225 protein-coding genes, 11 tRNA genes, 5 pseudogenes and 1 riboswitch (1 of these 242 cut by a window edge) are annotated in these 230,686 nt (G+C 44.8%); of the genes and pseudogenes, 94 read left to right on the forward strand and 147 right to left on the reverse strand.

Features of this window, described 5'->3' with window-relative positions; translation table 11 throughout:
• Positions 1–107 (forward strand): annotated as a pseudogene (locus tag FTU90_RS04065) (IS5/IS1182 family transposase); the annotation flags it as partial.
• A gap of 71 nt (positions 108–178) precedes the next feature.
• Here the strand turns inward: FTU90_RS04065 and wrbA are convergent.
• Positions 179–775: an NAD(P)H:quinone oxidoreductase gene (gene wrbA, locus FTU90_RS04070; protein ID WP_005094094.1), complete on the reverse strand. Its 597-nt coding sequence runs from the start codon at positions 773–775 to the stop codon at positions 179–181.
• 114 nt (positions 776–889) lie between these two features.
• Between wrbA and FTU90_RS04075 the strand changes: the two genes are divergently transcribed.
• The gene (locus FTU90_RS04075) at positions 890–2,137 is read left to right on the forward strand and encodes a YihY family inner membrane protein (RefSeq protein ID WP_005168686.1); all 1,248 of its coding nucleotides are present in this window, start codon (positions 890–892) and stop codon (positions 2,135–2,137) included.
• A 30-nt stretch (positions 2,138–2,167) separates the two neighbouring features.
• On the opposite strand, the gene yddG is transcribed toward FTU90_RS04075, so the two are convergent.
• The 4 genes and pseudogenes from yddG to FTU90_RS04095 all read right to left on the reverse strand — a co-directional run bounded on the left by yddG (position 2,168) and on the right by FTU90_RS04095 (position 5,326).
• Positions 2,168–3,055 (reverse strand): aromatic amino acid DMT transporter YddG, encoded by an 888-nt coding sequence (gene yddG / locus FTU90_RS04080; protein WP_159138643.1) that lies wholly within the window; start codon positions 3,053–3,055, stop codon positions 2,168–2,170.
• Positions 3,052–3,989: pseudogene (locus tag FTU90_RS04085) on the reverse strand (DMT family transporter). Before FTU90_RS04085 ends, yddG begins: the two are co-directional and overlap by 4 nt.
• A 155-nt stretch (positions 3,990–4,144) precedes the next feature.
• A complete protein-coding gene (locus tag FTU90_RS04090; protein WP_005094098.1) occupies positions 4,145–4,786 on the reverse strand; it encodes a fumarylacetoacetate hydrolase family protein in 642 nt (213 codons plus the stop codon).
• 42 nt (positions 4,787–4,828) lie between these two features.
• Positions 4,829–5,326 carry a YcxB family protein gene (locus FTU90_RS04095; protein ID WP_005168696.1) on the reverse strand — a complete coding sequence of 166 codons (498 nt, stop codon included), beginning with the start codon at positions 5,324–5,326 and terminating at the stop codon, positions 4,829–4,831.
• 160 nt (positions 5,327–5,486) lie between these two features.
• Between FTU90_RS04095 and FTU90_RS04100 the strand changes: the two genes are divergently transcribed.
• On the forward strand, positions 5,487–6,785 hold the full coding sequence (locus tag FTU90_RS04100) for an SRPBCC family protein (RefSeq protein ID WP_180050800.1): 1,299 nt from the start codon (positions 5,487–5,489) through the stop codon (positions 6,783–6,785).
• Positions 6,786–6,890: 105 nt separating this feature from the next.
• Here the strand turns inward: FTU90_RS04100 and FTU90_RS04105 are convergent.
• The 4 genes from FTU90_RS04105 to FTU90_RS04120 form a co-directional block, all read right to left on the reverse strand.
• Positions 6,891–6,967: transfer RNA gene (locus tag FTU90_RS04105), tRNA-Arg, on the reverse strand.
• A 295-nt stretch (positions 6,968–7,262) separates the two neighbouring features.
• A tRNA-Arg gene (locus FTU90_RS04110) sits at positions 7,263–7,339 on the reverse strand.
• A gap of 48 nt (positions 7,340–7,387) precedes the next feature.
• Positions 7,388–7,464, reverse strand: a tRNA-Arg gene (locus FTU90_RS04115).
• 16 nt (positions 7,465–7,480) lie between these two features.
• Positions 7,481–7,570: transfer RNA gene (locus tag FTU90_RS04120), tRNA-Ser, on the reverse strand.
• Between the two features lie 263 nt (positions 7,571–7,833).
• Here FTU90_RS04120 and rnr point away from each other — a divergent pair.
• The 6 genes and pseudogenes from rnr to FTU90_RS04150 all read left to right on the forward strand — a co-directional run bounded on the left by rnr (position 7,834) and on the right by FTU90_RS04150 (position 14,428).
• Positions 7,834–10,281: a ribonuclease R gene (rnr, locus tag FTU90_RS04125; RefSeq protein ID WP_074383572.1), complete on the forward strand. Its 2,448-nt coding sequence runs from the start codon at positions 7,834–7,836 to the stop codon at positions 10,279–10,281.
• 79 nt (positions 10,282–10,360) lie between these two features.
• Positions 10,361–10,915: a hypothetical protein gene (locus FTU90_RS04130; protein WP_180071966.1), complete on the forward strand. Its 555-nt coding sequence runs from the start codon at positions 10,361–10,363 to the stop codon at positions 10,913–10,915.
• Between the two features lie 55 nt (positions 10,916–10,970).
• On the forward strand, positions 10,971–13,025 hold the full coding sequence (locus tag FTU90_RS04135; RefSeq protein WP_180072004.1) for a M3 family metallopeptidase: 2,055 nt from the start codon (positions 10,971–10,973) through the stop codon (positions 13,023–13,025).
• A 40-nt stretch (positions 13,026–13,065) separates the two neighbouring features.
• Complete coding sequence (locus tag FTU90_RS04140; protein ID WP_171063315.1) at positions 13,066–13,275, forward strand: YheV family putative zinc ribbon protein; 210 nt, start codon at positions 13,066–13,068, stop codon at positions 13,273–13,275.
• Between the two features lie 18 nt (positions 13,276–13,293).
• The gene (locus FTU90_RS04145; RefSeq protein ID WP_180040655.1) at positions 13,294–13,728 is read left to right on the forward strand and encodes a hypothetical protein; all 435 of its coding nucleotides are present in this window, start codon (positions 13,294–13,296) and stop codon (positions 13,726–13,728) included.
• Between the two features lie 53 nt (positions 13,729–13,781).
• Positions 13,782–14,428: pseudogene (locus tag FTU90_RS04150) on the forward strand (DMT family transporter).
• Positions 14,429–14,487: 59 nt separating this feature from the next.
• Here FTU90_RS04150 and FTU90_RS04155 read toward each other — a convergent pair.
• The 5 genes from FTU90_RS04155 to FTU90_RS04175 all read right to left on the reverse strand — a co-directional run bounded on the left by FTU90_RS04155 (position 14,488) and on the right by FTU90_RS04175 (position 19,820).
• A complete protein-coding gene (locus FTU90_RS04155; RefSeq protein WP_179999143.1) occupies positions 14,488–16,770 on the reverse strand; it encodes a TRAP transporter large permease subunit in 2,283 nt (760 codons plus the stop codon).
• Between the two features lie 196 nt (positions 16,771–16,966).
• Entirely contained in the window at positions 16,967–17,539 is a 573-nt protein-coding gene (gene rrtA, locus FTU90_RS04160) for a rhombosortase (RefSeq protein ID WP_100329352.1), read from the reverse strand.
• A gap of 67 nt (positions 17,540–17,606) precedes the next feature.
• Positions 17,607–18,647, reverse strand: coding sequence for a hypothetical protein (locus FTU90_RS04165; protein ID WP_180050811.1), 1,041 nt, complete (start codon positions 18,645–18,647; stop codon positions 17,607–17,609).
• A 536-nt stretch (positions 18,648–19,183) separates the two neighbouring features.
• A complete protein-coding gene (locus FTU90_RS04170) occupies positions 19,184–19,570 on the reverse strand; it encodes a hypothetical protein (RefSeq protein WP_159138627.1) in 387 nt (128 codons plus the stop codon).
• Positions 19,563–19,820, reverse strand: a complete 258-nt coding sequence (locus FTU90_RS04175) for a succinate dehydrogenase assembly factor 2 (protein ID WP_005094125.1) — start codon at positions 19,818–19,820, stop codon at positions 19,563–19,565. The genes FTU90_RS04170 and FTU90_RS04175 overlap by 8 nt, the downstream gene beginning before the upstream one ends.
• Before the next feature lie 183 nt (positions 19,821–20,003).
• Here FTU90_RS04175 and FTU90_RS04180 point away from each other — a divergent pair, with 183 nt between their 5' ends.
• The gene (locus tag FTU90_RS04180) at positions 20,004–21,176 is read left to right on the forward strand and encodes an acyl-CoA dehydrogenase family protein (protein WP_159138628.1); all 1,173 of its coding nucleotides are present in this window, start codon (positions 20,004–20,006) and stop codon (positions 21,174–21,176) included.
• A 60-nt stretch (positions 21,177–21,236) separates the two neighbouring features.
• Here FTU90_RS04180 and FTU90_RS04185 read toward each other — a convergent pair whose 3' ends face one another.
• From FTU90_RS04185 to FTU90_RS04330, 30 genes are all read right to left on the reverse strand, one after another.
• The gene (locus tag FTU90_RS04185) at positions 21,237–22,727 is read right to left on the reverse strand and encodes an NAD(P)/FAD-dependent oxidoreductase (protein ID WP_180001115.1); all 1,491 of its coding nucleotides are present in this window, start codon (positions 22,725–22,727) and stop codon (positions 21,237–21,239) included.
• Between the two features lie 221 nt (positions 22,728–22,948).
• A complete protein-coding gene (rplQ, locus tag FTU90_RS04190; protein WP_004281488.1) occupies positions 22,949–23,314 on the reverse strand; it encodes a 50S ribosomal protein L17 in 366 nt (121 codons plus the stop codon).
• Positions 23,315–23,332: 18 nt separating this feature from the next.
• Positions 23,333–24,340 (reverse strand): DNA-directed RNA polymerase subunit alpha, encoded by a 1,008-nt coding sequence (locus FTU90_RS04195; protein WP_005094131.1) that lies wholly within the window; start codon positions 24,338–24,340, stop codon positions 23,333–23,335.
• Positions 24,341–24,356: 16 nt separating this feature from the next.
• A complete protein-coding gene (rpsD, locus tag FTU90_RS04200) occupies positions 24,357–24,983 on the reverse strand; it encodes a 30S ribosomal protein S4 (protein ID WP_005094132.1) in 627 nt (208 codons plus the stop codon).
• 12 nt (positions 24,984–24,995) lie between these two features.
• A complete protein-coding gene (rpsK, locus tag FTU90_RS04205; protein ID WP_004281491.1) occupies positions 24,996–25,382 on the reverse strand; it encodes a 30S ribosomal protein S11 in 387 nt (128 codons plus the stop codon).
• Between the two features lie 19 nt (positions 25,383–25,401).
• The gene (gene rpsM, locus FTU90_RS04210) at positions 25,402–25,758 is read right to left on the reverse strand and encodes a 30S ribosomal protein S13 (protein WP_004281492.1); all 357 of its coding nucleotides are present in this window, start codon (positions 25,756–25,758) and stop codon (positions 25,402–25,404) included.
• Positions 25,759–25,863: 105 nt separating this feature from the next.
• The gene (rpmJ, locus tag FTU90_RS04215; RefSeq protein WP_000867907.1) at positions 25,864–25,980 is read right to left on the reverse strand and encodes a 50S ribosomal protein L36; all 117 of its coding nucleotides are present in this window, start codon (positions 25,978–25,980) and stop codon (positions 25,864–25,866) included.
• 20 nt (positions 25,981–26,000) lie between these two features.
• Positions 26,001–27,320 (reverse strand): preprotein translocase subunit SecY, encoded by a 1,320-nt coding sequence (gene secY / locus FTU90_RS04220; protein ID WP_171063316.1) that lies wholly within the window; start codon positions 27,318–27,320, stop codon positions 26,001–26,003.
• Between the two features lie 45 nt (positions 27,321–27,365).
• Positions 27,366–27,806, reverse strand: a complete 441-nt coding sequence (gene rplO, locus FTU90_RS04225) for a 50S ribosomal protein L15 (protein WP_005094137.1) — start codon at positions 27,804–27,806, stop codon at positions 27,366–27,368.
• Between the two features lie 3 nt (positions 27,807–27,809).
• Positions 27,810–27,986: a 50S ribosomal protein L30 gene (gene rpmD / locus FTU90_RS04230; protein WP_005094139.1), complete on the reverse strand. Its 177-nt coding sequence runs from the start codon at positions 27,984–27,986 to the stop codon at positions 27,810–27,812.
• A 6-nt stretch (positions 27,987–27,992) separates the two neighbouring features.
• A complete protein-coding gene (gene rpsE / locus FTU90_RS04235; RefSeq protein ID WP_004281496.1) occupies positions 27,993–28,490 on the reverse strand; it encodes a 30S ribosomal protein S5 in 498 nt (165 codons plus the stop codon).
• A gap of 2 nt (positions 28,491–28,492) precedes the next feature.
• Entirely contained in the window at positions 28,493–28,843 is a 351-nt protein-coding gene (gene rplR / locus FTU90_RS04240; protein WP_004281497.1) for a 50S ribosomal protein L18, read from the reverse strand.
• A 14-nt stretch (positions 28,844–28,857) separates the two neighbouring features.
• Entirely contained in the window at positions 28,858–29,391 is a 534-nt protein-coding gene (gene rplF / locus FTU90_RS04245) for a 50S ribosomal protein L6 (RefSeq protein ID WP_005094142.1), read from the reverse strand.
• Between the two features lie 13 nt (positions 29,392–29,404).
• Positions 29,405–29,800, reverse strand: coding sequence for a 30S ribosomal protein S8 (gene rpsH, locus FTU90_RS04250; protein WP_005094144.1), 396 nt, complete (start codon positions 29,798–29,800; stop codon positions 29,405–29,407).
• 12 nt (positions 29,801–29,812) lie between these two features.
• Positions 29,813–30,118, reverse strand: coding sequence for a 30S ribosomal protein S14 (gene rpsN / locus FTU90_RS04255; RefSeq protein ID WP_004732275.1), 306 nt, complete (start codon positions 30,116–30,118; stop codon positions 29,813–29,815).
• 9 nt (positions 30,119–30,127) lie between these two features.
• Entirely contained in the window at positions 30,128–30,664 is a 537-nt protein-coding gene (gene rplE / locus FTU90_RS04260) for a 50S ribosomal protein L5 (protein ID WP_005094146.1), read from the reverse strand.
• A gap of 16 nt (positions 30,665–30,680) precedes the next feature.
• Positions 30,681–30,998 (reverse strand): 50S ribosomal protein L24, encoded by a 318-nt coding sequence (gene rplX / locus FTU90_RS04265; protein WP_004281502.1) that lies wholly within the window; start codon positions 30,996–30,998, stop codon positions 30,681–30,683.
• A gap of 9 nt (positions 30,999–31,007) precedes the next feature.
• Complete coding sequence (gene rplN, locus FTU90_RS04270) at positions 31,008–31,376, reverse strand: 50S ribosomal protein L14 (protein ID WP_005094147.1); 369 nt, start codon at positions 31,374–31,376, stop codon at positions 31,008–31,010.
• 91 nt (positions 31,377–31,467) lie between these two features.
• Positions 31,468–31,725 carry a 30S ribosomal protein S17 gene (gene rpsQ, locus FTU90_RS04275; RefSeq protein ID WP_004281504.1) on the reverse strand — a complete coding sequence of 86 codons (258 nt, stop codon included), beginning with the start codon at positions 31,723–31,725 and terminating at the stop codon, positions 31,468–31,470.
• Positions 31,722–31,919, reverse strand: a complete 198-nt coding sequence (gene rpmC / locus FTU90_RS04280) for a 50S ribosomal protein L29 (protein WP_004281505.1) — start codon at positions 31,917–31,919, stop codon at positions 31,722–31,724. The genes rpsQ and rpmC overlap by 4 nt, the downstream gene beginning before the upstream one ends.
• Positions 31,919–32,332, reverse strand: a complete 414-nt coding sequence (rplP, locus tag FTU90_RS04285) for a 50S ribosomal protein L16 (protein ID WP_004281506.1) — start codon at positions 32,330–32,332, stop codon at positions 31,919–31,921. The genes rpmC and rplP overlap by 1 nt, the downstream gene beginning before the upstream one ends.
• 3 nt (positions 32,333–32,335) lie before the next feature.
• A complete protein-coding gene (gene rpsC, locus FTU90_RS04290; RefSeq protein ID WP_004281507.1) occupies positions 32,336–33,088 on the reverse strand; it encodes a 30S ribosomal protein S3 in 753 nt (250 codons plus the stop codon).
• Position 33,089: 1 nt separating this feature from the next.
• Positions 33,090–33,419, reverse strand: a complete 330-nt coding sequence (gene rplV, locus FTU90_RS04295; RefSeq protein WP_001982638.1) for a 50S ribosomal protein L22 — start codon at positions 33,417–33,419, stop codon at positions 33,090–33,092.
• Positions 33,420–33,430: 11 nt separating this feature from the next.
• The gene (rpsS, locus tag FTU90_RS04300; RefSeq protein ID WP_004281508.1) at positions 33,431–33,706 is read right to left on the reverse strand and encodes a 30S ribosomal protein S19; all 276 of its coding nucleotides are present in this window, start codon (positions 33,704–33,706) and stop codon (positions 33,431–33,433) included.
• Positions 33,707–33,725: 19 nt separating this feature from the next.
• Positions 33,726–34,550, reverse strand: a complete 825-nt coding sequence (rplB, locus tag FTU90_RS04305) for a 50S ribosomal protein L2 (RefSeq protein WP_005094148.1) — start codon at positions 34,548–34,550, stop codon at positions 33,726–33,728.
• A gap of 11 nt (positions 34,551–34,561) precedes the next feature.
• Positions 34,562–34,882, reverse strand: coding sequence for a 50S ribosomal protein L23 (gene rplW, locus FTU90_RS04310; protein WP_005094149.1), 321 nt, complete (start codon positions 34,880–34,882; stop codon positions 34,562–34,564).
• Positions 34,879–35,481, reverse strand: a complete 603-nt coding sequence (gene rplD / locus FTU90_RS04315) for a 50S ribosomal protein L4 (RefSeq protein ID WP_005094150.1) — start codon at positions 35,479–35,481, stop codon at positions 34,879–34,881. The genes rplW and rplD overlap by 4 nt, the downstream gene beginning before the upstream one ends.
• Positions 35,482–35,492: 11 nt before the next feature.
• On the reverse strand, positions 35,493–36,131 hold the full coding sequence (gene rplC / locus FTU90_RS04320) for a 50S ribosomal protein L3 (RefSeq protein ID WP_005094152.1): 639 nt from the start codon (positions 36,129–36,131) through the stop codon (positions 35,493–35,495).
• A 60-nt stretch (positions 36,132–36,191) separates the two neighbouring features.
• On the reverse strand, positions 36,192–36,503 hold the full coding sequence (gene rpsJ / locus FTU90_RS04325) for a 30S ribosomal protein S10 (RefSeq protein WP_000070912.1): 312 nt from the start codon (positions 36,501–36,503) through the stop codon (positions 36,192–36,194).
• 246 nt (positions 36,504–36,749) lie between these two features.
• Complete coding sequence (locus tag FTU90_RS04330) at positions 36,750–37,511, reverse strand: type 1 glutamine amidotransferase (protein ID WP_005094154.1); 762 nt, start codon at positions 37,509–37,511, stop codon at positions 36,750–36,752.
• Positions 37,512–37,672: 161 nt separating this feature from the next.
• Between FTU90_RS04330 and FTU90_RS04335 the strand changes: the two genes are divergently transcribed.
• The 6 genes and pseudogenes from FTU90_RS04335 to FTU90_RS04355 all read left to right on the forward strand — a co-directional run bounded on the left by FTU90_RS04335 (position 37,673) and on the right by FTU90_RS04355 (position 42,896).
• Positions 37,673–38,875, forward strand: coding sequence for a PLP-dependent transferase (locus FTU90_RS04335; RefSeq protein ID WP_159138630.1), 1,203 nt, complete (start codon positions 37,673–37,675; stop codon positions 38,873–38,875).
• Between the two features lie 59 nt (positions 38,876–38,934).
• Positions 38,935–39,139, forward strand: a pseudogene (locus tag FTU90_RS16285) (hypothetical protein); the annotation flags it as partial.
• Positions 39,140–39,458: 319 nt separating this feature from the next.
• A complete protein-coding gene (hmpA, locus tag FTU90_RS04340; RefSeq protein ID WP_005094157.1) occupies positions 39,459–40,670 on the forward strand; it encodes an NO-inducible flavohemoprotein in 1,212 nt (403 codons plus the stop codon).
• An 89-nt stretch (positions 40,671–40,759) separates the two neighbouring features.
• On the forward strand, positions 40,760–41,212 hold the full coding sequence (locus FTU90_RS04345) for an Rrf2 family transcriptional regulator (protein ID WP_100357821.1): 453 nt from the start codon (positions 40,760–40,762) through the stop codon (positions 41,210–41,212).
• Between the two features lie 88 nt (positions 41,213–41,300).
• On the forward strand, positions 41,301–42,245 hold the full coding sequence (gene yihA, locus FTU90_RS04350) for a ribosome biogenesis GTP-binding protein YihA/YsxC (RefSeq protein WP_005168732.1): 945 nt from the start codon (positions 41,301–41,303) through the stop codon (positions 42,243–42,245).
• 231 nt (positions 42,246–42,476) lie between these two features.
• Entirely contained in the window at positions 42,477–42,896 is a 420-nt protein-coding gene (locus FTU90_RS04355) for a VOC family protein (RefSeq protein WP_180050822.1), read from the forward strand.
• Here the strand turns inward: FTU90_RS04355 and FTU90_RS04360 are convergent.
• On the reverse strand, positions 42,893–44,131 hold the full coding sequence (locus tag FTU90_RS04360; protein WP_034608350.1) for a dicarboxylate/amino acid:cation symporter: 1,239 nt from the start codon (positions 44,129–44,131) through the stop codon (positions 42,893–42,895). The two genes, FTU90_RS04355 and FTU90_RS04360, sit on opposite strands and share 4 nt — an antisense overlap.
• A gap of 176 nt (positions 44,132–44,307) precedes the next feature.
• Positions 44,308–45,180, reverse strand: coding sequence for an acyl-CoA thioesterase II (locus FTU90_RS04365; RefSeq protein WP_005094170.1), 873 nt, complete (start codon positions 45,178–45,180; stop codon positions 44,308–44,310).
• 285 nt (positions 45,181–45,465) lie between these two features.
• Here FTU90_RS04365 and plsB point away from each other — a divergent pair, with 285 nt between their 5' ends.
• Entirely contained in the window at positions 45,466–48,033 is a 2,568-nt protein-coding gene (gene plsB, locus FTU90_RS04370) for a glycerol-3-phosphate 1-O-acyltransferase PlsB (RefSeq protein WP_159138633.1), read from the forward strand.
• A 138-nt stretch (positions 48,034–48,171) separates the two neighbouring features.
• On the opposite strand, the gene FTU90_RS04375 is transcribed toward plsB, so the two are convergent.
• Positions 48,172–48,987: an NAD(P)H-binding protein gene (locus tag FTU90_RS04375; protein ID WP_159138634.1), complete on the reverse strand. Its 816-nt coding sequence runs from the start codon at positions 48,985–48,987 to the stop codon at positions 48,172–48,174.
• A 33-nt stretch (positions 48,988–49,020) separates the two neighbouring features.
• On the opposite strand from FTU90_RS04375, the gene recG reads away from it, so the two are divergent.
• Positions 49,021–51,066, forward strand: coding sequence for an ATP-dependent DNA helicase RecG (gene recG, locus FTU90_RS04380; RefSeq protein ID WP_159138635.1), 2,046 nt, complete (start codon positions 49,021–49,023; stop codon positions 51,064–51,066).
• Complete coding sequence (locus FTU90_RS04385; protein ID WP_074383589.1) at positions 51,053–51,688, forward strand: ComF family protein; 636 nt, start codon at positions 51,053–51,055, stop codon at positions 51,686–51,688. Before recG ends, FTU90_RS04385 begins: the two co-directional genes overlap by 14 nt.
• 3 nt (positions 51,689–51,691) lie before the next feature.
• On the opposite strand, the gene FTU90_RS04390 is transcribed toward FTU90_RS04385, so the two are convergent.
• Positions 51,692–52,093 (reverse strand): NUDIX domain-containing protein, encoded by a 402-nt coding sequence (locus FTU90_RS04390; RefSeq protein ID WP_159138636.1) that lies wholly within the window; start codon positions 52,091–52,093, stop codon positions 51,692–51,694.
• Between the two features lie 31 nt (positions 52,094–52,124).
• The gene (locus FTU90_RS04395; protein ID WP_005094184.1) at positions 52,125–52,715 is read right to left on the reverse strand and encodes a TIGR00730 family Rossman fold protein; all 591 of its coding nucleotides are present in this window, start codon (positions 52,713–52,715) and stop codon (positions 52,125–52,127) included.
• Between the two features lie 152 nt (positions 52,716–52,867).
• Between FTU90_RS04395 and FTU90_RS04400 the strand changes: the two genes are divergently transcribed.
• On the forward strand, positions 52,868–53,881 hold the full coding sequence (locus tag FTU90_RS04400; RefSeq protein WP_005168743.1) for a CorA family divalent cation transporter: 1,014 nt from the start codon (positions 52,868–52,870) through the stop codon (positions 53,879–53,881).
• Positions 53,882–54,206: 325 nt separating this feature from the next.
• On the opposite strand, the gene FTU90_RS04405 is transcribed toward FTU90_RS04400, so the two are convergent.
• From FTU90_RS04405 to dxs, 8 genes are all read right to left on the reverse strand, one after another.
• Complete coding sequence (locus tag FTU90_RS04405; RefSeq protein WP_005168745.1) at positions 54,207–54,497, reverse strand: STAS domain-containing protein; 291 nt, start codon at positions 54,495–54,497, stop codon at positions 54,207–54,209.
• A gap of 15 nt (positions 54,498–54,512) precedes the next feature.
• A complete protein-coding gene (locus FTU90_RS04410) occupies positions 54,513–55,145 on the reverse strand; it encodes a phospholipid-binding protein MlaC (protein WP_005094187.1) in 633 nt (210 codons plus the stop codon).
• Between the two features lie 18 nt (positions 55,146–55,163).
• Positions 55,164–55,841, reverse strand: coding sequence for an outer membrane lipid asymmetry maintenance protein MlaD (locus FTU90_RS04415; RefSeq protein WP_180071967.1), 678 nt, complete (start codon positions 55,839–55,841; stop codon positions 55,164–55,166).
• Positions 55,841–56,620, reverse strand: a complete 780-nt coding sequence (gene mlaE / locus FTU90_RS04420; protein WP_100355139.1) for a lipid asymmetry maintenance ABC transporter permease subunit MlaE — start codon at positions 56,618–56,620, stop codon at positions 55,841–55,843. The genes FTU90_RS04415 and mlaE overlap by 1 nt, the downstream gene beginning before the upstream one ends.
• Complete coding sequence (locus tag FTU90_RS04425; protein WP_005094190.1) at positions 56,617–57,435, reverse strand: ABC transporter ATP-binding protein; 819 nt, start codon at positions 57,433–57,435, stop codon at positions 56,617–56,619. The genes mlaE and FTU90_RS04425 overlap by 4 nt, the downstream gene beginning before the upstream one ends.
• Before the next feature lie 405 nt (positions 57,436–57,840).
• Positions 57,841–59,718, reverse strand: coding sequence for a DEAD/DEAH box helicase (locus FTU90_RS04430; RefSeq protein ID WP_005168750.1), 1,878 nt, complete (start codon positions 59,716–59,718; stop codon positions 57,841–57,843).
• 550 nt (positions 59,719–60,268) lie between these two features.
• Positions 60,269–61,099, reverse strand: a complete 831-nt coding sequence (locus tag FTU90_RS04435; RefSeq protein ID WP_034608351.1) for an inositol monophosphatase family protein — start codon at positions 61,097–61,099, stop codon at positions 60,269–60,271.
• Between the two features lie 114 nt (positions 61,100–61,213).
• A complete protein-coding gene (gene dxs / locus FTU90_RS04440; protein ID WP_005168753.1) occupies positions 61,214–63,124 on the reverse strand; it encodes a 1-deoxy-D-xylulose-5-phosphate synthase in 1,911 nt (636 codons plus the stop codon).
• Between the two features lie 309 nt (positions 63,125–63,433).
• On the opposite strand from dxs, the gene ribA reads away from it, so the two are divergent.
• Positions 63,434–64,036, forward strand: a complete 603-nt coding sequence (gene ribA, locus FTU90_RS04445) for a GTP cyclohydrolase II (RefSeq protein WP_005094196.1) — start codon at positions 63,434–63,436, stop codon at positions 64,034–64,036.
• Between the two features lie 150 nt (positions 64,037–64,186).
• On the opposite strand, the gene hemN is transcribed toward ribA, so the two are convergent.
• Positions 64,187–65,560, reverse strand: coding sequence for an oxygen-independent coproporphyrinogen III oxidase (gene hemN / locus FTU90_RS04450; RefSeq protein WP_005094198.1), 1,374 nt, complete (start codon positions 65,558–65,560; stop codon positions 64,187–64,189).
• Between the two features lie 236 nt (positions 65,561–65,796).
• Between hemN and hemF the strand changes: the two genes are divergently transcribed.
• The 5 genes from hemF to FTU90_RS04475 all read left to right on the forward strand — a co-directional run bounded on the left by hemF (position 65,797) and on the right by FTU90_RS04475 (position 70,757).
• Positions 65,797–66,753 carry an oxygen-dependent coproporphyrinogen oxidase gene (gene hemF / locus FTU90_RS04455; protein ID WP_005094200.1) on the forward strand — a complete coding sequence of 319 codons (957 nt, stop codon included), beginning with the start codon at positions 65,797–65,799 and terminating at the stop codon, positions 66,751–66,753.
• Positions 66,754–66,887: 134 nt separating this feature from the next.
• Positions 66,888–67,094: a hypothetical protein gene (locus FTU90_RS04460; protein WP_005094202.1), complete on the forward strand. Its 207-nt coding sequence runs from the start codon at positions 66,888–66,890 to the stop codon at positions 67,092–67,094.
• Between the two features lie 98 nt (positions 67,095–67,192).
• On the forward strand, positions 67,193–67,981 hold the full coding sequence (aroE, locus tag FTU90_RS04465) for a shikimate dehydrogenase (protein ID WP_005094203.1): 789 nt from the start codon (positions 67,193–67,195) through the stop codon (positions 67,979–67,981).
• Positions 67,982–68,377: 396 nt separating this feature from the next.
• On the forward strand, positions 68,378–70,201 hold the full coding sequence (locus tag FTU90_RS04470) for an acyl-CoA dehydrogenase C-terminal domain-containing protein (RefSeq protein ID WP_100357830.1): 1,824 nt from the start codon (positions 68,378–68,380) through the stop codon (positions 70,199–70,201).
• Between the two features lie 346 nt (positions 70,202–70,547).
• Positions 70,548–70,757: a cold-shock protein gene (locus FTU90_RS04475; RefSeq protein ID WP_004281542.1), complete on the forward strand. Its 210-nt coding sequence runs from the start codon at positions 70,548–70,550 to the stop codon at positions 70,755–70,757.
• Between the two features lie 221 nt (positions 70,758–70,978).
• Here FTU90_RS04475 and hemW read toward each other — a convergent pair whose 3' ends face one another.
• Entirely contained in the window at positions 70,979–72,133 is a 1,155-nt protein-coding gene (hemW, locus tag FTU90_RS04480) for a radical SAM family heme chaperone HemW (protein WP_180072005.1), read from the reverse strand.
• Between the two features lie 126 nt (positions 72,134–72,259).
• Between hemW and FTU90_RS04485 the strand changes: the two genes are divergently transcribed.
• A complete protein-coding gene (locus FTU90_RS04485; RefSeq protein ID WP_005094208.1) occupies positions 72,260–72,718 on the forward strand; it encodes a DMT family transporter in 459 nt (152 codons plus the stop codon).
• A gap of 40 nt (positions 72,719–72,758) precedes the next feature.
• Positions 72,759–74,135, forward strand: coding sequence for an MATE family efflux transporter (locus FTU90_RS04490; RefSeq protein ID WP_373686016.1), 1,377 nt, complete (start codon positions 72,759–72,761; stop codon positions 74,133–74,135).
• On the opposite strand, the gene FTU90_RS16290 is transcribed toward FTU90_RS04490, so the two are convergent.
• Complete coding sequence (locus FTU90_RS16290) at positions 74,124–74,264, reverse strand: hypothetical protein (protein ID WP_005094217.1); 141 nt, start codon at positions 74,262–74,264, stop codon at positions 74,124–74,126. The genes FTU90_RS04490 and FTU90_RS16290 overlap by 12 nt on opposite strands.
• Before the next feature lie 389 nt (positions 74,265–74,653).
• Here FTU90_RS16290 and FTU90_RS04500 point away from each other — a divergent pair, with 389 nt between their 5' ends.
• Both FTU90_RS04500 and FTU90_RS04505 read left to right on the forward strand, forming a co-directional pair.
• On the forward strand, positions 74,654–75,952 hold the full coding sequence (locus FTU90_RS04500) for an AarF/ABC1/UbiB kinase family protein (protein WP_005094220.1): 1,299 nt from the start codon (positions 74,654–74,656) through the stop codon (positions 75,950–75,952).
• Between the two features lie 97 nt (positions 75,953–76,049).
• Complete coding sequence (locus tag FTU90_RS04505; protein ID WP_005094222.1) at positions 76,050–76,301, forward strand: type B 50S ribosomal protein L31; 252 nt, start codon at positions 76,050–76,052, stop codon at positions 76,299–76,301.
• Positions 76,302–76,388: 87 nt separating this feature from the next.
• Here FTU90_RS04505 and crcB read toward each other — a convergent pair whose 3' ends face one another.
• On the reverse strand, positions 76,389–76,769 hold the full coding sequence (gene crcB, locus FTU90_RS04510) for a fluoride efflux transporter CrcB (protein ID WP_100355144.1): 381 nt from the start codon (positions 76,767–76,769) through the stop codon (positions 76,389–76,391).
• A 174-nt stretch (positions 76,770–76,943) separates the two neighbouring features.
• Here crcB and FTU90_RS04515 point away from each other — a divergent pair, with 174 nt between their 5' ends.
• Complete coding sequence (locus FTU90_RS04515) at positions 76,944–77,276, forward strand: HopJ type III effector protein (protein WP_180071968.1); 333 nt, start codon at positions 76,944–76,946, stop codon at positions 77,274–77,276.
• Between the two features lie 70 nt (positions 77,277–77,346).
• Here the strand turns inward: FTU90_RS04515 and FTU90_RS04520 are convergent, their stop codons facing one another.
• Positions 77,347–77,910, reverse strand: coding sequence for a hypothetical protein (locus tag FTU90_RS04520; protein ID WP_034608360.1), 564 nt, complete (start codon positions 77,908–77,910; stop codon positions 77,347–77,349).
• 191 nt (positions 77,911–78,101) lie between these two features.
• On the opposite strand from FTU90_RS04520, the gene FTU90_RS04525 reads away from it, so the two are divergent.
• Positions 78,102–78,731 (forward strand): class I SAM-dependent methyltransferase, encoded by a 630-nt coding sequence (locus FTU90_RS04525; RefSeq protein WP_159516290.1) that lies wholly within the window; start codon positions 78,102–78,104, stop codon positions 78,729–78,731.
• A gap of 18 nt (positions 78,732–78,749) precedes the next feature.
• Here FTU90_RS04525 and FTU90_RS04530 read toward each other — a convergent pair whose 3' ends face one another.
• Positions 78,750–79,328, reverse strand: coding sequence for a hypothetical protein (locus FTU90_RS04530; RefSeq protein WP_074383599.1), 579 nt, complete (start codon positions 79,326–79,328; stop codon positions 78,750–78,752).
• Positions 79,329–79,355: 27 nt separating this feature from the next.
• Positions 79,356–79,823, reverse strand: coding sequence for a Holliday junction resolvase-like protein (locus FTU90_RS04535; protein ID WP_005094229.1), 468 nt, complete (start codon positions 79,821–79,823; stop codon positions 79,356–79,358).
• A 124-nt stretch (positions 79,824–79,947) separates the two neighbouring features.
• Here FTU90_RS04535 and FTU90_RS04540 point away from each other — a divergent pair, with 124 nt between their 5' ends.
• From FTU90_RS04540 to FTU90_RS04555, 4 genes are all read left to right on the forward strand, one after another.
• Entirely contained in the window at positions 79,948–80,592 is a 645-nt protein-coding gene (locus FTU90_RS04540; RefSeq protein ID WP_005094230.1) for a ParA family protein, read from the forward strand.
• Between the two features lie 128 nt (positions 80,593–80,720).
• On the forward strand, positions 80,721–81,851 hold the full coding sequence (locus FTU90_RS04545) for an AI-2E family transporter (protein WP_370982120.1): 1,131 nt from the start codon (positions 80,721–80,723) through the stop codon (positions 81,849–81,851).
• A gap of 122 nt (positions 81,852–81,973) precedes the next feature.
• Positions 81,974–82,516, forward strand: coding sequence for a superoxide dismutase family protein (gene sodC, locus FTU90_RS04550; RefSeq protein WP_005168781.1), 543 nt, complete (start codon positions 81,974–81,976; stop codon positions 82,514–82,516).
• Positions 82,517–82,818: 302 nt separating this feature from the next.
• On the forward strand, positions 82,819–83,121 hold the full coding sequence (locus FTU90_RS04555; RefSeq protein ID WP_005094233.1) for a DUF3817 domain-containing protein: 303 nt from the start codon (positions 82,819–82,821) through the stop codon (positions 83,119–83,121).
• Between the two features lie 73 nt (positions 83,122–83,194).
• Here FTU90_RS04555 and FTU90_RS04560 read toward each other — a convergent pair whose 3' ends face one another.
• The 6 genes and pseudogenes from FTU90_RS04560 to FTU90_RS04580 form a co-directional block, all read right to left on the reverse strand.
• The gene (locus FTU90_RS04560; protein ID WP_005168783.1) at positions 83,195–84,424 is read right to left on the reverse strand and encodes an MFS transporter; all 1,230 of its coding nucleotides are present in this window, start codon (positions 84,422–84,424) and stop codon (positions 83,195–83,197) included.
• A gap of 172 nt (positions 84,425–84,596) precedes the next feature.
• Positions 84,597–84,923, reverse strand: coding sequence for a hypothetical protein (locus FTU90_RS16055; RefSeq protein ID WP_252721262.1), 327 nt, complete (start codon positions 84,921–84,923; stop codon positions 84,597–84,599).
• A gap of 16 nt (positions 84,924–84,939) precedes the next feature.
• Positions 84,940–85,179, reverse strand: a complete 240-nt coding sequence (locus FTU90_RS16060) for a hypothetical protein (RefSeq protein WP_005094237.1) — start codon at positions 85,177–85,179, stop codon at positions 84,940–84,942.
• 82 nt (positions 85,180–85,261) lie between these two features.
• Positions 85,262–85,639: a hypothetical protein gene (locus tag FTU90_RS04570; RefSeq protein WP_005094245.1), complete on the reverse strand. Its 378-nt coding sequence runs from the start codon at positions 85,637–85,639 to the stop codon at positions 85,262–85,264.
• A gap of 104 nt (positions 85,640–85,743) precedes the next feature.
• Positions 85,744–86,825, reverse strand: a pseudogene (locus FTU90_RS04575) (RNA-guided endonuclease InsQ/TnpB family protein).
• Between the two features lie 171 nt (positions 86,826–86,996).
• Complete coding sequence (locus tag FTU90_RS04580) at positions 86,997–88,406, reverse strand: FAD-binding oxidoreductase (RefSeq protein ID WP_180071969.1); 1,410 nt, start codon at positions 88,404–88,406, stop codon at positions 86,997–86,999.
• Positions 88,407–88,760: 354 nt separating this feature from the next.
• Between FTU90_RS04580 and serA the strand changes: the two genes are divergently transcribed.
• Entirely contained in the window at positions 88,761–89,993 is a 1,233-nt protein-coding gene (gene serA / locus FTU90_RS04585) for a phosphoglycerate dehydrogenase (RefSeq protein ID WP_005094251.1), read from the forward strand.
• A 115-nt stretch (positions 89,994–90,108) separates the two neighbouring features.
• Entirely contained in the window at positions 90,109–90,975 is an 867-nt protein-coding gene (locus FTU90_RS04590) for an EamA family transporter (protein WP_180071970.1), read from the forward strand.
• 55 nt (positions 90,976–91,030) lie between these two features.
• Here the strand turns inward: FTU90_RS04590 and FTU90_RS04595 are convergent, their stop codons facing one another.
• On the reverse strand, positions 91,031–92,179 hold the full coding sequence (locus FTU90_RS04595) for a hypothetical protein (RefSeq protein ID WP_180071971.1): 1,149 nt from the start codon (positions 92,177–92,179) through the stop codon (positions 91,031–91,033).
• Positions 92,180–92,489: 310 nt separating this feature from the next.
• Here FTU90_RS04595 and FTU90_RS04600 point away from each other — a divergent pair, with 310 nt between their 5' ends.
• Positions 92,490–93,368: a DMT family transporter gene (locus FTU90_RS04600; RefSeq protein ID WP_180071972.1), complete on the forward strand. Its 879-nt coding sequence runs from the start codon at positions 92,490–92,492 to the stop codon at positions 93,366–93,368.
• Positions 93,369–93,517: 149 nt separating this feature from the next.
• Here the strand turns inward: FTU90_RS04600 and FTU90_RS04605 are convergent, their stop codons facing one another.
• From FTU90_RS04605 to truB, 3 genes are all read right to left on the reverse strand, one after another.
• Positions 93,518–93,985: a hemerythrin domain-containing protein gene (locus FTU90_RS04605; RefSeq protein WP_180040693.1), complete on the reverse strand. Its 468-nt coding sequence runs from the start codon at positions 93,983–93,985 to the stop codon at positions 93,518–93,520.
• Between the two features lie 126 nt (positions 93,986–94,111).
• The gene (locus FTU90_RS04610; RefSeq protein WP_180071973.1) at positions 94,112–94,879 is read right to left on the reverse strand and encodes a TSUP family transporter; all 768 of its coding nucleotides are present in this window, start codon (positions 94,877–94,879) and stop codon (positions 94,112–94,114) included.
• A gap of 14 nt (positions 94,880–94,893) precedes the next feature.
• Positions 94,894–95,799 carry a tRNA pseudouridine(55) synthase TruB gene (gene truB / locus FTU90_RS04615; protein WP_159138820.1) on the reverse strand — a complete coding sequence of 302 codons (906 nt, stop codon included), beginning with the start codon at positions 95,797–95,799 and terminating at the stop codon, positions 94,894–94,896.
• 152 nt (positions 95,800–95,951) lie between these two features.
• Here truB and FTU90_RS04620 point away from each other — a divergent pair, with 152 nt between their 5' ends.
• The 4 genes from FTU90_RS04620 to FTU90_RS04635 all read left to right on the forward strand — a co-directional run bounded on the left by FTU90_RS04620 (position 95,952) and on the right by FTU90_RS04635 (position 100,534).
• The gene (locus FTU90_RS04620) at positions 95,952–96,980 is read left to right on the forward strand and encodes a lipase secretion chaperone (protein ID WP_180071974.1); all 1,029 of its coding nucleotides are present in this window, start codon (positions 95,952–95,954) and stop codon (positions 96,978–96,980) included.
• 387 nt (positions 96,981–97,367) lie between these two features.
• Positions 97,368–98,378 (forward strand): triacylglycerol lipase, encoded by a 1,011-nt coding sequence (locus FTU90_RS04625; protein ID WP_005094261.1) that lies wholly within the window; start codon positions 97,368–97,370, stop codon positions 98,376–98,378.
• 81 nt (positions 98,379–98,459) lie between these two features.
• Positions 98,460–99,431: a triacylglycerol lipase gene (locus FTU90_RS04630; RefSeq protein WP_180071975.1), complete on the forward strand. Its 972-nt coding sequence runs from the start codon at positions 98,460–98,462 to the stop codon at positions 99,429–99,431.
• A gap of 134 nt (positions 99,432–99,565) precedes the next feature.
• Positions 99,566–100,534 carry a triacylglycerol lipase gene (locus FTU90_RS04635; protein ID WP_180071976.1) on the forward strand — a complete coding sequence of 323 codons (969 nt, stop codon included), beginning with the start codon at positions 99,566–99,568 and terminating at the stop codon, positions 100,532–100,534.
• An 83-nt stretch (positions 100,535–100,617) separates the two neighbouring features.
• On the opposite strand, the gene rplS is transcribed toward FTU90_RS04635, so the two are convergent.
• The 12 genes from rplS to ispH all read right to left on the reverse strand — a co-directional run bounded on the left by rplS (position 100,618) and on the right by ispH (position 111,874).
• Positions 100,618–100,995 (reverse strand): 50S ribosomal protein L19, encoded by a 378-nt coding sequence (gene rplS, locus FTU90_RS04640; protein WP_005094271.1) that lies wholly within the window; start codon positions 100,993–100,995, stop codon positions 100,618–100,620.
• Between the two features lie 186 nt (positions 100,996–101,181).
• Positions 101,182–101,916 carry a tRNA (guanosine(37)-N1)-methyltransferase TrmD gene (gene trmD, locus FTU90_RS04645; RefSeq protein WP_004644986.1) on the reverse strand — a complete coding sequence of 245 codons (735 nt, stop codon included), beginning with the start codon at positions 101,914–101,916 and terminating at the stop codon, positions 101,182–101,184.
• Between the two features lie 27 nt (positions 101,917–101,943).
• Positions 101,944–102,492 carry a ribosome maturation factor RimM gene (gene rimM, locus FTU90_RS04650; RefSeq protein WP_180071977.1) on the reverse strand — a complete coding sequence of 183 codons (549 nt, stop codon included), beginning with the start codon at positions 102,490–102,492 and terminating at the stop codon, positions 101,944–101,946.
• Positions 102,493–102,510: 18 nt separating this feature from the next.
• Positions 102,511–102,768 carry a 30S ribosomal protein S16 gene (rpsP, locus tag FTU90_RS04655; protein ID WP_180071978.1) on the reverse strand — a complete coding sequence of 86 codons (258 nt, stop codon included), beginning with the start codon at positions 102,766–102,768 and terminating at the stop codon, positions 102,511–102,513.
• 143 nt (positions 102,769–102,911) lie between these two features.
• Positions 102,912–103,322 carry a type IV pilin protein gene (locus tag FTU90_RS04660; protein ID WP_180049895.1) on the reverse strand — a complete coding sequence of 137 codons (411 nt, stop codon included), beginning with the start codon at positions 103,320–103,322 and terminating at the stop codon, positions 102,912–102,914.
• Positions 103,322–104,005, reverse strand: a complete 684-nt coding sequence (locus tag FTU90_RS04665) for a prepilin-type N-terminal cleavage/methylation domain-containing protein (protein ID WP_180049897.1) — start codon at positions 104,003–104,005, stop codon at positions 103,322–103,324. The genes FTU90_RS04660 and FTU90_RS04665 overlap by 1 nt, the downstream gene beginning before the upstream one ends.
• Positions 104,006–104,015: 10 nt before the next feature.
• Entirely contained in the window at positions 104,016–108,143 is a 4,128-nt protein-coding gene (locus FTU90_RS04670) for a pilus assembly protein PilC (protein ID WP_180049899.1), read from the reverse strand.
• A gap of 17 nt (positions 108,144–108,160) precedes the next feature.
• A complete protein-coding gene (locus FTU90_RS04675; RefSeq protein WP_180049901.1) occupies positions 108,161–108,847 on the reverse strand; it encodes a pilus assembly protein PilX in 687 nt (228 codons plus the stop codon).
• The gene (locus FTU90_RS04680) at positions 108,847–109,806 is read right to left on the reverse strand and encodes a PilW family protein (protein ID WP_373687589.1); all 960 of its coding nucleotides are present in this window, start codon (positions 109,804–109,806) and stop codon (positions 108,847–108,849) included. The genes FTU90_RS04675 and FTU90_RS04680 overlap by 1 nt, the downstream gene beginning before the upstream one ends.
• A 25-nt stretch (positions 109,807–109,831) precedes the next feature.
• Positions 109,832–110,320, reverse strand: coding sequence for a type IV pilus modification protein PilV (pilV, locus tag FTU90_RS04685; RefSeq protein ID WP_180049904.1), 489 nt, complete (start codon positions 110,318–110,320; stop codon positions 109,832–109,834).
• Between the two features lie 17 nt (positions 110,321–110,337).
• Positions 110,338–110,760 carry a Tfp pilus assembly protein FimT/FimU gene (locus tag FTU90_RS04690; RefSeq protein WP_180049906.1) on the reverse strand — a complete coding sequence of 141 codons (423 nt, stop codon included), beginning with the start codon at positions 110,758–110,760 and terminating at the stop codon, positions 110,338–110,340.
• 163 nt (positions 110,761–110,923) lie between these two features.
• Positions 110,924–111,874 (reverse strand): 4-hydroxy-3-methylbut-2-enyl diphosphate reductase, encoded by a 951-nt coding sequence (gene ispH / locus FTU90_RS04695; protein ID WP_005168840.1) that lies wholly within the window; start codon positions 111,872–111,874, stop codon positions 110,924–110,926.
• Positions 111,875–112,008: 134 nt separating this feature from the next.
• On the opposite strand from ispH, the gene gmk reads away from it, so the two are divergent.
• From gmk to bfr, 6 genes are all read left to right on the forward strand, one after another.
• The gene (gene gmk, locus FTU90_RS04700; RefSeq protein ID WP_074383620.1) at positions 112,009–112,632 is read left to right on the forward strand and encodes a guanylate kinase; all 624 of its coding nucleotides are present in this window, start codon (positions 112,009–112,011) and stop codon (positions 112,630–112,632) included.
• 76 nt (positions 112,633–112,708) lie between these two features.
• Positions 112,709–112,990 carry a DNA-directed RNA polymerase subunit omega gene (gene rpoZ / locus FTU90_RS04705; protein ID WP_004650579.1) on the forward strand — a complete coding sequence of 94 codons (282 nt, stop codon included), beginning with the start codon at positions 112,709–112,711 and terminating at the stop codon, positions 112,988–112,990.
• A 213-nt stretch (positions 112,991–113,203) separates the two neighbouring features.
• The gene (locus FTU90_RS04710; RefSeq protein WP_159516313.1) at positions 113,204–115,309 is read left to right on the forward strand and encodes a bifunctional (p)ppGpp synthetase/guanosine-3',5'-bis(diphosphate) 3'-pyrophosphohydrolase; all 2,106 of its coding nucleotides are present in this window, start codon (positions 113,204–113,206) and stop codon (positions 115,307–115,309) included.
• Positions 115,310–115,384: 75 nt separating this feature from the next.
• Entirely contained in the window at positions 115,385–115,768 is a 384-nt protein-coding gene (locus tag FTU90_RS04715; protein WP_005263848.1) for a RidA family protein, read from the forward strand.
• Between the two features lie 218 nt (positions 115,769–115,986).
• A complete protein-coding gene (locus tag FTU90_RS04720) occupies positions 115,987–116,181 on the forward strand; it encodes a bacterioferritin-associated ferredoxin (protein WP_004732422.1) in 195 nt (64 codons plus the stop codon).
• 223 nt (positions 116,182–116,404) lie between these two features.
• Positions 116,405–116,869 carry a bacterioferritin gene (gene bfr / locus FTU90_RS04725; RefSeq protein ID WP_004896252.1) on the forward strand — a complete coding sequence of 155 codons (465 nt, stop codon included), beginning with the start codon at positions 116,405–116,407 and terminating at the stop codon, positions 116,867–116,869.
• A gap of 50 nt (positions 116,870–116,919) precedes the next feature.
• Here the strand turns inward: bfr and FTU90_RS04730 are convergent, their stop codons facing one another.
• From FTU90_RS04730 to FTU90_RS04805, 16 genes are all read right to left on the reverse strand, one after another.
• Positions 116,920–118,554, reverse strand: a complete 1,635-nt coding sequence (locus tag FTU90_RS04730; protein ID WP_180071980.1) for a PglL family O-oligosaccharyltransferase — start codon at positions 118,552–118,554, stop codon at positions 116,920–116,922.
• 83 nt (positions 118,555–118,637) lie between these two features.
• The gene (gene tfpZ, locus FTU90_RS04735) at positions 118,638–119,375 is read right to left on the reverse strand and encodes a TfpX/TfpZ family type IV pilin accessory protein (protein ID WP_180071981.1); all 738 of its coding nucleotides are present in this window, start codon (positions 119,373–119,375) and stop codon (positions 118,638–118,640) included.
• A 68-nt stretch (positions 119,376–119,443) separates the two neighbouring features.
• Complete coding sequence (locus FTU90_RS04740) at positions 119,444–119,932, reverse strand: pilin (protein ID WP_180071982.1); 489 nt, start codon at positions 119,930–119,932, stop codon at positions 119,444–119,446.
• A 210-nt stretch (positions 119,933–120,142) separates the two neighbouring features.
• Entirely contained in the window at positions 120,143–120,703 is a 561-nt protein-coding gene (locus tag FTU90_RS04745; protein WP_180071983.1) for a TPM domain-containing protein, read from the reverse strand.
• Positions 120,697–121,737, reverse strand: a complete 1,041-nt coding sequence (locus FTU90_RS04750; protein ID WP_180071984.1) for a YgcG family protein — start codon at positions 121,735–121,737, stop codon at positions 120,697–120,699. The genes FTU90_RS04745 and FTU90_RS04750 overlap by 7 nt, the downstream gene beginning before the upstream one ends.
• Before the next feature lie 32 nt (positions 121,738–121,769).
• The gene (locus FTU90_RS04755; protein ID WP_180049920.1) at positions 121,770–122,360 is read right to left on the reverse strand and encodes a LemA family protein; all 591 of its coding nucleotides are present in this window, start codon (positions 122,358–122,360) and stop codon (positions 121,770–121,772) included.
• 184 nt (positions 122,361–122,544) lie between these two features.
• On the reverse strand, positions 122,545–123,966 hold the full coding sequence (locus FTU90_RS04760; RefSeq protein WP_180049921.1) for an FAD-dependent oxidoreductase: 1,422 nt from the start codon (positions 123,964–123,966) through the stop codon (positions 122,545–122,547).
• Positions 123,967–124,039: 73 nt separating this feature from the next.
• Positions 124,040–128,515, reverse strand: a complete 4,476-nt coding sequence (gene gltB, locus FTU90_RS04765; RefSeq protein WP_180071985.1) for a glutamate synthase large subunit — start codon at positions 128,513–128,515, stop codon at positions 124,040–124,042.
• A gap of 449 nt (positions 128,516–128,964) precedes the next feature.
• Entirely contained in the window at positions 128,965–129,837 is an 873-nt protein-coding gene (locus FTU90_RS04770; RefSeq protein ID WP_180071986.1) for a hypothetical protein, read from the reverse strand.
• Between the two features lie 12 nt (positions 129,838–129,849).
• Entirely contained in the window at positions 129,850–130,929 is a 1,080-nt protein-coding gene (aroB, locus tag FTU90_RS04775) for a 3-dehydroquinate synthase (protein ID WP_180071987.1), read from the reverse strand.
• A 28-nt stretch (positions 130,930–130,957) separates the two neighbouring features.
• Positions 130,958–131,494, reverse strand: coding sequence for a shikimate kinase AroK (gene aroK / locus FTU90_RS04780; protein WP_005094320.1), 537 nt, complete (start codon positions 131,492–131,494; stop codon positions 130,958–130,960).
• A gap of 36 nt (positions 131,495–131,530) precedes the next feature.
• Positions 131,531–133,696, reverse strand: a complete 2,166-nt coding sequence (gene pilQ, locus FTU90_RS04785; RefSeq protein WP_180071988.1) for a type IV pilus secretin PilQ family protein — start codon at positions 133,694–133,696, stop codon at positions 131,531–131,533.
• A gap of 16 nt (positions 133,697–133,712) precedes the next feature.
• Positions 133,713–134,240 (reverse strand): pilus assembly protein PilP, encoded by a 528-nt coding sequence (locus tag FTU90_RS04790; protein ID WP_005094322.1) that lies wholly within the window; start codon positions 134,238–134,240, stop codon positions 133,713–133,715.
• Entirely contained in the window at positions 134,240–134,953 is a 714-nt protein-coding gene (locus FTU90_RS04795; RefSeq protein ID WP_005094323.1) for a type 4a pilus biogenesis protein PilO, read from the reverse strand. Before FTU90_RS04795 ends, FTU90_RS04790 begins: the two co-directional genes overlap by 1 nt.
• Positions 134,950–135,588 carry a PilN domain-containing protein gene (locus tag FTU90_RS04800; RefSeq protein ID WP_005094324.1) on the reverse strand — a complete coding sequence of 213 codons (639 nt, stop codon included), beginning with the start codon at positions 135,586–135,588 and terminating at the stop codon, positions 134,950–134,952. Before FTU90_RS04800 ends, FTU90_RS04795 begins: the two co-directional genes overlap by 4 nt.
• Positions 135,588–136,646 (reverse strand): pilus assembly protein PilM, encoded by a 1,059-nt coding sequence (locus FTU90_RS04805; RefSeq protein WP_005168888.1) that lies wholly within the window; start codon positions 136,644–136,646, stop codon positions 135,588–135,590. Before FTU90_RS04805 ends, FTU90_RS04800 begins: the two co-directional genes overlap by 1 nt.
• Before the next feature lie 165 nt (positions 136,647–136,811).
• Here FTU90_RS04805 and ponA point away from each other — a divergent pair, with 165 nt between their 5' ends.
• The gene (gene ponA / locus FTU90_RS04810; protein WP_180071989.1) at positions 136,812–139,340 is read left to right on the forward strand and encodes a penicillin-binding protein PBP1a; all 2,529 of its coding nucleotides are present in this window, start codon (positions 136,812–136,814) and stop codon (positions 139,338–139,340) included.
• A 63-nt stretch (positions 139,341–139,403) separates the two neighbouring features.
• Here the strand turns inward: ponA and FTU90_RS04815 are convergent, their stop codons facing one another.
• The 9 genes from FTU90_RS04815 to FTU90_RS04855 all read right to left on the reverse strand — a co-directional run bounded on the left by FTU90_RS04815 (position 139,404) and on the right by FTU90_RS04855 (position 149,849).
• A complete protein-coding gene (locus tag FTU90_RS04815) occupies positions 139,404–140,207 on the reverse strand; it encodes a putative RNA methyltransferase (RefSeq protein ID WP_159516326.1) in 804 nt (267 codons plus the stop codon).
• 54 nt (positions 140,208–140,261) lie between these two features.
• Entirely contained in the window at positions 140,262–141,380 is a 1,119-nt protein-coding gene (gene mraY / locus FTU90_RS04820) for a phospho-N-acetylmuramoyl-pentapeptide-transferase (protein ID WP_180049928.1), read from the reverse strand.
• Positions 141,381–142,784, reverse strand: a complete 1,404-nt coding sequence (gene murF, locus FTU90_RS04825; protein WP_180049930.1) for a UDP-N-acetylmuramoyl-tripeptide--D-alanyl-D-alanine ligase — start codon at positions 142,782–142,784, stop codon at positions 141,381–141,383.
• Positions 142,785–142,793: 9 nt separating this feature from the next.
• Positions 142,794–144,290 (reverse strand): UDP-N-acetylmuramoyl-L-alanyl-D-glutamate--2,6-diaminopimelate ligase, encoded by a 1,497-nt coding sequence (locus tag FTU90_RS04830; RefSeq protein WP_180049932.1) that lies wholly within the window; start codon positions 144,288–144,290, stop codon positions 142,794–142,796.
• Between the two features lie 11 nt (positions 144,291–144,301).
• A complete protein-coding gene (ftsI, locus tag FTU90_RS04835; protein WP_074383637.1) occupies positions 144,302–146,125 on the reverse strand; it encodes a penicillin-binding protein PBP3 in 1,824 nt (607 codons plus the stop codon).
• A 15-nt stretch (positions 146,126–146,140) separates the two neighbouring features.
• Positions 146,141–146,473: a cell division protein FtsL gene (ftsL, locus tag FTU90_RS04840; RefSeq protein WP_005094344.1), complete on the reverse strand. Its 333-nt coding sequence runs from the start codon at positions 146,471–146,473 to the stop codon at positions 146,141–146,143.
• 10 nt (positions 146,474–146,483) lie between these two features.
• Complete coding sequence (gene rsmH / locus FTU90_RS04845; RefSeq protein WP_005094346.1) at positions 146,484–147,395, reverse strand: 16S rRNA (cytosine(1402)-N(4))-methyltransferase RsmH; 912 nt, start codon at positions 147,393–147,395, stop codon at positions 146,484–146,486.
• Between the two features lie 188 nt (positions 147,396–147,583).
• Positions 147,584–148,603 carry a sulfate ABC transporter substrate-binding protein gene (locus tag FTU90_RS04850; RefSeq protein WP_005094348.1) on the reverse strand — a complete coding sequence of 340 codons (1,020 nt, stop codon included), beginning with the start codon at positions 148,601–148,603 and terminating at the stop codon, positions 147,584–147,586.
• Between the two features lie 244 nt (positions 148,604–148,847).
• Positions 148,848–149,849 (reverse strand): sulfate ABC transporter substrate-binding protein, encoded by a 1,002-nt coding sequence (locus FTU90_RS04855; protein WP_180071990.1) that lies wholly within the window; start codon positions 149,847–149,849, stop codon positions 148,848–148,850.
• 392 nt (positions 149,850–150,241) lie between these two features.
• On the opposite strand from FTU90_RS04855, the gene FTU90_RS04860 reads away from it, so the two are divergent.
• The 5 genes from FTU90_RS04860 to FTU90_RS04880 all read left to right on the forward strand — a co-directional run bounded on the left by FTU90_RS04860 (position 150,242) and on the right by FTU90_RS04880 (position 152,917).
• Positions 150,242–150,544 (forward strand): hypothetical protein, encoded by a 303-nt coding sequence (locus FTU90_RS04860; RefSeq protein ID WP_005094351.1) that lies wholly within the window; start codon positions 150,242–150,244, stop codon positions 150,542–150,544.
• A gap of 127 nt (positions 150,545–150,671) precedes the next feature.
• Positions 150,672–152,180 carry a glutamate--tRNA ligase gene (gene gltX / locus FTU90_RS04865; protein ID WP_005168912.1) on the forward strand — a complete coding sequence of 503 codons (1,509 nt, stop codon included), beginning with the start codon at positions 150,672–150,674 and terminating at the stop codon, positions 152,178–152,180.
• Positions 152,181–152,237: 57 nt separating this feature from the next.
• Positions 152,238–152,313: transfer RNA gene (locus tag FTU90_RS04870), tRNA-Ala, on the forward strand.
• Between the two features lie 36 nt (positions 152,314–152,349).
• A tRNA-Glu gene (locus FTU90_RS04875) sits at positions 152,350–152,425 on the forward strand.
• A 150-nt stretch (positions 152,426–152,575) separates the two neighbouring features.
• Entirely contained in the window at positions 152,576–152,917 is a 342-nt protein-coding gene (locus FTU90_RS04880; protein WP_004281123.1) for a membrane protein, read from the forward strand.
• 70 nt (positions 152,918–152,987) lie between these two features.
• Here the strand turns inward: FTU90_RS04880 and ettA are convergent, their stop codons facing one another.
• Complete coding sequence (gene ettA, locus FTU90_RS04885; RefSeq protein ID WP_005168915.1) at positions 152,988–154,649, reverse strand: energy-dependent translational throttle protein EttA; 1,662 nt, start codon at positions 154,647–154,649, stop codon at positions 152,988–152,990.
• Between the two features lie 310 nt (positions 154,650–154,959).
• Between ettA and FTU90_RS04890 the strand changes: the two genes are divergently transcribed.
• From FTU90_RS04890 to FTU90_RS04940, 11 genes are all read left to right on the forward strand, one after another.
• Complete coding sequence (locus tag FTU90_RS04890; protein WP_005168919.1) at positions 154,960–156,237, forward strand: O-acetylhomoserine aminocarboxypropyltransferase/cysteine synthase family protein; 1,278 nt, start codon at positions 154,960–154,962, stop codon at positions 156,235–156,237.
• A 296-nt stretch (positions 156,238–156,533) separates the two neighbouring features.
• Positions 156,534–157,421, forward strand: coding sequence for an SDR family NAD(P)-dependent oxidoreductase (locus FTU90_RS04895; RefSeq protein ID WP_180071991.1), 888 nt, complete (start codon positions 156,534–156,536; stop codon positions 157,419–157,421).
• 226 nt (positions 157,422–157,647) lie between these two features.
• Positions 157,648–158,430: a bifunctional phosphoribosyl-AMP cyclohydrolase/phosphoribosyl-ATP diphosphatase HisIE gene (hisIE, locus tag FTU90_RS04900; protein WP_159138540.1), complete on the forward strand. Its 783-nt coding sequence runs from the start codon at positions 157,648–157,650 to the stop codon at positions 158,428–158,430.
• A 15-nt stretch (positions 158,431–158,445) separates the two neighbouring features.
• Positions 158,446–159,948 (forward strand): UvrD-helicase domain-containing protein, encoded by a 1,503-nt coding sequence (locus FTU90_RS04905; RefSeq protein ID WP_034608364.1) that lies wholly within the window; start codon positions 158,446–158,448, stop codon positions 159,946–159,948.
• A 33-nt stretch (positions 159,949–159,981) separates the two neighbouring features.
• Positions 159,982–161,364 (forward strand): AAA family ATPase, encoded by a 1,383-nt coding sequence (locus tag FTU90_RS04910; RefSeq protein ID WP_180071992.1) that lies wholly within the window; start codon positions 159,982–159,984, stop codon positions 161,362–161,364.
• Positions 161,365–161,810: 446 nt separating this feature from the next.
• Entirely contained in the window at positions 161,811–164,648 is a 2,838-nt protein-coding gene (locus tag FTU90_RS04915) for a monovalent cation/H+ antiporter subunit A (protein ID WP_180071993.1), read from the forward strand.
• A 4-nt stretch (positions 164,649–164,652) separates the two neighbouring features.
• Complete coding sequence (locus FTU90_RS04920) at positions 164,653–165,018, forward strand: Na+/H+ antiporter subunit C (RefSeq protein ID WP_005168933.1); 366 nt, start codon at positions 164,653–164,655, stop codon at positions 165,016–165,018.
• Positions 165,018–166,826, forward strand: a complete 1,809-nt coding sequence (locus tag FTU90_RS04925) for a monovalent cation/H+ antiporter subunit D (RefSeq protein ID WP_100355186.1) — start codon at positions 165,018–165,020, stop codon at positions 166,824–166,826. The genes FTU90_RS04920 and FTU90_RS04925 overlap by 1 nt, the downstream gene beginning before the upstream one ends.
• Complete coding sequence (locus FTU90_RS04930) at positions 166,826–167,344, forward strand: Na+/H+ antiporter subunit E (RefSeq protein ID WP_005094373.1); 519 nt, start codon at positions 166,826–166,828, stop codon at positions 167,342–167,344. Before FTU90_RS04925 ends, FTU90_RS04930 begins: the two co-directional genes overlap by 1 nt.
• On the forward strand, positions 167,341–167,616 hold the full coding sequence (locus FTU90_RS04935) for a monovalent cation/H+ antiporter subunit F (RefSeq protein ID WP_005094376.1): 276 nt from the start codon (positions 167,341–167,343) through the stop codon (positions 167,614–167,616). Before FTU90_RS04930 ends, FTU90_RS04935 begins: the two co-directional genes overlap by 4 nt.
• 10 nt (positions 167,617–167,626) lie before the next feature.
• Positions 167,627–168,031: a Na+/H+ antiporter subunit G gene (locus tag FTU90_RS04940; RefSeq protein WP_005094378.1), complete on the forward strand. Its 405-nt coding sequence runs from the start codon at positions 167,627–167,629 to the stop codon at positions 168,029–168,031.
• Between the two features lie 105 nt (positions 168,032–168,136).
• Here FTU90_RS04940 and FTU90_RS04945 read toward each other — a convergent pair whose 3' ends face one another.
• The 11 genes from FTU90_RS04945 to tpiA form a co-directional block, all read right to left on the reverse strand.
• Positions 168,137–168,541, reverse strand: coding sequence for a ribosome-binding factor A (locus FTU90_RS04945; protein WP_005094380.1), 405 nt, complete (start codon positions 168,539–168,541; stop codon positions 168,137–168,139).
• The gene (infB, locus tag FTU90_RS04950; protein ID WP_005094383.1) at positions 168,541–171,252 is read right to left on the reverse strand and encodes a translation initiation factor IF-2; all 2,712 of its coding nucleotides are present in this window, start codon (positions 171,250–171,252) and stop codon (positions 168,541–168,543) included. Before infB ends, FTU90_RS04945 begins: the two co-directional genes overlap by 1 nt.
• A 10-nt stretch (positions 171,253–171,262) precedes the next feature.
• Positions 171,263–172,747 carry a transcription termination factor NusA gene (gene nusA, locus FTU90_RS04955; protein WP_180071994.1) on the reverse strand — a complete coding sequence of 495 codons (1,485 nt, stop codon included), beginning with the start codon at positions 172,745–172,747 and terminating at the stop codon, positions 171,263–171,265.
• 34 nt (positions 172,748–172,781) lie between these two features.
• Entirely contained in the window at positions 172,782–173,306 is a 525-nt protein-coding gene (rimP, locus tag FTU90_RS04960) for a ribosome maturation factor RimP (RefSeq protein ID WP_005094386.1), read from the reverse strand.
• A 222-nt stretch (positions 173,307–173,528) separates the two neighbouring features.
• Positions 173,529–173,605: transfer RNA gene (locus FTU90_RS04965), tRNA-Met, on the reverse strand.
• 304 nt (positions 173,606–173,909) lie between these two features.
• A tRNA-Met gene (locus tag FTU90_RS04970) sits at positions 173,910–173,986 on the reverse strand.
• A 68-nt stretch (positions 173,987–174,054) separates the two neighbouring features.
• Positions 174,055–174,131 (reverse strand) — tRNA-Met (locus FTU90_RS04975).
• 80 nt (positions 174,132–174,211) lie between these two features.
• Positions 174,212–174,288 (reverse strand) — tRNA-Met (locus tag FTU90_RS04980).
• A gap of 54 nt (positions 174,289–174,342) precedes the next feature.
• A tRNA-Leu gene (locus tag FTU90_RS04985) sits at positions 174,343–174,427 on the reverse strand.
• Positions 174,428–174,480: 53 nt separating this feature from the next.
• A complete protein-coding gene (gene secG / locus FTU90_RS04990) occupies positions 174,481–174,810 on the reverse strand; it encodes a preprotein translocase subunit SecG (RefSeq protein WP_005094388.1) in 330 nt (109 codons plus the stop codon).
• A gap of 13 nt (positions 174,811–174,823) precedes the next feature.
• On the reverse strand, positions 174,824–175,615 hold the full coding sequence (gene tpiA / locus FTU90_RS04995; RefSeq protein ID WP_180049937.1) for a triose-phosphate isomerase: 792 nt from the start codon (positions 175,613–175,615) through the stop codon (positions 174,824–174,826).
• A 277-nt stretch (positions 175,616–175,892) separates the two neighbouring features.
• Between tpiA and pilB the strand changes: the two genes are divergently transcribed.
• From pilB to coaE, 4 genes are read left to right on the forward strand one after another with little or no spacing between them, the layout of a single operon-like run.
• On the forward strand, positions 175,893–177,605 hold the full coding sequence (pilB, locus tag FTU90_RS05000; RefSeq protein ID WP_005094394.1) for a type IV-A pilus assembly ATPase PilB: 1,713 nt from the start codon (positions 175,893–175,895) through the stop codon (positions 177,603–177,605).
• A gap of 31 nt (positions 177,606–177,636) precedes the next feature.
• On the forward strand, positions 177,637–178,866 hold the full coding sequence (locus tag FTU90_RS05005; protein ID WP_100329414.1) for a type II secretion system F family protein: 1,230 nt from the start codon (positions 177,637–177,639) through the stop codon (positions 178,864–178,866).
• A complete protein-coding gene (locus FTU90_RS05010; RefSeq protein ID WP_180071995.1) occupies positions 178,866–179,726 on the forward strand; it encodes an A24 family peptidase in 861 nt (286 codons plus the stop codon). Before FTU90_RS05005 ends, FTU90_RS05010 begins: the two co-directional genes overlap by 1 nt.
• Before the next feature lies 1 nt (position 179,727).
• A complete protein-coding gene (gene coaE / locus FTU90_RS05015) occupies positions 179,728–180,327 on the forward strand; it encodes a dephospho-CoA kinase (RefSeq protein ID WP_074383651.1) in 600 nt (199 codons plus the stop codon).
• Positions 180,328–180,348: 21 nt separating this feature from the next.
• Here coaE and FTU90_RS05020 read toward each other — a convergent pair whose 3' ends face one another.
• The 3 genes from FTU90_RS05020 to FTU90_RS05030 all read right to left on the reverse strand — a co-directional run bounded on the left by FTU90_RS05020 (position 180,349) and on the right by FTU90_RS05030 (position 182,488).
• The gene (locus tag FTU90_RS05020; RefSeq protein ID WP_005094400.1) at positions 180,349–181,272 is read right to left on the reverse strand and encodes a DMT family transporter; all 924 of its coding nucleotides are present in this window, start codon (positions 181,270–181,272) and stop codon (positions 180,349–180,351) included.
• Positions 181,273–181,278: 6 nt separating this feature from the next.
• Complete coding sequence (rlmB, locus tag FTU90_RS05025) at positions 181,279–182,028, reverse strand: 23S rRNA (guanosine(2251)-2'-O)-methyltransferase RlmB (protein WP_005168959.1); 750 nt, start codon at positions 182,026–182,028, stop codon at positions 181,279–181,281.
• Positions 182,029–182,164: 136 nt separating this feature from the next.
• Positions 182,165–182,488: a pyrimidine/purine nucleoside phosphorylase gene (locus FTU90_RS05030; protein WP_004281089.1), complete on the reverse strand. Its 324-nt coding sequence runs from the start codon at positions 182,486–182,488 to the stop codon at positions 182,165–182,167.
• A gap of 414 nt (positions 182,489–182,902) precedes the next feature.
• On the opposite strand from FTU90_RS05030, the gene recN reads away from it, so the two are divergent.
• The 3 genes from recN to ruvX all read left to right on the forward strand — a co-directional run bounded on the left by recN (position 182,903) and on the right by ruvX (position 185,668).
• The gene (recN, locus tag FTU90_RS05035) at positions 182,903–184,564 is read left to right on the forward strand and encodes a DNA repair protein RecN (RefSeq protein ID WP_100329416.1); all 1,662 of its coding nucleotides are present in this window, start codon (positions 182,903–182,905) and stop codon (positions 184,562–184,564) included.
• A gap of 113 nt (positions 184,565–184,677) precedes the next feature.
• Positions 184,678–185,232 carry a YqgE/AlgH family protein gene (locus FTU90_RS05040; protein ID WP_159516335.1) on the forward strand — a complete coding sequence of 185 codons (555 nt, stop codon included), beginning with the start codon at positions 184,678–184,680 and terminating at the stop codon, positions 185,230–185,232.
• A complete protein-coding gene (ruvX, locus tag FTU90_RS05045) occupies positions 185,225–185,668 on the forward strand; it encodes a Holliday junction resolvase RuvX (RefSeq protein WP_180071996.1) in 444 nt (147 codons plus the stop codon). Before FTU90_RS05040 ends, ruvX begins: the two co-directional genes overlap by 8 nt.
• A 63-nt stretch (positions 185,669–185,731) precedes the next feature.
• Here ruvX and FTU90_RS05050 read toward each other — a convergent pair whose 3' ends face one another.
• A complete protein-coding gene (locus tag FTU90_RS05050; RefSeq protein ID WP_180071997.1) occupies positions 185,732–186,352 on the reverse strand; it encodes an alpha-ketoglutarate-dependent dioxygenase AlkB in 621 nt (206 codons plus the stop codon).
• 150 nt (positions 186,353–186,502) lie between these two features.
• Between FTU90_RS05050 and FTU90_RS05055 the strand changes: the two genes are divergently transcribed.
• Entirely contained in the window at positions 186,503–188,305 is a 1,803-nt protein-coding gene (locus tag FTU90_RS05055) for an ABC transporter ATP-binding protein (protein WP_005168969.1), read from the forward strand.
• 63 nt (positions 188,306–188,368) lie between these two features.
• Here the strand turns inward: FTU90_RS05055 and phoU are convergent, their stop codons facing one another.
• Positions 188,369–189,088: a phosphate signaling complex protein PhoU gene (phoU, locus tag FTU90_RS05060; protein ID WP_005094412.1), complete on the reverse strand. Its 720-nt coding sequence runs from the start codon at positions 189,086–189,088 to the stop codon at positions 188,369–188,371.
• A 92-nt stretch (positions 189,089–189,180) separates the two neighbouring features.
• Positions 189,181–190,527 carry a TolC family outer membrane protein gene (locus tag FTU90_RS05065; RefSeq protein WP_180000936.1) on the reverse strand — a complete coding sequence of 449 codons (1,347 nt, stop codon included), beginning with the start codon at positions 190,525–190,527 and terminating at the stop codon, positions 189,181–189,183.
• 288 nt (positions 190,528–190,815) lie between these two features.
• Here FTU90_RS05065 and FTU90_RS05070 point away from each other — a divergent pair, with 288 nt between their 5' ends.
• The 7 genes from FTU90_RS05070 (at position 190,816) to FTU90_RS05100 (ending at position 197,568) form a co-directional block, all read left to right on the forward strand.
• On the forward strand, positions 190,816–191,847 hold the full coding sequence (locus FTU90_RS05070) for a hypothetical protein (RefSeq protein ID WP_074383657.1): 1,032 nt from the start codon (positions 190,816–190,818) through the stop codon (positions 191,845–191,847).
• A gap of 105 nt (positions 191,848–191,952) precedes the next feature.
• Positions 191,953–192,085: riboswitch (TPP riboswitch) on the forward strand.
• A gap of 88 nt (positions 192,086–192,173) precedes the next feature.
• Positions 192,174–194,069: a phosphomethylpyrimidine synthase ThiC gene (gene thiC, locus FTU90_RS05075; RefSeq protein ID WP_180071998.1), complete on the forward strand. Its 1,896-nt coding sequence runs from the start codon at positions 192,174–192,176 to the stop codon at positions 194,067–194,069.
• A gap of 76 nt (positions 194,070–194,145) precedes the next feature.
• Positions 194,146–194,781, forward strand: coding sequence for an NUDIX domain-containing protein (locus FTU90_RS05080; RefSeq protein WP_034608353.1), 636 nt, complete (start codon positions 194,146–194,148; stop codon positions 194,779–194,781).
• Positions 194,778–195,590: a metallophosphoesterase gene (locus tag FTU90_RS05085; protein ID WP_005168991.1), complete on the forward strand. Its 813-nt coding sequence runs from the start codon at positions 194,778–194,780 to the stop codon at positions 195,588–195,590. The genes FTU90_RS05080 and FTU90_RS05085 overlap by 4 nt, the downstream gene beginning before the upstream one ends.
• A 210-nt stretch (positions 195,591–195,800) precedes the next feature.
• Entirely contained in the window at positions 195,801–196,328 is a 528-nt protein-coding gene (dksA, locus tag FTU90_RS05090; RefSeq protein WP_004281072.1) for an RNA polymerase-binding protein DksA, read from the forward strand.
• 2 nt (positions 196,329–196,330) lie between these two features.
• Positions 196,331–197,251, forward strand: coding sequence for a tRNA glutamyl-Q(34) synthetase GluQRS (gene gluQRS, locus FTU90_RS05095; protein ID WP_257222385.1), 921 nt, complete (start codon positions 196,331–196,333; stop codon positions 197,249–197,251).
• A gap of 56 nt (positions 197,252–197,307) precedes the next feature.
• Positions 197,308–197,568 (forward strand): zinc ribbon domain-containing protein, encoded by a 261-nt coding sequence (locus FTU90_RS05100; RefSeq protein WP_005094432.1) that lies wholly within the window; start codon positions 197,308–197,310, stop codon positions 197,566–197,568.
• Here FTU90_RS05100 and ftsW read toward each other — a convergent pair.
• From ftsW to FTU90_RS05125, 5 genes are all read right to left on the reverse strand, one after another.
• A complete protein-coding gene (gene ftsW, locus FTU90_RS05105; RefSeq protein ID WP_005094435.1) occupies positions 197,557–198,753 on the reverse strand; it encodes a putative lipid II flippase FtsW in 1,197 nt (398 codons plus the stop codon). The two genes, FTU90_RS05100 and ftsW, sit on opposite strands and share 12 nt — an antisense overlap.
• Before the next feature lie 20 nt (positions 198,754–198,773).
• Positions 198,774–200,120 carry a UDP-N-acetylmuramoyl-L-alanine--D-glutamate ligase gene (gene murD / locus FTU90_RS05110; protein ID WP_159138531.1) on the reverse strand — a complete coding sequence of 449 codons (1,347 nt, stop codon included), beginning with the start codon at positions 200,118–200,120 and terminating at the stop codon, positions 198,774–198,776.
• Positions 200,121–200,282: 162 nt separating this feature from the next.
• On the reverse strand, positions 200,283–200,534 hold the full coding sequence (locus tag FTU90_RS05115; protein WP_159138530.1) for a DUF6587 family protein: 252 nt from the start codon (positions 200,532–200,534) through the stop codon (positions 200,283–200,285).
• A 56-nt stretch (positions 200,535–200,590) separates the two neighbouring features.
• Entirely contained in the window at positions 200,591–202,447 is a 1,857-nt protein-coding gene (locus FTU90_RS05120) for a ferrous iron transporter B (protein ID WP_159138529.1), read from the reverse strand.
• Positions 202,444–202,704: a FeoA family protein gene (locus tag FTU90_RS05125; RefSeq protein WP_004281065.1), complete on the reverse strand. Its 261-nt coding sequence runs from the start codon at positions 202,702–202,704 to the stop codon at positions 202,444–202,446. Before FTU90_RS05125 ends, FTU90_RS05120 begins: the two co-directional genes overlap by 4 nt.
• A gap of 175 nt (positions 202,705–202,879) precedes the next feature.
• Between FTU90_RS05125 and xerD the strand changes: the two genes are divergently transcribed.
• The 4 genes from xerD to thrC all read left to right on the forward strand — a co-directional run bounded on the left by xerD (position 202,880) and on the right by thrC (position 207,336).
• Positions 202,880–203,797, forward strand: a complete 918-nt coding sequence (gene xerD / locus FTU90_RS05130; protein ID WP_100329426.1) for a site-specific tyrosine recombinase XerD — start codon at positions 202,880–202,882, stop codon at positions 203,795–203,797.
• Positions 203,798–203,896: 99 nt separating this feature from the next.
• Entirely contained in the window at positions 203,897–204,709 is an 813-nt protein-coding gene (locus FTU90_RS05135) for a DsbC family protein (RefSeq protein ID WP_100357778.1), read from the forward strand.
• A 125-nt stretch (positions 204,710–204,834) separates the two neighbouring features.
• A complete protein-coding gene (locus FTU90_RS05140) occupies positions 204,835–206,139 on the forward strand; it encodes a homoserine dehydrogenase (RefSeq protein WP_159138528.1) in 1,305 nt (434 codons plus the stop codon).
• Positions 206,140–206,196: 57 nt separating this feature from the next.
• A complete protein-coding gene (thrC, locus tag FTU90_RS05145; protein WP_005094446.1) occupies positions 206,197–207,336 on the forward strand; it encodes a threonine synthase in 1,140 nt (379 codons plus the stop codon).
• Between the two features lie 54 nt (positions 207,337–207,390).
• Here the strand turns inward: thrC and FTU90_RS05150 are convergent, their stop codons facing one another.
• Positions 207,391–208,458: a serine hydrolase gene (locus FTU90_RS05150; RefSeq protein ID WP_141667085.1), complete on the reverse strand. Its 1,068-nt coding sequence runs from the start codon at positions 208,456–208,458 to the stop codon at positions 207,391–207,393.
• A 219-nt stretch (positions 208,459–208,677) separates the two neighbouring features.
• Here FTU90_RS05150 and FTU90_RS05155 point away from each other — a divergent pair, with 219 nt between their 5' ends.
• Genes FTU90_RS05155 through FTU90_RS05165 form a run of 3 tightly spaced genes read left to right on the forward strand, consistent with a single transcriptional unit; the run spans position 208,678 to position 212,341 of the window.
• Positions 208,678–209,313, forward strand: a complete 636-nt coding sequence (locus FTU90_RS05155) for a response regulator (protein WP_005108454.1) — start codon at positions 208,678–208,680, stop codon at positions 209,311–209,313.
• A 22-nt stretch (positions 209,314–209,335) separates the two neighbouring features.
• On the forward strand, positions 209,336–210,901 hold the full coding sequence (locus FTU90_RS05160; protein WP_005169018.1) for a PAS domain-containing sensor histidine kinase: 1,566 nt from the start codon (positions 209,336–209,338) through the stop codon (positions 210,899–210,901).
• Positions 210,902–210,916: 15 nt separating this feature from the next.
• Positions 210,917–212,341 (forward strand): sigma-54 dependent transcriptional regulator, encoded by a 1,425-nt coding sequence (locus FTU90_RS05165; protein WP_159138527.1) that lies wholly within the window; start codon positions 210,917–210,919, stop codon positions 212,339–212,341.
• Here the strand turns inward: FTU90_RS05165 and FTU90_RS05170 are convergent, their stop codons facing one another.
• The 4 genes from FTU90_RS05170 to lptF all read right to left on the reverse strand — a co-directional run bounded on the left by FTU90_RS05170 (position 212,342) and on the right by lptF (position 217,391).
• Positions 212,342–213,514 (reverse strand): S41 family peptidase, encoded by a 1,173-nt coding sequence (locus tag FTU90_RS05170; protein WP_180071999.1) that lies wholly within the window; start codon positions 213,512–213,514, stop codon positions 212,342–212,344.
• Positions 213,515–213,545: 31 nt separating this feature from the next.
• On the reverse strand, positions 213,546–215,093 hold the full coding sequence (gene gpmI / locus FTU90_RS05175) for a 2,3-bisphosphoglycerate-independent phosphoglycerate mutase (RefSeq protein WP_159138525.1): 1,548 nt from the start codon (positions 215,091–215,093) through the stop codon (positions 213,546–213,548).
• 124 nt (positions 215,094–215,217) lie between these two features.
• Positions 215,218–216,288 (reverse strand): LPS export ABC transporter permease LptG, encoded by a 1,071-nt coding sequence (lptG, locus tag FTU90_RS05180; protein ID WP_005094459.1) that lies wholly within the window; start codon positions 216,286–216,288, stop codon positions 215,218–215,220.
• Between the two features lie 2 nt (positions 216,289–216,290).
• Positions 216,291–217,391, reverse strand: a complete 1,101-nt coding sequence (lptF, locus tag FTU90_RS05185) for an LPS export ABC transporter permease LptF (RefSeq protein WP_180072000.1) — start codon at positions 217,389–217,391, stop codon at positions 216,291–216,293.
• A gap of 156 nt (positions 217,392–217,547) precedes the next feature.
• On the opposite strand from lptF, the gene FTU90_RS05190 reads away from it, so the two are divergent.
• From FTU90_RS05190 to FTU90_RS05200, 3 genes are read left to right on the forward strand one after another with little or no spacing between them, the layout of a single operon-like run.
• Positions 217,548–218,996, forward strand: a complete 1,449-nt coding sequence (locus FTU90_RS05190) for a leucyl aminopeptidase (RefSeq protein ID WP_005094464.1) — start codon at positions 217,548–217,550, stop codon at positions 218,994–218,996.
• Complete coding sequence (locus FTU90_RS05195) at positions 218,989–219,396, forward strand: DNA polymerase III subunit chi (protein ID WP_005169032.1); 408 nt, start codon at positions 218,989–218,991, stop codon at positions 219,394–219,396. Before FTU90_RS05190 ends, FTU90_RS05195 begins: the two co-directional genes overlap by 8 nt.
• Positions 219,397–219,422: 26 nt before the next feature.
• Positions 219,423–220,052: a hypothetical protein gene (locus tag FTU90_RS05200; RefSeq protein WP_180072001.1), complete on the forward strand. Its 630-nt coding sequence runs from the start codon at positions 219,423–219,425 to the stop codon at positions 220,050–220,052.
• A 330-nt stretch (positions 220,053–220,382) separates the two neighbouring features.
• On the opposite strand, the gene FTU90_RS05205 is transcribed toward FTU90_RS05200, so the two are convergent.
• The 7 genes from FTU90_RS05205 to glnK all read right to left on the reverse strand — a co-directional run bounded on the left by FTU90_RS05205 (position 220,383) and on the right by glnK (position 226,515).
• Entirely contained in the window at positions 220,383–220,928 is a 546-nt protein-coding gene (locus FTU90_RS05205) for a VTT domain-containing protein (protein ID WP_005094471.1), read from the reverse strand.
• A 109-nt stretch (positions 220,929–221,037) separates the two neighbouring features.
• Positions 221,038–221,697, reverse strand: a complete 660-nt coding sequence (locus tag FTU90_RS05210; RefSeq protein ID WP_100329432.1) for a riboflavin synthase — start codon at positions 221,695–221,697, stop codon at positions 221,038–221,040.
• Positions 221,698–221,719: 22 nt separating this feature from the next.
• Positions 221,720–223,012 (reverse strand): DNA adenine methylase, encoded by a 1,293-nt coding sequence (locus FTU90_RS05215; protein ID WP_005094477.1) that lies wholly within the window; start codon positions 223,010–223,012, stop codon positions 221,720–221,722.
• Entirely contained in the window at positions 223,009–224,097 is a 1,089-nt protein-coding gene (ribD, locus tag FTU90_RS05220; RefSeq protein ID WP_180072002.1) for a bifunctional diaminohydroxyphosphoribosylaminopyrimidine deaminase/5-amino-6-(5-phosphoribosylamino)uracil reductase RibD, read from the reverse strand. The genes FTU90_RS05215 and ribD overlap by 4 nt, the downstream gene beginning before the upstream one ends.
• A gap of 2 nt (positions 224,098–224,099) precedes the next feature.
• Positions 224,100–224,564, reverse strand: a complete 465-nt coding sequence (nrdR, locus tag FTU90_RS05225) for a transcriptional regulator NrdR (protein WP_005094481.1) — start codon at positions 224,562–224,564, stop codon at positions 224,100–224,102.
• Positions 224,565–224,704: 140 nt separating this feature from the next.
• The gene (locus tag FTU90_RS05230; protein ID WP_159138524.1) at positions 224,705–226,117 is read right to left on the reverse strand and encodes an ammonium transporter; all 1,413 of its coding nucleotides are present in this window, start codon (positions 226,115–226,117) and stop codon (positions 224,705–224,707) included.
• 59 nt (positions 226,118–226,176) lie between these two features.
• Complete coding sequence (glnK, locus tag FTU90_RS05235) at positions 226,177–226,515, reverse strand: P-II family nitrogen regulator (protein WP_005094485.1); 339 nt, start codon at positions 226,513–226,515, stop codon at positions 226,177–226,179.
• Positions 226,516–226,792: 277 nt separating this feature from the next.
• Between glnK and FTU90_RS05240 the strand changes: the two genes are divergently transcribed.
• Together FTU90_RS05240 and FTU90_RS05245 are read left to right on the forward strand one after the other, a co-directional pair.
• Positions 226,793–227,020: an accessory factor UbiK family protein gene (locus FTU90_RS05240; RefSeq protein ID WP_005094487.1), complete on the forward strand. Its 228-nt coding sequence runs from the start codon at positions 226,793–226,795 to the stop codon at positions 227,018–227,020.
• Positions 227,021–227,086: 66 nt separating this feature from the next.
• Positions 227,087–228,577 carry a YifB family Mg chelatase-like AAA ATPase gene (locus FTU90_RS05245; protein WP_159138523.1) on the forward strand — a complete coding sequence of 497 codons (1,491 nt, stop codon included), beginning with the start codon at positions 227,087–227,089 and terminating at the stop codon, positions 228,575–228,577.
• Between the two features lie 46 nt (positions 228,578–228,623).
• Here the strand turns inward: FTU90_RS05245 and FTU90_RS05250 are convergent, their stop codons facing one another.
• On the reverse strand, positions 228,624–229,358 hold the full coding sequence (locus FTU90_RS05250; RefSeq protein WP_085064601.1) for a TorF family putative porin: 735 nt from the start codon (positions 229,356–229,358) through the stop codon (positions 228,624–228,626).
• A gap of 598 nt (positions 229,359–229,956) precedes the next feature.
• Between FTU90_RS05250 and FTU90_RS05255 the strand changes: the two genes are divergently transcribed.
• Positions 229,957–230,686 carry the 5' portion of an OprD family outer membrane porin gene (locus FTU90_RS05255; protein WP_159138522.1) on the forward strand. Its footprint extends 617 nt past the window's final position, so the window shows 730 of its 1,347 coding nt (coding positions 1–730); the start codon lies at positions 229,957–229,959; the stop codon falls past the right edge of the window.

Below are 230,686 nucleotides of genomic sequence, written 5' to 3' on the forward strand. Positions count from 1 at the left end.
GAGGAATAGCAACACGATATGATAAGCTAAAGTGTAGCTATGAGGGGGCAGTTGTATTAGCTTGTATATTTATTTGGCTACCTTTATCGGGTAAATTCTATACTTGAAATGTCAACAGACCCTAATATCATGAAGGAAATGAAGTGAGTGAGTTCTTCATTTCCTTGTGAGTTAATGCTTAAGACTGATTGAGTTTTAAAGCCACTTCAGCCAGTCGTTTGCCCTGTACTTCGCACAAAACTTTTTCATCTGGGCTTAAACCCTGATCATGCCGTGGGCCACTGACATGACTGGCACCGTACGGCGTACCGCCAGTCTTGGTATTGGACAAGGCAGCTGTAGCATTACTGAGCCCCATAATCATCATACCGTGGTGGAATAATGGTGGCAGCATAGTCAACAAGGTACTTTCCTGTCCGCCATGCATGGAGCCCGATGCGGTAAAGACACAAGCCGGCTTACCATGCAACGCGCCATTCAGCCATAGACTGGTGGTCTGATCCCAAAAGTATTTCATTTCTGAGGCCATATTGCCAAAACGGGTCGGTGAACCTAAGGCCAAGCCAGAACACTGGGCCAAATCCTCTAAACTGCAATAAATATCCCCTTCTGCCGGGATACTCGGCTCGGCTATGGTTACGACGCTAGAAATATTCGGGACAGTCCGAATTTTTACCGCCATTCCTGCCGATTCAACGCCATTGGCTATCAGATGTGCCATTTCTTTCGTTGAGCCATATTTGCTGTAATATAAAACAAGAACATAAGGTTGCATGAGGCTTCTTATTCATTACTTAAAAAAATAAAACTATACGATATTCTGTAACTTTTTTGGTTAAGCTAATGGATGAAAATTCATGATGATTAAAAAAATTGAGATTGGATGCACATGATTGTTGAGTATTTAAAAAAGTTACCCTTTTATGAGAAACACTGGTTTCAGTTTATTTTATTCGTACTTCGACGCTTTGAAGCAGACCGTTGTCGTGAGCAAGCCGGTTCTCTGACCTATACTACGCTTTTCGCAGTCGTGCCGATGTTGACGGTTTTCTTGGTTATTATTTCATCGATTAAAGCCTTAGAGCCTGCACGACAACAATTGCAACAGCTGATCTACAGTAACTTTCTACCCAAAACCACGATTGCCTTTGATAAAGCGCTGAATGCCTTTACCGATAAATCCAGTAATTTAACCGTGATTGGTATCCTGTTTTTATTTATTACGACCGTATTGATGCTCACCAGTATCGAAACGGCCTTTAACCGAATTTGGCGAGTGACTCAGACCCGAGGTGGAATCATCGGGTTTATGCGCTACTGGACTATCATTTCGCTGGGACCGATTTTACTGGGTAGTGCCTTCGTCATTTCATCAACCGTGGCTTCCATGAGTGTCCTCAGCAATAACTTTGCCGGGTATGAACTTAATGGTGCTTTTGTCCTCTGGGCCATTTCTTTTTCTCTGACCGTACTCGGATTTTTCATTCTAAACTGGACCATCCCCAATCGCAGTGTGCCACTCAAGTCTGCATTTATTGCCGGCCTGTTTAGTGCAGTGGTGTTTGAGCTGCTTAAAAACCTGTTCGGTTTTGTGATGTCAAACTTTACCAGTTATGAGATTGTCTATGGTGCATTCGCCGCTGTGCCGATCTTTCTACTGTGGATTTATTTATCCTGGAATATTGTCTTACTCGGCGTTGAGATCAGTTATGCCCTGACGGCCTTTGAATCTGGCCAGGATCATAAACGTCACCCAATCATCATGCTGCTGGATCTATTAGAGCTGTTTCATAAAAAGCAAAAAACTGGTGAGAGCATTAGTGAAGCAGAAGCATTAGATGCTTTGGGTCGTGATGAAATTGGTCGCTGGCCAAACTATGTGAGCATGTTTGAAAAACAAAATCTGATCAAACGTACCGATGACAATGAATATGTCTTGGTACGTGATCTGGATCAGGTGAGTTTTTGGGACTTTTATCTGCAACTTCCTTATCCATTGCCACGTAAGCATCACTTCACCGAGGCACATACCGAGGAAATCTGGATGCAGAAATTCTCGCCTAAACTACAGGAAACCGATCAATATCTGGAAGAAAAGCTGAGTTTTCCACTTTCTGAATTGTTCCGGAATAAATAATCCTAAATCCTCTCGCTTGAGAGGATTTTTTTAAGTTGTTTGCGTAGACTTCCAGCAGACGATCGCACCTGCGGTCACCAAAGCAGTACCAATCCAAAAACTCAGCTCGGGCCGAATATCCAGAATCAGCATCGACATAACTGAAGACAGAATTGGCATAAAATAGGTGGCCAAAATCAGTACCTTGATATTGCCGTACTGCATGCTCTGATTCCAGTTACTATAAGCAATTCCGATCAGACTGCCTACTATGGCGATCCCCAGCCAGAGCTTCAATGAAGGCATCCTGAAAGGCTCATCCAAGCCCAGATGTAAGCCCCATAACGCAATGACGGCGACCACAAAAAAAATCGGTACGCCATTTTGTCCACGACCATATTTTCTGGTCAGAATGCAATAACATGGCCATAACAAGGCACCGATAAAAGCAAAGCCATAAGCCCAAGGATTTTCAGCTAAAACCTGCATAAGTTTCGATAGATTGGTAATTTCAGGATTGACCACCAACATCAGACCGACTACAGCAAGCAAAAATCCTGGAATGACCCAAAGACGCGCCTGCAATTGCCGGGCAAATATCGAAAAGACAATCATCAAGGGTGGCCAGAGATAATTGATCATCGCAATCAGCATCACCTGTTCACGGTGATCCGACCAGGCAACTGCAACAAGAAATAGAATTTCATAAGCAACGAACAAAGCCCCACACCCCAATAGATAGCACTTGGACATTTGCCTGATTTTAGGAAATCCAATCAATGCCAGAATCGCCAGACTACTAAAACTGTAAATCAGGGCAATCCCCTGCACCGGACTGGTAGATTCGGTAATCAATTTGACCACAGCCACCAGACTGGCCCAGATCAGAATGGAAGACAGGCCAATCCAGGTGGCCAGTTTCATCGACCAGACGTTCATGTTTGCTCTTGAGGATTGTTCGTTGTATTCGGTTTTTTCTGCCATCCCTGCAAGCTCACCAGAATCACGCCCAGCATGACCATACAGGTTCCAACAATAAAATTCAGTTCGATCTGTTCATCCAGAATCAGCACCCCAAACAGCATGCCAAATACAGGCGTTAAAAAAGAAAATACGCCCAAACGTGAAGCCAGATAATGTTTCAGCATCCAGAACCAGATCAAATAACTGGCAAAGGAAATCAGCACGGTATGAAAGATCAGACTGGAAATAGACAGGGTCGTCCATTGAATGGTTGCTTGCCCACTAAAAAAGGCCAAGGGTAGCAATAATATGCCGCCCATCAATAATTGATAGAATAAGGTCTGGGTGGCAGGTGCTTCAGCCAGTCGGCTCAGACGTACACTGACAGTGGTGGCTGCCCAGAATATGCCACCAAGTAAGGCCAGAAAATCCCCCCATAAAGCATCGGTTTGTAAAGTAGAGCTTGTCTGTGGTCTGAGTAAAAAACTGACCACAATCCCGCTAAATGCCACGAAGATACCGCCCCATTGCACACGCGACAAACGCTCTGCCGGCAATTTCCAGTGCAGACCCAATGCGACAAAAATCGGCGCAGTATAAAGCAAAACAATGGTATGCGAAGCTGAAGTATAGCGTAGTGCTTCCCCAATCAGATAAAACTCGGTTGCGAACAGTATTCCGACCAGCAATCCTGCAGGCAAATAGCGGGTGCTCAAAAGCTGACGGCGCACGCTCTGCTGAATCAGGGGATACACCATGATCGCAGACAAGGCTGAACGCAAGGCAATTTGCATCAAGACTGAAATATCACTGGCCGCCCATTTCAGCACGACCTGTTGTAGCCCCACAACATACATAATACAAACATGATGGCAGATGCTTTGGCATCTAGCGCCTGACGTTGCTTCACCCCTACTCCTGTGACCGCTTTAAAGTGCCCACTATAATCTTCTCTGCGGTAAAACAATACTTTTCTATTATTTTGCCAGCGCTGTAAATATTTTAAAACTCGATAAAAAAGGACTGCGTTCGCAGTCCTTTCAATCAAAAAATAAACCGTTCAGCTTATTTAACCCAAGTCGTCCAGATATAATCCTGAGACTGGCCTTTCAGGATCATTTTTAACTGATCGCCTGCATGCAATGCCGCCACACCTGCGGGTGTACCCGTCATCACCACATCACCTTCTTCTAAAGTGAATACCTGGCTAATATCTGCCAGTAAAGTCGCGATATCAAAAATCAATAAAGCGGTATCGCCTTTTTGACGCAGTTCTTCATTCACCTCCAAAGTGTAATGCACATCTTGCCAGTCCGCGACCACATCATTCACAGGAATCCAGTCTGACAACAGACACGAACCATCAAAGGCTTTGGCACGTTCCCAAGGCTGGCCTTTTTTCTTGAGTTCATCCTGCAAGTCACGCAGGGTCAAGTCCAGACCTAAAGTCACCGCACCCACCGCTTGCAGTGCTTTTACAGGATCATTTTCTTTGCTTAAAGTCCGGTCAATACGCAAACTGAGTTCACATTCATAGTGGCAGTTGCCCCACTCCGGATTCCATTCAATCCCTGCATCGAGCGAGCCTAAGGCACTCGGTGGCTTAATAAATAAGACCGGACGATCAGGGATCGCATTTCCGAGTTCTTTGGCATGATCGGCATAACTGCGACCAACGCAGACAATTTTGGATGGGCGTGTACTCATGATCAAAACTTTCCTTTATTTGTCTTTATATCGATCTCTGGATTATTTTTTAAATGCATTCTCAAAAATGTTTTGCTCAGTCGCATCTTTAAAGGCACGTTTTGGCACAATGATGACGGTACGGTTTTTCAGTTCCAGCATATAGGTCAGTTTGCCGGCAGCAAAATTCTGCACTTCACTATACGCTACCAGCTTGCTACGCTCATTATTAAAAATCTCCGCATAGTCCTGATACAGATCAAGGCCTTGTTCACTCTTACCAAACTGATATTTGACGAACTGGCGTTTAAACATCATCGGCAGAAACCAGTAACGCATGATGCCTTGCAGGATCAGGAAGAATGCCCCCAAAGCCACGTAATAGCGTCCTACCCCGTCAAAGCCCATCGAAAAGCCCCAAAGGATAATCCCGATACTGACCAGAGGCGTCAGAAAACGTGAAATCTGCTTTTTGCCAAAAGTCGCCAAGGCAAAACCATCCTGAGATTCTTCTAAAGTCAGAAAATAACGGGTCGATAAAGTCGGTGCTGACTCAGTCATAGCATCACATCAAAAAAATAAAATCTTGCCCAATACTATAGCAAAATATGCACAATGCTTATGGCCTGACGCATCAATTACATAACTTTGCTTTGGAAAAACGTGTATTTAGTTTTAAATAAACAGCAATTAAAACAAAAAATATGCAACAGGATGTTGAATGAAAGGATTCAAGCAATGTATTGCAATCGGTATCTGTTCGGGTCTGTCTACTCTATCACTGGCCAAGATCATTCCCTGGGATGCAGAATTACCCAGTAGCCTGAGTGCTTATCCGGGCAATGCCCAACAATTGGCAGAATTAACAGGCGAAAGGATTCTGATTTATGCGCATCCGGTGACTAAAACCCAGCTTCCTACCTTAAACAGTAAGGCCACCAGCAAGGCACAATTTTATAGTGCCGCCGTGGTTTTGCCTGTGGCTGAAACACAGGTCGAGAAATTGCTACAGCATTATCCGGATTATGTTGGCCTGTTTCCGACTTTAAAGTCGGCCAAGATTCTAGAACAGCAAGGCTCGATTCAGCAGGTCAAATATCAGGTGCATATCCCCACACCAATTCCGATATTGAACTTCAAAGAAACCGTGGTGATGCAGCATCATCTGGGCAATAACAGCATCAGCACTTTAATTATTGATGCACCCATTCCTTATGGCGCGGGAAAACTGGAATGGTTCGCGCTTGATCCGCACAGAACTCTGGTGACAGTGACCCAGTGGGGCGACCTGAACCAGCCCAAAGGTTTTCTATTTAGTAAAATTCTCAATGCCCTGCCTGAAGCCAAACTTGGCATTCCTCCCGGTACTAACGCATTTCTACTCGAAGCATTGCAACAGCGCTTTAAAACCAGTCATGCCACAACACTCACCGCCCCGACTCCACAACTGAAATTTAATTCACAACAGCTACAGAAGATTGCCCAGCTTAGTCAAAAATCCGGCCAACCGGTCAGTTTTATTTTGCCCAGCTATCAGGTCAAAGAAGGAAAAGCGTCAGAAAATTTGAGATTTAGCAGCACCTATCAATACTTTCCGCATTCGGTAGACAAGCTACGACCGTGGTTGGCTGCACAAGCCAGTCAACAGCTTTTCCCGCGCCAGATCAAGAAAGTCGAACTTAACCCGATCAATACCCAAAGTGTAGATGCCAACTATAAAGTTTCAGTGGGCTTAGGCGTGATTCAGATTCCATTTAACTTCAAGATGCGTTTTTACCAGCCCGATCCCTTGCAGAATCAGTTCAATGCCAATGGTGGCGACTTAAAGTTTGTCAAAGGCGGCATGAAGCTATTGCCGCAATCACAAGGTAATCTGTTCCAAATCACCAGCAGCATGAAGATTCATGATCAGGCACCGTTTTTATTAAGGGCCATGCGCAGTCTGCCCTATCACGATGTATTACCTGCGGTGGGTGGCAATACCGTCTATGCACTCAAGGTGCAGCAAAAATTAAGATAATCAACGAATCGGTAGTTATTGGTTTTTTATATGAAAAAGCTTTAAATATCACAGACGTAAAAAAACCGCATCAATGTGCGGTTTTTTCAGAATTCTTATCAAGATTGGTGCGCTCAGAGAGATTCGAACTCCCGACCCCTTAGTTCGTAGCCAAGTGCTCTATCCAGCTGAGCTATGAGCGCGACGTCTTGATGGGGTGCATTATACGGTTTTTTTAAGGCTTGTTAAGTGTTTTTTAATAAAAGCACAACTGAATGTATAGTAATTAAACGATACAGCAGTATTGACAGTTTTCTGTGAGAATTTCTGCACATTTAGAGCTAAAAACAATTAATACCATCCGGACTTTGACGCTGCATTCAATGTGGCGACAAGCTCCATTTCATCCTGATGAAAAGTACACAGCAAATACCGAGAAAGATGTTCCCAAATTTCAGGCACAAAAAAACCGCTATGAAAGCGGTTGATTGTTCAAGTTGGTGCGCTCAGAGAGATTCGAACTCCCGACCCCTTAGTTCGTAGCCAAGTGCTCTATCCAGCTGAGCTATGAGCGCGTAACTTGTGTGCCTAGGTTGGCAATACGTTTTTCTGCTTAACTTACTTGGTGCGCTCAGAGAGATTCGAACTCCCGACCCCTTAGTTCGTAGCCAAGTGCTCTATCCAGCTGAGCTATGAGCGCGCGATATAAGTAAGCGTGGCGGTGAGAGAGGGATTCGAACCCTCGATACAGTTACCCGTATGCGTCCTTAGCAGGGACGTGGTTTCAGCCACTCACCCATCTCACCGTAACGTGCGGCCATAATACAAATTTCGGCATGGCACTGCAAGCGCAGCATCGAAAAAAAGTGCATATTTTTGCTCGTTTAAATACTTTTTAAGCAATTCAGCGATTTTTCGTACATTTTCCTGCTCAAAAAACCGAATAAATTTCCAGTTATCTAAAATGAACAGAAAATTGAAAACTTAAATGGATTATTGCAATCATTTACGTGCAGTCTGCGCACACATGTTTTATGCTAAACCTATCTCCTAAGATAAATTTAAAGACATGATGAAAAACTGGGTCGATCCTGAAGCAAAAGCTGAAGCCGAACGTTATGACAACCCTATCCCAAGCCGTACGCTAATTTTAGAAACCATAGAAAAAAATAATGCCCAGTCTCATGCCGACCTGGTAGAACATTTCGAGATTGCAGATCAAAAAAGTATTGATGCCCTCAGCCATCGTTTAATCGCGATGGTACGTGACGGGCAATTGATGAAAGATGGTTATAAATTCCAGATTGCCGTCGAGCAGCCTGAATCCGAAGCGACGGTTTATATCAATTCCCGCGGGATGGGAACTGCCAACATTTCTGGCCAGGACGATCTCTTACTGGCTGAGCGTGAACTACGGCTGGTCTTTAATGGCGACCGTGTCAAAGTACGTCAAACTTCAGTAGACCGTAAAGGTAAAGCCTGGGGTTATGTGACTGAAGTTGTGCAGCACCGCGTTAAGCAGATCATTGGTAAAGTATCCCTATATGAAGGTGAATACTTTGTTCAACCTGCTAGCCCAAATGCGCATCAGCCGATTACTCTTGAAAAAGAACTGATTGAACATGCGCAAGTCAATCTGGGTGATTCGATTCGCGTGGCGATTGATACTTATCCGACCCGTGAAGAATTTGCGACCGGTCATATTGTCCAGTCCATGGCAGATAAAGCCGATACCGAAATCATCATTCCACAAACCATTTTAGAATATGGTTTGCCCTATGAATTCCCGGAAGAAGTGATTCAGGATGCAGAAAGCTTTAAAGAACCAACAGAGAAAGACCGTGAAGGTCGTGTGGATCTGCGTGATTTAGCTTTGGTCACTATTGATGGTGAAGATGCACGTGACTTTGATGATGCAGTATATGCTGAAAAACGTCCGGGCGGTGGCTATCGCGTGGTCGTAGCGATTGCCGATGTCAGTCATTATGTACGTACAGGCAAACCGCTGGACGATGAAGCTCAGGAACGCGGAACTTCTGTCTACTTCCCGCACTTTGTTTTACCAATGCTGCCTGAAGCCTTGTCGAATGGCTTGTGTTCTTTAAATCCGGCTGTTGATCGTCTCTGTATGGTCTGTGATTTAAAACTGTCACGTGCCGGTCGTGTTACCGGTTTTGAGTTCTATCCATCCGTGATGCACTCTAAAGCACGTTTGACTTATGATCAGGTCGCCCAATATCTGGAAGGCGACAGTCAGGCCATTACCGAAGATCGCGAAGTTCGCAAGTCGATCAACACCCTGTTCCAGCTGTACCAGGTTCTGAAAGGCTTACGTGCTGAACGCCATGCCATGGAATTTGAAACCGTTGAAACGTATATGACTTTTGATGAGCTGGGCGGAATTAAAGAGATTTTGCCGCGTAGCCGTAATGATGCGCATAAGCTGATTGAAGAATGTATGTTGCTGGCCAACGTGGCAGCCGCAGAATATGCATTGAAAAATGAAATTCCGATGTTGTACCGCGTACATGAGCCACCTGAGTTCTCGCGTATTCAAAAAGTCCGTGATTTCGTCAAGCTGCTTGGTTTGAAATTCCCGGAGCAACCGACCCAAGCAGATTATCAGGCGGTGATTGAAGCGACCAAAGACCGCATAGATGCACCAAGCATTCATGCGGTGTTATTACGCTCCATGATGCAGGCTTATTACGGCCCTAACAATGCGGGGCACTACGGTCTGGCTTATGAGGCGTACACACATTTCACTTCGCCAATTCGACGTTATCCAGATCTGTTATTGCATCGTGCCATTAAAGCGCATTTAAATAAAAAGCCATCTCCGCTTTCAGGTGGAGCTTTAGATGAAGCAGGAACACATTTCTCTGCCACTGAACGCCGTGCCGATGAAGCCTCTCGCTCGGTGACGACCTGGTTGAAATGTCATTATATGCAGCAGCATCTGGGCGAAGAATTTGTTGGCATCATTAGTGCGACAGCAGAGTTTGGCCTGTTTGTGACGCTAAAAGACCTGTATGTGGATGGTATGGTGCATGTCAGCCAGTTGGGCGATGACTTCTTTGTCTTTGATCAAGTCAGCCAGAATCTGGTCGGCCAGAATCGTGGTCAGGTCTTTGGTCTGGGCGATGAAGTCAAGATCAAGGTGGCTGGCGTCAATCTGGAAGAGCGCAAGATCGACTTTGAACTGGTACAGCAACTCAGTCATGCCGGCCGTGCGATCCGTGCTCGTGCGCCGCGCGTGAGCGAGAAAAAACCGGCAGTACGTCCAGCAGCAACAGAAGAGGTTTTTAGCAAGAATGAGCGCGAGTCTAAATCCAGCCTGAATGCCGATGGAGAACAGCCCATACGACGCAAAAAAGCCAAAGGAAAACCCAGCTCTTACAACAGCAAGTCTGTTAAAAAATCTGCAGCAAAGCCTGAAGCAAAGGCTAAAGATAAAGTAAAGAAAAAGACCAAGATCAAAAAGAAAAAGTCGAATGCAAAAGCCAAGACTGAATAATTTTTGACAGTATAAAAAGAGCGCTACGGCGCTCTTTTTTATTTATAATCAAAATATTAAAATAGGAAAAATTATAAGAATGAATACCATAACTATTTTTACTTTGATCATTTCTTTAATGGCTTTGCTTGTGACTTATGCCGTATTTAAATCTGATCAGCAACCACAAATTATAGTTTTTGCTCTTCCGCATTACGGTAAGCAATCTTTCATTCAACTACAGATAAAGAATATAGGAAAATCCATTGCCTATAATGTACAAATATCGAGTGATCAACCCATTCCTAAACAGGCCTTCGGAATTAAAAAATTAAATGCTTCGAAAGATTATTTTGATAGCGGTATTTTCAAACATGGAGTCAAAGTATTTCCACCCAATCAGAGCTATATATACGATTGGGGACAATACGGCGGCCTCAGAGAGGCTTTAGATAATAATCCTATCACCATGAAAGTCACGTATTGGTATCAGCACCCTTTAAACTTATGGAAAACTCAAATCACTGATATTTCCATCATCGATATAAATGAACTAGAAGCCTTACCTTCATCTGATGGTGGATTTATTGAACAGCTTCAAAATATTAATAAAGAATTGAAAATATTAAATACAAAGCTAGAGAAAAAACTTTAACTACCTTGATTTCCCCCACCAAAGGCCCTACATCTAGACTGAATATAGAAAATTAATTTGGCAGACCGACATGACTTTAGAAAAGGCAACTTTGCCTGTTCCACAATTTGATCAGATTACCCTGGCCGATCTCAAAGAAAAAATTGAAACAACCATTCAAGCCGGACAAAAGTTCCTGAATGAACTCACCGAAACACCGACTTCAGTACAGGAGCAGCTGACTACACTGGAACATGTCGACACGCTTGAAAACAATATGAGTGAGTCTTGGGGCATCCTGTCGCATTTAAATGCCGTGATGAACAATGCCGAAACCCGTGACGTCTATCAAGCCTTATTACCGGGTCTGAGCGAATACTATACGCAACTAGGTCAACATACGGCGCTGTATCAAACTTATCAGCATGTTCATGATGCATCAATTTTTAATGAATTACCTGCAGCCCAGCAAAGTGCCATCAAACTGGCCTTACGTGACTTCAAACTGTCTGGTGTGGCCTTAGAAGGCGAAGCGAAGAAACGTTATGCGGAAATTTCTGCACGTCTCTCACAACTGTCTTCGGACTTCTCCAACCATGTGCTGGATGCAACTCAGGCTTATTTCAGACCATTAGCTGAAGATGAGTTAGCGGGTCTCTCTGAAAGTAATATTGAGCTGTTAAAACAATATGGCCAGCAACGCGAGCTGGATCAGCCGGTCGCTACGCTAGATTTCCCGTCTTATCTGGCAATCATGACCCATGCGGAACATCGTGAACTGCGTGAAGAGCTGTATAAAGCCTATACCACGCGCGCTTCAGATCAGTCCGAGCAGACTGAATTTGACAATACCGCCTTAATTGAAGAAATCCTCAGCTTACGTCAGGAAATGGCCAAGCTGCTCGGCTTCAACAATTATGCAGAATTGTCTCTGGCCAGCAAAATGGCGCCAAGTGTAGAGGCAGTAGATGAATTCTTGCGTGATCTGGCAGAGCATGCCCGTGCGCCGGCAACCAAGGAAATTGCAGAACTAAAAGCCATTGCCGCTGAAGATGGTATTGATGAACTGAAACCTTGGGACAGCAGCTATTATTCAGAGAAGCTGAAAATGCAGCAGTTTAACCTGTCACAGGAGGCGCTGAAACCTTATTTCCCTGCACCAAAAATCCTGCAAGGCCTGTTCAGTATTGTCAATCGCCTGTATGACATTCAGGTGATTGAACGTGAAGCGCCGGTTTGGCATCCAGAGGCGCGTTATTTCGAACTGGAAGATCAAGGTCAGGTGATTGGCGGTTTCTATTTTGACCTGTATGCGCGCCAAGGCAAACGTGGTGGTGCCTGGATGAGCGGTTTCCGTTCGCGCATGCAGACCCGTGATGGCCTGCAAAAACCGATCTGCTATATGGTGGGTAACTTTACTCCACCTGTTGGCAACCGACCTGCACTGCTCACGCATGATGAAGTAATTACCCTGTTCCATGAATTTGGTCACGGCCTGCATCACATGCTGACTGAAGTGGACAATATCGCGGTGGCAGGTACGCATGGCGTGGCTTGGGATGCCGTGGAGCTGCCAAGCCAGTTTATGGAATTCTGGGCCTGGGATCAGGACAGTCTGAATCTGCTCAGTGAACATATTGAAACCAAGGAATCTTTGCCGGCCGACCTGCTCAAAGCCCTGCTCGATGCACGTTTCTTCCAATCCGGCATGCAAACCCTGCGTCAGCTTGAATTTGCCTTGTTTGACTTGAGTATTCACCGTGCCAATCCGGCTTCAAATGCTGAACAGGTTCAGGCCACACTGAATGAAATTCGTGAAAAATATGCAGTTCTGCCCACCACCGACTATAACCGTTTCCAGCACAGCTTTAGTCATATCTTTGCCGGTGGTTATGCAGCGGGATATTATTCCTATAAATGGGCCGAAGTTTTGGCCAGTGATGCCTTCGACCGTTTCGAAAATGAAGGGATTTTTAATACCACCACTGGAAAACAGTTTCGGGAAAATATCCTCGCAGTTGGCGGAAAAGATCAAGCACTTGACGCATTTATCAATTTCCGCGGACGCGAGCCAAAAATAGATGCATTGCTACGTCATCAAGGTTGGACGAACCGCTCTAAAAACGCTTAAACTAGCTTTTTAAGTTGATCACAAGGTGAGTATGATGACCATTAAACGTCGTTTCATTGCAGGCGCAAAATGTCCAAAATGTCAGGCGTTAGATCGCGTCGTCATGCTGACCTCTGGTGAAGATGAGTGGATTGAATGTATCGAGTGTGGTTATGAGGAAAATCGTCCCACACATGTTGACCAACCAGAAACACCAGCTGTTCCAGATGAAATTGGCGTGATTCAGTTTAAACCTCGTTCAGCAAAATAAAAAATCAAGGTTCAAGCTATGTCAGTAGAACAAAGAAATAACCCCAAACTTTTAATGGGGATTATGGGGGCTTTAGTTACTGTCGTTGTATTGGTGCTGCTCTATCAATGGTTGAATGCACCTTCGAAGGAGACACAACGCATGCAACAGGAGGAAATCGCAGCTGTTCCGGCAACCACATCTACAGCGACAACTGAAGAAAATACAGATGCAAGCAATGCGGCTGAGGCACTCGAGACCAAAGCATTAATCAGCGGCAGCCTGTTAAAAGCGCCAGTGCCGGAAAATGCTACTTTGGCCAACGAAGAGATGGCCAAATTAGCCGATATTCAAGTTCAGCTCAATGAGCAAAAAGCCACGCTAGATGCGCAGCACAGCGATGCTGACCAGCTCATTCAATTGAAAGAGGAACAGATCAAGCTACTCGAAGCACAACTGGCTCAAGGCCAATAATCTTGATGCATTTCGGCTAGAAGATCTGCAGATCTTCTAGTCAAATTGTCTCCGTGTCTACCACAGCCGCCTCACCACTATTCAAAGCCATTCTGTTACTGACCTGCTCTGCTTTTTTATTTTCAGTGATGGGCGTATGTATCTGTTATGCCTCACAAACGGTTGATCATGCTACTGTGGTTTTCTTCCGTAATGTAGTCGGGCTGTTTATTTTCCTGCCTTTCATTTTCAACCAAGGTCGCGGATTTTTTAACACTGAAAAACTGTGGATGCGCACCTGGCGTGCGGTGGTCGGTCTGATTACCATGTATGGCTTTTGTTACAGTTCGAGCGCTGACCAAAACCGAATCTCCAGAAAAAATCGTATTTTATTTCTGTTTGATTGGCAGCCTGATTTCAGTGATTCCGATGTTTTGGGTGTGGCGGCCCTATACTCTGACAGAACTTCAGCTATCTGATTACTGCCGGCATTCTAACCAATTTCAGTCAGTTATTGATGTCAAATGCTTACAAACTGGCGTCGGCAGGACAAATTGGCCCGGTGAATTATGTGGCGATTTTCTTTGCCGGCATATGGGGTTTTCTGTTCTGGCAGGAGGTTCCTGATCTATATAGCCTGATCGGATTAGGGTTGATTTTCTGCGCGATTCTGCTGTGTAGCCCAATCCTGCAAAAGCGCCTGAATTCATCTAAAATCTGAGCCAAGAATTCAGATTAAATTAAAAAAGCACCCGTAGGTGCTTTTTTAGTGTATATCTTTTATGGATACCAACCGAACAGCTTAAAGACATAAGGCACATAGGCGATGATCAGCATTGCAGGCAGCAGCACAATCACCGGTAAAATCCAGCGTTCATAACGGTAGTAAAAAGACAGATGGCGTACTTCTGCATCCGCCTCAGCCACTTCGGCATTGCCAATGGATTGTCTGGCCAACAGATGGTTCAGTGCCACCGGTGGCGTCACATAGCCCAGTTCAAAGCCAATCAGGGTGATCATCCAGAAATGCACCGGATGAATGCCGTATTGATAAGCCACTGGAGCAACAGTCGCCGAGATCAGAATCACCGCACCAAACGGATCCATAATCATTCCGACAAAAATCATCAAGCCGACAATCAGGGAAATGACCAGAATAGTACTGCTGATATCGGTTGGAAACGCTTCCATAATTTCCATACGTTCCAGCAAGCCACCGACACTCACAGAAAGTGCCATCAGGATCACCAGCGCACCAATATGCCCCACGGTTTCACTGGTGGAGATATGCATTGACTTCCAGAAACCCACCTTGCGCAGGATTTCTGTAGCATTTGAACGCTTTACACCATGATCAACAGCCAATTCTTTATCTCGCTGCCCCGCATGCTCTGCTTCACGATATTCTACATTGGCCACGCTAGCAGCTGTCGCCAGTTCAGGGGTATTTCTCGAATGTAAGGTCGCATTCAAAGTCTCATCCCAATGACCGACCGGTGGCAACGGTGCCGGTTCATGACGTAATTTATCATATAAGACAATCATCAGCAGAATGACCGGCATCATCACAGGGGCGGTAAATTCATTCAGGTCTGTCGACAAAGCATATTTGTAGAATAGCCAGATCAGAATAAAAATCACGATATAAGGAATAATCGCAAGGAAGGCACGACCTGATTGAGGAGCTGCGATGGTTGGTGCGGCAATCCGGAATTTATTTTCTGCAAAGAATAAAGAAATTACCAGGAATAAAGTCGAGCTGAGCAGGAAGACATAAATCCCATAGTGATAGAGCAAATCAGTAGTTACTTCTTTATTCAGTGATGCTACCACGACGATCAGCAAGCATGGACGTAAGACCACACCCAGTGAACCGGACATTGCAGTGGCGGCCAGTGCAAACTGACGGCGTCCACCTGCATTCCAGACTTCCTTATAAATGATCGCACCTGCGGCAATCACGAAAATCCCTGATGCACCGGTATAGGCAGTCGGTAAGGCAGCGGCCAGCAGAATTAACCAGGTCAAGGTTTCAGGGGCCAGATTCCATGGACGCAGAATATTCAGGAACATATCCACGACCCGGGTCTGTTTCAGCAACATACCGGCCCAGATAAACAAGGCCAGATTCAGGAAAATACTGGAAAACTCGACCAGTTGCCCCAGATAAATCCCCTGTCCCATTGGATAATCCATAAAGAAAGTGAAATTTATTCCTGTAATAATGGCCATATAGGCATACAGTGGCACACTCAAAAAGGCCAGACCAAAACTACCGCCCTCACGCGTTGGTTTTGGTTGTTTAACCACCTGATATAAACTGATCAAGGTTAAGCTGCTAAACAGAATCATCCACAGCCAGTAGATGTATTTCATCTCGCCCATCGGTACGCCCGAGTTCAGCACAGACTGGTATTGACTGTAGGATGAGAATGCCAGAAAAGCATTACCCAGCAGCATGGCGACCGAATAGACTTTAAAATCGATACGTGTACTTGGACTACGCAGACCAATATGATGGGTTTTTAGGGTAGCACTGATCGCAGCGAATACCACCATGATGACCAAGAGCAAGGCCCGGTTCTCAGTGCCAAACTTGAATATTCCAAAGAAAGACGTTTCAAAGGCCCGATAAGCCCGAATACTCGGTTGTGCTTCGACATGTTGAATGGCTTTATCGTAGAACAGATAAGATTCTTCACAAACCTGCTGTGCCTGTAATACCGCAGCCCGGACATCCGCTTGCGAGCGCACGCCGAAGAAATCAGCATATTCATCGGCTGCATCGGCTTTCATCTGCTGCTGAACACGCTGATCGACATTGATATTGCGTTCACATTGTGGACGTGTCGGTTCAGCACGTAAAAATGAATATTGCATCCCGGTTGCCGGATCGCCATAGAGACGCTCCCCCATGCGCAGCAACTGGCCGTGAATCATTTCTCCAGTACCAATAATCAGTGTAAGCAAAAGCAAGACCAGCACCACGAAGGTCGAGATCCACTCTGTCCAGATATAACGCAACAGACCTAATCCTGATCTGTTTTGATCATCATTTTGCATGTATATTCCTATTTTTATTTTAGCGATCTGTGTTTGTTCTAGGACGCTGATCTTCCCTTCTGGCCCGAAAATTCCTTTTCAAAGGTCAGGATTTTTATTCTATGTTTTGACTCTGCATCAAAATCAGCACAATAAAAATGACAATTTATATTTTCTTTTTGTTTTTTCTGCCAAGTGCTTTATTCATTGCTTCACTTTAGCTATCCCGAAAATAGTTGCTGACAATATAGGCCAGCGCCAACATCACTCCCCAAATTACCCCGAGCAAATGTGCTTCGACCAAGACCGGACTGCCAATCAGCTGTGCAGTCCCCACATTACCAATGGTATTTTCCCAGACCAGTTTGCCAAAGATCAAAAATAACACCAGTGCAGCAAAACTGCGTTCCCGCTTATACAGCAAATGTACACAGGCAACGGCAACATAGGCACCATGCAGTACACCCGACAAGCCAGCGTAGGCTTCAATATTGGGTAAGAAAAAATAAAAACTTAAACTGATCAAAGGTGGCAAGATCAGTAAAATGGCAGAAAAGTGCCATAGAGTAGCGCGTGGAAAAATAAAAGGCAGACAGATAAAAGCGAGAATATTCAGGAAATAATGGGTCCACCCCACATGTACCCAATGTGCCGTCCACAGTCGCCAAAACTCACTGAGCAAACTCTCTTGCCAGTAGATGAAACTATCCTTGAAAATTTGCAGACATGCACAGAGAGAGACAAAAGCCGCTAGAAAAATAATTTTTCGTCGAACATGTTGATCTAGCATCAGCTTATGCTTCTCCCTAACCATCTAGTTTAATTTCATCCTTAAAATTCTATGCAGGCTATCTGGGTTACAGGTCTGAACTGAACAGGTCATCGAGTTCCGAAGAGCTGTCTGATTCATCCCAGAAACGTTGCATGCCATCATCGGCGCTGCGCACACCAGTATTTTCTGTCCAGTAACGGTCTGAAATTCCACCAACCATAATCGCTGCCATACTGTCGATCAGTTTGAATTGTGGATTTACCGGCTTTTCCTCGGTACGGGCCTGCGCAAAGGTTTTTAAAGCATCGCGGATTTTGGCATCGTCACCGCTGGCCTGTGCTGCTACAGCATATAAAGCGTGCGATAAACGTACACCTTTTTGCTCACCAATTTGTGTAGATTGTTTTAATGTTTGGTAAGGATCAGGTTTACCATCGCTTGCACCTGGTAATAAAGTCCAGATCACAGCACGCGTAGCATTCGGTGCTCCCCAGAATTTGGCATTATCCAGACAGGTCATACCACGCTCGACCACGGCAGCGATATCTTTGGGCACATGCACTGCGCCGCCTGAATTAATATCATTGGTCATGGCTTGTAAACCACTCAACATGCCCAGCAGATAAACCGTTTGCTCCATATCGCTGTTCATGCGCGGACATTCTTCACCCAAGGCTTTTTGATATTTTTTTTCATAACGGCTCTGGAACAATTGATAACCGGTATATTGACGCTGTGCCGCTAGAGCCGCCCAGCGCTTCTGCTCGATTCGCGCATCTTGGGCTTCCGCTACCTGGTTGGATTTTGAAGCCCGCAAATAGCGTAACTCAGCTTCCAGCGCCTTTTGCTCGGCACAAATGCCGGCAGCCGAATACATCAATACGGCTACCCGGGTCGGATCCGCTCCCATTTCTTTGGTTGCCATGATGGCCGGAGTTAGAGAATTGCCTGAATTACAGACCATCTCGGCATCATCCATGGCTAAAATTGGCGGGACAATATGGTTTTCGGTAAAACCCAGTGCGACATTGGCACCGGTTTTAATGACATGGGAACACCCCGTTAATACTGTTGTTGTTATTGCAATGGTCGCCATACCTTGGCATATTTTACGGACGCCTGACATTTTCCTGTCCTCTATAATTGTGATTATGTCCATCTTTCTGCTAAAGATATCAGAAGCATTTTGTGAATAAAAGAGTATTTACTCTAATCCGGACCAGACACTGTGCCATCAAACTGGCCGACTGCAATTGACTTGATCTGTTGAATTCCCAAATTTTGGGCAAAAAAAAGTAGCATTGCGACGGTTCAGCACATGCTACTTATTAACTGTACAAACAGAGAGCCGGTAATAACTCTGCTTGATTAAGATGAAAATTTATCCTTCAGCACCGTCGCGAATTGTCCAACCCCCAAAGCTGAAACAATCACTACGATCAAAAACATCCACACTGGAGATTCTATTGAGTTCTCTCGTATTTGCTGTTGGTGCGTTCAATGTACAGGCTAAAAATAAAACATAGGTGGGAAATTGTCATACAATTTATCTTACTGATAAGTCATTATTATTTTTTGTCTGACAATGAAAGCGCGTTAATGATCTAAGTATCTGTTTTATTAAAATTTCAATCAAGTGATTAAAATAGCGTTGTCTGACAACTAGATAAGTTTGGTCAGAACTTTCAGGGATTTCCATTGTTTTAGCGGCAATTGGTCACACCAGATCAATAAAGGCTGAGCCTTGGCGTGCTGAAAATACACCACAATATAAGCTTGATGATCAATCACATGACTAACACATACCCGACAGGTGGGCCGAGATTTGGCCGTCAATGACCATTCACGTCCATCCAGATATTCAAACTGTTCAATCTGGGGCGTCTTGCGATAAAACAGCTGATAAATCACCAGTCCCATCACAGCACACAATAGCCAAATTGTAATTGGCAGTAGCTGATACAGCAGGTACATCAACAGTGCAAAAATAAAAAGCTGAAACGCCAGTGCACAATAACTGCGTTTCAGCTTGAAACAGCGATTATCCATGAACGTAAAATTTAAGCTTCTTGATCAAATCTTTTAATTCAGGACGCGGCGGCTCAGAGACTTCCATAAACCAGTCCAGCAGATCTGGATCTTCCTGATCGACCAACTCAGCAAACATCTGCTTTTCAAACGGATCAGCAGTTAAGTAGTAGTTTTTTACGTAGGGATCAAAATACACATCCAGCTCTTTTAGGCCACGACGCGCGCGATAAATCACTTTGCGCTCTTCTAAGGTGATGTCATCAGTCATCGAATTTCCCCAATTCGTTATAAACCGGAATAGTTTACCTGAAGCCATCGCTGAATTTCGAGGGATTTCATACAAATGACCAAAAGCATCAGCATATTTAAGTTATTTGAACATTCCGCTCATTGTTGCTGATCTATGCTTGACCTACTTTAAAGCAAACAGATCAGAATAAGGAATAACAAGATGCAATCTGCAGCCATTCGCCCGCTTGCCCCGATGCTACCCCGCCAGCTTTTTACTGCCGAACATGAAGCATTTCGTCAAACCGTACGCAAGTTTTATGAAAAGGAAGTTATTCCGCATAGCGAGCGCTATGAAAAGCAACAGCATGTGGATCGAGAGCTCTGGACTAAAGCGGGTGAACTGGGACTACTCTGCGCCACCATGCCAGAGCAATATGGCGGCTCTGGGGTAGACCGGCTGTATAGCATGATTCTGATTGAAGAACAGGCTTATGCTGGTGATTCAGCCACGGGGTTTTCATTACATTCAGATATTGTCGCCAATTACCTGCTGAACTTTGGCAATGATGCTCAAAAACAGCAGTGGTTACCCAAAATGGCGTCTGGAGAAGTCGTCACCGCGATTGCCATGACCGAACCAGGAACCGGCTCTGACCTGCAAGCAGTACGTACCTCTGCGGTACTGGATGGCGATGACTATGTGATTAATGGATCCAAGATCTTTATTACCAATGGCTATCTCTGTGATATGGCGATTGTGGTCTGCAAGACCGGTCATAGTGACAAAGGCTCGGCCAATCTCTCATTGATTATGGTCGAAGCCGACCGGGCCGGATTTAGCAAAGCTAAACCGCTGAATAAAATCGGCATGAAAGGCCAGGATACTTGCGAGCTGTTCTTTGACGATGTACGCGTACCACAAGAAAACTTGCTCGGTCTGGAAGGCATGGGCTTTATGATGTTGATGAAAGAACTGGCCTGGGAACGCCTGATTGTGGCAATTATGTGTCAGGCTGGCGCTGAAGCTGCTTTCGCACATACAGTGAAATACACCAAGGAACGTCAGGCCTTTGGCAAGAGTATTAGCCATTTTCAGAATACCCGCTTTAAACTGGCAGAAATGCGTACCGAAATCGAGTTTTGTCGCGCTTATCTGGATCGCTGCATGGAGCTGCAACTCAAGCAAGAACTAGGCATCGATGCCGCTGCTGCGGCCAAATACAAGATTTCAGAAATGTGTAGCAAGGTGGTAGATGAATGCCTGCAATTGCATGGTGGTTATGGCTATATGCTGGAATATCCAATTGCCCGGGCCTATATCGACAACCGCGCCAACCGGATTTATGCTGGTACCAACGAAATCATGAAAGAACTGATTGCACGTTCACTGTAAACTGGACGCATAAAAAAGGAGTCACTCAGGACTCCTTTTTCTTTAGTTCGATATCCGACTTTAAGAGACCAGACGCGGTTTATGTTTGAGAGCCTTGCTGTTTTTTTTAAATTTCAGCACCCTATCTTCAAACGAAGCTTGTTTGAGTTCCTTACGATCTGCCAGATAATTGTTGCTGACTTTCCACGGTGCATGTTTACCTTGTTTTGGCATCACATCTGCGGCACGGGCAATATAGCCCGAACTGAGACTACCCATCACAGTATCCTCTAGCAATTCAGTCTGATCACCCTGAGCGATGACTTCAGCATAGCCCTGCTGATCCATATAGTTCAGCAAACGGCAAATGTACTCAGCGGCAATATCCACTTTTAAAGTCCAAGAGGCATTGATATAACCAATAATTAGCGCCATATTCGGCACATCACTCACCATGATGCCTCTATACAGCATATGTTGTGAGGTATCGACAGGTTGACCATCAATCGTCGCCTGAATTCCACCAAGAATCTGGATATTTAAGCCTGTGGCTGAAACGATAATATCTGCCTCCAGATGTTGACCCGATTTCAGCTGAATGCCGGTTTCAGTCAAGCTTTCGATCTGATCGGTTACAACTGATGCCTGCCCTTCACGTAAAATTTTAAACAGATCACCATCCGGCACCACGCATAGGCGCTGATCCCACGGCTCATAATTCGGGGTAAAGTGTTTCATATCCACTTTACCTTTGAGCTGAAACTGCACGGATTTAAGTAACAGCGTTTTTAACAGTTTTGGCTGTTTTTGTGCCAGGGCATAAATTCCGCGCTGCATCCCAATATTCCGGGCACGGGTAATTTTATAGGCCACATCTTCTGGTAGATACTGCCGCATCTTTGCATAAATCATATCAATAGAGGGCACTGAAGCGATATAGGTCGGAGAACGCTGTAACATGGTCACATGCCCGGCGCCGCCTTTGACCATCGCTGGAACTAAAGTAATCGCGGTGGCACCACTACCAATGATCACCACTTTTTTGCCCTGATAATCTAAATTTTCCGGCCAATGCTGCGGATGAATGAATTGACCTTTAAAAGCCTCCTGATTTGGAAACTCAGGCTGAAAACCTTGGTCATAATTGTAATAACCGGTACAACTCAGTACAAAATTCGCAATCCAGATCTGCTTCTTGCTGTGTTCATCCTCAATCTCTACTGACCATTTACAGGTCATAGAATCATAGTTGGCGGTTAACACACGGTGTTGATAATGAATTTTCGATTCCAGATTAAATTCATCTACTACTTCGGCCAGATAGCCCTTAATCGAGGCGCCATCGGCAAGTACACTGGCTTTTTTCCAGGGTTTAAAATTAAAACCAAAGGTCGACATATCCGAATCAGAACGAATTCCCGGATATTTAAATAAATCCCAAGTTCCGCCAATGCTGGCACGTCGCTCAATAATTTCAAATGAGCGCTGCGGACAATGTTTAGAAAGATGCGCTGCCAGACCAATTCCCGAGATCCCCGCACCCACAATTAAAATATCGATTTGCTTTTCCATATTGTTCTTTTACCTAAGCGATACTATCTGTTTTTATTAAATCACAAAATTGACAATACACAATGTCAAGTTTGATAAAAAGCCATTATTTTTTTATCTTTTCAGGCCAGATTCAGATTAGTTCTGCATGATGCAAATACCTGAAAATAAATTTCAGACATTAAAAAAGGCCGGTTTATTCAACCGACCTTTTCGAACAACTCGCGTTATTCTTCACGAAATTAGTTAACTTCGCGATCTACTAGCTCAACGTAAGCCATCGGTGCAGCATCACCTGCACGGAAGCCCGCTTTAAGAACACGTAGATAACCGCCGTTACGCTCTTTGTAACGAGGGCCAAGAACGGTAAATAATTTACCAACAGTTGCTGCTGAACGAGTACGAGCAAACGCCAAACGACGGTTTGCTACTGTATCGTTTTTAGCTAAAGTGATTAAAGGCTCAGCTACACGACGTAACTCTTTCGCTTTAGGCACAGTTGTTTTGATCAACTCGTGCTCGAACAAAGAGTTAGCCATGTTTTGGAACATCGCTTTACGATGGCTGCTTGTACGGCCTAATTTCACACCACTATTACGATGACGCATGGTGATAGTCCTACTTAATTAACGGCTACGATAGGCGAAACGATCGTCCATACGGAGACTAGCCGGTGGCCAGTTCTCTAAACGCATGCCGAGTTGTAAGCCTTTAGAAGCCAGAACATCTTTGATCTCAGTAAGCGATTTTTTACCCAAGTTAGGAGTTTTAAGCAACTCAACTTCAGTACGCTGTACAAGATCACCAATGTAGTAAATGTTTTCTGCTTTCAAACAGTTAGCAGAACGAACAGTTAGCTCTAGATCATCTACTGGGCGAAGCAAGATTGGGTCAACTTCTTCACGCGGCTCTTGAGCCACAGGTGCTTGATCTTTCTGAAGGTCAACAAAGATTGCAATTTGTTGTTGCAAGATTGTTGCCGCTTTGCGGATTGCTTCTTCAGGATCTACAGTACCATTGGTTTCAAGATCAATGACCAATTTGTCAAGGTCAGTACGTTGTTCTACACGAGCGTTTTCCACTGTATAAGACACACGTTTGATTGGGCTATAAGAAGCATCTAACTGCAAGCGACCCACTGGGCGAGTTTCGCCTTCTGGGAAGCGTGAATCAGAAGTCTCGTAGCCACGACCTTGAGCAACTTTCAGACGCATTTTCAATGAGCCTGAGGCACTTAAAGTACCGATCAAATGTTCAGGGTTAACCACTTCAACATTATGAGGTAAACGAAGGTCAGCCGCAGTTACGTCGCCTGCACCTTGTTTCTCTAATGTTAAGTATGCTTCATTTTGATCGAACAGCTTAATCGACAATCCTTTTAGGTTCAGCAAGAGCTCGACGATGTCCTGCTGCAAGCCTTCCAAAGTACTGTACTCGTGCTCGACCCCTTCAATCTCAACTTCTACCACAGCTGCGCCAGGTAGAGAAGAAAGAAGGATGCGACGTAAAGCATTACCCAGAGTATGACCAAAGCCACGCTCTAAAGGTTCTAGAATAACTTTTGCCGAGGTCCCGCTTGCCGCTTCGACCTTGATCGCTTGCGGAGTTAGAAACTCATTTGCAGTACGCGTCATATTGCTTCCTCAAGGATTATTTAGAATACAATTCTACAATCAAGCTTTCGTTGATTTCAGCAGGTAAATCAGAACGATCCGGTGCAGCTTTGAACGTACCTTCTAATTTAGAATGGTCGATTTCCATCCAAGAAGGCATGCCACGTTGAGTTGCTAATTCAATTGCGTTTTTGATACGTAATTGTTGTTTAGCGCCTTCGTGAACTGCGATCACATCACCCGCTTTAACTTGGATAGACGCAATGTTAACACGACGGCCATTCAAAGTGATGCTGCGGTGAGATACTAACTGACGAGCTTCTGCGCGAGTAGAACCGAAACCCATACGATAAACAACGTTATCAAGACGGCTTTCAAGTAGCTTCAACAAGTTTTCACCAGTTGCGCCTTTAACACGAGCAGCTTCTTTGTAGTAGTTACTAAATTGACGCTCTAAAACACCGTACATACGACGTACTTTTTGTTTTTCACGTAATTGTAGTGAGTACTCAGACTGTTTACCGCCACGAGCTCCACCATGTTGGCCAGGAGCTTTAGCGTGTTTTTTAGTTTTTACATCAAACGGTTTAACGCCTGATTTAAGTTGCAGGTCTGTCCCTTCGCGGCGAGAGAGTTTGCATTTTGGACCAATATAACGAGCCATGAATGTTTCTCCTTACACGCGACGTTTTTTAGGTGGACGGCAACCGTTGTGCGGGATTGGCGTCACATCGGTAATGCTGTTAATTTTATAACCCACTGCACCTAAAGCACGAACCGCAGATTCACGACCAGGACCAGGACCTTTTACAAGGACGTCCAAGTTTTTCAAACCGTAGTCTAAAGCAGCTTTACCAGCAACTTCAGCAGCTACCTGAGCAGCGAACGGAGTTGATTTACGTGATCCACGGAAGCCTTGTCCACCTGAAGTGGCCCAAGCCAGTGCATTACCTTGACGATCGGTAATAGTCACAATGGTGTTATTAAAAGAAGCGTGAATGTGTGCGACACCTTCAGAGACGGTACGAGTGACCTTCTTGCGTGCGCGAGTATCTTTAGCCATCTTTTAGCTTCCAGAAATCTTATTTCTTAATAGGTTTGCGCGGACCTTTACGGGTACGAGCGTTAGTTTTGGTGCGTTGACCGCGGACAGGCAAGCTGCGACGATGACGAAGACCGCGATAGCAGCCTAAATCCATTAAACGTTTAATGTTCATGGAAATTTCGCGACGTAAATCACCTTCGGTCGGAACCTTAGCAACTTCTGCACGAATCGCATCAAGCTGAGCGTCATCTAATTCACGGATCTTAGTCGTTGGAGCAATACCCGCAGCAGCTAAAATAGCTTTTGAAGTATGGCGACCAATACCAAAGATATACGTTAGAGAGATAACAGCGTGCTTGTTATCCGGAATGTTTACACCGGCAATACGAGCCATTCAATTTTCTCCAAAAAGGCAGTAGATAATCAACCGCCCCACAAAAATCTTGAGGGGCGGATAATAACCCAATTCGCCTACAGAAATCAACAGGTCTTAATCAGATTAACCTTGACGCTGCTTATGACGAGGTTCTGCGCTACAAATTACGCGGATAACCCCATTACGACGGATAACTTTACAGCTACCACAAATTTTCTTAACAGAAGCTTGTACTTTCATGATGAAACCTCTAAGTGCGCTTATCCCTTAGGATGAGCTGTCGTTTTTCTCATTAACGTTTGATTATCATACTGGTGCGAGGTGAGGTGTGACTGCAGCTGAGCCATAAAGTCCATCACTACTACCACAACAATCAGCAAAGAAGTACCACCCAAATAGAATGGAATACCAAATGAACTTTGCAACACCATCGGCATCAAACAAATGACGGTGATGTAAATCGCGCCAATAAATGTCAAACGACTGAGAATATGATCTAAGTAACGAGCAGTTTGCTCACCTGGACGTATACCAGGCACATAAGCTCCGCTGCGTTTCAAGTTCTCTGACACTTCTTTAGGACTAAATACCAGTGCTGTATAGAAGTAACAGAAAAAGATAATTAACGCACCAAAGAGCACCAAATACAACGGCTGACCAGGCGACAATACCAATGCTACATCTTGCAGGCTACGCTGAATAAATCCGGCATTCGGATCTGCACTACCCACCCACTGGCCTAAGCTCGCAGGGAACAACAGCAATGAGCTGGCAAAAATTGCCGGAATCACACCCGCCATATTAATTTTCAATGGCAAATGTGTCTGCTGTGCAGTAAATACACGACGACCTTGTTGTTTTTGAGCATAGTTGACCGGAATACGACGCTGCGCTTTCTCGATAAACACGATGGCTGCCAAAACACCCAGAGACAACAGACCAAAAATTACCAAGCCAATCAGGCTGGTCTGGCCATTATCTACAGATGACAAAGATTGCATAATTAAATTAGGCAATCCGGCAACAATACCCGCGAAGATGATCATGGAAATACCATTCCCCACCCCACGTTCGGTAATCTGCTCACCCAACCACATCAAGAACATGGTTCCCGCAACCAATGAGGTTACTGCAGGAATATAAAAAGCCAGACCAGTATTCAGGGTAATCCCCTGACTGATCAAGCCTGCACACATCCCGATCGCTTGTACAAGCGCCAGAAATAATGTGCCTTGTCGTGTGTATTGATTTATTTTACGTTTGCCTTGCTCGCCTTCTTTTTTCAAAGCTTCCAGCGAAGGAACCACTGTCGACATCAGCTGCACGATAATCGATGCAGAAATGTAGGGCATGATCCCAAGAGCAAGAATAGACATTCGTTCTAATGCACCACCGGAAAACATGTTAAACAAACCAAGGATAGTACCTTGGTTTGCATTAAACAGGTTTTCTAGGGCCGCATTATTGATGCCCGGTACTGGAATATGCGCTCCTAGCCGAAACACCAACAACGCACCAATGAGAAACATCATTCGACGAATAATTTCACGGTATTTCACATGAAATGGTTGGCCTTTCATCATGTTGACATGACCTGAAGAACTAGGAGTCATAGACACTGGGGATTACTCCTCGACTTTGCCGCCAGCAGCTTCAACAGCAGCTTTAGCGCCTTTAGTCAATGCAACACCTTGAACAGTGAATGCACGAGTAATTTCACCAGAAAGTACGATACGAGCACGGATCATGTCTTTACGTACAACGTTCGCCGCTTTTAAAGTTTCTAGAGACACGATGTCGCCTTCAACTTTAGCAAGCTCAGATAAACGTACTTCAGCAGTTTTCAAAGCCAATTGGCTAGTGAAGCCGAATTTAGGCAAACGACGATAAAGTGCTGTTTGACCGCCTTCGAAACCTGGACGAGTACCACCGCTCTTACGTGAGTTTTGACCCTTGACACCACGGCCACCGGTCTTACCAACGCCAGAACCGATACCACGGCCTACACGAAGGTTGTCACGTTTAGCACCTTCTGCAGGTGCAATTGTATTTAAACGCAGAGTCATGGCTTATTCCTCTACACTAACCATATAGTAGACTTGGTTGATCATACCACGGTTAGAAGGCGTATCTTGCACTTCTACAGTATGACCAATACGACGCAGACCTAAACCTTGCAGGCTCAGCTTATGATTTTTCAAGCGGTGCGATGCAGATTTAGTCTGGGTAACTTTAATCGTTTTCATGATTGATTACCCTTGAATTTGTTCTACTGAAAGACCACGTTTCGCAGCAACCTTCTCAGGAGTAGTCATATCACGCAAACCGTTGAAAGTTGCGTTAACTACGTTAGCAGCGTTAGTAGAACCACGGCATTTAGTCAAAACGTTACGTACACCTACAGCTTCTAGAACTGCACGCATAGCGCCACCAGCAATTACGCCTGTACCTTCAGAGGCAGGCTGCATGAATACGCGACTAGCGCCATGACGTGCATGAATTGGGTGCTGTAACGTACCATCAACAAGGTCAACAGTAATCATGTTGCGACGAGCAGCTTCAAGTGCTTTAGAGATAGCAGCTGGAACTTCACGTGCTTTACCACGACCAAAACCTACGCGACCATTACCATCACCCACAACAGTTAATGCTGTGAAAGAGAAGATACGACCACCCTTAACAACTTTGGCTACACGATCAACGGCAACCAGCTTTTCAACAAGACCTTCGTTTTGTTCAACTTTAGCCATGATTAGAACTCCAAGCCGTTTTCACGAGCAGCATCAGCCAAGGCTTTGATACGACCATGATATTTAAAACCAGAACGGTCAAATGCAACTTTAGTAACACCAGCTGCTTTAGCGCGTTCTGCGATTAAAGCACCTACTTTTTGAGCTGCTTCAACGTTACCAGTTGTACCTGCACGTAGAGTAGCGTCTAAAGTAGAAGCTTGCGCTAATACTTTGCCACCATCTGCAGAGATAACTTGAGCATAGATGTGACGCGGAGTGCGGTTTACACACAAACGAGTCGCACCCAATGCACGGATGTGCAAGCGTGTGCTTTTCGCACGACGCAAACGGGATTGTTTCTTTTCGTTCATAAGAACCTCGCGCCTTATTTCTTCTTAGCTTCTTTACGAAGTACAACTTCGTCAGAATAACGAACACCTTTGCCTTTATACGGCTCTGGTGGACGGTAACCACGGATATCTGCAGCAACCTGACCTAAAGCTGCTTTGTCAGCAGACTTAAGTACGATTTCAGTTGCAGTTGGAGTTTCAGCAGTTACACCTGCAGGAAGTGCATAATCGATCGGGTGAGAGAAACCAAGGTTAAGATGAACAACATCACCTTTAACCGCAGCTTTATAACCAACACCGATAAGCTGTAACTTACGTTCGAAACCTTCGCTAACACCTTTTACAAGGTTGTTAAGCACAGCGCGAGCAGTACCAGCTTGCATCCAAGCGTCTTTCGACTCTTGTACTGGAGCAATAGCCAGAGTACCGTCTTCCTGTTTAAGCTCGACCAGCGCATGCAGGTTGAAAGACAATGTACCTTTAGTGCCTTTCACTTCGACCTGCCGGCCGTTCTGAGTAACTGTTACACCATTCGGTACAGTTACTGGGGCTTTAGCCACACGAGACATGAGGAATCACCTATTAAGAAACAAAAGCAATAACTTCACCACCAACGCCTGCAGCACGTGCAGCGCGATCAGTCATGATGCCTTTGCTTGTAGAAACAATTGCAATACCTAAACCTTGCTTAACGCTTGGAAGTGCATCTTTACCGCGATACTGACGTAGACCTGGACGGCTTACGCGTTTCACAGTGTCAATCACTGGCTTGCCTTCAAAATATTTTAACGTAATTGTTAAAGTTGGTTTGCCTTCAGCTTCCGCAACTTCTACGTTAGAAATGTAACCTTCTTGTTGAAGTAAGTTAGCAATTGCAACTTTCAACTTAGAATTAGGCATAGAAACAGTTTGTTTCTTCGCCATTTGTGCGTTACGAACACGTGTTAGCATGTCGGCAACGGTATCTTGCATACTCATTTATAGTGCTCCTTACCAGCTTGCCTTAACAACGCCAGGTACATCACCTTGCATTACTGTTTCACGTAATTTGTTACGGCTTAAGCCGAACTTACGGAAATAGCCATGCGGACGACCAGTTAAACCACAACGGTTACGTAGACGTACTGGAGATGCATTACGTGGTAATGCCTGCAATTTCATCATCGCTTCGAAACGTTCTTCGTCTGATGCATTTACGTTTGCAATAACAGCTTTTAATTCAGCACGTTTTGCAGCGTATTTAGCAACAGTAGCTTCGCGTTTCAATTCGCGATTAATCATACCTTTCTTAGCCATATCGACCTCTTATTTGAACGGGAAGCCGAATGCACGCATAAGCGCACGGCCTTCGTCATCGGTGCGAGCAGTCGTAGTAATGGTAATATCCATACCACGAATACGATCAATCTTGTCAAAATCGATTTCAGGGAACATGATCTGTTCCTTAAGACCCATTGAGTAGTTACCACGACCGTCGAATGATTTCGCAGAGAAACCACGGAAGTCACGGATACGAGGGATCGCAATCGAGATCAAACGGTCTAAGAATTCGTACATACGTTCGCCGCGTAAAGTAACTTTACAACCGATCGGCCAACCATCACGGATTTTAAAACCAGCGATTGATTTACGAGCTAACGTAAGTACTGGTTTTTGACCAGCGATAGCTTGCATATCTGAAAGAGCACCATCAAGGAGTTTTTTGTCAGCAGCAGCTGCGCCAACACCCATGTTGATCGTGATTTTAGTGATGCGAGGAATTTCCATCACATTTTTAACGCCTAAAGTCTCTAATAACTGAGCTTTAAGTTCGTCATTGTAACGTGTTTTAAGTCTGGCCATGGCCTATATCAACCTATTACTTCGCTACCGCCACTGATTCACCATTTGATTTGAATACGCGAGTTTTCACGCCATCAATCACTTGGTAACCAACACGGTCAGCCTTTTGGGTTGTAGCATTAAAAACTGCCACGTTTGAAATATGAAGCGAAGCTTCCTGAGTTACAACGCTACCTTCAGCGCCTGTAGCACGGTTCGGCTTTTGGTGCTTCTTCACCAAGTTAAGGCCTTCAACCTTAACACGGTCATTAGAAACAGACAGAACAGTACCCTGTTTGCCTTTTTCTTTACCTGCGATCACAATTACTTGATCGCCTTTTTTAATCTTAGCCATGATCGCCTCTTATAGAACTTCAGGAGCCAATGAAATAATTTTCATGAACTGTTCAGTACGAAGTTCACGAGTCACTGGTCCGAAAATACGAGTTGCAATCGGCGCTTTGTTGGTGTTCAAAATAACAGCAGCGTTATCGTCGAAACGAATCACTGAACCGTCTGCACGACGGATACCGAATTTTGTACGAACCACAACTGCATTCATCACGTCACCTTTTTTAACACGTGCGCGTGGAATTGCTTCTTTTACAGTAACTTTAATAATGTCGCCAACAGAAGCATAACGACGATGCGAGCCACCAAGTACTTTAATACATTGTACGCGGCGTGCACCACTGTTGTCTGCTACGTCGAGCATCGTTTCGGTCTGAATCATTGCCCTACTCCAAAACCGAGCAACACCGGTCGAAATTTCGAAAGGCTCAAAGAGTACTCGAAATTGACCGATGATGCAACAAGAACGTTAATTACTCAGCAGCTGCTTCAACAACTTCAACTAGAGTCCAAGACTTAGTTTTAGAAATTGGGCGGCTTTCTTTAATGGTTACAACATCACCAGCTTTCGCTGTGTTGTTCTCATCATGAGCATGTAATTTTGTTGAACGGCGGATTAATTTGCCATACAACGGGTGTTGAACTTGGCGTTCAATAAGAACAACGATAGATTTATCCATCTTGTCGCTTACAACTTTGCCAGTTAACGTGCGGACTGTTTTATCACTCATTGTCCGTTCCCCTGTTTTTCGGTAAGGAGGGTCTTAATACGAGCAATCGTCTGACGAGTAAGTGCAACTTCATGCGATTTACCCAATTGACCAGTTGCTTTCGCCATACGAAGACGGAATTGGTTAAGCTGTTGCTCATCAAGCAAAGCTGTCAACTCTTCTACCGACTTTTCACGTAGATCTTTAGTTTTCATTACATTACCGTCCGAGTCACGATAGCGGTTTTAAACGGAAGCTTAGCTGCTGCAAGCGTAAACGCTTCGCGAGCCAATTCTTCGTTAACACCATCAATTTCGTACAAGACTTTACCTGGTTTGATTTGGCAAACCCAATATTCCACAGAACCTTTACCTTTACCCATACGCACTTCAAGCGGCTTAGAAGTAATCGGTTTGTCCGGGAATACACGGATAAAGATCTTACCACCACGCTTAATACGACGGCTAATTGTACGACGCGCTGCTTCAATTTGACGCGCAGTCATTTGACCACGTTCAACTGATTTAAGTGCAATAGTACCGAAAGATACTGTGCTACCGCGGTGTGCTAGACCAGTGTTACGGCCTTTCTGCACTTTACGGAATTTAGTACGCTTAGGTTGCAACATGGATTATTCTCCTTTTTCAGCAGAACGATCATTGCGACGACCACGACGCTCTTGACCTTCACCACGACCACGACCGCGTTTAGCTGGACGTTCTTCTGCTGGAGCTGGGTTCATGACTTGTTTCATGCCGCCCAAAATCTCACCACGGAAGATCCAAACTTTAACACCAATCGTACCGTAAGTAGTCTCAGCACGCATAGTCGCATAGTCGATATCTGCACGAAGCGTATGTAGAGGTACACGACCTTCACGATACCACTCAGTACGAGCAATCTCAGCACCACCTAAACGGCCTGAAACTTCTACTTTGATACCTTTAGCACCAGCACGCATTGTGTTTTGTACTGCACGCTTCATAGCACGACGGAACATTACACGTTTTTCCAATTGAGAAGCGATTGCTTCAGCAACTAGACGCGCGTCTAAGTCTGGACGATCAATTTCATTGATACTTACTTGCGCAGGAACACCCATGATAGATGTTAATTCGCGTTGTAGTTTCTCAATATCTTCGCCTTTTTTACCGATTACGATACCAGGACGAGCAGTGCTAATAGTTACTTTAGCAGCGCCTGTAGGACGTTCGATAAGAATGTTGCTGATCATCGCGTTTTTAAGTTTTTTGATTAAAAACTCACGAACTTGAAGATCTTTAAGCAAGTATTCAGCGTATTGTTTCGGATTCGCATACCAGTTAGCGTTATGACGTTTCACAACACCTAGGCGGATACCGATTGGATGAACCTTCTGACCCATATCAAACCCCTACCTTAACGGTGATGTGACAAGTACGCTTAGTAATACGATCTGCACGGCCTTTAGCACGTGGCATAATACGTTTCAGGCTCATGCCTTCATCAACGTAGATCGTAGAAACTTTAAGGTCGTCTACATCTAAACTGTTATTGTGTTCAGCGTTTGCAATCGCAGATTCCAACGCTTTCTTAACTAGAACTGCAGCTTTTTTGTTGCTGAAGTTAAGGATGTTAAGCGCGTGCGCAACAGATTTGCCGCGGATAAGATCTGCAACCAAACGAGCTTTTTGTGCCGAGATAGCGGCACCGCGTAATTTAGCAGTTACTTCCATCATAGCACCCATTAACGTTTAGATTTCTTGTCAACACCGTGACCGCGATAGGTACGAGTTGGTGCAAATTCACCAAGCTTGTGACCAACCATGTGTTCAGAAACGATCACAGGAACGTGGTTACGGCCATTGTGTACAGAAATTGTTAAACCAACAAAATCCGGTAGGATCATCGAACGACGCGACCAAGTTTTGATCGGCTTACGGTTATTAGCCGCGATAGCCGCTTCAACCTTAGCGAACAAGTGCGCATCGACGAATGGGCCTTTTTTCAGAGAACGAGGCATTGTCAGATTCCTTTACTTGTTACTTAACGCGACGGTCGCGAATGATCATCTTAGTCGTACGCTTATTGGTACGTGTCTTGTACCCTTTAGCTTTTTGACCCCATGGGCTTACAGGTTGAATACCTTTGTTACGCCCTTCACCACCACCGTGCGGATGGTCAACTGGGTTCATTGCCATACCACGAACGGTAGGACGAACACCACGCCAGCGCGATGCACCAGCTTTACCAAGCGAACGAAGATTGCTTTCCGAGTTAGATACTTCACCTAACACAGCGCGACATTCAACGTGAATTTTACGCATCTCGCCTGAACGTAGACGAACGATAGCGTAAGAACCGTCACGACCCAACAGCTGAACTGAAGTACCAGCTGAACGAGCAATCTGCGCGCCTTTACCGATTTTAAGTTCGATGTTGTGAAGAGTAGAACCGATTGGCATGTTGCGAAGCGGCAAGCAGTTACCTGGACGAATTGGAGCATCGTTACCAGACTGTACTTTATCGCCAGCGCGAAGGCCTTTAGGAGCGATGATATAACGACGCTCACCATCAGCATACAATACAAGTGCAATGTGTGCAGTACGGTTAGGATCGTATTCGATACGCTCTACAGTTGCAGGAATACCATCTTTGTTACGTTTAAAGTCAACTAGACGGTAGTGCTGCTTATGACCGCCACCAACGTGACGAGTCGTGATGTGACCGTTATTGTTACGGCCGCCAGTACGTTTTTTAGCTTCAACCAACGGAGAGTACGGTGCGCCTTTGTGAAGGTGATCATGAACCACTTTCTCTACAAAGCGACGTCCTGGAGACGTTGGCTTACATTTTTGAATAGGCATAATTCTCGTCCTTATTCCGCTGTGCTTTCAGCGGTATCGCCCAAGTCAGCCATTTCAACATCTTGGCCAGCTTTCAGGGTGACGTATGCTTTTTTAACATCAGAACGACGTCCTAATGTTTTACCAAAGCGTTTAGACTTACCTTTAGTGATAGTCGTGTTAACTTTAACAACTTCTACACCAAAGAGTTGTTCCACTGCTTTTTTGATTTCAAGCTTGTTTGCGTTGATAGCAACTTTAAACACTTGAACACCAGCAGTTTCACCTAAAACTTGTGCTTTTTCTGAGAATACAGGTCCTTGCAGGACTTGATAGATACGTTCGTTGTTCATCCGAGTTCTACCTCAATTTTCTTAGCAGCAGCTACAGACATAACAACTTTGTCGAACGCAATCAAGCTAACCGGATCGATTGCAGCAGCATCAACCACATCTACGTGTGGAATATTGCGTGCAGCAAGATACAAGTTCTCATCAACAGCATCGGTAACGATCAATGCACGAGTTGCATTCAAGTCGTTAAGCTTTGCAAGCAATTCTTTAGTTTTTGGAGCTGCAACAGCAAACTCATCAACTAAAATTAGGCGATCTTGACGAACAAGTTCAGCCATGATGCATTGCATAGCACCGCGGTACATTTTACGGTTTACTTTTTGAGACCAGTCTTGTGGACGAGCAGCAAAAGTTTTACCACCGCCAACCCAGATTGGGCTACGAATAGAACCAGCACGAGCACGGCCAGTACCTTTTTGACGGAATGGCTTGCGGCCACCGCCAGAAACGTCTGCACGTGATTTCTGAGCTTTTGAACCTTGACGGCCACCAGCTAAATAAGCTGTAACCACTTGGTGAACAAGAGCTTCATTAAATTCACGACCGAACGCAACTTCTGATAATTCAACAGCAGAGCCGGAAACAGTATTTAAATTCACGTTATTTCCCCTCAGGCCTTGATCGTAGGACGAACGATTACGTCGCCACCAGTAGCACCAGGAACCGCGCCTTTAACAACAAGAACTGAACGTTCTGTGTCGATAGCAACGATCTCAAGACCCTGTGTAGTTACGCGTTCAGCACCTAAATGGCCAGCCATTTTTTTGCCTTTGAATACGCGACCAGGAGTCTGGTTTTGACCAGTAGAACCTAAAACACGGTGAGAAAGCGAGTTACCGTGAGTTGCATCTTGCGTACGGAAGTTCCAACGCTTAACACCACCTTGGAAACCTTTACCTTTAGATTGACCAGTTACGTCAACGACTTGACCAACCTGGAACAATTCAACGGTAAGCGTACCACCAACTTCACGACCTTCAAGATCAGCTTCTGTAGCGCGGAATTCTTGAACTAGACGACCAGCTGCAACACCTGCTTTCGCGAAGTGGCCTTTCTGAGCGTTAGTTACGCGAGATTCGCGACGTTCACCAGTAGTGATTTGAATCGCTTGATAACCATCAGTTTCAAGCGTTTTGATTTGAGTGATGCGGTTAGGATCAACCTCAATCACTGTAACAGGCACAGAAACACCAGCATCTGTAAAGATACGTGTCATACCGCACTTGCGACCGACTAAACCAATAGCCATGTGCATAAACCTCTAAAAAAGCGGCCTAATTAACTTAGAGTGTTAATTAACCCGAAAGCCTTAACCCAATGCGATCTGAACATCAACACCAGCTGCAAGATCTAACTTCATCAATGCATCTACAGTTTTGTCTGTAGGTTGAACGATGTCGATCAAACGCTTGTAAGTACGGATTTCGTACTGGTCACGCGCGTCTTTGTTTACGTGTGGTGATGTTAAAACGTTAAAACGTTCAATGCGTGTTGGCATTGGAATTGGACCACACACTTGTGCTCCAGTACGTTTTGCGGTTTCTACGATTTCTTGAGCAGATTGATCAATCAGGCGATGATCAAAAGACTTAAGACGGATACGAATTCTCTGGTTAGACATACCAGTAAACTCCAAGCCAAATATATAAAGAATCACTCCTGACGCATCTCACCCCACTTTAATACGGGTAAGTGTCAAGAGCAGTGAAATATCACTAAGGTCGTGATCGATGCCACGACTGTAACGATAGTTAACTACTTTATTCGCAGTTAACCCCCTTCCTATCGAAGGGTCGCTTATTATAGCCATTGTTTAATGCATAAGCAAATCCCTTTTATGGTTTTATCCAAGTTTTCAATTTACCCCCTAAAACAAGAGTTTATTTTCTGAATGCGGGGCAGTTTTCGCCAAGACATATTCTATAGCTCGATTTAATATCTGATTTCCTTCAACAAACTTATTTTTATGGGTCTTTTTTAATTCAGAGAGATCCTGAACATATTTTCCTGAAAATTGTGCAAGCTGCTCCTCATCTTCCAAAAATAAAGACAGGGTTTCTGGGGTACTCTCTGGATGAAACTGAAAACCGAGCACATTTTTGCCCAACTGGTACATCTGATTACGACAGGCTTGGTTTTCTGCCAGATGCACTGCCCCTTTGGGTATTTCAAAGCTTTCACTATGCCATTGCAGAATATTGAACTGTTCGGGTAAGCTAAAACATTCTTGCGGTAGATTGGCTACCTTGTGTACCGTGGCCCAGCCCAATTCCTGCTCAGGATTACGACTGACGCCCGCCCCCAATGCATTGGCAATCAATTGTCCACCCAGGCATAAACCGATTGCCGGTTTGCCATGTGACAGATAACGACGCAACCAGCGTTTCTCTATCTTTAACCAGGGGAAATTCGCCTCATCATTGACACTCATGGTTCCGCCCATGATGATCAGTAAATCGACGTCCTCAACCCTTGGCAAAGCCTCAATCTCTAAAGGACGATCCAACGGTAAAGCAAAAAACTCAGTCGCACTAATGTACGCCTGATACTGCTTTAAAAACTCATGACAACTACCATAGCCTTCACCAGCAATATGCTGAAAATAATGCACTTTTAAATGCGACTTCATGCTCCTCAACCTATTTTTTAGCTAGATAGTTTTAGGTTTTGCAAAAATGAAGCCAACTTTTTTCAAGGACCAATTTTTTTAACAATTCACAACCGAACTGGCAGTGAGTCACAGATTCTCTTAAGCTAAGGTAATATTTGATTACATTTAAGGGCATTCACGTGAAAAAAAACGCTCAAACCACCCTGATTCATGCACCACGAAAAGCCCCTCAATCCATTTCTACGGTTCAACCTCCCCTGTTTCGTGCATCGACCATTATTTTTGAGAATACTGATGCGCTATTTAATCGCCACTGGACCGATGCTTATGACTATAGCTACGGCACCCACGGCACACCCACGACATTCACCTTAGGCGATAACATCGCGCAAATTGAAGGGGGTGAATACTGCCTACTTGCGCCGAGCGGTTTATCCGCCATTAACCTGGTGAATTCTTGTTTCTTGAGCCAAGGTGATGAAGTCTGGGTTGCCGATAACATCTATGGCCCAAACATGGAACATCTGCGCAATCTGGAAACGCGTTATGGCATTGCGGTCAAAGTGTATAACCCGCTTGAGGTCGAAACCTTTACACCAAGTGAAAAAGCAAAACTGCTTTGGCTGGAAGCGGCCGGTTCAGTCACACTGGAGTTTCCAGATCTGGTCGGTTTAATCAAAAAAGCCCAGGCACATCATATTTTGACGGCGCTGGATAATACCTGGGGCGCAGGTCTGGCTTTTAATGCTTTTGATTTTGGCGAAGAGCATTTAAGTGTCGATATCACGGTTCATGCCCTGACCAAATATCCAAGCGGTGGTGGCGACATCTTGATGGGCTCAGTTGTTACACGAGATAAAACCCTGCATCACAAACTGTTCCGTACCCATGCCATTCAGGGCATTAGTGTTTCTGGTGATGATGTGGCGCAGGTACAACGCAGTCTGGCTTCGATGCAACTGCGTTATCAGCATCAGTCCGAAAGCGCACTGACTTTAATGAAGTGGCTCAAACAGCAAACTGAGCTTGTTCAAGTTTTACATCCAGCCGATCCAGATTGCGCTGGACATCAATACTGGAAAGATATTTGTAAGACAGGTCAAAGTGCCGGCCTGGTTAGCGTGATTTTTGATCATTCTTATAAGCTGCAAGATATTCGCAATTTCTGTGACAGCTTAAACCTGTTTAAGCTCGGCTTTAGCTGGGGTGGTCCTGTTAGCCTGGTCATGCTCTATAACTTAAAAGACATGCGTGTACTGAAACATTCACATTTAAAAGATGGCTTTTTGGTTCGTTTTTGTATCGGACTGGAACATCCGCAAGATTTGATTCAAGATATCCAGTACGCCCTAGAACACATGAAAAAGCCTAAAAATGAATAATAAACAATAGGAAAAGTTATGTGAGCACCCCTTGGTATTGCTAAAAAACCACAAATACCATGCAAGACATTGTCTTATGCTCACAGCTTACCAGTCGGCATGGTCTGCTTGTCGGTTTAACTGAAACTAAAAAAACAGTCACTCTTATTTATGAACAGAGTGTCGATCGGAATAGTGCTTTTGAAATGCTGCAAAACCCAAGTGGCCGAACCTCAAAAAAATGCCAAACAAGCAGAATTTGCAAAACAGCAAGCCAAGGAACAGTGACCTCTAACCGGTGAGCAACAAAAGGAATTAGAACACGCGACTTAGGCAACCTAAAAAGTTCATAAAAGATACTGATCGATTTATCAAACTGCGCACGCAGGCTCGGAGATGATACCGGGGAGAATTGTCCGCGAGTTTCATGACTGCTTTTTCAGTGAAAATAGCACGATTTATTCCTATCAAGATTTTTAAAATTATGGGATATTCAGATATCCCATAATTTTTTTATGGTTTTATTAAAAGATGTATTTACAAGGCATGCTTTAAGATGTATTTTAAATACATCTTATAAATAAACAGCCATGAGAGATCAAACATGACTCCGCAGCAAATTGACCTTGTAAAAGCAACAGTGCCTGTACTCCGCGAAAATGGTGTGGCACTCACGGGCTATTTTTATAACCGCATGTTAGGCAACAACCCTGCCCTTAAAGAAACGTTTAATATGGGTCACCAACGCAGTGGTGCACAGGCGCAAGCTCTTGCCGGCGCTGTATTGGCCTATGCCGAAAATATTGAAGACCCATCTGTACTTTTACCTGTGGTTGAGCTGATCGCGCATAAACACGTGAGCTTAAACATTCAAGCGCCAGACTATAATATTGTGGGTGAAAACCTGCTGCATTCTATTAGTGAAGTATTAAGCATCCCGATGGAAGATCCATTAATTGATGCTTGGGCTACAGCTTATGGTCAATTGGCTGACTTGTTCATCAGCACTGAAAAAACGATCTATGAGCAGCATCAGCAAACCAAAGGTAGCTGGTTAGGCTGGCGCAATTTCAAAATTGCCCGAAAAGTAGTAGAAAGTGACGAGATTACTTCAATCTATCTACAACCGGTAGATGGTGGCGATTTACCGAAATATGAAGCGGGTCAATATATTTCAGTTCGTGTATTCGTAGAAGAACTCGGCTTAAAACAGCCGCGTCAATATACGCTTTCAACCAGCCCTCAAGCAGACTATTTGCGTATTTCAGTTAAACGTGAACCGGGCAATGGCGCAGATCAAGTTGCAGGTTGGGTGTCTAACACTCTACATGGTTTGCCGGAAGGTTCAGAAATTGAAGTATCTGCACCAACAGGTAACTTCTACCTGATCGATCCAGCTAAACGTAATGTGTTTATCAGTGGTGGTGTTGGCCTGACGCCAATGATCGCGATGCTGAACCAGCTGGTGACTCTGGATATGCCACAACCTGTGACCTTTATCCATGCTTGCCGTAGCAAACAGGTTCATGCGATGCACCAGCATATTCATGACCTGAAAGCAAAATATCCGCGCTTAAGCACCCTTACTGCTTATGAATTTCCACATCAAGCTGACAAACTGGGTGAGGATTATGATGTAGCAGGTCGTCTGGATCTGAGTACAGTTGATGCAGCGCTGTTACCAGTCAATGCCGATTACTACCTTTGCGGCCCAATGCCATTTATGGCAGAACAGCAAAAAGCACTCGTTGCCCGCGGTATTCCTGCTGAAAATATTCATAGTGAAGCATTTGGTACAGGTGGGGTTCACCACTAAGCCCTCGCTTCAAGCTGAATAGGTGGGGCTAGTCTGGTTATGCTAGACTAGCCCTTATCTATTTAATTCTTAAAGATATTAGTGCGATCATGCAATTAAACAAATTTACCGACTATGCTTTGCGTATTTTAATGTACATCTCCCAGCCGCGAGATACGCTGTATACGATTGCGGAAATTGCGCGAGATTTGTATGTGTCACAAAATCATTTAATGAAGATTGTGCATTTCATGTCGAAACAAGACTGGATTATTGCCACACGCGGTAAAGGCGGCGGCATCCGCTTAAATCCTACTACACTAAATCTAAAACTCGGTGAGATCGTGCGTAGCTTGCAGGGTGAAAATCATGTGATTGTCGAATGTAATACCCCACCCTGCGTACTGCGTAGCAATTGTGGTTTAAAAGGTATTCTCGACCATGCGCTGGAACAGTTTTACCAAAGCCTGAACCAATATACCCTGGCCGATGTGCTCACCCCATCTAACCAATCTCATTTTAGTACTGTTTCTCCAATCGGTTTAATTAACCTGATGGATTAAGTTGCAATAGCATTGCAAAGCAAAGTTCGCTTGCCTGTGCGACTTCCTTTATAATGTTTCTTTGTAGATCATTTATTGAAGTTGAGTTATGCACCACAGCAGAGGAAAATCCAAAAACAGTAAGACAGCCCATGCACCCAAGCAAAAGATCAGCTACGAGAAAAAAGTTGATTCTGCTATTACTGAATATTCTGTGCGCTCACTCAACTGGCTACGCAAAGCCGAATTTTTAATGAGTGCACCAAAACTCAGTCTTTGTGTAGAAGATACAGGCTATGAAATTGCTTTTGCCGGTCGCTCCAATGCCGGTAAATCCAGTGCGATTAATGCCCTGACCAACCAGAAACAGTTGGCACGTGCATCAAAAAGACCCGGCCGCACCCAGATGATTAACTTTTTTAGCTTGGGTAATCCAGATCAGCGTCTGGTCGATTTACCAGGCTATGGCTATGCTGCCGTACCAGAGGCGATGAAAATTGTTTGGCAAAAAGAACTGGAAAATTATCTGATTCATCGCAAAAGCTTACAGGGCTTGGTGCTGTTGATGGATATTCGTCATCCGCTACAACACTTTGATGTGATGATGCTGGAATGGGCTTATTCACGTCATTTGTTTGTGCATGTTCTTTTAACCAAATCAGATAAGCTGAATCGTGGCCCTGCCTCTAAAGCGCTTCAGGAAGTCAAAGCCGCATTAAAAAAAATGAAACTGGACTTCTCGATTCAATTGTTCTCCTCTATGAACAAAGAGGGACTTGAAGAACTGGCCAGCGTCATGGGCGGCCGTCTGAATTTCACTTTAGATCAATCAACTCAATTTGATTTGGACAGTATTCCGGAAGTATCGGCTCATGATCTAAATCAATTCGATGAACCAGTTGAACTCGACTCTGGGTCTGATGCAACTGCTATTGGTGAGGTTTCACCGCATGACTTAAATGAAGCTGAAGAACCGCTTGAATTACTTGAGCAGGATCAGTCAGAACTTAAAGCAGCAGATGAGCTAAACCAGAATAAACGCTCAGCTGAATAATCAAATGACAAAATATTTGATTGATTAATTTAAATTAAAAACCTCCGTTATGCCGCATAACGGAGGTTTTTTTCTAAGGTGATTTTCACCATATCAAGCTGGTCAAGTGATAGCAGCGCCGGATTGATCAGATTTACCTGTTTTTACATGAAGACTGCATTGTTTACTTAGTGATTAAATCCTGATTCATATTAGAATAAATCTTGATCAGCCTTAGATCAGGAACCCATTATGAAACCATCTATCTCTGTGATTACGCTGGCTGTTCAGGACATAGAACAGCCATTGCAATTTTATTGTGAGGGTTTAGGCTTTAAAAGTGACGGAATTATGGGGCAGGAATTTGAATATGGTGCGGTGGCGTTTATTCAACTGCAATCCGGTCTTAAGCTTGCCTTATGGCCGCAGCGCAGCCTTCAGCAAGATACCGGTCTTGAATTGAGCCCGATCTGCCCAACCCAAATGGCGCTGGGACATAATGTCTATAGTCCATTAGAGGTTGACCAGATCATGGTACTGGCTGAACGTGCGGGCGCTAAAATTATCAAAGCTGCACACACCACCTTTTATGGCGGATATGCTGGTTATTTTCAGGATCCCAATGGTCATCTCTGGGAAATTGTCTGGAATCCGGACTTAGATAAAGATTAAACCGGCGCTTCAGGTTCACGGGTATGCCGGTCTACCACCACACTGATCATCATATCGCCCTGCACATTCACCACGGTACGTACCGTATCCAGTAAACGGTCTATCGGCAATAAAATCGCAATCGCCTCGGCAGGCAATCCCACAGATTGCAACACCATAATCATGGTGACCATGCCAGCGCTTGGAATCCCAGGTGCGCCTAAGGATGCAATCATTGCCGTGGCACAGACCACCAGCTGTTGCCCCAGACTCAGATCCAGCCCCATTAAATTGGCAATAAACAAGGCGGCGGCTGCTTCATAGAGTGCTGTGCCATCCATATTCAGCTGTGTTCCCAGTGGAATCACAAAACCTGCCGTATGCGGACGTACGCCCAGATTTTCCTGCGCACATTTCATTGACAGTGGCATGGTGGCCGAACTGGAACTGGTGGCAAATGCGGTAATTAAAGCAGCGCGTGTGCCTTTAAAGAACGTGATCGGATCCATCTTGCCAAAAATCCACAGCAATAAAGGCAATACCACGATGCCATGGAAAATGGTGGTTCCGGTGACCACGGCCGCAAATTCAGCCAGACGACTGAGTACCGAAATATCCTCAGTCGCGATCAGCTTGGCCAATAAAGCAAAAATACCGAAAGGTGCCAGTTTCATCACCCAGCCAATCATCAACATCATGATTTCAAAAAACTGGTGACTCAACTTGCGCACGGTACGGAATTTATCTCCGCCTGCGACCAGTGCCACACCGACAAACAAGGCAAAGACCACCACTGCCAGGACATTGCCATCTGAAAATGCCTTAAACGGATTGATCAGAGTATTTTGGATAAAATTGGTAAAGAAAGAAGATGGCGTTAAGGTGTCCGGAGTCTGATGCTGCGCCATGGCATCCTGGAACATCAGTACATCGACACCCTTGCCGACATCAAACAGATGTGCACAGGCCAGACCTAAAATGAGTGCCAAAGTCGTTGTGGTCACACAGCACATCAGGGTGATTTTCCAGGTGCGATTCAGTTGTCCGCCTGCCTGTAGATTAGATACCCCGACCACAATCGACGTAAAAATTAGCGGAACCAACAGCATTTTTAATAAGCCGATAAAAACACTGCTGACGATGCCGATGCCGTATAAACTGACATCAAAAAATGAGGTCTGCGGAAATATTGTGAGTAAAAATCCAAACAGCACCCCCAATACGGCGGCAATTAAAATTTGCGTATTTAAGCTCATCTTTTCATGCATTTTAATATAGATCTTAAGCGGCACTATGCCATGCCGATTCTACAGAATCGAGTAATATTTTATAAACGCGTGCCTAGAACAAGATCTCAAATAATGATTGTTCTGCGGATTAAAAACAAAAAAACCGAATCTGGGATTCGGCTTTTTGAGCAAAAATATAAAAATTATTGGGTTTCGATTTCACGTAAGCGGATCAGCCCTTCCTGCGTGGTACTACAGACCAGTTCGCCATTCTGCCACATCCGTCCAAAATTCAGACCACGCGAACTGGCACTCTGGGTGGCATCCATGTCATATAGCATCCATTCATCGGCACGAAATGGCTTATGGAAGTACATGGCATGGTCAATACTGGCACATTGCAGGCTTGGCGAAATATAGCTCAGACCATGTGGACGCAGTGCCGTGGTCATCAAGGTAAAGTCTGAATAGAAAGCGGCAATGGCCTGATGCAAAGAAATCTGATCCACTTCTGCAGCAATTCGGTCATGCGTGCGGATATAGTGCGCATAAGACGGCGCTTCCGGTTGCGGCTGAAACGGATTTTGCGGATTGATCGGGCGAATCTCGACATGACGATCACGGGTGAAAGACGCACGGACATTTTCCGGAATAAACTCAATCATTTGTTTGATCAGTTCTGCTTCATTTTTCAGGCTTTCTGCTGGCGGATATTCCGGCTCTGAAATCTGGTAATTGAGACCTTCTTCCTGATGCGCAAAAGACACCATACACATAAAAATAGTGCGACCATGCTGAATCGCACGTACTTGACGGCTGACAAAGCTCTTGCCGTCACGGATACGATCCACTTCATAAATAATCGGTGCATTGACATCTCCACCAAACAGAAAATAGGCATGTAACGAGTGTGCCGGACGGTCTGTGGTATAAGACGCAGCGCGGAGTGCCTGCCCTAAAACCTGCCCACCAAACACGCGCTTGCCCACCAGATTACGGCTGATTCCCCGAAAAATGTTTTCTTCTAACTTTTCCAAGCTGAGCAGCTCGACCAGTTCCTGTGTTAAGGCATTCATAAGCAACCTACGTAATATTGGAGATATCCCAAAAATGGAAAAACAGATCTAAATAATTAATCTGGAATATTCTGCCACAAAATCAGACCGAAACTCTAAAGATTGCATGACTGTTCTGTCATACTGATGTCATAAGTGACTAGGAAAAGCATCTGCTTTCACGCTAAAATTAGAGCACTTCTGTTGAAGTTGTTAAAAAAAGATATATGGTTTCGCTTTGGAAACCCGCAAAAATAAACCCCCTCAGAAGTCCTGTGGTTTTGGTCAGTAAAATTAGGAGCAGCTATGTCCAAGAATGGCTTTGGTCAAATGTATCGCAAGCTTTCAAGTAAGCTACTTGATCTTGTGGTTACCCCTCATGTTCTTGGGGAAGTACCAAGTGAAGTGACAGCACCTGAACCTGATCAGACTGCAACAGAATCGCGAAAGCTGGTCTGCTACGTTTTACAGAACCATTCGCGTAGTAATGCGCTGGTCGTCGATGCAGAAACCCGCCGTTTAAAGTTGCCAGCTGCGCTCGATCCAATGCAACTGGGCAATAGTAAGGAAAAAGCTTCGCTGCTGTTTTTACAGCATCATGATGAAAATAACCTGCTCAGCTCACCGCCGCATGCGTTTCCGCCGCGCCTGTTACGCCTGATTGAAATCCTGGAACAACATCCTGGACTAGATGTGGAATTGGTACCAGTCACGGTGCTTTGGGGACGTGAACCTGAAAAAGAAGATTCCTGGTTCAAACTGCTATTTACCGATACCTGGTCTACGCCAAGCCGGGTCAAGCAACTGGTCAATATCGGTCTGCATGGCCGTCAGTCTTATTTAGAGTTTCACGAACCCCAGTCTTTACGTGCCATGATTGAGCATGCCAAAGAAACGCATCCAAATTCAGCGCCAGCGACTTATATTGTTAGCACTTTAAATGATTATCTGGATGGTCAGCGCGAAGTGATTCTCGGGCCGGATCTGTCCGATCGCCGTAACGTCATGCACGGCCTCATCAAATCGCCAGATGTACAGGCTGCGATTCGCAATGACAGTATTCGCAGTAAAATCTCGATGCTGGAATCTGAACGTCGTGCCATTGGTTATCTGAACGAAATCGTTTCCGATTATTCTCATTCGACTGTACGTTTTGCCGATAAAGCTCTGACCCGCTTATGGACGCAACTCTATGACGGCGTAGAAGTACATAATTTCAGTACCGTGCGTGAACTGGCCAAAGATTATGAGATTGTCTATACCCCATGTCACCGCAGTCACATCGACTATTTATTATTGTCTTATGTGATCTATCGTCGTGGCTTGATGGTGCCGTATATCGCTGCGGGCGATAACCTGAATATGCCTTTTGTGGGTCAGATTTTACGTGGTGGCGGTGCGTTCTTTATCCGCCGTACTTTCCGTGGCAATGCGCTCTATACCACAGTCTTTAAAGAATATTTATATAGCGTTCTGTCACGCAATACCCCACTGGAATACTTTATCGAAGGTGGTCGTTCACGTACTGGTCGTTTGCTACCACCTAAAACTGGGATGCTGGCGATGACCGTACATGGTCATTTACGCGGCAAAGCCAAACCAATTGTCTTTGTACCGACCTATATCGGTTATGAACGCCTGATGGAAGGTGGCACTTATGTCGGTGAAATGAGTGGCAAGCCAAAAGAAGCTGAGTCTATTTTTGGTATTGTCAAAACCCTGCGCAAAATTGAACGCATTTTCGGTAAAGTGCATCTGAATTTTGGTGAGCCGGTATTTCTGGATGACATCCTGAAACAGCATGGCGCAGAAAATATTAAAATTGAAAAGAACGATGATCCAATTCCACAAGCAGTTTCTGATGCAGTAAACAGCTCTGCGCAAGCGATTCTGGAAAATATCAACCGTGCAGTGGTGATCAATCCGGTATCGCTATTATCGTTGATCCTGTTGGCGACACCGAAACATACGCTGGATGAAGAAATCTGTATCAAGCAGCTTGATACTTATCGTACCCTGCTGGCGGCATTACCTTATGATGAACGGATGGAAGTAACCCCGCTTTCAGGCAAAGAAATTATTGCCTATGCAATGAAGCTGAAACTGATCAAGCGGGTAAAACATGTGCTGGGCGATATCATTGCCATTGAAGATAATCAGGCAGTTTTGCTGACTTATTTCCGTAACAATATCGTGCATTCCTTTGTGCTTCCGTCATTGATTGCAGCACTGGCTGAACACAATGGAACGATTCGCCGTGATGATGTCGTCAACATCAGCAGCACCCTGTATCCATTCCTAAAAGCAGAGCTGTTTTTAAAATGGCGTGAAGATGAGATTCAGGATCAGGTCAATGCGCATATTGATAACTTGATTTCTGCCAAACTGATCACGCAAGATGGTGAAAATCTGCTTGCTCCGGCACCCAATACTGAAGTCCATCATCAGCTCGAAGTTCTGGCTGCACCAGTGACTCAAAGTCTGGAACGTTATTACATGACTTTGGCACTGATTACCCAGCGTGGTTCAGGCAATATTTCGACCCGTCAGGTTGAAGAATTGAGCTATCTGGTCGGTCAGCGCCTGTCTGTGCTATATGAATTCAACTCGCCAGAATTCTTCGACAAAGCCCTGTTTCAGAGCTTTATTAAAGTCTTAACCCAAAAAGGTTATCTGTGTACCAATGACGACAATGCCATTGTTTTTGATGAGCAGCTGACCAACGTAGCGCAATATGCAGATCTGGTACTGGATGAAGTGAAATTACAGATGTTGCATCACATCACCGCCTTTACCGATGAAGAACTCAAAGAAGCACTTGATGCAGTTGCGGCTGAACAAGCCAAGAAACGTGCCAAGCGCAAAAAGAAGTAAAGCTTTTATTCTCTCTCCTTTCAGGAGATGGGAAGCAATGCTTCATAAGGGGATGAGGGGGAATTTAAAATCCTTCCCCTTCTCCCCAGCTCTCTCCTACAAGGAACGGGAATTTAATCCTCCCTTTTTAAAGGGAGGTTAGGAGGGATTACTTTTCCTCATTAGTTCCAAATAATCCTCAAAAAAATCTGTATGCTTTAATTCAAATCCTGTTTTTTGCATCCGAGTGGCATAGAGCTTTTTACCGGTGACCTGCTTGTTCTCAACTTCGAGTAAAGGCAGCCCCATCTGCTGCTGAAACCATTGCAAGACTTCATGTAAAAGCTGTGGCTGGTTATTGCTCACAATATAAGAAGACTCAGGATGTTCCACGTGAATCATCTGTGATAAGAAACGTGATAAATCTTCGATATGAATCCGGTTTGACCAGTGCAGATTTGGATAGCTGGTCGTAGATACTGCCATTTTTTGTAAGCGCTCTACCGATGTTCCATAAATTCCACTTGGGCGAATAATTGTACATTGCTCAGGATAAGCCGCTAAATAGATCTGCTCCATCCGATGCAGGATTTTTCCTTGTACATCGTTGGGATGTAGAAGCGTTTCATCATTGACATTTTCTCCAGCATTTTGCCCATAGACCCGTGTCGATGACACCACCACAATCCGCTGCACTGGATGCTGTTTCAAGGCAGTGACAATCGGCTGAACTGAATCCAGATAGGTCTGTTGATAACCATCGACAGCACTTTGTTTTGGACTAAGCAATACATAGACCCAATCAATCGGTGTGACTGTCGTTAAATTCAGTTTATGCACATCTTGAATCAGATGAGTTGCAAAGGAATCTGTTTTGGGACTTGAGCTAATTGTGCTAATTTGATGACCTTGCTCAAATAGTTGTTTAGCAACACGTCGGGATGTTTTACCATAACCGATAAATAAAATATGCATTGAGCACCGAATCACAAATCTGGTTGAGGGGACATGGCTGCAGTCCATCAGTTACAAGGCGTTGGCAATGCCGCCGCTGCATTACTCGAAAAATTAAATATCTTCAATACTGATGATTTGCTTTTTCATCTACCACGTGACTATGAAGACCGTAGCACGATCATTCCCATGAATCAATTGAGCGTGGGGCGTAGCTATTTGCTCGAAGGTATCGTCAAAGGTGTGGATTTCCCGCCGGGTAAACGCAAGTCCATGGCTGTATTACTGGATGATGACTGCGGTAAAGTCACTTTGCGTTTTTATCATATTTATAAAGGCATCACCGATCGCTGCAAGCTCGGTCACCGTTTAAGAATTTTTGGTGAAGTCCGGGTCGGTGCGCGCGGTCTGGAAATGTATCATCCCGAGCTGCAAGTCATTACTGAAGATACCCCGCTACCGCAAACCCAACTTACCGCGATTTATCCGGCCACTGAAGGTCTGACCCAGCCAAAAATACGCGATTATATTCAGCAGGCTTTGGCTCAGTATAGCGATCATCTGCCTGAACTGCTGCCAGCAAAATTTAGCAATGGTTATGCGTTAAAACAGGCACTGGAATATATCCATCATCCGCCAGTCAATGCCAATATGTTGCAACTGGCACAAGGTTCGCATCCCGCACAGCAACGCCTGATCTTTGAAGAACTGGTGGCGCATCAGATCAGTTTATTGACCCGGCGTGCCTTTATTCAGCAGGTTGAAGCCCCTTCATTTACACCGAGTAAAACCTATGCCAAACAGCTTCTGACCAGTCTGGCTTTTGAAATGACCGGTGCGCAAAAACGTGTATCCAAAGAAATCGCACAAGATTTAAAAGCCAATAAACCGATGTTACGTCTGGTACAAGGCGATGTCGGTGCCGGCAAAACATTGGTGGCCGGTGTCGCAGCCTGTCATGCCCTGGAAGAAAGCTGGCAAGTGGCGTTGATGGCCCCTACCGAAATTCTGGCCGAGCAGCATTATCTCAACTTTAAACGCTGGTTTGAGCCACTAGGTCTTAATATCGCTTGGCTGTCCGGCAAGCAAAAAGGCAAAGCCCGCGCCGCAGCGGAACAGCTGATTCGGGACGGGAGCGCCCATCTGGTGATTGGCACCCACGCCCTGTTTCAGGAGAATGTCGAGTTTGCCAAACTCGGTCTGGTGATTATTGATGAGCAACACCGCTTTGGAGTCGATCAACGTCTTGCACTCAGAAATAAAGGTCTGGATGGCATGTCCCCGCATCAGCTGGTGATGACCGCAACCCCGATTCCCCGCACCTTGGCCATGTCGGCTTATGGTGATCTGGATACCTCGGTGATTGACGAGCTGCCACCGGGTCGTACCCCGATTCAAACGGTGACCATTCCACTGGATCGGCGTGAACAAGTTCTGCAACGTATTGCGACGAATTGCGCTGAAGGCAAACAGGCCTATTGGGTCTGTACCTTGGTGGAGCAATCCGAAACTTTAGATGCCCAGGCCGCGGAAGCCACTTTTGCCGAAATTCGGGAACGCTTTCCTGCGCTGAATATCGGTCTGGTACATGGCAAAATGAAAGCCGATGAAAAACAGGCGGTGATGCAGCAATTTAAGAATAATGAATTACAGCTACTCATTGCCACCACCGTAATTGAGGTCGGGGTCGATGTACCCAACGCTTCCATTATGGTGATTGAAAATGCCGAACGTTTAGGCCTGTCACAGCTACATCAGCTACGTGGCCGGGTCGGCCGTGGTGCCAAAGCCAGTTTTTGCGCCCTGCTATACAAGCATCCGCTGTCGCAAAACGGTCAGGAACGCTTAAGAATCATGCGTGAAACCAATGATGGTTTTATGATTGCCGAGAAAGATCTGGAATTGCGTGGGCCAGGTGAATTACTGGGGACTAAACAAACCGGCGATATGAATTTCCGCGTGGCCAAACTTGAACGCGATGATCACCTGCTCAATCAGGCACATTATGTGGCGCAGCAAATTTTAAAAGATTATCCAGATCAGGCTGAGGCGTTATTACAACGCTGGCTACCGGAAGCACCGCGTTATGCCTATGTTTAAATTACTGGCACAGGGAATCTCCAAGCTGAATACGCTTCAGCCCTGCCAGTTGTGTCAGACTGATTATCAGAGCATTTATTCAGTCTGTCAGGATTGCTGGCAGCAGTTGCCGTGGATACATCAAACCATTCAGCGTCAAGAAATGCAGTTTCAGATTGCCTGCGATTATGCCTACCCAATGGATCGGTTGATTCAGCTGTTTAAATATGAACAGAAGCTGCATTTGCAAAATTTACTGGCCGGTACGCTGTTGAGTTTAGAATTACCCAAAGTCAGTGCAATAGTCCCGATGCCGATCTCGACTGAACGCCTGGCCGAACGCGGTTATAATCAATCTCTGGTGCTGGCCAAGCATGTGGCGAAAAAATTGAATGTTCCCATCTGGCAACCTGTTAGCCGGCTGAAACAGCATTCACAAAAAGGCTTAAGCCGTCTGGAAAGAATCGAAGATATCCAGTCGCAATTTCAGATCAGTACACCGTCTAATATTCGTTACCGACGCGTACTGATTATTGATGATGTGGTGACAACCGGCAGTTCGATTCTAGCGCTCACTCGAAAACTTGAAGAGCTAGGCTGTCAGAAAATTTATGCAGCCTGTCTGGCAGGTGCACAAATCTAAAATTTAAGCTTGGGCGAGTAAATGTGACTTCACCCAAGGAATCACAATTTCAGTGGTCAAGGGTGCCAGTAGCACCTCGTTTTCATCCAGATCAACCCATTTCATTTCAGCGATTTCTGCTTCAATTTTAGGTGCTTGATCGAGACTTACCCAATAGACATAACTCACCAGTTGATGATCAGGTTCATTGGCAGTCTGGGTTTCAAAACGGCCAATGAATTGCTGAATCTGGGCTTGCGTGCCAATTTCTTCCTGAATTTCACGCAACATGGTGGCTTCTGGGGTTTCATTTGGCTCCAGCTTGCCACCGACCTGCATAAAGCAGGATGTTCCTTGCTTGCGAACCACCAGCAGTTGCTGCGCTTCATTTAAAATAATGGCTGCAGCCACCGTAATCACTTTCATTTATTTTCTACAATTGCGTATTCTGGATAACTTATTTTACAAGGTCGGTCTGATCAACCATACCCCATTTGGCTTCAGGCGGCTGATAACTTTCGAATTGGCGCAAAATATCGTCCAGATCATCACTGATAATCAAAGCCTCAGTGAAACGTGATTTAGTAAAACCCTTCTCCGTGGTCATACGGATGAATTTAATCAGGTCATCATAAAAACCATCGGTATTGAGAAAAGCACAAGGCTTCTGATGAATCCCCAATTGTGCCCAGGTCCATTGTTCAGAAATCTCTTCCAGTGTTCCTGCACCACCGGGAATGGCAATAAATCCCTGAGCCAGTTCCGACATCCGGGTTTTACGCTCATGCATATTATCCACCACATACAGCTCGGTAATATGTGGATGTGCCAGCTCACGATTGACCAGCTGCCTTGGAATTACGCCTATCACCTTACCGCCCGCCGCCAATGCACTATCAGCCACAATACCCATTAAGCCAGAACGACCTCCTCCATAAACCAGCGTTTGCTGTCGTGCCGCCAGAGTCTGACCGACTTTTTCGGCAACCTGCGTATAAAGAGGATCCGAGCCAAGCGCTGAACCACAAAAAATTGCGATAGAATTCATCATTTCATCCTCTAATTGACGCCATATTGTACGAAATCGCGGCAAGTGCGCTTTTTACCAAAATAACTGCTTAATATCAGTGTTTTTATTCAATTCCTTGTCTAAAATACACCCATTCCAATTCACATACTGCGCCCGGGAGAAAAGACAGCATGCTTGAAGCCTTTTACGCCACAGAGCGCGGTAGCTTAGAAGATATCACGATTAATGGTGATTTCGACCTGCATCCAGATTTAGTCTGGCTTGATCTGATTGCGCCTTCACAGGAAGAGCAGCAATGGATTTTAGATGCCTACGAGCAAAATTTACCGACCTTAAAATCGCTGGAAGATATTTCCTCGAGTGCCCGATTTTACCGTGATGATGACGGTATTTTGCATATCAGCACCTATTTTTTAACCAAGAATAAAAACTATCAGGTCGAAAACGAACACGAAGATGAATCCAGCATGCTGGCAACAGTACAAACTGTTGCATTCATTCTGCACAAGGATCGTCTGTTTACCTTGCGTGGTGAAAAACTGGTGGCTTTTCGTGCCTTTCGTGCCCGCGCGCGCCGCAATGATTATGAAATCGATTATAAAGATCCAACCTGGATTTTATTGGGCTTACTCGAAGCCAAGCTGGATGAGCTGGCCGATATTCTGGAAGATGTGCATAAAGATTTAGAGAAATATTCAACTGAAGTGTTGAATAACCGCCATCGTGAACAGATTCTGGATCTGGATGACATGATTACCCGCTTGGCGCAACTTGAAGATATGTTGGGTAAAGCGCAACTGTGTTTAATCGATTTACGCCGCGTCCTGACCTTCCTGTCGCGTCCACGCGCCTTGGGCAGTCATATTTATGATGCGGATATTCGAGAACTGAGTGAAGATGTGCGCTCGCTGGTCGAGCATGATGCTTTCTTGTTCCAGAAAGTACGTTTCCTGCTCGATACCACGTCCGGATTCATTAACACTGAGCAGAACGATACCATTCGTCGATTCTCGATTCTGCCGAGTATGCTTGCGCCACCAATGCTGATTGCCAGTATTTACGGTATGAACACCGAAGTGCTGCCCTTTGCACAAGGCACCATGAGTTTCATCATGGTCAGTATTATTTTAATTGGCTTCCTGATTGGCCCATTGATTTACTTTAGATGGAAGAAGTGGATCTAGAATCCCTCCTAACCTCCCTTTTCAAAAGGGAGAGATGTTTCCTGTCAGGGAGAGGTTTTTTTATTAGATATCCCTTTCTAAGTCTCACTTGCTCTTTAATTAAAGTGAAGCGCAAGAAATGCCTGTATTTAATTCATATTTATTTAATCCCTCTTCAACTTCTCTTTAAAAAGTGAAGAAAATGGTTAGGGAGGATTTTTACACCCCTCTCTCTAACTCTCTCCCTGAGGCAGAGAGGACGTGCAATCCATATTTAGATCTATTTGATTTGAATGATTTCTTAAAATTTGATCACAATAAAAAAGCACCTTTCGGTGCTTTTCTTTTACTGAACGATGTTTAAATCATCCTGCAAATGGCTGGCCTGAATGATATTCATCATTTTAGCAGGAACAGCTTTAAACTGTAGCCCTTGAGCCTGAGGAGTCTGGCGCAGCCAGCGCACCAAAACTGCCAAAGCCAAAGTACTGCCACTTTCAAGCTCAGCCAGATTAACCACAAGTGGAAACTTGCTTTGTGACTGGATCACACGCAGACCATTTAAGTAATAGTCCTGTGCATTGTCATAGTCAATCTTGCCTGAAACCTGTAGTTCCTGATCATTGAATGTAATCACGGCTCACCTGTTTGATTATTTCTTGTCGATTGCAGCTTCTGCATCCGGTTTAAAGTTGGCAATTGCTTTATCAATATTACCGCCATTACGTTTTACCGTCGCAGCAAACTGGTTACGGAACTGCAAACCCAGGTCAATACCCGATACGTTGATGTTGCGGATTTTCCATTGTGAACCCTTGTCCACCAGCTGGAATGCTACTGGAATTTTCTCGCCTTTGTTATTAAAGTCGATGGTCACAACAGGGTTTTTGCTGTTGCTGGCCTTGTAAGGACGCACGCTATAAGTCTGATTACTGAACTTGGCAAAGGCAGAACCATAGTTTTCAATTAAGGTTTCACGGAAATTCTTTTCAAACTGCGCACGCTGTGCCGCCGTACTATATTGGTTCGTGGCATATGTGCCCATCACAATACGTGTGAAAGATTGAGAATCAATATACGGATCCAGATTCTGGCGCACAATGCTTTTGACCAAAGCTGGATTTGATTGCAGTTTTGCATTGTCAGCTTTGAGGCGCTCAATTAAACCATCTGCTACTTTTTTAATAAAAGCAGGTGGTGCTTCAGACGGTGCAGCAAACACTGTACCAGCAACCATTGTTGAAAGAATGCTTACTGCAAGCGTTTGTTTTACTAAAGTCTTCACTGAATTCTCCTCAATCTATTATTCAACAAATGCAGGTTCTGCATCTGTTGTTTCTGAAACTGTCGTCTGTTCCGATGTAGTTTCTTGACTATCTGACGATTTGCCGGCACCACCAGTAATAAACTTCGTCACCAAATCTTCAATTTCCATGGTGCCTTGGGTATTGGCAATCTGATCGCCGCGTTGCAAATAGCTCAGACCACCACCTGGAATAATTTTCAGGTACTTTTCACCCAATAAGCCATTGGTCGCTACCATAATATAAGCATCTTCATCAATATTGGTGATGGATTTCATGTTAGCTAACAGTTGTTTTTCCATGTCTTTTTGTTGCGCAGGTGTCGCTGCTTCATAGTCCGAGCTGTAGCGTAACTCGTCCAGAGCTTCCTCTTGAACTTGCTTTAATTGTTCAGCATTAAATGAGGTCAATGAGCCATCTAAAGTCATATGTACGGTTGCCAGACGCGTTACAGGATCCAGGGTAATATCATCGACCTGTCCCACTTTCACCCCGCTTAAAGCGACTTTGGCACGTGGCTTGATGCCATTCACATTTTCAAAAGTTGCCGTCATTTTATAGCTGTCGGAAATATTGCTGCCGACCAGACCACTGACACGCATCGCTAAAAAGAATAAGGCAATACCAAATAAAATAACAAAAACACCAACGGCCAGCTCACTAGTACGTGATTTCATTAAACACCTCCGAACATGACCGCAGTCAACACAAAATCAAAGCCTAAAACGCACAGTGAAGAATAGACGACTGTACGCGTTGTAGAAGTTGCAATACCTTCCGATGTCGGTACACAGGCATAGCCTTGATATACCGCAATCCAGGTACACATTAATGCGAATACAAAACTTTTAATAATAGTGCCATTCAAGACATCTTTATAGAATTGCACGCTGCTTTCCATGCCGCTCCAATAAGCACCTTCATCGGCCCCCAAAAAGTCTACACCGACCATTTTACCGCCCATAATTCCGACTGCGGCAAAGATCACCGAAAGCATGGGCAAGCTGAAAATCCCCGCCCAGAGACGTGGCGAAATCACCCGTTTTAAGGGATCCACCCCGATCATTTCCATACTGGACAATTGTTCAGTGGCTTTCATCAGACCAATTTCTGCGGTCAAAGCCGAACCGGCACGTCCTGCAAACAGCAAAGCCGCGACCACAGGTGCTAATTCACGCAGCAAGGTCAACGCCACCGCTGTACCAAGCATGGATTCACTGCCAAAGGTCGACAGAATACTGAACATCTGCAAGCCAAGCACGGCACCAATAAACAGACCAGAAACCACAATAATCAGCAGGGACAATACCCCGACCCGATACATCTGATAAATAAATAGTCTTAGCCCAAGCCAGGTCGGCATGGAAAATAAGATCTGCAACAGCATCAGGGTTGCGACCCCAATCCCCTGTACACGTTCAATAACGCGTCTACCTAATGCGGCAATTGCATTCATGAACGTACCTCATCACTTAAATAAGCCCGGTGACTAAACTGATAATCGACTGGACCTTCCACCGAACCCGTCAGGAATTGCTGCACAAAAGTTGAAGGATGCACTTTTAGCTCTGCCGGTGTCCCCTCGCCCTGGATCTTGCCTTCTGCCACAATATAAATGTAATCAGCAATGGATAAGGTTTCTGTCACATCATGCGAGACAATAATCGTGGTCAGATCTAGTGCTTCACGCAATGAACGGATCAGGCGAGTCAATACCCCCATCACAATCGGATCTTGTCCGGCAAAGGGTTCATCGTACATGATCAGTTCAGGGTCCAGCGCAATCGCCCGGGCCAAAGCCACACGTCGGTTCATACCACCAGACAGTTCCGATGGCATCATTTGCTCTGCACCGCGCAAGCCGACGGATTCCAGTTTCAATGCCACGATTTCCTTAATTAGATGTTCTGGCAGTTTGGTATGGGCCCGAATTGGAAACGCGACATTTTCATACACGCTCATATCGGTAAACAAAGCACCGCTCTGAAATAGCATACCCATCCGTGCACGTGCTGAAAAAAGTTCGGAACGTGACATCGAGGCAATATCTTTGCCATCCAATAAGACCTGACCATGCTCAGGCGTCAGCTGCCCACCGATCAATCTTAATAAGGTAGTTTTACCAGTTCCGGATGGCCCCATAATGGCGGTAATCTGCCCACGACGAATATTTAAACTCACGTCGTCATAAATCACGCGCTCGCCTCGTTTGAAGCTCAAATTCTTGACTTCAATCAAAGACTGAGTATCTCGCGCTGTTTGATTTTTCATAGCTGAGTTTATTCCTACATTTTTTCAGCATGCATACTATAAAGGAACGAAGTTCAAAATGTTAGCAGTTGAAAAAGGTGAGTGAATATCATAAAAAGATGACAATAATTGATTATTTCGTGTTTTTTATAATAAAAATATGTACTTAGGCTTAAAATGACTAGATTGATTAATTAAAAACACTGTATAAATAATAGATAATATTACATAAAATCAAAGTCAATGCGATATATGGCATATGCACCTCTATCAATTGAGATCGAGCAGCTAAACTTTTCATATTAATAATTATCATAACCCTGACAAAATATGAATTAGTAGACATTTTACGTTAAAAAGCAAAAAACTCAATGCATAAAAAAACCGGTATTTCTACCGGTTTTTTATCTTCATCTAGCGACTCTATTAGTCGTTAAATTTACGACGTGGACGATCTTCACCACCGAATGAACGTTCACCACGTGGTTTGTCATCAAAGTTGCGACGTACTGGACGATCACCGAAATCACGTTTTGGACGGTCATCACCGAATGAACGCGCTGGACGATCACCGAAACCACCTTCACGACGTGGAGCAGGACGATCACCAAAATCACGTTTTGGACGATCACCATAACCGCCTTCACGAGCTGGCTTGTAATCTACACGGTTGCCACGGTTGTCATCATTAGAGCGAGGACGGTCACCAAAACCACCTTCACGACGTGGAGCTGGACGATCACCGAAGTCACGCTTTGGACGGTCATCAAACGAACGTTGTGGACGGTCGCCAAAACCACCTTCACGACGTGGCGCTGGACGGTCACCAAAGTCACGCTTCGGACGGTCATCAAACGAACGCTGAGGACGATCACCGAAACCGCCTTCACGACGTGGCGCTGGACGATCACCGAAGTCACGACGTGGACGATCTTCGCCAAATGCCGGACGTTCGCCACGTGGTTTGTCATCGAAGCTGCGACGTGGACGATCATCACCGCCTTCACGACGTTTGAAGTTGCTTTCGCCTTCAAAACGACGACCACCGCCGAAACCACCACGACCGCCATCACGACGACCGCCGCCATCACGACCACGACCACGGCCAGCGCCATCACGGCTACCACGTGCAGGAGGTGGAGATGGCTCAAGACCTTCGATTTCAGATACGTTTAGACGCGCATCAAGGAAGTCTTCCAAAGCACGGATTTTGCCACGCTCACGGTAAGTTGCAAGTGTAATGGCTTTACCAGTACGACCGGCACGACCTGTACGACCAATACGGTGTACATAGTCTTCGTTCTTCATTGGAAGACCGAAGTTAATTACGTGTGAAATGGTTGGTACGTCAAGACCACGAGCAGCAACGTCAGTTGCAACCAAGATCTTCGCACGACCTTCGCGGATGCTGCGTAAACGACGGTTACGTACAGTTTGTGGCATAGCACCATGCAGCGCTACAACTGATAGGCCTGCTTCAGCAAGTTCTTCAGCCAGCATATCTGTGTCTTCTTGAGTTGACGCAAATACAACTGCTTGATCAACGTCTTCTTCGTTCAACCAGTGAGTAAGAAGTTTTTTCTTGTGCTCGAAACCGTCAGTCCAATGCAAAGTCTGAGTAATGTCAGTATTTGTAGAGTGACCAGTTTCAATCGAAATACGCAGTGGATCATTCATCATGCGTTCTGCAAGTGTAATGATACGTGGTGCAAACGTCGCAGAGAACATTAGAGTTTGTTTACGGTTTGCAGCCAACTCACCAATTGCTTCCAAGTCTTCAGAGAAACCGAGGTCAAGCATACGGTCAGCTTCATCGACGATTAACGCGTCAACTTTATCAAGCTTGATTTGACGGCGATTCACCAAGTCAAGTAGACGGCCTGGAGTTGCAACAACAACTTGCGCGCCTTTTAACTGTTGAATTTGCTTACCGAAAGGCATACCGCCCATGATTGCAGCAATACGAACACCTTTCATGTGACGTACAAATGCAATTGCGTCTTGACATACCTGTTGTGCCAATTCACGAGTCGGTGAAATCACCAGAATATTCGGTTGAGTAACCGCTTTCATACGGTCTTTAAATGGTACTAATGTATCTTGGCTTGCCAACGCATTTAAGGTAGGAAGCAAGAAAGCAGCAGTTTTACCAGAACCTGTTTGGCTTGACACAAGAAGGTCTTTACCTTCAAGTGCAGCTGGAATCGCTTGTTCTTGTACAGGAGTTGGAGTAGTAAAGCCTAAAGCATCGAGAGCCTGGGTTAGAGATTCGTCGAGGGAAAAATCAGCAAAAGTTTTGCTCATAGAGAGTATTCACCCTGAAGTGGGTGCTCCATTTAATAAATAACAATTATGGACATCGGCAAAAAGCGGCACAGCAAATAATGCTGAAAATATTAGGATTCAGCAGCGATCCGAGTAACGACGATGTGGATATAACGCACGCATGATTACGGCCGCAAACCTGAAGGAATCGCTTAAGCGATTGGGGCGCGAAGGATATGTCCTCTCTATGGACAGCACGCGCATACAATGATTAGAAGATAGTGTTCAGGTAAAGAACAGAAATTAAGTGCGTGGCGAAATTATAGCAGAATAATCAACAATGTCATTAAGTTTTAAAACTAATTTGCTCTGTCTATAATTTATATATTAATTTCATACACTTAAATATGAATAAAAAATGTAACAACCGGTATAAAAAGGCAGTTTTCGCCAATTCACTTGATATTTCCAATATTCATATCATGTGAGAAATATACTCTACCTCCCTTCTTAACTATTTTACTGCTCTAAAAAAGGCATCCCGAAGGATGCCTTTTCTGAAAATTAGATATATTTCATCTAAACCCGATTATTTTGCTGCTTCACCCCAAGCAGGAACAACTGCTTGCATTAAAGGTTTAAGCATTTTCATTGAACAAGCCAAAACTTGACCATTTTCCATAGAGTCGCTACCACCACGTGCATCAACTACAGTACCGCCTGCTTCTTTCACGATCAATTCGCCCGCTGCGATATCCCAAGGTTTTAAACCAAGTTCGAAGTAAGCATCAAAACGGCCTGCAGCAACATAGGCTAAATCCAATGCCGCAGAACCTGAACGACGATATTGCGCGCCAGCTTCAGTCACGTTTAACAAACTTTGAAAATGGTTCTTGGCATAAGATACAACTTCGCCATTACGTTTAGCACGGTAAGCGTGACCAACAGCCATAAAGGTATTTTCCAGGCTGTCTTTGACATTCACACGAATACGACGCTGGTTCATCATGGCACCACGACCACGACTGGCAGAGAATAGCTCATCTTTCACCGGGTCATAAATCACCCCGTGTTGAGTAATGCCTTTGTGCTGAACTGCGATAGAGATACAGAAATGCGGGAAACCGTTAATGAAGTTTAAAGTACCATCCAGTGGATCGATCACCCAACACCAATCGGCGTCGTGACCATTACCTTCCTGATAGCCAAACTCTTCACCAAGGAAACTGTGATTTTTATAGCTTTTACGTAGGGTATCGATGGTCAACTGCTCCAAATAACGATCTACACGCGTTACTGGACCATCAATTCCTTTTTCTTCGACTTGTAGATCGAGTTTATGACGATTCTGATGCGCTTTTAAAAGCTCTTGACCAACTAACTGAGCCGCACGCGCAGCCATCACCACCATAGGTTCCATTGAACACCCACTACAAATTTAAAGAAACTGATAAAGAATAATGCATAAAAGCCCCGATATCTTAGCAAATATCAGGGCTTTTTTGGAGAAAATGTGTCTAAAATTTTTAAGAACTTATGACAAAACGCTTTGCCCCAAGGCTGACCAGGCTTGATTCATTGATTTTTCAATACCTTGCGCATCCAATCCTGCCTGATGCAGCATTTGTGCATGCGTGGCCTGAGCCATAAATGTGTCGTCTAAACCAAGATTCAGCAGCGGTTTCACAATCTGTGCTTCTGCCAGATATTCATTCACAGCACTACCCGCACCGCCCATCACGGCATGTTCTTCTACTGTCACAAACAGACTGGTGCTTGATGCCAGATCATCCAGCATTTGCGTATCAAGAGGTTTGATAAAACGCATGTTCACAACACGCACACCAATCTCATGTTTCACTGCAAAGGCTTCAGCGGCGTCGACTGCGGCCTGTACCCGGCTGCCAAAAGCCAGCACAGAAATATATTCGTCACACTGCGCATTAAAGCTGGCGACAATTTCCGCCTGACCGATTGGAATTTCAAGCATCTTTTGCTGGATATCCACCCCTAAGCCATTACCACGTGGATAACGCACAGCTGCCGGCCCAGGATATAAATAAGCGGTATGCAGCATTTGACGACATTCATTTTCGTCTTTTGGTGCCATGATCACGATATTCGGGATCGTCCGCATATAGGCATAGTCATAGGCACCGGCATGGGTCGGGCCATCTTCACCGACCAGACCAGCACGATCAATACCGAAGGTCACATCCAGATTTTGTAAGGCCACATCGTGTACCAGCTGGTCATAACCACGTTGCAGGAAGGTCGAATAAATTGCCACGACCGGCTTTAAGCCTTCACAGGCCATGCCCGCAGCCAGCGTCACGGCATGCTGCTCTGCAATCGCGACATCGAAAAAACGTTCCGGATATTCTTTGGCAAACTGCACCATACCTGAGCCTTCGCACATGGCCGGTGTAATCGCGAGCAAGCGCGAGTCCTGTGCTGCTTCATCGCAGAGCCACTGTCCAAATACATCCGAATATTTCGGTGCAGTCTTGGCAGCGGTAAGGGCATTAAGCTTGCTAATCGCGTGATATTTGATTTGATCCGATTCGGCCGGCGCAAAGCCCTTGCCCTTTTTAGTATAGATATGAATCAGACGTGGGCCTGTACGCTTTTTCAGCGCTTTAAATACATGCACCAGTTGTTTGACATCATGACCATCATAAGGGCCAAAATAGTCAAAGCCGATGGCTTTAAATAGGTTATCTGCGGCATCAGTCGCGGCACAGTGCAAGCGTGAGTTATACAGCCACTCCGGATGCGGCTGTACGTAAGCTTCACCTTCCTCGGTAATATTAACGAATTCACCGCGCTCCCAGATCGCCGCCAGATGCTTGGCAAAACCGCCAGTACTGCAAGAAATCGACATGTCATTGTCGTTCAGCACCACCATCAGATCGGCATTGTGTGCGACGGCATCGTTCAAGGCTTCAAAGGCCATACCCGCCGTCATGGCGCCATCGCCAATAATCGATACCACTTCACATGGCTTGTTCTGGTAGCGACGTGCCAAGGCCATGCCCAGACCAGCAGAAATCGCCGTCGAAGAATGCCCTACCCCAAAGGTATCAAATTCAGATTCTTCACGTGCCGGAAAGGCTGCCAGACCATCTTTGGCCCGGATAGTAGTGAGCTGTTCACGACGACCGGTCAGTGCCTTATGCGGATAGGCCTGATGCCCCACATCCCAGATCAGACGGTCATGTGGAGTATTGAAGCAATAGTGCAGAGCCACCGTAAGTTCAATAACACCGAGGTTGGCACCAAAATGTCCACCACTTTGCCCGGCAGCATACAAAATGAATTGACGTAACTCATCTGCCACTTGCGCTAGCTGGCTTTGCTCGAGTAAACGTAGTTGCTCAGGATGATTGATCGTATCCAGCAACGGTGTTACAGGGCGTTGAGTAGGGATTTCTGTATACAGCATATTATGGCAAAGCCTTCTAAAGCCTGGCAAATCTAAAGCTAGGTCAATGGGGAGTACCCGATCATATAGCTGAATTGTAGCAGCTTCAATTCAGCTACGCTTCTAGCGATGCAATATTAAACAATGATCTCATCGGGGTGAAAAAATCGCAGGCTACGATTATCCTGAATAATCTTACTATTTATCAACTATTATCGTCTGCTTTCTACAAAAAAGAAAATCTAATACAGAATTTCGACTTTGCAATTCTACCAATGTTCAATCATTACGCTATACTTTAGCCACTTTCAGGATTTAACGGGTTCAGCTGTGCCAATCGAATTTGTCGCAACGTCAAGATTACCTACCGCTCACGGTGAATTTAAAATTACTGTATTTCAAGACCCTAAGACTGGCGAAGAACATGTCGCGCTGTCTAAAGGACTTGAAGAAGTTTCTGACGAGCCAGTCGTGGTTCGTGTACATTCTGAATGTTTAACCGGTGATGCCTTTGCTTCACTGAAATGTGACTGTGGCCCGCAATTGCAGGCGACTTTAAAGCTGATCAATGAGTTAGGTCGCGGGGCGATTCTGTATTTGCGTCAGGAAGGACGCGGTATTGGCCTGACCAACAAGATTCGTGCCTATGCCCTGCAAGATCAGGGACATGATACGGTCGATGCCAATTTAATGCTTAATCTGCCGGCTGATGCACGTCAATATGACATGTGCAGCATTATGCTGGATCATTTGCAGGTCAAAGCGGTACGTCTGGTGACCAACAATCCTTTAAAAATTGAAGCTTTAAAAGCCCAAGGGATTAATGTGGTCGATCGGGTGCCCCTCACCGTCGGCTTAAATCCGTTTAATGAGCAATATCTCAAAACCAAACATGAACGTATGGCGCATCTTTATCAGAAGGATGATTTTTAAATCCTCCCCTTAATAAATCCCTCCAAACCTCCCTTTCTTGCGCTTCGACTTAAAGCAATGCTTAAGTCTTGCTCAGGGAGGCTTTTCCTTCTTTCAAAAAAAGGAGAAAACTCCCTCCTTTCTTAAAGGAGGGTTGGGATGGATTAAGTGTTAAATCGTCATCGAAAAAATCCGGTTCTCCGGCATGCGTCGCTTTAAACGTAAATCAAAAGCCATACAAATATTACGTACAAATGGTTTCCCTTTCTCCAAAATCGTGACTGATGAGTCTGTCATTTGAATCAAACCATCCTGTGCCATTTCTTTAAGCTGTTCCACCACCTGATCGATTTCAGGGAAAAATAGCTCGGGTTTTTCCCATGAGGTACTAAAGCTGCACATCAAATTCAGAATATGCTGACGAATAATCAAATCTTCCTGATTTAAGACATGTCCTTTAAATACCGGAATTTCATTGCGAGCTAAACAGGCATAATATTCTTCAATAGTTTTCACATTCTGGGCAAAGCTGTACCAGCTATCACTGATCGAAGAAATGCCTAAACCGATCATCACTTGAGTTTTAGAGGCGGTGTATCCCATAAAATTGCGGTGTAATGTTCCAGCTTGAAAGGACTGGTACATGCCATCTGTATCTAAAGCAAAATGATCCATGCCAATTTCATGATAGCCATGCGCCAGCAGTTTCTTTTTGGCCGCTTCATAACATTCACGTTTGATTGCATCTTTGGGTACATCAGCATCTTTAAAACCGCGCTGGCCATTGCCTTTAATCCAGGGCACATGTGCATAGCTATATAAAGCCAAACGATCCGGCAGAAGTGAATTGGTTTGCTCAATGGTATTTAAGACATCGTCCAGATGCTGAAAAGGCAGGCCAAACACCAGATCATGCGAAATCGACTCATAGCCAATTTCACGCGCCCATTCGGTTACCTGTTTGACATGTTCATAGGGCTGAATCCGGTGAATGGCTTTTTGCACGGTTTCATTATAATCCTGCACCCCATAACTGACCCGGCGAAAGCCCAGATCATACAAGCCTTGTAAATGCTCACGCGTGGTATTGTTCGGATGCCCTTCAAAACTGAATTCATGCACAGGCGCTATGTCTGCTTTGGCCAAAATACCTTGAATCAGTTGAGTCAAATGCTCAACAGAAAAGAAAGTCGGTGTTCCCCCACCCAAATGAATTTCTTTAATGACCGGCTTATCTTTCAGCAACTCACAATACAAATCCCACTCTTTCAGCACTGCCTGAATATAGGGCTGTTCCATTTCATGTTTTTTCGTGACTCGCTTATGACACCCGCAAAAAGTGCACAGGCTTTCGCAAAATGGCAGATGGATATACAGGCTGATGCCTTCACTTTGATTGGATTCAGTAAAGGATTTTTTCAGCGTTTGCTTCCATTGTTCCAGTGAGAAATTCTGCTCTTCCCAATATGGAACGGTCGGATAACTGGTATAGCGGGGACCGGGAACATTATATTTTTGAATCAGGGAATTGACCTGTACCGACATGACACCCACCTATTACCATCGAGAAATGCCCAAACCCATGAGCGCTTGCAAGTTATTGTGCGGAGCTTGAAAAAAGAATTCAACCTAGCCATTTGGTCGGATTTAATGCCCCATTCTGTCCATCAATACTCAAATTTAAAGCCTGGTTCAATCCACTACATTGCTAAATAGACCTTAATCTTTGACTGATTTTATGCTTTGATGTAGCTAGTTTTTTATTTTCCTACGAGGCTCTGATGCAGCATCCTACATCTGCGGATATTCAACGCGTTCGTGAATTTCTCCTCGACTTGCAGGCACGGATTTGTGCAGCACTGGAACAACAGGAGCGTGCTGGCGGCGGTACGGCCGAATTTATCATTGATGACTGGGAACGTCCTGAAGGTGGGGGTGGCCGTTCGCGTGTCTTGCAAAATGGTACCGTGATTGAGAAAGGCGGGGTGATGTTCTCCCATATCAATATTTCCAAACTGCCCGCTTCAGCCACTGAACGCCATCCCAATATTGCCGGTGCCAAGGCGCAAGCGATGGGTGTATCGCTGGTCATCCATCCGAAAAATCCGAATGTACCAACCTCACATGCCAACGTGCGTTTATTCGTTGCAGAAAAAGAAGGGCAAGATCCAATCTGGTGGTTTGGTGGCGGTTTCGACCTGACGCCGTTCTATCCAAATGATGAAGATGTCCTTTCGTGGCATCAGACGGCGCATGATCTGTGTGCGCCATTTGGTGAAGAGATTTATCCTGAACATAAACAATGGTGTGATGATTATTTCTATTTAAAACATCGTGATGAACAGCGTGGTGTCGGCGGGTTATTCTTTGATGATCTGAATCAGTGGGATTTTGATACCTGTTTCCAGTATATACAGGCCGTAGGCAATGGTTATCTAGAGGCGATTCTGCCGATTTTCCAGCGTAATCAGGATAAGCCTTATACCGAAGCACAACGCGAGTTCCAGTTGTATCGTCGTGGCCGTTATGTCGAATACAATCTGGTTTATGACCGCGGTACGCTATTTGGTTTGCAGACCGGCGGCCGAATTGAATCAATCTTGGTGAGCTTGCCTCCGCTGACCGGCTGGTCCTATCGTCCTGAATGGGATGAAGGCTCGCCGGAAAAGCGTTTGACCGATTACTATCTGAAACCCCATGACTGGCTCACAGAATTAAAATCAACTGCAATGAAATGATACAAACAGCCCTCAAATAGAGGGCTGTTTTAATCCATTATTCCTCTATACTGCTGCAGAGTAATCCCTGATTTGGTCGCGGCATCCTATCGCTACATCGATCACAATCTATTAGATGTCTAGTGAGAATAACAATGCATCATCTTCAATTAAATCTTCCTGTTTTTGCCTTTTGGCTTTTTCTGGCTCTCGCCATCAGTGCGATGAGTACCGCCGTTTTGAGTCATAATCTGCTTCTGGATGGCGCGGCTATTCTGGTGAGTATCCTGACTGTGGTCGGAGCTGTGCTTAGTATGGCGCTGGTATTTGCAGAACATATTATGGACATCTGCAGTTCCTAAACCGCACTTCCAGCCCCCTTATTTAAAACAGCGCAGGCTTTAGTCCCTGCGCTTTTTCACGTATATTGATGCTCATTTCAGCACATGGACATTGTGAAATGAGCAAACAATTTGCCGTGATTGGTAATCCGATTGAACAGTCACGCTCTCCAGAATTGCATCATGCTTTTGCAGCAAAAACCGGAATTGATCTAAATTACAGCAAACGTCTGGCTCCACTGGATGGCTTTGAGGCCAATATTCAGGAGTTTTTTGCCCATGGCGGAATCGGGATGAATGTCACCGTGCCGTTTAAAGAGCAGGCTTTTGCCCAGTGTCAGGTGCTCAGTGAGCGAGCCAAAATTGCCAAGGCAGTGAATACCCTGTGGATGAAAAATGGTATTTTGCATGGCGATAATACTGATGGTCAAGGTCTGGTCGATGCGATTCGTGCACTCAACTGGCCGCTGGAAAATACCAACATCCTGATTATCGGTGCAGGCGGCGCAACCCGTGGCGTGATCTATCCTCTCGCCCAGGCAGGCGCAAAAAAAATTGTGATTGCCAATCGCACCTTGGCACGCGCTGAACAACTGGTTGCGGATCTGCAGGATGCTGTAGCGCAGCTCGAATTACAGGCTATTTCACTAGAACATCTTGCAGGTGAGTTTGATCTGGTGATCAATGCCACTTCAGCCAGTCTCAGCGGTGATGCTTTGCTGCTTCCAGAAGCCTTACAGTTTAACTATGCCTATGAAATGGCCTATGGCAAGCCTTCCTCCTTCCTTGATCAGGCCAAAGCACGTGCTGTGCCAACATCTGAAGGCTTTGGCATGCTGGTCGGTCAGGCACTGGAATCTTTTTCTATCTGGAATGGCATCAAACCAGATTTAAAAGATTTTCTATAAATATCCAGTTATTTTGACCAGAGAATTCGGGTTGTAACAACAATCCGAATTGATCTTAACTCCATTATTAAAGACTAAAAATTCAGCTACTGGATTTAATGACATTTTTAACTTGAATTTTTTATTGATAACAATTGAGTACAATTCATACAAAAGTAGCACTAGACAATCTGGTGTTCAATTCATTAAAGTCCAATCAGATAAGAAGTTTTCAACCTTTCTGTACGCTGACAGCCAGAAGATGAAATCATCCGATTTTATTGGTTGGCTCTAAGACTCGATTCGCTTTTCTGACATTTTTATTTGCTTGCCTTATCAATGTTTTTTTATCTCAAATATGAATAATCAAAGAATCGATACAGATAATCCAAAACTATTTTAATCAGGATTAAACGCATGCCAGCATATAAAGCCCCTTTACACGACATTCGCTTCCTTATGAATGAAGTGCTCGATTACCCTGCGCACTACCAGAATTTGTCGAATGGTGAATATGCCGATACCGACACGGTAGACATGATCTTGGAAGGTGCAGCAGATTTCTGTGAAAATGTACTTTCACCTCTGAATGAAAGCGGTGATGCTGAAGGCTGTCATTTTGAAAATGGCGAAGTGAAAACGCCTAAGGGCTTTAAAGACGCTTATGATCAGTTCGTCCAAGGTGGCTGGCAAGGTCTGTCTTATCCTGAAGAGTTTGGTGGTCAAAACCTGCCAATGTCTTTAAACCTGATCAAATCGGAAATGATGGGAACTGCAAACTGGTCATTCCAGATGTATCCGGGTTTAAGCGTGGGCTGTATCAATACCATTATCCAGTACGGCACCGATGAGCAGAAGAATACCTATCTGCCGCATCTGGTTGCGGGTACTTGGGCTGGCACCATGTGTCTGACTGAGCCGCAATGTGGTACTGACTTGGGTCAGGTTAAAACCAAAGCCGAGCCGCAAGAAGATGGCACGTATGCCATTTCAGGAACCAAAATCTTTATTTCCGCAGGCGAGCACGATCTCACTGAAAATATCGTACATATCGTGCTGGCGCGCCTTCCGGATGCACCGCAAGGTACTAAAGGCATTTCACTGTTTATCGTACCGAAATTTATTGCTGCTGCCGATGGTGGCATCGGTGAACGCAATCCAGTCAATTGCGGTTCGATTGAACATAAAATGGGGATTCGTGCCTCAGCAACAGCCGTGCTGAATTTCGACAAGGCCACGGGTTACTTGATTGGTGAACCGAATAAAGGCTTGCATGCCATGTTCACCTTCATGAACACTGCGCGTATTGGTACTGCGATTCAAGGCATCTGTCATGCGGAGTTATCCTTCCAAGGTGCTCTGCCGTATGCCAAAGAACGTATGTCGATGCGCGCCCTGTCTGGCAAAAAAGATCCGGAAAAAGTGGCGGATGCCATCATTCATCATGCCGATGTACGCCGTATGCTGTTGACGCAAAAAGCCATTGCCGAAGGTGGCCGTGCCATGATTTATCATGCTGCGCAAATTGCCGACAACATGAATGATGCTTTATTGCGTGGCGATACCGCTGCCTTTGAACAGCATGATGATCACTTAGGTTTCTATACCCCGATTCTAAAAGGCTTCCTGACTGAAATGGGCTATGAAGCATCGAATCACGGTATGCAAATCTTTGGTGGTCATGGCTATATCAAAGAATGGGGCATGGAACAGATCGTGCGTGATTCACGTATCTCTACCTTGTACGAAGGAACGACAGGTGTACAGGCACTCGATCTGATCGGTCGTAAAGTACTGTTAACCTCGAAAGGCAAAGTGATTCGTGATTACACCGCTGAAATCCTGAAATTCTGTGGTCAGCATGCGCGTAATAAATATATGCGCCGTTTTGCCTGGGATCTCACCAAGCTATGTGCCCAGTGGAATGCATTAACTGTTCGAATCATGCTGGCAGCCCGTAAAGACCGCGACATCGTCTCTTCTGCTTCAGTCGATTTTCTGATGTTCTCGGGCTATGTGATGATGGCATACTTCTGGGCGCAGCAAGCCGCAGTTGCCTCAGCCAAACTGGCTTCTGGCGATGGCGCAGAAGTACCTGAGTTCTATAAAGCAAAAATCAAAACCGCTGATTTCTATTTCGAACGTATTCTGCCTCGTACCCAAGGTCATGCTGAAGCGATGGTGAATCCATCCAAAACCATGACCGCACTGGCGCCAGAGCACTTTAGTTTTGATTACTAAGCTGTAAATTGAATTACAAAGAGCGCTTCGGCGCTCTTTTGATTGAGAGCTACCCTTTTAAAACCCTAAAAACACTGATCTGAATACAAAATATACAGGTTTAATTTTATATTTTTCAATAGCCTAATAAATTAGATAAATAAAACGCTTGTATATCTCAAAATAAGCGGTATGATAATCCCAACTAGAAAAATTCTTGTTTTGGTTAGTTTCTTTTAAGTATCGCAGTTTTAGTCATAAACCTTCGTATTACAGATCAAAAAGCTCCATCCTTTTTATTTTTCAAAGTTACAGTTAGTCATCTGAAATTTTGGCTATAAATTCATACGATTCAATAGGTTACATTATGTCTAATACAGTTAACGGTACAGTAAAATGGTTCAACGAAACTAAAGGTTTCGGTTTCATTCAACAAGAATCAGGTCCAGACGTTTTTGCTCATTTCAGCGAAATCACTGGTTCAGGTTTCAAAACTTTAGTTGAAGGCCAAAAGGTTTCTTTCAGCGTAGCTCAAGGTCAAAAAGGCCCTACAGCTGTAAATATCGTTGCTCTATAATTTAGAAGCAAGATATTGAAAAAAAGCACTCTTAGAGTGCTTTTTTTGTGCTTGTAATTTCTCTTATTCAACTCTAGCTTTTAAAGCTTATTTGTTTGATTTAAAAACCGGTGTGCTCTATGCCAAGCTAAAAATTCCTGATCTGGTAAAATCTGCACAATAAAAACCCCCCATATAGATTTATGAAGGTCTTTGAAAAATGTTCAGAAAATAAAAATCAGTTAAAGAAATTCTTCCAGTACCGAATTTAAGAAGATATGCCCCTGCTCGGTACATGCAAGCCGGTTTTGATCATAGATCATTAATTTTCGTTTACGTAAAGAGCTTAATAAATCTTGTAAAGTATCCAAACTTTGACCAGTACGCTCGATATAAAATTTAGCCTCTACGCCCTGATTTAAGCGTAGCGCATTCATCATAAACTCAAATGGCATCTCTTCAGCTTCAATACGCTTAAACTGCAAATGTTCAGCAGGTACTTTGGCTAAGTAATCCTTAGGTAAGCGGGTTTTCTGGAAACGATATACGCCATCAGGTTGAGTCACTTTGCCATGTGCACCCGCACCAATCGCCAGATAATCGCCGAATTGCCAATAATTCAGGTTATGCGCTGAAGGTAATTCTTTACGCCAGGCAGAAACTTCATAATTGATAAAGCCTTGAGCTTTGAGGTAAATTTCGCCCTGCTCCTGAATATCTTCAAGTACATCATCTACCGGTAGAATAGGTTGGGTACGGAAAAATACCGTATTCGGTTCAATCGTCAGCTGATACCAGGAAATATGTGTCGCGCCATTTTCTACCGCAAGTTTTAAATCATGCAAGGCCTGATCTAAAGTCTGCTCAGGCAAGCCATGCATTAAATCGACATTAATTCGTTGAAAGCCTGCTTCACGCGCCAATCCAATCGCAGAAATCGCATCTTCATTGCTGTGAATCCGACCCAAGCGTTTAAGATGGTCAGTATTAAAACTCTGTACCCCAATTGACAAACGGTTAATGCCGGCCTGCAAATAACCTGCAAATGGGTCATGCTCTACCGTACCGGGATTTGCTTCCAGCGTAATTTCACAGCCTTCTGCAAAGGGAATAATGGCTTGCAACTGATCAAATAGCCATTGATAGCCTTGAGCAGAAATCAGCGACGGCGTACCGCCACCAATAAACACACTATGAATCTGGCGGCCTTGGGCAAAATCGAACTGCGTTTTAAAATCCTCAACCAAGGCATGTAAATATTCCTGTTCTAGTTCCAGTGATAATTCACCATCAGGAACAGCATGCGAATTAAAGTCACAATACGGACATTTGCGCACGCACCATGGCATATGAATATATAAAGACAATGGGATAACAGCAGGATTCAATTCAGCCAAAGAACTACTCAAAAACGACTACAAGATATAGCTGAATTTTAACATGACTCGGCAGCAACACTGCTAAAATTAAAATGATCACCGGGTTATATCTAAAAACTCAAATAGAATTAGACAGTTAAAATTATGAAAATATCTTCTCAACTGATTATTTTACTTCCTTTAGTCTTTGCAATTGGTGTTTTGCTGACGCTTCAAACCGCAATTAACACGCAACTGAAAGAATATTTATATTCTCCTATGCAAGCTGCATTTTTTTCCTTTTTGATTGGTACAATAGTGCTCGCTGTGATTGTACTTTTTCAGTCCAATCCCAAACCCGGTGTACAGGAATTAATGAATGTTCCCTGGTATTTATGGCTTGGGGGCATCGTGGGTGTCTACGCGATTAGTATGAGCATTTATGCAGCCCCCAAACTTGGCTTTCTGGTGCTTAGCGGCCTGATTATTTTTGGTCAGATGGCCATGTCGATGCTGGTCGATCATCTGGGTTTATTGGGCAACGAAAAAATGCCGATTAACTGGCAACGTCTTTTAGGCGGCGGAGTAATTTTTATTGGTGTGCTTCTCACTTTACAACGCTAAACCCCTCTATTTAAGCACATGATCACGATGAGTAATTTTTGTGTCGAATGTTACACCGGTTACGACCTTTGGTTTTGAATTAAAAAAACTGTTTCATCTGATGTTACCTATTCTGGTAACCCAATTTTCCCAAGCAGGTTTGGGCCTGATTGATACCATTATGGCAGGTCATCTGTCTGCGACCGATCTTGCAGCAATTGCAGTCGGGGTGGGTCTATGGATTCCGGTGATGCTGCTGTTTAGCGGTATCATGATTGCCACGACACCCTTGGTGGCTGAAGCGAATGGCGCACGTACCCCTGAAAAAATTGCCACCATTGCCCGTCAGTCACTTTGGGTTGCCCTGATTCTGGGGATTATTGCTGGCCTGATTTTGCAGCTGTTGCCAGCGACTTTACCAATCTTAGGTGTACCGGAAAGCTTGCAGCCTAAAGCTGGTTTATTCCTGCATGCAATTGGTTTTGGTATGCCGGCAGTGACTATGTATGCCGCCTTGCGTGGCTATTCAGAAGCGATTGGTAATCCACGTCCGGTGACCGTCATCAGCCTATTGGCACTGGTGTTGCTGGTTCCACTGAACTATGTATTTATGTATGGAATTGGCCCTGTTCCAGCCTTGGGTAGTGCCGGCTGTGGTTTTGCTACGGCAATTTTACAGTGGTTAATGGTCATTACTCTGGCACTGTATATTTTTAAGAATAAAGCCTATCAACGCACCCAGCCGTTTACTCATTGGGAAAAAATCAACCCGGAATGGATGAAACGCATCTTGCAGCTTGGTCTGCCGATCGGACTGGCGATTTTCTTTGAGGTCAGTATTTTTAGTACTGCGGCGATCGTGCTCAGCCCTTTGGGAGAAACCATTGTTGCTGCGCATCAGATTGCCATTTCAGTGACCTCACAGCTGTTTATGATTCCAATGTCACTGGCGATTGCCCTGACCATTCGGGTCGGCACCTATTATGGCGAGCAGAACTGGCAGGCGATGCGTAAAGTGCAATATCTCGGCCTGATCACTGCTACTATTCTGGCAATCCTGACCATGATTTTGCTTTGGGCGTTCCGTAATGAAATCGTGGCGCTCTACACCTCGGATATGATCGTGACCCAAATCGCGGTCTATCTGATTCTGTTTGCGATTGCTTATCAACTGATGGATGGCTGGCAGATCAGTGCAGCAGGTTGTCTGCGTGGGATGCAGGACACCAAAGGCCCTATGTGGATCACCATGCTGGCTTACTGGGTGATTGCCTTCCCGGTCGGGGTGTATCTGTCCCGCTTTACCGACATGGGCGCAGCCGGTGTCTGGGTTGGCCTGATTGTGGGTCTGAGTGTGGCCTGTGTACTTTTATTAGCTCGTTTATATGGCAACAATAAACGTTTAAGTCTCGACCACTCAATGCGTTCAGCCGATTAATTCAAGCTGGAAAATGCGCTGCGATTCAGGATCCAGCGCATTTTTTAATGCTTTGGAAATCTCTGATTCGTCTATCACATCTTTGATCAGCAGCGGCTCTACAACCACCTCCGTGCCATTAAAGCGCATGGTGGGTGAATCATCTAACTTAGGTCCTGTATTTAAGGTTTAAGTGATACGCACACAAAAATACACATCATCTTGAGCAGTAAAATATCGATAGACTTTCATTGAATTTTCTTCATTACTGCGAGTTGTTTTATTTATACTTTTGGGACTAAAACAACCTTTAGTATGATTATGCAGCCTGACCTAAAACAATGATGTATTCAGGAATCTTGTTTTGGTTTAAGTACAGGAGATGAAGAAAAATCTTCTGATAAATCAAAGATCATGCACTAAAGATGGAGAAGTTAAAGAAAATCACAACACAACCTCTACAATTAAATCTAGGCAATTGAATCTTTGTCACCTATGATCAAATACATCAAATAATTGTTGGTTTCAAGGAATCTCGCATGGCAAAAACGGCTAGCACACCCGGTCGTCGCTTTATGAAACTTGCCGGAATGACCGCAAGTATTGCAGGTAAAACCCTATCCAATTCAATTAAAAATTTAACTGCCGACGAAGAGCAGAAAAATACTGCGCGCAGCAAATTATTTCAGGATATTGGTATACAAATCGCGGATACCTTGGGAGAAATGAAAGGCGCGGTCATGAAAGTTGGTCAGATCGCCTCGCAATATAAAGATATTTTTCCACCCGAAGTTGCCAAAGCCATTGCCAAATTGCAACGTCAGGCACCGCCCATGCCATTTAAGGACATTCAGGCGCAAATTGAAAAGGAACTCGGCAAACCTTTACAGCAATTATTCCAACAGTTTGATGAACAGCCTTTTGCCGCTGCATCGATTGGTCAGGTACATAAAGCCACTTTACCCAATGGCCAGCAAGTGGTGGTCAAGGTGCAGTATCCGGGGGTCGATGAAGCCTGTGAAAGTGACCTGAAACAGGTACGTCTGGCGCTCCGCATGATGGGCGTTTTAAAGATTGACCGTAAACTTCAGGATCAGTTATTTAAAGAAATTCAGCATAGTCTGGACAATGAGCTCAACTATGAAATTGAAGCTCAGAACCTGGAAGTTGCCCGCGCTTTCCATGAGTCACTGGATCATAAAATTGTGATTCCACAGGTTTTTCATGAATATTCTTCACGGCATATTCTAACCTTGAGTCAGGAAATGGGAGAAAGTATTGAAACCGCCAGCACCTGGCCACAGGAAACCCGCAATGCCTTAGGGCGCCGTCTGCTGCGTGCGATTGGTCAGGAAATTTTTTATCTGAAACGCTTTCACTGTGACCCGCATCCGGGCAACTTTGCCTTTCGTGAAGATGGCTCTGTGATTGTTTATGATTATGGTGGCGTTAAGACTCTTTCAACTGAAGTGATTGGGCATTTCCGGGAACTTATTCATGCCGCACGCGAGAAGAATATTCCCGTGATTGAGCAACAGTTAGATGCGCTGCATTCCTTGACTGAAACCGGAAAATTCCCGACTGAATTGTATGAACAATGGCTGGAAGTTCTGATGCGTCCACTGGTCACCCATTATGATTTTGCTGAAAACTCGGCCCATCATGATGGCATGGAGTTGCTCAAACCTTCTCTAAAATATTGGGATGTGTTTAAGCCATCTCCAGATACGCTCATGGTGAACCGGACGATTTCAGGACAATACTGGAACCTGATTCATTTAAAAGTTCATGATGATCTGAGTGATGTATTTGAAGAACTGGTGCCGAGTCGAGGTTAATTTTGACCCCAAAGGCTTACACGCTGTAACTCTAGATAACTTGAAATATCAGATGTTATATTATAACATTTCATTGAGAATCATGAGGGAATTATATATGCGTCCAGATATTCATCCAGCGTATCGTGAAGTGTTATTTCATGACACCAATGCCGATACTTATTTTGTGATTGGCAGCACCATGAACTCTAGCCAGACTAAAGAATATGAAGGTAAAACATATCCTTATGTCACGCTTGATATTTCAAGTGCTTCTCATCCCTTCTATACTGGCGAGCAGCGTCAAACCAGCAATGAAGGTCGCGTGGCAAGCTTTAATAAACGTTTTGGCCGCTTTAAACGTGGCTAAAACTAAAAACCGTCGATTATCTTGATCTTCAAATCGTGGTTTATGTCAGGAAATAACCTCCAGTTTCCTGACTTTTTTATGTCTGTTTCAGTTTTGACTCAAAGCCAGTGAAGTCAAGTAAAAACCCAGCGCCAGAACGATAATTCCAACAATTACACTCGACAGCGCATACAATAGAGCTAAACCTACAGCGCCATGTTTCAAGAGCTGAAAGCTTTCCAGACCAAAACTGGAAAATGTGGTAAATCCGCCCAGTATCCCCACCATTAAAAACAGACGTGCTTCCTGTTGCAGCATTGGATATTTTTGGCTACAGGCAAAAAAGATCCCTGCACATAAGCAGCCCAGAATATTGACCCACCAAGTCGGCCAAGGAAATTGCATCTGTGGTTTTAGCAACCAGAGCCCTGCTGCATACCGTAAACTGGCACCCACTGCCCCACCGATTGCCACCCAAAGCCAGCCCATATACGTTCCTATTCTATTTATTGATCCAGTTGATTTGATCCGAAATTTCAAATTAATTATGAATCATTTTCATGATTATCTTGAACTGAAAACTTATTAAATACCATGGAACTTCGCAAGAAAATTGCTATATTCATCGTATCGATTTTTTATTGATTGCAAAGGGAAAACAGCATGGCACAAGATTTATTGGCACAATTGGCCGCAGGTGAGGCAAAATTTGCAGATGTGATTGCCTATATCGAAGCACGTTATACCCATACCCCGACTGCATTTAAAAATGGCCAGCAGAGCAATGCGACCACTGAAAACCAAGGCAGCGCCAAAGTTTTTGCCTTTGCACGACTCAATGGGCTGGATCAGACCCAAACCTTAAGCCTGTTTGCCGAGCACTATGCAGCTGTACAAGCGACGCCTCAAGCCAGCGATCATCAGAATATCCGCCAGTTTATGCAAAATGGCTGGGATGGCATTGCATTTGGAGGTCAGGTTTTAACTGCTAAATAAGCAGTTTATCAATATATAAAACCGCTCATAAAAGCGGTTTTATATAGACATCTAAATAGCAAATTTTAATTTAGCTTTTCCCAACCTGTTCAATCCACTGAATTGAACTGACACGGAATACCTCACAGGCGCCATCACCGGTATCGGTCGGAGTTAAAGACGATGTCCAGACCAGATCTTTATCACGCACTTCAACCAGCTCACCCTGCATACGCACCAGATCACCACGTTTCACCTTTTTAATGGCCTTGGCAATTTCAGGATTGGCCGGAATGATATGCATATTGGACACCATCTGCTTGGCTTGTTCTACCGGCACGGGCACCCGATCCATTTTCCAGTTCAGATAACGGTCATATTGATTGACACTAATATGTCGGGCAATTTCAGGTTCAGCAAACAGGCCCCAACTTACCGCATAATCAATCGGAGAGAATTTGGCCTGTGGATCAGCGCTATAGACTTTGGAACCCAAAATACGGAAATCGCCTTTAAAAGGCTGCAAGACAGAAATTGACTGTCCTTTGACCACAGGTGGCAAACCTTTGGCAATATTGTGATCGACCGAGCTATAGCTGGAAATAGGCAGCAACAAACCGGCCAACAATGCATAATGTTTAAAGTGTTTGAACATCATTTTTAATCTAATCCTAATCGAGTTGATCAAACGTTTTAAGGATATCTTCCTTGATCTTACGTATTTTTTAATGAATAAACAGTTGAACTTGGTAACAAACTGGGTGTATTTAGTCAGCTTGGGCATTCCCGAATATTGTATTTTTCAGTTAAGCTAAAATACATTCAGATTAAATTAAAACAACCCAAATGCTGTATCAACTTTATCAACAACACATCTTTCCGCACCTTTTAAATCAGGTGATGCAAACGCCGTCCTTGATGGATTTACGCCGTGAATTGCTTTTGAACATTTCTGGTGAAGTACTGGAAATTGGTTTTGGTACAGGGCTGAATCTGCCTTTCTATCAAGAAGTAGATCTGGTCTATGCCGTAGAACCCAATCCGGCCATTTTCAAGCTGGCAGAACCGCGCATCCAGCAGGCTGCTTTTCAGGTTGAATATATTCAGGCCAGCGCAGAAGCATTGCCTTTTGCAGAACATAGTCTAGAACATGTGATCTCGACCTGGACACTGTGTAGTATTGCTGACCTCGGCCAAAGTTTGCGTGAGATTTATCGGGTGCTACAACCGGGCGGTTACTTGCATGTGGTCGAACATGTGCTGAATCGACAAAATTTAAATATCCAGCGCCTGCAGCATTTACTCACCCCGATTCAGAAGAAAGTCGCAGATGGCTGTCATTTAAACCGGGATATTGAAACTGCCTTACTGGAAACTGGTTTTGAAATTGAAGAATTGAATTATATCAATGCCGCAGGGATTCCGAAGATTGGCCAGCGTATGCTGCTGGCTCGACTGCGTAAACCGCAAGGCTAATTTATTTTCGTTTTGCCGTTAATGTTGCTGCAACTGAGTCACACGCAGCAACTGACAATGGGCATGATATTCCGAGCCTGTACCCACCTGAAATTCCTGTCCCGTGCTTCCTGAATGTACTGTGACCAGATCACCGCTGAGTGTAATCTTCTGCCCTGATTTTAGCCTGCGAATCTGATTGGCAATTTTCTCGTTGGCAGCGATCAGACTAAAATGCTGGACATGCGTGCTGAGAAATTCAGCTTCAGCCTGGCTGATTTGTTCCTCGATTTGATAACAGCGTTTTGCTTTATCAAATGCTAATGTTGCCTGCATGACTGGCAGTGACTGACTGAGCAACAGCACATCAATATTGCTGACATAGGCCAGATCATTAAAATGTCCAACCATAGGGCTGGCCTGATGCAAGACACGACGATTCGGTTTAACGAAACGTTTATCATGCACAGTAAATGTAGCTGAAATGGGTTGAATCGGCTCTACCGAAAAGTTTTTCAAGACACCTCGTTCTTCCAGATGTGGGATCGCACGAAAAAACTCATTCCAGACCCACAGTCCAAGCATAAACAGCAGCGCAGTGATCAGTAATTTCTGCATAATTTCTTATTCTTTCCTTGGTCGTGCTCAATCATCGAAATCAATCCGGATGGTTTCAAAACGCACCCGCCCTTCCTGAACTGCACGGGCAATCGCTTGCTGGCCTTTAGTCAGACGCGCTCCGCCACTTTTGATATCAATCAATACCACTTCAATATCCTCTGCTTCGCCTTCGCCGTCTCTGAAATCGGTATAGCCATCAAAGACCACATAATCGACAGGATCGCCCAGAAACTTGGCATCACTGGGCAGATATTGAAATTCCGGCATGATCGGTGCGAGCTGTTCCGCCATTTTGCCTTTCAGGACTGCACGGCTGGTATTGACACTGCGTTTTTGTGCTGCGATCAATGCCTGCTGATGTTCTAGTTCCAGCTCGGCAATATACTGCTCATATTCAGCCTTGATGCGTCCATTGCGTGTCTGACTTAAAATAATGGTGGTCAGCACCACCCCGATACATGTGCCAATCAGCATGGCCATCCATATGGACATTCAATCTTCCTAATTTACTTTATTTTTTCAGCACAACATTCGACTGAAGTTGAAAACATCAGCCATTGGTACGCTTGAAAAGAATGATATGCTAGGCAGGAACAGAATAAAATCACCTTGAGTCATGAAAACAATTTTAGTTGCGAATCAGAAAGGCGGTTGTGGCAAAACCATGACAGCGATTAGTCTAGCCTCAGCACTCGCACAAAAAGGTTATAAGGTGGCGCTGGCCGATGCCGATAACCAGAAATCGGCATTGCAATGGCTCAAGCAACGTCCGGAACAGGCCATGCCGATTCAAAGTCTGGACTGGCGCAATCACAAATCCATTGGTGATGCACCGAAGCAGATTGAGTATCTGATCATTGATGCACCGGGAGCGTTGACTGAAGATCATGCCGAGCAGCTGATCAGTGAAGCGCATGCGATTATTATTCCGATCCAGCCTTCATTTTTTGATATTGATTCGACCCGCCGTTTTCTCAAGCATTTGCAGGACATTAAGCGGATTCGTAAAGGCAAGGTTGAAATTTTACTGTTGGCCAACCGTACCAAACCGAATGCAGCCAGTAATCAGGACATACAGCAGTTTTTTGACAAGATCGACCAGCAGCCGGTGGCCTGGATTTCAGAACGTGCACCTTATAGCCGTCTGGCTATGGAAGGTCTGTCAGTCTTTGATAAACCTCAAAAAATCTATCGGGAATTACAGGATCAATGGCAACCGGTGCTGAATGCCATTATCGATGATCCCAGTCAGTGGTTTTAAGCCAGTCCGCTGAATCCTAACACTGCTTTGGGAAAATAATCACGCTACTTACCAAGCCGTCATTTTCGATCGCTTTTTTTTCAGTTAATATGCCTGAACACGACCTAAAAAATGAGCCATTAAATTCAGTGCAACAGTACGCGCCTACATTACAAAAAGTCTTATTATTTGGATTGTTCTTTATCCTGATTTTTTTGAGTTTTCATATACTCAAATATTTCATCATCCCTGTAGTTTGGGCAGCGATTATCGCCTATATGACTTGGCCCTTGTATCAGTCGGTGTTACGCATGTGCGGCAATCGGCCAACGCTGAGTGCAACCGTGATGATTCTGGCCGTGATTCTGGTGTTTGGTCTGCCATTTATCTTCGCCATTTTTATGTTGCAGCATGAAGGTCGTAATCTGTATTTTGAATTGCAGCGACAGGTCTTTTCCGGTCATCTGGATGTACCGGATTTTATTCGTGGCCTTCCGATTGTCGGCAAGGAAATTAGCCGAACTTTAAATGAAATCAATACCGATCCAAACAGTATCGCGCTATCGATCTCGAGCTGGATTCAAGGTCATCTGAATTACGGCAAAGTGGTATTGAATGAAGTCAGTAAAAATATCTTTAAATTGTGTTTTGCGATACTTTCGCTGTTCTTTTTCTACCGTGATGGTCAGACCATTTTAAATCAGGTGCGTAAAGCTTTTGAGATGGTAGTCGGGCCACGTGTACATCATTATTTTTCTACCATTTCTGCCACTACACGTGCGGTGGTCTATGGCGTTGGTTTGACTGCAATTGCCCAGTCTTTATTGGCAGGTCTGAGTTATTTTGTCGCGGGTGTACCGAATCCGATGGTCTTGACCATTGTGACCTTTATTTTCGCCCTGATTCCTTTCGGCCCACCAGTGGCTTATAGTGCAGTATCACTGTGGCTCTTTTCACAGGGACAGACGATTGAGGCGATTGGGGTGATGGCTTGGGGCGTCTGTATTGTCAGTACGGCCGACAACGTAATTCGTCCACTGGTGATTTCTGGCGCAACACAAATTCCATTCCTGTTGATTATGTTTGGTGTTCTGGGCGGTATTGCCAGTTTTGGTCTGGTCGGCGTCTTCATTGGTCCAGTGATTCTTGCAGTCTTGCTGGCAATTTGGCGTGAATGGTTACATGAAAGTAATTTGAATGAACCCTTAATGATGCCTAAAGCCACCATGGCACATGACATCGATCCGCAGACCGAAGACACACCGCCCAAAGCACCTTAAAGCACAAATTGAGTCGACTTAAACAAAACAAAACATTTAAGTACTGATTCTATATAGAGCTTCTGATCTTGCTCTGTTTCAATAGATTTACAAAACAGAATAAAGATCAGGATGCCAATACCATGTCTTCATTGTTTAAAATTACGACACTTTGTGCGCTCAGTGCTGCACTTTTCACAGGTTGCGCCTCGACTTCTCCATCGAATGAACTGGTCAGAGCCGTGACTGTAAATGCAGTAACCGCTGAGGGGATAGGTCAAGAGATTGGCACCGTATTACTCAGTGACAGTCCAGCCGGTCTGGTGATACGTACCAACCTGAAACAGCTCCCTGCCGGTGAGCGAGGTTTCCATATTCACGAAAATGGTTCATGTGCACCCGCCATGAAAGATGGCAAGATGGGTGCAGCACTGGCTGCCGGTAGTCATTACAATCCGAACCAGTCACCCAATCATGGTACGCCGGTGACCGGTCACCTCGGTGATTTGCCTGCATTAAAAGTCAATACTGACGGTACTGCCCGTGTCACCCTGCTTGCACCACGTTTGAAACTGGCGGATCTTCAGGGTCGTGCCATTATGGTTCATGCCGGCGGCGACAACTATTCTGACAACCCCTTACCATTAGGTGGTGGTGGTGACCGCATTGCATGTGGTGTGATCTAAACAGATTAGTGTAGATATAAAAAGAAAAAGACGGGCTATCTGCTCGTCTTTTTTCATGAAATTTTCTTTAGAGTTGGCATCTAAATAACTTTTTTGCTCTTGAAATAGATCAGTTTATTGTCGGAAAACTTAAAGTTTTTTTGCAGTTATGCCATCAATAATAGTATCGTGAAACTAAATAACCAACTGCTTTACTCGGTTATAACTCATTATAAATATTGAATATATTTTTATTTTTAAGATTTAATCTTCAATTTATATTGGGTACACTCAGGGTTAATTTAATTAAATCAGTATGTCTTATGAACATCAAAACTTTACGTCTGGTCGGTTTGTTTGAAGGGATTTCATTTCTGCTACTTTTATTTATCGCGATGCCCGTGAAATACATGATGGATAATCCGATCTTAGTGAAATATGTTGGTATGGGGCATGGCGTACTATTTGTGCTGTTTTTAGTGGTGTTATTTGCGGTCTGTGAAAAGCAAAAATGGTCGCTCAGCATGTTTTTGATGGGCCTGATCGCTTCAATTTTGCCATTTGGGCCATTTTTGTTTGATCTGAAATTAAAGAAACTAGAGCAGCCCGTCGCTGAGCTTCAATAGATATTAAAATCCTCTCCCCCTCTGGGAGAGAGTTAGAGAGAGGGTATAGCCTTCCTTTATAAAAGGAGGAGCTTTAAAACTCCCCTCTCACCTTCCGCTCAGAAATAATCTGCTTTAAGCTCAGACGCGGCAAAGTAAACCACAATGCAATCAAAATGAAAGAGGCGATGCAATAGGCCCAAATATCATAGGCTTCATAAGCCATTCGAACTGCCTCAATCACCACGAAAAAGCTCAGCATCAGGATAATCGAAACCGTAGCAGCCACCGTACCTTTGGACACTTCAGAAGACATCAGTGCAAAACGGTACAGCACCGAGAAACTTACGCCTTCACCAAGGCTGATACAGGTGGTGCCGATAATCAGGCAATGCACAAAATAATCTGGAATAAACAGACCGAGTATTAATAAGCCTGTACCAAACAGCATCAATGGCACACCCAAGAGTACAGTTTTCCCCAGCGGCATTTTGTCGATGATTTTTAGCAAAACCAGATTACCGATAATCAAGCCGCCCAAAACCGGAAACTGCGCCAGACCATATTGCACGCTGCTGAATCCAAACTGCTCGACCAGAATCACGGGTGACAAGGCAATCCATAACATCAACGGCAGGCTGACCAAAGGTAGTGCCGCGGTCATAATCACAAAGCGTTTATTTTTTAAAACCTGTTTAAAGTCATCCAGAATATAGCTAAACGGCTGCTTCGGAACACTGACTTTCAGGTTTGGCATTTTGGCTTTCAGGCCAAACCAGCTTAAAAATGACAGAAATGCAATGCCGATAAAGCCCCAATGCCAGGAGATATGATCAATCATAAAGGCACCCAGCACCGGCCCGAGCAATGGCGCCAGTAAAGAAACATTGGCCATCAGTGCCATGACTTTAATGGCATCGCGTTCTTCAAAGCTTTCCTGAATGGCGGCATAACCTACGGCGGTAATAAAGGACAGTCCAAAGCCTTGTAAAAAGCGCAGGAATAAAAAGCTTTCGATATTGGGTGTCAATAAAATGGCCAAACAGCTAATTGTGAAAAATGCCACGCCGCCCAAGAGTACGGTTTTACGTCCAAGACGATCGGACAATGGCCCCAAAATCGCTGCAACAAATGCCCCACCCAACAGGAAAAAGGACATGGAGGATGGCGCCCATGAACTGCTTACCCCAAAATCACGGGTAATCGATAGCATGGCTGGTTGGATCAGGTCATTACAGATATAGACGGAAAATTCAAACAGAACCAGTGCCAGCGGGAACATGAGTGTGGCACGGGTCAGTTTTTGGGTTTGGATGTTTTGCATGGGAGTTTTTATTGTCACCCTGCTCGTTTAAGCAGGCTAAACTTTGTCTAAAATAGAAAGAGGAAATTTTAGCAGAGTCCTGTTTTTAAGTCCGTTCTCTTTTTTAATGACCTACTCAAAACAAATCAATGGAGGATACATTATTCATCTATATTCTAATAATTTATAAAAATCAAATAGACTCTACTGAGTTCCACTCTTGAAACCATTTTTCTTTTCTAGGATTTTCAAAATGAAGAATTTGTTCTACTAAGTCTATAATTAGTTGATCAATATCTTTTGCTATCGAAGATCCTAACTTTATTTTTGAAATACTTCCACTTTTTAATGGGTCACTACAGTCTAATCTAGAGTAATGATAGTTAGCCCTATCCATGATAAATTTATCAATATAATTAACATGTCCTTCTGTTGAAAAATGGTCTTGAGGAAAAAATTTTACTAAGCTCAGCCAACAGAATCTTAAAAACCAGATTAAGTCTTCATTACCTTTCATCATATTAAGAGCAATTTCGCTATCCCAATTGATATGACAGTTTAAATACACCTCTTTTCAAGTCAGGTAAAGAAAAAATAAAATTTTGATCTGCCTCTAATTCACTATCTTTCTCACGATACAATAATTTTTCTCGTAGGATTTTTTCTGATTTTCTTTTATCGTAATTGGTATAAAACCTATTTAGATAGAATAATAAGAGTGAAGCTAAAAATCCTCCAATCACGCCAATTGTAGCGGCTAATATATTTGAGTCCATCAACTCCCCCCTCTTCCCAAAAGCAAAAAGCGCATCACTAAGATACGCTTTTAACCAAATTCTGACTAAAGATCAAACACTATTATGGGCAGGCTGCTTTCTGGAAGTTTCTGGTATTTGAACCACGTGCACACTGATATAACTTTTCAGCATTCTGCATTTTCCAGCTTTTCTGTTCTTTTTTGAAATGATAAATGGTCTGAACTGATTTGACCGAATCATCCAACAAACCTGTTTCAGTCACTTTCACCTGCCCAACGGTGGGTGACTCCACATTATTAAAAAACTGACGAATCTCGACTGTTGCCAGTTCATTACGTAAATCAGGCCTCATTTTAAGTACCTGATCCAAAGGTGTATCCGAAGAAGACTGCACTTTTGCAATCACCTGCTGGGTAGTGGTACAACCCGACATCATCATACCCAGACCTAAAGCTGTAACCGCTAATAACCGTAACATATCGTTTAACCCAGATTATCCTTATTATACAAATTTATCATGCCGCGCTTTTCAGCTTAACGCTATTTAGACTATGTAACCCCATTTACACAGCATTGACATCCTCACCTCCCTGAAACGGAGGTGATTCCTACTGCTAGACGCTTATGCCCAAGCGCAAGTATGTTCTTCGCTGCATTTTCGTCCCTGTTATTGGAACTTCCGCATTCACACTCCCATACTCCTATTCGCAAATCTGCTCTACCTTTCGGACTGCTAGAAGTGATCTCACCACAGCACGAACCTTGCGAAACAATGTTTCTCAGGTTGTGAATCTCTCACTTACTTCTTCAAGCATTGCCCCTGCGTTCTCGCATTTATACTTGAGCATTGTTTTGAATGCTGAAAAACCTGTATCTAAAACAGATTTTGCCATTTTAGTTTTTACAAGTTTACCCGCACTCAGATCGCCAATAACAATCAGTGCATTTTCTCTCACAAGCATGGTGCTTGCCTTATGCAAATGATCTTTACGACAATTAGCAATTTTAGCGTGTAATGCACGTACACGTTTTTTATTCTTGGCTCGTTGAGCAATACTTAATTTCTGTTCATATTTCCGATAGAACTTAGGATTTGAAATTACAGTACCATCAGAACAGGTGGCAACGTCTTTTAAACCGAGATCAATACCAATCGCTTTAGTTGCAGTAGGTTTATTTTGCTTAGATGAATCCACTACAAGGCATACATACCACCGTCCACGACTATCCTCAACGAATGAGCCTGTTCTCACGCTGTATTTACTTAATCCGTAACTATCTCATAACTTGAATTGATGCTTGCCGTACTGAACATATCCATCAGCGTATTTGATTGCTACTTTCTTGAAAGGAATCCAGCCAAGTGATCTTCTCGCTGATTTCTTATTGCTCACACGCCATTTCAGCTTTGCTTTCTTGAACTGTTTTCTTCGAGTGATTAATTCTTCTGTAACAGCCTGAATGGTTTGGCTATGTAGATTGCATTCTTTCGATGCGCCTTTGGTGTATTTGGCAACATCATAGGCTGATAGAAATTCACCTTTTCTTTTTAGATGCTTAAACCCTAAATCATTGACATAATTCCAGACAAAGTTCACCTCAGATGCTAATTGATCTAGCACCTTGCAATGTTTGTCTTTTATACGTAATTTAAGTGTTTTCATGTGGTTATATTAACAATTTTTTCTCTATACCCTATGTTGGGCAATTCTTAAAACGACATTTTATGTCGTGTCGCTTATATCTCTGCTCTGAAGGACAGAGTTTTACGCTTCATTTGATAAAAAAAGCGCAACTTGCGATGCGCTTTTGTAAACTTTTAAAATCCGATCAGATTAAAGATCAAATAATTTACCCGGGTTCATAATACCATTTGGATCGAACACTTGTTTCAGGGCTTTCATATATTCGATTTCTTCCGCAGAACGTGAATATTCAAGGTATGGCTTCTTGGTCATCCCTACGCCATGTTCGGCTGAAATTGAACCATCATATTTTTTCACGGTGTCAAAGACATACTTGTTTACTACCTGACATTTAGCGAAGAATTCATCCTTGCTTAAATCCGCTGGTTTCAAGATGTTCAAATGCAAGTTACCGTCACCGATATGACCGAACCAGCAAATTTCAAAGTCTGGATAGTTCTCTGCAACAATTGCATCAATTTCTTTAATAAATGCAGGAACGTGCGTGATCAATACTGAAATATCATTTTTGTATGGAATAAACGGTGCTATTGACTCAGAGATGTCTTCGCGTAAACGCCATAAGCTTTCGACTTGGTCCAGACTTTGGCTCAGAACACCGTCCAGTACCCAACCTTGTTCCATACAATGCTCAAAAATTTCCATCGCCTTGTCCATAATCGGCTCAAACGGCGCTTCAAACTCAAGCAAAACATAGAATGGACATTCAGTTTCAAATGGACGTTGTACATGACCATTGGCCAATACTTTTTGCATTGCCAGTTCACCAAAGAACTCAAATGCGGTTAAATCAATTTTCGCCTGGAATGCATGAAGCACGGGCATGACTGCATCAAAATCAGTGACACCCAGCACCATCACTTGCAGGTCTTGCGGTTGACGTTCCAACTTGATTTCAGCTTCAGTGACTAGCCCCAGTGTACCTTCACCACCAATAAATAAGTGTTGCAGCGCATAACCGGTTGCATTCTTGATCATGCCCTTGTTCAGGCGTAGTACATCACCTTTACCTGTCACCACGGTCAGGCCAAGTACCCAATTACGGGTCATGCCGTATTTAATAACTTTAATACCACCGGCATTGGTGCCGATGTTCCCGCCAATCTGGCTTGAGCCCGCAGAAGCAAAGTCGACTGGATAATACATGCCCTGATCGGAAGCATAGTTTTGCAACTGTTCAGTTACCACGCCTGCCTGCACGCGAACCATCCGGTCTGCCGGGAAGAATTCCAGAATCTGGTTCATCTTGTCCATGCTCACCACGATCTCGCCATTGGCTGCAACTGCACCTGCAGACAGACCCGTACGACCGCCTGATGGGGTGATTGCAACATTAAACTGGTTTGCCAATTTTACGATGTCTTGAACCTGTTCAGTCGTCGAAGGAAAAACGATGACCGATGGGTTTGGATCAAAGTGTTTCGTATGATCACGACCCCAATTCTGGAGGCTGTCCGTATCGGTTTTAATACGGTTTTCACCCAAAATTGCCGTCAATTGGGTCAATAACTCAGGGGTTAAAGCGACTGGAGCATTCATCGTTTGCAGACCTAGCATGATTTAAACAAGAGAGACTTCGCTGGTTTATTTGCATATTTTTTAGGCATAAAAGCCTGTATACAAATCAGGCGAAACATGATGATTAAAGCACCAAAAATGGCAGCTTAAACAGCATGGCGCAATATTATAAGCTATTTTTAGGGGATTCCTTTAAAAAATGACAATTTTGATAATATACCTTTGAAAATGAATATTTAAATCAACCAGATTTATCATTTTCACTACTATCACTTGCAAAAATAGCTGATATTGCCGTCATCAAGGAAATGTATAACCGCCCTTTTCCTGTGCTATTATACCGCGACTAAATTTGGCCTTTGTAGCGGAGCCGTAATGAGCCAACATCTATCTCTACCTAAAGATAAAATCCGTTTTCTACTGTTAGAAGGCGTTCATCAGAACGCAATCGACACATTGAATGCAGCTGGATATACCAACATCGATTATCGTAAAACAGCGCTCGAAGGCGAAGCACTGAAAGAAGCGATTAAAGATGCACACTTCGTCGGTATTCGTTCCCGTACTCAACTGACTGAAGAAGTATTTGAAGCTGCGAACAAACTGATTGCTGTGGGTTGTTTCTGTATCGGTACCAACCAGGTCAACCTCGATGCTGCAATGCGTCGCGGTATTCCGGTATTTAATGCACCGTATTCAAATACCCGTTCAGTCGCTGAACTGGTCTTGGCAGAAACGATTCTGCTTCTGCGCCGTGTACCTGAAAAATCAACAGATACACATGCAGGTGGCTGGAACAAATCGGCTGTCGGTTCATTCGAAACACGTGGTAAAACTTTAGGTATCGTTGGTTACGGTTCAATCGGTTCACAACTTTCTGTACTGGCTGAAAGCCTGGGCATGAAAGTGACCTATTATGATGCAGTGACAAAACTACCTTTAGGAAATGCACGTCAAGTCGGTTCTATGGGCGAATTACTGGCCAATGCAGATGTGGTTACTCTACATGTTCCGGATCTGCCATCTACCCGTAATTTCTTTGGCAAAGAACAGTTTGCGCAAATGAAAGAAGGTGCAATCTTCCTGAACGCAGCACGTGGTACATGTGTTGTGATTGAAGATCTGGCAGATGCGATCAAGTCTGGTCACATTGCTGGTGCTGCAGTAGACGTATTCCCGAAAGAGCCGAAAGCCAATGGTGAAGAATTCGTTTCTCCACTGCGTAACCTTCCAAACGTGATCCTGACTCCGCACGTGGGTGGTTCGACCATGGAGGCACAAGCCAACATCGGTCTGGAAGTTGCTGAGAAATTCGTTGCCTATTCAGATAAAGGTATGACTTTATCTGCAGTGAACTTCCCGGAAATTGCGCTGCCATTAACTGAAGGTAAACACCGTTTACTGCACATTCATAAAAACATGCCGGGCGTTCTTTCTAAGATCAACAACCTGTTTGCTGAACATGGCATTAACATCTCTGGCCAGTCTTTAATGACCAAAGGTGATGTCGGTTACCTGGTGATGGACGTAGACGCGACTGCATCTAAAGAAGCACTCGATACCCTACATGAAGTTGAAGGAACAATCCGCGTACGCGTACTGTTCTAATTTAACAATATGAAAAAACCACAGCTTTCTGGCTGTGGTTTTTTGTTTTTTAAGGTTTTTATTTTTCAGCCTTTACTGTTCTTCCGCTCTTCGAGAAATCGAAACCTATTAAGTTATGCTGAATTTTAAAATTGCACCTATTGTACAAGCGCCACTGATTCTCCTGATCGCGATGATCAGTATGCAAAGCAGTGGCTCCTTTGCCAAATATCTGTTCGGTCAGTTTCCCATTCTGACCGTTTCAGCCATGCGTCTGCTTTTGGGTGCTGTAATTTTGGCATTGATTTTTAAAATTTGGCAAATTCATTTCAGACAGGTGAAATGGTTAGCAATTATGAGCTATGGCTTAGCTCTGGCTGGCATGAACTTATTGTTTTATCTGTCGATTGATCGCCTGCCGCTGGGCATTGCGGTTGCTTTTGAATTCATTGGCCCTTTAAGTGTGGCGCTGTTTTATGCGCGGCAAAAATTTGATTTTGTCTGGGTCGGATTGGCGATTTTAGGCCTGATTCTGCTGTTTCCCTTTGATCAGGCTGCACAGCCACTTGATCCGGTCGGGATTCTATTTGCCCTAAGTGCGGGTGCCTGTTGGGCGCTATACATCGTCGCTGGGCAAAAGCCTTCCGGGGTTTCCGGCAACCATACCGTGTGCTTGGGCATGTTGGTCGGGATGCTGGTACTGATGCCAATTGCGCTTTTTGCTGGCATTCCTGCGCATACCTTTGAACCCATCAGCCTGTTATATTTCATGGCTCTGGCTGTGCTGGCCAGCGCCCTGCCTTTTACTCTGGAAATGATTGCCCTGCGAAATTTAACCGCCTTGAGTTTTGGTACTTTGATGAGTCTGGAACCTGCAATCGCAGCACTCTCTGGTTTTATCTTCTTGGGTGAAACTTTATTGTGGACACAATGGCTGGCACTGGCCACGATTATTAGTGCTTCAATTGGCTGTACGGTGACCAGTCAAAGACGAAAACATTGAATAAAAATAAAGGCGCTATAGCGCCTTTATTTAAGATACCTTTATTAGAATCATTTTAACGTGGTGTTGCATCTTTAATCGCCGTATTTAATACAGTGGCTGCTGTCACATTATAGCCATCACATGCAAAAGCAAGCTGCTCATAAGTGTATTCTGTCCATTTGATCATTAAAGGACTGGCATCATTTTCCTTTAATTTGTCTAAAGCCACTTTTCGTGATTGGGCAACATAATCGTTGTGATCAATATGTTCTCCATGTTCCGAGAACGCACTGTTATAAATTCCTCCTTGATATTCGATCGCACCAAAATATTTGTAATATTGCATAGCAGCATCTTTATATTCTGCCTTTTTATATTTCAAGCCAGCCATGGTGCCATCTCGAATAGTTTTTGCCAGCTCCTGGACAGACGTTTGTGCCTGCCAATCAGCCAGCGTGCGATAGTCAGTTTTTGTTTCCGGATCAAATTCAATATATTCTTCTTCCGGATGTTCAGCCTGAAGACGGAAACATTTAGATCCATTCGGGAATGTGCGCGCCTTCTGCAAATCAATAAAATTGGCTGCAAACTCATTATAATATTTACGGTCAGCGGCTGTCGTATTATCACTATTAAATAACACTCTGGTTGCAGCATCCTCATACATTTTCACCACAGCAATATTGGTACGTTCAGTTAATGCTTTTCCTGACAGGTCGTACCACTCTATATGCCGATGATTACTGATGTTGTTCTCCGGTAGGGTCACAGGACGACTCTTAAATTGAGTGGTCGTATTTTCCAGTACTTTTTCCAGCTTATAGCCGAATGCTGTACGGGTCCGATCTGCAGGAAATACCCCTTTAGCGGTGACATAAGTCGGGAAGACCATGTTCTCCTCAATATTATATTCAGTATCCACGACACTGTTATCATCCGCATATAATATGCCGTCAGTAATTTTATTTTTATGACTGGCCAATAGAAGTTTTTTCGACTCCATGTCTGCTGCATCAGCATTCGGCAAGTTGAACTGATAGTTGTAGAATTCCGACACTGTGTCTGATGCTCCATCACCTGGGGTTCCAGGATTGTTCGGATTACCAGGATTGCTCGGAGCCGGTTGGCTAGGGACTGGTGTATTATTATCCGAATTATCAGAGCTACCACATGCTGCAAGCATACAGCCCAAAATGGCGCAAGAAAGTATTCGTAATTTCATTATTATCTACCTTATTATTTTCATTGTTATTTTAATGCTGCCCCGAATTGGGATCTAAGATATTTTAATAAATATAAAAATAAGATCAAATTAAAAATTGATTAATTTGTAACCACACCTGAGGTAAGTTTAATTTTGAATTTAAAACTTCACATATTTGATTGAGCTAAAATGTAAATTGATTATCTCCAAACTTAAGTTGCATTCACAAAATATTGCTCTGGCCTACTCAGCAAAAATCAACCAGTTTGCTATAATTTCATTTCTTTCTATTTCTCATTTTCACCCGCTCTGGGTAGAAGCTGCTTTCATGCCAAACGCCCAACTTCTTGCCGTATTCTTCATGGTCTTGTCCATGACTTCGTACCAGATCAGTGCATCTTTTGCCAAACAGCTGTTTAGTGTACTGGATCCGATTACTGTCACCATTTTAAGACTCTGTTTTGCTGCAATCATTGTCTGCGTCATGTTCCGCTCTTGGAAAATAATTTCACGTTTGCCTTTTTTAAAATGGCGGGATTTACTCTGCTATAGCGCGGCTTTAGGGGTCATGAATATTTTATTCTATCTGTCACTTGGTCGTTTACCGCAGGGCATTGCGGTAGGTCTGGAGTTTATTGGCCCTTTGGGACTGGCTCTACTGTCGATTAAACACCGTAGTGATTATATCTGGGTATTGATGGCCATTTTGGGCATCGCGCTGATGGTGCCATGGAGACAGGCCAATAGCAGTAATTTTGACCTGTTGGGCGCAGCTTGTGCCTTGGGGGCAGGTTTCTGCTGGGCGCTGTATATTTTCTTTGGCCAACGTGTAGTTCAGCAGAATATCGGCATGCATGCACTGACCATTGCCATCAGTATTTCAGCATTGTGTCTGCTGCCGATCGGGCTCTACAACAACGCACCCGCATTGATTGATACACAGCATTGGGGCAAGGCCATTGTGATTGCAATTCTGGCCACCGCGATTCCTTATGCCCTCGATTTAAAAGCCTTACAGCATTTAAACAAAATGAGCTATGGCACCCTGTCCAGCCTCTCTCCGGCTTTAGCAGCTTTGACCGGTTTTCTGTTATTGGGTGAGAAAATCACGGTACTGCAAGCGGTCGCTCTGGTGTGTATTATGCTGGCCTCTGTCGGTGTGACAGTACGTGCCGCGCGTCAAGGAGCTGCAGAGCGGAGTGCATAAAGCCTGATTGGGATCTGGGCAACTGACTCAATATTTTCATTCATTCTTGTGCTTTCTTTATTTGGAAGAAATACCTCAAAGAAATGAATCCGGATAAAAAAGATGGCTGTAGAGCCATCTTTTTTATTTATTTGATTTGAAGTTAAAATTTAGCTTTGTACCAGCATATCTTTTTTCATGTCTTTATAACGTTGATATTCAGTCTTGTACTGCACTGCTAAAGCGGTCTTTTGCTCTTCACCGAGAATTTTTCCTGCCTGTTGGAAGAAACCATGTTCCTCTTCTTTTAAGTGGTGATGCACTTTTTCGGAAAGCTTTTTGGCAATTGCAATCCAGCCCGGATTACTCAATTCTGTTGCAGTCAGCTCTTCAATCATCTCGTCCATTTCATGATGTTCGGCCAAGGCATGTCGGGTGATATTCAAGCCCGAATCAGTCATCATCAGGGGGATATAGAAATAACGGTCTTCAGCCGCTTCATGGGCAAATAATTCATTCTTGAGTTGTTTGAACAGCTCACGACGTTCTGCTGTATCCCCTGAAGTTTGTAGTAATTTTTCTGCAAGATCACGCTGAATTTCATGACTTTCTCTTAATGCTTCAAAAATGGTGGTCATCTAATTTTTCTCCTGTTTTCGCCCTGCCTTTTTACATCATAGAAAGAAAATGGCATGGGTTCAGGAGGTTTTATAAGTACAAATTGTATAAAAAACTTTAATATTGAGAATGGTTTACATCTATTCTTATATAAAGAACATCTGATAGGCCATCCGGCAAATCAGTAAACTGACCAGAATCAGGAATAAAATCCGGATAAAGCCACTGCCATATTTAAAGGCTAATTTGACACCCAGCAAGGAACCACAGATATTGGCCACCGCCATCATCGCCCCGACCATAAATAGCACATTGCCGCTGGGAATAAAGAAAGTTAACGCTGCCAGATTGGTGGTGAAATTGGCAATTTTAGATAAAGCTGAAGCATGTAAAAAATCGACACTTAAATAACGAATGAAAAAGAAAATAAAGAAACTGCCCGTGCCCGGCCCGAAAATTCCGTCATAAAATCCGATGGCCAGACTGCCCAAAACTGCCAATGCCAACATTTTCTTGGTGAGCTTTTGCTGAACATGCACCTGACCAAACTGCTTTTTCATCACGGTATAAATCGCGATGACAATCAGCATGATCAATACAAAAGGTTTGAGGATTTCGACCGGAATCAAGGTGACACTCGCCGCGCCAATAAACGAGCTGATGAAACTGCAAGCTGCAATCACGCCCAAGAGCAACCACGGCAGTTTTACCTGACGCAAATAGGAAAATGCCGCAGAGCCAGTACCAAAAATCGAGGCCAGTTTGTTGGTACCAAATACGGTAGCCGGCTGTAAATGCGGCAGACTACCCATAATTACCGGAATCTGGATCAGACCACCACCGCCTACAGCAGCATCAATTGCCCCTGCAAAAAATGCAAAGACAATCAGGCTGATGATGATCTCAATATCCATATTTCAGACCTTGCTTAGAGGTTTAAGACGCGTTTTGGCACCAGGCGTTTCTTATCACTAATTTCTGCCAAGCCTAAACATTTTTCACCATCAAAAACCAAGACCTGTTCAGCTGCTTCATGCTCGATATTACTTTCCATACCACGGCTAAAATATTCTGCCCGCCCTTCTGGCACTTGGATTTGCGGGAAATGTTGCACCGGCGCATAAGCTGGCAACAACAACCTATCACGCTCGTCTTCATTCAAGCTTTCCAGATATTCAATGGTATAACTCGGGATCAAATCAAAATGACCGGTTTTAATGCGGTGTAAATAGGTCAGATGACCGTAAGTACCCAAGGCTTTGGCAATATCTTCACCGAGTACCCGGATATAAGTCCCTTTAGAGCAGGTAATATCCAGCGTAATGCTATTTTCAGTAAAGGATAAAAGCTCAATGGCCAGAATGCTAATCGGGCGCGCTTCACGTTCAATCTCGATGCCCTTACGTGCCAGTTCGTATAAAGGACGGCCTTCTTTTTTCAGCGCCGAATACATCGGTGGCACTTGCTGGATATCACCGATAAACTGTGTCAAGGTTTCTTGAATCAACGCTTCCGAAAGTTCAGGAACCGCTTTTTCTAATAAGACTTCGCCTTCGACATCGCCGGTGGTGGTGCTATGTCCAAGAAAGACCGTCGTTTGATAACGCTTGACTGAATCTAATAAATAATGCGAAAACTTGGTCGCCTCACCTAAACATATCGGCAATAAACCCGAGGCCAGAGGATCCAGTGCCCCAGTATGGCCTGCTTTTTGCGCACGATACAACCAGCGAACTTTTTGCAATGCAGCATTAGAACTAATGCCCAAGGGTTTATTCAAAAGGAAGACACCACTAAGATGACGACGCTGAATTTTAGGAGATGATGCTTTCATGGCAAAAAATCAGACATTTTATAAATTGGCGCCATGGTAAAACCCTGTGCGATGATTTACAACTTTTCTATGGTATCTGATGATTTTTATGGCATATTGAGCCGAATCAAAACTCTAAAAATAATGAAACCGAAAAAACAGGTGCATAGGATATGCAGAAATACAAGATATGGATCATTCTGGCTCTGGTGGTGCTGTGCTTTATCACCCTGATGCTCTGGTTATCTCCTCAGAATGAATCACAGACAGAGACTATTGGCCAATCATCTCTTAGTGAACGCCGCGGCGAACCTGCCGCATTAAGTATGACCAACCCTGCCAATGCAGCATTTTCCAGTGCCAGCCAGCAAGATACCGAAATCAATTGCCAGATGCAGCTGGATGCGAGTAACCGTCTGACTGTCAATGAACAGACTCGAAACTGTTTTGAATATTTTATTACCCAGTTTGGTGAAAAAAATCTGGCGCAGATTCAACAGGATTTTAAAACTTACATTCGCCAGAATCATAAAGAACCCGCTCTCTCACAAATTCTGGATTTATGGGATCGCTATATTCAGTATCGTCAAGGTTTAGGCCAACTGACTGCACCGACAGGCCTCGATCAGGAAGATCCGGCCTATTACCGCAGCATCTATAGCAGCACCCAGAATTTGCGTAAACAATATTTTTCTAATTATGAAATTGAAGGTTTATTTGGTACCGAAGACACCTATCATGAATATACGCTTGACCGTATGGCCGTGCTGGCAGACAACAGCTTAAGCGAGTCTGAAAAAGCCCAGAAGCTCAAAAATCTGTTTGAACAATTGCCACAAGACTGGCAGGAAAATCTGGAACAACTGAATAAACTCGAAGATTTACGCAAACTCAGCGCAGACATTAAAGCGCGTGGTGGCTCAAATGCAGAGATTCGTCAAATGCGATTAAACCTGGTCGGCCCTGAAGCCACGCAACGTCTGGAGCAACTGGATGGCGAACGTGCCAGCTGGAAATCCAGTGTCACGACGTATCTCAATGAACGGGATGGCATCATGCAAAGTGGCATGAGTGACAGCGCCAAACAACAAGCCGTCGAGAAGCTGCGCCAGCAACGTTTTCAACAGCCGAATGACCAGCTGCGGGTCGAAACCTTTGAACAAATTCATGATCAAGGCGGCAAGTTGCCCTTTGCGAATTAAGCCTAAAAGCCATCACCTGTTGATGGCTTTTTTTATGATCCTCATATCGAAAGCTTTATGCCTTCATATCTCCCGCCCTAACTTTGTTTCTAAATATTTCTTGTTTACACAAAATAACCTCAATGAGTGTTTTGTATTTCAACAACTTAAAATTTAAATACAGCCGTAAATAAAACATATTCTTACAATGTAAATCTCTTCTCTCTGTCGTGTCCTAAAATGACATGGTTTTAGCGCGTTGAAGTGAAAAAATACCGCTACTCAAAAGAAAAATTGCTCAGCCATAGAAGGCCAAAACTGTATGGTCCAAAGTCTGCTTTTTTGGCTTATAACACTCTAGAAAAGCAATGATTGCTTTAATAACGATAAAATTAAAAAGGGATGCTTATGCGTACTTTCAGCAAGACAGCACAGTTACTGACTGTGACTTTAGCAACAACTCTGGGATTAAGCTTTTCTGCACAGGCCCATGCCGCGGCAAGTGCGACACAGGTCACTGAAAAGGCCAGATCTGATTATGCCAAAACCAAATATCCTATTCTGATGGTACATGGCTGGCTAGGCTGGTCACGCATTGGCACCGACAGCATCGGGCTGGATTACTGGTATCAGATTCTACCGGATATGGCACGCAATGGTTCTACCGTCTTTGCTGCACAGTTGTCTCCGGCAAATAAGACAGCACATCGCGGTGAACAGCTGATCAGCCAGGTTGAAGATGTGATAGCAATCACCGGCAAACACAAAGTCAACCTGATTGGTCACTCTCATGGCGGGCCAACCGTGCTCTATGTCGCTGCCACTAAACCAGAATATCTGGCATCGATTACAGGCGTTGCTGGTACCTATCATGGTTCTAAAGTTGCTGACGATATTCAAAGCAATAGTTTAAGCCGCACCGCGTTTAATATTTTAGGTGACTATATTGTGGGACCTTTAATTGCACTCGCTCAGCTTAAACCTGAATTAGAAATCGATTTTGATGCATCGATGAAATCACTAACCCAAACAGAATCAAAAAACTTTAATGCAACTGTTGCAAAAGAAGCAGTCAAAGACGGCGTTTTAGCAGCGACTGAGAACTGTAATAAAAACCTCAAACCTAAAGATTCTAAAGGTATTTATTACTATTCATGGACAGGTGTGGCACAAGCCACCAATGCCTTAGATATCGATACGATTTTAATGCAACTGGGCCCACTGTCTTATGGCAATAAAAACAATGATGGTATGGTCGCACGTTGTAGTGCTTATATGGGTAAAGTGATTAATGACAATTACAAACTCAATCATACCGATCTTGCCAACATGATGTTTGGCTTGAAAGGTCTATTCGCTCCAGATCCGGTGACGTTATACCGTCAGCATGCCAACCGCTTAAAGCTGCAAGGTTTGTAAGCGGCTCGCCTTTATCGGGATTGATAAAGGCTTTGCTATATAAGCGGTCATCATTTTCCCGGATGAAGCAGAGATAGAATAATGAAAACAATAAGCCTGGTATTCAGTCTATTTATTGGATTCAGTTGTTCCTTGGCTTATGCCAAGCAGAGTCCATTGATTGAATATACACCCAAATTCGCTATATCCAGCTACACCAAAACCCATTATCCGCTCATCTTTGTCCATGGCTTCGGTCTGGGCTTTAACCGCATTGGAACCGATAACATCGGTTTAGATTATTGGTATCAGATCCCGCAAGATTTAGCCCGTCATGGTGCGCGTGTATTTTCCGCGGAATTATCTGCGGTTGCATCCAATGAACTACGTGGTGAACAGCTGTTACTACAAATTGACGAAGTTCTTGCACTGACGGGTAAAGCTAAAGTCAATCTGATTGGACATAGTCAAGGTGGACCAACCATTCAATATATTGAAGCTGTTGCACCTGCCAAAGTGGCTTCACTGACCGCAATTGCAGGTGCGATGAAAGGCACACCTGTTTTTGTCAATGCCAGCCAGACACCTTTACTAGAACCGCTGATTCATGCCATTGGAACAATTCTGGGCTACAGCATGAATCTGGTGACAGCAAATCAATATCCGGTAAATATCACAGCGGCCTTAAGTGCCATGCATCCTGAAGACATTCGAGCCTTCAATATAAAATACGGTTCTGCTGCGATTCCTGAAGACTGTCAGACCCAAGGCATGAAGATCACAGCCAATGGCATTCATCATTACTCCTGGATGGGCAACCGGCAAACCACCAATCCTCTGGATATCATTGAATCGACTATTGTCAGTTTAGGCGGGACTTTCTTGAAAGGTGAAGCCAACGATGGCGCTCTACCTTTATGTAGTGGACGTTATGGTCAGATCATTCGTCAAGACTATGCCCACAATCATTTCGATGAAGTGAACCAGTTCTTCGGCATTTTAGGGCCTTTTGCCCAAGACCCGATTGCACTCTATCGCCAACATGCCAACCGGCTCAAACTGCAAGGCTTATAAATCATTCACTGTTATCCATCAATCATAATTTTTAAATACAGCAACTTAAAACCTAACTCGCCCGTTTCGGATGGGTCATTTAGCAAAGCAGGATAAGAATCATCCTGTCAAAACAACAAAAATGAGGAAAATATATGAAATACGGCTTATTCATCACCAATCTGCTGCTGGCTGGCACATGTGTCACGGCTCAGGCATCCACTCAAGCCAGTCAGGTCACAGCGAAAGCCAGCTCACACTATGCCAAGACCCAATATCCCATCGTGTTTGCACACGGGATGGCAGGCTTTATCCGGGTCGGAACAGATCAGTTTGGTCTGGATTACTGGTATCAGATTTTACCGGATCTGGCCCGCAATGGTGGCAATGTCTGGGCGACCCGAGTATCACCGTTTAACTCATCAGAAATTCGCGGTGAACAACTCTTAGAACAAGTGAAGGAAATTCGGGCGATTACAGGCGCATCTAAAGTCAATCTGATTGGTCATTCTCATGGTGGTCCCACGATTCGTTATGTCGCTGGTGTAGCGCCTCAACTGGTCGCCTCTCTGACTGCGGTCGGTGCGCCGCATAAAGGCTCACCAGTTGCAGATCTGATTCTTCAGGCAGAAGATACGCCACTACAAGGCCCTTTGGTCGGTGGGATTAATCTGGTGTCTAAAGCCATCACCTGGGCCCAAGGACTGGATCCAAACAGCTTCCCGCATGATTCTCTTGCAGGTGGTCGCAGTCTGACACTGGCAGGATCGGCACAATTTAATCAGAAATATCCGCTGGGAATGTCAAGCACGACCTGTGGCGAAGGTGCCTATAAACAGAATAATATTTATAACTATTCATTTACCGGCACTGGCACAGTGACCAACATTCTCGATCCCGACTCTGCTTTGAAAGTCACCAGCCTGCTGATTGATGGTGGCAAGGACAATGATGGTCTGGTCTCTCGCTGTAGTGCCAAATTTGGTAAAACCATTCGCGATAACTACAACTGGAATCATCTGGATGAAGTCAATATGGTCTTGGGCCTGAAAAGCATCTTTGCCCCCGACCCGGTCGATGTTTACCGCCAGCATGCCAATCGATTGAAACTGCAAGGCTTATAGTTCTTATATAAATATTAGGATATAAAAAATGCGCCCAAAGGCGCATTTTTTAACTCGAGATAAAACTTAACTTGAGCCTAAACTTAAGAAGCTTTAACTTTACGAGCTGGTAATTTTTCACGGATACGTGCAGCTTTACCAGACAATTCGCGTAGGTAGTAAAGTTTAGCGCGACGAACATCACCACGACGTTTCACTTCAACTTTAGCTACGATTGGAGAGTGAGTTTGGAATACACGCTCAACACCAACACCGCTAGAAATTTTACGTACTGTGAACGCAGAGTTCAAACCACGGTTTTTCTTCGCAATTACAACACCTTCAAAAGCCTGAAGACGCTCACGGTCGCCCTCTTTAACTTTTACAGAAACAATCACTGTATCACCTGGTGCGAAAGCAGGGATGTCTTGTTTCAATTGTGCATTTTCAATTACTTGAACTAAAGGATGCTTACCGCTCATGGGGTATCTCCAATAATGCGAGTCAGAAGAGGTCTGATCATCGCGGGGGCTAGAGGCTAAAGCGCATAGACCCGATTATCTTTCCCTTTAAAGTTGACCATCTCAACCATAAAGAGCCTATTAAAGAATACTTAAACTCAATTTAAGTACCGTTTTCGAAGACAGCACCAATTTCTCAGCAATGTCTTACAAATCTTTCAGCCATTTTTTTTGCTGCTTGGTCAATTCTACTTGTTCGACCAGTTCAGGTCGACGTTCAAGTGTTCGCTGATAACGCTGCAAAAACCGCCATTTTTCAATGTTTGCATGATGACCTGATTTAAGTACCTCAGGCACATCCAAACCTTCAAACTGGTCAGGCTTGGTATATTGTGGGCAGTCTAACAGACCATCCACAAAGGAGTCTTGCACATGGGATTGTTCATCAGACATCGCCCCCGGAAGCCTCCGGATAATACTGTCTAATAAAACCATCGCTGGCAGTTCACCACCCGACAAAACATAATCACCAATTGACCATTCCTGATCAACATATTGCTGGATCAAACGTTCATCGACCCCCTCATAACGCCCACACAGTACAATCAATCCGTCATATTGAACGAAGTCTTGTACTGCAGTTTCGTTTAAGGTTTTTCCTTGCGGTGACATATACACCACAGGAACCTGAACTGCGCCTGCTTCATTTGCAAGCTCTTTGGCACGGTGGATTGCTTGTGCCAAAGGCTCCGCCATCATCACCATACCCGGACCACCACCGAATGGACGTTCATCCACCCGTTTGTAGTTGCCCGTCGCAAAATCGCGAGGATTAATGCAATGAATTTGCATCAAATCACGTTTTGCTGCGCGCCCGCTAATACCGTAGGCTGTAATCGCTTCAAACATTTCAGGAAAAAGCGTAATGACTGCAAAAAACATCGCAGACTCCCTTATTTCCAAAAAGTGTTAGTAGTCTACGCCCCAATTGACGTAAATACGACCAGCTTCAAGATCAACGCGTTGTACCACATCTTTATGCCATGGAATCATGCGCTCTTCGCCATCGATACTGTCGGCAGTTGTGCGAACCACCATCACATCATTGGCACCTGTTTCAAACAGTTCAAAAATTTGACCGAGATTAATTTCTTGATCCTCATCATTCAGACCTAACACTGTTAGACCCTTTAAATCAGACCAATAATATTCATCTACACCCGCTTGAGGCAGTTGCGATTTAGCAATCCAGACATTGGTGCCAACCAGTTGGTCTGCCCCAGTGCGATCACTCACACCTTTAAGCGAAACAACCAGGCCTTTACCATGTGGTTTCCAACGTTTTACATCAACAATTTGCCAACCTGCTTTGGTCTCAATGTACCAAGGCAGATAGTCAAATATGTTGCTCATGGGTTCTGTATTGGAATAGACCCAGAGCCACCCATTTAATCCATATGCTGAACGTAGCTGTCCAATCTGAATACGATCTTCGGGAACATTCTGTGTTGGTGTCATGGGCAATCTACTACCATATTAAACAGCAGTTACAGCTTTTTTAGCTTGAGCAGCTAAAGAAGCAACGCGATCTGAAGGTTGAGCACCTTGAGAAACCCAGTGAGCAAAACGGTCAGCATCTAAACGAAGTTTTTCTGCTTTACCTTGAGCTGTCGGGTTGAAGAAACCGATACGTTCGATGAAACGACCGTCACGTGCATTGCGGCTATCAGTTACAACGATTTGATAGAACGGACGTTTTTTAGCACCACCGCGAGTAAGACGAATAACAACCATGATAGAACCTTATAGTTTTTACGGATTATCCTTGTACCGACCATCGATACAGCTCAAACCCCTTTCATAGAGGGCAGTATTTTACGTGATATTTGCCCTGAATGAAAGATCATTTTTTGTTTATCCACAGTTTTGAATTTGGATTATTTGCCGTCCCATGGTTCACATGCACCCGATGTTTTTTCCCAACATTGTTTACCTGTGCTGTCTATAGTTAAACTTCCTGTACTTTTCATTGCGCCAGTACTTTTAGGAGCAGCGGTGAGTGTCCAAGTTTGGTCCCCTGCATCTAAATCGATAGAGTACAGTGCATCATTGCTTGGGAAATCTACTGTAGTATTTGAACCATCTATCGTAGCTGATGAATAATTATGGTTGATAACATAATAGCTCTGCATTTTTTGTGCAATTTGCATCATTTCTGCTTGTGCATCAGCACGTTTAGTTCTCTGTACATAGTTTTGATATGAGGGATAAGTAATTGCCGCAAGAATTGCAATAATAACTACAACAATCATCAGCTCAATTAATGTAAATCCTTTCAAGCTCTTCATTACCATGACTCACTATTATCATCATCACCACAGCTTACGAATGTGCTCACAACATTTTTTACTTTTGTCATACAGCGAAGGCCTGCATTAGTTAAAAGCAAATCATAATTACGTGGCTGTTTAGGCTCCGTGCCGTCTTTAACGCGTTCCACAGAAATAGCCCAACTCAATCCATTAACGCTCTCAGAATCAGTTGTTTCTGCACCTTCACTATTTTTTTCAATTGTCAAAGGTTTATGACGAGTACCACCATCAACTAAGGTAATGATATATTTAACATCTGAGCCACTCGCACCTAAAGGCAATGACAATTTTCCTGTCGCTTTGTCATAATAGCTTTCACTGGTAGAATTCCCATCGGAATCAGTACCTTGATAACCATATAAATACGTTGCATCAAAACCCTTATAACTAAAATTTTTAGATTTAAAACGCTCAAGCTCTCCTGCCAACCGTAAGGCTTCTTGACGAGCGATGGCAAGATCTTTACGTTCAATATATTGACTGTAACTTGGGATCGCGATTGCTGCCAAAATTGCAACAACAACAACCACGATCATCAACTCAATTAATGTAAAACCTTTTGCCTTTTTTAATTGCGCTACCGAATTTAATTGCAAAGCTGTAGCAGAAACAGTCAGCTGTGTATTATGCGTTCGTATTAAACTAGAAAAAAAGTTCATCTCTTTACTCCTAGCGTGTTTCATACCAACGCAATTGTCTTAAATTTGCGGTCGTACTAAACAATTGACATTCAGGCAAGTTTTTATTTGCAGTAACTTTACAATCCACACTACCCGGACGTGGCACTACCAAGCCAGTATTATCTTTATTATTGTTATGACCTAATCCAAGGCCAGAACCTAAAATACCAGCACCTATTTTAACTTTATTAGGTTCACCTGATGTTGTTGTTGCAAACGGACATTTTCCTGTTGGTAAGCAGAACTGATACACATAGGAATCACCTTTAACACCAGCACCACAATTACCACCAATACCCGTACCATCGCGATGGAATACGTTTACATAGAGCATGCTATCCAGTGCATAAAGTTCATTCATGCCTTTATACACACCTGCCTTGTCAGAATAAGTATATTTCCAGCCATCGTTATCGGCGACAGAAACACCATCATCCATTACATCATTTAACGATTCTAAGGCTATATTATTCGTTACAAGTGTCAATTCATCATATAGTGCTGGTTTAGCAACATCTTTGTCATAAACAACAAATACACCATCATCTGCACTAACTGTAGACCCATTATGGTTTGTTCCTGTAGCACCGACTAAAGGCTTACTTCTATTCCCTGAGCTAAATGCAACTGCAGCGATATAACCATCGTTACTTTCATGAATCGATACACTTGGCATTTCATAGAAACGTGGGCTTGCACCACCCGTTACATGCTCATCAAATAAGCGAACAACACGTTTAGCAAAGTTAGCTTTTTTAGCATTTTCATCTGTACCCGTTGCAAGATTATTTAAATCAACACGGAAGCCTTGCCCTGCTAAATCGCCAAAATAAAGATTATCCACTAAACCATCATTATCGCGATCGACTGCGTTAATCTGACTCACAACACTGTATTTCATATTGATATTTGCGTCGCTCGCATCGGTGAATGCTTGAGCGCCTAAGGCTTTTGTAGCATTTGCGCTTGTCCACCACAGTAAATCACCCGTATCCGCATCAAACATATAAACGCCAGCACCACCACCTTTGGTTGTAGCTTGATTGTAATCAGCAGCTTCATAACCTGCATCATAACCACCACCTACAAACATCACTGGACGTTTTTCACTCCCAAAGTTTACATAAGCCAGCGTCGGTTTAGACCAACTTTGCCCCATGTAATCTAGCGCTTCTACAGACACTGTAGTACCAGATTTATAAATTTTTGAGTCAGTTAATTTTGGATCTATATGGAATTTCAAGCTTGGCTTATCGAGGTCAGTAAGGTCCAATGCATAGTAACTGTTTCCGCCCATGCGCAGACCACCATATACCCACTGTAAGCCTTTGAGTGCTAAATCTGTGTTTGTACCACCATCACTTGTTTTATCAGACGCTTGTACTGTTAATGAACCATCCTCTTTAGAAACATATTGCGTATACGCAGACCATGGTGCATCAATCCCATAAAACAAATTAGCAGATCCACCCGTAGTCGAATTTTCAGCTAAAAATGCTTCTGGCTGTCTTTCCATCATTTCATGAGGAGCGAATGCGAATTTTTCTTTACCTGTTTTAACATCTACAACATGTAAAAGACCTTGGGAACTACCAAAGAGTAAATAATCATCCCGATCTGTCGTATCTAGTGCGCCCGTCGCAACATCAACCTTAATAGCACCACGCTGGGTGAGTAAAATTGGTGTTGAGTGCATTACTGTACCAAGCTGACGAAGTTCAGTAGCAGAAGACAAACTATTTAAGGTAATTCCCGTTGCATCAGCAGCAACGTTATAACCCAACAAGTTCAACCAATAATTTTTTTGTGGATCATTAACAAAAGAAGCATTCGCACCTGTTCCAAACAATGCATTTACATTTAATTCTTTTAAAGAATTTGTTTCAGTTGCAGTATATGGCGTCGTCGAACTAATTGTCCTATTTGTAAAAATAGTGCGTCGAACATAAGTTTCATTATCAGAATTAAGTGCAGTACCTAAAGCCAATTGACCAAGCACACCACCACTCCAAAGACCATTGGCATTTGAGTTAAGTGAACCATCGTCTTTAATCAATTTAATAGTGTTGGAACTATTATACAGTTCACCATTATAGACATTGTATTTATTAAGATTACCCATCCACAAACGATATTGCGCCTGAGGCTTTGGTGTAAAAGACGCATAATAACCATAAGGTTGAATCGTTAATGGATTTAAAGCATCTTGAGGTAATGTAGGTGAACCTGTTGCAATGGGTTCAAAATCAGGTGTTACATTCGTAACGAATTTTTTAATACTATTTTTAATATCGGCTGAGTTTTCAGCATAATAAAATCCACCATCACCATAAGCTGAACTACCCCATAAGCAGGCATTTTTAGCATCTTCATTTGGCGCACTTGCACAATTATATGTGCCATCTGCATTCTTAGTTAAACCAGCAAATGAAGCACCAAAACCAACAACTGCAGTTTTAATATTCATATCAGCAGGGTTCTTTTGCGTATTTGATGTTGCAGTTCTATTACGCATTTTTTTGGCATATTCACCAATATATTCCCAACCACCAGTTTCACCAGCAAATAAATCAGACTTTAACGTCGGTGAAACTAAAACGCCTGTACCAGATGGCTTTACCGAAAATTTATAAGTATCAGTTAATGATCGATTTAAAATTGTTCGCGCCATGTCATCTTTCGTCGAGTTTGGTGCACCATCTGTTAAGAAATAAATCCCATTCCCATCACAACTATTCGTTGAACCGCCAGCAATATAATTACTGCTATTTTTCGATTCAGGCACTGAATATGCAAAACCACCAACATTATTATCACTAGTTCCATCTAGTGAAAAAGGATTAGTACGATACGATACCAAACCATTGATACTATCTGGATACCCCCAAACAGTACCAACAACTGGTTCAATATCCATTGGTTCTGTAGGTACTTTCACCCAACCATCAAAACGCCAACCAACAGGAAGTTTTTTATACGCATCCCATAACGATGACATTCCTCCACCAACTGCGGTTCTAAAATTATTAAAGTTAACAGTACACCAGTTCTGGTTGGGAGCATTTGCCCTCGTACATGTACCATCATAAGGCTTATAAATAGTTGTACCTTGAACTGTCTTATCATTATTATTCCATTCAGGCCAGTCACTTGGACACTGTTTCACAGTTGCACCTAATGCTGTGGTTGTCCCTCCCCCAGAAGTCGCACAAAGGAAATAAACCTGTTCCGAGCCTTTTTGCTTCAACATATAGCCATCATAAATATAGCTAACTTTTGTTGATGTTGTAGCAACACCTGTATTTGTCCCCATCATATAGGCAGCAGCTTCTGCATAAGCGTGTGCTGTTGGCGTACCGCTGGCTGCCTTAATTATATCTGGATAGGTTTGACTGGATATTTTTAAATTACTATTTGGAGTTCCATCTTCATTTGTTGATGTATCAATGGATTTAATTGCTGCTAAAGCTTGAGCTATTTTTATACGCTGCGCTGTTGTCAACGGAGCATTTGGCACAACAATCCGACCGGAATGACCATCGACTAATTTTGTAGGTACATTACCAATAGTCAACTCTGTTCTAGATGAAAACTGGCCTAGCCCCATAACTACACTATCAGACAATCCTGTTGTTGGACTTTCTGCCAACAGTGGTAAAATTGCATCCTTGAGGCGAGATAGTCGATCGTATTGAGTTACACCGCCACTAGTACATCCGCGAACGTAGTAAGTTATGGTAGTTGTACCAATTGTCACTGATTTTTGGATTGATGTTCTATTAGTTGCAGTATCCCTTAAATTATAGGCCCACTCCTTAAAATTGACCGCCGTGGAGTCCTTATAATCATTTTTAAATTCTTTTACATCAACTTGCGCACACAACGGGCTATCCACATCACCTGGACTACCATAGCTATTATTTTTGGGCAATACTAGAGAACTTATACCCATACTGCCCGATGTATCCAACATTAATAAAATAGAAGTTTTACCACCAGTTGTGCTGCTATAAATATCAATATCACTCGCTTGAGTTGCGGCACTTTGACATAACACCAATGTCATCACCATTGATACCGAAGCCGAAAGTATATTTTTTTGATATAACTTTTTCATCACTAAACCCTCTTTCCTTACGATACCAATTTCGGCTGACCGCCAACGACATAATCAGAATGTTGCATATTGTATGGAATATTTAAACCATCAAAACATGCTGCTACTTCTGAACTTTTCTTTTTAAAGCAAGTTTCAATATCAGCTTTAGATGCAGCAGAAAAACTTGGTAATATAGAAATTACTGTCGCACCAATATTATTGGTGCTTGATGGAACTGGGCTTTGACCAACACTGGTACCCTTAGGAACACTACTAAACGGCGCTTCGGTCGTTGTATTTTTAGTTAAATAAATTTGGGAAATAACAGCCGAACGTCCCATTGAAAACTGATTTGCTTTACAAAATCCACTAACACCTTGCTTAGTCGTTGAACCATCTGCAGAAATTGCACTTGCTTTTGACAACTTAAAAAAACTACTTTCACTAGCTCTATAGCAAAAAACCAATTCATCTTTTGCATTTGCCGCAGAGTTGAAATAAGCAAACATGCCATCTAATGCCATTTGTCTTGCAATTTGATTTGGGTTTTCAATATTAAATAATGCTGAGTCAGAATTCCCCATAAGTAGCGAATTAACCTGGCTATTCGTAGCAATTTTAAGCCCCAAAATACCCGATTTCACCGCAATTGTTCCTATTAAAGTAATAATGACTAAAATAATTAATACTGTAATTAATGTCGCACCTTTTTGTTGATTCATTACGATGCCCCCAATGTATTACGAATAGCAACGACTTGATTTACAGCTTGGCGAAGATATTTTTTGTTTAATGCCTCATCACCTTTTAAAGTTACATTCTGTCCTGCCACTTCAAATGTCTTTTTTGTATTTAGACTTGCATCTGCCCCAATTGTGCCAGTCGAACGAGATAATACGCCAACATCAATTGAAACCACATTTAAATAAGTATTTGTACAAGACGTCGCATATTTATCAGCCTCACAAGGCTCGGCATCTAAAATACCATCCATCTCATCTTTATAATCACTAATCGTCATATATCTTAAGTTTCCAGCTGGATTCTTAACACCTAAACGTATTTTAAATGCATCTACTCGTTGCATAATTTGTTGTGCATTCACACCCAAACCGTCTATCGTTGTGCTAGTCGATTCATAAGAACCGGCATCACAATACAAAGAATAAGACGTTGGCTCACCTGCAACTTGTTGTGGTGCTTCAGCAACAAAATAGCGTTGTACAATAATTTTTGATGAAGCATCATCAATGTTATTTCCTTCGCAATCAGTAATTGTTTCTTCCGCAGGAACATATTGCATTGTAAATTGATCACTATTCCCCGAAGTGTTATCAGCATCTTTATCTTGTGCAGTCGCGTATTTACTTTCCATATCACTAAAAGCAGCTAAAGTGGTTGGAAGATTTTCTTTAGTAAAAATGACACCTGAACCATTAGTGATATTGTTTACTCGCTGAGAAGACAATGTATTTAGGTTTGCATGACGAATATCATGCGTAACTACAGATAAGCCAAAATTCGCATTTTGTTGTAATTCGCCCATGCTATTTTGTAAATTTAAGGATCTTGAGCTGCTAAAAAAGATAGCCAAACCTGCAGCAACGATGATTAAACCCAATGCTAATGCAATCATAAGCTCGATTAAGGTGAAGCCAGCATTGACTCGATTACCGTTGATCGAGTGATAAGAAGTCGTATGTCTATTAGCTTCCATAGTTATAGACCTCCATAATGATACATTGTGCATTTGGGATATATGCTGCACCGTTTGTACAGTCTGTTGCTGCCGTACCATTTGTTGCTGTAGTACCGCCCCATGCAACATATACACATTTACGAACTAATGTTGAGCCTTGGCAATTTAAAACATTCATATTCATACCTAAATCGGTAGCGTGTTTACTTACTTGCGCATAGTCGTATTGAGCCATTTCTTTAGGTGTACAAAATTCTGCAGCACACTTCGTTGCCGCACTCTCATCACTTTTATAATCAAGTAAGCCTTCCCGATTCATACGCATTCTTTCGGCCAAATCACGTGCAATATTAGTCGCTTGAACATTCATACTGGCTTCAGTCGTTGCTGTAACAGCTCGAATTTGTAATGCAACAAAGCCTAATACTGCAATACTAAGCAGTATGAGAGCGACCAACACCTCTATCAGACCAACACCTTTTTGAGAATTTATCATTATATTTTTCCCTAATTTCAGGTTGGGCAACTGGTTAAAGATTTGTTGTACACGACTGTTCCACCTTTTTGTACATAAACATAAGCCTTTAATGTTGAATCACTTTTATGTGAAAAAATAAAGCACTCTGCATTATCTGTCTGACCTAAGCGTTTAAATGTTATAGACGTATCACCACTATCTTTTTGAATATGAGACGGCACCCAAGTTTTATATGAATCTGCAACCGTTGTATTTACAGCTAAAATTTGTGGTTTCTGCTTAAAAATCGCTTCTGAACGAGTTTCAGCCAACAGATCAATAAAATCACGAGTATCTGTGGTTAATTGATAATTTCGAACTAATTTAATAAACGAAGGCGCAGCCATTCCTGCAATAATCGCCAACACCGCAATCGTCACCATCAATTCAATTAACGTAAATCCTTTATTTTTCTGCATACTCCCCCCAAGGCGCGCCAAACTTTACCCTATTAAAAATAATATCTAATTAAATTACAAAACAAACACAAATAAGGATAAAAGGCATAAAAAAACAGATAATTGCCAAAAAGCAATTATCTGTCAATTCCTAAAAAATTCAGAATGTTAAGTACTTAACACTTTAGGCTTGAGTTACTGGAATACGTAACTCTTTGGGTAAACTAAATGTAATATTTTCTTCACGACCATCTAGCTCTTTAGGTGCTTGGGCACCCCAATCCTGTAAACGCTGAATGACTTGTTTAATCAGAATTTCTGGTGCAGAGGCTCCGGCGGTTACGCCAATCTGAGCATTTTCTTCAAACCATTCCTGTTTGAGTTCATCGGCATTATCAACCAGATAAGCTGCTTTACCCATACGTTCTGCCAACTCACGTAGACGGTTGGAGTTCGATGAATTTGGCGAACCCACCACAAGTACAACATCACAACGCTCGGCTAGATCTCGTACTGCATCTTGACGGTTCTGTGTGGCGTAGCAGATATCATCTTTACGCGGCCCTTGAATCAGCGGGAACTTTTGGCGTAAAGCATCAATCACTTTCGCCGTATCATCAATCGATAAAGTCGTTTGAGTGACAAAAGCCACTTTTTCAGGATGATGCACAGTTAAGGCAGCAACATCTTCTTCATCTTCGACCAGATAAATTTCACCACCATTTTTCTTGTCATACTGACCCATGGTACCTTCGACTTCAGGGTGGCCTTCATGACCAATCAGAATGGCTTCTACGCCTTCACGCGCATATTTGGTCACTTCAATATGCACCTTGGTGACCAATGGACAAGTTGCATCAAAAACCTTTAAACCACGGCGTTCGGCTTCAAGCTGTACCGCCTTGGAAACCCCATGTGCGCTAAAAATCACAATATTGTCATCGGGCACTTCATCGAGTTCATCGACAAAGATCGCGCCACGCTGACGCAGGTCATCGACTACAAATTTGTTATGTACCACTTCATGCCGCACATAAATCGGTGGATTAAAGCATTCTAGGGCACGGTTCACGATCGCAATGGCACGATCTACACCAGCACAAAAACCACGTGGGTTGGCTAAAACAATTTCCATAGAATCCTCAATACTCACACCATTTTTAGCGGTTCAATTGAAATAAATGTCAAACAATCGACTGGTAACTATTTAGTTTAAAGCCGGTCTACTCTAAAATAGAGAAGATATTTTATCATATCAGGAAAAATATCATGTCGGGTCTCTTGTTTGTCGTTTCTGCAGCGTCTGGAACAGGCAAAACATCCCTTGTTAAAGCCCTACTTGAGCGTGTCAATAACCTTCACGTTTCTGTGTCCCATACCACACGCGGTCAACGACCTGGCGAACTCGATGGCGTACACTATCATTTCTCCCAGAAAGACGATTTTTTAAATCTGGTCAATGAAGGTGGTTTTATTGAATACGCAGAAGTATTCGGTAATTACTACGGTACCGCGCAGGCGACTGTTAAAGAACAATTGGCCAAAGGCCATGATGTGCTGCTGGAAATTGACTGGCAAGGTGCACAACAAGTCCGTCGACTTTTTCCTGAATCTAAACAAATTTTTATCTTGCCACCAAGTCAGTTTGACCTGCGTGAACGTCTGTCTAACCGGGGTACCGATACAGTTGATGTGATTGAACATCGTCTGAGCTGTGCAGTGGAAGATATGCAGCAATATAGCAACTTTGACTATATTATTATCAATGATGACTTTAACAAGGCGCTGCATGATCTCGAAGCGGTCATTATCGCCAACCGTTTGACCTTGTCACAACAAGCCAACCGTCATGAAAAACTGATTCAGCAACTGATCACACCCACTGAACAGTGATTAAAACTTGAGTCTATAGACAAAGCCTTTTATACTGTGCAGTCTGTTAAAATTTATTATTCAAACGAGAATTCTTATGGCACGCGTCACCGTTGAAGATTGTTTAGACCATGTAGACAACCGCTTTGAGCTTGTACTAGTGGCAAGCAAGCGCGCGCGTCAATTGGCACGTCAAGGTATTGAACCAACTGTAGAATGGGACAATGACAAACCGACTGTTGTTGCTTTACGTGAAATCGCTGCAGGTCATGTATCTAAAGATATTTTGAAACAACGTGATCAGGACTATCAAACATCAAGTCTGGACCTTGCACTTTCTGCAAATAATCTAAACTTAGACGGTTTTTCTTTCCAATAAGATATCGTCACAAAAAAAGCCTAGTTTTAAACTAGGCTTTTTTTGTTATGTGACTTTTATATTTATGCCAGAACGGTTATAACATAAGGGTTAGCTATCGAACTTGAATCCGCTTTCTATTTGTTAAAGTAAAAAATTGGCAAGCGCTACAATTCATATTTATCAAAGCTTTCATGGTTTTATTTGTAAGAAACTCAGTTTTAAAGGTGTTTTATGCCAGGCCCACAGGTCAGTCAAGCCAAGCAACAGTTAGAGATGATGATCGACGCGTATTTAAATGAACGTGATGTCGAACGTGTGCTTGCGGCCTGTGATTATGCAGATATCGCGCATGACGGAATTGTGCGTAAAAGTGGTGAACCCTATATCCTGCATCCGATTGCGGTGAGCTGTATCTTGGCGCATATGCGTCTGGACACTGAAACCCTCATGGCTGCTTTATTGCATGATGTGATTGAAGATACCGACTTCAACAAGGATGATATCAGCGAGACTTTTGGTTTTACCGTGGCCGAGCTGGTCGATGGCGTGACCAAACTGAGTCATTCCAGCGATAAAGAATATAATAAAGCCGCGTCATTCCGAAAAATCCTGCAAGCCACCTTACAGGATCCACGTGTCATTATTGTGAAACTGGCCGACCGCTATCACAACATGACCACTTTGGAAGCGCTGCGCCCGGACAAACGCGCGCGTATTGCCCGTGAAACCTTTGAAATTTTTGTGCCGATGGCACGTATTGTCGGCATGAATGAAATGGCCGACAATCTGGAACATCTGTGTTATCAGAATCTTGATCTGGACATGTATAACAACGTTCAGGCAGCACTGTTAGAAACCAAGCCAAAACGTTGTGAATATCAGGCGATCTGGGAACAAAAGCTGAATGATCTCTTAGAAGACTATAAAATTGAAGGTCGAATCAAAAAGAAAAATAACAATATTGAGCTGTTACGTCATTTTGTTAAAAATGATATTGACCTGCAAGAGCTAACCCATAGCCACGCCTTTGAAATTATTTTACAAAGCATTGCCGATTGTGACCGTCTGGCAGAGATTCTGACTCAAAGCTTTAAAATTCAAAGCTATGAAGATCATATTCGCCGTCCATTACCCGGTGGCAACCAGTCCTTGATGATGCGTTTAAAAGGTGAAAAAACCACGTTATCGCTCACCATTCAAACCGAACTGATGCGTAAAGCCGCACGTTTTGGTGTGGTACTGGGTGAAAATGCCCCCCAAGCCTGTCGTTCTGCAATTCAGGCCTCGATGCAAAATCTGAACGTGTTGGTCGATGGTGAATGCGCCAAAACCACCTTTAGTGAATTACTGGATTATCTGCATCAGGAAAAAATCTGGGTGTATACCCCGCATGGGCATTTACACGAATTGCCGCAAGGTGCGACAGCGGTTGATTTTGCTTATGCGGCCAGCCTGTTTCTCGGTAACCATGCCATCGGGGCGAAAATTAACAATGAGACCAAACCGCTCTCTACTCCGCTAGTCAGCGGCCAGGTGGTCGAAATCATTACCGATGTTCTTGCCACCCCAAATCCGGACTGGCTCAGCTTTATCAATACCCAGAAAGCCCGCCGTGCCATTCAGAATATCCTGCGCGATCAGGATCTGGACGAACAGCGTCTGGTCGGTCAGCAAGCACTGAATCGTGCCCTAAAACTGTTTCATCGTTCGATCCGGGATCTGACCGAAGCGGACTGGAAAAACCTGCTGGAATGGCGCCATATTGCCACTCAGGAGCAGCTGTTTGAGCAGATTGCAGTCGGTGACTTATTGCCGCAACTGGTGGCCAATCATTTATTCGCCCAAGACCAGCATCAAAACATTGCCAGCTCAGGGCGCCTGATTCAGGGCACTGAAGGTGTGGATGTCAAATATGCGCATTGCTGTAATCCGGTGCTGGGCGATCCGATTCAGGGTCATTTGACTCGTCGTGGCCTGATTGTGCACCGTTCACGCTGTCATAACCTGCTACACGAACAGCATCAGCACCCTGAAAATATCATGCCCTTGCAGTGGACTGCCGATGATCTGGACGATATCAGCTTTAGCGCCTATCTCAGCATTGATCTGGCCATGGATGATGAGCAGATTTCTGACCTGATTTATCAATGTCGTAAAGCACATTCAGGGGTAGAGATGGTGCGCACCCAGGATGAGCAGACCTATGTCAATATCGTGGTGCATAACCGCAAACAGATTGCCCAGATCATCCGGGACCTGCGTATGTATTTCGGTTTTCCAAGAATTACCCGTCTGACCCGGCCCGTCATTCTGAGCGAAGCATCTAAAGCGAGTTAATCATTTAAAACGATAATGCTGTTGTCGGCTGGATTGATCGAATATGATGTATGTTGATGATAAAAGGAGAAATTAATGTCCCGCCAAGTGATCCATACTGAAAATGCCCCTGCTGCGATTGGCACCTATTCGCAAGCCATTTTAGTCGGTGATACCTTATATCTATCTGGTCAAATTGGCTTAGATCCTTATAGTATGGAATTGGTTGAAGGCATTGAAGCACAGATTCGCCGTGTATTCGATAATTTAAAAGCCGTCTGCGAAGCGGCCGGTGGCTCTCTGGCAGACATCGCCAAACTGAATATTTATCTGACTGATTTATCGCACTTCCAGCTGGTGAACCAGATTATGGGTGAATATTTTGCCCAGCCTTATCCAGCACGTGCAGCACTCGGTGTTGCCAGCCTGCCAAAAGATGCTCTGGTCGAGATGGATGGCGTTGTCATCATTCAGCAATAATTTTTAAAATTTATGTAACACTTAAACTTCTATATTTCGTTTGCAATCATGAATCACTCTAGCAAAAACCCGAGCAATAATCGGATTTTTGCTAGAGTGATATTTTTTTATCTAAATCACCAATCACAATAAAAGCTATTTCAAATGATTTTTATTGACAAACGATAACAATTATCAATAATATTACTTATCTTATTTAAACACTGTGGTTGTGTCCTATGTACGTTTGTTTATGCCGTGGCATTACAGATCAAGACATTAAAGATGCTATTGCAAATGGCGCTGAAACGTATCGTGATGTGCGCGATATATTGGACTTGGGAACCTGCTGTGGCCGCTGTGCACCAGAAGCCCGTATGATCATCAGTGATGAAGTTTCACAAATTGCGGCCCGTTTGGCTGTGGCCGCCTAAACCGAATAAAGATAATCATAAATCAATGATCTCAGATCATTCCTCCTCCCCCGCCTCTGACTCTGGCGGGTTTTTATTGCCGTTGATCTAAGCCTGGATCGATTTGATTGCGATTTTCATTTGCTGTTCCATAAATTACTCGCCATTGCCCCCTGACTTGCTTTACTATCATCCTTAGAGTGCTTTCTTAGAAAGATAAAACAGGTTCAAATGGAGTTATGTGATGAAAGGCAATCGTGATGTGATTAATCAGCTCAATCAGGTGTTGTATCACCACCTAACTGCAATTAACCAGTATTTCCTGCATTCGCGCATGTTTAATGACTGGGGCATTGAGAAACTGGGCTCGGCAGAATATAAAGAATCGATTGTGCAGATGAAGCATGCCGATAAAATTATTGAACGGATTTTATTTTTAGAAGGTCTGCCGAATCTGCAACATCTGGGCAAACTGTATATCGGCCAGCATACTCAAGAAGTGCTGCATTGTGATGTACGTAAAGTTAAAGAAAACATTGAGACCATTCAGAAAGCTGTGGCACTGGCTGAAACGGAAATGGATTATGTGACCCGCGATCTGGTACAGGAAATTCTGGAAAAAGAAGAAAACTATCTGGACTGGACCACCACGCAAATTGATCTGATTGAAAGTGTAGGTATCGAAAACTATATTCAAAGTCAGCTCTAAGATTCGATTTAAAATCAAAAAGCCAGCAGATGCTGGCTTTTTTGTACTTATTAGCGCGACATATCCCGAGTCACCTCTGCATAGCTCAGTTCAGTTTTCTGAATCGTATTTAAACGCTGCAGTTGATGCTGTGCTTCATCGACATAGCCGTTATACGCCAATAAACGAATATATTTTAAAAAGTTGTATTTGGTTGGATAGCTCACCACCAACTTTTCATATTGATGAATTTCATCTTCGCTCATCTTGCGATAAGGATTGACCCTGATCCAGTCAATCCGGTGATTAAACTCGGTCAGCAGATAGATTGGCTTTTCATTGGTGATGTTTTCAGGCTGCATTTCATAGCGAATACTTTGTCCGAGTTTTGGTACAGCAGTATCGTAATCTCGATAAATTACGACCAACAAGAGCAATCCAAGACTGAAAGTCAGTTTCAGCCATATCGAAGGCAAGGTAATGGTTTTAATTTTCGGATTTTGTGCCAAGACCGTGCCCAGAATAAAACCCACCGGCAACAGGAAATAGGCATAGTGCTGTGGAAACTCAAACATGGCATGGGTGACAAATGCTCCAATCATCAAGATCCCGATGACAGATTCTGGTGTGTTAACCCATCTTTGCAACTGATAGCCCAAATAACCCAAATAGGCCAGAAATGGCAGACCGATGAGCAGTCCATTCCAGATCAAAAAGTCCAGAATAAAATTATGCGCGCTACGAATCCAGACCGGACCTTGCACCGTATCGCTGATCGAAACAAAAGCCACACTGGTCTGATACCAGCCATAGCCAAACCATGGCTGCGCCTGAATTGCAGCCAGCATCTGCTCCCAGATTGCGAGGCGTGACATATCACCGGTGGCACGCGATACCACATCACGGCTTTGCACGACATCCGCATCTATCGCTTGGGCAGCGAGCTGACTGAGTAATGGAGAAGCTACGATACAAGCAATAAAGAAGATGAACCAAGCAGTGCTGTAGTACCATTTCAGGCGAATGATGCCTTTATATTGATAGAACGCCAGATACAGTATGATCGCGATGGCAGCCACCCAAGCAGTACGCGACTGACTTAAAGCCACTCCCATAACAATCACTGCAGCGCAGGCAAATAGCCACTTGGTCTGGATTTTTTTCTTTTCATATACGTAAAGGCAGCTCATCAATGCCATGACTAAAAAAGTTGCCATATTATTTGGCTGGGCGAAGTTGGCATAGGGCCGCTGATTACCGCTGATATTCACCATACCTGGTAAAGTCGCGTCCAGATTGGTCCATTGGCATATCGCAATAATTCCTGTGGCTGTACCTGATGATAGAAATACATAGCTTAGATTAGTAAAGGTTTCTTCTCGGCTATAGTTTCCTGTTGAAAGCTGATAACCCAACACACTTGCCAACCAAAAACTAAAGACAAAAATACAGCCCATCATGGCGATGCTAAAGAAAAACACTTGTCCTGTTAAAAAATGGATCAGCGGTACACCAGCGAGGAGCAATAAAGGAAAACTAATAGCTGGAATTTTTAATTTTTCTTTGAGGCAGATTGCAGCGAGCGCAAATAATGCAAAGAAGGCATATAGCTCACCGGTATAGGTGACCCATGGACGATAATGGATAGGCATAAGCCATGCAAGGGAGATCAGGATTGCGGCAAGAAGGGCGAGCGTGAATTTCATGGAAATATCAAGCAGTGGAAGTTTGGCACATGATAAACAAAAAGCAGATTAAAGGGTAATCTGCTTTTTAGATTTTAAGGATGTTAGTTCCAAGGACGCAGGTCGACGATTTTGACGACTTCCGCGGTGTCTTTATTGACTAGCACCACCATGTCTTCCGCATTGGCTTTTAAAGGCAACCATGCATTCGCTGTTGGGTATTTTGCTAAAATAGATTCAACTTGAGCTGCTTCATTAAACTGCTTTAATTGCATAAGGTCTTGTGCACGTTCTTGTATTTGTGGTTTGACCACAATGAGGTCGACATAGCGTTCTGGGCGCTGTGCAATTGAAATACCTCCCAATACTTCTTCAAATAAATTTTGATTTTTTTCTTCAATGTTTTTTGAAATTTCAACACCTACAAATTTAGGTTTTAACCACGTTGGATATCGGTATTCAGCATAAGTATTTTCAAAACCATCTGTTATAAGATCATTGACACGAATAAGTTCAAAACGATCTACATTATAAGCAATCCAAACTGGACGAGCTTGTGAAATCGAATACAGACCATAAATAAGTGCTGAAAACTGCAGTAAAAAAATAATTACCAAATCAAATTTTAAGCTCTTTTTCTTTTCTTTATAAACAACACAACCTAAAAGAGGACCAAGAATTACATCAATTACTAAAAGCATGAAAAATATTTTTAAAATACCAGTCGCTTTTGCCAATGGGCTCGGATACCAAATATTAAATACCCAAAGCAGGGCGATAATGGCTATACAAATAGATATGAAAAAGTGCCATAGAAAAAATCTAACGCATTTACTTTTCATAGGAATACTCAGAGAATAAAAATAGACATAAAAAAAGACTGGTAAACCAGTCTTTTTTTAAGCTTAAATTAACGACAATTTGATGGTGCTAATTTAGATGCTAAAGTACCTGCAACGGCTGGAGCTACTGCACCTAACGCACCACATGCCCAATTAATTTGAGTGGCAGGTGGAGTATAACCTGTTGCTACTGTAGAGTTTGGTAGTGCTACTGGTACTGCTGCTGTACCAGTATATGGACGTAAAATCAAAGTACCACCTGCCTGAACTGGTGCAGCATAAGTTATTGTAATTTCACCATTTTCATCATCAATTAAAACGCTAGTTACATCTTTAGTCGCTGTAGGAGCTGAATATCCTAAAGAATAAACTGCAGCACTTGCAGCATTTTCTACAACAGCTGTTTTAGCAGCAGATGCTAAAGCAATACCTTCAGAAACTTTCGCACGCTTGGTGTAGTCTTGATAAGCAGGAATTGCCACTGCAGCCAAAATACCAATAATAGCTACGACAATCATAAGCTCGATGAGCGTGAAGCCCTTCTGCATTGTATTCATAACATTCTCCACAAATGTTTATTGTTTATTTATAAGCCTAAAGAAAAAGCTCATTTAGCTTATTTTATAGTTAGCACTAAATGTGCCAAGTTTTATTATAATAAAATTGACAGAAAAAACAGCACTTTAAAAAAATATTTTTATTTTTGTAATTCTTATGTTTTATTTTGTGTAACTAACTGACAAAAATTGTCAATTAGTTGACTAAAATCACCCCAGAATGATTGGTTTATTCCCTAATTCATTCTTTAAATCATCTATTCTCCGATCATAGTACTGGTCTAAAACTTTTCCAATCAGTTTCACTCCTTCGATCACCCCTTCTTTAAACTGCTGCTGGACTAAATGCTGAATAATATTTTGGCAGATTTCATCCCAGACTTGCTGGGTCGTTGCATTTTTAATTCCACGATCAATCACAATTTCAACCTTGTGCTCGCACAGGTTCAAATAAAGCAGTACCCCACTGTTATATTCAGTATCCCAAACACCAATTTCAGCAAATAACTGACGAGCCCGACATAAGGTATCTTGATAATAAGCAGATCGTGAAGGCAAACAACCTTCAATCACCACCTGAATCTCCCCCACATGCCCATGCTCGGCTTCTTCGACCGCAACTGCAATCGCATGCTGATCCTGCTTGGAGAAAAAACGCTTGGTTGCCGGCATATAAAAGAAATGTTTTAGCCAGCGCTTAAAATTCGGCTGCGCATGCTCTTCCAGCTTCGGCCGCGTGACAATTTCTGTCGTATCTGTTGTTGTTACCATGAGCCTGATGCTCCTCCCCCACCAAATCCACCACCGCCTCCGCCGAAGCCGCCACCACCAAAACCACCGCGGCCGCTACCGCCACGGCCTGCGCCTGCCATAAAGGCATGTAAGACCAGCTGGGCAAGCGAAGTGATCAAAACAAAAAATACACCTATCCCGATCATTAAACTGGCAATCAGCCCCAGTCCATTCACCAAGCCAGCTGCAGTCCCGGCCACGGCTGCAGTTGCCGCACTCAGCTTCCGGCCAAACATCATCGAGCCGATCACACCGGCAATGACGATAAAGATGACGGCACTCAGCGTTGCTTGCGATGCTTTTTGTGCCTGATAGGCCTGTTCCTGACGCTCTTTCAGCTCATCCGCTGCCTGTGCTGCAATTTCAGGATCCAGATTTAAAATCCGTTCTATTTCAGCCAGTCCTGCATCAATCCCTTGCGCATATTGGCCCTGTTTAAAATATGGCGTGATCTTGTCATTGATAATCCGACCTGCCACGATATCGGGCAGCACGCCTTCCAACCCATAGCCAGTCAAGATTTGAATGCGCCGATCATTGATGGCAATGGTCATCAACAAACCATTATCCCGTTTGGCCGAGCCGAGCTGCCAGGCATCAGCCACGCGCATGGAATAATCAAAAATATCTTCCTGTCCCGTGGTTGGAACAATCACGACACCAACCTGGCCTTTGCCCGCATTATGCAAGTTTAAAATACGCTGACTAAGTTGCTGCTTTTCAGCTGGACTGAGTATATTGGCCTGATCAATCACCGGTTCATTTAGACTGGGTAAATCACGCTGAATCTGGCCTTCGGCCATATCATTGGCAATTTGTGGCTGCCGGGCTGAGGCTGTTTCAGTAGCCGTTTGAGAATTAGTCGCAGCCGGATTTTGCAATATTTCACGTGCAACAATAACTTCTTCGGTATCCGTTGCTGTCGCGGTCTCACTCCAAGCCAGATTGTTCAGACTTGCACTTAAACTGATCAACAAACCAGCACAGAATTTTGCCGCCAGATTATGCCTCATTGCAGCCACTCTCTCTTTTGCAAAATTTGATCTTAATCAAATGAAACTGTCGGGGCTTTCTGTGCACTTTGCTCGGCACTAAAGTTTGGTTTGGTGTCCATCCCAATCACTTTTGCCGTCATCACTTGCGGGAATTGACGCGCATAGCCATTAAAGTCCTGAACCGTGGTGATATAACGGTTACGTGCCACAGCAATTCTATTTTCAGTGCCTTCGAGCTGTACCTGTAAATCACGGAACTGCTGGTTGGCTTTCAGGTCTGGATAATTTTCAGTCACCGCCAATAAACGCGACAAGGCACTGGTCATTTGCGACTGCGCTTCCTGATAGCGCTGGAATAATTCAGGATCTTCCAGCACTTCTCGATCTACTTTTAAACCGGCAACATTGGCACGTGCCTGAGTCACTTCGGTTAATACCTGTTCTTCATGTGCGGCATAGCCTTTGACCACATTAACCAGATTCGGCACCAAATCGGCACGGCGCTGATACTGGTTTTGCACTTCAGACCATGACGCAGTGACCGCTTCATCTTTCACCTGCAAAGTGTTATAGCCACATCCTGTGAGAGTCAAGGTACTGGCCAGCATCAGGGTTATTAAAGATTGTTTGAATAGACGCATGATGTTTATCCTCAATTATTTATTGATATTTATTTAATTAATTTGATTTTAAACAGTATTTTCTAAAGTTTTGTTACTTTTTATAATCTTTTTAATGCTTCACACTTTAAAATTAAAAATTATCGAAGATGAAAAAACCCGCCGTAGCGGGTGTTCTTGAATAATTTGAGCTTATTCTTAACGGTTAAACTTCCAGATAATCCAGAATCCCTTCTGCGGCCTGACGACCTTCCCAGATGGCTGTGACGACCAAGTCAGATCCGCGAACCATGTCACCACCAGCAAAGATTTTCGGATTTGAGGTCTGGAACTTGTATTGCTGCTGTTCAGCAGCAACGACACGACCTGAACCATCCAGATTAATTTCTACATCGATGAACCAATCTGCTGGACTAGTACGGAAACCGAAAGCAAGCAGGACTGCATCCGCCGGAAGAATTTCTTCTGAACCCGGAATCGGCTCTGGACTACGGCGACCACGGCTATCTGGCTCACCTAGCTGAGTAGTAATAAATTTCACGCCAGTCACTTTGCCATTTTCACCGACAATCTCGATTGGCTGACGGTTGAATTGAAATTCCACCCCTTCTTCACGTGCATTTTGTACTTCACGACGTGAACCCGGCATGTTTTCTTCATCACGACGATAAGCACAAGTGACTGTCTCAGCACCTTGACGAATCGAAGTCCGGTTACAGTCCATCGCTGTATCACCACCGCCCAGCACAATGACTTTTTTGCCTTGTACGCTGATATATTCAGCCGGATCTTTTTCCCAGCCTTGAGTACGGTTGACATTGGCAATCAGGAAGTCCAGTGCATCAACAACACCATCCAGGTCTTCGCCGGCAAAACCACCTTTCATGTAGGTATAGGTGCCCATGCCCATGAATACCGCATCATAATCATTAAGTAACTGGTCAATCGTGACATCGGTGCCAATTTCAGTATTGAGACGGAATTCCACGCCCATGCCGGTGAAAATTTCACGGCGGCGTTTCATCACATCTTTTTCCATTTTAAATTCTGGAATACCAAATGTTAAAAGACCACCAATTTCCGGACGTTTGTCAAACACGACTGGCTTTACGCCGGCACGAACCAAAATATCCGCACAGCCAAGTCCGGCAGGACCTGCACCAATAATCGCGACTTTTTTATTGGTCCACTTCACATTAGACATATCCGGACGCCAGCCCAAAGCAAAGGCGGTATCGTTGATATATTTTTCAGCATTGCCAATGGTGACCGCGCCGAAACCATCGTTCAGGGTACAGGCCCCTTCACAGAGACGGTCTTGCGGACAGACACGACCACAGACTTCCGGCAAGGTATTGGTCTGGTGGCACAGTTCCGCTGCCTGAAACAAACGTCCTTCAGCCACCAGTTTCAACCAGTTCGGAATGTAGTTATGTACCGGACATTTCCACTCACAATACGGGTTACCACAACCGAGACAACGATGAGTCTGGTTCGCAGCGATTTCCGCAGTAAACGGTTTATAAATTTCCACAAATTCTGCTTTGCGGACATCAAGCTCTTTTTTCTCTGGATCTTGGCGTGCGACATCCAGAAATTGAAAGTCATTACTCAGGCGTTCTGCCATGTCTCTCTCCGTGGCTAGAGGTAAGGGCTTTACAGTTACCTTACTTCTGCCTATATATCTGTTGGTCGTGGAATTATTGTGGATCAGCTTGAGTTGTTTTTAACAGCGTTTGCAAGTTGGCTGCTTTTGGTTTTACCAACCAGAACTTACGGCTATAGAAATCAAACTCATGGCGGATCTTGTACGCCCAAGCACTACCGGTTTCTTTAATATGTTCATCCAGGATACGACCCAGAAAGGCTTTGTGCTCTTCCATCGCTTCGGTGGAAATACGATTCAGCTCAATTAGTTCGTGGTTATAATGATCAACGAAGTCATTATCCAGATCAAGTACATAAGCAAAACCACCGGTCATACCCGCCCCGAAGTTATGTCCAACTTTACCCAGCACGGTCACAATCCCACCGGTCATATATTCACAGCAGTGATCGCCGGCACCTTCGATGACCGCAAATGCGCCCGAGTTACGCACCGCGAAACGCTCGCCCGCTGTACCCGCGGCATATAACTTACCGCCAGTCGCACCGTATAAACAGGTGTTCCCAATAATCGCGGTATTTTGGGTCTGGAATGGCGAACCTTTTGGCGGGAAGATCGAAATGCGACCACCGGCCATACCTTTACCGACATAGTCATTGGCATCACCTTCAAGGCTAATATGCAGACCACCGGCGTTCCAGACACCCAGCGACTGACCTGCAGTACCATTCAGGTGTACTTTCACCGGATGATTTTCCATGCTCAGGTTGCCATAACGGCGGGCAATTTCACCGGATAAACGCGCACCAATCGAACGGTCACAGTTACCAATCGAGAAGTGATACTCACCGCCTGTTCCGGCTTCAATCGCAGGCAGGATTTCCGCCACCATTTTCTCTGCCAAAATACCTTTATCAAATGGCGCATTGCCTTGAACTTGGCAATACTGCGCTTTGCCTTCCGCAGCAGGATGGGATTCCAGTAATTTACTTAAATCAAGATGGGCATGCTTGGCGGTCTCACCCGGCAAGACTTCTAATAAATCTGTCCGGCCAATCAGGTCTTTTAGACGCGATACACCCAGTGCTGCCAACCATTCACGGGTTTCTTCAGCAATAAAGGTGAAGAAGTTGATCAGCATTTGTGGCTCGCCAATATAATGCTCTTGACGTAAGTGATCCTGCTGAGTTGCTACACCGGTTGCACAGTTATTCAAGTGACAGATACGCAGGTATTTACAACCAAGTGCAATCATTGGCGTTGAACCAAAACCAAAGCTTTCAGCCCCTAAAATCGCGGCTTTGACCACATCCAGACCGGTTTTTAAACCGCCATCGGTTTGTACGCGAACTTTACCACGCAGGTCGTTGACACGAAGAGCCTGATGCGCCTCAGAAAGACCCAGCTCCCACGGTGAACCTGCATGATGAATTGAAGAAAGTGGCGAAGCCGCTGTACCGCCATCATAACCAGAAATGGTAATGAAATCGGCATAGGCTTTCGCTACACCTGCCGCAATCGTACCGACACCCGGTTCAGAAACCAGCTTAACGGACACCATCGCCTGTGGGTTAACCTGTTTTAAATCAAAGATCAACTGTGATAAATCTTCAATTGAATAGATGTCATGATGCGGAGGTGGCGAAATAAGCGTGACACCCGGTACAGAATAACGTAAACGGGCAATCAGACCATTCACTTTACCACCCGGCAACTGACCACCTTCACCTGGTTTTGCACCTTGCGCGACTTTAATCTGTAGAACTTCTGCCGATGTTAAATACGCAGGTGTCACACCAAATCGGCCCGATGCAATTTGTTTGATTTTCGAGTTACGGATGGTGCCGTAACGTGCTGGATCTTCACCGCCCTCGCCTGAATTCGAGCGACCGCCAATCGTGTTCATGGCAATCGCTATCGCCTCATGTGCTTCAGGTGACAAGGCACCCAAAGACATGCCGGCAGAGTCAAAGCGCGGCAGGATTTCTTCTACCGATTCCACTTGTTCAACAGGAATCGAATTATCAGTTTTCAGTTTAAACAGGTCACGAATGGTGGCAATCGGACGGTTATTCACCAGTTCGGCATATTCTTTAAAATCTGCGTAGTTACCTGAACGCACTGCTTTATGCAGCGAGTTGATTACATCCGGATTAAAGGCATGATATTCCTTGCCGAATACAAATTTCAGCAAACCACCCTGATCAATGGGTTTACGGTTTTTCCAGGCAAGATCGGCCAGCTGTTTTTGATCATTTTCAAGATCAACAAAGGTTGCACCCTGAATACGGCTTGGCACACCAATGAAACATGTATCAACCACTTCATTCGACAGACCGACTGCTTCAAATAACTGACCACCACGATAAGAGGCTACCGTCGAAATTCCCATTTTCGATAGAACTTTCAGTAGACCTTTTTCAATCCCCTTACGGAAATTGTTTTGTGCATAGATTGGATCACCCAAGAGCTCGCCTTTGGCGACCAGATCATTGATCACGTCATAAGCCAGATATGGATAAATCGCGGTTGCGCCAAAGCCGAGAAGCACTGCGAACTGATGTGGATCACGGGCAAAACCGGTTTCAACAATCAGGTTGGCATCGGTACGCAAACCGGTATTAATCAAGTAATGATGCACCGCACCGGTCACCATAAAGGCATTGGCTGGCAAGTGGCCTTCACGGATTTTCTTGTCTGAAAGCATCAGTAAAGTTTTGCCATCACGAATCGCTTGTGCAGCCTCGATGCAAATACGCAGAATTGCGGCTTGTAAACCTTCAGTTTCAGTATAGTTCAGGTCAATGTCAGCAATTTCGTAACCTTTACGCCCCAAGGTACGGATTTGATGCATTTTCGAGTTTGAAAGGACCGGACTGGAAATAATCAGACGGTCAGCATGTTCAGGCCCCTGTTCAAACACGTTTTGTTCACGGCCTAAACAGGTTTCCAGTGACATCACGATCGATTCACGCAGTGGATCAATTGGCGGGTTGGTCACCTGCGCAAACTGCTGACGGAAATAATCCGACACATGGCGCACCTGACGTGACAATACTGCCATGGGCGTATCATCGCCCATCGATCCCACAGCTTCCTGACCACTTTCCGCGATTGGACGCAATAACTGGTCACGTTCTTCAAAGGTTACCATGAACATTTTCTGTGCCGCTTTCAGGCCATCGCCTTTTAAGCCTTGATCACATAAATATTCTTCCAGCTCGGGGCTACCTTGCAAACGCACAGAATTTTCACGTAACCATTCACGGTATGGACGCATACGTTTTAGATGATGATTCACATCTTGCGTATCCAGTACCTTGCCGGTTTGCGTATCGATCACCAGCATTTGGCCGGGGCCAACACGTCCTTTAGAAATCACATCTTCAGGTTGATAACCCCAGACCCCAATTTCCGACGCCAGCGTGATATAACCATTTTTGGTAATCACCCAACGTGCCGGACGCAGACCGTTACGATCCAGCATACAAATCGCATGACGGCCATCCTGAATCACCAGACCTGCCGGGCCATCCCAGGCTTCCATATGTTTTGAGTTAAATTCATAGAAAGCACGCAAGTCCGCATCAAGCGTTTCCACGTTCTGCCACGCAGGCGGAACCAGCATACGTAAGGCACGGAACAGATCCATACCACCACCGACCAGAATCTCCAGCATATTATCCAGGCTTGAAGAATCCGAACCGGTACGATTCACAATCGGTTTCAGTTCAGTTAAACCCGGCAATAACGGATTTTCAAATTTTGGCACACGCGCCATGGCCCAGTTACGGTTGGCCGTAATGGTGTTGATTTCACCATTGTGCGCCAGATAACGGAACGGCTGTGCCAACGGCCAGCGTGGCAAAGTATTGGTCGAGAAACGCTGATGGAACACCACGATATGTGATTCTAGACGCGGATCAGCCAGATCTGTATAAAAGTCTGCAATCGCTTCCGGCATCATCAAGCCTTTATAGCTGATGACCGTTGAACATAACGTGGTGACATAGAATGAGGTGTCATTCAGCAGCAATTGTTCTGCACGACGACGCGCCAGGAATAACTTACGGTTAAATTCAACCTCGGTCACGCCCATCGGGCAATTGACAATAATCTGTTCAAATGCCGGCATCGATTGCAAGGCAATTTCACCCAGTGCATCGACATGGGTTGGAATCACACGCCAAGCCAGAACAATGAGACCTTCAGCTTCAATTTCTTTGTTTAAAACCTGTTTGGCATGTGCAGCAAGCGCAGGATCAAGATTTAGGAACACCGAACCGACAGCAAAGACTTCACTTAAAGTTGTATCACTTAAGCGTTTTGCTTCTTCACGAAAGAACTTTTTCGGCATCGCCAAAAGCAGGCCACAACCATCCCCAGTCTTACCATCCGCGGCAATACCACCACGGTGGGTCATACAACTCAGACTATGAATCGCGGTCTTGACGAGATCATGGCTTGCATCACCCTGCATATGGGCGATTAAACCGAAACCACAGTTATCTTTAAACTCATCCGGTTGGTATAAACCTTGAGCGGGAGCTACATTATTAGGCGATGGCATGTGCATAGCGTACCCTTCTTTCACGAAGCCTCAATAGGCTGTTAAACAATCTAAATTCTTCTCTGCGCTGCGTTGAATGGACTTTCGAAGACCGTCTTGCTAGAGCAAAATCTTTTCATCTTTATTTCTTCAGCCTAGTCCTTTTTCAGACCGAATGCATAAAAAATAAAGTTTATTTTGCTGATGAATAACATAAAAATCAGGAATAAATATGACATTCATAGGTTGTCATCGAATCATTTTTCGCGCTAAAACAGGGAGATTAATTCAATCCATGCACCAATAAAGCAAATTACATGCCAATAAATAGCACATAAATTAAAACCATACAGATGACAAAGCTTTAACAAGGATTACAGGGATACTGGTTATTTTTAATGTGTATTTTTTGCACCAAAAGCGCACATTTCTAATTATGTCATTTTTTTGGTGCGCTATTTTAGAACGGGTTAGTTAAAAGGATCACTAATCTCATTGTTTTGAGGACGGGAATTCCCCCCTTGGTTCGGTCGATTATTATTGTTTTGTGGTTGTGGTGCACCTTCTACAGCACTTTCGGATTTCTGTACATCGAGCACATTGCCAGCGGCATCACGACGCACAATTGTGGTACTGGTGGTCGCATCCGAACTACGCGGTTTAACCTCAGCCTGAGTTTGCTGTCTGAGTCGTACAGATTCATCTACCTTCGGTAAAGGTACGTTTTTCAAGCGAATCTCATACAGCTTTTGATTGCTTGCCAACTCCTCTGAACCCAGATTATTGACTAGGCTGACATACTGCTGTATTGGCACCACTTCAGGCTTCACTGAAGCAGGCAAATTTAAATTCAATGTAGATAAGGCCTGATTGGCTTCTGCGGCGGTCTTATACTGACCATACAGCAGCACATATTGTTCTGGCTGATTTTCACCGGATATTCTTAGATAAATAAAAGGCTTACGATCTGGCTGTTTTTTAAGAAAGCTTTTGAGAATGGCTTCATTGCTGACGCGAAATAATTCAATCGCATGCTGTTTTTTCGCCTCATTAACAAATTTGGTGCCGCGAAATTCTGGCTCATGATTGGCATTTACAATGGTGCGGGTATTCAAATCGAGGGGTTTGACCTCGTCAAAAAGCGCACCAAGATGGGTCATTGTCGCTACTTTTTCCGGCTGAATTTGTAATTGAACTTTAGTTTCTGGCTTTTTTTCCACTTCAATTACCGCATCTGAATCAGTAATGGCCCAAAAGATCAAGGCTGCAAATAGACAGCATACACCACAGACCAGCCAGAAATAGTGCTGAACCTTTTGCCAAGGAGTGTGTAATGCTGTCATAAAAACTAAAACCTATGCCTGATTCGCTAAAATTGCCTGTTGCATTCGCTCAAGATCAAAATCCCGAGTAATCACAGCTTTGCCTAATTGTTGCAACAACACCAGACGCAATTGTCCATTCAAGACTTTTTTGTCATGGGCCATATATGCCAGGAAATCATCAAGAGGGATTTTAGGACAAACGATCGGAAGTTTGGCACGAGAAATGATTTTTTTTGTACGCTCCAGATCACTCTGAGAAATCCAGCCCATACGCTGTGATAAATCTGCCGCCATGACCATACCTGTTGCAACAGCCTCACCATGTAGCCAGACACCATACCCCTGATAAGATTCAATCGCATGTCCAAAAGTATGCCCCAGATTCAGTAGAGCACGTTCCCCTTGCTCTTTTTCATCATTGGCGACAATCCGGGCCTTGTGCGCACAGGAACGATAAACGGCCTCAGCCAGTAGTTTCTCATCACGACTGACCAGAGCATCCATGTTCTCTTCAAGCCAGAGCAGAAATGATTCATCACCGAGTAGCGCATATTTAATGACTTCAGCCAAACCGGCCGCAAGTTCACGATCGGGTAAAGTAGAAAGTTGCGACATATCGGCCAGCACCACTTGCGGTTGCTGAAATGCACCAATCATGTTTTTACCCAGTGGATGATTAATCCCGGTTTTTCCACCGACACTGGAATCGACTTGAGACAGTAAAGTCGTCGGTACCTGAATGAAGTACACGCCACGCTGGAAACATGCCGAAGCAAAACCGGCCATATCGCCAATCACACCACCACCGAGCGCAAGCACCGTACAGTCCCGGTTAAAACCAGCTTCAAGCAATGCATCAAAGATCAGATTCAGATGCTGGCTATCCTTATATTTTTCACCATCGGGCAAAATACAGGTCGCAACATGCTTGTCTAAAGCTGCAATCGCAGTTTGATAATGCTGCAAATAAAGTGGCGCAACCGTGGTATTGCTCACAATCATCACTTGCTTGCCATGAATATAGGGAGCCAATAAGGCCTGTGGATCAAGATCGCTCCCGATAAAAATAGGGTAACGACGTTCTCCGAGTTCTACATATAAGGTTTGCATGTTTGATTAACCACTTTATTCAATGTACTTAGTTCTTGGAAGTAATGAGATTGAGAATCCGCTGCGCCAGATCTCGTGCCGCACCCTGATTGGTCTCAATGATATGATGTGCCACTTCCCGATACAAGGGGTCACGAACTGCCAATAAATCACGTAACTTTTGTTCCGGATTTTCGACTTGGAGGAGTGGACGGTTTTTATCGCGATAGGTACGCTGCAGTTGAATTTCAACCGGCGTATAGAGATAAACGACGATCCCACGCTGTTTCAGATAGTCCCGATTCAAGACCTGAGTAATGGCACCACCGCCAGTGGCTAAAACTAAATGGGGGCGTGAAGTCAGTTCATTAATTACAGCAGTTTCACGGTCACGAAAACCCTGTTCCCCTTCTTTCTCAAAAATCCAGGGAATCGTCGCACCTGTTTTACGTTCAATTTCATGATCGCTATCTAGAAATTCGCGTCCTAACAATTCTGCGAGATGTCGTCCTACTGTTGTTTTACCGGCCCCCATCGGCCCTACCAAATAAAGATTTGGTAGGGTTTCAAACTCTTTGCTTGGCAAGGAGTCACCTATTCGTTTTGTTAAATTCAAAATATATTAATGATTTCTTGAAACACTGTCATTAACAATTCGAGGTGTAACGAAAATCAGCAACTCACGCTTGTTATCCGATTTTAAATCTTTACGGAATAAACGCCCTACATAAGGAATATCCCCCAGGAATGGCACCTTGGTTTGTGCATTACGGGTTTCCTGCTCAAAAATCCCACCCAGGACCACTGTTTCACCATTATCCACCAGCACATTGGTATTGATCTGGTTTTTATTAATAGTCAATTGTCCGGTCGGCGTTGGGTTGCCTGGGGAGTCACTGGTAATATTCAGCTCCATCTGCACTTTCCCATCAGGAGTAATACTTGGCGTGACATCCAGACTCAAAGTCGCATCAATAAACTCAGTAGTGGATACAGCATTGGCCCCTCCACCTTCAGCAGATTGGTACGGAATTTGTGAACCAGATGCAACCGTGGCTTTTTGCTTGTCTGCTGTGAGTACTTTTGGTGTTGAAATAACTTCACCATAGCCATCCGCTTGCAATGCAGACAGTTCAAGATCCAGCATAAAATCAGAGAGACTAATCAAACCAAAGGCAATACGGCTTGCACCCGGACTGGTGACACCCAAGTCTACATTCAGGTTTTGTGGACGCTGAATTTCATAAGTATATCCGCCCAAATCACTTTCTTGCGGATCTCTGAGATCCCACAATGTCGTATCGCTACCACCGACCAGAAGGCTATTATTGTTGGTAATTCCTTGTGACAGAATCCCCCACTTCACCCCCATTTCTTTAGTGAAGTCAGTGGTGGCACGTACAATACGCGCCTCAACCATTACTTGCTTGACCTGTACATCGAGCAGATCCACCATATTCCGGATTTTATCGATAAAAGGTTGGGTATCATTCACAATAATGGTATTGGTTCGTGCATCGATAGACACTGAACCACGTGAACTTAATAAACTTTCTTTATCATCATTATTCGTGGTGTTACTTGAACCGCCCGAACTAGATGCACCTTTATTTTGAGTGATCAGTTTTTCAATATCTGTAGCTTTAGCATAACTCAGCTGCATATATTCAGTCTGAATCGGGGCAAGTGCAACGCTCTGCTTCAAGGCTTTTGCCTCTTCCTCTTCTGCCTTAATCAATTCTGTCACTGGTGCAATCCAGATCACATTGCCATTACGGCGTTTATCCAGGTTTTTGGTTTTCAGTACAATATCCAGTGCCTGATCCCAAGGCACTTCTTTTAGGCGCAAGGTAATATTGCCTTGTACACTATCTGCTGCCACCATATTGATATCGGTAAAATCAGCCAAAAGCTGTAGTACACGACGTACTTCAATATCCTGGAAATCGAGTGAAATTTTCTTGCCGCTATAAGCCACGGTCTTCGGACGTAGCGGACTCTTGGCTTCCGGGCGTTTCAAACTAATGGTCAGCTTATTATCCGTTTGATAAGCCATATATTCATAGCTTTCCCCGGACTGGATCGTAATCACGCCTGATCCATTTTGATTCACTGCATCCACACTCGACACAGGCGTCGCAAAATCATTCACATTCAGACGACGGGTCAAATGCGTCGGGATCTTCGTGCCTAAGGTTCGAACAATGATTTTAGTCCCCTGCTGCTGTACATCGACCGGGGTGTTGTTGCCTGCCAAGTCAATCACCACCTGACCTTCACCTTGAGCCCCACGCTGGAAACTGATATTGCTAATTCCCTGAGCTGACTGCTGTAATACCGGTTGAGCTGTCGCGACTGGTGTGACTGAATTGATTTTCAGGATAAAGGTATTCCCTTCAACTCGCGTGGTAAAGGCACCAGCATCTGCCAGATTAACAGTCAAACGGGCACGTTGTGCATCCGAAGTCACATCGACCGAACTGGCTTCACGTGTTGCCACCGGAATATTGCTTTGCTTTAAGTTTTGTTGGGCCTGGTCAAAATCTAAAATTAGACGCGAAGGTGATTCTAATTGATAGGCTTGTGGCTGTGGTGGCAAACCATTGAACATCACCCGAATTTCAGTTCCTTGTCCAGGAAGCTGCATAGCTACGATATTGGTCACGGCTACCTGCGCGCTGGCTGCTTGCATCACCGCAATCGCAACAGCACCCATTGAAAACTGACGAAACACACGATTCATTGTATTAGCATCCCCAAAAATAAATTCTTTAATACTCTTATTCATTGTTATTCCCTAAAACTTATGGTGCCGGCCCAATCAGAACCAGACTTCGCGGACGCTCCACATATCCTTCACGGCCATCTGGAATAATCTCAATCAAATCGATCTGCGTTGGTGTAATACCACTCACACGACCATGATTAAGCCCCATATAGCTACCACGCTGTATCCGTTCAATCTCGCCATCCGGTGTCTGGATTAAAGCCAGAATCTGTCCGGCCTGATTGCGCATGCTGCCTTTCATGCTCAAGGTTTCCAGAGGATAACTTTCCAGTGGTTGCAATTGGCGTGATAAATTTGGATAAACCCGTTTCCCCGCCATAATCTTTAGCTCGGCAGCCAGAGAACTCGGTAGAAAAGGACTTTTGATCTGATGTGCTGCATAGTTGAAGGTTTCAACTGGCATAAAATCGGGTGCAGGTTCAATCGGCAAAGGTGGCTGGTTACGAATATTGGCCATTTCCTGATTGACTGCATCAATACGTGAATCGCATCCCAGCAATACCAGTCCAAGCGCTAAAACTGAAGTAATTTTAATCCTATTCATTACTGCGCCCCCTGAGTCGTGCTCGTACCTGCTGAAGAAGCCTCGGCATTGCCCACATAACGATAGGTTTTGGCCTTGACCACATAATCAATCACCGGAATCTCAGACTTTTTCTCTTTATTCTCAGTACCGGTAATGGTGAAATCATGCAAGGTAACAATACGCGACAAACCTGCAATACTGCTGACAAAAGAGCCAAAAGCGTGATAATCCCCAGTCGCTTCAATCGCAATGGGCTGTTCAATAAAGAACTCTTGCTTAATTTCAGGTTCCAGACGGATATTTTTAAACTTCAGACCTGAATTGACACCGCTCAGGTTAATATCCTCAACCAGACCCGGAATTTCAGTTTCCTTCGGCAATTGTTCTAATTGCTGGTTAAAACGCGCTTCCATTTCCTGAAGCTGAATCTGATATTGTTGTAGATTACGTAATTTTGATTCCTTTTCACGAAACTCATTCAGCAGGTTTTGTTCCTGGGCACTGGCTTGTGAAATCGATTCAATCGTACTTCTGGTCAGAGCAAAATAAATCAGCATAAATACCAAGATAACAATAAAAATCCAGCAGCTAATCTTGACCGATAAAGGCCAGCTGCCATAATTATTAGGATCTAGGGTATTGAATTGCTGAAAAAATTTCTCAACTGTCATTTTATTTTTAGGTACAGCCACGGCATCCTGGCTGAACTCATCGAATTTTTCATTACTCATGATGATGCCCCCGGAGTGGTATTGGCTGCTTGCTGTTCTTCATTCAGTACCGGTTCAGCGATCTGATCCAGATCCACAGTCACGGTAAAGCTGCCATAAGACTCTTCAACACGTGGAATAATCGAGCTCGGTGCCTTTTCTTTGGATTCTTCAGCCACCAGGAAGGCATTCATAAAGGCATTTCGGTACCAGGAGGAAGCTTCCAGATTACGCAGTAATTCTGCTACGGTATTTGGACTCTCGGCTCGACCTTCGATGCTAAATTTATCGCCAGTACGCTGAAACTTGGTGATGTACATATTGGCTGGTGTCACCCGTACAATTTCATCAATCAAATGCACCGCGATCGGACGTTGCGTTTGCAAGCCCTGAATCAGCTTCATCCGCTCAACAATGGCATTACGTTGCTCTTGCAAACCTTCTAGCGCTTTTAACTGCACATCCAGATTCTGGTTGGTACTTTGAATCAGCTGATTGGCCTGTTCCTGATCCTGAAGCTTGTGATCATAATAAAACCAGGTTGAACCTGCCGCCGCCAGTCCTAAGAAAAGCGCCCCCACACAGATTGCCACGAATTCATTATTTCTTTTAATTCTTAGCTCATCACGCCAAGGAAGTAAGTTAATCTTTGCCATTAATCAAAACTCCTCAATGCCAAACCACATGCAACCATGAGTGATGACGCGTCATTTTCAATTTTTTTAATATCAATTTGAGGAGAAAAGCCCATTTGCAAAAATGGATTCGCGATCGTGACACGGTAACCGAGTTTTTGTTGTAATAATTTTGCCAGACCTGGAATATTGGCATTCCCGCCGGCCAATAAAATATGATCAATCTCATTAAACTGAGACGATGAAAAGAAGAATTGTAATGACCGCGCTGCCTGTTGCACCACAGCATCCAGAAACGGTTCTAGCACTTCAATATCATAATCATCTGGCAAAGCACGGGTTTTTTTAGCACGCCCGGCTTCTTCAAAAGACAGACCATAACGGTTCTGAATTTCCTGAGTCAGCTGTTTGCCACCGAACACCTGCTCACGGGTATAAATAATTTTGTTGTTCTGCATGACTGATAAAGTCGTCATACTATGTCCAATGTCTAAAATACCGACAGTATTTACCCCCATCGGCAAAGTATCCGAAAACACTTTAAAAGCATTTTCCAGCGCAAAACTTTCTACATCCGCGATCTTGGGTGTCAGTCCGGCAATTTCCAAAACTTCAGAACGTGCTTCAATATTTTCAATGCGGGTTGCCACCAACAGCACATTGACCCGGTTTGGATTGGCAAGACGGTCAGGCAGAACTTCAAAGTCCAGACTGGCTTCATCGAGTGGGAACGGAATATACTGTTCTGCATCCTCACGAATCTGAACTTCACGCTCATCATTCGACATGTCTGCATCCATCTCGATAGTTTTGGTAATCACCATAGAGGTTGGAATGGCAAAAGCGGCATGATTCGACTGGGTGTTGGCCAAATTAATTGCACGCCCAAGGGCATCCGCGACTGCTTCCGGGTTTAAGACGTTTTTTTCAACAACACTGTTTTCCATTAATGGGACCAAAGCATAGCTCTCTACCCAGTAACGGCTACTTTTTACAGAAAGCTCCAAAACCTTAACAGAAGTCGAACTAATATCAACTCCTATTAACCCCTTATTTGGTTTACGATATAACCTGCGCACAATATAATTCCTATTATTTTTTTGTCCCCAATTAAATCTAACTTACCAATCGATCCGATCTATAATTTTATATAGATACAATAACTCATCTAACAATATGTATATCTAAAGGATATACTGATCGGTAATTAGTTCGCCATTAGCTCTTATTAAAACTTACTTGTTATGAAAAAGCTATCTTGTTCAGGCCTTGTTCACCCATTTTTTTTGATCATTATCATTATCCTGATCTCAATTCCGATGGGTTTCTATGGCATGTATCTCTATATTGCCCCATCTTTGCCTGAAATGTCCACGCTTAAAAAGGCGCCTTTATTAAAGCCTTTACAAGTTTTTAGTTCAGATAATGAATTAATTGCTGAGTATGGTGGCAAGCTTTCTGTTCCCGTGAAATATGAACAAATTCCATCCGAGTTTATTCATGCTTTCCTCGCCGCTGAAGATTCCAGCTTTTTCGAGCATAGCGGAATCAGTTTTAAAAGCTTAGGCCGTGCAGTCAGTGAAAGTATCACGGGTTCGGATGTGCAGACCGGTGGTTCCACTATCACCATGCAGGTGGCGAAAAACTATTATCTCAGCCCTGAACGAACACTCAAGCGTAAACTGACTGAAATTTTTCTGGCCCGTAAGATTGAGCAAAGCCTGACTAAAGAAGAAATTCTGACACTCTATGTGAATAAAATCTTCTTGGGTAAGAATGCCTACGGGATCGCAGCAGCAGCCAAAATTTACTATAACAAGAGTTTAGAAGAGCTTTCGATTGCGCAGATGGCCATGATTTCGGGCTTACCTAAAGCGCCTTCTCGATATAATCCGGTGGCCAACCCCAAACGTGCTCTCGAACGTCGCAACTGGATTTTAGGACGTATGCTGCAACTGGGCTATCTGAACCAGAGTCAGTATCAACAAGCGATTGCTGAACCCATCAATCTGGATATGCCTGACCGCAGTACCCGCAATAAATTCCCGTATGTCGGTGAGATGGTGCGTTCTGAACTGGTACAAAACTTTGGCGAACAGGCGGTAGATTCTGGCTACAAGGTCTATACCACCATCCATAGTGAACGCCAGACCTATGCAGAACAGGCGGTACAAGAGGGTCTGGAAGCTTATGACCGTCGACATGGCTGGCGTGGTGCTGAAGCACATGATCAACCGCTGGAAAATTTCCGTGCCTATGCCAACACCTACCCTGCTCAAGTGACCAAGATTGGCAATTCCAGTTTTGAAGCGTTGATGCAGGATGGCACCACGGTAACTGTACCGTGGTCCGGTATGTCTTGGGCGCGCCCCTTTCGCAATGTCAACAGTGTAGGTGGTGCGCCGAGCAAAGCTTCCGAGATTGTCAAAGTCAAAGATATTATACGTTTACGACCGAATCAGAATAAAACCTCGTGGTCGCTGGTACAAATTCCAAATGTGCAAGGACAGTTGATTGCCATCAATCCAAATAATGGTGCAATTGAAGCCATTGTGGGCGGATACAACTTTTATCAGTCGAAATTTAACCGTGCAATCCAGGGCTGGCGTCAACCCGGCTCTACGATTAAGCCTTTTGTTTATGCACTGGCTTTAGAACGAGGCATGACACCGCATACCATGGTGAATGATGCGCCAATTACCATTGGCAAATGGACACCTCGTAATTCAGATGGCCGTTATCTGGGGATGATCCCGCTACGCCGCGCACTTTATCTTTCGCGCAATACCGTTTCAGTGCGTTTATTACAGGCTGTCGGGATTGAACGTACCCGTCAGCTGTTTATGGATTTTGGTTTACAGGACAATCAGATCCCGCGTAACTATACCATTGCACTCGGCACGCCTCAGGTTCTGCCGATTCAGATGGCGACAGGTTATGCGACTTTTGCCAACGGCGGTTACCGGATCCAGCCACATTTCATTAACCGTATTGAAGATGCCTATGGCCATACCATTTTTGAGGCTCAGCCTGAATATGCGTGTATTTCCTGTATCAATACCGAAGAAGAATCTGCTCAACCTGCCGACACCATGACCGCAGATGATGAAGCGATTGCAATCAACAATACAACTCTAGAACAGAAACAGGCTGCACCCAAAGTCTCTGCCGAAGACAGTAATTATCGTCAGGCACAGCGTATTTTAAAATCCAGCTCTGCCTATGACATGGCCAATATTCTGCGTGATGTGATTCAGCACGGTACCGGCCGTGCGGCCTTAAGAATCGGGCGAAATGATATTGGGGGCAAAACCGGAACCACCAATGACGCCAAAGATGCCTGGTTCGCAGGGTTCAATGGCAAACTGGTTACTATCACCTGGGTCGGCTTTGACCAGCCTAAAACCTTGGGACGCCGTGAATATGGTGGTGTGGCAGCCTTACCGATCTGGACCGACTTTATGGGCAATGCCTTAAAAGGTCAGCCAGAAGCATGGGTGCGTTTAGACCGTAATGCCAAGGCACCAGTGAATCGAAGCAAGGCAGTTCAGGGTGATGAAGCGCAGAATGATCCGTCTTCACCACCAATGGCCACTACGCTTTACCGCCCGGCACCTGTGGTCGTCCCGAAACGGACAGAAACGGATTTCGAAGATCTGCCGGGACAGGAAATCGCTGTGCCAGATACTGCTGAAACAACTGCTCCGCCAGAACAGCCGCTTCAACCAAGCAAAGTGGACGCTTTAGAAAACCTGATTCAAGAAGTGCAATAACCACAACCGACAAACTAGTATAAAAAAGCCCTCAACAATGAGGGCATTTTTATCGGTGAATTTTTATTTTTTCTGAAACAGATAGATCTGATATTGCGCCAGCAATTTAAACTGATCCTGCTGTTCAAGTGCCAGACGGCGTTCAGGTTTGGCCTTGTAAGCATACGGTGTCATAGCAATCAGGTTTTTTAAATCTGTCTGTGGCAAAGTCATCGGGGCATCAATCACCTGCTCACTGAGCAGATCAAATTCATCTTGCAGTTGCTCAACAAACTTTTGCGGTTCGTGGGGTTTCACTTCTTCAAAAAGTGCCTCACGCATCGCATATAAATGCTGTGGCGCAGGTGTCACCACCATTAAATAACCTTCAGCTTTTAAAACCCGTAAAATTTCCTGTTTTGGGATCGGACTGAACAGGCTGGTACACATATCAATCGACCCATCCAGCACCGGTAAAGTCGCCCCGGTTCCTACGACCCAGGTGATATTTTTATTGAGCTTGGCCGCGACCTGAACGGCATTTTTGGCAATATCCACCCCGACGCATTGCAGCACTTCAGTCTGCATGGCATCAGTATAGTAGCCTTCACCACACCCAATATCTAAAAGATTTTCAATACGCAGCTCTCGCAGCTTCTCCACCACGGCCTGTTGCAAAGGCACATAATGACCCGCACTCAAAAATGCACGACGTGCCTGGACGGACTCAGGCGTATCCCCAGGATTTTTACTGTGTTTATGTTGCACCACATGCAGGTTCACATAGCCTTGCTTGGCCACATCGTAGCTATGATGATTCTCACATCGCCATGTTCTTTCATTTAAGCTCAACTGCTGGCGACAGACTGGGCACATGAGTAAATTCATCATTCTCTCCAAAACAAAAAAGCCGGCCTGCGCCGACTTTTTTCAATGCATCTCTTAGCGCAATTTTAAGGTCATTAGACCCAAAACCACCAGCATAATTGTAATAATCCAGAAACGAATGACGACTTGAGTTTCACGCCAGCCTTTCTTTTCATAATGATGATGCAGTGGTGCCATCAGGAACACGCGTTTATTGCGCATTCTTAATGAACCAATCTGCAAGAATACTGAAATCGCTTCGACCAAGAATACACCGGCCATAATCGCAAAGACGATTTCCTGGCGAACCATCACGGCAATCGTACCCAACATCGCACCCAGCGATAAAGCACCGACATCACCCATAAACACTTGCGCAGGATGGGCGTTATACCACAGGAATGCCAGACCGGCACCAATCATCGCCGCACAGATCACCACCAGTTCAGAGGAATATTTCACATAGGGAATATGCAGGTAATTGGCAAAACGCACGTCTCCGGCCAGATAAGCAAATACACCCAGACCTGCTGCAACCAGTACAATTGGCATAATCGCCAGACCATCCAGACCATCGGTGAGGTTTACCGCATTGGATGCACCATTGATCACAAAATAAGTAAAAATAATGAAGCCAATCCCCAGTGGAATAGCCGACAGCGGAATCGTCAAATCTTTAAAAAATGGAATCAAAAGATCCAGCATATTCGCGGTATGTACCGGATTGGTCTGCTGCTGTGCAATCACATACAGGGCAATACCGACTCCCAATGCACCGACCGAAGTCCAGAAGAATTTTTTCTTCGCAGGCAGACCGGCATTGTCTTTATAACGGATTTTAATCCAGTCATCTGCCCAACCCACGGCACCGAAAATGACCATCACCGCCAGTACAATCCAGACATAAGGATTGGAAAGATCCGCCCAAAGCAGGGTCGAAATACCGATTGAAAGCAGGATTAGTACCCCACCCATGGTCGGTGTACCCATTTTCTTGGCATGGTTTTCAGGGGCATACGAGCTGACCGACTGACCATATTTGAGTGCCTGAAGCTTGCGAATCATGATAGGACCCAGCACCAGACCAATGGTCAATGCCGTCAGGACACTGAGTAAAGCACGTAAAGTTAAATAACGAACCACCTGAAACGTGCTGTCAAAGCCCGCCAAATGTTCAAAGAGCCATAACAGCATTTAGAGTTTCTCCATCAATGCAGCCATCAATGTTTCCATATGGGTATAACGCGACCCTTTAAACAGAAATGACATCGGCTGAGGTTGATGTGTTTCAATCAAATGAATTAAAAATGGCAATGCCTGCTCCTGATTCAGGAAAGCCTGCATTTTCTTGCCATATTGGGTACTACGTGCACCTTCCTGTGCGGCAGGTGCAAATTCACCCACAGCCACCACAAAGTTAATGCCTTTGACCGAGACCAGATCTCGACCCAGCTTATAATGTTCCATCGCAGCCGATGAACCGAGTTCACCGATATCACCGGTCACCATGACCCGAATGCCCTGCTGCTGTGCCAAAACTTCAGCTGCTGCACGCATTGAACCAGGATTAGCATTGTAGGTATCATCAATCAGCAAATACTGTTTGTGTTGAATAAAGTTCAAACGGCCTTTGGCACCCACAGCCTGCTCCAGACCGGTCACAATATCATCCAGACCAATCCCGATTGCCAAAGCAAAGGCAGCCGCTGCTGTGGCATTTTCAACATTATGCTCACCGGCAAAGGGCAGCTGAACTGTTTTCGAAGCTTGTGGTGTATGCAGGGTAAAGGTAGAAGATTGCGCATCAAGCACGACATCGCTGGCATACACCTCACCGCCGGCACCAAAACTTAAGCTTTGTTCAGTTTTGACCGCCTGACGAATGGTTTCAGTAAAATCATCTGCGGCAGGAATAATCGAGGTTTCTGTAATATGCGCATAAATTTCAGATTTGGCAGTACAAATGCCATCACGACCGCCGAATTCACCCAAATGCGCAGTCCCGATATTAATAATCCCGGCTACATGCGGCTGTACCATGTTTGAGGTGTAATCAATTTCGCCCTGATGACTGGCACCCAGCTCCATCACTGCATACTGATGTTCGGGACGTAATTCGAGCAACATCACCGGTACGCCGAGGTCATTATTCAGGTTGCCACGCGTGATCAGTGTCGGCGCAAGACGAGACAAGATGCTCCCCAGCATTTCCTTGGTGGTGGTCTTGCCACTGCTGCCGGTCAAGGCAATGACTTTGAGCTGAGGATTCTGCTGACGACGGTATGCGCCCAACCGCCCTAGTGCCAAACGGGTATCGTCTACGACAAGCTGGCAGATATCGATATCGAGCGGTCGACTGACGATCGCAATCTGACAGCCGCTTGCTGCTACTTGTGCCACAAAATCATGGGCATCAAAGCGCTCGCCTTGCAGTGCAAGGAAAGCATCCCCTTGTTCAGCATCACGCGAATCGGTCAGAATACGTTTGATGGCGTCTGCCGGTTTTTTATTATTGAGCCAATTGCCTTGAGTCGCTTGTTCAAGCTGTTCTGCTGTCCAAGGTGCAAGTGGCACGGTACTGGTTGTTGAGGTATGCATATCTGAATCCTAATACGCTGGATAAGCTGAATCTGCGCTGTGATGCTGGGCATCAATCGCGGCTTGCACTTCGACCACATCATCAAACCAGTGACGTACACCATCAATTTCCTGATAATTTTCGTGACCTTTGCCTGCAATCACCACGATGTCCCCTACCTGCGCGTGTTTAACGGCAAACTTGATCGCTTCACGACGGTCATGAATTTCATGGTAGCTTTTGCCTAAAAAGTCGATGCCATTTTTCATATCGGCAAAAATTTGTGCAGGATCTTCGGTTCGCGGGTTATCGGAAGTCAAGACCGTAATATCCGAACCTTCTAATGCTGCTTGGGTCATGAGTGGACGCTTGCCGCGGTCACGATCGCCGCCACAGCCAAAGACGGCCCAGAGATTTTGTGAAACATGACGTTTTAAAGTGATGAGAACCTGAGTCAAGGCATCAGGTGTATGCGCATAATCCACTACAAATAGGCGCTCGCCATCACGCAGCACCTGCATCCGGCCTGGTGCACCTTTGAGCTGTGGCACAGTCGCAATCAAGCTGCTTAAATCAAATCCGGCCTGCTCTGCCATGATCAGACTAGCGACCAGATTTTCAATATTAAAATGTCCAAGCAGCGGACTGTTCACAACATATTCAGCAGAAGCCGTTTTCAGCTTAAAGGCTGCACCTGAAATGCTGTATTGAATATCCTGAACCTGATAATCCGCAGCTTGACGGGTTGAATAGGTCAAAATTTCTGGCTGTGAGGGATTGTTGCGCGCTGCATCAATCATGATATGAGCATGCGCATCATCCAGGTTGATGACAGCCACTTTTAAACTTTCAAATTTAAATAAAGCAGATTTGGCTTCTGCATAGGCTTGCAGCGTCCCGTGATAATCCAGATGATCGCGACTTAAATTACTATAGCCCGCAATCTCGATATCACAGCCATTCAAGCGACCTTGCTCCAGACCATGCGAACTGGCTTCAATCGAGGCAAATTTAGCACCGGCTTGAGCATAAACATGCAAAGCATTTTGCAATTGCAAAGCATCGAGCGTGGTATGCGACGAGGCTTCCAGATTTGGCAAAATCCCGTTACCTGTCGTCCCCATCACTGCACAAGCTTTGCTTTGCAACATGAACAGTTCCGCAACCAAACGTGAAATCGTGGTTTTACCATTGGTGCCGGTCACTGCAAGAATACCTGCAGCCTGAACAGGTTGGCTGGCTTGTAAGTATTGTTTTTGCCACTGTCCCATCAAATGTCGGACATCAGCAACCACCAGATTGGGTGAGATATCCAATTCGATTTCAGAAATCACCGCTAAGGCACCCTGCTCTAAAGCTTTTTGTGCAAATACTGCAGTTTTTTCTGGTTGTGACAGACTGGTCAAGGCAATAAAAATTTGCCCTGCCTTAACTTTACGGCTATCCAGTTCGAAACCCTGAAAGGCTTGGGTCATCCATTCAGCAGTATCCTGAACGGCGTAGAGATCTTTAAATGTAATAGACATTGATCACCTATTTACTGGACTTTGGGAGATTCTAAAGGTTTGTCCAGAGGGACATTTAGCAGACGCAAGGATTCCTGCATCACGCGTGCAAATACCGGTGCCGATACCGTACCGCCGTAATAGGTGCCTTGCGGATTTTCGACCACCACCACCATGGCAATACGCGGATCACTCACGGGCGCTACGCCAGCAAACAAAGCCCGGTATTCATTGGTAGAATAGCCTTTACGATCGGCACGCAGTTTATGCGCAGTACCGGTTTTCCCTGCCACACGATAACCCGGAATTGTCGCGCGCGTGGCGGTACCGCCAGGCAGAGTTGCTACTTCCAGCATAAGCAAGACCTGATCTGCAATATTGGCATCAATCATTTGCTCACCCTGCGGCTGTTCTTCCAGCTTGTACAGGCTCAGCGGCATTCTCACACCCTTATTGGCCAGCATGGCATAGGCATCCGCCATTTGCAGCACAGTAGCATTCAGGCCATAACCATAGGACATGGTTGCCACTTCTGACACATTCCATTTACTTGGTGGCAAGATCAGACCGGCACTTTCACCCGGGAATCTTACTGCTGAGCGTGAGCCAAAACCCAAGCGTTTATAGAAAGTAGGTAGAGTTTCATACGGCAAAGACAAGGCCAGTTTGGCGACACCCACGTTCGAAGATTTCTGGATAATACCGCCCAGTGTTAACTGACCATAGTTATGCGTATCACGAATAGTGTGATTGCCAATTCGCATACTGCCCGGTGTGGTGTTGACCACTGAATTGGCCGTATATTTACCACTTTCCAGAGCCATTGCCACAGTGAAGGGCTTCATGGTCGAACCCGGTTCGAAGGAATCCACTGCACCACGGTTACGCATGGCATCCTTGTTCAGCAGACCATTTTTATCATTCGGGTTATATGATGGCCAAGATGACAAGGCCAGAATTTCCCCGGTTTTTACATCGACCGCAATCGCAGTCGCAGAACGGGCATTATTGGCCACACCTGCCGCAGTCAATTCACGGTACATAATATATTGCAGACGCGAGTCAATACTCAGGGTGATATTCTCGCCCGGCTCGACTTCTTTAATCACTTCCGGCTCTTTAACCCGGTTGCCTTTTTTATCCCGGATAATCTGCTGCTCACCATCTTCACCTGCCAGACGGGTATTGAGCTGCATTTCCAGACCTTCAATCCCGGTGCCTTCACTATTGGTCAGACCAATAATCTGTGAATTGGGCTGTGGCTGCGGATAATAACGTTTGTAGTTTTTCTCGGTATACACGCCTTGAAAATTACGCTTCATGATCAGTTCGGCCTGTTGTGGCGGAACTTCTTTTTTCAGGATCAGATAACGAGAACGCGGGCGTTCTTGCATTTTTTTGCGTAGTTCTGCCCGATCCATACCGACTGCATCGGCCAGTTCATCCAGATTCAGGTTTTTATCCGGCAACTGGCGTTTCAGCTTACGGCTATCTGGCTCTTTTTCTAGTGCCAGTATGGTCTCGTCATAGAGTTTTTTATTGTCAAAATAGTCACGTGGATCAATCACGATTTTCATGATCGGCGTACTGATCGCCAGCGGCACCCCATTACGGTCATAAATCACGCCACGCATGGCCTTGATGGTATTGGTTCTTAAAATATTGGCATTGGCTTTATTTTGCAAAAAATCCTTATTGATAATCTGCACATAGAAGGCACGACAAATCAGTGTAATAAAACACAGCAACACCACCGCCCACATGATATAGAAACGATTGATATACACATTTGAGGCGTTTTTGTCGGTAACTGATTGTTTTTTACGTACCGCTTGCTTCTTTCTTTTGTCTATCATGTCCGAGCGCTAGCCTTATTTTTTCTCATCTGAAGTTTGTGGTAAAGAAATGACGACACTTTGTGAAACCGGGGGAGAATACATGCGCAGCTGGGTGACAGCACGTGTGCCAATCTGCGCAGTTGCACCAAAAGTTTGCTGTTCAATTAACAAACGACCCCAATCTGCATTCAGGTCATCACGCTCACGCAGATAAGTGCTCAGTTTTCTGGTGTCCTGACGATATTCAAACACCTGAAATACCACAAAGACTGCACTGATGAAGACCATCAGTATCAAGACGAGATAGATGCAGGCTTGTTTAAGCCACAACTTTTCTGTTTTTTTATCAACCACTTCAGTTTTCATGATGTGCCTATTAAGCTAAACGTTCTGCGACCCGGAGCCATGCACTACGTGAACGAGGATTGGCTTTGACTTCTTCGTCACTGGCTTTTACGCGGGATACCTTCTTTAAACGTCGTGTATCTTTTTGCTGCCCCGGCATTCCCCAGCCAAAATCTTCGTCTAATGTAGATTCTTTTTGAATAAATTGTTTAATCAAACGGTCTTCCAGAGAGTGAAAGCTAATTACGGCCAAACGTGCCTCAGGTTTTAAAACCTCAACTGCTTGAGGCAAGAAGATTTCAATATCTTCTAATTCTTTATTAATAGCAATACGAATCGCCTGGAAAGTACGCGTCGCAGCATGCTTATTTTTTTCCCATTTTGGATGCGCGACTTTCACAATTTCCGCAAGTTGAGCCGTGGTCTCAATCTGCCCTGCCGCCTTGATGGCTTTGGCAATCCGGCGACTATAACGCTCTTCACCGTATTTAAAAATGATATTGGCCAGTGCTTCTTCTTCAATTTCAAGCAGCCATTCTGCTGCAGTTGGACCTTGAGAATTGTCCATGCGCATATCCAGCGGGCCATCTTTCATAAAACTGAAACCACGTTCGGCCTGATCCAGCTGCGGCGAAGACACGCCTAAATCTGCCATCACTCCATCCACGGTCTCAATCCCAAGCTCAGCCAGTGCGTCTTTCAGATCGGCAAAGCTGGCATGAATAATTTTAAAACGTGGATCCTCTTGTTCTAAGATTGCTGCCGTCTCTAGGGCCTGAGGATCTTTATCAAAGCCATACACACGTGCATGTTCATCTAATTTTGATAACAATAAACGGGTATGTCCGCCACGACCAAAAGTACCGTCTACATAAATTCCCGTATTGCGACCTGCCAACAAGGCATCAATCGTTTCGTGAAGTAATACAGAAATATGTGACATAAAAACTCAATCAATAGGGCGAAAAATTTAACTGCACATTATCACCCTGTTTCAGCAAAGCTCCAAACGACTTTTTGTAGATAAATATTACTTTCCATAGAGAAAACCGTTTTTATTTGAGTGTCGTCAATAAAAAAGCCTCCGCAAGGGAGGCCTGTTTATCTGTAATTCGTCTTCAAATCAGCAGATTAACGTTTTGAGTTATAGATCTGATCAAAAATCGCGCCATTCACAAAATGGGTTTTCTGTGCATTGGCCCAGCCACCAAACACTTCATCAATGGTAAAGGTTTTGATTTTCGGGAATTGTGCTGAATATTTGGCTAATACTTTCTCATTGCGCGGACGGTAGAAATGTTTGGCTGCCATTTCCTGACCCAATGGGGAGTACAGGTAGTTGATATAACCTGTTGCCAACCATTTATTGCCATTTTTATCCACGGTACGATCGACAATGGCCACCGATGGCTCGGTCAAAATCGTAATTGACGGATAAATAATATCAAACTTGTCTTTACCCAAAGTCTTTTGGGTAACCAGTGCTTCATTTTCCCAAGTCAGCAATACATCACCAATGCCACGCTCAGCAAACGTGGTCATCGAAGCACGTGCTGCTGAGTCCATCACTTTGACATTTTTATAGAGTTTACCGACAAAGTCCTGTGCTTTGGCTTTATTACCCCCCGGCTGTTTCTCGGCATAGCCCCAGGCAGAGAGGTATACCCAACGTGGCAAACCACCGGTTTTCGGGTTGGGGGTAATAATTTCTACGCCTGGCTTGGTCAGATCACTCCAGTCCTTAATGCCCTTCGGATTGCCCTTGCGCACCATAAACACGATGGTTGAGGTATAAGGTGCAGAATTATGCGGAAACTCTTTTTGCCAGCCGGGTTGAATCTGACCAGATTTCACGATTTCTTCGATGTCATTGGCCAGCGCCAAAGTCACCACATCGCCTTTTAGGCCATCGACCACCGAACGTGCCTGCTTGCCCGAACCACCATGTGACTGTTTAAAGTTCACATCCAGACCGGTCCGGTTTTTCCAGTAAGCACCAAATGATTTATTGAATTCATCATAGAATTCACGGGTTGCATCATAAGACACGTTTAGAAATTGACGATCAGCCGCCTGTGAGACAGTCGCTGTCAAGCCTAGACCTGTAGCCAATAAGGCAACGCTAAATAAGGATTTTAATTGATTTTTCATGAGCGCACGGGAGTTTATCTTGTATAGATATAACTATATGAAATAAAATCATTTATCGCAATTCAACCTACAACATCACAACACGATATAATCAAAGGTTTTTTGCTCTTAATAATCTGTTTTTAAAAACAAAATATAGCCAGTCATTTCACTTATTTCGAATATATAGAATTTTATGCATTAAATATAAAAAAAACGGATAACGCTTTATCCGTTTTCTTCATTCAATTTAGATTCAAGCTTGTTATCGCTTTTCATTATAAATCTGGTCATAAATCGCCCCATTCACAAAATGGGTTTTTTGCGCTTTTTCCCAGCCACCAAAGACTTTATCAATGGTAAAGGTTTGAATTTTCGGAAATTGGGCGGAATATTTGGCAGCCACTTTAGCATCGCGTGGACGGAAGAAATATTTCGCAGCCAACTCCTGCCCTTTCAGGGAATACAGATAATTCAAATAGCCTTTCGCCAGATTGGCATTGCCATTTTTATTCACATTTTTATCAACGATCGCCACCGATGGCTCGGCCAGAATTGAAATAGAGGGATAGATGATATCGTACTTGTCCTTACCTAGACCTTGCGTTGCCAGCAAGGCTTCATTTTCCCAAGATAATAGTACATCGCCAATACCGCGCTCGGCAAAAGTCGTCAGTGAACCACGGGCACCGGAATCCAACACTTTGACATTTTGATAAAGCTTTTTCACCAGATCTCGGGCTTTGGCATCATTGCCACCGGGCTGTTTCAGCGCATAGCCCCAAGCAGATAGATAGATCCAACGTGGCGCTCCACCAGTTTTCGGGTTAGGTGTAATAATCTCGACACCCGGTTTGGTCAGATCATTCCAGTCCTTGATTTGCTTGGGATTGGCCTTACGCACCAAAAAAACAATGGTAGACGTATAAGGTGCAGAATTACTCGGAAATTCTTTTTGCCAGCCTTTCTCGATTAAACCGGCATTGACGATTTCCTCAATGTCATTGGCCAAAGCCAAAGTCACCACATCGGCCTGCAAACCATCGACGACCGAACGTGCCTGCTTGCCTGAACCGCCATGTGACTGTTTAAAATTGATTGTCTGTCCGGTTTCCTGCTTCCAGAACTGGCCAAACTCCTGATTATATTCTTGGTAAAATTCACGGGTCGGATCATAAGAGACATTCAGGAAATCTTTGGCCATTACATTTTGCATGGTGGTTGCTGTAAATATTGTCAAGATTGCGGTTGCTATTATTTTTTTCATGTTATGTGACTCATTATTGAGATAACCACACTGTATAAATAAAAAATAAATATAACAATCATGTGTTTATAATAATATTGATGATCTATTTCTGATTTTGAGATATCTGCTAACAATTAAACCTGGATACATATTCTGCTAAAAAATTAATCTCCTGCTACAATATAAGACAGTTCTTCACGTTCTCTTCACAGTTGTCTGTTAAAAATAGGCCGCCAGAAGCGAGAATTACGATTTTTAGTAATTTTCCATAGATGTTATATTAATTTTTTGTAAAAAATGTGACTTGGTTCTACTTCTTTATAATCAACTGTGATTGAATTGTAGACGGAGTATTAAAAAAACATTTTTAACAGAATAAAACCAACCAGAAGCAAGGAGGAAGTTTGGATATGAAATTTAAATTATTCACAGCTAGCATCCTAAGTCTGATCATGCTGTTTTCGATTCAACTGGGTCATGCCGTCGTTGTGAAGACAGATTTGCAGAAGGCCTCAGTCACTACTGTTGAAAGCAAGACATCGCCGATTGAAAAAGCAATTCAACAACAAAAAAGCGAAAAAACCCTGCATACAGACGATAATCTTAAAGTCTTAACTGCGCTGAAAGTCGCACCTTCACAAAATTTCTTTGCAGCACAAAATTATCGCTTTACCCGCTTCGTACAAAGCATATTTTCTAGCGATCATTCTTAATCAGTTTTAACCAACTCGAATAACAGCAGGATTTAAAGCCACATCACTGAATGTTGAATAAAGCATTAAGTGATGTGGCTTTTTCGCTATAATAGAACCAAATTTATATTCTAGATTATATCCGGCTATGACTGTTCGTACTCGTATTGCACCTTCTCCTACAGGTTTTCCTCATGTAGGTACTGCCTATATTGCCTTGTTTAACTTATGTTTTGCTAAACAGCATGGGGGTGAATTCATCCTTCGTATTGAAGATACCGACCAACTGCGCTCAACACCTGAATCTGAAAAAATGATCCTGGATTCATTGCGCTGGCTCGGTCTCAACTGGTCTGAAGGTCCAGATGTGGGTGGCCCACATGCACCGTACCGCCAGTCAGAACGTATGGATATTTATAAAAACTATGCGCTGGAACTGGTTGAAAAAGGTCATGCCTTCTACTGTTTCGCCACTGCCGAAGAACTGGATCAAATGCGTGCTGAACAGCAAGCACGTGGTGAATCTCCACGTTATGACGGTCGAGGCTTAAACCTTTCTCAAGAAGAGGTCGAGCGTCGTTTGGCTGCTGGCGAAGCACATGTGATTCGCATGAAAGTACCGACTGAAGGTATTTGTAAATTTAATGACATGCTGCGTGGTGAAGTCGAGATTCCATGGGCGCAGGTCGACATGCAGATTCTGCTGAAAACTGACGGCTTGCCAACCTATCATTTGGCCAACGTGGTGGATGACCATTTAATGCAAATCACGCATGTGATTCGTGGTGAAGAATGGATTCCGTCTGCACCGAAGCATCAGTTACTGTACCAGTACTTCGGTTGGGAGATGCCGGTGCTGTGTCACATGCCACTGCTACGTAACCCGGACAAATCAAAATTGTCTAAGCGTAAAAACCCAACTTCAATCAACTATTACAAAGATATCGGTGTACTGCCTGAAGCCTTGTTGAACTACTTGGGTCGTATGGGCTGGTCAATGCCAGATGAAAGTGAAAAATTCACTTTGGCAGAAATGATTGAACATTTTGATATCAAACGCGTATCACTCGGTGGTCCAATCTTTGATGTTGAAAAACTCAACTGGCTCAATGGTCAATGGATCAAAGCCCTTTCTCCTGCTGAATTGCTCGATACGCTGCTAGCATGGAAAGCAGACCGTGCCAAATTAGAAGAAATCGCAGCTGCGATTCAACCACGTATCAACTTGCTGTCTGAAGCAGTGAACTGGTCTGCGCATTACTTCAACCACTTCCCGACACTGACTCAGGAGCAGTTTGTCAGCAAAAAACTGTCTGACGAACAGGTACGTCAGAGCTTGCAGTTTGCCATTTGGCGTTTAGAAAGCCTGTTCACCTGGAACAACGACACGGTCAGCCAAACCTTGATGGATTTGGCAGCACAAATGGAAATTAAACTGCGTGACTTCATGCCGGCCTTTTTTATTGCCATTGCCGGTTCAACTGCGTCTACCCCGGTGATGCAGACTATGGTCACCATTGGCCCTGATTTGACCTTCGCACGTTTACGTCATGCGCTGGAAATTGTCGGTGGCCCAAGCAAAAAAGAGCTGAAAGTCTGGGAAAAACTCAATGAAAGCTTAAAATTGCCGAAAAATGAAGCGGTTGATCAAGCTTAATTAATTTTTTTGTTGACGTGTGAGCGCGATATCCCTAATATAGCGCTCACACAGACTGGGGTCATAGCTCAGTTGGTAGAGCGCTACAATGGCATTGTAGAGGTCAGGAGTTCGATCCTCCTTGACTCCACCAAATCAAGTCTTGCTTTAGCTGTGTAATGCCTCAATTGTCCCTATCGTCTAGAGGCCTAGGACATCGCCCTTTCACGGCGGTAACCGGGGTTCGAATCCCCGTAGGGACGCCATATTCAAGATTACTTTTGAAGTGGTCTTTTAAAAAACCCAAGCATTATGACTTGGGTTTTTTATTGCCTGTATATTTTATGTTGGGCAATATTTCGGTTTCTTCGCATCTTCCGATAAAATAATCAGTAATTTAGAATTTTGGAGTTGTAATGCAATATCGTTGCCCTAAGTGTCAAAGCCCGAAAATCATGCCGGTGGCCCAGCCAGGTCAAGCAGCTCCACGTCCGGTGGTTCCTAAAAGCCTGATGTTTCTGGTGCCCGCCCTATTCCTATTATTATTGCTGGTGATCATCAGTATCGCGATGTGGATCTTTGGTGATGGTGCAGGTACAACTTTACAGACTGCAACCGTCATCGTCTTTATTCTTTCTTTGATTGCAGGCTTTATGTTCTATAAAGACTTGCCTGATTTTAAAATTTCCATGCAGGCCTTCATGCAGACCCAAAAGAAATGGAAATGTCGTGAATGTAATCACGAGTGGGAAATCTAAGTCACTCCCCACCGCCCTATAAGCACAAAAAACCAGCCCGAAGGCTGGTTTTTTATTTTAAAATCAGGGATTAAACACCAATTTTACGGTATTTTTGACGCTTCGCGACCAAATCATCACCATCGCGCTTACGACGATATTCTTCAAACTCAGCATAGTTACCAGTGAAGAATTCAGGTGTTTCACCTTCAAATGACAAAATGTGCGTTGCAATACGGTCCAGGAACCAACGGTCATGCGAGATCACCATCACAGTACCCGGGAACACCAGAATGGCATCCTCAAGCGCACGTAAGGTTTCGATATCCAGGTCGTTTGACGGTTCATCGAGCAAGATTACGTTTGCGCCCATTTGCAGGATTTTAGCCAGTTGTAAACGGTTACGCTCACCACCTGACAATTGACCGACACGTTTTTGCTGATCCTGGCCTTTAAAGTTAAAACGACCGATATATGCACGAGATGCAATTTCGTATTCGCCAATCTTCAAGATGTCTAAACCGCCAGAAACTTCTTCCCAAACCGTTTTGTTGTCATCAAGCGTGTCACGAATCTGACCCACATAAGCCACTTTCACCGACTCACCCAGTACCACAGAACCGGTATCCGGTTGTTGTTCACCGGTCATCATGCGGAACAGTGTGGTTTTACCTGCACCGTTCTCACCGACGATACCCACGATCGCAGCAGGCGGTACAACGAATGATAAATCTTTATACAGAGTACGATCACCAAACGATTTGCTGATGCCTTCAACTTCTACAACCTTGTTGCCTAGACGTGGACCAGGTGGAATGTAGATTTCAGAGGTTTCGTTACGCTGTTGGAATTCACGCGAGTTAAGCTCTTCAAAACGCTCCATACGCGCTTTGTTTTTCTTTTGCTGGCCTTTGGCATTTGAGCGAACCCATTCAAGTTCTTTTTTCAATGCTTTGGCAAAAGATTCTTCTTGCTTGTTCTCTTGCTCTAGACGCGCATTTTTCTGCTCTAACCAAGAAGAGTAGTTGCCTTGGTATGGAATGCCCATGCCACGGTCAAGCTCAAGAATCCACTCAGCCACGTTATCCAAGAAATAACGGTCATGCGTAATCGCAACGATGGTGCCCGGGAAGTCTTTCAAGAAACGTTCTAACCAGGCAACAGATGATGCATCTAAATGGTTCGTCGGTTCGTCAAGAAGCAACATGTCTGGCTTAGACAAGAGCAAACGGCACAGTGCCACACGGCGGCGTTCACCACCTGAAAGCAGTTTAACATCCGCATCCCAAGCTGGAAGGTTCAGTGCAGCAGCTGCCTGATCCATCTGATTGGCAAGGTTATGTGCATCCCATGCATGGATAATGGCTTCGAGCTTTTCCTGCTCTTTTGCAAGTGCATCAAAGTCAGCATCTTCTGCTGCATATTCTGCAAATACTTCGTCAAGACGTGCCAAAGCATCCAGCGGCTCACGCAGACCATCTTCAACGTTGCCACGCACGTCTTTAGTTTCATCTAAAGGCGGCTCTTGCTCGAGATAACCGATTTTAGTACCTGGTTGTGCACGTGCTTCACCAGAGAAATCTTTATCTACGCCCGCCATAATACGAAGCAAGGTCGATTTACCTGCACCGTTTAGACCAAGCACACCAATTTTTGCGCCCGGGAAAAATGATAAGGAGATATCTTTCAGGATTTCGCGTTTCGGCGGCACCATCTTAGACACTCGGTTCATCGTATAAATATATTGGGCCACGTAGGACTCCTCAACTGAAAAACCAAATGGGGTTAAAACAACCACCCCAGCTCAAAAAAGAGCGAAAAAATAATCGGCTATTATACGCAGAAAGCTGCGAAAACATAAGCCATTGCCATGAACTTCAATGCATTGTTACAAGTTTATTTATGGTGATTTTTCAAACAGCTGATTTAAGTCAAATAAGTGCATCGAATCCCAATTTATATATGATTATTTCATCTATCTATTTCAGTAAAATTGCACTTTTACTTATATATGAAAATGTTACACTCAAGTCATAAACTTAAACACAAGAAGATCAGTCATAATGAGTTATAAAGCAGAAACCCTTGCGATTCATGCAGGTTATAGCCCTGAAGCCACCACCAAAGCAGTTGCAGTGCCAATTTACCAAACTACGTCTTATGCCTTTGACAATACTCAACATGGGGCCGATTTGTTCGATTTAAAGGTACAGGGCAATATCTATACCCGGATCATGAACCCGACCACGGCGGTGTTAGAGCAACGTATTGCCGCACTTGAAGGCGGGATTGGCGCACTTGCTTTAGCGTCTGGTATGGCTGCAATTACCTATGCGATTCAGACCATTGCTGAAGCCGGTGACAATATTGCATCCGTATCTACGCTCTATGGCGGCACCTATAACCTGTTCGCACACACCCTGCCGAAGCAAGGTATTGACGTGCGTTTCTTTGATTATGAAAAACCGGAAAGCTTGCGTAGTTTAATTGATGACAAGACCAAACTGGTCTTTGTTGAATCGATTGGTAATCCACTGGGTAATATTATTGATCTGGAAGAGATTGCAAAAATCGCGCATGAGTACGGTGTGCCTGTGGTCGTGGACAACACGGTGGCAACGCCAGTGCTACAAAAATCTTTTGATTTTGGTGCCGACATTATCGTGCATTCATTGACCAAATATATCGGCGGTCATGGCAATTCGATTGGTGGCATCATTGTCGATAGCGGTAAATTCCCGTGGGGTAAATATCCTGAACGCTTTCCCGCGCTGAATACCCCCGATCCAAGTTATCATGGCGTAAACTATGTCGAAGTTCTCGGTGAAGCGGCTTATATCGCTCGAGCGCGTGTGGTGCCACTACGCAATACTGGGGCCGCGATCAGCCCGCAGAATGTGTTTCTGATCCTGCAAGGTTTGGAAACTTTAAGTCTGCGTATGGAGCGTCATACTGAAAATGCGCTTAAAATTGCGGAATATTTACAGCAGCATCCTAAAGTAAAATGGGTCAATTACGCTGGTCTGAAAGATCATCCACAACATGCCTTGGCACAAAAATATGTGAAAGGTAAACCATCTGCGATTCTAACCTTTGGCGTAGAGCATGGTCTTGAAGGCGGCACACGTTTTATTGATGCGCTGCAACTGTTTACCCGTCTGGTCAATATCGGCGATGCCAAAAGTCTCGCTTGTCATCCGGCGACCACCACACATCGCCAACTCAATGCCGAGGAGTTAAAATCAGCAGGTGTCAGTGAAGATATGGTGCGACTCTCGATTGGGATTGAACATATTGATGACTTGATCGCGGATTTGGAACAGGCGCTGGCGACCGTTTAAAAACGGTACCCGAGCCGATTCGAAACCTCATCATTTTGGTGAGGTTTTTTTATTTATTTTCTAAAACAGCCACTTGCTTTGCTTTTTATTTTCATGTTAAAAGTTAAATGAAAGAGTGAACACAAATAGAGCAATTACTCTAATTTTTATTTTAATTTCAATGGTTTAATTTATAGATTTTTCTGAAGAATTGGTTATCATATCTGGACTCACCTTCGCTCTCATCTTCTGTTAGAGCGCCATAGACCTTTAATAAAAATAATTTGAACGCTGACTTCAAATTAGGGATAACAAACGTGAAAACTAGACTACACAAACAACTGGAAAAACGTGTTGCAGGTAAAACCGTCCTGATTACCGGTGCATCCAGCGGTATTGGTTTAACGACAGCACATCAACTGGCCGATGCAGGCGCCCATGTTTTACTGGTGGCCCGTACTCAAGAAACCCTAGAACAAGTAAAAGCAGACATTGAAGCCAAAGGCGGCAAAGCCTCAATCTTTCCATGTGATTTAAACAATATGGAAGCGATTGATGAAGTTTCCAAACAGATTATTGCCTCAGTCGATCATATTGATATTCTGATCAATAATGCAGGACGTTCGATCCGCCGTGCCGTGCATGAGTCAGTAGATCGTTTTCATGATTTTGAACGGACCATGCAGCTGAACTATTTCGGCGCCGTGCGTCTGGTGATGAATATCCTGCCGCAAATGATGATTCGTCGTGCGGGTCAGATTATTAACATCAGCTCAATTGGTGTACTGGCCAATGCCACCCGTTTTTCGGCCTATGTTGCTTCAAAAGCTGCGCTGGATGCTTTTAGTCGCTGCCTGTCTGCAGAAGTACATTCGCATAAAATCGCAATCACCTCGATCTATATGCCTTTGGTACGCACTCCGATGATTGCACCAACCAAAATTTATAAATACGTCCCGACACTTTCTCCGGAACAGGCGGCTGACCTGATTGCCTATGCCATCGTGAAACGCCCGAAGAAAGTTGCGACCGGTTTGGGTCGTCTGGCCTCGATTACTTATTCGATTGCCCCGGATATCAACAATGTTCTGATGTCGATTGGTTATAACCTGTTCCCAAGTTCAAGTGCCTCTGTGGGTCAACCACAAAAATTAAATTTGGTGCAAAAAGCATATGCACGGCTGTTCCCGGGCGAACACTGGTAATTTTTACTGGGATAATTTCCTGAAAATACGAGCCGCCGACCGGGCGGCTTTTTTGATGTCTCAGTTTTAAATCTCTAGGTGAAAGCAAGCTCATCTGGATCACACACGACATAGCCTGTCTTTATCGACACAGATTTTTGCCGCAAATGCTGCGAGATCACGTACACTATCTGCGGATATTTCCTATCCGTATTTTTATATTTTGATTGAAATGATGGAAACCCTTATGAACAACGCGCAATGGCTCGATGAAGTAAAATTTAACGAACAAGGATTAGTCCCTGCCATTGCCCAGCATCATCAAACTGGACGTGTGTTGATGGTGGCCTGGATGAATCGTGAAGCCTTGGCTTTAACTGCTGAAAAAAATCAGGCGGTATATTTCTCCCGTTCACGCAGCAAGTTATGGCATAAGGGCGAAGAATCAGGACATTTTCAAACGGTACATGAAATCCGTCTGGACTGTGATGCCGACGTGATTGTGCTGCAAATTGAACAACATGGCGGTATCGCCTGCCATACTGGCCGTGAATCATGTTTCTATCGCAAGCTCACGCCAAATGGCTGGGAAATTGTCGATGCACAGCTGAAACACCCGTCTGCAATTTATGGTGAAAAATCCACAAATCCGCATACGCTGGCGATGGAAGCGTCAAGCGCCCAGTCTGAACAGGTCGAAGTCTTGTCCTATCTGGGCCAGATGATGGCAGAACGCAAACAGGCCGATCCGGATTCCTCTTATGTGGCCAAGCTCTATCACAAAGGCCTGAACAAGATTTTAGAAAAAGTCGGTGAAGAAAGCTTTGAAACTGTGCTGGCTGCCAAAGATTTCAACGCTCAGGTCTCTGAAGACAATAAAAATGATCTGATCTATGAAGTTGCTGATCTGTGGTTCCATACCATTGTGATGCTGGGTTATTTCGATATCGAACCGCAACTGGTCTTGAATGAGCTGGCACGTCGTCAGGGCTTATCCGGTCTGGTTGAAAAAGCCAGCCGTCAGCATTAAATGATGAATATGCCTGTGTCTGATCTGCAAAAACCCAAGGCCACTTATGAGCAGGCCACTGCCATCGATAATGCCCGTCTGGGTAATTCCTTTAAAGTGATTGCCTATGCCGGCACAGGTAAAACCACCACACTACAAATGATCAGTGATGCCATGCCTGAACGGCGTGGCATGTATCTGGCTTTCAACAAAGCCATTGCCAGTGAAGCGCAAGCCAAATTTCATCGCGGCGTAGATTGCCGCACTTTTCACTCGCTGGCATTTCGCAGTGTTCCACGTGGAATCACCGACAAGCTGCGTCTGCCCCGTTTAAGCCCAAGCTTTATTGCCAAAGAATACCGTCTGGAACCGATGACCATGCGCCGTATGATGGGTGGGCGTTATGAAAAATATGTCTTGATGCCTTCGCGTCTGGCGAGTTTAGTCGCCAATGCGGTTGGCTATTTCTGTTCGACCAGTTCGCAATACCCTGCTCCGCGGCATATTCAGGCACCGAGCTGGTTACATCCAGATGATATTGAGATCCTGCAAAAGAAACTTTATCCGGCCGTAGAACGGCGCTGGCTAGAATCAATCGATCCCAATCATCAGGCCGGGATTGGCCATGATATTTACCTGAAACTCTGGGCGCTGTCTGAACCGAATATTCCGGCCGATTATGTGCTGTTTGATGAAGCGCAGGATGCCGACCCACTCATGCTCGGAATTTTGCTGAAACAGCGGAATACTCAGGTGATTTATGTCGGTGATGCGCATCAGCAGATTTATGCTTGGCGCGGTGCGGTGAATGCCATGCAGCAACTGCCTTTACCCGAATCACGCCTGACCACATCGTTTCGTTTTGGCCCTGAAATCGCGTTAAATGCCAATGCCATTTTAGGTGCACTGAATGAAACCGTGCCTTTGCTTGGCAATCCGTTGTTAGATTCTAAAGTCGTGAATAAACCGCATACCAAAATGCGGGATGCAATTTTATGCCGGACCAATGCCCGGGCCATGGAACTGTTACTTGCCGGACTGGTGCGTGGTGATAAAGTCAGCCTGCAAGCCGATCATGTCAAACTGAATCGTTTTGTCGATGCGGCTGCCATGTTGAAACAGGGCAAACGTGTGGTCGATGTGCCGGAATTGGCTTGGTTTAATTCCTGGCATGATGTGCATGAATACTGTGAAACCAATGAAGGTAGCGATATCAAACCGCTGGTTAAACTGGTCGATGAACATGGCACCGATCCATTGAAAAAAGCCCTGGCCAAAATCACCCCGATTGGACAGGCGGACTATATTATTTCCACTGCACATAAGGCCAAAGGTCTGGAGTGGGAACGGGTGCATATTGAAGATGACTATCAGTTTAAGCTGAATGAAAAAGATCATAAAATTAGTGATGAAGAGCTACGTTTACTTTACGTGGCCTGTACACGTGCTAAAGTAAGCTTAAATATTCATCACATTTATGACCTGATTCAACAACTGAAGATCAAGATGCCGCAGTCGCTTCGTCAAGCCGTCGGTTAAGGTATGGATGTAAAATCATGGTACAGGTGATCTATGCACATCGAAGCGCTTCAACTGAAACACACCCTGCATTTTCCAGAGATTCAGCTTCAGCTTGATTATTCACAATATCCGCTTACCTTAATTTTGGGCAATCAGGGTACTGGCAAAACCACTTTGTTACGCTGTGCTTATCAGGCGCTGACCTGGTTTGCAGCGCGTTATCGCGATAGCCGGGCTGCCGGTCTGGTGATGCCTGATCAGGACATCATGCAACACCGGCTGCAATCCAAAATTGATATCCGGGTTGGCTTTCCCGAAGAGGTTTCAGCGCTTACAGAATCCAGCCAGACTGAAGCTGCACAGCAACAGAGCTGTTCCTGGCAAGTCTATAAGACTTTAAATAGTCAGGGACTCGGCTTTAGCAAAGCAGAAACCGCGCAACTGGACAGCATGCTTGGGCTTTATCAGAAAGCCCGACTCAATGATCCTCTGCTCGGCTTGCCGCTAATTGCCTATTATCCTACCGACCGCTTTGTCAATGACGTCAATCTGATCAGCAAAAACAATCCGGCCATTTTCCATACAGCGTATGCTTACGACATTGGCGCGATTCCGTTTACGACCTTTGCCCGTTTCTTTGAATGGTTGCGTGAAGTCAGTGATATTGAAAATGCGCAAAGCGCCAAGATCATGGATCAGATTTTAGCGCGTGCCTTGCAGCAGCCTAAAGATATTCGGGGAGATGAACTGGCGCGGCAGATTGAAAAAGCGCAAGCACAGCTGCATACCCCGCATTTAACGGCCTTAAAAAACGCCCTGTCGCAGGTACTGCCTGACATCAGCCAGATTGAGTTAAAATACCAGCCCAAGCTGCAACTGATGCTGACCTATCAGGACAAGCGTTTTACTTTTCAGCAACTTCCCAATAGCATCCGCACCTGGATTGCACTGGTGGGCGATATTGTACGGCGTCTTTGTCTGCTCAACCCGAACAGTTTATTTCCATGTCAGGAAGGTACAGGAGTGTTGTTGATTGATGCCATTGATCATCAGCTGGATCAGGATCTGGCAGCAGAGATTCTGCCACGTCTGCATCAGGCATTTCCTAACTTGCAAATTATTGCCACCGGCAACCGACCTGAGTTACTGGAACATGCACAGGCCTTTCAGTGCTTAAGACTCGAAAATAAACAGTTGCATCCAATTCATCTTGAAAGCATGAAAATCCAGTTTGATCAGATCTATGCCGAAATGGGTCTACATACTGATCCAGACGCAATTCCTGCCGAAGAAGCGCTAATAGAAACCGTCACCGAACCGACTACACCGCTTGCTGTATTACAGCGGATTCAGCAACAGTTGAATCCTGAACAGCAGCAGGAATTGTTACGTTTACTTGCTCAGGATCAGCCGACGCTACCGCAATCGCTCTAAATAACGTTGAAAAACAGTAATGATCGTTTCGATGAATATCGAGATTTATCCAGACCATTTTAGTGCTGTCTTTTTGCAATTGTAAAACTGCATTTAGTCATATTTACAATCAATGCTTGCAATTTAATCTTAATTTTCGGTCACTTCTGGATGATCTGTTTAAGCATCTACCCCACGCCAAAAGCCTGCTCGCGTATAATTTATAAGTTCGACATAAAAACATTGATGTTGTTGTTATCCTGTAATATGATCGGTTTTATTTGCGAATTTCATTGTAAAATCGGAATTTGCTATCGTTTATAAGTTGCGCAATACAACTGTTTTTATATTCTTTTTGAATATTCTTTTGGCTTTCAAGATTGAGAAGTTTGGGTTGCTCCTTGTAATCCTGTAGTCCTTGAAAGATGAAGATTCACCCTAGGTTGGTCACAACCTAAATCACGACAATGGATACGAGTGTGCTGCCGATTATTATATTGTTACCGTTAGTATTAGGCACAACCCTTGTCTCGTGGCTGAAGCAATTTTCGCGCGGGGTAACGGCTTTAGGGGCAATTGGTGTCAGCCTCAGCAGTTTCTTATTATTATTGAGTCAGGCGCCTGCCATCTTTGATGGTGCCGTGATCATTCAGACCTGGTCCTGGCTGCCCCAGCTCGGGATCGATTTCAGTTTCCGTCTGGATTCTCTGGCCCTGCTGTTTGCCTTGCTGATCAGTGGTATAGGCACCCTGATCTATATTTATGCCTATTATTATCTCAATCCTAAAAATTCGCTGAGCAAACTTTATTTCTTGCTGATGCTGTTTATGGCAGCCATGCTCGGAATTTCATTGTCGAATAACTTGCTGATCCTGCTGGTTTTCTGGGAACTTACCAGTATTTCATCATTTTTACTGGTGGGCTATTGGAGCAATTACGAAGCCGCACAGCGCGGCTCACGTATGGCCTTGACCATTACCGGCATGGGTGGCTTGGCCATGCTTGGTGGCTTCATCCTGCTGGGTCAAATTACCGGCACTTATCAGATTGATCAAATCCTGACGATGACTGACCAGATTCAGTCACATGCGCTATTTGTTCCCACTTTGTTGCTGATTTTACTCGGTGCCTTTACCAAGAGTGCGCAGTTCCCCTTCCATTTCTGGTTACCCAATGCCATGGCAGCACCGACACCGGTCTCTGCCTATTTACACTCGGCCACCATGGTCAAAGCCGGCCTGTTTCTGGTCCCACGTTTACTCCCGATTTTTGCGGGCGCGGCACTGTTTCATAATATTGTGACCTTTGTCGGTCTGTTTACCCTGTGCATGGCCGCCTTTTTTGCCATTTTTAAGGAAGATCTGAAAGGCCTGTTGGCCTATTCAACCATCAGTCATTTGGGTCTGATCATGTGTCTGCTCGGGATTGGTTCTCCACTGGCAGTCGCAGCGGCAATTTTCCATATTATTAACCATGCCACCTTTAAAGCGGCCCTGTTTATGATTGCCGGTATTATCGATCATGAATCTGGCACCCGTGATTTACGTAAGCTTTCCGGTCTGTGGCAACTGCTGCCCTTTACTGCAACGCTGACCATGATCACTGCGGCCTCTATGGCCGGTGTTCCATTGACCAATGGTTTCCTCTCCAAAGAGATGTTCTTTACTGAGCTGGTGGCCAATTTAAGCGGGCCAGTGCTGGTCGGTTCAGCCATTGTGGCAACATTGGCCGGAATTTTTGCAGTCACTTATTCGATTCGTCTGGTGCATGGGGTATTTTTCGACGGTCCACTGGGCAAGCAAGTCCCGAATAAAAATGCGCATGAGCCACCATTTGGCATGCGTGCACCCGCCACTTTACTGGCATTTTTATGTATTTTAGTGGGTCTATTGCCAGCACTTTTGGTCGAAAAAATCGTGAATAGTACCACGCAGGCAACGACTCAAAATTTTGCTTTTGAAGGTACGCATCTGGCCCTCTGGCATGGGTTTAATCTGCCATTATTAATGAGTGTGATTGCTTTGGCCGGTGGTGCGGTGTTTTACTTTTCTCTGGCCAAAGGTGGTGCCTTACGTGAAATTGATCTGGATCCAAAACTGGGCCGCTTACAGGGTCGGATCCTGTTTGACCTGTTCCTGAAAAATCTGCTGTTAAATTCACGTCGTTTCCGCCGTGCCACTGAAACTGGCAAATTACAAAGCTATTTATTGTGGATTGTGATCTTTACCATCGGCCTGGTTGGTTTCCCATTGTTATCCAATGGTATCGGTAGCGGTACGCGTGAGCTGACCCATGCCCCTGCCCTTGCCATTGTCTTGTGGATGTTGCTGTTCTCTGCCTGCTGGATGCTGCTATGGTTCCATCATGAACGGATTAAAGCGGTACTGATCAGTGGTGCAGTAGGTCTGGTGGTGACCATGGTCTTTATTGGCTTCTCGGCACCTGACCTGGCATTGACCCAAATTACGGTCGATGTAGTAACCACCGTCTTGTTATTAATGAGTTTATCTCTGCTACCGCAGCTAACCCCTTATGAATCCAGTCCAACCCGGCGCTGGCGTGATGCGATCATTGCGCTAGGCGGCGGTCTCGGTATTGCCACCATCGCCTGGCTGATCATGACCCGTGATCATAATTCTATTTCATGGTTCTTCCTGCAGCAGTCAATTCCACTCGGCGGCGGCACCAATGTGGTCAATGTGATTCTGGTCGACTTCCGTGGTTTCGATACCTTCGGCGAAATTACTGTACTCGGGATTGCCGCGATTGGTGTGCTTAGCCTGATGGATGGCATGCGTGCGCATGGCACCACCATGACCCAAGGTTTGACCTATCGATTTAATCCCTCCCCCTTGATGTTACGTATCACGGCATCATGGATTTTACCTGTAGCTCTGGTAGTCAGCCTGTATATCTTTATGCGTGGCCATAACCTGCCGGGCGGTGGATTCATTGCCGGATTAGTCACCTCACTGGCCTTAATTATTCAATATATTGCAGTGGGACAGGATAAAACTGAACAGTTGCTGGGTGCCAAATCTGGTCGTTTGTATGAAATCTGGATTGGCGTGGGTTTAACCATTGCCGGTTTGACCGGGGTTGCAGCCTGGTTCTGGTCACGCCCATTCCTGACCAGCGCACATATCTATGTCTCGCCACCCGTGATTGGAGAAATGCATCTGGCTTCGGCGGCGCTGTTTGATGTCGGTGTCTATGTCACTGTAGTCGGTGCGACCATGCTGATGATTTCTGTCCTGGGCGATTCACGTCACTCCAGTATGACTGGCCCAGTACCAAGAGGATAATAGAATGATGAGTTTAGAATTTTTATTAGCCTCCGCCATTGGTCTACTCGCCGCCACCGGAATCTATCTGATTCTGCGTGCGCGTACTTTTCCGGTGGTACTGGGCTTGGCCATGATTGGTTATGCGGTCAACCTGTTTTTATTTGCCATGGGGCGGATCCAGATGAATTCGCCTGCCGTATTGACCGAGGCCTCCAGAGTCACCGATCCCCTTCCGCAGGCACTGGTGCTGACCGCCATCGTGATTGGCTTTGCCACCACTGCCTTTATTGTTCAGCTGGCACTGCGTAGCCGTTATGAATCAGGAACAGACCACGTTGATTCAAAAGAAGAAACACCTCAGATTGACCCACGTGAGGATGAGCCTTAATGACTGATCTTCTTCACTTCTGGTCTCAACATACGCCAATTTTCAGTATTCTTTTACCGGCCATTACCGCTTTTAGTCTGGTACTTTTAGGCAATCCGGGTTCTGGCTCCCTGACCACAGACTGGCGTCAGCCTTGGCGTCGTGGTATCAGCCATATCTCGGGTATCTTGGGTCTGATCATTGCGGTCAGTTATTTAATTGACAGCAGTCAGGGTCAAGTCAGTGTATATACACTGGGCGAATGGGCGGCACCTTTTGGAATCGTGCTGGTGCTGGACCAACTCTCTGCCATGATGCTGGTGTTGACCTATGCCCTGGCAGTACCGGTGGTCTGGTATGCCAGTAAAGAATGGGATACCCGTGGCCGTTATTTCCATACCATGGTGCATTTCCTGCTGATGGGCCTGACCGGCGCCTTCCTGACCGGTGACTTATTCAACCTGTTCGTATTCTTTGAAATCTTGCTGATGGCGTCCTATGTGCTGCTATTGCATGGACAGGGCAAGGCGCGTTTCCAGCTGGGAATTCATTATGTCACCATTAACCTGCTGGCTTCTGCGCTGTTCCTGATTGGACTCGGCATGATTTATGGCAGTGTCGGCAGTCTGAACATGGCCGATGTGGCGCGCTTAATGCCTACCTTGGCAGAAGATCAGCATAAACTGGCTGTTGCCGGTGGACTCATGCTATTCGTGGTCTTCGGGATTAAGGCGGCAATGCTGCCGGTGGGCTTCTGGTTACCCAAAACCTATGCCGTAGCCACCACCCCTGTTGCCGCACTCTTTACCATCATGACCAAAGTCGGGATCTATGCGATTTTGCGAATCAATGGAACTGTTTTTGATGATGAGTATAGCCATCAGATTCTAATGAACTGTCTACTGGTGATTGGTCTGATTACTTCAGTTTATGGTGTCATTTGTGCGATTGGTACAGAACGCCTGCGCCGTTTTGTCGGCTTTATGGTGCTGTCTTCAGTCGGTACGATTCTGGTGGCCATTGGCATGAATACGACGGCAGCCTGGGCCGGCGCCCTATACTATATGGTACACAGTACCCTGATTGCTGCGGCATTTTATATCCTGTCTGGCTGGATTACCTCACAGCGCGGTGAGTTCAAAGATCATTTTAAAATCGCACCGCTGATGAAACAGAACAAGCTGGTTTCGATTGTCTATTTCATCATTGCCTTGATGATGGCCGGTCTGCCACCGTTCAGCGGCTTCTTTGGCAAAGTCTTTATTTTGCAGGCTTCTGCCAATTCAGAGCATCAGATGATCATTATCCTGACCATTCTGCTGGTGAGTTTCCTCAGTATTCTGGCTTTTACTCGAGTCGGCTTTATGCTGTTCTGGCGCTCAACCAAACCTGAAGATGATTTGAATTCTGACGATTTCCACAAATATGAAGCTTTACCCAGTAAGGCACCTGCACGTAATGATCACACGATCTATTTGCTACTTGCCGGCTTAACAGCTTATGTTGTATTTGCTGGACCGATCTATCAATATAACTATCAGACGGCAGAACAGATTAAAAACAATCCGGTCTATGAAGCTGCCCTGTTAAAACGTGATGCAGAAGGTCAATTTATTAGTGTGCAACCCTTTGATCCAAGTTATTTGCCAGAAACCAAATATGGTGGCGAGGTGGTGGATCCAAATGCACATCTGATTCCTTATATGATTTCAGAAGCCACTTTGGAAGGTGAAAATATTTCTGAATTCAAACAACGTCAGATTGACCAGCAGCATATTGAACAAACCCAACATGATGATAATCAACTTAAACCGGCGGAGGGACCTTAATGGCTGAATCATTCCTGCAACGTTGGTTCCCGCACCCGTTGGTTTCTGTAATCGTGGGACTCAGCTGGACTTTACTGTCACATAGCACAGAAGCCGGAACCTTGCTGGTGGCCCTGCTTCTGGCGATTGTCATTCCCAAAATGGTCGCGCCGTTTATTGACTATACCCCGAATATCCAGTGGCGGCCTGCGCTGCGTCTGTTCTTTGTCGTGGTCTGGGACATTGTGGTGGCCAATCTTAAAGTTGCAAAACTGGTCTTGGGGCCGACCAAAAACCTACATCCCAAATGGTTCCGTGTGCCTCTGGAAACCGAGCATGAAGAAGTCAACACCTTACTGGCCATGATTATTACCACTACACCGGGCACAGTCACTGCCGGTATTGATCAGGATCGTGGTGATATTCTGGTGCATGCTTTAAGCACGGATGATGAAGCAGCTGAAATCGAGCTGATCAAACAACGTTATGAACAGCCCTTGCTTAAAATTTTCAGCGCACAGACAGGAGAAAAAATATGACGATTCTACCTTATGCATTAATGATTTGCCTGGGTGCAGTCACTGTCTCGATGTTACTCTGCCTGATCCGACTCATTACCGGCCCTTCTATCGTTGACCGCCTCCTGGCACTCGATACCCTGTTCCTGAATGCCACCTGTCTGATTGTCATTTTGGGAATTTACTGGAGCAGCACTTTTCTGTTTGAAGAGGCTTTACTGGTGGCGATGCTCGGCTTTGTCTCTACAGCAGCTTTGGCGCGTTATTTCACCACTGGCCATGTCATCGACTAGGAGTTTTTAAATGCCGTTAATTTTAGAAATACTAGTTTCGATTTTTTTATTGATTGGTGCTTTCTTCATGCTGGTCGGTGGGATCGGGATGGTGCGCCTGCCCGATCTGTTTATGCGGCTGCATGCACCGACCAAATCCAGTACCTTGGGCTTGGGCAGTTTTCTGATTGCCGCGATTATTTTTTCTGCCATGTACGGCCGTTTCGGTTTTGCTGAAGTGCTGATTACCCTGTTTGCTTTTATCACTGCACCCGTATCGGCCAATCTGATGGCGCAGGCAGCATTGCATTTACGTTTACGCTCGCTAAGTGGTGAGGTTCCAGAAACACTGGAGCGTCCCCTGCCTTGGCAACGTTCACGTCGCCGTGCTTTTTATGAGAAAAAAATGAATCATAAAAATGATGATCTCACTTGATTTGGACTATTTTTAGATAGGTCGATTCACTTCTAATGTTTAAAGTTTCAATAAAGCCAGCTATAAAAAAGCCACCCGAAGGTGGCTTTTTTATTGTCCTAAGACTTATTCATCATCTTTTTTTGCTTCAGCTTCAGGTAAATCCTTCACAGCTTCAGCAATTAGACCAAACATATAGTTACCATAGGCATTGGTCTTGTCGTAATGGAAACGTAGACGAGGTGTAATACGGGTTTTGATACGACGGCTCAGTTCGTGACGCAGGAAACCAGAGGCTTTGTTTAACACCTCTAAAGTTTCTTTATTCGCCGCTTCACTTTGTTCATCGCCCAGCTCACGTCCCATAACAGTGACATAAACTTCCGCATATCCCAAGTCCGGGCTCACCTTCACGGCAGAGATGGTCACCAGACCACCTAAGCGTGGATCTTTCAGCTCCTGACGGATCAGTTCTGACAACTCGCGTTGTACTGTATCCGCCATACGCTTCAGACGTTGACTACCCGCCATTAAAGACTCCGTTTAATCAGTTGAACATCGTACACTTCGATCTTATCCAGTGCTTTGATGTCTTTATAACCTTTCACCGCAAGACCACATTCCATACCGGCACGAACTTCTTCAACCACTTCTTTATAGCGACGAAGAGATTCAAGCTCGCCCTGGAATACCACCACGTCATCACGGAGTACGCGAATCGGTTTGTTACGATGCAATACGCCTTCAAGAACCATACAGCCCGCAGCCGCACCGAATTTACTTGAGTGGAATACTTCACGTACTTGTGCAACACCCAGAATCGTTTCACGATGTTCAGGTGCCAGCTTACCGCTCATTGCTGCTTTCACATCATCAATCAATTGATAGATAATTGAGTAGTAACGAATGTCGATGCTGTCTGCATCGGCTTTTTGACGCGCAGTGTTGTCCGCACGAACGTTAAAGCCAAGTAGAACTGCTTCTGAAGATTCAGCCAGTGTTACGTCAGACTCGGTGATTGCACCAACGCCCGAACCAATAATACGTACTTTCACTTCATCCGTTGCAAGTTCAGCAAGTGCAACATGCAAGGCTTCCAGTGTACCGCGTACGTCAGTTTTCAGCACCACGTTCACGATAGGCACATCTTTCTTGCCCATAGACGCCATGATGTTTTCAAGACGCATTGCAGATTGACGCTCAAGACGTTTTTGACGTTCACGATCCATACGTGCATCGGCAACTTCACGTGCTTTTTTCTCATCGCTAACAACAAGAACTTCGTCACCTGCCATTGGCGCTTCTGGAAGACCCAAAATTTCCACTGGAATTGAAGGACCTGCAGATTTGATACGCTGACCATTTTCATCGGTCATTGCACGAACGCGACCATAAGATGAACCAGCAAGAACCAGGTCACCCACTTTCAAGGTACCGTTTTGAACCAGAATAGACGTGACCGCACCACGGCTGTTGTCTACACGTGCTTCAATCACCACACCTTGTGCAGCACCTTCTTCCGATGCTTTCAATTCAAGCAATTCAGCCTGGATCGAAATCAGGTCTAGAAGTTCATCGATACCTTGACCAGAATGCGCCGAAACCATGGCAACCGGTACATCACCGCCCCATTGTTCAGGTACGATCTGTTTGGTGGTCAATTCGTTCAATACGCGATCTGGATCAGCAGATTCTTTATCCATCTTGTTGATTGCAACAATGATTGGTGTACCTGCGGCACGTGCATGGTCGATTGCTTCTGCAGTTTGTGGCATAACACCATCATCTGCTGCAACAACCAGTACAACGATATCCGTTGCTTTGGCACCACGTGAACGCATTGCAGTAAACGCTGCGTGTCCCGGAGTATCAAGGAAGGTAATAATACCTTTGTCGGTTGTAACGTGGTAAGCACCAATATGCTGGGTAATACCGCCTGCTTCGCCTTGCGCCACTTTGGCACGGCGGATACGGTCAAGAAGCGATGTTTTACCATGGTCAACATGGCCCATGATGGTAACCACTGGTGCGCGCGTTGTTTGTGCACCACGTGCTTCTTCAGCTGCTTCAAGCAAGTTATCTTCAGCTTGCGTATCAGAAACCAATACCGGGTTATGACCCATTTCTTCTACGATTAACGCTGCAATTTCCTGATCAATGGCTTGATTCTGAGTAACCAGCTCACCCATTTTCATGAGAGATTTAATAACTTCACGAACCTTGATCGCCATTTTCGCAGCCAGGTCAGCCACAACAATGGTTTCACCAATTTCAACATCGTAAACCTGTTTCTTCACAGGTTTTTCGAAGCCGTGCTTGTTGCCCTGGCTGGTTTTCAAACCGCGTTTAGGCTGTTTGCTGAAGCTCTGCTCTTCCTGACCACGACGTCCACCTTTTTTCGGTGCACGTGCAGCTGGGGTATTGGTACCACGTTTGATCTCGCGGTCTTCTTTGGCAAATGAGTCTTCATATGCCTGACCCACCAGACCGGCAGCAAGCGGAGAATCATCTACGACACGAATCGTTGCTGTTGTATCTTCAGCGGTGTACTTAGACGCCATCTGACGCATTTGTTCAAGCGTACGTTGCTGCGCTTCTTCAGCCGCTTTACGACGTGCTGCTTCTTCAGTCGCTTTTAATTGCGCTGCCTGAGCTTCACGTGCTTTTTTCTGTTCAGCCGTTTCAGTTTGTTTAACAACCTGTTTTACAATCGGCTTGTTGGTCGATTTGCGTTTTACCACGACTGCCGCTTTAGAAACTTCTTGCTTGTCGCTGGTTTGTTTTGCAGCAGCACGCATCGCTTCTAGAGCTTTACTCGCGTTATTTACGCCAGTTTTCGGAGCTTCAGCAGAAGAAGCAGCTTGTGCTGTATTCTGCTCAGGCGCAGCTTTGGCCTGTTGTTCAGCCTTGGCTTTCGCCAATGCTTCTGCTTTGATCTGTTCTGGATCAGGCTTAACAAATGTATGCTTCTTGCGAACTTCTACATTAATCGTTTTCGCCTTACCTGAAGTACTCGCAACTTTTGCGGTACTGGTTGTTTTACGTTTCAACGTGATTTGCCCTGCTTGGCTTTCTGAACCTTGTGATTTCTTCACATGGCTCATCAAGCTATCTTGTTGTTCGGTGGTAATAATATCGTCAGCTTTACGCTGTGGTAAACCTGCCTCACGAACCTGCTCTAGGAGCTTCTCAACTGGACGACCCACGCTGAGGGCTAACTCTTTAATCGACTTGTCCGTCATATACTACCTCCTAGTTAAACCATGATTCGCGCGCTTTCATAATGAGTTGACCGGCTTTCTCAGCACCCAAACCTTCAATATCTTCGATATCGTCGGTCGCCTGATCTGCCAAATCGTCAACTGTTACCACACCACGAGCTGCTAGAGCTTGCGCGATCTCTGCTGTCATGCCTTCCATTGCAACAAGTTCTTCACTTGGCGCTTGTATATTCTCTTGCTGTTGTAATGCATCAGCAAGTGCAATTTCTTTCGCACGGCTTTGCAATAATTCAACCAGTTCAGCATCAAGTTCGATTTCATCAAACGTTTCTGCAGGGACATAAGCAATTTCTTCAAGCGAGGTGAAGCCCATTTCTACCAGTGCCATCGCCAAATCTTCCGCGATATCCAGACGTGTTACAAACATGTCCAGATACTGTTGCGCTTCGTTTTGTTGACGGGCGTAGTATTCCTCTTCCAGCATCATGTCCAGCTTGTAGCCAGTCAATTCTGATGCCAGACGAACGTTCTGACCTTGTGAACCAATCGCACGAGCCAATTGATCACTCGTTGCAAAAATGATGTCTGCAGTACAGGCATCTTCATCGATGACAATACTCGATACATCTGCTGGTTCCAGTGCGCTGGCGATGTACTGGGCAGGGTCGTCAGACCATACCACGACATCGATACGCTCACCGTTCAATTCTTGTTGAACAGCCTGGATACGTGTACCACGCATACCAATACATGCACCAACCGGATCAATACGGTGATCATTTGTTTTTACTGCAATTTTAGCACGCACGCCTGGTTGACGAGCTGCTGCTTTAATTTCAATAATTTCTTCAGAAATCTCAGGGATCTCTTTCTTCATCAATGCGATGAGCATATCCGGCTTGGCACGTGACAACTGGAGTTGCGCACCACGACCTTCACGGTTCACATTGAACAGAATCGCATTCATACGTTGCTTCGGACGAAGAATTTCTTTCGGAATCATTTCTTCACGTGCAAGGTATGCTTCAGCATTATCACCCAAGTCAATGATAAAGCCATCTTTGGTTTGTTTCTTCACTTCACCATAGATCAGCTCGCCGACTTTGGATTCGTAAGCATCAGCCACAAGTGCGCGTTCTGCTTCACGGATCTTCTGTACAATCACTTGCTTGGCAATTTGTGCTGCAATACGACCGAAATCAATCGATTCTACTTCGAGTTCACGAATATCACCAATTGACCATTGTGCAGGATCAAGATCAGAAATCGCATCCTGACACGCTGGCATTTCATGATCTTCGTCAGCGACTACTTCCCACTGACGAAAAGTACGGTAGTCACCTGTTTTGCGATCAATTTCCACACGTAAACGTGCTTCTTCAGAGCGAGTTCCTTCGTAGAATTTTTTCTTGGTCGCCGCAACTAAAGCTTGCTCAAGCGCTTCGAAAATTGCTTCACGAGGTACACCCTTTTCGTTACTAACCGTTTCAACGACGGTCAGAATTTCACGTGCCATACGTCACCTATTCGTTAAATTTTTATTTATTCAATTAATCTTGGAAGACCAAATTTGCTTTATCGATATTGTGACTGTCGATCTCCAATACCTGTTGCTTTTCTACTTCAACTTGAATCATTTCATTGTCTAGGTCGACTGCAACCAGTTTGGCCTGGAATTTACGACGGTTATCTACTGCACTAATCAGACGTAATGCTACGCTATGACCAATATAGCCTGACATCTGTTCGAGCTGGAAGAATGGACGATCCCAGCCTGGAGAAGACACTTCAAGTGAATATTCACCCGAGATCGGATCATGAACATCCAGCATGGCGCCGACTTGCTGCGTTACACGCACACAATCCTGAACACCAATACCACGCCCCTGTTCCTCTTCACCGTCTTCATTAACGGCCGGTTCAGCGCTTGCATCGACCGGTTTGTCGATGTAGATACGTAATAACGAACGTTTACCCTGTGGCAGGAACTCAATCCCCCAAAGGTTTACATTACAGGCTTCAACTGCCGGTGCAATCAAGTCCTGAAGTGCTTGAGTTTTATTTGATAGCTTCATTTACTCTCGTCATCTGGTGCGATTTTATGATCTATTTGACCACTACAAACCAATACAAACTATAGTAGTAGTGAAACATGGAGACGTGACCAAATAATGTCGACACTACACGATAGCCAATAAAAAAGGGCGTAAATCGCCCCAATTAAGCACAATAGCGATTTTTTTCAAATCCCACTGTGCAAAAAGGCCCACCTTGTTGTGAGCCTCTTTTTAGAAACTTGGTAGCGGGAGCTGGATTTGAACCAACGACCTTCGGGTTATGAGCCCGACGAGCTACCAGACTGCTCCATCCCGCATCAACGTGCAAAAATTATATACAAAAGATGAGAGCTTTTCAATCAAAACTGCATCATTCTGCATATTTGTCATCTGTGACTGAAAAAATGGTAGTGGGTGCTGGATGTAAACCAACAACCTTCGCCAGTTTATAGAGAGTTGAGCCCGACAAGCAATCAACTAAATCCATAAATAACGTTTACCAAACCATTTAAATGGTAGCGGGAGCTGGATTTGAACCAACGACCTTCGCTAGATTATAGAGAGTTGAGCCCGACAAGCAATCAACTAAATCTATAAATAACGTTTACCAAACTATTTAAATGGTAGCGGGAGCTGGATTTGAACCAACGACCTTCGGGTTATGAGCCCGACGAGCTACCAGACTGCTCCATCCCGCATCAGCGTACAAATAACATTCAGCTTAAAAAAACTTAAACTGCTTTTAAAGTTTGCATCTTTAAAAGATTGGTAGCGGGAGCTGGATTTGAACCAACGACCTTCGGGTTATGAGCCCGACGAGCTACCAGACTGCTCCATCCCGCAACAACATGCAAATTATATTTCTCAGCTTAATAACTTATTAAACTGCCTCTTAAAAGTTTGCGTCTTTAAAAAGGATTGATTGGTAGCGGGAGCTGGATTTGAACCAACGACCTTCGGGTTATGAGCCCGACGAGCTACCAGACTGCTCCATCCCGCATCAACAGAAGTTTTTTCAGCTGCATACACCAACTTAAATTTCTGGATTATAAGTTGGTGCGGAAGGGGGGACTTGAACCCCCACGCCCGAAAGCACTACCACCTCAAGGTAGCGTGTCTACCAATTCCACCACCACCGCAGCTGTGACGCATTCTAGTCGCATCACTGGAAAAAAGAAAGGACTAATTAAAACTATTCGGTCGTTTCTGGTGCAGTTGGTGAAGTTTCATTCGATTGCACAGGCATGGTCGGCGCAGATTGAACCGTTCCCAAACTATAGGCATTTGTGCTGTCTTTCTTGGCCAAAACAGCCAGAGTCAAACTGGTCACAAAAAATAGCGCCGTTAAAATGGCAGTCAAACGGGTCATAAAATTGCCGGAACCCGATGCCCCGAATACTGTCGCCGCACCACCGCCACCGAAAGAGGCACCAGCATCTGCACCTTTACCATGCTGAACCAAAATCAAGACAATCATCAAAACAGCTAAGATAATATGTACTACCAGCACAAAAGTTTGCATGCTGAACTCCTAATTATTGTGTATTTGCAAATGCGTGAGCAATTTTATGGAACGACTCAGCATTGAGTGATGCACCACCGACCAGTGCTCCATTGATATCCGGGCAGGCTGCTAACTCTACTGCATTTTCCGGCTTGACACTACCACCATATAAAATCGCCATGGTTGCACCATAGCCGGTGATCTGGCTCAAACCTTGACGGATTTGTGCATGCATGGCTTGTGCATCTTCAGGAGAGGCGGTTTTACCGGTACCAATTGCCCAGATCGGCTCATAAGCAATCACGATATTTTTCCATTGCTCAGCGTCCACTACCGCTGCAATATCACAAATCTGTTGCAATACGACCGCTTCAGCCTGCCCTGCTTCACGTTGTTCCAGGCTTTCACCCACACAGTAAATCACCGTTAAACCGGCACTCAATGCATGCTTGATTTTGGCATTCAGAACTTCTGCGTTTTCTGCGAAAACTTCACGACGCTCAGAATGACCAATCAGTACATAATGAATCTGGCTGTCTTGCAATAATTCAGCGCTCACTTCACCGGTATAAGCCCCCGTTCCTGAAATACGTGAAACATCTTGTGCTACAGTGTAAACAGGACGAGTCGCAGATGACAGTTCCGTCCGAATCTGGGTCAGGGCAAGGGCAATCGGGGCTACACCGATATGACATTTATCTGCGGCGATTGGTGCAGTTTCCAGTAAATTTTTAATACCGTGTACCAGTGTTAATGCATCTGCCTGCAGCGGATTCATTTTCCAGTTACCTATTACCCAAGGGGTAATCGTCGAAACTGACATAATTAACCTATTTTATTTACATATTTCGAATTGGGCACATTCTACACGGAATTGGAAAATTTAAAGAATAGTTTTCTTATCACTTATTCTAGGTTTAGACTATTCAAAATGGTTGTTTTTTGTTATCACTTAAAAAAATGGGAACTTCTTCTAACCAGTTCAAAGTTTTACTGGATATGAGGAAGGTAGCAGCACTCTTAGCTATGGTATTTTTACGTAACAAACGTATAATTTTAATATAGCAATTAAAAAAATTTGATTTATAGGCATTTATAGCATGACAGCATTACAGGGGTCGCCAAGATTTACCGGATTTATTCGTCGTTTGGTCGAGGAAGGCGTCATCTCGGCTGAAGATATGCGCAGTGCTTTGGCACATGCCAAGCAAGAAAAAATAGATATTGTGGCGGAGCTGATTAACCAGCAACAGCTCTCCCCAACCGTTATTGCTGAAACGATTTCAGTCGAATTTGGTGAGCCGCTGTTTGATATCAGTGCCTATGATCCTGCGCAAATTTTGCGGGATATCATTGATGAGAAGCTGATTACCAAGCATCGCATCCTGCCAATTTTTAAAAATTCCAGTATTTTATATATTGCCATCAGTAATCCGACCAATATTGAAGCGATTGATGCCGTTCGCTTTTCAACCAAGCTCAATATTGAAACCATTATTGTTGAACACAATAAACTGGAAAAACTGATCGAGCAGAATTTTACCGAAGAAAGCACTTTTGAGTTTGATGAAGACTTTGATCTGGATGTAGATTTCGATTCATCTGATCCGAGTAAAGAAGAAGATGAAAAAGACAAAGGTGAAGAAGAAGCACCGATTGTCAAATATATCAATAAATTATTAATCGATGCGATTCGTATGGGTGCTTCGGATCTGCATTTTGAACCTTATGAAAAAATCTACCGGGTTCGTTATCGGGTCGATGGGGTATTACGCCAAATTGCAACACCGCCGCTGCAGTTGGCAACCCGCCTGTCTTCACGTTTAAAAGTCATGTCGCAAATGGACATTTCTGAAAAACGTGTTCCGCAAGATGGCCGTATCAAGCTGAAACTATCAAAGAACAAAGCCATTGATTTCCGTGTCAACTCATTACCGACCCTGTTTGGCGAAAAACTGGTACTGCGTATTTTAGATCCATCTAGCGCGATGCTGGGGATCGATGCACTGGGGTATGAACCGGAACAAAAAGAACTGTTTATGCAGGCGCTGGATAAACCGCAAGGCATGCTGCTGATTACCGGGCCAACGGGTTCTGGTAAAACGGTTTCACTTTATACCGGTTTGAATATCCTGAATCGTGAAGATACCAATATTTCCACAGCGGAAGATCCAGTCGAGATCAACCTGCAAGGGATTAACCAGGTCAACGTCAACAATAAAGTCGGCCTGACCTTCTCTGCTGCCTTGAAGTCATTCTTACGCCAAGATCCAGATATCGTGATGGTCGGTGAGATCCGGGATCTGGAAACTGCAGAAATTGCCATTAAAGCGGCACAGACCGGTCATATGGTGATGTCAACGCTGCATACCAACAGTGCGCCTGAGACCCTGACCCGTTTACGCAATATGGGCGTGCCGTCTTTTAATATTGCCACTTCAGTGAATCTGGTTATTGCACAACGACTGGCACGTCGCCTGTGTTCACAATGTAAAAAACCTGCCGACATTCCACAGCAGAGTTTATTGGAAATGGGTTTTACCGAAGCAGATCTCCAGCAACCAGAGTTCCAGATCTATGAGCCGGTAGGTTGCAATGAATGTCGCGAAGGCTATAAGGGTCGTGTAGGTGTTTATGAAGTCATGAAAGTGACGCCTGAAATTTCTAGAATTATTATGGAAGATGGCAATGCACTTGAAATTGCCGATGCTTCTGCCCGTGCAGGTTTTAACAATTTACGCCGATCAGGTTTAATCAAGGTGATGCAGGGGGTGACTTCTTTACAGGAAGTCAATCGTGTCACCAGCGAATGATCGTGCGCTGATCTAAAATAAGGATAAAGGTATGGCAGCAGTAAAGAAAGGCCAGATGATGCCGATCTTCAGCTATGAAGGAATTGATCGTAAAGGGGCAAAGATCAAGGGGGAATTGCCGGCGCGCAACATGGCACTGGCCAAAGTGACGCTCAGAAAACAGGGCATCAGCATCAAGACCATTCGGGAAAAGAAAAAAAACATTCTCGAAGGCTTAATGAAAAAACGTGTCAGCACACTGGATATTACGATTTTTACCCGACAGCTCGCGACCATGATGAAAGCCGGCGTACCTTTAGTACAAGGCTTTGAAATTGTTGCAGAGGGTCTGGAGAATCCAGCCATGCGTGAAGTCGTTCTGGGGATTAAAGGTGAGGTGGAAGGTGGTAATACCTTTGCCGGTGCACTGCGTAAATACCCGCAATACTTCGATAAACTATTTTGTTCACTGGTCGAATCGGGTGAACAATCCGGTGCGCTAGAAACCATGCTGGATCGGGTCGCGATCTACAAGGAAAAAAGTGAACTGCTCAAGCAAAAAATTAAAAAAGCCATGAAGTACCCGGCTGCGGTGGTCGTGGTCGCGCTGATTGTCACGATTATTCTAATGGTAAAAGTGGTCCCGGTTTTCCAGGATTTATTCTCTTCATTTGGTGCTGACTTACCGGCTTTTACCAAAATGGTAGTCAATATGTCGGAATGGATGCAAAAATATTGGTTCCTGCTCATTATTGCCATTGGGGCCATCATTACGGCTTTTCTGGAAGCAAAAAAACGCAGTAAAAAATTCCGCGACTTTCTGGATAAAGCAGCACTTAAAGCACCTATTTTCGGTGATCTGGTGTATAAAGCGATTATTGCCCGTTATAGCCGTACCTTGGCCACCACTTTTGCAGCCGGTGTACCCTTGATTGATGCACTGGAATCCACTGCTGGCGCAACCAATAACGTGGTGTATGAAGATGCCGTCATGAAAATCCGCGAAGATGTTGCCACTGGTCAGCAATTACAGTTTGCCATGCGGGTGACCAACAAGTTTCCATCTATGGCCGTGCAAATGGTCGCCATTGGTGAGGAATCCGGTGCGTTAGATGCCATGCTGGATAAAGTTGCTACCCATTATGAAAATGAAGTCGACAATGCCGTAGACGGTCTCACTTCCATGATGGAGCCCTTGATCATGGCTGTTCTCGGTGTACTTGTCGGTGGTCTGGTGATTGCCATGTACCTTCCAATCTTCCAAATGGGTTCTGTGGTTTAATGCAAGATCTTATTCAATATTTCATTCAAAACCCAACAGCGCTGTATAGCGCAGTTGGGCTTTTTAGTCTCTGCATTGGTAGTTTCTTAAATGTGGTGATTTATCGCACTCCCAGGATGATGGAGCAGGAATGGCGTACCGATTGCCAAATGTTCCTGCATCCGGAACAGCCAATTATTGATGAGACCAAATTAAGTTTAAGCAAACCCGATTCGACTTGCCCCAAATGTCATCAGCCAATCCGCTGGTACCAGAATATTCCCGTCATCAGCTGGCTGGTCTTGCGCGGCAAGTGCGGCAACTGTCAAAATCCCATCAGTATCCGCTATCCATTTATTGAGCTTCTGACCGCGGCCTGTGCGCTGATGGTGGTGGCTGTTTTTGGTCCGACTGTCCAGATGTTATTTGGCCTGATTCTGACTTATGTCTTAATTGCACTGACCTTTATTGATTTTGACACCCAGTTATTGCCGGACCGTTATACCCTACCCCTGGCCGCGCTGGGTCTGGGCGTCAATAGTTATGCCCTCTATACCTCACCGAGTTCTGCCATCTGGGGCTATATCATTGGCTTCCTGTGTTTGTGGGTGGTGTATTATGTCTTTAAAATTGTCACTGGCAAGGAAGGTATGGGCTATGGCGATTTTAAATTGCTTGCCGCCTTGGGTGCCTGGATGGGGCCTTTGCTATTACCATTAATTGTGCTCCTTTCTTCTTTAGTGGGTGCGATTATCGGGATTATCCTGCTGAAAGTCCGTAAGGAAAATCAGCCTTTTGCCTTTGGTCCCTATATCGCGATTGCCGGCTGGATTGCTTTTCTGTGGGGCGAGCAGATTATGAAAGTGTATTTAGGTCAATAAAGTGAAATTTATACTCGGATTAACCGGCGGGATTGGTAGTGGCAAGTCTGCGGCCAGTCAATGGTTTGAAGCACAAGGCATTGTCGTTGTGGATGCCGATGTGGTGGCGCGTGAAGTGGTCGAGATTGGCCAGCCTGCACTCGCCCAGATTCAGCAGGCTTTTGGGGATTGGGTACTGCTTGAAGATGGTTCACTGAATCGTCGTGCCTTGCGCGAATATATTTTCCAGTCTCCTGAAGCACGTAAAACCCTGGAAAATATTACTCATCCAGCAATTCGCACTTCGATTATTCAGCAGTTAGATGCTGCGCAAAGTTCCTATGCCATTCTGGTTTCACCGCTCCTGTTTGAGACCAATCAACATGAGCTCACTCAGCATCGCTTACTGATTGATGCCACAATCGAATTGCAAATTGAACGTGCCTCACAACGTGATGGTCAAAATATTGAGCAAATCCGAAACATTATTGCCGCACAAATGTCACGTGAACAGAAACAGGCCATGGCTGATGATATTGTGCTGAATGATGGTCATCTGGATCATCTTTATGCCCATCTCCGCCCATTGCATGAAAAATATTTAAACATGGCAGCTGCCTGAGGTATAAAAAAAGCAGTCCGATTAAGACTGCTTTTTCTGTGCTGCAAGTTGTGCTTCTAAACTATCTTTACGGCCAATCCAGCGCCAAGGCTGTAAGGCCCCAATTGCCATCCCCACCAAGCCACAGATCATCGCCAGGCTCAGCGCTTCATTTAATAAAGGCACCGCCAGAATCGCAGCAATAAATGGTGCAAGATTGGTAATGCTACCGGCTTTAAATGCACCGAGACGCTTGATTGCTTCGACATAGCTTAAAGTGGCAATAATTACCACAAAAACCCCATGAAAGATGGTTTGAAACAATAAGTGCTGGGGTTCTGGCACACTCAAATTTTTGGGTAAAAACAGCAGATAAACAGGTACGTAAACCACTGCTGACCAGATCGCGACACCGCTCATTGCCTGCCATGCAGTTAACTGATATTTCCGCAATAACACGGTAAAAATTGCCCAGAGTATTGCACTGATAAAAAATAGCCCATCCCCTGCCCCGAATGCCACTCCGGTTTCCTGATACATCAACAGACTCATGATACAGAGCACCGCAATCATAATAATCAGGCTGGCCCAGGTATGCTTATCAAAAGCCTGCCCCATCAGGAAAAAAGCCATGATGGCAGTACAAATCGGAATACAGCCATTCAAGAAAATCGCGGCATGGGCGGTAGGCGCATAATGAAAGGCGCTATAGGCAAACAGACAGTAAATTACTCCGCCAATCATGGCCAGAATAAAGGGTTCTTTTTTCAGTAAAAAAGCCGCCTCTTTGCGATAGAGCAAGATCGGCATCAGAATCAGAAAAGCCAAAGAAAACCGCAGAGCCACGATATCCCAAGCACTGATGTTCCAAAGCGCATTCAGACGGGCGGTTAAAGTAAAACCGCCCCAGATACACATAGTCGTCAGTAGAAAGACATAGCCCTGTGTACGATCTGACAATGCCATCATCAATTACAGGTTACGCTGGCGGCAAGCTTCATACAGTGCCATACCTGTTGCAACACTGACATTCAGGCTTTGCAGATTACCCGCCATCGGGATATACACCGTCTGATCGCATTGGCTTTGTGTAATTGGACGTAGACCGGTATCTTCCGCACCCATCACCACACAGACACCAGTACCGGTGAAATCAAACTCCTGAATCGGCAGCGCTTTTTCATCCAGCATGGTACCGACGACTCGCACATTAAAGTCTTCTTTGATTTGCCCCAAGGTACGCGCCAGATTAGTCACCTGAATAAATTTGACTTTGTCAGCACCACCGGCAGCCACTTTACGTGCAGTCGGAGTCAAGCTTGCAGAACGATCACGTGGTGCAATCACCGCCTCAACACCCATCGCAGCGGCGGTACGCACACATGCTCCGAGGTTGTGTGGATCGGTAATATGATCAAGGGCCAATAACAAGGCTTGCGGATTTGCGCTCAATAATGTCTCAAGATCTTTTTCATTCAAGACCGGATGGGCACGAACGGCTGCTACAACACCCTGATGAAAGGGTTGACCGGCCAATTTTTCCAGTTTGTCACGGCTGGCTTGCTGCACACTGATGCCAAACGGTTCAGCCAGTTCCAGTACACGTTTTAAACGCTGATCATCGCGTCCTTTGAGAGTGAATAATGTCAAGACACGTTCAGGCTCAAGCTCTAACAATGACTCCACTGAATGTACGCCATAAAAATATTCAGGTTTTGCCATGAACGACCTCTAAATTAAATTTATATATAAAAGAAAAATCCCGTAAAGCTGACTTCACAGGATTTCTATAGAATGATTAGTTTAACCGATTCGCACTGAAATTTCTTGCCCGGTTTGCACTGATCTTGCGCTGTACTTAACCTTCAAAATGGCAGACATAGTCCAGCACATCATCGGTTTCGATTTTAAAACGGCTATTACCCGGCACATAGAAGGACTGGCCTGCACGGAACAGCTCACTTTCTTCGCTATCTCCGATCTGAACACGACATTCACCTGAAACAATTTCCATGCGCTCAGGCACATGCGTTTCAAAGGTTAAGGCATTTTCTGATGGTAAAATGACCCCCAAAGTCTTTTTGGTGCCATCTTCAAATTGAACAATATGGCTGATACATAAACCGCCGAAATATACATTTGATTTTTTAAGTACAGATACATGATCAAACTGAGCTGACATGCGATTTCTCCAGATAAAGCATTTTGTAATATTTTGATTGCTGTAGTTTAAATGTGCACTCTCAACTAATCAATCGAAGTTTGTCGGCAGCGGTGAAATATTGCTTCTCGCCTGAATGCCTATTGCGAAAGGGGTATTCTGGCCGCTTGTTTACTGGCTTGATGGTATATTCAGCCCGCCAGATTTGGTTTCTAGCTTAAACTTTGACAATGTCAAAACTATGAAAACAAGCAGTGAATTTGCCGGCTTTTGAGTCAGCTTCTTTCGAAAATACAGTGAAATAAGCATATATGAATCGCTAAAATTTAAGATAGAATGAAATTGATTCATCCTGATTTATAATCACAGCCGTGTTGTGACCCCAATCCAACATCAGGCTATTTCACTCAAACTTTTCGCAGCCCGGATGCGTTTATGCTGACACATTTAACTCTGATCAATTTTGCTTTAGCTGAGCACCTTGCTATTGATATTGATAAAGGTTTTAACGTTTTAACCGGTGAAACCGGTGCAGGTAAATCCCTCTTGTTAGATGCCTTGTCTGCCTGTCTGGGTGAGCGAACCGATACCAATTATGTGCGTTATGGTTCCGAAAAAGCCGATGTGACTGCAAGCTTTAGCTATCAGGAACATAGTCCTGAAGCCGCGTGGTTAAAAGAACATGAGCTGGATGATGAATCAGGTGAAATCCATTTACGCCGGGTAATTTTTGCCACCGGTCGCAGCAAAGCCTGGATCAATGGACGACCGAGCAGCCTGTCCGAACTAAAAGAAATTGGACGTTTACTGGTTCAACTCTATAGCCAGCACAGTCAGCAACAACTACTCGAACCCCCTTATCCGAAGCATTGGCTGGATCGTTATTATCATTTTTATGCGCCGGCGCAAGCGGTACGGGATGCTTACAGTACCTGGCAGAAAAATATCCGCCAGCATCAGGCAGCACTGGATGCACAAGCCACCCGTAAACAGCGTATCGAAACCCTTGAGCTGCAACTGGAAGAACTGGAAGACATCGTTCAGACTGATTATCAGGAGATTGAGCAGGAATTTGACCGGCTTTCCCATCATGAAGCGATCATGCAGGATTGTGTCTATAGCCTGAATGTACTCGATGAGGCTGAACAGAACATGACCCAGGAACTCGCATCAATTATGCGTCGGGTCGAATCGCATGCCGGTCGTAGTGAGCAGCTTTCCGGAATTTATAATTCCTTATTAAATGCACAAAGCGAACTTGAAGATGCTGCGGCGAATTTACGTCAGTTTATGGATCGTCAGAGTTTTGACCCGGAACGCATGGAAGAACTGAATTCAACTTTAGAGGTTTTCCACCGTCTGGCACGTAAATATCGTACTCAACCGGAGTTGCTCAAGGCAGAATATGAAACCTGGCAAACCGAATTAGAACAGCTGCATCAACTGGAAGACCCGGAAACACTGGCTGAACAGGTTGCAGTCTCTTATCAGGATTTTCTGGAGAAAGCCCAACATCTGGATCAGATTCGCCGTGAAGCCGCAGCACCTCTGGCCAAGCAGCTCACAGAACAGGTTAAACAACTGGCACTACCAGAAGCCCATTTCGAGTTTAAGTTTGAAGCTTTGGAACAGCCATCGAGTGAAGGCCTCAGCTTTATTCAACTCCTATTTACTGCCAATAAAGGCATTCCGGCACAACCCCTGGCTCGCGTGGCATCAGGTGGTGAGCTGTCGCGTATTGCACTGGTGATGCAGGTCATGAATGCAGAAAAAACCGAAGCCGAAGTACTGGTCTTTGACGAAATTGATGTCGGGATCAGTGGCGGTACAGCAGAGATTGTCGGGCGTTTATTGGCAGGTTTGGCCCAGCATGTACAGATTCTGTGTATTACCCATCAGGCACAAGTGGCCGCACAATCCGATCAGCATTTACTCGTGAAAAAGCAGCAAACCGACCCGGCCAGCAGCACCATTCTGAGTTTGCAAGAAGATGCACGTATTGATGAACTCGCGCGCATGACCGGTGGTGTTGAAATCAGTGAAACGACTTTACAACATGCCCGTCAGTTACGTCAGTTGAAATTTCAGCAGGTTTAAATATCACAATCCAGACAAATAAAAGTTGGTAAATCCATAAAGCTCGAGTAACGTAGCGGTTAGGATCATACGATTTCTTTGCGAAGAAATTGATTTTAAGGAGAACTGCTCAGGTGACCAAACAGTTTCTGACACATCGTTGTCTGATTGCGCCGCCACATGCGGATGATGATTTTTTTGCCCAGACGGTGATCTATCTGGCTCGCCATGATGAAGATGGTGCACAAGGCATCATCATCAATCGCCCTGCCGGTATTCAAATTAAAGAATTGCTGAATGATCTTGATATTGAAGCAGACAATGTCAATCCACATGAAGTCTTGCAAGGTGGCCCTTTACGCCCTGAGGCCGGCTTTGTGCTGCATACCGGTCAGCCGACCTGGCATTCCTCTATTGCGGTGGGTGAAAATGTCTGTATCACCACCTCCAAAGATATTCTGGATGCAATTGCGCATAATGAAGGTGTGGGTCGCTATCAAATCGCACTCGGCTATGCCAGTTGGGGCAAACACCAGCTAGAAGAGGAAATTGCCCGCGGTGACTGGCTGATTTGTGATTCTGATATGGATCTGATTTTTAACTTACCTTATAACGACCGTTGGGATGCTGCCTATAAAAAGATGGGCGTCGACCGCAACTGGTTATCTTCCGAGATTGGACATGCCTGATGTAAACACGCCACAAACCATTATGGCGTTTGATTTTGGTACACAAAAAATGGGAATGTCTGTTGGACAATCCCTGATTGCAAGTGCCAGTCCCCTACCTTTATTTCCCATGAAAGACGGTATTCCGAACTGGGATGAACTGCTCAAAATAGTAAAAAGCTATCAACCGAATCTATTTCTGGTCGGTTTGCCACTGAATATGGATGATAGTGAATCGGAGCTTTCGACACGGGCACGTAAATTTGCGCGCCGTTTACGGCACCAGACCAATATTGAAACTTTGATGGTCGATGAGCGTCTGACCACCCGTGAAGCACGCGATGAGCTGGATCATTATCAGGCGCAAGGTCGCGGCAAAAAGTTGTCTGCGGACAGTATCGCCGCAGCCTTATTGATTGAAAGCTGGTATCGCCATCCTGCCGGAATCACCCCTTAAACTGCTGATAAAATTTTAAAAAAAGCATCCTTTGGGATGCTTTTTTATGCCTAAAAACATGATTTAAGGATAAAAACAACGAAAGGTCAGGTTAATTCTGGGTGTCAAAACTTTGCTGCTTTTACCAATGCTGTGTTTCCAGTACTGCTGGGTCTGGCCGCGCATTACAATCAGTTGGCCACTGTGTAACAGTAACTCGACTTTATCCCCGTGGGTTTTATGTTTAAAACTCATTTTACGGGTCGCGCCCAGACTCAGAGAAGCAATGACATTTTCCCGAGAACTTCCTGTATATAAGGCAGGCTCATCATCGCTATGCCAGCCCAAGCCTTGTGAACCATCTTCATATAAATTGGCCAGACAGGAATTAAAGGGATGACCCACCAGCTGTTCAATATGCTGTTTTAAACGCAATAATCCCGGGGTCCACAACTGAGCTTGCTTGAGCGTCCCCGAATAGCGATATTGATAGTGCGCATCGCCATACCAGACCACCTTGCGTGCTGTGACATAGTGCTTGCCGAACAACCGTACTTCATCATGTTGCCAGGCCAACTGGCTCAGAAAATACTGCAAATACTGCTGGCTTTGCGCCTGCTCCAGAATCAGACCATAGTCCTCCACCACCCCATCAAAGGGTAAGATATTCGTTTCAGGTTGGGGCGCAAATAAATCTAGAGTCATGTCAATTAGACCGATTATCTTACTGAAAATACTGACATTGACTTTGAAAAAGTACAACCGGATTTCACAAATGACTACAAGATTTGCTCTTGTGACTTGTCCTGTTCCTGCCTAAACTGAATTTAACTTTCACAATAAAAATAATCCTTTATGAACTTATGGCAGCTGTTTCAGAAACTTCGTCCTTTTGTTCAGCCCTATCGGGTGCTGGTCATTGCCACGCTGATTTTGACCCTGATCGGTTCCTTTACCGCACAGGTCAATGCGCTGACCCTGCAATATGCAGTCGATAGTATCAATGCGCTGCTGGAACAAGGTCAGGGACTGGAACAAGGCTGGCATATTCTGATTACGATTTCAGCGATCTTGCTCGGTAAAGAGATTATCAATGCCTTTGTCCAGTTCGGCCAGAAGTTCTATGGAGAAAAGCTACGGATTTTTGTTTCTCAGGATCTGGCCCAAGGAATTATTGAAAAATTCTTAAAATATCGTCTGGAATTTTTTAATCAGGAAAATAATCAGGCCGGAAAATTACAGACCCGAATTGATCGTGGTATCGGCTCACTGACCCGTCTGGTACAGATCTTCTTTATTGATATTTTACCGTTATTTACCAGCGCGATTGTGGCTTTGGGCCTGATGTACTATGCCAATATGTATGTCGGCCTGGTGGCCACCGCCATTGTCCCGATCTATTTCTGGCTGACCTATAAGCAGGCACAAAAGCTCGGTGGCTGGCGCCGCAGTTTAAGAGATGGCCGCGAGAAAAAGAGTCAAGGTATTCTCAGTATTATTAATTCAATTACCGTGATCAAATCCTTTAACCGGGAAGCGATTGAGTCGGAAAAGCAGTTAGGATTGCAACGCGAACTAACCGACAACCAGATGAAAACCCGCCAGACCAGTTTCCTGTTTGATGGTCTGAAAACGTTCCTGGAACAGATCGGCATTGTGTTGATTATTATTCTGACCTCTTATTTTGTGCTGGATGGCCAGATGAGTATCGGCATGATCATGTTTCATGTGCTGCTGTTTAATAATGTCTCCGCCCCGATTCGCTCACTGCACCGGATTTATGATGAAGTGAATGATGCCATGATCTATTCAGAAAGCTTCTTTAAGATTCTGGAAGCGGATCAGGAAATTGAACAAAGTGGTCAACAAAAACCGCAAGTGACTGGTAAATTTGAACTGACTGGGGTGAATTTTTATTATCCGAATGGCCATCATGCCCTGAAAGATATTGAGATGGAAATTCGTCCGAATAAGATCACGGCTTTGGTCGGCTTATCCGGTGCGGGGAAATCTACCCTGATCAGCCTGCTGGATAAATTTTATGAGCCGCAACAAGGCCAGATTAAACTGGATGGCATTGACCTGAAAGACTATGACACCCAATTTTTGCGTGATCATATTGGTCTGGTGTTGCAGAAAAATCATATTTTTCAAGGCACCATTTTTGAGAATATCCGTTATGGCAAAACTACAGCTTCAATGGACGATGTCATTGAGGCGGCAGAAAAAGCCTCGATTCATGCGCAGATTTTACAGTTACCGGATGGCTATGATAGTGATGCCCTCATGCTCTCTGGCGGACAGCAGCAACGCATTGCCTTGGCGCGGATGTTCCTGAAAAACCCACCGATTATTTTTCTGGATGAACCGACGGCGAGCCTGGATGCCATCGCCACCGAACAAATCAAGCAAAGTCTGGATCAAATCAAGCAAGGCCGTACCGTGATCATCATTTCACATAGCCTGTCGCAAATTATTGACGCGGATTATACCTATGTGATGAAAGAGGGAAGGATTGCCGAACATGGTGAGCACGCTCAGCTTTATCATCAGCAAGGCGTGTATAAGGAAATTTTTGATGCCATGGCCAAGAGCCTGAATATTGAAAAAATCGCCAAGACTTTTGAGGATGATGCCGAGGAAGAAACCCATAGTTAGGGCTTCTTCCAAGCCAATAAAAAACCTCCGAGCTGGAGGTCTTTTATTGAAAGATGATCACTCTTAACGCTGAACTTTTTGCTCAATTTCTTCGACGCTGGTATGACGTACGTCAAAACCTTTGACCATATAGATCACCTGTTCAGAAATATTCCGGGCATGGTCGCCAATTCTTTCGAGTGAACGAAGCACCCATAGTACATTGATAACACGACTAATATGTCGCGGATCTTCAATCATATAGGTCATGAGGGTACGTGTTGCTGACTGGTATTCACGGTCGATATCCGCATCTGCCAACATCACTTTCAAGGCCTGATCTACATCCAGACGTGCAAAAGCATCCAGTGCATCATGAATCATCACCCGAACCTGGTTGCCAATATGCCGGGTTTCCATATAACCGCGCGGCGAACTACCCTCTTCGCTCAGGCTTTGTGCAATCCGGCCTATTTTAGACGCTTCATCACCAATACGCTCAAGATCGGTATTGGCCTTGGACATGGCAAGTACCATCCGTAAATCAATCGCAGCAGGATGACGGCGTGCCAGAATCAGGGTCAGTGCTTCATCAATGTCTCTTTCCATCTGATTGACAACATTGTCCTGAAACTGCACATCAATCGCCATGGCGACATCGGTATCCAGTAAGGCATGAATGGCGTTGGCCACCTGCTGTTCCACCAGTCCGCCCATGGTCATGAATTTGGTATTGACGTCCTGCAACTCTTCATTAAATTGCGAAGAAATGTGATGACTTAACACAGGATTATTTGGACACAAGGAAGTCTACTCCTGAAACGGCATATAGCGATGATCAATAATAAAGCACATTAAAGCATATTTATGATGAAAGTTTGATGACAATCGTAGCGTCATCTGGGCTGAGGTGAATCATATTCGATCAGCCAGGCATTCAGCTCTGCCAGCTCCTTTTCGGTCAGCTGCCCGACTGAAGCCTGTAACTGGAGTACATGCAGCAGATAATCATATTTGGCATTCAGATAATCCGTTTTGGCAGAAAAAGCATTGCGCTGGGCCAGCAACACATCGACCATGGTCTTTAAGCCCTCCTGATATTGGGCTCTGGAGGCTTGTGAAACTATTTCCGAAGATTCCATCGCTGCTTTACGCGCATTCAGTTTGGCCTGATCGGTTTCTACCTGCATGAAGGACTGCTTTACATCGGTATTGGCTTTGCGGATCGCAGCGTCTAATTGGGCTGCACTTTTTTGTACATTGACCCCAGCCTGACGAATACTTTTCTGGGTACGGCCACCACTAAATAGGTTCCAGTTGACTTCCACCCCAATCTGGTCGAAATCACCATTGCTGGACATAATCGTTTCTGGTGTCTGTTTCAGATAGCCATAGGTGCCGACCGCTTCAACCTGCGGATAGAGGGCGGCCTGCTCAACCCGTTTGGCATCTTCAGAATAGCGTTTTTGCAGACGGGCTTGCAGAATGTTCAGATTCTGGCTTTGTGCCAAATCTGTCCAGGACTGCATGTCACTTGGAATCGGTTTCTGAAACTGGAAGTCATTGCGTAATACCGCCAGATTTTCTCGGTAAGGCCCGATCAGCTGAGCCAGTTGCTCCTGTGCTAGCACCAGCTGAACCTGGGTCGAAATCCGGTTGGCCTGGGCACTTTGATACTGGGCATTGGCTTCACTGACCTCACTACGTGCCACCAGACCTTCTTTTAGTTTGGCATTCATCATGCGCAGCTGCTCAGATAGAGCCTGTTCTTCCTGCAAATATGCCGTGGTCAAAGACTGCTGACGCAAGACATTAAAATAGGCTTCTGCCACCTGTAAAATATGCTGCTGTTTTTGCAGACGTAAGTTGACTTCGCTGAGTTCGACCGAAGTTTTGACCTGTTTATAGCCCTGCCAGGCATCCCAGCGGAATAAAGGCTGGCGTGCAGTTAAAGCCAGCTGGCGGGTGGTATTACTGGAAGTAATGAAATTAGAAAACTGTGGATCGGCAGGTGCATCAACAGACTGGTTCTTACGGGTGATATTTCCTGAAAGGCTCACGGTCGGCAGTAAATTTCCGCTGGCAATCCCCAGATTGAGCTGATCGGCCTGATATTGCAACAGATTCGCTTGCCAGTTCGGATCGTTTTGCTGGGCGCGCGCATAGGCTTGTTGCAGATCCAGGGCAAAAATCGCCGGACTACTGCACAATAAACCGGCCATGACACTGAGTTTTAGTTTCATTTTATAGTGTTAACCCCTAACAGCCATTCAGATCAAAAATTCTGGCGCTTTAAGCTAAGCCATACTAAAGAGATTTTTTGCATTTTTGCGTATGATTTTTATTAACTTTTTAATATAACTCTCGGGTTTTATCCATGATTAATTCAATTTTCAAGATCTATACCCGCAATGTAACAAAGCAATTCACAATACTAAACATAGTATTTTTATTTGATCTATACAATATATCTCCCAGCAAGGCCGTTATTTTCTGAATTCACCTATACAGAGTCCTGAAACATAGTGTTAATGCCATTCCCGTCGATATTCAAAGCCTGTCTAATTTCCGGCAGCCTGCTGTTTCTGGCAGGCTGTCAGCAGCCGTCGGAACCACAGATCCAGGTCGAACAGACTGAGACCAATCAGAAGCAAAGTCCAGTCAATGACTTTAGCCTGATGTGCAAGAATATTGAAAAAAATATGTCCCAGATTAATGACCAGCGCACCACTTTTGCGCTGGAACAGGTTAATCAGGATCTTAAAGTGTGTCTGCCCCTGATGGAATTGGCGGAGCAGAAGCATCTGATGCTGCGTTCTACTGAAATGTATCAGCGCTTTTTAGCCGTCGACCGTACCGAGTTCCAGCAACGCGCCTTTGAACAGTATGCGCTGGAAATGGCCCAGCATCCGACCATTCAGCAAGCCCATTTTCAGCAGCTCACCTCACGTGACCAGTACCTGTTAAAACACAAAGGTCAGGCTTATGTCGAACTGCTGGATCTTGGCGATGGCAACTTACATTATCGTCGTAGTCCGGAATATCTGGCCCGCATTTTTGCGCCTTATTTACCCGACGCTGAAAAAGCCTTTATTGAACATCTGGCTGAACAGAATATGCAGCCGGTACTGGTGGAAAAACGCCTGCAAATTGAAGCAGCTGACATTGCAGCCCGCAGTCTGCTTTGGGAAGATTATCTCAAGACTTATCCTGAGAGCAGTTATAAGCGGGATGCCGAATACCTGCTGAAACAATATACCTATTTTTTGTTTAGAGGCACCGAAGCATCTCCCGTTTCTGAGGATTATCGTGACCGTTATGCAGTCGATACCAGTCATCTGGAAACCATTATTGGTCTATCCAGCGGTCAGAAATCAACGCTTTCGACCCAGGCTCGCCAATTTCTGGAGTTTCTGGACATGAATCCGCAACAGCGCCAGCAAGCCTTGCCTGCCGACTATCGCAACCGCTCGGACGCTGAACAGATTCTGTATTATGCCAAGATCAGCCCACCCTCACAAAAATATGATAAAGACTGTTTTATGGATGCGTTCTGTATCTAGCTAGAAATATTTGGCTTGAGTCCAGCTTCCCCTGCCTGAAGAGACCATCGCTAAAGTTGAGAGATTTAGACCTGTTTATTCGGCATAAACTGAGCTAAGCTTTAGCCTCGCTTGACGGAGCGCGAGTAATCCCTCGCTGAGATCATGTGATTCCTTTTATCTTTATCAGGAATTGAGCATGGGTACCGTTGAACCTGATCAGGTTAATACCTGCGTAGGAATCAAGCCAGCTAAAAACCCAGCCCCTGCTTTATCTGCTCAGGATAAATCTGCCCGCGTTTTTGGTCGTGCTTGATTCGTTGATGTCATTCATAAGGATCATAGCCATGAACCAGTTAACGAATCTTTCTTCTGAAACTTCTCTCTCCACGCATGAACAGGAAGCACGTGATTTAACGCGCATTCTACCCGCTTCACGTAAAGTCTATCTGCCAGGCTCGCGTCCTGATATTCAGGTACCGATGCGGGAAATTTCCCTCAGTGAAACCCCGACCGGCTTGGGCGGTGAATATAATCCGCCCTTGATGGTTTATGACACGTCTGGTGTCTATACCGACTCCAATGTGACGATTGACCTGAATAAAGGCCTGCCCAATATCCGTGACAGCTGGATTGAACAGCGTAACGATACGGAAATGCTGGACGATTTAAGCTCTGAATTTGGCCGACAACGTTTACGTGATATCCGTACTGCGGCCATCCGTTTCGCGCATATTCAAAAACCGCGCAAAGCCAAACGTGGCCAGAACATCACCCAGATGCACTATGCCAAACAAGGCATGATTACGCCAGAAATGGAATATATCGCCATTCGTGAAAACCTGCGTCAACTGGAGGGTGTCGATATGCGCCAGCATCCGGGACAAAATTTCGGCGCTAAAAACCTGACTGAAATCACCCCGGAGTTTGTACGGCAGGAAGTCGCTGCCGGCCGCGCGATTATTCCGGCCAATATCAATCATCCGGAACTGGAACCGATGATCATCGGACGCAATTTTCTGGTGAAAATCAATGCCAATATTGGTAACTCGGCTTTGGGTTCTTCGATTGAAGAAGAAGTCTCGAAAATGACCTGGGCCACACGTTGGGGCGCAGATACGATTATGGATCTCTCAACCGGGCAGAACATCCATGAAACCCGGGAATGGATTATCCGCAATTCTCCCGTGCCAATTGGCACCGTACCGATCTATCAGGCCTTGGAAAAAGTCAACGGCGTAGCCGAAGACCTGACTTGGGAAATCTTTAAAGATACCCTGATTGAACAGGCGGAACAGGGCGTGGATTATTTCACCATTCATGCCGGCGTGCTTTTAAGATATGTACCGCTCACAGCCAACCGTCTGACCGGGATTGTTTCGCGTGGCGGTTCGATCATGGCACAGTGGTGTCTGGCGCATCATCAGGAAAACTTCCTTTACACCCATTTCGATGACATCTGCGACATTATGCAAACTTACGATGTGTCTTTCAGCCTTGGCGATGGCCTGCGTCCGGGCTGTGTGCAAGATGCCAATGACGAAGCGCAATTTGCTGAACTGAGAACCTTGGGTGAACTGACCCATCGTGCCTGGGAACATGATGTACAGGTGATGATTGAAGGTCCGGGGCATGTGCCGATGCACATGATCAAGGAAAATATGGACCTGCAACTGGAAGTCTGTAAAGAAGCGCCCTTCTATACCCTTGGCCCTTTAACTACGGATATTGCCCCGGGTTATGACCATATTACTTCAGCGATTGGTGCCGCAATGATTGGCTGGTATGGCACTGCCATGCTGTGCTATGTCACCCCGAAAGAGCATCTGGGTTTGCCAAATAAGAAAGATGTCAAAGACGGCATTATTACCTACAAGATTGCAGCACATGCAGCCGATCTGGCCAAAGGGCATCCGGGGGCACAGGCCCGGGACAATGCGCTGTCCAAGGCACGTTTTGAATTCCGCTGGGAAGACCAGTTTAATTTGAGTCTGGATCCGGATACAGCCCGTAGCATGCATGATGAAACCATGCCCAAAGCAGCACATAAATCTGCACATTTCTGTTCCATGTGTGGACCGAAGTTCTGTTCAATGAAGATTAGCCAGAATGTTCGAGACTATGCCAATCAGCAGGCCAAGCCTGATCAGCCGGCAAGCTCTCAGGCCGAAATTGAAGCAGGTATGGATCAGATGAAAGCCAGCTTCCATAAGTCTGGCCAAAATCTGTACCACAAACTATAAAACTTTAAAAAAAACAGTTGTCTTCAAAAAAAACTCAGATAGGATGAAAATAAATCAATTCATTCTATCTGAGCATATGAATATTATTAAACAGGCCTCTTATAATAAAAAAGACTTTCGCATAGAGGCACGTGAGTTTTTGTACCGGGGATTTATTCAGGTGGAAAAAGTCAGCCTGCGACACCGTTTATTCCAGCAGGACAGCTCGACGCCTATTTTGCAACGTGAGCTGATTCACCGGCCAGAAGCAGCGGGTGTGCTGATCTATAACCATCAACAGCAGAAATTTGGCCTGATTGAACAGTTCCGGATTGGCGGACTGGACGATGTCGATTCACCGTGGCAACTCGAAGTGATTGCTGGTGTTCTGGATGGCGATGAAGCGCCTGAAGCGTGTATCCGTCGCGAAGCACTCGAAGAATCAGGCTGTACCCTGGATGAGCTGCAGCACATTTTCAGCTTCTATCCTTCAGCGGGCGCTTGTTCCGAATTATTTCATTTATATGTGGCGCAGACCGAATTGCCTGAACAGGGCGGTATTTTTGGCATGCCGGATGAAGGTGAAAATATCCAGCTGCATATTCTGGATTATGCTGATATTCCGTCCTTGCTCACGAATGGTCGCTTAAGAAATGCACCTGTCATTATGGCCTTGCAATGGTTGCAACAACATATTCATACTGCAGGAATATGTCTAAGGGGAAAGACATGAGTTTTCAGCAGTCAAGCATCAACACACAGCCAGATTGGACCATTATCCAGATTTCTGATACCCATTTGATGGATCGGGAAGAGCTGGAATTTGCCCGGATGAATCCGGAGCAGAGTTTTCATGAAGTGATGCAGCAGATTCAGCAGCGCTTTCCCAAAATGGATGCGCTGATTCATACCGGTGATCTGGCGCAGGTGCCGGTGGAACGAACTTATCAGCGTTATTTAGACTTTATCCAGTTCTTAAACGTGCCGCATTATCAAATTCCAGGTAATCATGATGACACCCGGATCTTTCCGTTTCATCAGAATGCCAATCAGGTACATGCGATTCATTTTGGTAGCTGGACCATGATTTTGTTGAATAGTGCGGTTCAAGGCAAGGTTGATGGCTGGGTGGAACAAGCTCAGCTTGATCAATTGAACCAATTATTGCTTGAGTTTAAGCATCAGCATGTCATCATCGCTTGTCATCATCACCCTTTTGCGATGAAATCGCACTGGATTGACCAGCACCGGCTTAAAAATGCCGAAGATCTGAAAGATGTCCTGGCACGGCACCAGAATATAAAGTTGGTCTTGTTTGGTCATGTGCATCAGGATTCCTGTAATGAATGGCATGGTATCTATTTTTTATCCACGCCATCGACCAGTGTGCAGTTCAAACCTAAAAGCCAGGATTTCGCGCTAGATCAGGCGGCGCCCGGTTATCGTGTATTACATTTGCAACAAAATGGTGAGTTTGATACCTATATTGAACGGGTGGCATTGAGTCAGCAAAATATTAATACTGAAATTTCAGGTTATTAACTTTTCAATTTGTTTTTTTTGCATTACTTTATTGCAACCAAAGGAAATGTGATATGCATAGTCCAGACATCAAAGACTATCAATAAGCATAAAAAGTCTATATGATGACGGCCCCCACAGGAGGATAATCCTTCTACAGGGTGGATAAAAATTGCATATCACCATATTTTTTGCGTAGCAATCATACGCATATGATGAGGAATGCCCTAAATGGCGAATGACAACCAAAATCAAGTCTTAGACAATCAAACTGATGTTGTAGAAGAGAAAGCTGCAAAGCGCGTACGCAAATCTAAGCCTAAAACGACTGACGGTGGTTCTACTGCTAGCTTATTTGGTATTGAACCTTATCAACCTAAAAAAAATGAAGAATACATGTCTGAAGGTCAGCTTCAGCATTTCCGCCAAATTTTGCTGGCCTGGAAAGCCGAGTTGATGTCAGAAGTGGATCGTACGCTGAATACGATGCAAGATGAGAATACTGCCCTGCCTGATGTCAACGATCGTGCCACTCAGGAAGAAGAATTTGCAATTGAGCTGCGTACCCGTGACCGTGAACGTAAACTGATCCGTAAAATCGAACAGTCAATCGAAGCGATCCAGAATGATGACTATGGTTTCTGTGAAACTTGTGGCATCGAAATTGGTTTGCGTCGTTTAGAAGCACGTCCAACGGCTACTTTATGTATTGACTGCAAAACCCTTGCAGAGATCAAAGAGAAGCAAAATAACGGTTAATGATGCTGTTGAATAATCCTCCCCTAATCCCTCCTTTAAAAAAGGAGGGGGACAATAGGATGGCTTATGTGGGTCGGTTCGCGCCATCGCCAACCGGCCCTTTGCATTTTGGCTCCCTCATTACCGCAGTTGCCAGTTATTGCGATGCCAAAGCCAACCACGGCACATGGCTGGTTCGGGTGGAAGATACCGATATTCCGCGCATTTATCCGGGCAGTGAAGAGCATATTTTGCGTGCCATGGACGCCTTTCAGCTTGAGCCAGACGGCGAAATCATTTTCCAGAAAGACCGTTTAGATATTTATGCAGATGTGATCGAACAATTACGTCAGCAGGGTCTGGTTTATGCCTGTCAATGTACCCGTAAAATGCTCGGTTCCAATCATATCTATCAGGATACCTGCCGTGACCTAGCTCTGGCATTCGACAATCAAGCGATCCGTTTAAAAGTCGAAGATATCGAAATCTGTTTTGAAGATCAATTACAAGGTCGACACTGCTCAAAGCTGAAGAAAGATCTGGGAGACTTTGTCTTAAAACGTCGTGACGGGATTATTAATTATCAGCTGGCGGTAGTGGTCGATGACTATCTGCAAGGCATGACCCATGTGGTACGTGGTGCTGACCTGCTGGACAATACCGAACGGCAAATCTATCTGGGGCAGTTGCTCGGTTATCCGCGTCTGAATTATATGCATCTACCCCTGGCGATGAATGATCAGGGACAAAAACTCTCAAAACAGAATCTGGCCCAAGCACTGGATTTAAGTCAGGCCCCACAACTCTTAAAACAGGCACTTAATGCTTTGCATCAGGCTGAAGTTGATCTGGATACGCCACAACGCATGCTGCAACAGGCGGTTGCGCAATGGAACATTGAACGGATTCCACATACAACAGCGCTACAAGGTTGTTATCAATAAAAACCTGTTTTGGCTTAAGCTAGAATTCTAGAATTAAAATCAGAGAGGAAAAGCAGATGTTTTTTATTTTTGGATTCGGCCCTAAAACCAAAACTATTGAAAAGAGCCAGTTCCTGTGTCCAGTCTGCCGAACCCGTACAGGCTATGAGCTGAAACAGCAACGTCATTATTTTTCTTTGTTTTTTATTCCATTGATTCCACTTTCCAAGCCTAAAACTGCTTTTGTGACCTGTTCCAATTGCGGAACTGCAATGCCGAGCACAGTGCTTGACCATGCTCAGCCGGAGCCCGGGTCCAACTCCAATCTAGAAGCTTGATTCTTCCCGGCTTGGATTGACCTGCCGAGTGGTCGAATCAATTTTCAGCACTAAACTGATCATCACCGCACAGATAATCAATGATGAACCCCCATAACTAATAAATGGCAGGGTCAAACCTTTGGTCGGTAACACGCCCATATTCATACCGGCATTCACCAGAATCTGTAACAGGAAAATGATACAGATCCCATAGGCCAGATAGCCGGCGCGTAGATATTGATGTTGCAAGGCACGATGTCCGATCCGGATACAGCAGACCAGCATGGTAAAAGACAGGATCAGGATGGTCGCAATACCTAAAAAGCCAAATTCCTCACCTAAAATCGCCAGCATAAAATCAGTATGCGCTTCAGGCAGATAAGACATTTTCTGAATGCTGTGCCCCAATCCAACCCCGGCCCACTCACCACGGCCGAAGGCCATTAGTGCATTCGAGAGCTGATAACCGCTACCCAGTGGATCTTCCCATGGATTTGAAAAAGACATCAAACGCTGCAAGCGATAAGGCTCTAATAAAATCGCTGCGGCAAATGCACCGACCAAGGTCATAAAGGCCACACCAAACTGAATCCACGGCGCACCCGCGAGGAAAAACACGCCAAGCATGGTCAAGGTAATTACTACGGTTGCCCCCAAGTCCGGCTCAAGAATAATCAAACCGACGGTCACACCCATAATCGCACTTAAACGAACCAAACCTTTAATATTGTTCCGGACTTCTTCCGCACGGCGTACCACATAGTCCGCGGTAAAAATCGCCATCATCACTTTCGCCACTTCCGAGGCCTGCAAGGTAAATCCGGCCACCCGAATCCAGCGCTTGGAACCATTGACCTCAGTCCCGACCACCAGCACGGCCACCAACAGTACAATGGTAATAATCCACAAAAAGAAGGTGTTATTAAACCAGACCTTTAAGGGAATTTTATAGGTTAGATAGGCGGCTACTGCTGCCACAAAAATCGAAATGCCATGGCGGCTAATATAATGAAAGGCATTTTCATGCATACGTTCAGCATAAGGCATCGAGGCCGATGCCACCATGATCGAACCAATACACAGTAAAGCCAATACACAGAAAATTAGTACATTCCGTGGATTTAGCTCAGCGGGGAGCTTGGGTACCCACTGGCTATAAAATTGGTTTAGTTTATTGATCGTAGTCTGAGCAAACCCAGCCATATCACGAATCCTTGTTATTCTTAATTGAGTTCATTCACATACGCAACAAACTTGCGACCACGCTCAGGATAACCCGAGAACATATCAAAACTTGCGCATGCAGGAGACAATAGCACGACATCATCTGCCTGGGTGTGCTTTTGGCAGATTTCTACGGCCTGCTGCAAACTCTCTGCATGAACCAGCTCAGTCGTGCCCCTAATCGCTGCTTCGATGATCGGACGGTCTTCACCAATCAGCACTGCAATCTTGGCATATTTACTCAATGATTCACGCAAAGCCTTAAAGTCCTGTCCTTTGCCCTGTCCACCGAGAATAATCGCAACTTTGCCACCTTGGGCTTCAATCGCCATACCGAGACCATCGAGAGCCGCCAAGGTTGCACCGATGTTGGTGCCTTTGGAGTCGTTATAATAACGTACGCCCTGCACTGCTTTGACAAATTCGCAGCGATGTTCCAGACCTTTGAAGGTTTTTAAAGTGTTTAGCATGCTGTCCAATGGCAAATCAATCGCTTCACCGAGTGCCAGACAAGCCAGGGCATTGGCAACATTATGCGTGCCCTGCATATACATCTCGGTACTTTTTAACAGACGTTCACGACCACGCGCCAACCAGATGCCACCATCGGTATCTTTAAGAATCCCGTACTGGTTCATATCGGGTGCATTCAGGCCAAAACTTTGCATCGGCGTCACATCTGGCACCAAAGGACGGGTCAAAGAATCATCCCGGTTATACACCACTTTTTTCACACCCTGAAAAATCCGGTGCTTGGCGGTGTGATAGCCCATCATATCGCCATGCCGATCCAGATGATCTTCACTCATGTTCAGTACCACCGCCACTTCAGCCGCCAGATTTGAAGTAGTTTCCAGCTGAAAACTGGATAATTCTAAGATATATAACTCAGGATCATCTTTGGTTAAATCCAGTGCAGGACGTCCCAGATTGCCACCGACCGCGACTTTTTTGCCAGCATCGGCTGCCATTAAGCCAATCAAAGTGGTCACTGTACTTTTGGCATTGGAACCGGTAATCGCGACAATGGGCTTATCCGTAGCACGGCGTAAAATCTGGATTTCACTCACCACAGGAATACCCTGCGCCATCGCCGCCTGAATTTCTGGCAATTTTGGATCCAGTCCCGGACTGATCACGATTTCTTCTGCAGACAGCAACAGCTCGGCATCAAACTGGCCGAAACTGGTCTGGACTTCGGCCGGAATCTGGTCATGTCCCGGAGGGATGGCTCTAGAATCCGTTACTGCAACGCGGTAGCCCTGGTCATGTAAGAAATTGACTGCTGCAACACCTGATATTCCGAGTCCTGCAACGACTTTTAACCCACCACGTTGTATTAACATTTTCGCCCCATATTTTGGTCTATTTTGAAACTGACGAAATGGTAGCACTTTGCTGTTTTGAATGCCTTTTCTGATTGAGCTTTCTGCATATTTTTTTTGTGTCCATGCGTAAAAAAACCGTCATGCTCATGACGGTTTTTAAAATCACAGCAAAAAAGGAACTTATTTCCATTTGACCGCTTGCTGGGCCGGCTTTTCCTGTGCACTTTGCTCCGACACCGGACAGGCACAGTTGCCACCACAGCCTGCAGCCATAGCCGGTTGCAGCCATTTGGCCAGACGCGTCCAGCCTTTTGCTGCGCAGGCATCAGACAGCTTCTGGAAGACTGAGTGAGAGGTGTTCGGAAACACCTTTTTAAATACCACCAGCGCACTCCACAGCACCAGTGCCGCCACAATCAGAATTTCAATCATCTCAATCTCCCATGCATATACTCAGGCAAGCTCAACGGGCCGAGGCCAACCTGAGATTAGCCCAAATAATATGAAGCAATTTGATAAGTCAGGAATGACATGAAATATGCCAAACCAAACAGGTAAACCGTCATGATACTGACCGTTTTCCAGGAACCAGTTTCACGTTTGACTGTCGCCAAAGTTGCCAGACAATGCGGTGCATAAATAAACCACACCAGTAAAGACAGACCTGTCGCCACTGACCAGCCCAGATCACCACCACTACTGATGAGTGAAGAGAGACCTTCGGACATTGCATCGTCATCTACGGCAGACAGTGCATAGACAGTGCCCAATGCAGCAACCACCACTTCACGTGCTGCCATGGCTGGAATCAAGGCAATACAGATCTGCCAGTTAAAACCGAGCGGTGCAAAGATTGGCTGCATCAGATGACCGAGCATACCTGCCAGTGAATAATCAATCGCCGGCAAAGTCGCACCTTCTGGGGGTTGCGGGAAGGTGCACAGGAACCAGAGTACAATCGATAAGGCAAAGATGATGCCGCCGACCCGCTTCAAGAAGATTTTGCCGCGATCCAGCAAGCCGATCCAGACGTTTTTCAGATCCGGGAAACGGTAGCTTGGCAGCTCCATCAACAGCATGTGCTGGGATTTATCTTTATGGAAAAATTTCAGTACAAAAGACACCGCCAGAGCACTGACAATACCCGCCATATACAGGCCAAATAACACCAGACCTTGCAGGTTCATAAAACCCCAGACAGTTTGCTGTGGAATGAAAGCTGCAATCAGCAAGGCATATACCGGCAAACGTGCTGAACAGGTCATCAATGGTGCCACAAAAATCGTGGTTAAACGATCTCGCGGATCACTGATGGTACGCGATGCCATGATGCCGGGAATGGCACAGGCAAAGCTGGACAATAACGGAATAAAGGCACGGCCTGACAGGCCCGCTTTAAACATCAGCTTATCGAGCAAGAAGGCTGCTCGTGGTAAATAACCTGATTCTTCCAAGACTAGAATAAAGAAGAACAGAATCAGAATCTGTGGCAGGAATACCACCACCCCGCCGGCACCAGCAATAATCCCGTCCACCACCAGACTGTTGAGCAAGGGATGCGCAATATATTCACCCAGGAACTCCCCGAGCCAGCCAAAGAAGGTTTCGATGCCATCCATGAAGGGTGCGGCCCAGGCAAATACTGCCTGGAAAATCACAAACATCATTACCGCCAGACTAAGTAGACCCAGTACCGGATGCAAAAAAATCTTGTCGAGAAAATCGGTACGTTTGTCTTCCTGATCAATGAAATTGACCACATCACTCAGAATGGCTGCCACTTGCTGATGGGTATCGCCTTTCAGGCCGCTCAATTCAGTCTGCGGTACCGAGAATTTTCCCTGATCCAAGGCATTCTTCAGGTTTTCAATGCCTGAACTGCGTACCGCTACAGTTTCCACCACGGGCACGCCCAGACGTTCAGACAGTTTCTGGGTATTGATCTGCATGCCACGACGGCGTGCTTCATCCATCATGTTGAGTACGACCAGAACCGGACGACCCAGGGCAATCATTTCCAGTACCAGACCCAGATGCAGCTTCAGGTTGGTGGCATCTACCACACATAAGAATGCATCCTGCTGCTGTTCTTCTGCGATTTTACCTTGCACCACATTACGGGTGATTTCTTCATCCGGGCTGGTCGCATCCAGACTATAAGTCCCTGGCAAATCCAGTACCCGCACCGCTTTGCCTGAAGCAAGCTGAAACGTACCGACTTTACGTTCAACCGTGACCCCCGCATAGTTACCAACTTTTTGGCGTGTTCCGGTTAAATGGTTGAATAATGAAGTTTTACCGCAATTAGGGTTACCGACAAGGGCAATACGTAATGTATCACTCATGCCGACACCGCCTGTTCGATTTCAATTTTGGCTGCTTCTGATTTACGCAAAGCAAAACGGGTAAATCCAACTTGAATCAAAATGGGATCTCCACCAAAAATACCTTTCGTAATCACCTGTACCTTCGTACCCGGCACAAAGCCTAGAGTTTCCAAACGACTCGCGACGACATCGTGTAGAGCACTTTCACCATCAGTTGTTCGACTCACTTTTCGAATGATGGCAATTTGTTTTGCTTTTAAATCAGACAAACGCACCGTGAAATTCCTGAACTATTTTGTACAGTATACAAACAAATGAGAATAATTAACAAATAAGATTGATTACATGCTGAATTAGTTTTTATATCACATCGACAGTCTGGTGAAATTAAACTACAGTGGAGAATACCTATTAAATTCATCGCTTTTTCAGATCAGATCCTTGCACCCTATGCTGAATAAAAAACCCCGTATTCCCGCCCCGGTTCAAATTCCTGAAGCCTTGAGCTATTTACAGGGTTTTCGTGATTATCTGATTGCGCAAACGGTCAGTCCACACACCCGAAATGCCTATTTATCTGATTTGCTGCAATGTGCAGAATGTCTGAGCAAGCCTTTGCCAGAATGGACCCATGACGATATTTCCGATGTATTGATTGCACTGACCAAACAGCAAAAAAGCCCACGCTCAATTGCCCGCTGTCTGTCAGCCTTGCGTTCATTTTATAAATTTCTGCGTGAACAGAAGCTGCGTAGTGATAATCCGGTGGCAGCGCATAAAACCCCGAAGCTTGGCCGTGCCTTGCCCAAAGATTTGTCTGAAGCCGATGTTGAGGCCTTGATTGATGCCCCCGATATCAATACTGCTTTAGGCCTGCGTGACCGTGCCATGTTTGAAGTGCTGTATGCCTGCGGTTTACGTGTCACTGAACTGATTAACTTACGTCTGGAACTGATTAACTTAAAACAGGGCTATTTACGCATCGTCGGTAAAGGCAATAAAGAACGGCTGGTACCGATGGGACAGATGGCCTGTGAATGGGTGGAAAAATATCTGAATGAAGCCCGTCCACAACTGTATAAGACCTCAACCGATTATCTGTTTTTGACTCAGCATGGCGGCATCATGAGCCGGCAAAATTTCTGGTATGCGATTAAACGCTATGCTTTACAGGCCGGGATTGCATCCGAGCTGTCACCGCACACCTTGCGGCATGCCTTTGCGACGCATCTGCTCAATCATGGCGCAGATTTACGTGTGGTACAGATGCTGCTTGGACATAGTGACCTGTCGACCACCCAGATTTATACCCATGTCGCGCAAGTGCGGATGCAGCAGCTGCATGCAGCGCATCATCCACGGGCTTAAAACATCTACATATGGAATAAACTGAGAAGTTTGACGTGTTTGTATTTTTTTTTGTTATGCTAATGCTCTGTTTTTAGTCCAAGAAGAAAAGGGTTATTTATGACATTTGCCCGCTCAAAAGTTTTTATGGCTTGTACACTTGCTGCTGGTTTGGGGCTTAGCGCATGTTCCAATTCCGATAACAACACTAAAAAGCAAGATACACTGACTGCAAGTGCACCAGCAACGGGAGAAGCCTCTACCCTGACCGAACGCAATGCACAACAGCGTCTGGTCTCTACCTTGGAAAAGCATTTCAAAACTGCGGGGATCAGTGCCAAAATTACCGATATTAAAGCCACCGAAGTTCCGAACCTGTTCTGGGTCAGTCTGGAAGGCATGTCTGCGGTCTATGTCACCAGCGATGGTAAATACCTGATTCAGGGCGACGTGATCCGACTCGGTGATAAACAGCTGCATAATGTCAGTGAAAACCTGCAAGCTGGGGTCAACAACAAACTCTTTGCCGAACTGAAAGCAGAAGATCTGCTGATCTATCCGGCCAAAGGCAAGGCCAAGCATGTGGTCTATGTCTTTACCGATGTCAGCTGTCCGTATTGCCATAAATTCCATGAACAAATGGATGAAATGAATAGTAAAGGTATTGAAGTTCGTTATATCGCCTGGCCGCGTGGTGAACAGCATATGCCGGCCATGGAAGCAATCTGGTGTAGTGCTGACCGTCATAGTGCTTTTGATCAGGCCATTGCCGGCGCACAGATTAGTGCAGAGAAATGTGAAAATCCTGTTCAAGATCAATATCACATGGGCCTGAATATGGGTGTGAATGGCACCCCTGCCATTTATAGTTCGGAAGGGGTTTACCTCGGCGGATATCTGTCTAGCGCTGAATTATTGAAGCGACTTAAATAACTCATTTTAATACGTTATTTAACTTTATTTTATAGATAAAGATATTCTGAAATGACCCTAGAGTCATGGCGTTTTTTTAGCTATGATCTAGGTTCTCGTAAAAAACTGTTTATTTGGAGTGTGACGTGAAACCAGTTCGTCTGGCTATCCTCGGTCTTGGTACTGTAGGTGGTGGTGCCTTGAAACTATTAAAAGAAAATGCTGCTGAGATTAAACGTCGCACCGGTCGTGAAATTGAAATTACCTATGTAGGCACCCGTCGTCCACGTCCTGATCTGGACCTACCTGCATCAGTGAAACAAAGTGCAGACTTAATGGACATCGTGCGTCAACCTGACGTAGACGTGGTGGTCGAAGTCATGGGCGGGATTCATCCTGCTTTTGAAATTATTATGGAAGCCATGAAACATGGCAAGCATATTGTCACTGCCAACAAAGCACTCTTGGCTGAACATGGGAATGAGCTGTTTAAAGCGGCTGAAGACAACGCCGTGCAGATTGCCTATGAAGCGGCAGTGGCTGGCGGTATTCCCATTATTAAAGTGATTCGTGAAGGTCTGGCGGCCAACAAGATTGAATGGCTGGCGGGCATCATCAATGGTACGGGGAACTTCATTCTCAGCGAAATGCGTGAAAAAGGCCGTGCTTTTGAAGACGTGCTCAAAGAAGCGCAAGAACTGGGTTATGCCGAAGCCGATCCAACCTTTGATGTGGAAGGCATTGATGCTGCACATAAACTGACTATTCTGGCGTCATGTGCCTTTGGTATTCCACTTCAGTTCGACAAAGTCTTTACTGAAGGTATTGGCAAAGTCACTGCACAAGATGTGAAATATGCAGAAGACCTCGGTTTCCGTATCAAGCACCTGGGAATTGCACGCCGCACCGATGCCGGGATTGAACTCCGTGTTCATCCAACCCTGATTCCTGAAGAAGAACTGATTGCCAACGTCAATGGCGTGAAAAACGCCGTACTGGTACAAGCCAATGCGGTTGGCCCAACGCTGTACTACGGCGCAGGTGCGGGTGCAGGCCCAACGGCTTCTGCTGTGGTCGCAGACGTGGTGGATATTGTCCGTGATATCATTTATACCGAAGACGGTGCTGGAACCATTCCGCAACTGGCCTTTGAAGCCCTGACCGATTTACCGATCTTGAGTCGTGAACAAATGACCACCGGCTATTACATCCGTATTAATGCCGAAGATCAAATGGGCGTGCTTGCCGATGTCACCACGATCCTCAGTCGTGCCGGAATCAGTATTGATGCCATCATGCAGCAACCTCGCTTAAAAGACCTTATTCCGATCGTGATTCTGACCGATCCTATCGTCGAATCAAAAATGGATGCAGCGCTCTCACAAATTCAAGCATTACCCGTCATTCATGGCGAAATTGTACGAATTCGTTTAGAATCGCTTGATAATTAATCGGGTTAAGGGGAGTATTTCCCCTTGCCAAGCTCTACACACAATTGGAACATCATCATGTCGAATGCCAATCGTTATACTGGTTTAGTTGACCGCTATCGCGACCGTTTACCAGTGTCTGCAACTACTCGTGCGATCTCTTTGGGTGAGGGTAATACTCCCCTGATCAAGCTTGAGAATATTCCACGCATTATTGGTAAAGATGTTGAAATTTATGTGAAGTACGAGGGCTTAAACCCGACTGGTTCATTTAAAGACCGCGGTATGACTATGGCAGTGACCAAAGCCGTTGAAGAAGGCTCTAAAGCCATCATCTGTGCATCCACTGGTAATACTTCTGCTGCTGCGGCTGCATACGCTGCTCGTGCCGGTATCAAAGCATTCGTGCTCATCCCGGAAGGCAAAATTGCCATGGGTAAAATGGCGCAAGCGATGATGTATGGTGCGATCACCATGCAAATTCGTGGTAACTTCGATGACGGCATGCGTCTGGTGAAGGAAGTTGCAGATCAGGCACCGGTAACGATTGTAAACTCAATCAACCCGTACCGCCTGCAGGGTCAAAAAACCATTGCTTACGAGATCGTTGAAGCTTTAGGTCGTGCCCCGGATTACCACTGCCTGCCAGTGGGTAACGCAGGTAATATCACTGCACACTGGATGGGCTATACCGAAGCGGTGGCCAATCAGTCGAAAGAAGAATTTGAGCAAGTGATTTACGATGCTGAAACCGATGCTTTCACTGGTCCTAAACCGGCTGGCTTGCCAATCATGGCAGGTTACCAAGCGTCTGGTGCTGCTCCGTTCCTGCGTGGTGGTCCAGTAGAAAATCCGGAAACTGTTGCAACTGCAATTCGTATTGGTAATCCGCAAAGCTTCAATCATGCCAAAGCTGTCGTTCGTGATTCAAACGGCTGGTTTGATGAACTGACGGATGCTGAGATTCTTGAAGCACAACGTCTGCTGTCGATGTATGAAGGTGTGTTTGTAGAACCTGCATCTGCTGCGTCTGTTGGCGGTGCAATCCGTGATATCAAAGCAGGTAAAATCGCTGAAGGTTCAGTAATCGTATGTACCGTAACCGGTAATGGTCTAAAAGATCCAGATACCGCGATCAAACAATGTGCCGATGCGGTGATGCTGTCTATCGACGCAACCATGGCTCAGGTAAAAGACTCTATTCTGTCGAACATGTAATTTCAGCCAGAATAAAAAACCCTGCATTCGCAGGGTTTTTTATGAGCGCAGAGATTAGATTCGTTTTGGTTGCTGGCTCACCCAGCTCATCAAACGGGTCGCATCATTGGTACGCGCCTGTGAGCTATTTGCACCTAACAGTACCACTGCCACCGGACGGTTATTCAGGGTCGTATGCATCACCACACAGCGCCCTGCTTCATTAATAAAACCGGTTTTAGAAATATTGATATTCCAGCCGCCGTTACGCACCAGTGCATTGGTATTATTCGATTTCAGTACACGATAACCCAAGTTAAAGTCATAGCTTGGTGTGGTCGAGAATTGACGAATCAAACCATATTGAGAAGCGGTATTCACTAAAATACCCAAATCACGTGCTGATGCCACATTTCCAGGGTGTAAGCCGGTTGATTCCATAAAGCGGGATGAATTCATGCCTAAGGCCTTGGCCTTACTGTTCATCGCTGCAATAAATGCACTGCGACCACCTGGATACGTTCGCGCCAAGGCTGCAGCTGCCGGGTTTTCAGACTTCATTAGAGCAAACAATAAAGCTTCGGCACGGTTCATGCTATCGCCAGCACGTAAGGTCGAGCTTGAGCTTTTACAACCTGCGCAAGAGAAATCAGCCTGTTGCAGCGTGATTTTTTCTGACATGTTTAAACGTGCATCGGAAATCACCACTGCTGTCATTAATTTGGTAATAGATGCAATCGGCAAAGCGGTATTGGTGTTTTTGCTAAACAGTACCTCACCGGTTTGCGCATCCATAACCAATGCAGCACGGGCATTTACAGAGGGTTGATTGCTATAACTGTTTGTATCAAAAATCTGTGTTGTTTTTGCTGGTTGCTGAACACTGACCGACTGCTGGGTGCTCGGTACACTCTGACGCAAGGTCGTGGTCACGGTGGCTGAACCGGGTGGCGAAGGCTCATCAGCAGCCACACGGAAATCATCACTCATCAGCTGATTGACTTCCTCAGAAGACCAACTAATGCTGGATCCGCCCTCTGTCGTGCCAGAATTCATAATGATTTCAGCAAAACTTGTCGCACTCATGCTGACTAACACGGACAGGCCCAATACATGCCTTAAAGACTTGTTTATTTTCTTCACTATTTCTTCACTCAACTAACAGAGGTAAGATTGATTTGCGTATTACCTCTAATATGCCTTACATTTAAACACATTGCAGAACATTTTTTGATCTTGACACTGTGTGATAAGTTTCAGATTTTATCTTGCGAATAGGATTGCTAATTTTGTACTTTCATTGCAAGCTTATTTTGCTTTATGTAACAAAAAAATGATTTTTTTAACAGAGGGAGAGCGTAGGTGATCACAGTTTTAGTTGTGGACGACCATGAATTAGTACGTACTGGAATTTGCAGAATGCTGGAAGACCATGCGGAGGTTCAGGTGATTGGACAGGCTGAATCTGGTGAAGAAGCGATTTCTCTGGTTCGTCAGCATCATCCGAATGTGGTTTTACTGGATGTGAATATGCCGGGCATTGGTGGCGTAGAAACCACGCGTCGTCTGCTTCAGAGCGCCCCTGAAACCAAAGTACTGGCTGTCAGCGGTCTGGCAGAAGAACCCTATCCTTCGCTGTTATTAAAAGCCGGAGCCAAAGGTTATATTACCAAAGGGGCGCCGATTTCGGAAATGGTTCGCGCCATCAATAAAGTCATGCAAGGCGGTAAATATTTCAGTGCTGATATTGCAGAGCAGTTGGCCAGTTCTTACCTTTCTGATACACAACAATCGCCTTTTGATGCACTTTCTGAACGTGAAATGCAAGTGGCAATGATGGTGGTGAATTGTATCAGCGCTCAGGAAATTGCCGACAAACTCTTTGTCAGTGTTAAAACCGTAAATACCTACCGTTACCGGATTTTTGAAAAACTGAATATCGATAGTGATGTCAAACTGACGCATCTGGCCATGCGCTATGGGCTGATTAAACCTTAGCCTTTGGCGAGTCGCGCTGCATATGGCACAAAAAACCAATTATTCTGAACTCAATCAGTATCATTTAGGGATCTGGTATAGTGCGTATCGCCTGCTGATCAGCACTGGCCTGCTGCTGATTTTTCTGCTGACCTACCCCGAGCTAACCGGCGATTATCAATATCCACAACTGTATTATTATGCGCTGGGAATCGGTGTTGCCATTAATACAGCGCAGCTGTTCGCACTGAAATGGATCAGACGCCTGATCCAGCCGCAGCTGATTATGATTTTCTTTAGCGATGTCTGCGTCTTAAGTTTACTGACTTTGGCAAGTGACGGGCCTAATCTGCAAATTGGTTTGCTGTTTGTGATTACCATCTTTTCCGCATCGTTATTGCTGGATGCAAAAAAAGCTTTGGTGGTCACGCTGATTGCTGTGATTAGTGTCATATATCAACATTTTATCGGCAGTATTTTTGCATTTTCTTCCTTAAGCAATATCAGTAATAGTGCCCTGCTGGCCTTTTTGTTCTTTGTGGTCTATGGAACCGGGCAAATTGCGGTGCGCCGTTTTCAGATTCTGGAAAACCTGAACTTTTCGCAATCTCTGGAACTTTATCGCTTACAGAATATTAACCGTTATATTCTGGAACAGATCGAAACCGGTTATCTGGTGCTGGATGAAAATTATCATGTGGTCCTGAGTAACCCTGCGGCCTGTACACTGCTCGGGATCGAAGCAAAATTTGCGCATGAGAAATTTACCCTCTACCAGTCACAACCAGATTTATTTGAACTGATCCAGTTTGAAACGCTGGAAAATGGCGAGCGTTTTCAATTTGAATCACAGCAAAGTCGCTATAACATTCATGTACAGGTACAAAAGCTGATTGTGCCGCATCAAACCCTGATGTTATTGGTGTTACAGGATGCCAAAAAACTCAATCAACAGGTGCAGCAACTCAAGCTTGCTGCACTGGGCCAGCTTTCAGCCAGTATTGCGCATGAAATTCGTAATCCATTGGCAGCTATTGTGCAGGCCAATGATTTATACCTTGACTCTGACAATGAACAACAACAAGTACTCAACCAGATGATTGGCCGACAGGCGACCCGGATCGACCGGATTATTCAGGACACGCTGAATATGGTCAAAAATAAAGAAACCCATCCGGTGCCGATTCATCTCAATGAATTTATCCCGTTATTTATCCAGGAAGATTTGGCCGATATTTGCGATCAGATTCAATTTAATATTGATGTGCCGCTGCTGATTCAGTTCGATGAAGCGCAGTTCCGGCAAGTCCTGATTAACCTGCTTCGCAATGCCATCCGTCACAATTCAGCAGATGCCAATTACATTCAGCTGAATATACATCCCTATGAACATCGGGTCTGGATTGATATCCGGGATTTCGGCTCAGGTGTAGCCATACACGACCAAGCCCTATTATTTCAACCTTTTTTCAGTACCTCGATTAGTGGAACCGGATTAGGACTGTACTTATCACATAGTTTTTGTGAAGCAAATCAGGCACAATTAAACTATATACAACAAGAACAGGGCGCATGCTTTCGCATTAGCTGCCAACGTATTACGGTATAAAGGGGTTTAAGGGAAATGAGTGTGGAACAACAGCCACTGGTGCTCTTGGTGGATGATGAAGAAGATTTATGCACCCTCATGCAAATGTCGTTGCTGCGGATGGGGATTCGTACGCACATCGCACATCGTCTGCAAGATGCTAAAAAATATCTTGCAGATCATCAATATGATGCCTGTTTAACTGACCTGAACCTGCCCGATGGCAATGGTTTGGAGTTACTGGACTGGATTGGTCATCTCTATCCTGCACTTCCGGTCGCGGTTCTGACCGCCTATGGCAACATGGAAATCGCGATTGCTGCACTCAAGGCCGGTGCCTTTGACTTTGTCAGCAAACCGATCAATCAGAAACATCTGGAACAGCTGCTACAAAAAGCACTGAATAAACCGGTGGATTATTCCCATAATAATCCAAATGATGCTTTAGAACATAAAATGCTGATTGGGCAATCGATACCGATTCAGCACTTACGTATTACCTTACAAAAAATTGCCCGCTCACAGGCACCGGTTTTTATTACTGGTGAATCGGGAACTGGCAAGGAAGTGGTGGCCAATCTGGTCCATCGCCTGAGCAACCGTAATGAAGGCCCATTTATTGCAATTAACTGTGGTGCGATTCCCACTGAACTGATGGAAAGCGAACTGTTTGGGCATAAGAAAGGCAGCTTTACTGGCGCCGCTCAGGACAAACAGGGGCTGATTCAATCGGCACATGGCGGCAGCCTGTTTCTGGATGAAATTGCCGAATTACCACTTGCTATGCAGGTCAAACTGTTACGTGCCGTACAGGAAAAACGTATTCGTCCCCTCGGTTCAGATACTGAAATTGATGTGGATTTCCGCGTCATCAGTGCCACTCATCAGGATCTGGAAGCCTTGGTACAACAAGGCAAATTCCGTCAGGATTTATATTTCCGTATTCATGTGATGGATCTGACTTTACCGCCGCTGCGTGAACGGAGTCAGGATATTCTCTTACTCGCCGAACATTTTATTCAGAAGATTTGCCAGGAATGGGGCATTGCCAATAAAAAACTGACAGAACGTAGTAAAGAATTTTTATTGGAACAATATTATCCGGGTAATGTACGTGAATTGCGTAATATTATGGAACGTGCAATTACCTTGAGTGATGAAGAGCGGATTGATCTTCAGCATCTGCAAAGTGCACCGTTACGTCAGGCTCTTAATAGCGCTCAGGAGATGAATACGCTCACGAGCGAGATTATTGCGACTGACACCCTGATTGCCCCGAGAAAGCTCCCAGAAGAAGGCCTAGAGCTATATTTAGAAAAGATTGAAAAAGAAGTTCTACTCAATGCGCTGAATCTAACGCACTGGAACCGCACACTGGCCGCGAAAAAGCTCGGTATGTCATTCCGCTCCCTACGCTATCGTTTGAAAAAGTTCGGACTGGATACTGAGGAAGACGAATAATTATTTTTGCAGGAGCAGCAGGTCTGTGACGTGTTCCAGATAGCTCTCCTCACGCATTTCCTGCTTAAACGGATAACTGAAATGTGGCTGCACGCCCCGCCCTTCAATCATCTGACCACTCGGACTGAAGTATTGTGCCACTGTCATTTGTAAAGCAGAACCATTACTCAGTGGAAATAGCTTTTGTACCACACCTTTGCCATAGCTTTGCTCACCGACCACCCAAGCCCGGCTATGTTCTTTCAATGCTGCCGTAAAGACTTCAGCTGCCGAAGCTGAACGGTTATTAATCAGAACGCCCACTTTCAGATTCTGAAATTCAAAACTTGGCAGCGCCTGAAATTGCTGATTGCCTTCCGAACGGCTTTGGGTCGAGACAATCACACCCTGATTCAAAAATAAATCGGCCGATTCTACTGCGGCAGAAAGTAAGCCACCCGGGTTATTGCGTAGATCAAACATCACCGCTTTTAAGCGTCTGTCAGAATAGCTTTCAATCAGGCGCTTGATTTCATTGGCTGTATCTTGCTGGAAAACTTTGACCTGCAATACCAGTACCTGATTATTGTGCAGACTGGATTTAATTTCAGTATCGAGCTTGGTATTCCTTACCAGACGAACCACCGGACTTTGCGGGGAAAGCTGTATGCTCAGCGTAGAGCCGACCGCCCCGCTCAATAACTGTCGCACCTGCTCCTGATTCAGGCTACTCAGTACCTGATCATCAATTTTATAGACCGTGACACCATTACGCAGTCCCTGCTTGGCAGAGTCGGCATCGGCGCTCAATCCCTGCACCATCCATTGCTTCATCTGCGAGTTAAATTGCAGATCGAAATCAATGCTGGCCAGATCACCTTCAGTATATTCACGTAGCTGCTTATAATCTTCAGGAGACAAATAACGCGAATAGCGGTCTAAGCCACTGACTAGCCCTTGGATTGCCTGTTGGAACAAGGCGTCTTCATTTTTGTCTTGAATATAATTGTCTTTGACGATGCCGTAAATTTGTACAAATTCTTGAATGGATGCCACAGGAATTTCAGTATAGACCTGACCATCCATTTCCATATCATCGAATGCCGGCTCTTTTGAGCCCGCACCCCAGGCCGAATGACTCAAACACATCAGTAAGCATGGTATAACGACAGACTTCCAATGTGTTGTTGCCATTTTTTACCTTTCTTTAAAATCTTATCGAAAATTATTGATTCAGTTCAATCAGGTTGCGACCTTGCATTTCCGCAGGGACTGGAACTTGCATCAGACTTAATAAGGTTGGTGCGACATCTGCCAATACGCCACCTTCTGCGATCGTGGCCTGAGTTGGACCTACATAAATAAATGGAACCAATTCAGTGGTATGTTGAGTATGCACCTGACCACTGTGATAGTCCTGCATCTGCTCTACATTACCATGATCGGCAGTGATAAGCATATGACCTTTTTGCGCCATCACCGCCTCATAAACCCGGCCTAAGCAGGTATCGACCGCTTCGACCGCTTTCACTGCGGCATCAAAAACACCGGTATGACCGACCATATCACCATTGGCATAGTTCACCACCAGCAGGTCAAATTCGCCTGAATTGATCGCAGCGACCAGCTCATCAGTCACTTCATAAGCACTCATTTCCGGTTTGAGGTCATAAGTTGCTACATTTGGTGATGGAATCAGGATACGTTTTTCACCCGGATATTCATCTTCACGACCGCCACTAAAGAAGAACGTCACGTGTGCATATTTTTCAGTTTCAGCAATACGCAATTGGGTTTTACCCAGATTTGACAGGTATTCACCAATCGAGTTGACCAACGCTTCTGGCATATAGGCCACAGGCGCATCAATCGTTGCTTGGTAACGCGTCAACATCACAAACTTGGCTAAGTTCGGCACCACTTTACGTGCAAATCCAGCAAAGTCCTTTTCAACAAAGGCTTTGGTAATTTCACGGGCACGGTCAGCACGGAAGTTCATGAAGACCACGCTATCACCATCCTGAATTTTTGCCAGCTCACCAATGCGGGTGGCTTTGACAAACTCATCCGACTCATCTGCGGCATAAGCCTGTTCCAGACCTTGAACTGCGGTGGCAGCTGTACGGGCCGCTTCGCCTTCAGTCAATAAACGATAGGCCTGTTCGATGCGATCCCAACGGTTGTCACGATCCATCGCGAAGTAACGACCAATCATGCTGGCAATACGACCCTGACCCGGATATTGTGCAAACAGCGCATCCAGTTTTTCCAATGACGGTTGGGCACTTCGTGGCGGCGTATCACGACCATCCAGGAAAGCATGCAAATAAACTTTGACACCACGTTTGAGTGCCAGTTCAGCCATCGCAACAATATGGTCTTCATGCGAATGCACACCGCCTTGAGATAAAAGGCCGAGCAAATGCACTGCACCACCTGAAGCTTTGGCTTTCTCCACCGCATCGACGAGTACTTCATGATTGAAGAAATCACCGGTACGAATGTCTTTGGTAATCCGGGTAAAATCCTGATACAGCACACGACCTGCACCGAGGTTCATATGTCCGACTTCCGAGTTCCCCATCTGGCCATCTGGCAGACCAACATCTTCGCCTGAACCCGAGATCAAACCATGCGGATGCTTGTCCTGCATTGCAGTTAAATTTGGTCGTTTAGCTGCTAAAAACGCGTTGTCTTCGACCGCTTCGCGATGACCCACACCATCCATAATCACCAAAACGTGAGGGATTTTGCCAGCAGTTGCATCCGTCATAATGAAATACTCTGTTCGTCTACGAATTAATCGCTCTATTTTAGCGAAGTTTGCAAAAAGAGGCCATGACCAGAGTATGGTTTAAGCCGCTCATCGCGATTGATTTGTTCTATTTTCCTGGGTCTTAGCGTGCCCGATGCAGCAGGTAACCCCCAATACCGAACATGATCAGAATCGGAATAAAGACAAACCATGCCGGAGATGGCGCATAGACCAGACTGGCATAGCCGAGGAAATCCTGTAGATAGAAAAAGCCCAGACCGGCAAATAAGGCAATCACCAGACGAAAACCCATGGATTGCTGACGCAGCGGCCCGAAAATAAATGAACAGGCAATCACCACCAGTGCAATCAGGGCAAAAGGAGAACCGAGTTTCTGCCAGAAAGCCAGTTGATAGGTTTTTGGCACCTGACTATATTCATGCATATAACTTGTGAAACTGATCAGTTGGCTCGGTGACAAGTCTTCAGGATCGATGGTGACCATATGCACATATTTTGGCTGTAATGCCAGTGCCAAAGGTTGCTGTTCCTGCTTGATCAGGGTAGCACTACCATTTTGCAGAATATCGAACTGCTCGGTATTGCTTAATGTCCAGGAGCCATCTGTGACGAATTCACCCTGATCCGCTTGCAAGGTGCCGCGTAAGCGATAATTTTCATCAAAATCCAGCATCTGCACATTTTTCAGCTGACCTTGCGAATTGGCATAATCAATATAAATAAAGCGCTGCCCTTCCCGGGTCCAGTAACCCCGCACTTCGCCCAGTTGTGCGGCTTTACTCGAACTTTTTACGCTCTTGGCCTGTTCATTGGTATAGGGAATCACCCACTCGCTTAAGGCAAATGACAAGACCACCAGCAGTAATGCTGAACGGATCACCCAGCCAACAATCCGCCACAGACTGATCCCGATCGAACGCATCACAATCAGTTCACTATTTGAGGCCAATGTGCCCAAACCTAAAACCGCACCGATCAGCGCCGAGATCGGCAGAATTTCATAAAGATAATTCGGAGCACCCCAGAGCACATATTTCAAGGCATCCCAGGCGCCATAACCTTCTTTTAGTGAACCCAGCTCACCCAGATAAGTAAATAACACCTGTAAACCCGCCAACACAGCGGTTGCACCCAGCATCGCCAGCGCAGTGGTTTGGGTCACATGTTTTGCAACTATACGACGTGCCAACATTATTAAGACCTCACTCGCTGAATCTGTTTCTTGATTTTCGGGGCCAAATTCTGTTTACGTGAGAACAAGGCACCCGCCATCGCATAAGCAATCAGGATCAATGGATAAGCCCAGATCCCCATTTCCTCTTTACTGATCCGGGTTTTCACGGCCATTAACGCCACAATCAGACTGGCAAAGATCATGAGCGCCGGAAATAACTTGAGATAACGACCTTGGCGCGGACTCACTTCAGACAAGGCCACGGCCAGAATCAAAGCAATCAGAATCGCAAATGGTACAAATACCCGCCAGCCTAATTCACTGGCCACCACAGGATCCTGACGGTTCTGCCACAATTGCGAGGTTGGCAGGGCTTCAACTTCAGCACTGGCAAACTGTGCTTCCTCATCATTTTCTAAACGCAGACGATAGCTTGCAAATTCAGCCTGGGTATATTGCGGAGTGCCCGGATAGATTTCATAACGGCGACCTTGAATCAGATCGACCACATTGGCCGCATCATTTGGCACCTCAATGCGGGTGGCTTCCTGGGCCAGAATCATCACATCCGGTTTACCGGGTTTTTCTGCTCGCTGATAGAAGAAAATATCTTTTAAGTTTTTACGGTCTTCGGACAGATCACCGGCATAAATGGTATAGGGGCCAGAGGAAATAAATTCTTTGGGTCGTACCAGATCAAAGCCGGTGCGTACCGCCTGACTGGTGGTCAGCGCTTCAAACTGGCGGATTCCCCATGGCGCTGCCCAGAGCATCAAGCCGGCTTGGGCAATGAGAAACACCAAGGTCATCGGCACCAGAAGGCGCGCCAATTGATGCCGGCTGACACCACTGCCATTCATCACCGCCATTTCATGGTCGACATATAAACGGCCAAATACCAGCATCAGGCCAATAAAGAAACCGAGCGGAAGAATTAAGGTCAAAAACTCAGGCAAACGGTAGCCAATGATGCTAAATAAAATGCCTGCATCCAGACGGCCTTGCGCTGCGACACCAAAATACTTGATCAGTCGGCCACCCATCATGATCAAGGTCAATAAGGCAATCACCACCAAGGATGTCGAGACAACTTGCTTGACCAGATAACGCCGAATAATCAAATTAATTCTTCCAAAATAAGGTCTATAAAACGAGTGCTAGTTTACCCGAATAGCAAAAATATAAAACCTAGACGGCCCTACCCATTGAAACTCTATTCAGATAAATGGTTCAATGACTGAATGATTTACAAATCTAGACAGGCGTGAAAACAGAATATGAAACTTACAATTAATACGTCATTCCCAGAGAATGGATCAAGTCAATCTTTGTTGATTTTAGTTGACTCAGAACAACTTCAAAATACCACCTCAACCTATCAAATCAACAATTTAGACAGATTAATTGAAGCATCTCAGTTCAAAGCAGCTTTGGCTGAAAGTCTGAGCCTGATTGGCCAAGTCAGCCAGTCCAGCCATGCAGCACTGATCGGTTTAGGCAAAGTCGCTGAATTGCAACCAGCAAAACTCGCAAAAATTGCCCAGACTATTATTCAGGCCACTCAAAAAAAATTCAAACAGATTTCTGTAGACCTGACACAACTTCCACAAGAATTGCATTATCTGTTTGCTCTGGCTTTGACTCAAGCCAGCTATGGTTATGATGAATATAAGTCGAAAAAGAATGAATTTGTACTTGAACAGATCGACCTGATTGCCACGCATAGCGTTTTAACGACAGAACAGCTGCAACTGGTTCAAGCAGTACAGAGCGGGCAAAACCTGGCACGTGATCTGGGCAACCGTCCGGGCAATATCTGTTTCCCGGAATATCTGGCAGATCAGGCCATCGCCTTGGCTGCTGAATATCCGGATTTACTGAAAGTCACGGTACTGGATGAACAACAGATGGCAGATTTAGGCATGGGTGCCTTCCTTGCAGTCAGCCAGGGTTCAGAGCGTCCGGGTCGTATTATCAGCATTGAATATCAATCAGAGCGTAGTGAAGCGCCAGTGGTACTGGTCGGTAAAGGCATTACCTTTGATACCGGTGGTATTTCACTCAAACCTGGCGCAGGTATGGATGAAATGAAATACGACATGTGCGGTGCAGCCTCTGTACTGGGTACCATGCGTGCATTGTGTGAGTCCCGCTTAGCTCTGCATGTGGTAGGAACCATTGCCGCAGCAGAAAATATGCCTTCTGGTAAAGCCACTCGTCCAGGTGATATCGTCACGACGATGAGCGGTCAAACGGTTGAAATCCTGAATACCGATGCCGAAGGTCGTCTGGTGTTATGTGACACCCTGACCTATGTGAAACGTTTCAACCCTGCTCTGGTGATTGATATTGCGACCTTGACCGGTGCATGTGTGGTGGCTTTGGGTTCCGTGCTGACAGGTCTGTTCACACCAGATGATAAATTGGCAGCAGAACTGGAAACTGCCGGCCAGCATTCATTTGACCGGGTATGGCGTATGCCGGTCATAGATGACTATCAGGAACAACTCGATTCACCATTTGCCGATATTGGCAATATCGGTGGCCCAAAAGCTGGTTCTGTCACTGCAGCCTGCTTCTTGCAACGTTTTACCCGTGAATATCGCTGGGCACATCTGGATGTTGCAGGTACAGCATGGAACTCAGGTGCCAATAAAGGCGCAACTGGGCGTCCAGTGCCATTATTGATGCAGTTCCTGGCCAACCGCGTTCAAACGAATGGCTAAGGTCAGCTTTTATTTATTTGAAAAAAGTCCTGAACGACAAGTCGAAAGTGCTTGTCGTTTATGCCGCAAGATTCTGCGCCAGCCGGCGCGGATCTGGTTACTATGTGCCGATGCAGCCTTGCAGCAGCAGCTGGATGAACGCCTGTGGAGCTTTGATCCCGCGAGTTTCATTCCGCATGGCATTGATCAGCCTGAGGCGAGCGTGTGTATTTCGGCAACATTGCCTGAACAGTCCGACTGGATTATTTTCAATTTTAATCCGGAAGCACTTGAACCTTACGCAAAATTTAGTCACATTATTGAGATCATTGAAAACCATGAAACGGCTAAACAGCTGGGTCGTGAAAAATTCAAACAATATCGTCGTTTAGGTATTGAGCCCAACACCCATAAGCTTTAACCGATATCACCCACAAGGAGAGGCATGTGGCATTAAATGTAGGTCCAGATTTTAAACAGCGCTGGTTAAATGTGCCAGAAGCTGTACGTCAGACCTTTATCGATGACCTCTCTCGGATCTGTGACATTTTAAAGCCTGAAACCTCTTTAGAAGAATGGCAGATTCGTGATCAGCGCTTACAGCAGGAATCTGAACGCAAGATTGAAGAAGCCTATGCGCAGCGCAAGGCTGAATTGATTGAGGCTGCACGTATTCGCAGACAGCTGGCACTCGAACAGGCCCTGGCCGATAAACGTGCTGCAGAGCAGGCTGCGATTGCACAGTTATATCAGGATGAACAGCGTAAATTTACTGAGCAGACCCAAGCCCTCGCTGACATAAACCTCAGTCTAGAGACAGAAATGCAGCACTATGTTGCCCGTTATCAGAAAAATCCTGAGCATAGTTTTTACTTTGCCCAAGGTCGTATCCAGATTGAAGACCACACCATTTTATCTGAATTAGAGAGTGTGCGTTTGCGTCTGGAACTGGAGGCAGAAACGGTGATTGAACAGACCATCAATGCACTAAGAGAACAAATGCGTGTGGCGGCCCAAGAAGAAATCGACTATATACTGAAAAATTCAGAATTTTCCGAGCAAGTGAGACCTGATTAAAAATCCCAACTCATATAAAAAGCCCGCTCATTCGGTAATGCTGATCAGTTAAGGAGTTTAGAAATAGACCCTTTAACTGTTTAGTCGTTCACGACGAAACCTTAAGGTTTTACATCAAACATCTGTAAAGCATTGGTTAATTTGGTTTTGTCCAAATGAGAAGCAGAGCTTCGCAAGGAAGATATCTTGCGGTGCAATACACCGCATGCCTCAAACAGTTGCGGATGACTTTTCCACCCATCAAATATAATCATGAATTTAAAAAAGAAAATGCCAGTCAATTGCTTAACTAACTGGCATCCGGCTGATTCGGATTTTTAATTTGATCTTTTAGAGCACATCGGCCAGCATAAAGGCAGCATTTCCAAGCAAATAGCCAATACTTAATAAAGTACCAATCCAGAGAATACCACCCGTAATATTATAAAAGCTGAATGTGGCAAAACTCATATGGGCTGAACCGGCAGCAAAAGGGCCAAATGAACGAACAAAAGGAATAAAACGCGCAATCAGAATGGTTTTACCGCCATGTTTCATAAAATAGTGATTGGTTTTCACCATATATTCTGGCTTGAAATAGCGTGAATGCCGATTAAAATATTTTAGGCCCAGCACTTTTCCAGTGTAATAATTCACGGTGTAGCCGAGTACCGATGCAGTAAAGAGCAGTAATCCCATCGAATGCAGGGTCAATATATCGCTGCTGGCACATAAAGCTCCTACAGCCAGCAATAAACTGTCACCGGGCAGAAAAAAGAAAAATACTGAGCCGGTTTCCGCAAAAATCACCAGAAACAGGATCGCGTAGATCCATACCCCATATTGATCAAGCAATAGCGGTAATGACTGTTCCAAGTTGAGTAAAAAATCGAGCATTCGACCCGTCCACCAAGGCAATATTTGCAAATTGAATTGCTGATTATCCCGAAAAATAAAAAAACAGTCTAATTTTTCAATCAGACTGTTCAGTATTTAAGCATTCCGCTTATTTTAAAAAGCCATTTTCAGCCAGAAAATCCATGCTGATCTTAGACTGTTCAGTGGTATCTGCGGCTTTATCACCGAGCAATAAACGCTCGATATAACGTGCCAACACATCCACTTCCAGATTGACCTTGCTACCCACTTTCCAGGTACCGATATTGGTACGTTCAGCCGTATGCGGAATCAAGTTCAGACTAATCACACAGCCACGCAAGTGATTAATGGTCAGGCTAATACCATCGACTGTGACCGAACCTTTTTCTGCCAGATATCTGGCAATTTCAGCCGGTGCAGTGACTTCATAATAAATCGAGCGTGCATCTGCACGCACCAAAGTGATCTCGCCGACTGCATCGACATGACCTGAAACAATATGGCCGCCAAAACGCGTGGTCGGCAACATGGCTTTTTCGACGTTAACAGGTTGACCGGCTTTCCAGTTGCCCAGTGTCGTCCGGTTCAGACTTTCACGGGACACATCAGCTGCATACCAGTTTTCGCCCCAGTCGATGACTGTCAGGCAGATGCCATTTGTAGCAATAGAATCACCCAGATGTACATCCGACATGTCCAGGTCAGTCTGGATACGTAAACGTACATCACCACCCACAATTCGCAGACTGTCTACTTTGCCGAGGCTTTCGATAATACCTGTAAACATTTTTATTTCCTTTTCTATTCTTTTACCAGAGTGCCAACTGGGTACTGACACCAGTGGTATCCACACCGCCCAATTCTGCATAATGATGCAACTGGCTGAGGAGTTGACGGATCGGTGGACCTGACCTGGCATGGGTATCGGTAATCACAATAAATTCCAGTACGCGTGCACGTTCAGATTGGCGCTGTTTGCTGACCCGATAACGTGGTACATCCTGAGTCAGCAAGGTCACCCGGCCACGTTTCAGGTTGGCCTGCAATAAATCAGTGGCGCTGATATTACCATCCGTTGAATAACTGGTCAGAATGAAACGCGCATTGATGGTCGCCAACAAGTTTTCATAGGCTTCTTTGGCATATTTGGAAGAGTTGTACTGGCTCGGACGCTCTTTGCGCCATGCCCGGTCAATCCCGCTCTTGAAGCCCTTGGTATCTGGCGTCGGTAAATCGGCCTGATCCCATAAGGTCAAAGCATTCAGGACATGGTAATTACTGCTATAGGCATGCTGATTATACGGTGGATCCAGATAAGCCACATCTACTTCAAAACCGCTCATCTGATTGGCCAGATGCTGGGCATCGACACACCACATTTCGGCAGCCATACCTTTCTTCTGATCCGACTCGCAAAAGCGGCTTGGGGTCAGCCACAGTAAAGATTCAATCCGTTCCAGCGCCGTTTGGGTTTTTCCGCCCCAGCCGTGGTGGAAACTCTTGAAAACGCCCGAGGTATTGCTGACAAAACTGGCTGAATACAGTAATGGTGCCAGCAAGGCAGACATCTCTACATCGTCAATGGCACCTTGGGCCTGCCAAGCTGCAATCTGCTGACGAATCGCATCAATACGCATGCCGTTACGACGTTTAAAGAACAAACGGTCACGGGCGGGATCATAAATTTCATCATTGCGCGGACACAGGTTATGCGTGACCCAGCCTTTCACTTCCGGCAGACGGTTCAGATAATCAATGGCTTTCTGATAGCCACCCAATTCTTTAAACGCCGGTGCTTCAGTACAGGCCAGCACCGCATGATTCAATGCATGGCTATAGGGTTCCCAGTCATTGGCAATCACGCGATAACCATTTTGACGGGCTAAGCGTGATACCACACCAGAACCAGCAAAAAAATCAGCAAAAATCGGCGCACGGCCATCTTCACGCTTCAGAGTTCCTGTAATTTCAAGTGCTTCCAGAATCAAATGTAATAAACGGCGTTTGTTGCCCAGATAAGGAACCAGCTGATGGAAAAGATATTCATCGGTGGTACGTGCCGCATGGCGACGTTTATGATAAACCGTAGACTCTGAACTCATAGTGTCTCTTGAAAAGGAATTAACCTGAAGCGCACGTCATCACCCAAGCGGGTCACATCGCGCAGCTTAAATCGGAGTTGTTCTGCCATAAGGCTGAATTCTGCATTAAACATAGTACGTGCAGACTGACCCAATAAAGTCGGTGCAACGTAACTGATCAGTTCATCAACCAATTGTTCTTGTAAAAATGCCGTAGATAAGGTCGCCCCTGCTTCCACCAAGACATCATAAATCTGATGCTGCTCAGCCAGCTGGGACAATAATTGTTTTAAAGGCTGTACCGGCAATTGTAACACACCCAGATCGGCCAGCTCTTGCCGAAAAGGTCCCATCACCAACACGGTGTCGGCTTGCGCTAGAATTTTCGCCGTTAATGGCAAACGCCCCTGACGATCCAAAATGATACACTTGGGCTGTACTACTGTTTCAATATCTTCAATGCCATCGAGTTGCCGCACATTCAGCTGACAGTCATCGGCCAGAACTGTTTCAATCCCAGTGATGACTGCACCGGAAATGGCCCGCCAATACTGCACGTCCTGACGCGCCTCGGCTCCGGTAATCCATTTCGATTCACCGGATGCCATCGCCGTACGGCCATCCAGACTGGATGCAATTTTAAGTCGCACATACGGCATGCCGGTCGCCATGGCTTTCAGGAAACCTTGATTCAGCTGATGCGCTTGTTCCTGACCAATCCCGACTTCAACATCGATACCGGCATCTTTTAAAATCTGTACACCCTTGCCCGCCACCAGCGGATTTGGATCAGGACAGGCCACGACCACTTTAGCCACACCAGCTTCAACCAGACCCTTGGCACATGGCGGCGTTCGCCCATAATGCGCACACGGCTCCAAAGTGACATACGCGGTTGCACCACGTGCCTGCTCACTAGCCTGACGCAGCGCGAATACTTCAGCATGCGGCTGCCCTGCTTGAGGATGAAAACCCTCACCGATAATGACGCCATCTTTGACAATGACACAGCCGACATTCGGATTGGGCTTGGTCGAGTATTGACCTTGCTGGGCAAGCTGAATTGCGCGGCGCATCCAGACTTGATCTTGATTCAGTTCAGACATGCTTATTCTTGTGATTCTCGCTGTTGCATCTGTTCAATTTGATGACGAAAAGCTTCAACATCCTGGAAATCCTGATAAACCGAAGCGAAACGCACATAGGCCACGTGATCGAGTGCGAATAAAGACTGCATGACAATTTCACCGATGGTACGCGATTTCACATCACGCTCACCCAAACGGCGAATCTGTAACTGGATATCGCTCAAAACTGTTTCAATCTGCTCTTGGGTTACCGGACGTTTCTGCAAGGCATGCATCAGGGAACGACGTAATTTGGCTTCATCAAAGGGTTCATTCTTGCCATCCGATTTAATCACGCGCGGCATCACCACTTCATAACTTTCAAAAGTCGTAAAACGTTCATTACAACTGACACATTCACGGCGACGACGAATCTGACAGCCTTCAGCTGCCAGGCGTGAATCAATCACTTTACTGTCGGCAGTATTGCAAAATGGGCAATGCATAGCGGTTTAATTGAACAAATCCAGATGGATTCCGAGTGTAGCAAAAATTGCAAACTTTGTAGAGTCTTACGCAACATATAGAAAAAAAACAGCCCATTTGGGCTGTTTTGCACTATATATTGATTATTGTGTGTTTATTATTATTCGACACGTTCACCATGCTGGCTCAAATCCAGACCCATGCGCTCATCATCAGATGCGACACGGATACCAATGATCAAGTCAATCACTTTCAGGATGATGAAGGTCATGATGGCAGAGTAAGCGATGGTCGCAAGTACACCTTCAACTTGAACCCAAAGCTGGCTCATCATGTTGGCTGGCGCAGCATCCCCCATAATGAATTCGCTGGCAAAAAAAGCGGTCAAAATCGCACCGACCACACCACCTACACCATGCAGACCAAACGCATCTAAAGAATCATCGGCTTTCAAAGCACGTTTCAGCGCAGTAATTCCCCAGAAACACACCACACCACCAATCAGACCCATCGCCAATGCACCACCGACAGTCACAAAACCTGCGGCTGGCGTAATCACCACCAGACCAGCAATTGCACCCGATACGCCGCCTAATACAGATGCTTTGCCACGTGCCAGTTTTTCAGTAATCAGCCAAGAGATCGCTGCCGCTGCCGCTGCCACCTGAGTCACCACCAGCGCATAACCTGCAGAGCCGTTCGCACCCAAGGCAGAACCACCGTTGAAACCGAACCAGCCCACCCAAAGTAAAGATGCACCCACCACAGTAAGGGTCAAGTTGTGTGGCGCCATTGATTCACGGCCCAAGCCCATACGTTTGCCCAGCATATACGCTGCTACCAGACCAGCAACACCCGAGTTGATGTGAACCACTGTACCACCAGCAAAATCGAGCGCACCGTCATTACCCAACCAGCCGCCGCCCCAGACCCAGTGAGTAATCGGCGCATAGACAATCACTACCCAAAGTGCAATGAAGGCAACGAAAGCACCAAATTTCATCCGTTCTGCGATCGAACCACTAATAATTGCAACGGTAATGATGGCAAAAGTCATTTGGAAAATGACAAACAGAATTTCAGGAATGGTGCCTGAAAGCGCCTCTGTGGTAATACCGGCCAACATAAATTTGTCCAAGCTACCAATGAAGGCATTCCCTTCCCCGAAGGCCAGGGTATAACCGATAATCACCCAGACAATGCTGACGACTGCAGCGGCAATAAAGCTATGCGCCATGGTCGCCAGGACGTTTTTCTTACGGACCATACCGCCATAAAAGAGTGCTAGACCCGGAATGGTCATGAGTAAAACTAATGCGGTGGATGTTAAAACCCAAGCAGTATCACCTGTATCTAATGTTGCTTCTTCTGCAGGTACTGCTGTTTCAACTGGCGCTGCTTCAGCAATTGCTGCTGGAGTATCTGCCGTATTATTCAGTGTGGTTTCGCCTGTTTCTTCAACAAGCACAATGTCTTCTGCGGGTGGTGTTGCTGTTGCAGCATTTTCAGCCCATGCAACAGAACCACCAAAAAGTGCGCCGGCCATGCCGAACGCAAGTAGCATTTTTTTCATTCGTATCCCCCAACCAAGTTTTTGTGAGTTCTTAGGTACTCAGCAAACTTCGTGCCAAGTTAAACAGCGTCTGCACCTGTTTCACCTGTACGAATACGGATGACTTGTTCTAAGTTCGTCACGAAAATTTTTCCGTCACCAATTTTTCCAGTGCTAGCAACACGCGTAATAGATTCAATGACGGAGTCAACCATGTCATCGCTAATCGCGATTTCAATTTTGACTTTCGGCAGGAAATCTACAACGTATTCAGCACCACGATAGAGTTCAGTATGGCCTTTTTGACGACCAAAGCCTTTCACTTCAGTTACAGTGATGCCTTGAACACCAATTTCAGACAATGCTTCACGAACATCATCCAATTTAAAAGGTTTTACGATTGCAGTTACGAGCTTCATGTTTGTTTTCCTTCGGCTTATTTCACCAGTAAGGTTTTACGTTCAAATTTCATGCCAAGATTCCTAAGGTCGGGGGAAATTAGAAAGCCCGGCATGCGGTTTATTTATACCTTATTTTATACTTATAAAGGTTTTGAATCTTTAAAAAACCGACATTTTTTATGTGGATTTTTACAATATCTCTTATCGATTAAGCCTATATTTTGTCTGAAATACTAGGGTCTGTATTCGAGCAATGCTAAACTGTCGCTTCCTTTCGATGGCGATGGATCAGACAATGATTGAAACCCTATTACAAGCAATTTTGCAGCAAGTTGAACAACCTAAGAAAGATCTGGAACAGAATATTCGTGCTCTATTAAATGAAGCTGTGACAAAAATGGATCTGGTGTCCAAAGAAGAAATTGAACGTCAACGTACTGCCCTCGATAATGCCAATCATCGCCTCAATGATTTGCTGAAACAGGTTGAAGCCTTAGAAGATAAAATTTCGAATAAAAAATAAGCACAAGTACAGTGCACAAAAGACCTAAGACCGATAAAAATAATGCACTAAATTGGAACAATAATAATGTCTTTTGCCAAAATTTATACGCGAGGCTTGCTTGGCCTGCACGCGCCTTTAATTGAAGTCGAGGTTCATGTCAGTTCCGGCATGCCTTCACTCACGATTGTGGGGCTTCCTGAAGCCGCAGTCCGGGAAAGTAAAGACCGGGTGCGTTCTGCCATTTTAAATAGTGGCTTTCAGTTTCCGACCAAACGCCTGACCATTAATCTGGCTCCAGCAGATCTACCGAAAGATGGTTCGCGTCTGGATTTACCGATTGCTTTAGGTATTTTGGTCGCCTCCGGACAGCTTCCGGAAAACTGCACCGATGATCTTGAGTTTATTGGAGAATTGGCTCTCGATGGTCAACTTCGCCCAGTCGCAGGGATCCTGAGCATTGCGATTGCCTGTCAACATGATCAGCATCAACTGATGCTGCCGGGTCCGAATGCACAAGAAGCCTGCCAACTCCCGGACTTTAAGGTCTTTGCTGCCAATCATCTAAAAGAGGTGTGTGAGCATCTTGCTCAGACGCAGTGCTTAGCAGAAATACAAACCATCCCAGTCGATACCAACCATTTTTATAAATGTGATCTTGCCGATGTCAAAGGCCAATTGCGGCCACGGCGTGCTTTAGAAATTGCCGCGGCAGGTGGTCATTCCCTGCTGTTTCGAGGCCCACCTGGAACAGGCAAGACCTTGCTGGCTTCTCGATTGGCCAGTATTTTACCGCCTTTAAAAACCCAGGAAAATCTGGAAGTTGCCAGTATTTATTCAGTCGCCAATGCCAATCATCCTTTTGGCCAGCGGCCGTTTCGAGCCCCGCATCATACTGCTTCTGCTGTTGCACTGGTCGGTGGCGGCTCACACCCCAAACCGGGTGAAATTACGCTGGCGCATTTGGGCGTGTTATTTCTGGATGAATTGCCTGAATTTGATCGAAAGGTACTGGAAGTTCTACGTCAGCCTTTGGAAGCAAAGGAAATTGTCATTTCCCGGGCATCACGCCAGATTACTTTTCCCGCCAATTTCCAGTTGGTGGCCGCCATGAATCCCTGCCCGTGTGGTTATGCCTTTAATCAGGATATCCGCTGCCAATGTTCACCGGAAAGTATTAAACGCTATCAGAACCGGATTTCAGGCCCGTTGCTGGATCGGATTGATTTACATATTGATGTACCACCATTACAGGCGCATGAGTTACAGGACAATCGGCCTACAGAAAGCTCAGAAACGGTCAGACAACGCGTCATTGCAGCCTATGAAATTCAGATGCAACGGCAAAATACCTTGAATATGAGTCTGAGTCCAAAACAGCTAGAGCAATATGCCGCATTAGATCAGTCTGCTCAGAATATGCTTGAAATGGCTCAGCAAAAACTGAATTTATCCGCACGTGGCTATCATCGGGTCTTGCGTGTCGCACGCACCATTGCCGATTTAAATCAAAGTGCAGATATTCAAAGTCAGCATCTTTCGGAAGCCCTGTCTTATCGCGGGCAGCAGCAGATTTAGGTCATTAAAAAAGGCGACCTAAGGTCGCCTTTTTATCTAAAGAGAATTAGAAGCTATAACCCAGTCCGAATACGACTTTATTCTTTTGTTTTTCATCAAAACGGTCATAACCACCCAAGATATAATTCATGCTTGCAGTTACACCTGTGTCACCAAGTGGCTTGCTTAAACCGATGTCAAAATGACGGAAACCGAAACTTTCCGTAGTTCCTTCAATAAAGTCACCTGATTTTTCATAAGCATATAAGCCTAAAGCTGTATCCAAGCTGAAATCTTGTGGTAAAGCATAGCTATAAGTGGCTTTTAAATAGGTATCACCTGCATTGCCCCAAGTGGTATCTTCAAGAAGGGTTTGTGCTGTAACGCCCAAATCTTTATAGCTCATACCCAATAACAGCTCAAATCCATCAGAATTGACATCAGATTCATAATAATAGTAGTAAGTCGTACCGATCGTTAAACCTAAGTCATCATTGACTGCGTGGCTATAGCCAGCATAGAAGTTATTTTCGAAAGCATCACGTCCTTCTTCAGACAAAGTGTAATCTAGCGTAGATCCCCACCAACCTGCATAGAAGCCAGACGCATGGTTATAATCGAGTCCACCTTGTAAGGTAGCGCCGCTATTTTCAGGAATGTTAGTAATACCACGCAGGTTATAGCTTGAAAGTACGCTTATATTTCCAGATACCGTATGTTCAGCAACAGGTTCTTCGGCAAAAGAAAAAGAAGATACAGCGCCCAATAAAGCAAGAGATAATACTTTTAATGTTAATTTCATTGTGTGGCTCCCCCCAGATCGTCTGAGACGTTTTTATGATCATTGATTAAACTCAAGCTCAAAATTTGCAAGAGCTATGCCAATCTGGATAAAAGGAACCAAAATAATAAATCCAAAAAGACAAATAAAACTTAAGTTATTGTTTTTAATTTAAAATTTAAATTATAAAAAACTGAATTATCTAGGCTTTCTTTTAAATAAATGTATTTAAGGCTATTTCATCACTTTTTTAATACTTATACATAATCATTTACAATTTGCCCCATTTTGATTCTATTTTTGTAATGATTAAAATTTGTGCTAAAAAATAGTGCGTAATTTTTGATCATATTTTTCGCACGTTTCAAAATAAACAAGCTGATCACATTCATTTCATCACTTCAGAAATATCATTTATACCTGTCAATAGAGTTATGTTTTTACTCACTTTTTACCGACAGGTTAAAAATTAATCACCTCAAATCCTGGCTATTGTTTAATTTGAGTTAAAAAAATCTAAACTTTAGTGGAATATATCCAATAAAAAATGACATTTTTTCAGCATTTCTTATACAATTCCTAAAAAATTCTGATCAATTTGTATAAGGCTCTCTTCCCAATGCAAAATTCAAAAAAATTAACATTAGCAGTTTTGATTCAGGCTGCTTTGGTTTCTACCGCTTTCGCTAGCGAGCAAAGCGAGTCTAAAGGTTTTGTAGAAGATGCTGAAGGTTCTGTACTTTTCCGGACTGGCTATTTGCACCGTGATAAAACCAATTACACTGATAACCAAACAGGTGAACGCAAAGTTGTTAATGACACAAGCTCAGCTGCTCAAACTGCGATCGTTAAATTAGACTCTGGTTTTACCAAAGGTGTAGTCGGCTTTGGTGCCGGTATTATTGGTGATGCATCTTTCAAATTGGGTGAAAATGCACATGCCGGCAATGACATGATTCCTCAACATCCCGATGGTTCAGCTTATGATCACTGGGCACGTGGTGGCGCATATGTAAAAGCACGTGTTTCAAACACGACTGCTACTTATGGTACTCAGGTTTTAGACCTACCTGTACTTGCAAGCAATACTGCGCGTTTAGTACCTGAATACTTTACAGGTGTATTGGTTGAAAGTAATGAAATCGAAAACTTAAGTCTAGTTGCTGGTAAATTTACTGAAAACCAGCGTTCAAGCCAGATCAAATCTGATGGTAATGAATTGGATCGCGCAGTAGTTTGGGGTGCAAAATACAAATTTAATGATGCAGTTAATGCTTCTTACTATGGTACAGACATTAAAGACCGCCTAGAACGTCATTATGTTAATGCAAACTATAATTATGCATTGG

The organism is Acinetobacter sp. YH12200 (assembly GCF_013418175.1).
In the GTDB taxonomy this organism is placed as follows: domain Bacteria; phylum Pseudomonadota; class Gammaproteobacteria; order Pseudomonadales; family Moraxellaceae; genus Acinetobacter; species Acinetobacter pseudolwoffii.

Excerpts from the sequence above, each read along its gene's own strand:
- wrbA (WP_005094094.1), bottom strand. The coding sequence starts at position 775 with ATGCAACCTTATGTTCTTGTTTTATATTACAGCAAATATGGCTCAACG.
- FTU90_RS04075 (WP_005168686.1), top strand. The coding sequence starts at position 890 with ATGATTGTTGAGTATTTAAAAAAGTTACCCTTTTATGAGAAACACTGG.
- yddG (WP_159138643.1), bottom strand. The coding sequence starts at position 3,055 with ATGAACGTCTGGTCGATGAAACTGGCCACCTGGATTGGCCTGTCTTCC.
- FTU90_RS04090 (WP_005094098.1), bottom strand. The coding sequence starts at position 4,786 with ATGAGTACACGCCCATCCAAAATTGTCTGCGTTGGTCGCAGTTATGCC.
- FTU90_RS04095 (WP_005168696.1), bottom strand. The coding sequence starts at position 5,326 with ATGACTGAGTCAGCACCGACTTTATCGACCCGTTATTTTCTGACTTTA.
- FTU90_RS04100 (WP_180050800.1), top strand. The coding sequence starts at position 5,487 with ATGAAAGGATTCAAGCAATGTATTGCAATCGGTATCTGTTCGGGTCTG.
- rnr (WP_074383572.1), top strand. The coding sequence starts at position 7,834 with ATGATGAAAAACTGGGTCGATCCTGAAGCAAAAGCTGAAGCCGAACGT.
- FTU90_RS04130 (WP_180071966.1), top strand. The coding sequence starts at position 10,361 with ATGAATACCATAACTATTTTTACTTTGATCATTTCTTTAATGGCTTTG.
- FTU90_RS04145 (WP_180040655.1), top strand. The coding sequence starts at position 13,294 with ATGTCAGTAGAACAAAGAAATAACCCCAAACTTTTAATGGGGATTATG.
- FTU90_RS04155 (WP_179999143.1), bottom strand. The coding sequence starts at position 16,770 with ATGCAAAATGATGATCAAAACAGATCAGGATTAGGTCTGTTGCGTTAT.
- rrtA (WP_100329352.1), bottom strand. The coding sequence starts at position 17,539 with ATGCTAGATCAACATGTTCGACGAAAAATTATTTTTCTAGCGGCTTTT.
- FTU90_RS04165 (WP_180050811.1), bottom strand. The coding sequence starts at position 18,647 with ATGTCAGGCGTCCGTAAAATATGCCAAGGTATGGCGACCATTGCAATA.
- FTU90_RS04170 (WP_159138627.1), bottom strand. The coding sequence starts at position 19,570 with ATGGATAATCGCTGTTTCAAGCTGAAACGCAGTTATTGTGCACTGGCG.
- FTU90_RS04175 (WP_005094125.1), bottom strand. The coding sequence starts at position 19,820 with ATGACTGATGACATCACCTTAGAAGAGCGCAAAGTGATTTATCGCGCG.
- FTU90_RS04180 (WP_159138628.1), top strand. The coding sequence starts at position 20,004 with ATGCAATCTGCAGCCATTCGCCCGCTTGCCCCGATGCTACCCCGCCAG.
- FTU90_RS04185 (WP_180001115.1), bottom strand. The coding sequence starts at position 22,727 with ATGGAAAAGCAAATCGATATTTTAATTGTGGGTGCGGGGATCTCGGGA.
- rplQ (WP_004281488.1), bottom strand. The coding sequence starts at position 23,314 with ATGCGTCATCGTAATAGTGGTGTGAAATTAGGCCGTACAAGCAGCCAT.
- FTU90_RS04195 (WP_005094131.1), bottom strand. The coding sequence starts at position 24,340 with ATGACGCGTACTGCAAATGAGTTTCTAACTCCGCAAGCGATCAAGGTC.
- rpsD (WP_005094132.1), bottom strand. The coding sequence starts at position 24,983 with ATGGCTCGTTATATTGGTCCAAAATGCAAACTCTCTCGCCGCGAAGGG.
- rpsK (WP_004281491.1), bottom strand. The coding sequence starts at position 25,382 with ATGGCTAAAGATACTCGCGCACGCAAGAAGGTCACTCGTACCGTCTCT.
- rpsM (WP_004281492.1), bottom strand. The coding sequence starts at position 25,758 with ATGGCTCGTATTGCCGGTGTAAACATTCCGGATAACAAGCACGCTGTT.
- rpmJ (WP_000867907.1), bottom strand. The coding sequence starts at position 25,980 with ATGAAAGTACAAGCTTCTGTTAAGAAAATTTGTGGTAGCTGTAAAGTT.
- secY (WP_171063316.1), bottom strand. The coding sequence starts at position 27,320 with ATGAAAGGCCAACCATTTCATGTGAAATACCGTGAAATTATTCGTCGA.
- rplO (WP_005094137.1), bottom strand. The coding sequence starts at position 27,806 with ATGACTCTGCGTTTAAATACAATTGCACCTGCAGAAGGTGCTAAACGT.
- rpmD (WP_005094139.1), bottom strand. The coding sequence starts at position 27,986 with ATGAAAACGATTAAAGTTACCCAGACTAAATCTGCATCGCACCGCTTG.
- rpsE (WP_004281496.1), bottom strand. The coding sequence starts at position 28,490 with ATGGCTAAAGTTGAACAAAACGAAGGTCTTGTTGAAAAGCTGGTTGCC.
- rplR (WP_004281497.1), bottom strand. The coding sequence starts at position 28,843 with ATGAACGAAAAGAAACAATCCCGTTTGCGTCGTGCGAAAAGCACACGC.
- rplF (WP_005094142.1), bottom strand. The coding sequence starts at position 29,391 with ATGTCTCGTGTGGCTAAAGCCCCAGTAACTGTACCGAATGGTGTAACA.
- rpsH (WP_005094144.1), bottom strand. The coding sequence starts at position 29,800 with ATGAGTATGCAAGATACCGTTGCCGACATGCTAACACGTGTTCGTAAC.
- rpsN (WP_004732275.1), bottom strand. The coding sequence starts at position 30,118 with ATGGCTAAGAAAGGTATGATTAATCGCGAATTGAAACGCGAAGCTACT.
- rplE (WP_005094146.1), bottom strand. The coding sequence starts at position 30,664 with ATGGCCAGACTTAAAACACGTTACAATGACGAACTTAAAGCTCAGTTA.
- rplX (WP_004281502.1), bottom strand. The coding sequence starts at position 30,998 with ATGGCTAAGATTAAAAAAGGCGATCAAGTAATTGTGATCGCAGGTAAA.
- rplN (WP_005094147.1), bottom strand. The coding sequence starts at position 31,376 with ATGATTCAGACCGAAACGATGCTCGACGTAGCAGACAACAGTGGTGCA.
- rpsQ (WP_004281504.1), bottom strand. The coding sequence starts at position 31,725 with ATGAGTGATAAAACAGTCCGCACGTTAACTGGCAAAGTTGTAAGCGAC.
- rpmC (WP_004281505.1), bottom strand. The coding sequence starts at position 31,919 with ATGAAAACTAAAGATCTACGTGAAAAGTCGGTAGAAGAGTTGACAGCT.
- rplP (WP_004281506.1), bottom strand. The coding sequence starts at position 32,332 with ATGTTGCAACCTAAGCGTACTAAATTCCGTAAAGTGCAGAAAGGCCGT.
- rpsC (WP_004281507.1), bottom strand. The coding sequence starts at position 33,088 with ATGGGTCAGAAGGTTCATCCAATCGGTATCCGCCTAGGTGTTGTGAAA.
- rplV (WP_001982638.1), bottom strand. The coding sequence starts at position 33,419 with ATGGAAGTAACTGCTAAATTACGCGGTGCCGCTATCTCGGCACAAAAA.
- rpsS (WP_004281508.1), bottom strand. The coding sequence starts at position 33,706 with ATGCCTCGTTCTCTGAAAAAAGGCCCATTCGTCGATGCGCACTTGTTC.
- rplB (WP_005094148.1), bottom strand. The coding sequence starts at position 34,550 with ATGCCTATTCAAAAATGTAAGCCAACGTCTCCAGGACGTCGCTTTGTA.
- rplW (WP_005094149.1), bottom strand. The coding sequence starts at position 34,882 with ATGAACAACGAACGTATCTATCAAGTCCTGCAAGGACCTGTATTCTCA.
- rplC (WP_005094152.1), bottom strand. The coding sequence starts at position 36,131 with ATGGCTATTGGTTTAGTCGGTCGCAAGTGCGGTATGACACGTATCTTT.
- rpsJ (WP_000070912.1), bottom strand. The coding sequence starts at position 36,503 with ATGTCTAACCAGAGAATTCGTATCCGTCTTAAGTCTTTTGATCATCGC.
- FTU90_RS04330 (WP_005094154.1), bottom strand. The coding sequence starts at position 37,511 with ATGAAGTCGCATTTAAAAGTGCATTATTTTCAGCATATTGCTGGTGAA.
- hmpA (WP_005094157.1), top strand. The coding sequence starts at position 39,459 with ATGACTCCGCAGCAAATTGACCTTGTAAAAGCAACAGTGCCTGTACTC.
- FTU90_RS04345 (WP_100357821.1), top strand. The coding sequence starts at position 40,760 with ATGCAATTAAACAAATTTACCGACTATGCTTTGCGTATTTTAATGTAC.
- yihA (WP_005168732.1), top strand. The coding sequence starts at position 41,301 with ATGCACCACAGCAGAGGAAAATCCAAAAACAGTAAGACAGCCCATGCA.
- FTU90_RS04355 (WP_180050822.1), top strand. The coding sequence starts at position 42,477 with ATGAAACCATCTATCTCTGTGATTACGCTGGCTGTTCAGGACATAGAA.
- FTU90_RS04360 (WP_034608350.1), bottom strand. The coding sequence starts at position 44,131 with ATGAGCTTAAATACGCAAATTTTAATTGCCGCCGTATTGGGGGTGCTG.
- FTU90_RS04365 (WP_005094170.1), bottom strand. The coding sequence starts at position 45,180 with ATGAATGCCTTAACACAGGAACTGGTCGAGCTGCTCAGCTTGGAAAAG.
- plsB (WP_159138633.1), top strand. The coding sequence starts at position 45,466 with ATGTCCAAGAATGGCTTTGGTCAAATGTATCGCAAGCTTTCAAGTAAG.
- FTU90_RS04375 (WP_159138634.1), bottom strand. The coding sequence starts at position 48,987 with ATGCATATTTTATTTATCGGTTATGGTAAAACATCCCGACGTGTTGCT.
- recG (WP_159138635.1), top strand. The coding sequence starts at position 49,021 with ATGGCTGCAGTCCATCAGTTACAAGGCGTTGGCAATGCCGCCGCTGCA.
- FTU90_RS04385 (WP_074383589.1), top strand. The coding sequence starts at position 51,053 with ATGCCTATGTTTAAATTACTGGCACAGGGAATCTCCAAGCTGAATACG.
- FTU90_RS04390 (WP_159138636.1), bottom strand. The coding sequence starts at position 52,093 with ATGAAAGTGATTACGGTGGCTGCAGCCATTATTTTAAATGAAGCGCAG.
- FTU90_RS04395 (WP_005094184.1), bottom strand. The coding sequence starts at position 52,715 with ATGAATTCTATCGCAATTTTTTGTGGTTCAGCGCTTGGCTCGGATCCT.
- FTU90_RS04400 (WP_005168743.1), top strand. The coding sequence starts at position 52,868 with ATGCTTGAAGCCTTTTACGCCACAGAGCGCGGTAGCTTAGAAGATATC.
- FTU90_RS04415 (WP_180071967.1), bottom strand. The coding sequence starts at position 55,841 with ATGAAATCACGTACTAGTGAGCTGGCCGTTGGTGTTTTTGTTATTTTA.
- mlaE (WP_100355139.1), bottom strand. The coding sequence starts at position 56,620 with ATGAATGCAATTGCCGCATTAGGTAGACGCGTTATTGAACGTGTACAG.
- FTU90_RS04425 (WP_005094190.1), bottom strand. The coding sequence starts at position 57,435 with ATGAAAAATCAAACAGCGCGAGATACTCAGTCTTTGATTGAAGTCAAG.
- FTU90_RS04430 (WP_005168750.1), bottom strand. The coding sequence starts at position 59,718 with ATGAGCAAAACTTTTGCTGATTTTTCCCTCGACGAATCTCTAACCCAG.
- FTU90_RS04435 (WP_034608351.1), bottom strand. The coding sequence starts at position 61,099 with ATGGAACCTATGGTGGTGATGGCTGCGCGTGCGGCTCAGTTAGTTGGT.
- dxs (WP_005168753.1), bottom strand. The coding sequence starts at position 63,124 with ATGCTGTATACAGAAATCCCTACTCAACGCCCTGTAACACCGTTGCTG.
- hemN (WP_005094198.1), bottom strand. The coding sequence starts at position 65,560 with ATGTCGGTACAGGTCAATTCCCTGATTCAAAAATATAATGTTCCCGGT.
- hemF (WP_005094200.1), top strand. The coding sequence starts at position 65,797 with ATGCAGCATCCTACATCTGCGGATATTCAACGCGTTCGTGAATTTCTC.
- FTU90_RS04460 (WP_005094202.1), top strand. The coding sequence starts at position 66,888 with ATGCATCATCTTCAATTAAATCTTCCTGTTTTTGCCTTTTGGCTTTTT.
- aroE (WP_005094203.1), top strand. The coding sequence starts at position 67,193 with ATGAGCAAACAATTTGCCGTGATTGGTAATCCGATTGAACAGTCACGC.
- FTU90_RS04470 (WP_100357830.1), top strand. The coding sequence starts at position 68,378 with ATGCCAGCATATAAAGCCCCTTTACACGACATTCGCTTCCTTATGAAT.
- FTU90_RS04475 (WP_004281542.1), top strand. The coding sequence starts at position 70,548 with ATGTCTAATACAGTTAACGGTACAGTAAAATGGTTCAACGAAACTAAA.
- FTU90_RS04485 (WP_005094208.1), top strand. The coding sequence starts at position 72,260 with ATGAAAATATCTTCTCAACTGATTATTTTACTTCCTTTAGTCTTTGCA.
- FTU90_RS16290 (WP_005094217.1), bottom strand. The coding sequence starts at position 74,264 with ATGCGCTTTAATGGCACGGAGGTGGTTGTAGAGCCGCTGCTGATCAAA.
- FTU90_RS04500 (WP_005094220.1), top strand. The coding sequence starts at position 74,654 with ATGGCAAAAACGGCTAGCACACCCGGTCGTCGCTTTATGAAACTTGCC.
- FTU90_RS04505 (WP_005094222.1), top strand. The coding sequence starts at position 76,050 with ATGCGTCCAGATATTCATCCAGCGTATCGTGAAGTGTTATTTCATGAC.
- crcB (WP_100355144.1), bottom strand. The coding sequence starts at position 76,769 with ATGGGCTGGCTTTGGGTGGCAATCGGTGGGGCAGTGGGTGCCAGTTTA.
- FTU90_RS04515 (WP_180071968.1), top strand. The coding sequence starts at position 76,944 with ATGGCACAAGATTTATTGGCACAATTGGCCGCAGGTGAGGCAAAATTT.
- FTU90_RS04520 (WP_034608360.1), bottom strand. The coding sequence starts at position 77,910 with ATGTTCAAACACTTTAAACATTATGCATTGTTGGCCGGTTTGTTGCTG.
- FTU90_RS04525 (WP_159516290.1), top strand. The coding sequence starts at position 78,102 with ATGCTGTATCAACTTTATCAACAACACATCTTTCCGCACCTTTTAAAT.
- FTU90_RS04530 (WP_074383599.1), bottom strand. The coding sequence starts at position 79,328 with ATGCAGAAATTACTGATCACTGCGCTGCTGTTTATGCTTGGACTGTGG.
- FTU90_RS04535 (WP_005094229.1), bottom strand. The coding sequence starts at position 79,823 with ATGTCCATATGGATGGCCATGCTGATTGGCACATGTATCGGGGTGGTG.
- FTU90_RS04540 (WP_005094230.1), top strand. The coding sequence starts at position 79,948 with ATGAAAACAATTTTAGTTGCGAATCAGAAAGGCGGTTGTGGCAAAACC.
- sodC (WP_005168781.1), top strand. The coding sequence starts at position 81,974 with ATGTCTTCATTGTTTAAAATTACGACACTTTGTGCGCTCAGTGCTGCA.
- FTU90_RS04555 (WP_005094233.1), top strand. The coding sequence starts at position 82,819 with ATGAACATCAAAACTTTACGTCTGGTCGGTTTGTTTGAAGGGATTTCA.
- FTU90_RS04560 (WP_005168783.1), bottom strand. The coding sequence starts at position 84,424 with ATGCAAAACATCCAAACCCAAAAACTGACCCGTGCCACACTCATGTTC.
- FTU90_RS16055 (WP_252721262.1), bottom strand. The coding sequence starts at position 84,923 with ATGATGAAAGGTAATGAAGACTTAATCTGGTTTTTAAGATTCTGTTGG.
- FTU90_RS16060 (WP_005094237.1), bottom strand. The coding sequence starts at position 85,179 with ATGGACTCAAATATATTAGCCGCTACAATTGGCGTGATTGGAGGATTT.
- FTU90_RS04570 (WP_005094245.1), bottom strand. The coding sequence starts at position 85,639 with ATGTTACGGTTATTAGCGGTTACAGCTTTAGGTCTGGGTATGATGATG.
- FTU90_RS04580 (WP_180071969.1), bottom strand. The coding sequence starts at position 88,406 with ATGAATGCTCCAGTCGCTTTAACCCCTGAGTTATTGACCCAATTGACG.
- serA (WP_005094251.1), top strand. The coding sequence starts at position 88,761 with ATGAGCCAACATCTATCTCTACCTAAAGATAAAATCCGTTTTCTACTG.
- FTU90_RS04590 (WP_180071970.1), top strand. The coding sequence starts at position 90,109 with ATGCTGAATTTTAAAATTGCACCTATTGTACAAGCGCCACTGATTCTC.
- FTU90_RS04595 (WP_180071971.1), bottom strand. The coding sequence starts at position 92,179 with ATGAAATTACGAATACTTTCTTGCGCCATTTTGGGCTGTATGCTTGCA.
- FTU90_RS04600 (WP_180071972.1), top strand. The coding sequence starts at position 92,490 with ATGCCAAACGCCCAACTTCTTGCCGTATTCTTCATGGTCTTGTCCATG.
- FTU90_RS04605 (WP_180040693.1), bottom strand. The coding sequence starts at position 93,985 with ATGACCACCATTTTTGAAGCATTAAGAGAAAGTCATGAAATTCAGCGT.
- FTU90_RS04610 (WP_180071973.1), bottom strand. The coding sequence starts at position 94,879 with ATGGATATTGAGATCATCATCAGCCTGATTGTCTTTGCATTTTTTGCA.
- truB (WP_159138820.1), bottom strand. The coding sequence starts at position 95,799 with ATGAAAGCATCATCTCCTAAAATTCAGCGTCGTCATCTTAGTGGTGTC.
- FTU90_RS04620 (WP_180071974.1), top strand. The coding sequence starts at position 95,952 with ATGCAGAAATACAAGATATGGATCATTCTGGCTCTGGTGGTGCTGTGC.
- FTU90_RS04625 (WP_005094261.1), top strand. The coding sequence starts at position 97,368 with ATGCGTACTTTCAGCAAGACAGCACAGTTACTGACTGTGACTTTAGCA.
- FTU90_RS04630 (WP_180071975.1), top strand. The coding sequence starts at position 98,460 with ATGAAAACAATAAGCCTGGTATTCAGTCTATTTATTGGATTCAGTTGT.
- FTU90_RS04635 (WP_180071976.1), top strand. The coding sequence starts at position 99,566 with ATGAAATACGGCTTATTCATCACCAATCTGCTGCTGGCTGGCACATGT.
- rplS (WP_005094271.1), bottom strand. The coding sequence starts at position 100,995 with ATGAGCGGTAAGCATCCTTTAGTTCAAGTAATTGAAAATGCACAATTG.
- trmD (WP_004644986.1), bottom strand. The coding sequence starts at position 101,916 with ATGTTTTTTGCAGTCATTACGCTTTTTCCTGAAATGTTTGAAGCGATT.
- rimM (WP_180071977.1), bottom strand. The coding sequence starts at position 102,492 with ATGACACCAACACAGAATGTTCCCGAAGATCGTATTCAGATTGGACAG.
- rpsP (WP_180071978.1), bottom strand. The coding sequence starts at position 102,768 with ATGGTTGTTATTCGTCTTACTCGCGGTGGTGCTAAAAAACGTCCGTTC.
- FTU90_RS04660 (WP_180049895.1), bottom strand. The coding sequence starts at position 103,322 with ATGAAGAGCTTGAAAGGATTTACATTAATTGAGCTGATGATTGTTGTA.
- FTU90_RS04665 (WP_180049897.1), bottom strand. The coding sequence starts at position 104,005 with ATGAACTTTTTTTCTAGTTTAATACGAACGCATAATACACAGCTGACT.
- FTU90_RS04670 (WP_180049899.1), bottom strand. The coding sequence starts at position 108,143 with ATGAAAAAGTTATATCAAAAAAATATACTTTCGGCTTCGGTATCAATG.
- FTU90_RS04675 (WP_180049901.1), bottom strand. The coding sequence starts at position 108,847 with ATGAATCAACAAAAAGGTGCGACATTAATTACAGTATTAATTATTTTA.
- pilV (WP_180049904.1), bottom strand. The coding sequence starts at position 110,320 with ATGATAAATTCTCAAAAAGGTGTTGGTCTGATAGAGGTGTTGGTCGCT.
- FTU90_RS04690 (WP_180049906.1), bottom strand. The coding sequence starts at position 110,760 with ATGCAGAAAAATAAAGGATTTACGTTAATTGAATTGATGGTGACGATT.
- ispH (WP_005168840.1), bottom strand. The coding sequence starts at position 111,874 with ATGGAAATTGTTTTAGCCAACCCACGTGGTTTTTGTGCTGGTGTAGAT.
- gmk (WP_074383620.1), top strand. The coding sequence starts at position 112,009 with ATGTCGGGTCTCTTGTTTGTCGTTTCTGCAGCGTCTGGAACAGGCAAA.
- rpoZ (WP_004650579.1), top strand. The coding sequence starts at position 112,709 with ATGGCACGCGTCACCGTTGAAGATTGTTTAGACCATGTAGACAACCGC.
- FTU90_RS04710 (WP_159516313.1), top strand. The coding sequence starts at position 113,204 with ATGCCAGGCCCACAGGTCAGTCAAGCCAAGCAACAGTTAGAGATGATG.
- FTU90_RS04715 (WP_005263848.1), top strand. The coding sequence starts at position 115,385 with ATGTCCCGCCAAGTGATCCATACTGAAAATGCCCCTGCTGCGATTGGC.
- FTU90_RS04720 (WP_004732422.1), top strand. The coding sequence starts at position 115,987 with ATGTACGTTTGTTTATGCCGTGGCATTACAGATCAAGACATTAAAGAT.
- bfr (WP_004896252.1), top strand. The coding sequence starts at position 116,405 with ATGAAAGGCAATCGTGATGTGATTAATCAGCTCAATCAGGTGTTGTAT.
- FTU90_RS04730 (WP_180071980.1), bottom strand. The coding sequence starts at position 118,554 with ATGAAATTCACGCTCGCCCTTCTTGCCGCAATCCTGATCTCCCTTGCA.
- tfpZ (WP_180071981.1), bottom strand. The coding sequence starts at position 119,375 with ATGAAAAGTAAATGCGTTAGATTTTTTCTATGGCACTTTTTCATATCT.
- FTU90_RS04740 (WP_180071982.1), bottom strand. The coding sequence starts at position 119,932 with ATGAATACAATGCAGAAGGGCTTCACGCTCATCGAGCTTATGATTGTC.
- FTU90_RS04745 (WP_180071983.1), bottom strand. The coding sequence starts at position 120,703 with ATGGTAACAACAACAGATACGACAGAAATTGTCACGCGGCCGAAGCTG.
- FTU90_RS04750 (WP_180071984.1), bottom strand. The coding sequence starts at position 121,737 with ATGAGGCATAATCTGGCGGCAAAATTCTGTGCTGGTTTGTTGATCAGT.
- FTU90_RS04755 (WP_180049920.1), bottom strand. The coding sequence starts at position 122,360 with ATGCGTCTATTCAAACAATCTTTAATAACCCTGATGCTGGCCAGTACC.
- FTU90_RS04760 (WP_180049921.1), bottom strand. The coding sequence starts at position 123,966 with ATGGCAGAACGCCTGAGTAATGACTTTCAATTTCTGGATGTCGCACGC.
- gltB (WP_180071985.1), bottom strand. The coding sequence starts at position 128,515 with ATGCCATCGCCTAATAATGTAGCTCCCGCTCAAGGTTTATACCAACCG.
- FTU90_RS04770 (WP_180071986.1), bottom strand. The coding sequence starts at position 129,837 with ATGACAGCATTACACACTCCTTGGCAAAAGGTTCAGCACTATTTCTGG.
- aroB (WP_180071987.1), bottom strand. The coding sequence starts at position 130,929 with ATGCAAACCTTATATGTAGAACTCGGAGAACGTCGTTACCCTATTTTT.
- pilQ (WP_180071988.1), bottom strand. The coding sequence starts at position 133,696 with ATGAATAAGAGTATTAAAGAATTTATTTTTGGGGATGCTAATACAATG.
- FTU90_RS04790 (WP_005094322.1), bottom strand. The coding sequence starts at position 134,240 with ATGAATAGGATTAAAATTACTTCAGTTTTAGCGCTTGGACTGGTATTG.
- FTU90_RS04795 (WP_005094323.1), bottom strand. The coding sequence starts at position 134,953 with ATGAGTAATGAAAAATTCGATGAGTTCAGCCAGGATGCCGTGGCTGTA.
- FTU90_RS04800 (WP_005094324.1), bottom strand. The coding sequence starts at position 135,588 with ATGGCAAAGATTAACTTACTTCCTTGGCGTGATGAGCTAAGAATTAAA.
- ponA (WP_180071989.1), top strand. The coding sequence starts at position 136,812 with ATGAAAAAGCTATCTTGTTCAGGCCTTGTTCACCCATTTTTTTTGATC.
- FTU90_RS04815 (WP_159516326.1), bottom strand. The coding sequence starts at position 140,207 with ATGAATTTACTCATGTGCCCAGTCTGTCGCCAGCAGTTGAGCTTAAAT.
- mraY (WP_180049928.1), bottom strand. The coding sequence starts at position 141,380 with ATGCTGTTATGGCTCTTTGAACATTTGGCGGGCTTTGACAGCACGTTT.
- murF (WP_180049930.1), bottom strand. The coding sequence starts at position 142,784 with ATGCATACCTCAACAACCAGTACCGTGCCACTTGCACCTTGGACAGCA.
- FTU90_RS04830 (WP_180049932.1), bottom strand. The coding sequence starts at position 144,290 with ATGTCTATTACATTTAAAGATCTCTACGCCGTTCAGGATACTGCTGAA.
- ftsI (WP_074383637.1), bottom strand. The coding sequence starts at position 146,125 with ATGATAGACAAAAGAAAGAAGCAAGCGGTACGTAAAAAACAATCAGTT.
- ftsL (WP_005094344.1), bottom strand. The coding sequence starts at position 146,473 with ATGAAAACTGAAGTGGTTGATAAAAAAACAGAAAAGTTGTGGCTTAAA.
- rsmH (WP_005094346.1), bottom strand. The coding sequence starts at position 147,395 with ATGTCACATATTTCTGTATTACTTCACGAAACGATTGATGCCTTGTTG.
- FTU90_RS04850 (WP_005094348.1), bottom strand. The coding sequence starts at position 148,603 with ATGAAAAATCAATTAAAATCCTTATTTAGCGTTGCCTTATTGGCTACA.
- FTU90_RS04855 (WP_180071990.1), bottom strand. The coding sequence starts at position 149,849 with ATGAAAAAAATAATAGCAACCGCAATCTTGACAATATTTACAGCAACC.
- FTU90_RS04860 (WP_005094351.1), top strand. The coding sequence starts at position 150,242 with ATGAAATTTAAATTATTCACAGCTAGCATCCTAAGTCTGATCATGCTG.
- gltX (WP_005168912.1), top strand. The coding sequence starts at position 150,672 with ATGACTGTTCGTACTCGTATTGCACCTTCTCCTACAGGTTTTCCTCAT.
- FTU90_RS04880 (WP_004281123.1), top strand. The coding sequence starts at position 152,576 with ATGCAATATCGTTGCCCTAAGTGTCAAAGCCCGAAAATCATGCCGGTG.
- FTU90_RS04890 (WP_005168919.1), top strand. The coding sequence starts at position 154,960 with ATGAGTTATAAAGCAGAAACCCTTGCGATTCATGCAGGTTATAGCCCT.
- hisIE (WP_159138540.1), top strand. The coding sequence starts at position 157,648 with ATGAACAACGCGCAATGGCTCGATGAAGTAAAATTTAACGAACAAGGA.
- FTU90_RS04910 (WP_180071992.1), top strand. The coding sequence starts at position 159,982 with ATGCACATCGAAGCGCTTCAACTGAAACACACCCTGCATTTTCCAGAG.
- FTU90_RS04915 (WP_180071993.1), top strand. The coding sequence starts at position 161,811 with ATGGATACGAGTGTGCTGCCGATTATTATATTGTTACCGTTAGTATTA.
- FTU90_RS04920 (WP_005168933.1), top strand. The coding sequence starts at position 164,653 with ATGATGAGTTTAGAATTTTTATTAGCCTCCGCCATTGGTCTACTCGCC.
- FTU90_RS04925 (WP_100355186.1), top strand. The coding sequence starts at position 165,018 with ATGACTGATCTTCTTCACTTCTGGTCTCAACATACGCCAATTTTCAGT.
- FTU90_RS04930 (WP_005094373.1), top strand. The coding sequence starts at position 166,826 with ATGGCTGAATCATTCCTGCAACGTTGGTTCCCGCACCCGTTGGTTTCT.
- FTU90_RS04935 (WP_005094376.1), top strand. The coding sequence starts at position 167,341 with ATGACGATTCTACCTTATGCATTAATGATTTGCCTGGGTGCAGTCACT.
- FTU90_RS04940 (WP_005094378.1), top strand. The coding sequence starts at position 167,627 with ATGCCGTTAATTTTAGAAATACTAGTTTCGATTTTTTTATTGATTGGT.
- FTU90_RS04945 (WP_005094380.1), bottom strand. The coding sequence starts at position 168,541 with ATGGCGGGTAGTCAACGTCTGAAGCGTATGGCGGATACAGTACAACGC.
- infB (WP_005094383.1), bottom strand. The coding sequence starts at position 171,252 with ATGACGGACAAGTCGATTAAAGAGTTAGCCCTCAGCGTGGGTCGTCCA.
- nusA (WP_180071994.1), bottom strand. The coding sequence starts at position 172,747 with ATGGCACGTGAAATTCTGACCGTCGTTGAAACGGTTAGTAACGAAAAG.
- rimP (WP_005094386.1), bottom strand. The coding sequence starts at position 173,306 with ATGAAGCTATCAAATAAAACTCAAGCACTTCAGGACTTGATTGCACCG.
- secG (WP_005094388.1), bottom strand. The coding sequence starts at position 174,810 with ATGCAAACTTTTGTGCTGGTAGTACATATTATCTTAGCTGTTTTGATG.
- tpiA (WP_180049937.1), bottom strand. The coding sequence starts at position 175,615 with ATGTCAGTTTCGACGATTACCCCTTGGGTAATAGGTAACTGGAAAATG.
- pilB (WP_005094394.1), top strand. The coding sequence starts at position 175,893 with ATGACAGCATTACAGGGGTCGCCAAGATTTACCGGATTTATTCGTCGT.
- FTU90_RS05005 (WP_100329414.1), top strand. The coding sequence starts at position 177,637 with ATGGCAGCAGTAAAGAAAGGCCAGATGATGCCGATCTTCAGCTATGAA.
- FTU90_RS05010 (WP_180071995.1), top strand. The coding sequence starts at position 178,866 with ATGCAAGATCTTATTCAATATTTCATTCAAAACCCAACAGCGCTGTAT.
- FTU90_RS05020 (WP_005094400.1), bottom strand. The coding sequence starts at position 181,272 with ATGGCATTGTCAGATCGTACACAGGGCTATGTCTTTCTACTGACGACT.
- rlmB (WP_005168959.1), bottom strand. The coding sequence starts at position 182,028 with ATGGCAAAACCTGAATATTTTTATGGCGTACATTCAGTGGAGTCATTG.
- FTU90_RS05030 (WP_004281089.1), bottom strand. The coding sequence starts at position 182,488 with ATGTCAGCTCAGTTTGATCATGTATCTGTACTTAAAAAATCAAATGTA.
- recN (WP_100329416.1), top strand. The coding sequence starts at position 182,903 with ATGCTGACACATTTAACTCTGATCAATTTTGCTTTAGCTGAGCACCTT.
- ruvX (WP_180071996.1), top strand. The coding sequence starts at position 185,225 with ATGCCTGATGTAAACACGCCACAAACCATTATGGCGTTTGATTTTGGT.
- FTU90_RS05050 (WP_180071997.1), bottom strand. The coding sequence starts at position 186,352 with ATGACTCTAGATTTATTTGCGCCCCAACCTGAAACGAATATCTTACCC.
- FTU90_RS05055 (WP_005168969.1), top strand. The coding sequence starts at position 186,503 with ATGAACTTATGGCAGCTGTTTCAGAAACTTCGTCCTTTTGTTCAGCCC.
- FTU90_RS05065 (WP_180000936.1), bottom strand. The coding sequence starts at position 190,527 with ATGAAACTAAAACTCAGTGTCATGGCCGGTTTATTGTGCAGTAGTCCG.
- FTU90_RS05070 (WP_074383657.1), top strand. The coding sequence starts at position 190,816 with ATGCCATTCCCGTCGATATTCAAAGCCTGTCTAATTTCCGGCAGCCTG.
- thiC (WP_180071998.1), top strand. The coding sequence starts at position 192,174 with ATGAACCAGTTAACGAATCTTTCTTCTGAAACTTCTCTCTCCACGCAT.
- FTU90_RS05080 (WP_034608353.1), top strand. The coding sequence starts at position 194,146 with ATGAATATTATTAAACAGGCCTCTTATAATAAAAAAGACTTTCGCATA.
- FTU90_RS05085 (WP_005168991.1), top strand. The coding sequence starts at position 194,778 with ATGAGTTTTCAGCAGTCAAGCATCAACACACAGCCAGATTGGACCATT.
- dksA (WP_004281072.1), top strand. The coding sequence starts at position 195,801 with ATGGCGAATGACAACCAAAATCAAGTCTTAGACAATCAAACTGATGTT.
- gluQRS (WP_257222385.1), top strand. The coding sequence starts at position 196,331 with ATGCTGTTGAATAATCCTCCCCTAATCCCTCCTTTAAAAAAGGAGGGG.
- FTU90_RS05100 (WP_005094432.1), top strand. The coding sequence starts at position 197,308 with ATGTTTTTTATTTTTGGATTCGGCCCTAAAACCAAAACTATTGAAAAG.
- ftsW (WP_005094435.1), bottom strand. The coding sequence starts at position 198,753 with ATGGCTGGGTTTGCTCAGACTACGATCAATAAACTAAACCAATTTTAT.
- murD (WP_159138531.1), bottom strand. The coding sequence starts at position 200,120 with ATGTTAATACAACGTGGTGGGTTAAAAGTCGTTGCAGGACTCGGAATA.
- FTU90_RS05115 (WP_159138530.1), bottom strand. The coding sequence starts at position 200,534 with ATGATTGAAATTCTGATTGTGGCGGCACTGGTGCTGTGGAGTGCGCTG.
- FTU90_RS05120 (WP_159138529.1), bottom strand. The coding sequence starts at position 202,447 with ATGAGTGATACATTACGTATTGCCCTTGTCGGTAACCCTAATTGCGGT.
- xerD (WP_100329426.1), top strand. The coding sequence starts at position 202,880 with ATGCTGAATAAAAAACCCCGTATTCCCGCCCCGGTTCAAATTCCTGAA.
- FTU90_RS05135 (WP_100357778.1), top strand. The coding sequence starts at position 203,897 with ATGACATTTGCCCGCTCAAAAGTTTTTATGGCTTGTACACTTGCTGCT.
- thrC (WP_005094446.1), top strand. The coding sequence starts at position 206,197 with ATGTCGAATGCCAATCGTTATACTGGTTTAGTTGACCGCTATCGCGAC.
- FTU90_RS05160 (WP_005169018.1), top strand. The coding sequence starts at position 209,336 with ATGGCACAAAAAACCAATTATTCTGAACTCAATCAGTATCATTTAGGG.
- FTU90_RS05165 (WP_159138527.1), top strand. The coding sequence starts at position 210,917 with ATGAGTGTGGAACAACAGCCACTGGTGCTCTTGGTGGATGATGAAGAA.
- FTU90_RS05170 (WP_180071999.1), bottom strand. The coding sequence starts at position 213,514 with ATGGCAACAACACATTGGAAGTCTGTCGTTATACCATGCTTACTGATG.
- gpmI (WP_159138525.1), bottom strand. The coding sequence starts at position 215,093 with ATGACGGATGCAACTGCTGGCAAAATCCCTCACGTTTTGGTGATTATG.
- lptG (WP_005094459.1), bottom strand. The coding sequence starts at position 216,288 with ATGTTGGCACGTCGTATAGTTGCAAAACATGTGACCCAAACCACTGCG.
- FTU90_RS05190 (WP_005094464.1), top strand. The coding sequence starts at position 217,548 with ATGAAACTTACAATTAATACGTCATTCCCAGAGAATGGATCAAGTCAA.
- FTU90_RS05195 (WP_005169032.1), top strand. The coding sequence starts at position 218,989 with ATGGCTAAGGTCAGCTTTTATTTATTTGAAAAAAGTCCTGAACGACAA.
- FTU90_RS05205 (WP_005094471.1), bottom strand. The coding sequence starts at position 220,928 with ATGCTCGATTTTTTACTCAACTTGGAACAGTCATTACCGCTATTGCTT.
- FTU90_RS05210 (WP_100329432.1), bottom strand. The coding sequence starts at position 221,697 with ATGTTTACAGGTATTATCGAAAGCCTCGGCAAAGTAGACAGTCTGCGA.
- FTU90_RS05215 (WP_005094477.1), bottom strand. The coding sequence starts at position 223,012 with ATGAGTTCAGAGTCTACGGTTTATCATAAACGTCGCCATGCGGCACGT.
- ribD (WP_180072002.1), bottom strand. The coding sequence starts at position 224,097 with ATGTCTGAACTGAATCAAGATCAAGTCTGGATGCGCCGCGCAATTCAG.
- nrdR (WP_005094481.1), bottom strand. The coding sequence starts at position 224,564 with ATGCATTGCCCATTTTGCAATACTGCCGACAGTAAAGTGATTGATTCA.
- FTU90_RS05230 (WP_159138524.1), bottom strand. The coding sequence starts at position 226,117 with ATGAAAAAAATGCTACTTGCGTTCGGCATGGCCGGCGCACTTTTTGGT.
- glnK (WP_005094485.1), bottom strand. The coding sequence starts at position 226,515 with ATGAAGCTCGTAACTGCAATCGTAAAACCTTTTAAATTGGATGATGTT.
- FTU90_RS05240 (WP_005094487.1), top strand. The coding sequence starts at position 226,793 with ATGATTGAAACCCTATTACAAGCAATTTTGCAGCAAGTTGAACAACCT.
- FTU90_RS05245 (WP_159138523.1), top strand. The coding sequence starts at position 227,087 with ATGTCTTTTGCCAAAATTTATACGCGAGGCTTGCTTGGCCTGCACGCG.
- FTU90_RS05250 (WP_085064601.1), bottom strand. The coding sequence starts at position 229,358 with ATGAAATTAACATTAAAAGTATTATCTCTTGCTTTATTGGGCGCTGTA.